Consider the following 221002-nt stretch of genomic DNA (forward strand, 5'->3'; position numbering starts at 1 on the left):
TCTCAAGAGCGGTCTGGGTCGGGCCGGGTTTCTTCAGCATACCCGAATGAATCAAAAACCCCCGGCTCGCGCCAGGGGTTTGTCAGCGGTCTGAGCCCGCGCCTCGGCGCGGGCTTTTTATTGGGCGGGCTGATAAAAGCTGGCGCTCGCATCGAGACGGGAGGACGACATGCTGACGATCTGGGGACGCACCAATTCGGTGAACGTGAAGAAAGTGCTCTGGGCGGTGCACGAATTGGAGGTGCCGCACGAGCGGATCGATGCCGGCGGCGCCTTCGGCCTCGTCAACGACGCCGAGTACCGCGCCATGAATCCCAATGGCCTCGTTCCCCTGCTCAAGGACGGCGACCTCGTTCTGTGGGAATCGAACGCCATCCTGCGCTATCTCTGCGCCAAGTTCGGCGCCGGCTCGCTCTGGGCCGAGGATCCCGCGGAGCGCGCGATCGGCGACAAATGGATGGATTGGGCGACCTCGAACCTCGCAGGACCCTATCGCGATGTGTTCTGGAATCTGGTCCGCATGACTCCCGAAACACGCGACGACGCGGCGGTGGAGCGCGGACGCACCGCCTGCAGCGCGCTGCTCGCGCGGGTCGACCAGGCGCTCGCCGACAAACCCTATCTCTCCGGCGAGACCTTCCGGATGGGCGACATCCCGCTCGCCTGCTTCGCCTATGGCTGGTACGAAATGCCCATCGAGCGGCCGCATTTGCCGAATCTGGATGCGTGGTACGCGCGGGTGCGCGAACGCCCCGCCTTCGCGACCGCGGTGGCGGTGCCCCTCACTTAGTCCCTGATCCGATCAGGTTGCGGTGCAAGCTGATCGGCGCGGGCTCCAAGCGCCCCTCTTCCGGGCCGGCGCGGCCGGTCCGGAACGACGGTTGGATCAGCCGATCGTCGACAAAGCGGGGAAGGTCTCCAGCAGCCAGTAGGAGATATTGGCGATCCATCCCGACATGAAGGCGATGCCGGTGAGCACCAGAAGCACCCCCATCGCCTTCTCGATCAGCGGCAGGAACCGCCGGATCTGGCGCATCCATTTGAGGAACGGCCGCACCGCGAGCGCCGCCAGCAGGAACGGCACCCCGAGCCCGGCGGAATAGACCGCGAGCAACAGCGCCCCCTTCGCCACCGTCGCCTCCGACCCGGCGACGGCGAGAATCGCCCCCAGAACCGGACCGAGGCAGGGCGTCCAACCGAACGCGAAGGCGAGGCCCATGACGAACGCGCCCCAGATTCCGGTCGGCGGCGCCACCTCCGTGCGGGCGGTCCGGGCCAGGAGATGGATCCGGAACACGCCGAGGAAATTCAGGCCCATCACGATGATGGCGAACCCTGCGACGATCGAGAGCACGTGAAGGTGCGCCCGCAGAAGGTCGCCGATCGCCGAAGCCCCCGCCCCGAGCGCAACGAACACGACGGAGAATCCGGCGACGAACAGCAGCGCGCCGGCAAAAGTGCGGGCCGCCACCCGCTCCAGCGGCCGGGCGTTCGACAGGTCCTCAAGCGTGGTGCCGCCGATAAAGCACAGATAGGGCGGAACCAGCGGCAGAACGCAGGGCGAAAGAAAGCTTGCAAGGCCGGCGATAAAGGCAGCGGGAAGTGTGACGTCGGCCATCTGGACCCTGATCTCTCGGCACAGCAGACCGCCGGGACCCGACGGAAGCGGGGCATCGAACGGTACGCGCTCGCACGGGCGAAAACCCTGCGGGGGCTTTCTGGCCCGCACGCGCGCGCCGGGCAAGCCCGCGCGGCGTCCCTCCCTGCCATGTGAAGCGCATGCGGCGCCGCGCGGCCATTGATCGTTCACACCGTCCTCGTGCACACAGGGAGCGCACGGAGGCGTTCTGAATGGCAGCGCGACATAATCTCATCACGGACGTTGCCGGGCTCCAGGTCGGCAATGCGGGCGATCTCGCCATCGGCTCCGGGGTCACCGTCGTCCTCTGCGATCGCCCGATGATCGCCGGGGTCGATGTCCGCGGCGGCGGCCCCGGCACGCGCGAGACCGATCTGCTCGGCGCGGCCGCGACGGTGGAGCGCATCGACGCCATAACGCTGTCGGGCGGGTCCGCCTTCGGGCTCGAGGCTGCGGCCGGCGTCGCCAGCTGGCTGGCGGTCCAGGGGCGCGGCTTCGCCATCGGCGCCGCCCGCGTGCCTTTGGTGCCGGGCGCGGTCCTGTTCGACCTTCTGAACGGCGGCGACAAGGCCTGGGGGGAGGATCCGCCCTACCGCGCCTTCGGCCGTGCCGCCGCGCTGGCCGCGCGCGCGGCGCCGTTCCCCCTCGGGACGGTCGGCGCCGGCATCGGCGCCACGACCGCGACCGTGAAGGGCGGCCTCGGCTCGGCCTCCGCGGTGACGCCCGCGGGCCATGTGGTGGGAGCACTGGTGGCGGTAAATGCGGTCGGCAGCCCGCTGATCGGTGCCGGGCCGCATCTGCGCGCCGCACCCTATGAGCGCGGAAGCGAGTTCGGTGGTCTTGGTCTGCCCGCCCGCTGGCCGGACGAAAGCGGCCCGCTGCCGGTCAAGGGCGCTGCGGCGGCCCGTGCCAACACCACGATCGCCATCGTCGCGACCGATGCCGCCTTGAGCCCGCGCCAAGTGCGGCGCATGGCGGTGATGGCGCAGGACGGGCTCGCTTTGTCGCTGCATCCGATCCATACCCCGCTCGACGGCGATACCGTGTTCGCCCTCGCGACCGGGGAGGGAGCGACCGTCGATCTCGCCGAGGAAACCGAGATCGGCGCGCGCGCTGCCCATGCCTTGGCCCGCGCGGTGGGCCGGGCGATCTATGAGGCGACCGCTTTGCCCGTTCCGGACGCCCAGCGCGCCTGGCGCGATCTCTTCACCTGAGGATTTTCCATGCCCGCACTTCCGCCCGTTTTGCCGGCGCGCCCGCCGCGCGCTTCGACCGAGCCGCGCCTGAAAGGCATGCTGGCCATCATCTTCTGGTGCGCTTGCGGCGTCACCGCGGTCAATCTCGCCGGCCCGTTCGCTTTGATCGCCCAGATCGGCCCCCACGCCACCTTCAATGCGGTGATCGACGCTTTGTCCGGCGACAGCGTGCAGAGCCGCATCCTGCGGTTCGGCCTGTTTCCCCAACTGGTTTTGTTCGTCTGGGCCGCGAGCTTCGTCGTCCTGACCGTGATGCGCCGCCAATCCGCTCTGCTCGTGTCGCGCGCGCTCATGCTGGCCTGGCTGCTGATCTCGGCGGTGTGCCAGTTCGGCATCCGCGATGCGATCGCGCCCGGCGGCATGACCATGGAGGCGTTCGCGGCGCTCATTCCCGGCATTCTGGCGCAGGGCGTCGGGGTCGCCGCATTCTGGGCCTTCATGCGGGACGGCGCGCAGCCGCGCGCCTATTTCGTCAGATAGGCTCGCCCATCGTCGACGGAGCGGTGACGCAGATCAGTGCGGGACGTGGCCGCCCGCGGCCATGTCCTGAAAACGCGCCGCGCGGTAGGGGGCGGGGTCGGTGAAGGGGGTCGCCCCGGTCATCATCTGGGTCAGGAGCAGCCCGGTGACGGGGCCCAGGGTAAAACCCCAATGGCTGTGGCCGAAATTGGCGAACAAGCCCGGATGACCGGCGACCGCGTCGATCACCGGCTTGGAGTCGGGAAAGGCGGGACGCCGGCCGAGCCAGGGCGCTTCGTCCCGGACCGCGCCGAGGGGCAGAAGTCGCCGCGCGCCCGGCTGAACCAAACGCGATTGCCGCAGGTCGGGCGGATCGTCGCGGCGGGCGAACTCGACCCCGGTCGTGGCGCGGATGCCGAGCCGCGTCGATTGGAGGGAGAAACCACCCGCCCGATCGACGATCGCGCGCGACAGGCTGACGCCCGGTTCCCGGGCGAAGTGGATGTGGTAGCCCCGCTTCACGGCGAACGGCAGACGCAGCCCGAAGGTCGCGAACACATCCATGCTCCAGGGGCCGAGACAGAGCACGGCGCGGTCCGCCTCGATGGTCCCCTCCGGCGTCTCGAGCCGCCAGCGGCCGCCTTGCCGCGCGAGCCCCCGCGCATCCCCCTTGAACAGGCTCCCGCCTGCGTGCGCGAACGCTGCGGCATAGGCTTTCACCAGCCCGCCCGGGTCACTGCAATTGTCGCAGTCCGGCCAGAAGGTGGCGCGGAGGAAAGCGGGCCGCAAATGCGGCTCGAGCCTGCGTACGCCTGCCGGGTCGAGTTCCTCATATGTGACGTCGAGCGCCTGGGCGAGGTCGCGTTCGGGCTCTCCGGCAGCATAATCCGGCTCGGAATGGTAGAGCTTGACCCAGCCGGTCGGCGAAAGAAGGCCGCGTGCCCCCGCCGCGTCGGCGAGCGCATGGTGGTCGGCGCGCGCGCGGGCGAAGAGCGGCCGCAGGTCGCGGGCGATCCCGGCAAGTGCACAGGTGTGCGACGTGCGATAATAAGCCAGCAGCCACGGCAGCATTCCGGGCAGCGCGCCGAGCCGGTAATTGCTCTGCGGCGAGAGTTTCAAAGCGTGGCGGGCGATCATCATCAAGTCGCGCGGAAAGGCGACCGGAAACAGCGCGCTGCCCTCGATCACGCCGGCATTGCCGAACGAAGTTTCCTCGCCCGGATCGCGGCGGTCGACCAAGGCGACCGACAGGCCCGCCTGCTGAAGATGGAGGGCGCTCGACACGCCCACCATGCCGGCCCCGAGCACCAGAACGTCGACCCGCACCATGGCCCCTCCGCCGCAATTCCGGTCCGCGGCGCCGAAAACCATGGCGGCGGCGCCAAACATGTTCACTTCAAGTCGGTGGGAAGCCTACCGGACACCTTGCCGCCGTCAATCGTCCTCGGTGTCGTTTCCGCGCGCCAAAGGCTGCGGCCGTGTCCGCAGTCGGGTGACGACGAAAGCGAGATAAACGCCGACCAGGGTCACCGCGAGGCCGTACCAGGTGAGCGCATATTCGAGATGGCGGTTGGGAAAGGAAAGCCGGGTCTCGCCGCCCTGCGGCAGCCCGCCGGGATTGGGCGCCGCATCCGCGTCGATGAGGAAGGGCGCGACATCGGTCAAGCCGCGCGCGCGCCCGATCTGTTCCGGGTCCCGGCGATACCAGGCATTGCGTCCCGGATCGTTCTCGGGGACGAACCAGCTCGGCTCCTCGGCGAGGCGCATCAGCCCCGTGACTCGCACCTCCCCCGCAACCTGTCCCTCGGCGCGCGTGCCCGGCGACCGGCGATCCTCCGGAACGAAGCCGCGATTGACCAAGACGGGCGGTCCATCGTTTCGCAGCAACGGCGTGACGACCCAGAAGCCCGGCCCCTTGAGCGGACCCTTCGGATCCGAAAGCACGGTGTAGATCAAGGTCTCGCGGGCATGGTCGAATCGCCCGGTGGCGGTGACGGGCCGATATTCGTCCTCGGCATTGTTCAATGCCGGCCATTGCGACACCGGCGGCACCGGGGCCGGCGCTTCGGCGGTGCGGGCCGCGACCTGCGCGACGACGGCGTTCTTCCAGGCGAGCCGTTCGATCTGCCAGGTGCCGAGCGCCACGAGCACGGCGAGCGCCGCGAGCGCGACCAGAGACGGCAGGAGGAGACCGCGCGCGTTCATTCTCCGGTGCCGGGCTCCAGTTTTCCCTCGGCCGCCTTGTTGCGGTATTGCAGCGCGATCAGCACGCCCTTGAACGGTCGCAGCAGGCCGAGCGTGACCAGCAGGATCGCGGGGATCCAGAGCAAGGCATGGACCCAGAGCGGCGGCTGCCACGTCGCCTCGACGAAAAAGGCGAGAGCGACCACGACGAAGCCGCCGAACAGGATCACGAACACCGCCGGCCCGTCTCCGGCATCGATGAAGGCGTAGTCCAGACCGCAGGAGTCGCAGCGCGGCGCGGTTTCGAGGAAACCCTTGAACAGGCGCCCCTTGCCGCAGCGCGGGCAGCGGCAGCCGAGGCCCGCCGACAGCGGAGAGATCGGGGCGTGATAGGGGCTCAGGGGCATTGCGTGGCCTTCAAATGAAAACGGGGCGGCCTGCGCCGCCCCGTGCCGAAAAGTTCGGGCTTCGCCATGCTCAATGGCCGCCGGCGCTGCCGCCCACCGCCCACACATAAATGAAGGTGAACAGGAAGAGCCACACCACGTCGACGAAGTGCCAGTACCAGGCCGCAGCCTCGAACCCGAAATGCTTCTCGGGCGTGAACTGCCCCGCCATCGCCCGCAGCAGGCAGACCAGCAGGAAGATGGTTCCCACAATGACGTGGAAGCCATGGAACCCGGTCGCCATGAAGAAAGTGGCGCCGTAAATATTGCCGGAAAAGCCGAAATGCGCGTGCAGATACTCGAACGCCTGACAGGTGCTGAACAACACCCCGAGCAGAACGGTGCAGACGAGGCCCCATTTCAGACCCTGGCGGTCGCCCTCGAGCAGCGCGTGATGCGCCCACGTCACGGTGGTTCCCGACGTCAAAAGGATCAGCGTATTCAGGAGCGGCAGGTGCCAGGGATCAAAGGCCTCGATGCCGTGCGGCGGCCAGACGCCGCCGGTGAATTCGAGCCGCTGGAAATTGATGCCCTCGCCCACGAACAAAGCGGCGTCGAAGAAAGCCCAGAACCAGGCGACGAAGAACATCACTTCCGAGGCAATGAAGAGAATCATCCCATAGCGGAAGCCGATATCCACCACCGGTGTGTGAAAACCCTTCGTGCCCTCGCGCACCAGATCGCGCCACCATCCGAACATGGTGTAGCCCACGCCGATGAAGCCGACGAAGGTCGGGATCGAGGTTCCACCATGCATCCAAATGACCGCACCCACGGTCAGGATGAATGCCGAGACCGCGCCGATGATGGGCCAGGGACTCGGCTCCACCAGATGATAGTCATGCTGCTTCGCGTGTGCCTCGGCCATGGCGGGCGGCCTCCCTTCCCAACTTCACTCTGTCCTAGCGGGGCCGAAGCTCCGCCGCAATGGCGGCCTAATGTCCCGCCCCCGTGTCCCCTGCCCTCACCCGCCTTTGCCACCGGCCCCTTGGACCGCGGCGGCCTTCGGAGCCGGCGGCTTGGCCGGAAAGAAGGTGTAGGACAAGGTGATGGTCTTCAGATTCTTAAGGTCCTCGTCCTCGGCGATCGCCGGGTCGATATAGAAGACGACGGGCATATCCACCTTCTCGCCCCCGGCGAGGGTCTGCTCCTCGAAGCAGAAGCACTGCATCTTCACGAAATAGAAGCCGGCCTGCGCGGGGGTGACGTTGTAGGTGGCGTTGGCATAGGTCGGCGTGGCGGCCTCATTGCGCGCCATGTAATAGGCCATCTTGGTCTCGCCGACCTTGACCTCCATGGAGGTCTGTTCCGGCTTGAATACCCAGGGCAGGCCCGGCGCGACATTGGCGTCGAACCGCACCGTGATGGTGCGGTCGATTGTCGTCTCCGGAGCGGCCGTGCCGACCCGGGTGGCGCCGCCGAATCCGGTCAGGCTGCAGAACATCGCGTAGAGCGGCACCGCCGCATAGGCCATGCCGACCATGGCGGCCACGAACATCGCGCAGGCGGCGGCCACAAGACCGTGCCGTGGGCCGCGGCGCGGCGTGGAGGCAGTCGGTTGGCCGGTCTTCATCGCATCCATCGCCACCTCACAGCGGCCGGTTGAGAACGTTGGGTCCGAGCTTCACGATCGTCACCACATAGAACAGCAGAACCAGGAAACCGAGAACCGCGGCGATGGCGATCGACCGGGCCCGGCGGCGGCGCCTCTGTTCTTCGGTCAGGACGACACCGTCGTCCGGCTTCTTCTCGCGTCTGGCCACGGTCAGATCCCCGGGACCAGCGCTTCGACCAGAAGCGTGGCGAAGAGCACGAAGAGATAGAGAATCGAAAAGCCGAACAATTGCCGCGCCGCACGCACAGCGCCGTCGCCGCTGCGCCTGCGATAAACGGCAAAGGCAAGCCAGATCATTCCCGCACCGCCAAGGACCGAAACGGCGGCATAAGCGAGACCGGCATAGCCCAGCAGAGCGGGCGCAACGCCGAGCGGCGCGAGAAACAGCGTGTAGAAAAGGATCTGCCGGCGGGTCTCGTCCGGCCCCGCGGTGACCGGGAGCATCGGAACGCCGGCCCGCGCGTAATCGTCCGCGCGGTAGAGCGCCAGCGCCCAGAAATGGGGCGGCGTCCAGACGAAGATGATGGCCACCAGAAGCAGGCTTTCGAGGCCCACCGTGCCCGAGGCCGCCGCCCAGGCGACCATGGGCGGGAAGGCGCCCGCAGCGCCGCCTATGACGATGTTCTGCGGCGTCGAGCGCTTCAGCCACATCGTGTAGATGACCACGTAGAAGAAGATGGTGAAGGCCAGCAAAGCGGCGGAGAGCACGTTCACCAGAAGCCCGAGGACGACCACCGAGAAGGCCGCGAGCGTCAGGCCGAAGGCGAGCGCCTCGGACGCGGTGACGCGCCCGGCGGGGATCGGCCGGCGCCGGGTGCGCGTCATCACGGCGTCGATGTCGGCGTCCCACCACATATTGAGGGCGCCCGCAGCGCCCGCCCCGACCGCGATGCAGAGAAGGGCGGTGAAGGCGATGACCGGATGCACGTCTCCGGGCGCGCGCACCAGGCCGACAAGGGCCGTGAACACCACCAGCGACATCACCCGCGGCTTCAGCAGGGCGATATAGTCGCCCGGCCCGGCAAGGCCCCGCAGGGCCTCGGATCCGAGGCCGGTCTTTTCGATGCTTATGCTGGCGTCATTCATCTCTGTCTGTCCTGACGGGCGATGGCGCTGTTCGTGAGAGCGCCCGGCCTCCGAGCCGGACGACACGCGCCGAGTATATCACGCCGCGGTGCGGCGCCGCCCCCCGAATGCATCCGGCGCGGGAAACCCGCGCCGGGAGACCCCACCGCTTTGGCAGAGATCACTTGATGCGCGGCAGCACATCGAAATGGTGGAACGGCGGAGGCGAACTCAGCGTCCATTCCAGCGTGGTTGCTCCCACGCCCCAGGGATTGTCCCCGGCCAGTTCCTTGCGGCGGAACGCCACCACGACGCCGGCCAGGAAGATGATCACCGCCACACCCGAAATGTACGAGCCGATGGAGGAGATGTAGTTCCAGTGGGCGAACGCGTCGGGATAGTCGACATAACGGCGCGGCATGCCGGCGAGGCCCAGGAAATGCTGCGGGAAGAACACCATGTTCACGCCGATAAACGTGACCCAGAAGTGCAGCTTGCCCCAGAATTCCGGGATCATGTAGCCGCTCATCTTCGGGAACCAATAGTACCAGCCCGCGAAGATCGCGAACACGGCGCCGAGCGAGAGCACGTAGTGGAAATGCGCCACCACGTAATAGGTGTCGTGCAGCGACCGGTCGATGCCGGCATTCGAGAGCACGACGCCGGTCACGCCGCCGACCGTGAACAGGAAGATGAACCCGACCGCCCAGAGCATGGGGGTGCGGAACTGGACCGAGCCGCCCCACATGGTGGCGATCCAGGAGAAGATTTTCACACCCGTCGGCACCGCGATAATCATGGTCGCGGCGACGAAATAGGACTGCGTCGCGACCGAGAGACCGACCGTGTACATATGGTGCGCCCACACGACGAACCCGACCACGCCGATCGCGACCATGGCATAGGCCATGCCGAGATAGCCGAACACCGGCTTGCGGGAGAAGGTCGACACGATGTGCGAGACGATGCCGAAGCCGGGCAGGATGAGGATGTAGACCTCGGGATGCCCGAAGAACCAGAACAGATGCTGGAACAGGATCGGATCGCCGCCGCCCGCCGGATCGAAGAAGGTGGTGCCGAAATTGCGGTCCGTCAGCAGCATGGTGATGGCGCCCGCCAGGACCGGCAGCGACAGCAGCAGCAGGAAGGCGGTGACGAGCTGCGACCAGGCGAACAGCGGCATTTTGTGCAGCGTCATGCCCGGGGCGCGCATGTTGAGAATGGTGGTGATCAGATTGATCGCGCCGAGGATCGACGAGGCGCCCGCGATGTGCAGCGCGAAGATCAGGAAATCCATCGCCGGCCCGGGATGGCCGAGCTTGCCGGAGAGCGGCGGATAGATCGTCCAGCCGCCGCCGAATCCGTCGGATCCCGGGGCGCCCTCGACGAACAGCGAGATGATGGCGAGGCCGAAGGCCGGCGGCATCAGCCAGAAGGCGATGTTGTTGATGCGCGGAAACGCGGTGTCCGGCGCGCCGATCATCAGCGGCACGAAATAGTTTCCATACCCGCCGATCAGCGCCGGCATCACCATGAAGAAGATCATGATGAGCCCGTGTCCCGTCGTGAACACGTTGAAGGTCTGCGGGTTCTTGAAATATTGGAGACCCGGCTCCATCAGCTCCATGCGGATGCCGATCGACAAGGCCCCGCCGACGATCCCCGCGACGATCGCGAAGATCAGGTACATGATGCCGATGTCTTTGTTGTTGGTCGAAAACACCCAACGCCGCCAGCCGGTGGGATCGGCGTGATGGTGGTCGTCGGCATTCGCCGCGTGCGACGGGTAAGCCATGGGGTACTGTCCTCACTGTCGAAGCGTCGCCGCCTCGTGCTTCGCACGCCCCGTAGGGCGGGGCTCCAAGACGGCTCGGTCAGAAGCCGCCGGGCGCCGATGCTCAGTCCGCGACAGCGACCCGCAGGCGCACAGGGGCGTCGACCGCCTCCGCCGTCCGGGTCGCGGCCGGTGCCGCGGAGAATTTCTGCTTCGCCTGATCGAGCCAGGCCTTGTACTGGTCCTCGCTCACCACGCGCACCGCGATCGGCATGAAGGCGTGGTCACGGCCGCACAATTCCGAGCACTGGCCGTAATAGACGCCCTCGCGGGTCGCCTTGAACCAGGTCTCGTTCAACCGGCCGGGCAGCGCGTCGATCTTGATGCCGAAGGAGGGGACGGCGAAGGAATGGATCACGTCGCCGGCGGTGACCTGAACCCGGACGGTCTTGTTGACCGGCACCACGACTTCGTTGTCGACCGCGAGCAGACGGGGCTGGCCGGGCTTCAGATCCTTCTCCGGCACCATCAGCGAATCGAAGCTGAAGCCGCCGTCGTCCGGATATTCGTAGGACCAATACCACTGGTGGCCCGTCGCCTTGATCGTCATGTCCGGCTGCGGAACGTTCAGTTCGAGATGCAACAGGCGGAACGAGGGAATTGCGATCGCCACCAGGATCATCACCGGGACGACGGTCCATGCGACCTCGATCATGGTGTTGTGCGAGGTCTTCGAGGGGACCGGGTTCGACCGTTCGTTGAACCGGACCACGACGATCGCCAGGAGCACCATCACGAACAGCACGATGGCGGTGATGATGACCAGAAGGAAGATGTTGAAGGAGTGGATGCTCTCCATCACCGGCGTCGCGGCGTCCTGGAGATTGACCTGCCAGTCGGACGGCTGTCCCATCCCGGCCCACGCCGCGCTCGACAGCACCGCGGCGGCCGAGGCGGCCACGGCGAAAGCAGCGGTGCGAACAAACGACCTCATGATGCTCATCTCTCCCTGAGCGGCATCGCCGCTGCCGGACCCTGTCTGCGGTCCGTCGGACCGAAGCCGGATACGCCTGGCCAAAGGCGGAGGCGTCCTTGTTGAAGTTACATCAAACACAAATCCCACGGCCCCGCAATTGCGTCCCGGGAGCGCACGATGCGACACAAGGTCGGCTTTGCGCCAGCCCGTCGCGACCCCGTGCCACGCCCCCTCCCGCACTTGCCTGCCCCTGCCGCAGGGTCGCGGTCGGCCACCCGCCGGATGCGGATTTACCACCCCGCCATTCCCACCGGGCGCAGGGATCGTTTTATCGCCGATTCGGGCGCCGCGTCCTTGACAAGGCCCGCCAGACTCTTAAGCGGAGAGGTCCGGGCCTGAACGATCCGTCCCGCCCTCGTCAGACGCGGCCCAGCCGCGCGTTTTCGGAGCCGGAATCTATGGGGTTCATGTTGTCGGTCGATATCCTGCCGCGTTCGGTGCGCGCTCCGGGCTTCCTGGCGCTCGCCTTCGTCCTCCTGTGCGCCTTCGCCGCGCCGGCGAGCGCCCAGGGCACCGTCAAGCAGGTCTTCAATGACTGGCAGATTCGCTGCGATACGCCCCCGGGCGCGCAGGGAGAACAATGCGTCCTGCTCCAGAGCGTGCAGGCGGAGGATCGGCCGAATGTCGGTCTCACCGTGATCATCCTGAAGACCGCGGACCAGAAGAGCCGCCTGCTGCGCGTCCTCGCGCCGCTCGGTGTGCTGATTCCCTCCGGCCTCGGCCTGAAGATCGACGACGTCGATGTCGGCCGGGCCGGCTTCGTGCGCTGCCTGCCCAACGGGTGCGTCGCCGAAGTGGTGATGGACGACACCCTGATCGGCCGTCTGAGACAGGGCAAACAGGCGACCTTCATCATCTTCCAGACGCCGGAAGAGGGTATCGGTATTCCCCTGAGCCTCAACGGTTTCGGACCTGGATTCGACGCGCTGAAATAACCGGTCACGCGCGACCTTCCGCCGGTCACGCCGCGGGCATGGTTTGGCCATGCTCTCTGCGCAGAAGGCCCGAGGCTTGAGCTTGGGTGCGGGCGCGAAGAAGGCGGGGTGTGATGCACGGCGACGACCACACATTGTTCATCAGCGGCCTGGCCTTTCTCGCCGCCGCCGTGATTTCCGTACCGCTGGCCAAACGTTTCGGCCTGTCTCCCGTGGTCGGCTATCTCCTTGCGGGGATCATGATCGGCCCGGCCGGGTTCAGTGTTGCCGATCCGGCCACCGTCATCACCGTCGCCGAGCTCGGTGTCGTGCTGCTCCTGTTCCTGATCGGGCTCGAGCTTCAGCCCTCGCGGCTGCTCTCCATGGGCCGGTACATCTTCGGCTTGGGCACGGCGCAGCTTTTGATCACGGGCACCGTGATCGCGGGCGTCGCCTGGAGCCTGGGGCTCGGGCTGCCCGGCGCGATCATCGCCGGCATGGCGCTCGCGATGTCGGCCACCTCGATCGCCCTTCAATTGCTGTCCGAGCGCGGCGATTTGTCTTCGGGCTACGGACAGAGGGCATTTTCGATCCTGCTGTTTCAGGACATCGCCATCGTCCCCCTCCTCGCTCTGGTGCCGCTCCTCGCCCCGGGCGCATCCGATGCCGCCCACGATCTGACCGCGACCATGATCCAGGCCGGCGCCGCCATCGCCGCGGTGGCGGGGATCGTGCTCGCCGGGCGCTACCTCCTCAACCCCCTGTTCCGCCTTCTCGCCCGCTCCGGCGCGCGTGAGGCGATGACGGCGGCGGCGCTGCTGGTCGTGCTCGGCTCCGCCGGGCTGATGGCGATGGTCGGGCTGTCGATGGCGCTCGGCGCCTTCCTCGCCGGTCTGCTCCTGTCCGAGAGCACCTTCCGCCACGAGCTGGAGGCGAACATCGACGCGTTCCGCGGCCTGCTGCTCGCGGTGTTCTTCATGGGCATCGGCATGTCGCTCGATCTCGGCGTGCTGCTGCCGCACATCGTGCCGCTGGTGTTGGCGGCGGTTCTGATCACAGCGATCAAATTCGGCGTCGTGTTCGCGCTCTATCGGACCGACCATACCACCCGGTCCGACGCGCTGCGCGCCGGGGCGGTGCTGATGCCGGCGGGCGAATTCGCCTTCGTGCTGTTCCCGCTCGCCCTCGCCAACGGCCTGCTGACGCCCGAGCAGGGCGGCTTCCTCACCGCCACCGCCGCCATCACCATGATGATCGGTCCGCTCGTCTCCGCCGGAATCAACACCCTGCTGCCGCGCCTGAAGCGGAACGAGCCGGAGCCCGAGCCGGACGATTTCAGCGATGCCGGGGGGCGCGTGCTCGTCATCGGCTTCGGCCGGTTCGGCCAGATCGTCTCGCAATGCCTGCTGGCGGAAGGCGTCGGCGTCACCATCATCGACAACGATGTCGAGATGATCCAGAGCGCCGGGCGATTCGGCGTCCACATCTATTATGGCGACGGGACCCGGCTCGAAGTGCTGCGCGCGGCGGGCGCGGAGACCGCGGAGGTCATCGCGGTGTGTGTCGACGACCGGGAGGCGGCCGACCGCATCGTCGCCATCGTCCAGGCCAGCATGCCGCATGTTCGGCTCCATGTGCGCAGCTTCGACCGCGCGCATTCCATGGACCTGCTGCGCAAGGGCGTCGATTTCGAGATGCGCGAAACCCTCGAATCGGCCTTCGCCTTCGGCGGGCATACCCTCGAGGCGCTTGGACTCGAGGCCGAGGCGGTGGCGGAACTGGTCGCGGACGTGCGTGAGCGCGACCGCCGCCGTCTGCAGCGGCAGGTGGAAGAGGGCCTCTATGCCGGCATCGATCTCATCCCCACCCGCAAGGTCGAGCCCGAACCGCTCACCGAGCCCGGGCGCCCGGCAAAGCCGCTCAATCCCGAAGCTCAGGACGTGCTGACGCACGAAACCGAATTCTCCGGCTGAAGCAGCGGGGCGCGGCATCGCGCGCGCGTCCCCGCGCCGCATCTTTCGGTGATTTCGGCGGGATGATGGCCTACAGTCGGGGCAGGAGGCGCCCCGATGGATCCCTTTGTACAATTGTTACGTGCGGCTCAGGGCGGCGAGGGGATGAATAACCTCGCCCGGTTCTACGGACTGTCCCTCCAGCAGGCGCAGCTGGCGGCCGAGACGCTCATGCCGGCCTTCGCCGCGGGTCTGCAGCGCTCGATGCAGTCGCCCGAAGGGCTGGCGAGCCTGATGGTGCTGATGATGCGCGGTCCCTATGGCGCGCTCTATGATCGCGGCCCCTCCGCCGACCTGACCCAATCCGGCACCACCGCCTTGGACGCGATGTTCGGCTCGCCCGAAATCACCCGCGCTGTGATGAATCAGGCCGCGTCGACCACGGGCCTCGGCGTCAATGCCGTCCGCCAGGTGACGCCCGCCTTTGCCGCGCTTCTGCTCGGCGGGCTCACCAAATCGCTCGCCGCGTCCGGTGCGCTGAATCAGATGCTCGCCGGGATGATCGCCCGTGCCAGCGGCCAGCCGACGCCGACCGGGAACCCTTGGGTCGACGGCATGGCGACGATGATGTCGTCGCCGAATCGCGGCGGCGCGACCGGCAATCCCTGGATCGACGCCTTCGCCGACATGATGGTCCGCTCCCCCTGGGGCGGCCAGACGGCGCAGATGCCCGGCAATCCGTGGCCGGAAATGATCGCCGCGACCCTCGCGGCGATGGGCGCGGCGGTGCCCAAGCGCGAGCCCCTGCCATTGCCTCCCCCGCCCCCGCCGCCGCCACCGCCGGCGCCCCCCGCTCTCGGCCAATGGCCGTTCCAGGACTATTTCGCCCAGCTCTTCGCCACCGGCTTCCCGCCGCCCGGCGGCCCGCCGGGACGCGACCGCGCCCCCTCCCCCTTCGACCCGTTCGCCGCTTTCATGCCGATGGCGGATTTCTGGAGCCAGATGCTGGATCGGACCTCGGGCCACCAGCGCGGTCGGACCGGACCCGCCGATCGCAAGAAGTGACGCGCTGAACCAAAAAAGGCCCGTACCGGTTGCGGCCGGTACGGGCCAAGGGGGCGGCCTCGAGGGGCGCGACCGCCATTCGATAACAGCCGGATTTTCGGGCCCCGGCGCTGGAAGCGCTGGGGCTCAGTCGCGTCCGCGCGCCCGCGCCGCGAGTTGCGCCGCCGCCCGGCGCTCCACCGCCCGCATGACCAGGACTTGGGTGGCGTCACGCCACAGCGGCTCGGCGGCGGCATCGCTCACGTCGCAGCGGGTGAGCCCGATATCGCGCAACATATGATCGTCGAGAGCGCCCAATTGGTTGAGGGCATGGCGGCGCTCGATCGCGCGCGCGACTTTCACCACGAAGCCGGCGGCCGCGAGGAGAAGGGCGGCGAGCGACGTGCCGACGGGGGCAGTGGCCGCTGTGCGGATCTCGCCATAAACGCTCATGGGACTCTCCAATTCGGGCAGCGACGTGTGTCTCCTTCCATCGGATCCATCCACCCGATTTCCGCGCGCTGCGGGATCGGTTGTGCCCGGGCTAAAAAAATCACGCTAGCGAATGTTTTTCATCGGACCTATCGTATCTGGTGATGTTTCGAGGGACCCGGCATGACGTTCCTGCTCGATGGCGACCAGCTCCGCACCTTCGTTGCCATCGCCGAGACCGGGAGCTTCACGCGCGCCGCCGACGTGGTCCACAAGACCCAGTCCGCGGTGTCGATGCAGATGAAGCGGCTCGAAGAGCGGGTGGGTCGGCCGATTTTCGCGCGCGACGGGCGGGCCTCGCGGCTGACCGAGGACGGCGAGCGGCTGCTCGATTATGCCCGCCGCATCGTGAAGCTGAACCTGGAGGCGATGGCGAGCTTCACCGACGCCGCGCTTTCCGGGCATGTCTGCCTCGGGGTGCCGGACGATTATGCGGACCGCTACCTCCCCGAGATCATGGCGCGGTTCTCACGCACGCATCCCTCGGTCGAGCTGACGGTGATCTGCGAACCGAGTTCCGATTTGACCGAGCGAATCAAGGCCGGGACGCTCGATCTCGCCATCATCACCTATACCGCCGACTCCGGCCGTCAGGCCCAGGTGATCCGCCGCGAGCGCCTGCTCTGGGTGGCGTCGGCCCGCCACTCCGCCCATAACGAGACCCCCGTGCCGCTGGCGCTCGGCCGTCCGACCTGCCAATGGCGCGATGCGGCCATAACGGCGCTCGCCATGTATGGCCGCCATCATCGCCTGCTCTATTCGAGCCCGAATGCCGGCGCCGTCTCGGCGGCCGTGCTGGCCGGGCTCGCGGTCTCGGTGTTTCCGGAATCCGCGCTGCGGCCCGGCATGCGGGTGCTCGGGACGGCGGAGGGCTATCCGCCGCTGCCGCCGTGCGACATCGGCCTGCTGCGCAACCGCCATGCGCCCTCCCCGCTCGCCGACGCGCTCGCCCAGCACATCATCCAGGGGCTCGACAACATCACAGAGGCGGACGCGGCGGAATGAAGCCGCGCGCCCTCAGGCGCGGCGCGGCGTGCTGAGGACGACGACGTTGCCCGTCAGGACCAGGGCGATCCCCGCCGCCGCCGACCAGGTCCAGTGATACTGCTCGAAGGCGGTCGACAGCAGCAGCGCCACGATCGGGAACAGCACCGCGCCATAGCCCGCCCGGCTGGCGCCGATGCGCTTGATCAGCTGCATATAGACGGCAAAGCCCAGCAGGGTTGGAAAGAAGATCAGATAGGCCAGCGCGCCGAGATAGCGCCCGGTCCATTCCACCTGGAAGGTCGCGCCTTTCAGCAGCGCAATCGCGAGGAGAAACAGGAAGCCGTACGTCATGCTGAAGGCGTTCACCGACGCCTGCGGCAGACCGCGGCGGCCGGCGATCGCCGAAGCCATGCTGCCGAAGGCGAACAGCACCGTCCCCGCCAGCCCCGCCATCAGACCGAGATGGAGCCCGGACCCGAGCCCCGATTCGGTCAGCTCGGGGCCGAAGATCAGGCCGACGCCGACGATCCCCACGATGGCGCCGGCCAGGATCCGCGGCTGCGGCCACGTCCGGGTCGAGATCGCCGTCAGGATCGGAATGAACACCGCCACCAGCGCAAACAGGACCGACATCAAGCCGGAGGTGAGGTGGAAGCCGGCATAATAGAAGGACAGGAAGTTCAGCGAGAACAACGTCGCCCCGAGCACCGCGAACAGCAGATGGTCGCGCCAGGGGAACGACAGCCGGCCCCGCGTCGCCAGCACGATCGCGATCATGCAGGAGCTGGCGACCAGGAAGCGCCAGACCGCCGAGACTTCGGGATCCACAACCCCGAGCTGGAAGCGAAGCGGCAGCCATGCCGACCCGAAGATAAGGACCGTGACGGCATAGAGAGCGAGATCTGTCGGCGCCAGGGGGGAACCGGAGGGGGCGGCCGGAGGCGACATGAGGGGGTCTCGCGCTGGCCCCCTGTTTGGACCAGCGCATCCCGCGGCGATACCTGCCTAGGCGGAATGGCCGCCATGCGCTCAGATCATGGCGCGTCGCGGCCACCCGATGGCGTCAGTAGGCGAGTTCCTTGAAGACCGGCTCCACCGAACGGTTCCAGGGGCCGGCATAGCGATCGAGCAGCACCTCGGCCGGTGCGCGGCCGGAAGCGAGGACCTCCTCGATGGGCACCAGGAACCGCGTTTCGTCGCGGCCCTGGCTGTCCAGCCGGCGGCGCCGCGCGAGGCCGGCGCGCGACAGCGCGACCGCGTCGCGCGCGACCTCGAGCACGCTGCGGCCGGCAATCCGCGCGCCGAGACCGAGGCGCGGAACCTCGTCGCGTAGGGTCTGGCGCTGCGCCTGTGTCCAGCCCGCGACGAGATCGAGCGCGCCCTGCAGGCTCTCGCGATCGTAAAGCAGACCGACCCAGAAGGCCGGCAGCGCGCACAATTCCGCCCAGGGCCCGGCATCCGCGCCGCGCATCTCCAGAAAGCGCTTCAGACGCACCTCGGGGAAGATGGTCGAAAGGTGGTTCACCCAGTCGGACAGCGTCGCGGTCTCGCCCAGCAGAGCGGGATGGCGGCCCGCCAGAAGATCGCGGAACGAGGAGCCGGCGACGTCGACATAGGCATCGCCGCGCTTGACGAAATACATCGGCACGTCGAGCGCATAATCGACATAGCGCTCGAAGCCCATGCCGGGCTCGAAGGCGAAGGGCAGCATGCCCGAGCGATCGGCATCGGTGTCCCGCCAGATCTCCGAGCGGAACGAGAGGAAGCCGTTCGGCTTGCCTTCGGAGAAGGGCGAATTGGCGAACAAGGCGGTGGCGATCGGCTGCAGCGCGAGGCTCGCGCGCAGCTTCCGCACCATGTCGGCCTCGGACGAGAAGTCGAGATTGACCTGCACGGTGCAGGTCCGGAACATCATGTCGAGGCCGAGCGAGCCGACCTTCGGCATGTAAGCGGCCATGATGCGGTAGCGCCCCTTCGGCATGACGGGGGTCTCGGACCGGCTCCATTTCGGGCTCATGCCGATGCCCAGAAAGCCGATGCCGAGCGGATCAGCCACCTGCCGCAGGGTCGAGAGATGGGTGTTGATCTCCGAGCAGGTCTCGTGGATCGAGGCGAGCGGCGCGCCGGACAATTCGAACTGGCCGCCCGGTTCCAGAGAGATCGCGCCCCCGCCGCGCGGATCGGACAGGCCGATCAGCGTCGTGCCCTCCAGGATCGGCTCCCAGCCACAGGCCGTCGCCATGCCCTCCAGGAGCGCGCGGATGCCCTTGTTGCCGTCATAGGGCACCGGCTCGTGGCGGCCGAGCGTGAAGGGGATCTTCTCGTGCTCGGTGCCGATCCGGAACATCTCCTCCGGCTTGTTCCCTTCCTCCAGCCAGGCGACGAGTTCGTCGCGGGAGCTTATCGGCGTAGCGTCCAACGTGTCGCGGGCCATGCGCGCGTCTTCCTTTGAGGGCACCGCCGAACCGAGCGGGCCGCGCTTTCGTATCGGGCGGAACCGCACGGGCCGGATCGTCCCGGGCCGCGGCGCCGTCCCCTATCCATGACGGACCCCGTCTTGCCGCCCGGATCGCAGCGCGATCCGGCCGGAACGGGCTCTTCGACTTCCGGCGGCGCATCCGCGCCGATGAAGGTGAAAGCCTGCGACTGCCCCGATTGGGTGCGGCCGGCAGCGCGCATGCTCAAGAACAAGGCGCGCGAACATACACGCCCGCGCCGCCGCCGCAAACGGGTCTGGATCATGCCGCAACGGCAGGCGAAAAGCCGCCTTTCAGCGAACCGCCGGCGGCCACACGGAGACGATGATCAGGACGGTGCGCGATGGTTCCGGGAGCACGCCCAATGGCCCGAAAACGCGAAGCGCGCGCGCACGTTCCGCGCCCCTCAGCCCGGCGCGATGCCCTCGGCCTTGCGTCTCTCTTCCTCGACCAATTCCTTTTTCGAGAGCTTGCCGACCAGCGTCTTGGGCAGACTTTCGCGGATCTCGACCTGCTTCGGCACCTCGACCTTGGACAATTGGGTCCGTAGAAAGGCGAGCAGTTCCTCGGGCGTGGCGCGGCTGCCTTCCCGCAAGGTGCAGAACGCCTTCGGCGCCTGACCGCGATAGGCGTCGGGCACCCCGATCGCCACCGCCTCCGCGACCGCAGGATGGAGATAGAGCGCCTCCTCGATCATGCGGGGATACACGTTGAAACCGCCGCACAGGATGACATCCTTGATGCGGTCGACCAGGAACAGATAGCCGTCTTCGTCGAGATAGCCGACATCGCCGGTGCGGAACGCACCTTCGATAAAGGCGGCTTCGCTCTCCTGCGGCGCGCGCCAATAGGCCCGCATCACCTGCGGCCCCCGCGCGCAAACCTCGCCCTTCTCGCCGACGCCCATCAGGCGGCGCGGATCGACGAGATCGCGAATCTCGATCACGGTGCCCGGCACCGGGGTGCCGACGGAGCCGTCCTTGATCACCCCGTTCGGCGGATTGGCGGTGAGCACCGGCGAGGTCTCGCTGAGCCCATAGCCCTCGACCAGCCGGCAGCCGCTCAGCGCCTCGAACCTTTGGCGCACCTCCGCCGGCAGCGGGGCGCCGCCGGAGACTCCGAGATGCAGCGAAGCGAGCTGCTCGGTGCGCAAGCCGGGGCAATTGGCGAGCGCCGCGAACAGGGTCGGCACGCCGGGAAACACCGTCGGCCGCTCGCGCGCGATGGTCGCGATCAAATCGGCGAGGTTGAAGCGCGGCACCAGAATGATCTCCGCCCCGATCATGATCGGAATGTTCATCACATTGGTCATGGCGAAGACGTGGAACAGCGGCAGCACACCCAGAATGCGCTCCGCGCCCTCGCGCAGGCACGCGACATGGCGGATCACCTGGATGGCATTGGCGCTGACATTCGCGTGGGTCAGCTGCGCGCCCTTGGGTATGCCGGTGGTGCCGCCGGTATATTGCAGCACCGCCAGATCGACGTCCGGCGCGATCTCGACCGGCTGCGGCCGGCCGACGCCGCGCACCAGATCCGCGAAGGTCAGATGGCGCCCGTCGTGCCGGTCGAAGACCGCTATCTCCTTGCGCTTGAAAAGTTCGAACCCGATTCCCTTCAGAAATGGCAGGATGCCGCGCATGGGGCAGACGATGATCGTCCGGAGCCCCGCCTGCTCCGCCACCGCCGCGACCCGGGCATGGATCGATTTGATGTCGAGCACGACCATGATGGTGGTGCCGGAATTGCGGATCTGTTTGTCGAGCTCGCGCTCGACATAAAGCGGGCTGTAATTGACAACCGTGCCGCCGGCCTTGAGCACCGCGAAATAGAAGATCACGGAATAGGGCGTGTTGGGCAGACACAGGCCGACCAGGCTCCCCTTCCCCACCCCGAGCCGCTGCAGCCCTGCCGCCACGCGGTCCACCAGGGCACCGGTCTCGGCATAGGTCCAGCGCCGGCCGAGAAAATTGAGGGCGGTGCGGGCGCCGTAACGCGCCACGCTCTGGTCCAGCAGATCGGCAACGGGGCAAGTGGCGATGGCCGAGGCATCGTTCGCGAGCATATTCCACCCTCCCGCGCGGAACCTTGAACCGGCGGCCGCGACCTTCGCCGCGGCCGCACCCGCCGCTGATCGGCGCTATTTTGTGACCAGGACGGTCTTCTGAATCGGCGCGTCGAACCGGTACCTTACGCCGACCGAGATGATATCCACATAGGCATCGCTGACGGTCGCGGCCAGCGATCCGCGCGTGGCATTCGCCGGGTCGGCGGGGCTGAGCGTGATGTTGCCGTCCTGCCCGAAAATGTGGGTATAAGCGAGATCGAGCGAGAGGTGCGGGGTCCAGGCATAGGTCAGGCCGGCCGAGACCCAGAAGCGGTCGCTGTCGGGCAGCCGCGGCGAGCGATGTTCGTCGTTGATCGGCGAGATTTCATAGGCGATGCCGGCGCGCAGCGTGAGCTGGGGGTCCCACTGATATTCGACGCCGCCGGAGAAGAACCAGCCGTCGTTCCACTGCAGATTCAGCACGGACGGGGTCGATTTGACCGGCTGGATCACGAGTTGCTGGACGGTCGACCAATTCGTCCATTCCACCGTGCCGAGCAGGGTCCAGCGCGGATCGATCTGCGAGCGCAGGCTGGCGGTGATCTGGTCCGGAAGGGTCAAGTCGGCATTGGTCGCCAGCGTCGCGACCGTGATGCCGGCGGCATTGTCGAGCGTGGTGAGACCATCGAGCGTCTGATCGATGAAGGAGCGATAGCCGACGCCCAGCGTGGTTCCCGGCATCAGGGTGAACAGCGCCCCGAGGGAGAAGCCGTAGCCCATGTCCGACCCGTTCACCGCGGCCGAGCCCTGCGGATAGGTCGGCGGCCCCCCGAGCATCTGCGCATTGGTCAGCCGCGCATCGATATAATTGGCGTTCACGCCGGCTCCGAGCGTGAGCCAGTCGGTGACCTTGAACGCCACCTGCGCGCCGACATTGAGATCGAAGATGCGATTGTAGCAGCCATAATAGCGCCCCGCCCAATTGCAGGGGGCGTCGGTCACCAGGCCGAACGGCGCGTTCAGCGACAGGCCGACGGCCACCCGGTCCCAGGCATAGGTCGCATAGCCGGTCGGAATGGCGCCGTTGTCGACGATGTTGCCGACCCCGAGCGGGCCGAGATTGGTGCCGAGCGGGCCGCGCGCCGAGACGATGTCGATCGAGGCATGCGGCGCGATGTAGGAGATATTGCCCTCGACCTGCATGCCGGGCACGAAGCTGACCGCCGCCGGGTTCCAATACATCGAGGCGAGGCCGGCGCCGCCGGCCGCATTCCCCGCGAACGACATGCCCTGATAATAGGAACTCTGCTCGCGCAGGCCGAACCCGCCCGCCTGCGCCTCGCCCACCAGCCCCGGCAGCGCCGCTGAGGCGAGCAGGAGCGAGGGCAGAGCGCGCCGCACGGCGCGCATGGATGTGCCGGTATCGATCATTTCCGCCCCCTGACCTTGGCGCTTCCTCCGACGGAGCGACCCGATGACGTCCGTCTGACGCTCTTATTGGTTCGCTCCATCTCCTATACGTCAGCATGCCCCAACGGCTTTCCGGGTCAACGGACATTTCTTGCGATCCCCAGGAATGACCTATGGGTGTGGCACCTTTGCCACGACCGTGGCAGTTGCCCGGGGACTTTCGCAAACAACGGTGCCGGAAATACATCTGGATTTCAGAACGGGCCTCGGCCACGACCTGTCCGTCGCCGAATTTTGCATTGCACCATCGCGCACAACGCGATTTTGCCCTGCATTATTCCGACCTGCATCGCAATCACCCCCGAATTCGTCGAACCTCCAGCTCTTGCGAGCCCGGGGAGAAGGTGTATCTTAAGTGCGGACTTATGACGTATAGGTAAGGCTGTGATGGCGACTGCCAAGCGAAACGTGCCAGGCGCGCTCACCGACACTTTCTTCACCGTCACCGAACTCGCGCGCGATCTCGGCGTCACGGCGCGGACCATCCGCTTTTACGAGGATAAGGGGCTGATCGCGCCGCGCCGCGCCGGCACGATCCGGGTCTATACCCGCCGCGACCGGGCGCGCATGGTGCTGATCCTGCGCGGCAAGCGCCTCGGCTTCAGCCTGCGTGAGATCAAGGAATATCTCGATCTCTACGACGTCGACCCGACCCAGAGCGAACAGAACCGCCTTCTGCTGAAGAAGGTGCGCGACCGGCTGGCTTCGCTCGAAGACCAGCGCATCGCGCTGGAGGAGACGATCCTGGAGTTGAAGGAGGTCGAAGCCCAGACCCTCGCGGCGCACCAAAACGGCAAGCCGACGCGCAAGGCGGCCGGCTGAGGATCATCCGCCCGTCGTCATCGCCCCGCAGGATCGCCGCGGCGCGCATCAACCAGAACAAGGCCCCATGGCAGGAGACCCCATGCAGAACGTTGTCATCGCGGGATATGCCCGCTCGCCGTTCGCCCCCGCCAAGCGCGGCGCCCTCGCCCGCGTGCGTCCGGACGACCTCGCCGCCCAGGTGGTGCGCGAATTGATCGCCCGGACCGGCGTGAAGCCGGAGGACATCGAGGACCTCATCCTGGGCTGCGCCTTTCCCGAGGCCGAGCAGGGCTTCAACCTCGCGCGCCTCGTCGGCATGCTCGCCGAACTCCCGCAATCGGTGGCGGGCGTCACGGTGAACCGCTTCTGCGGCTCGTCGATGCAGGCCATCCACATGGCCGCGGGCCAGATCCAGCTCGGTGCGGGCGAGGTCTTCGTGTGCGCCGGCGTCGAGAGCATGAGCCGCGTGCCGATGACCGGCTTCAACCCGATGCCGAACCCGGCGCTCCACGCGCACAATCCCGCCGCTTATATGGCGATGGGCGACACCGCCGAAAATGTCGCGCGCAAATGGCAGATCACCCGCGCCGACCAGGACGCTTTCGCGCTGGAGAGCCACCGCAAAGCGGCGGAAGCGCAGGCGCAGGGCCGGCTCGATGCGGAGATCGTCGCGATCGCGGCGAACGGCAAGAGCGTCGACAAAGACGGCTGCATCCGCGCCGAGACCACCGCCGAAGACCTCGCCAATCTCAAACCCGCCTTCGACCAGAACGGCTCGGTCACCGCCGGCACCTCCTCCCCCCTCACCGACGGCGCCTCCGCGGTCCTGATCTGCACCGAGGCCTATGCCGAGAAGAACGGGCTGGAGCCCCTCGCCCGCCTGCGCGGCGTCGCGGTCGCCGGCTGCGCGCCGGAAATCATGGGCATCGGTCCGGTCGCCGCCACGCGCAAGGCGCTGGCGCGGTCGGACATCGAGATCGGTGACATCGAAATCGTGGAACTCAACGAGGCGTTCGCGTCCCAGGCGCTCGCCTGCGCCCGCGAACTCGGGATCCGGGACGAGACGCTGAACCGCGACGGCGGGGCCATCGCCCTCGGCCATCCGCTCGGCGCCACCGGCGCGCGCATCGTCGGCAAGGCGGCCGCGCTGCTGAAGCGGGAGGGCGGCCGCTATGCCCTCGCCACCCAGTGCATCGGCGGCGGCCAGGGCATCGCCACCATTCTCGAGCGGGTGTGAGGCGGCGATGAGCGAGAACGGACAGGCCGGGAAGCCCGCAAAGACCCGCGACATCCGCAAGGTCGCCGTCATCGGCGCCGGCGTCATGGGCGCCGGCATCGCGGCGCAGGTGGCCAATGCGGGAATCGAGACGCTGCTGCTCGACATCGTCCCGGAAGGCGCGGACGACCGCAGCGCCATCGCCAAAGGCGCCATCGCGAAGCTGGAAAAGGCCGAGCCCGCCGCCTTCATGGCGAAGCGCAATGCGCGCCTCGTCGTGCCGGGAAACATCGAGGACGATCTCGAAAAGCTCGCCGCGTGCGACTGGATCATCGAGGCCGTGGTGGAGCGGCTGGACGTCAAGCAGGCGCTCTATGCCCGGATCGATGCGGCGCGCGCGCCCGGCACGCCGGTCTCCTCCAACACCTCGACCATCCCTCTCGGCGATCTCACGCGCGGCCTGCCGGACGGCTTCCGGCGCGATTTCCTGATCACCCATTTCTTCAATCCGCCGCGCTACATGCGGCTGCTGGAAGTGGTGGCCGGGCCGGAGACCGATCCCGCGAGCCTCGCCCGCGTCTCGGCCTTCGCCGACCTCAAGCTCGGCAAGACCGTGGTGCCCTGCAAGGACACGCCCGGTTTCATCGCCAACCGCCTCGGCACCTATTGGCTGCAGGCCGCGGTGATCGAAGCGCTCGATCTCGGCCTGAGCGTCGAGGAGGCGGACGCCGTGATGGGCCGGCCGTTCGGCTTCCCCAAGACCGGCGTGTTCGGCCTTCTCGATCTGGTCGGCCTCGACCTCATGCCGCACGTTCAGGGCAGCCTGAAGCGTGCGCTGCCGGCCGACGATCCGTTCCATGCCGTGCTGCGCGACGTGCCTTTGATCGAGGAAATGATCCGCACCGGCTATACCGGCCGCAAGGGCAAAGGCGGCTTCTACCGCCTCAACCGCGCCGATGGCGGCAAGGTGAAGGAGGCTATCGACCTTTCGAGCGGGGCATACCGCACGGAAGAAAAGGCGGCGCTGCCCGAGGGCGCGGAGAAGGATCTCGCCGCTTTGATCGGCGCCCCGGTGCCGATGGGGCGGTATGCCTGGCGGGTGCTCGGCCGCACCCTCGCTTACGCCGCGCGGCTGGTGCCGGAGGCTGCCGACGACATCGTCGCCATCGATGAGGCCATGCGCCTCGGCTACAATTGGAAATGGGGACCGTTCGAGCTGATCGACCGGATCGGCGCCGCCGCGCTCATCGCCCGCCTGAAGCAGGACGGCGCGGACATCCCGCCGCTTCTGGCGCTGGCGGAGAGTCAGCCCTTCTACCGGGTCGCGGACGGCACGCGGCAATATCTCGGCGTCGATGGGGTGTATCGCGACATCGTGCGACCGGAGGGCGTGCTGCTGCTCGCCGACATCAAGCTGAAGACCGCCCCCGTGCTGAAGAACGGATCGGCGGCACTGTGGGATATCGGCGACGGCGTGCTCTGCCTGGAATTCACCAGCAAGGGCAACTCGCTCGACGACGGCATTATCGGTCTGCTCGGCAAGGCGCTGAAGCTGGTGAAGGAGAAGCACAAGGCGCTCGTGATCTATAACGAGGGCACCAATTTCTCCGTCGGCGCCAATCTCGGCCTCGCGCTCTTCGCCTGCAACATCGCCGCCTTCGGCGAGGTGGAGAAGCTCGTCTCGACCGGGCAGAAGGTCTATCAGGACCTCAAATACGCGCCCTTCCCGGTGGTCGCGGCGCCCGCCGGCATGGCGCTCGGCGGCGGCTGCGAACTGCTGCTGCATTCGAGCGCCGTCCAGGCCCACGCCGAGAGCTATATCGGCCTCGTCGAATGCGGCGTCGGCCTCATTCCCGGCTGGGGCGGCTGCAAGGAGATGCTGACGCGCTGGCAGGCCGAGCCGTCCATGCCCAAAGGACCGATGCCGGCGCCCTCCAAGGTGTTCGAGACCGTATCTGTCGCAACCGTGTCGAAGTCCGCCGCCGAGGCCAAGGACCTGCTGTTCCTGCGCGCCGGCGACGGCATCACCATGAACCGGGACCGGCTGCTCGCCGACGCGAAGGCCCGCGCCCTCGCTATGGTGGAGGCCTATGCGCCGCCGAAGCCGGTGGACCTCACCTTGCCCGGCCCCTCGGGCAAGACCGCCATGGTGATGGCGGCCGAGGGCTTCCACCGCCGCGGCGTCGCGACCAAGCACGACCTCGTCGTTGCGGACGCGCTGGCGACCGTTCTGTCCGGCGGCAAGGCCGACCATATCGAGCCGGTGACGGAGGCGCAGATCCTGGAGCTGGAGCGCGAGAGCTTCATGCGCCTCATCCGCACCCATGCCACGCTGGCGCGCATCGAGCACACGCTGGAAACCGGCCGGCCGCTGCGCAACTGAGCCTGCGCCTCGCGCGCTCCGCGCGGGGCCGCCCCCACCGCAAAGACACTCGGGAGACGCCGCCATGCAGGTCTATCAGCCCCCGCTTCGCGACATGCGGTTCGTGCTGCACGAACTGCACGGATCCGACACGCTGAAGGACATGAAGGGCCTGTCGGAGATCACGCCGGACCTGATCGACGCCGTGCTGGAAGAGGCCGCCAAGCTGGTGACCGAGGTGCTCGCGCCGCTGAATGCGTCGGGCGACACCGAGGGCTGCACCTATGAGAACGGCGTGGTGCGCACGCCGAAAGGCTTCAAGGACGCCTACCGCACCTATGTGGAAGGCGGCTGGAACGGCATCGCCTGCGATCCCGAATGGGGCGGCCAGGGCCTGCCCGCGAGCGTGACCAAGCTCATCGAGGAGATGATGTGCTCGGCCAATCTCGCCTTCGGCCTCTATCCCGGCCTGACCCACGGGGCGTATGTCGCGCTCTCCCACCACGCCCCGCAGGAACTGAAGGCGCGCTTCCTGCCGAAGATGGTGGAAGGCACCTGGTCCGGCACGATGTGCCTGACCGAGCCGCATTGCGGCACCGATCTCGGTTTGCTGCGCACCCGCGCCGAGCCGCAGCCCGACGGCTCCTATGCCATCACCGGCAACAAGATCTTCATTTCGGCCGGCGAGCACGATCTCACCGAGAACATCGTCCATCTGGTGCTCGCGCGCCTGCCGGACGCGCCCAAGGGCATCAAGGGGATCAGCCTGTTCCTGGTGCCGAAATTCCTGCCCGGCCCCGACGGCCGCCCCGGCATGCGCAACGGCGTGATGTGCACCGGGATCGAGCACAAGATGGGCATCCATGGCTCATCGACCTGCCAGATGTCGTTCGACGGCGCCACCGGATGGCTGGTCGGCGAGCCCCACAAGGGCATGCGGGCGATGTTCTCGATGATGAATTCCGAGCGCCTGTCGGTCGGAACCCAGGGCCTCGGGGTCGGCGAGGCCGCCTATCAGAGCGCCGTCGCCTATGCCCGCGAGCGGCTTCAGGGCCGCGCCTTGTCCGGCGCGAAGCATCCCGATCTGCCGGCCGACCCGATCATCGTCCATCCCGACGTGCGCCGCACCCTGATGACCATGCGGGCCTATAATGAGGGCTGCCGCGCGCTCGCCGGCTGGGTGTCGCGCAATCTCGATCTGATGGAGCGCTCCGAGGATCCGGAGGAACGCCGGACGGCCGAGGACTTCACCGCTTTGATGACGCCGATCGTCAAGGCGCTGTTCACCGATCTCGGCTTCCTCAACGCCTCGCTCGGGATGCAGGTCTATGGCGGACACGGCTACATCCGCGACCACGGCATGGAGCAATATGTCCGCGACGCCCGGATCGCCATGATCTATGAGGGCACCAACGGCATCCAGGCGCTCGATCTCGTCGGGCGGAAGCTGCCGGCCCATACCGGCCGCTATCTGCGGGCCTTCTTCCATCCGGTCCTCGATTTCATCGACGCCCATCTCGACCACGAAGTGGTCGGCCCGCTGGTCGGGCCGCTCGGCAAGGCGTTCGGCGCGCTCCAGCTCGCAACCGGCTTCATCGCCGAGAAAGGCCTCAGGGACCCCGACGAAGCGGGCGCCGCCGCGACCGAATATCTCCGGCTCTTCGGCGTGGTCGCGCTCGGCTATATGTGGGCGCGCATGGCGAAGGTGGCAGCCGAAAAGCGGGTCGAACCCGGCGCGGACACTGCGTTCTACGATGCCAAGATCGCCACCGCCCGATTCTATATGGACCGCCTCCTGCCCGAGGCCGCGGCGCTCTGGGGCGCCATCAAAGCCGGAAAATCGAGCATGATGGCGCTCGACCCCGCCCAATTCTGACACTCGCACCCCGCGCAGTCGCCCGAAAGGATCCCATGGCCGACACCGCCTCCCTCATCGAAGCCCTCCAGGCGCGCGCCGACGCGCTGTCCGGCCTCGGCCACCGCATCCGCTTCGACCTGACGGACGTGAAGGATTCGATCCTGCTCGACGCGACCGGCGCCACCGCGGACATCAGCGCCGGCCCTGGAGAGGCGGAAGCCGTCCTCACCCTGTCCACCGACACCCTGGACAAGCTCATCACCGGCCGGATCGGCCCGATGATGGCGTTCTCCACCGGCCGGCTCCGCGTCGAGGGCTCGCAGGGCGTTGCGCTCAAGCTTGCCGGACTGCTGGACGGATAACGGCAACCCTTGCGTGTGGCCGACCCGATGCCGGCGCAACAATCCGTTGCAGAAAAGGCGCCGCTCTTAATCAAAAACTGGCCTATCGGAGCGTTTACTTTGGGGTTTGAACAAGCGGCGACGTGACGGCCAGGATCTGCAGCATCGCGCCAAAGACGTGACGTTCACGCAACGGACGCCCTTCTTTAAGGCTGCCTGCATATCCTTAATTTAATGATTTCTAATCCGTTTGAAACGGCGATCCGGGCTGGCAACCGGCGGGCGCGGTGCTATGTTCGTGCCGCGGTGAGGAACGATACCCCCGCTTGGAGAGAAAGCCATGAAATCAGTGATTTACGGCGCGCTGATCGCTTTGGTCGGCGCCGTCGGGCTGGCCAACGCGCAGAGCGCCAAGCCGGCCGGAGCCGAGGAAATGAAGCCGGCGAACTGGTTGTTCGTCCAGGTCGCGGATTCCGTCACGGTCGACGGCAACACCCTCACCCTCAAGGGTGTGGCGCCGCAGACCCTGATGTTCACGGATCGCCCGGAGCGGATGACCGGCGATGCGCCGACCCCCGCTTTCGTCAAGTTCTGGACCACCGGCAAGAGCGACTTCGAGAAGGATCCGCCGAACGCGACCCTCGCGGTCACCGTGGACGGCAAGCCTGCCACGGCCGTGGTCGAGCTGACCAACCCGGTGCTGAACGGCGATTCGCTGACCTATACGTTCAAGGTTCTGGGCGGCGACCCGCCGAAGAACGGCACCAATCCCAGCCTGTTCATCGATTGGTGGTATGGGCCGGGCTACGGGCCGGGACCCTATTGGGGCCACGGCTATTGCTGGCGCGGGCCGTATGGCGGCCTTCACTGCCGTCCCGGCTGGTGATCCGCCGGCCGGCGATTTTCCGGCCCGGATCGTCTGATCCGAAGACCCCGCCCCATCCGGGCGGGGTTTTTTTGTCCGCGTGCGCGGCGACACGGGTTTTATCGCACCGGCGGCCTAACCTGCGAGCTGAATCAGGCGGTCGAGGGCCTGCGCATCGCCCAAGGCCGCCGCCTTCTCTTTCGCGGTGAGCGCGCGGACCGCGCTGGCGAAGTCCCGCGCATCCTCGATCTTGGCGCGCGCCACGAGGCGCTCCGGGCTGTGGTCGCCCGGCGGCCGCGCGCCGCCGAAGGGCAGAAAGGCGCGGTGGGCGGCAGCAAGCTCGGGATCACGCACCAGCCGGGTCACGGCATCCTCCTCGCGCGCCTCGCGGCTCAGTTCCACCACGAGCTCCGCCGCCCGCAGCACGATGCGCGGCGGATCGCGTTCCTCCGGCACGACCAGGAGCCCCAGCCGCCGTGCCGCCATTCCGAGGTCCCGCCGGGCGGTCAGAGCCGCCAGGGGGACCGACAGGACGAGCCCGAGAATGACCGGGCTCATCCACCAGAACAGCGGCGCCGCGATCAGATAGGCGAGGACGCCGAGCAGGATGCCGAGCAGGCAATGCCCGCCATAGCGCCCGACAATGTCGCCGAACGGCACGCTGCCGTCGTCGCGGCGCTGCGGCTGCCACCCGGAATCGCGGCCGGCCAGGATCCCGACGACCCCGCCCGACTGCACCAGCATCATGACCGGGGCGATCAGCCCCGACAGAAGCGTCTCCAGCAGAAGGCCGAAAAATCCCGCCACCCCGCCAAAGCCACGACGCCGCCTGCCGTCGAACAGCATCAGGACATAGGCGATGAGCTTCGGAGCCAGCAGAAGCCCCATCGTCCCCGCGAAAACCCAGGCCGCGCGTACCGGATCCTGTGCCGGCCAACTTGGAAACAGGGAGAACCCGTCCGGGAAGTAATTGGGCGGCACGTAACGCCCCTGGAGCGAGATCAGCAGTCCGACGAACAGCATGGCGAGCCAGAGCGGCGCCGTGATGTAGCTGCCGATCCCGGTCAACAGATGCAGCCGGCTGACGAAAGCGAGCCCGCGGGCCGGAAGCACCGCCGCATGCTGGAGATTGCCCTGGCACCAACGGCGGTCGCGCACCGCGAGATCGGTGATCGAGGGCGGCCCCTCCTCGTAGCTGCCCTCCAGCCCCGGCGCCATATGCACCGCCCAGCCGGCCCGCCGCATCAGCGCCGCTTCGATGAAGTCGTGCGAGAGGATGTGGCCGCCGAACGGTTTTCGTCCCCTCAAATGGGGCAAGCCGGCCGCTTCCGCAAAGGCGCGGGTGCGGATGATGGCGTTGTGGCCCCAATAATTGCTGTCCGGGCCGTGCCACCAGGCGAGCCCGTGCGCGAGAAGCGGACCATAGAGCCGGCCGGCGAATTGCTGCGCCCGCGCGAACAGGGTGCGGCCGCCGACGATCGCGGGCAGGGTCTGGATCAGACCGGCCTCGGGATGCCGCTCCATGGCGTCGGCGAGGCGCACGATGCTCTCGCCGGTCATCAGGCTGTCGGCGTCGAGCACCAGCATATGATCATAGGCGCCGCCGAACCGCGTCACCCATTCGGCGATGTTGCCGGCCTTGCGGTCGATGTTGCGCGGCCGCCGCCGGTAGAAGATCCGCCCTGCCCCGTCGAGCCGCGCCCGCAGCGCGAGATAGCCGGCCTCCTCCTGCACCCAGACGTCGGCATCCGTGGTGTCGGAAAGGATGAACACGTCGAAATGGCCGATGCGGCCGGTCTCGGCGAGGGATTCGCAGGTGGCCTGAAGGCCGGCCAGTACCCGGTGCGGGGTCTCGTTATAGGTCGGCATCAGCAGCGCGGTGCGGCGCGTCAGCTGCGGAAGGGGGGCGTCGGGGTCGATCCCCAGCTGTCCCCCGCCGCGCCGCAGCACGGTGAAGACGCCGCCGATGGCGCTGGTGAAGGAGAAGGCGATCCAGGCGGACAGCACGACGAACAGGCCGAGCACGATGCCTTCCAGCCAGGACAAGGCGCCCACCGAGAGAACGAGATACATCTCATAGGCCGCGAAGGCCGCCAGCCCGACGGCGCCGCCGATCACGAACAGGCGGCGGAGCCAGATCCCGAGCGGGGCCGCGGTCAGCGGCCCCGATCGCACCGGGCGATGCGCCAGCCCCTGGATCGGCATGGCGAGCGGCGTCTCCGCGGGCAAAGCCGGCACGATGGCGCGGCGCGGCGGTGCGGGCGGTGGCAGATGGGCCTCGGCGCGCGCTAGGCTCTCCATCGATAGACCCACACCTCGGAGACCACCTGTGCGTCGCGCATCAATTGGGCGCGCAATTCCGCGGTCCCCTCGCCCTGCGGCGGGTCCAGCACGAAGGACAGGCGTGCGCCGCCGATCTCGGCATTGGGCTGGAGCACCACGTCGCGCACCGTGCCGGCACTGGTGGACACCTCGGCCCGCAGGGCCTTCATGTCGCCGGCAGCGATCGTCTCCCCCACCAGATCGACCACGAACAGCCGGCTGTCCCCGACGCGTCCGGTTCGCGTCGTGCCGAAGCGGGCGAGCCGCGTCGGGTCCGGATTGTCCCAGCCCCAGTGCAGCCGATAGGTGTAGGAATATTCCCCGCCTTTGCGGAGCGGATCCTTGGGCCGCCAGAACGCGACGATGTTGTCGTGGATTTCTTCGCGGGTCGGAATCTCGATCAAATGGACCGCGCCCTGCCCCCAATCGCCGATCGGCTCGACCCAGACGCTGGGGCGCTTTTCATAGCGGGCCTCGAGGTCCTGATAATCGAAGAAGGAGCGCTGGCGCTGCATCAGGCCGAAGCCGCGCATATTGGTATCGACGAACACCGAGAATTCCAGCCGGGACGGATTCTGCAGCGGCCGCCACAGCCGCTCGCCGCGCCCGTTGCTGATCGCCAGCGCCTCGGCATCGCACACCATGGGGCGGAAATCGTCGACCCCGTCGCGGTCGTTGGGACCGAAGAAGAACATCGAGGTCAGCGTTCCGATGCCCGCCTGGTCAATGTCGACGCGCGGAAACAGCGTCATCTCGATCGCCATATTGGTGCTCTGGCCGGGACGGATCGTGAAGCGGAAAGCGGCGGTGGCGCTCTGGCTGTCGAGCAGGGCGTGCAGCACGATGGAATCGCCGCCCTGCCGCGGGCGCTCGATCCAATAGGCGACGAAGAGCGGGAATTCCTCCCCCGCCGGGTCGCCGGTCTTCAGCGAGAGGCCGCGCGCCGACGAGCCATAGACCTGGCCTTTCGCCACTGCGCGGAAATAGCTCGCCCCCTGGAAGGCGGCGACCTCGTCGAAATAGTCCGGCGAGTTCATCGGCGCGTGCAGGCGGAAACCGGAAAAGCCGAGCGCGGCATCCTTCGGATCGGGCGCCGCGACCCCGTGCTCGAACCGGAAAAGATCGGGCGAATAGGCGAGCGGGCGCGCCTGCCCGTCCGCGACGAGATAGATGTCCACCTTCTCCCGAAACAGAAACCCCCGGTGCATCAATTGCACCTGGAACGGCAGGTCCTCGCCGCGCCAGACCGCACGCTCGCCGTTGAAGCGGATGTTGCGGTAATCGTCATAGCTCAGCTTTTCGAGCTGGCCGGGGAGCTTCTGGTCGGGCGCGCGGAACGGCTTCTGCGCACGCTCACGGGCAAGCTGCCGCACGGAATAGGCATCGAACGGCACCGGCGGTGCGGCGCCCTGGCGGTCTCCGGCCGGCCTGTCCTGCGCCTCCGCCCTCTCGATCACATTCTGCCAGAACGGATAGCCGAGCGCGCCCGCCACGGGCAGAAGGGCGGCAGCCTGGACGAACGAGCGGCGGCGCATACTGAAATCTCTTCGATGAGGGCCTGCGGGCGCCTGGAGCCGGATATACAAACCGGCATGCCGGGCGCGGTGCCTCAGCTTAACGGTGCCGCGATCGAACGGTTCCCGAGATCGGGCGCAGCAAAGCGCGGTCAGAAATGGCTGTAGCTGCCGACGCCGAACTGGAGCGGATCGCCCGCCGCATCGAGCACGTCGAGCCCTCGGCCGACGCAGGTCTCGCCGATCACGCAGACCGGGATGCCGAGGGCGAGCGCCTCTTCGGCGAAGGCCGGCAGAGCCGCCACCGGAAGGACCGCCGCGATCTCGTAATCGTCGCCCCCGGTCAGGGCCGTGCGCAGAAGATCGGGCTCCGCCGCGACGGCCGCCGCGGCAGCGGCGGAGAGGGGCACGTCGGAACTGGTGATCCATCCGCCGCATCCCGAGGCGACGAGCAGCTTCGCAACGTCGCCGACGAGCCCGTCCGACACGTCCATCGCGGCGGCGGCATAGCTGCGCAGGAGCGGCGCCAAAGCGAGCCGCGGCTGGGGATGGAGATAGCGATCCGACAAATGCCCGCGCTGGGTCTCGATCAGCGAGAGGAAGCCGAAGCGGCCCGGCTCCTGGCGCAGCTTCAGGCCGAGCGCGGCATCGCCGATGGTCCCTGAGACGATGATCGCCTGACCCGGCCGCGCTCCGGTGCGCGGCACGAACTCCCCCCGCGGCACGGTTCCGAGGGCGGTGACGCTGAGGGTGAGCGGCCCCGGCGTGCGCACCGTGTCGCCGCCGAGGATCGGGCAACCATAGGCCGCGACATCGGCGCCGAGCCCGTCAAAGAACGCCTCGAGCCAGGCCTCGTCCGCCTCGCGCGGCAGAGCCAGAGCGAGGAAAGCGCCGAACGGCACGGCTCCCTTTGCGGCGAGGTCGGACAGATTGACCCGCAGCGCCTTCTGCGCGATCGCGCCGGGCGGATCGTCGGCGAAGAAATGGACCCCCGCCACCAGCGCATCCTTGGTGACGACGAGGTCCGTACCGGCGGGCGGCGCGATCAAAGCGGCGTCGTCGCGCAGGCCGAGGGCGGCCGGGTGGGCCGCGAGCGGGCGGAGGAAGCGGGCGATGAACCGGTCTTCGCCCGAGTCTCCGTCCTCCATGTCAGGCCGCTCCGGGACGCGCGAATTCCTGCGCCCGCAGGTCGCGCGCCAGGGCGTCGAGCACGGCATTCACCATCCCGGTCTCGTCCCGCTCGAGGAAGGCGCCCGCGACATTGACATATTCGGCGATCACCACCCGCGCCGGCACGTCGGGCCGCCCGAGCAGTTCGTAGGCCCCCGCGCGCAGGCTGGCGCGGAGCACGGTCTCGACCCGCTTCAGCGGCCAGCCGTCCGACAGCGCCAGGTCGACCATCGGATCGATGCGCCGCTGCTCGCGCAGGACGCCTTCCACGATGTCGCGGAACAGCCGCCGGTCGGCCTCGGGATATTGCGTGCCTTCGACCTCCTGGCCGAGCCAATGGGTCTCGAACTGAGCCAGGATCTCGTTGAGGGGCGTCGCGGCGACATCCATCTGGTAGAGCGCCTGCACGGCAGCGAGCCGCGCGGCGCTCTTCTTGAGGGGTTTGGGAGCGTCGGTCACGGCATCACCCGCCGTTTGAGCCGCAGCAGCGCGAGCGCCGCCTCGGCCGCCCCGCCGCCTTTGTCGCCCTCGCCGGTGCGCGCGCGCTCGAAGGCCTGCGCCTCGGTATCGACCGTCAGGATGCCATTGCCGAGCGGCACGCCGTTCGCGAGCGCGACATCCATGAGGCCGCGCGCGGATTCCCCGGCGACGATCTCGAAATGATAGGTCTCGCCGCGGATCACGCAGCCGAGTGCCACCACGGCCTCGAACGGCCGGCCTTCGAGTTCGGCTCCCTCGAGCGCGATCTGCGCCGCCACCGGCACTTCCAGCGCGCCGGGGACGGTGACGATCTCGATCTCCGCGCCCGCCGCATCGAGCACGGTGCGCGCGCCCGAGAGCAATTCGTCCGCCAGAGCCTCGTAATAGCGGCCCTCGACGATCAGCACGCGGGCGCCGGTTACCGGCTCCGCTTCTCCGCCCGCGCGGTCGCTGCGCGTGGTCACCATGGCCATGTCTCCCGAATTCCCGCGAGGCGTACTAGCCCCGGGGGAACTCTGCAAGCCGCGCGGCATAGCGCGCCATCAGGTCGACCTCGAGATTGACCCGGTCGCCCGCCCCGACTTCGCCCCAGGTGGTGACCGCGAGGGTGTGCGGGATCAAGAGGCAGGAGAAGCGCGTGCCGTCGACCTCGTTGACGGTGAGCGAAGTTCCATCCAGGCAAACCGACCCCTTCGCCGCGACGAAGCGCGCCAGAGCGGGCGGCGCATCGAACACGAACCGGCTGGTTTCGCCGAGATCCTCGCGTGCGACGACCGGGATCGCCCCGTCGACATGACCCGTGACGAGATGACCACCCAGCTCGGCGCCGATGCCCAATGCCCGTTCGAGATTGAGGCGCCGCCCCTCGGTCCAGACCGCAGCCGTCGTGACCGCCAGTGTCTCGGGGGCGGCGTCGACCGAAAACAACGTGCCGAGGGGGCCGCCGCTGCGCACCGCGGTCACGGTGAGGCAGACGCCGGAGCAGGCGATCGAGGCGCCGAGCGCGATGGTCGCGGCGTCGTAGCTGCTGGCGATGGTCAGGGTCCGCACCTCGTTGTGCGCGGCGATGCCGACGATCCGGCCGATATCCGAGACGATGCCCGTGAACATTTTCCTGTCCTCTCAGCGGCGCCAGAGGCGCAGCAGGCTGTCCTCGCCATAGCCGGTCTGCTCGACCTGCGCGAATCCCACGGGGGCGGTGAGCCGGGTCAAGGCGCGCCCGGCCAGCGCATCGACGGCGTCCGCGCCGAGCACCACCGGGCTCGAAAAGACCGCCACCTCGTCCACCAATTCCGCCTCCAGGAGCGCGGCGGCGAGCTGCGGGCCGCCCTCGACCATCAGGCGGGTGAGGCCGAGCAGGCCGAGGAGTTTCATCGTCGACGCCAGATCGAGCCGTCCGCCGGCGGCGCGCGGCGCCCGCAGCACCTCGATGCCGAGATCGACCAGAGCCCGCTCGCGGTCCAGCGGCGCGTCCTCCGCTCCGACCACCCAGACCGGCACCTCGGCGGCGGTGCGCGCCAGGCGCGATGTCGCGGGCAGGCGCAGGTCACCGTCGAGGACGATCCGCACCGGCGAGCGTCCTTCGAGACCGGGAAGGCGAACATTGAGCATCGGATCGTCGGCCAAAGCGGTGCCGATCCCCACCAGGATCGCATCGGCCTGGGCACGCATCAGGTGGACCCGCTTGCGCGCCGCTTCCCCGGTGATCGCGGCCGGAGCGGGACCGGACCGCCCGGCCTTTCCGTCGGCGGATACGGCCATCTTCAGAAGAACGTGCGGCCGTGCGGCGGTGACCCGGCGGATATGGCCGGCATGGTCGACGCGCGCCTGTTCCGCCCCGACCCCGACCGTGACCCAGATCCCCGCCGCCCGCAGGCGGGCGACGCCCCGCCCCCGCACCCGATGGTCGGGATCCTCGATCGCGGCGACGACGCGGCGCACGCCCGCAGCGATGACGGCATCGGCGCATGGCGGCGTGCGGCCGTGATGCGAACAGGGTTCGAGCGTGACGTAGAGCGTCGCCCCGCGCGCCGCCGCACCGGCCTGCGCGAGCGCCACCGGCTCGGCATGCGGCCGGCCGGCCGGTGCCGTGACTGCCTCGCCGACGATGCGCGGGCCGGCGGGATCATGCACCACGACGACGGCGCCGACGGACGGATTGGGCCAGGTGCGGCCGAGGCCGCCCTGCCCCACCGCCAGAGCCAGCGCCATGAGGCGTTCGTCGTCCTGGGGCGTGGCGACGGCCGGCGACAGGGCGGACACGGTCACTCCGCGCGGCGCGGCCCGTCGCCGCCGGCCGGCTTGGGCTCCGCCGGACGCCCGGCGGCCAGTTCATCGAGCACGCTTTCGAAATCCTTGGCCTCGCGGAAATTGCGATAGACCGAGGCGAACCGGACATAAGCGACGTCGTCGATCTTCTTCAATTCCCGCATCACCATCTCGCCGATGAATTCGGTGGGAATGTCGGTGTCGATCTTCTCGAGGTTGCGCACCACACGCGAGGTCAGCGCATCCACCGTGTCCGGCTCCGCCACGCGCTTGCGCAGCGCGATGTGCACCGAGCGGGCGAGCTTCTCGCGGTCGAATCGCTCGCGCCGGCCGGAGCGCTTCACCACCGTCAGTTCGCGCAATTGCACGCGCTCGAAGGTCGTGAAGCGGCCATTGCAGTTCGGGCACACCCGCCGGCGGCGGATGGCCGTGTCTTCCTCGGTGGGGCGGCTGTCCCTGACCTGAGTGTCCTCGTGCCCGCAATAAGGACAGCGCATGCTTGTCGCCCCTCCGGCGCCCCGCTCAGCCGTAGATGGGGAAGCGATCGAGAAGGCCCGCAACCTTCTCCCGGACCGCCTGCTCGACCAGACTATCTTCCTCGACGCCCTTTTGCGAGAGCACGCCGAGCACCTCGGCGATCATGTCGCCGACCTGCTGGAATTCCTTCACCCCGAAACCGCGCGTGGTACAGGCGGGCGTGCCGAGCCGGATGCCCGAGGTCACTGCCGGCTTCGCCGGATCGAACGGGATGCCGTTCTTGTTGGTGGTGATGTGGGCGCGGCCGAGGGCGATCTCGGACACCTTGCCGGTCAGGCTCTTCGGCCGCAGGTCGACCAGCATGAGATGGGTGTCGGTGCCGCCCGAGACGATGGCGAAGCCGTGGCCGCGCAGCGTCTCGGCGAGCGCCCGCGCATTCTCCACCACATTCTTCGCATAGAGCTTGAAGCCCGGCTGCAGCGCCTCGCCGAACGCCACCGCCTTGGCGGCGATGACATGCATCAGCGGCCCGCCCTGGATGCCGGGGAAGATCGCCGAATTGAACTTCTTGGCGAGGTCCTCGTCATTGGTCAGGATCATGCCGCCGCGCGGCCCGCGCAGGGTCTTGTGCGTGGTCGTGGTCGCGACATGGGCGTGCGGGAACGGGCTCGGATGCACGCCGCCGGCCACCAGCCCGGCGAAATGCGCCATGTCCACCATCAGCTTGGCGCCGACGCTGTCGGCGATCTGCCGCATCCGCGCGAAATCGATGACACGCGGATAGGCCGAGCCGCCGGCGACGATGACCTTCGGCTTGTGCTGGTCGGCGAGCTGGGCGATCTCCTCGTAATCCATGCGCTGGTCGTCTTCGCGCACGCCATAGGCGACCGCCTTGAACCATTTGCCGGACATGTTCACCGGCGAACCGTGGGTGAGATGCCCGCCCGCCGCCAGATTCAGCCCGAGAAAGGTGTCGCCCGGCTGCATCAGCGCATAGAACACCGCCTGATTGGCCTGGCTGCCGGAATTCGGCTGCACATTGGCGAAGCCGCAATTAAACAGCTTCTTGGCGCGCTCGATGGCGAGCGTCTCGGCGACATCGACGAACTGGCAGCCGCCATAATAGCGCCGGCCCGGATAGCCTTCGGCATATTTGTTGGTGAGGACCGAACCCTGGGCTTCGAGCACCGCGCGCGAAACGATGTTCTCCGAGGCGATCAGTTCGATCTCGTCGCGCTGGCGACCGAGCTCGGCCTGAATGGCGGCGGCGATTTCGCCGTCCGTCTCGCTGAGCGGGGCGGAGAAGAAGCGGGCGTGGTCCTCGCTGACGGAGGAGCGGGTCGCATCGTGCGATGCCATGGACGGTCTCCGAAGGTTCCGGCCGCGGCCCCTCGGGCGGCGCGGCCGCGTGCCGCTTAACACAGGGTGGCAGGCGTGTCCAAAGCAACGGGCTTTCGCCGCGGCATGGCTGGGCTGCGGCTTCCGGAGGTCTCGGCGCGCGCGCCCGCCGCGGCGGCCTGCCGGCTCACCTCAGATTGAAGTTCACCGGCACGGTGAAGGTGATGACGCCACCCGGCACTTCCGGCGGCGGGGCCGGCACCGGCGACGCCCGGCGGATCATCTGCATGACTTCCTCGTCGAGCATCGCCGAGCCCGCCGAGCCGACCAAGGTCGCCCCGACGACGCGGCCCGAGCGGTCGATGGAAAAGCGCAGGCGCGCGGTGCCCTCGTGGCGGGCCGAGCGGGCCTCTGCCGGATAGCGCTTGTGCCGGTTGATATGGGCGATGAGCTGGCTGCGCCAGGTGGCGGGGGCGGTCGAGTTCGAGCTGGTCGCGCCGGCGCTCGGCGCCGCGGTGGCGTTCGACCGCGGGGCCTCCGACCGCGGCGCGGCGCTGGTGACGGGCGCCGGTGGCTTGCGGCTGGCCTTCGGCTTGGGCTTCGGCTTCTCCACCGGCAGCGGCGGCGGCGGCTCCTTCACCGTCTCGACCGGACGCGGCGGCGGCAGCAAAGCCTCGGCGAGCGGCGGCGGCGGCGGCAAATCGGGCAGTTCGAGCAGCGGCTCGACGATCGGCTCGGGCGGCGGCGTCGCCTCCTCGATGTCCTCGGGCAGATCGGGCAGCGGCTCCGGCGCCTGCATCATCTGCGGGCCGGGGGCGACGTCCTCCACCTCGGACGGCGCGGACACCGGCACCGGGGCGAGGTCGATCATCATCGCCGCGGCCGCCGGCGCCGGCTCGGCGGCGGGGCGCATGTGGAGCGCGAAATAGACCGCGCCGACATGGACCGCGAGGATCACCGCCCCGGCCGCGAGATAGCGCGTGAGGATGCCGCCATCCCCCTTGGGGGACGGCTCGTTCTGCCAAGGAACCGCCGTCACCTCGCGGCTCCGGCGGGAGCGGCGGCGGGCGGCGGGGCCGCGGCAGCGCCGCCCGCGGGCGGGGTTCCGTTCGGGGCGGGCGCGGCGCCGGCCGACGTGCCTTCCAGGCCGACCAGAGCGACCTTCAGATAGCCGGCATTGCGCAGGAGATTCATCACCTCCATCACATCGCCATAGCTCACCGCCTTGTCGGCCCGCACGAAGATGCGTTGCTGGCGGTCATTGTTCGACGCGGCGTCGAGCACCCGGGCGATGCCGTCGCGCGGCACCGGATCGTTGCCCAGCGCCAGTTCGAGCTGGGTGTTGACGGTCAGGAAGATGGGCTTGTCCGGTCGCTGCTGCTGCTGCGCGGTGGAGGTCGGAAGGTCCACCTGAATGTCCACCGTGGCGAGCGGCGCCGCCACCATGAAAATGATGAGCAGAACCAGCATCACGTCGATGAACGGCGTGACGTTGATCTCGTGATTCTCCGCGAGGTCGTCCCCGCCATGGTCGAGCTTGGCGGCCATGCGTCACTCCGCCGCCGGGCGCAGGCGCGCCACGATGCCCGCCTGGTTGCGGTCGAGATCGCGCGAGAGATGGCGCATCGCCTCGGCGGATGCGTCGGCGAGCGAGGCTTTGTAATTGGCGATGGCGCGGGCGAACACGTTGTAGATGATCACCGCCGGGATCGCGGCGACAAGGCCGATGGCGGTGGCGAGCAAGGCCTCCGCGATGCCGGGCGCGACCACGGCGAGATTGGTCGTCTGGGCCTTCGAGATCCCGATGAAGCTGTTCATGATGCCCCAGACGGTGCCGAACAGGCCGACAAAGGGTGCCGTCGCGCCGATCGTCGCGAGCAGGCCGGTGCCGATCACCATGCGCCGCGCGGCCGCCGCCTCGATGCGATTCAAAGACACCGCCACGCGCTCCTTGATGCCCTCGGCCGGCAGGGACCGCGAGGCCTCGACTTCGGCCAGAGTGGCGCGCACCAGCGCGGCGGCAGCGCCACCCCGCTTCTGCAATTCATTGGCGATCGCCACGAGGCCGCTGCCCTGCCGCAGCAGCTTGAGCGTGCGGCGCACCGCCCGGTTGGCAGCCCAAAGTTCGAGCGTCTTCACCAGCCAGACCGTCCAGGTCACCACCGAGGCGAAGGCGAGGCCGATCATGACCGCCTTCACCACCAGATCGGCGGCCATGAACATGCCCCAGGGGGACAGATTGTGCGGCAGCGTCGCATTGGCGGCCGGCGGCAGCGCATCCGGCAACGGCGCGTCGGTGGGAAGGCCCGAGCCGTCGGGCGCGGCGACCGGTGTTCCGCCATCGGGACCGGCGACCGGCGGCGCGGCGGCGGGGGTCCCGGGCGCAACGGTCCCGGGCGCGGGGCCTGGTGCCGCAGGTTGCGCGCTCGGCGAAGGCTGTGTGGCGACCGGGGCGGCTGCCGGCACAGAACGCGGCGCATTCGGGGCGACGGCGGCGCCGTTCGGCGACGGCGCGGCCAGTGGCGCAGCGGTGGGCGGCGATGCGGCGGGAGCGGATACAGCGGGAGGCGCGGCCGGTCGAGTCGCCGGAGCGGCGGCACTCGGCGCCGCCGGCGTGCCGGCCGGCTGCTGAGCGAAGGCCATGCCCGCCGCGACCCCGAGGACCAGACACAGCACGATTGGATAAAGCGCGACCCGACCGGCCCGGCCGGGCGGCGCCACACTGCGCATCGAGAGCATGGGCATGGATTCGCGTATCGTCATCGCGCAGTCACCGGCGTCAGAAATATGGAGGCTGGCTTGGCTGGCGATCCGCGGCGCGGAATGGCTTGCTGGTCCTTTTATAGCGCCGGACGGCCCGGATGTGTAAGTGTTTTTGCACTGCACGGGCCAACGCGCGCCCGTGACGCAGCGACGGCGCGGCTTTGGACGGCCATTCTGATCGACCAGATGCGCCGCTCCATACAGCGCTGCCGCGCTGGATCGAGGCTGGGACGGATGAGAGCTGGGACACCAAGGCCGGGACGAAGGGCCCCGGGTGCGGCGCGCGGTGCGCATGCGCCCCTGACCCGTCTATCCGGCTGGCTGTTCTCCTACCTCCTTGTGGTCAACCTGATCCTCGGCGGCTTGTCCGCCGGGGCGATGGCAGGGGCTGCCGCCACCGGGATCGCGGACGCCGCGGGACTCTGCAGCCTTCATCTCGATGACGGCCCCGACCAGGGCGGCGAGGCGCCGGCGGGACATCCACCCCATTGCCTGCTCTGCCCGCTGGGTGGCGCCACTCCGCTTCTCCCGGAGCCGGTGCACGCCGATGCGCCCCGCGCCGCCTGCGTCCCCGCCGCACCGCAGCCCTGCCTCCAGATCGATCCGCCCGCCCCGCCGCGCCACGAGAGCGCCCGGCCCCGCGCCCCGCCTGTTCCCGCCTGACCGCCATCGCCGCTGCTCCCGCAGCATTTCAGGTCAGCTTCGTCCCCGAGGGACGAACGAATGCGGGTCCTTCTCATGTCGATCGTTTCCCCCGCGCCGCTCCGGCGCGCTTTTCTGCGTGCGCTTCTCGCCACCACCGCCATCGGCCTTCCCGGGCTCGCCTCGGCGCAGGACGCGAGCTTCGATCTTCCCACCGTCACGGTCCAGGCCGGACAAGGCGGCAGCCTCACGGTGCTCTCGGCGCAGCAGGCGCGGGAGACCATCAACCTCACGCCCGGCGGCGTCGAAATCGTGACCGAGCAGGCCTGGCAGGACACGCCGGCCACCACCATCAAGGACATGCTCGATTACGTGCCCGGCGTGTTCGCCCAGCCGAAATGGGGCGAGGACACGCGGCTCTCGATCCGCGGCTCGGGGATCTCCCGCAACGCCCATATGCGCGGCATCCTGCTCTACCAGGACGGCATTCCGCTCTCGGCGGCGGACGGCGGCGGCGATTTCCAGGAACTCGATCCGACCGCGTATCAATATGTCGAGGTGTTCAAGGGCGCCAACGGCTATCAATACGGTGCCAATGCGCTCGGCGGCGCGATCAATTTCGTCTCGCCCACCGGGCGCTCCAATCCCGGCATCGGCGGCCGGCTCGACGGCGGAAGCTTCGGCTTCGGGCGCATTCAGGCGAATGCCGGCGGCGTCAACGGCGCGTTCGACGGCTACGTCACGGGCTCCTATCTCACCCTCGACGGATACCGCCAGCATTCCGCCGGCACCAATGCGCGCGGCAGCGCAAATTTCGGCTGGCAACCCACCGACACGCTGGAGACCCGCTTCTATTTCAACGCCACCGACGTGCAGCAGGAAATCCCCGGCGCGGTGTCGAAGACCGTGGCGCTGAACTCGCCGCAGAGCGCCAACCCCACCAACATCGCGCTCGACTATCAGCGCAACATCCAGTCGGTGCGGGTCGCCAACAAGACCACCTTCCTCCTCTCGGACACGACCAAGGTCGATGCCGGCCTGTTCTATACCGACAAGTCCCTGGTCCACCCGATCTTCCAGGTTCTGGACTACGGCTATGAGGAATATGGCGCGTTCGGACGGATCGTCGACGAGCGAACCATCGGCGGCTTCGACAACCGCCTCGTGGTCGGCGTCAATTACGGCACCGGGACGGTGGATGCCCAGCGTTATACCAATGTGAACGGCAATGCCGCGCGGCTGGTCTATCTCTCGACCGACGAGGCCACCACCACCACGGTCTATGCCGAGGACAATTTCTACGTCCTGCCGGACCTCGCTCTGGTCGGCGCGTTCCAGTATCTCAACGCCAGCCGCGGCCGCATCGCCTATCTCGGCACCGTGTCCGGCGGCAACGACTACCAGCTCTTCCTGCCCAAAGGCGGCTTCGTCTGGGAGATCGGCCCCGACGCCCAGTTCTACGGCAACGTCTCGCGCTCCGGCGAGGTGCCCACCTTCTCGGAATTGACCAATTTCGCGGTCGGCGACATCGCCAATCTCGAGGCGCAGACCGCGACCACGGTCGAGTTCGGCTCGCGCGGCACCAGCCCGACCTTCAACTGGGACGTCTCGCTCTATCGGTCCTGGGTGCAGAACGAGCTGCAATGCCAGGATACCGGCGTCCTCATGGGCCTCACCTGCACCGTCGTGAACCTCTCCGACACGATCCACCAGGGCCTCGAAGTCGGCGCCAATTGGTCCCTGTTCCAGGGACTGTTCACGCAGGGCGCGGCGTTCGACAGCGTCTGGCTGAACCTCGCTTACACCTATTCCGATTTCTTCTTCGACAATGATCCGGTCTGGGGCGACAACCAGCTGCCCGGAATTCCCCGCCATTACATCCGCGCGGAGCTGCTCTACAAGCATCCGGCCGGATTCTTTGCCGGACCGAACGTCGAATGGGTGCCGACCGCCTATTACGTCGACGATGCCAACACCCTGAACACGTCGCCTTACGCGCTGCTGAACTTCAAGGCCGGCTACGAGCCGCCCGGCGGGCGCTTTTTCTTCTATGTCGACGCGCGCAATTTGTTCAACGTGAACTATATTGCGAGCGTCAACGTCACCGCCCTCGCCGCGCCCAACCAGGCGCTGTTCGAGCCCGGCAACGGGCGGGCGGTCTATGTCGGAACGAAGGTCTCGTTCTGAGCCGATGCGGCGACGACGGCGGCATCCCCTTGGCCGGCTCCGCCTTGTGGACCGGGCCGGGGGCGGTGCCGCCCGGCCCGGCGACGGGCGGATCGATCGCCGCAAAGTGATCGCGCCCGCCCGAAGGGGCGATCGGCGGGATTGACGCCGGCGCCCCTCTCCCGTAACGGCTCTGCCTCCTCTCATTCTGGCAGTCACCCCCGCGAATGGCCCACATCGCGCTTGAAGCCGCGCCGCACGCGCACAAGGATGCGCCGCGCATCTCCTTCGTTTCCCTCGGCTGCCCCAAGGCGCTGGTGGACAGCGAACGGATCGTCACGCGGCTGCGGGCGGAAGGCTATGAACTGACGCGCAGCCATGACGGGGCCGATCTCGTCATCGTCAATACCTGCGGCTTCCTCGACAGCGCCAAGGCGGAGAGCCTTTCGGCGATCGGCGATGCATTGGCCGAGAACGGCAAGGTGGTGGTGACGGGCTGCATGGGCGCCGAGCCGGAGCAGATCCGCGCGGTGCATCCCGGCGTGCTCGCCGTCACCGGCCCGCAGCAATATGAGAGCGTTCTCGCAGCGGTGCACGCTGCGGTGCCGCCCCGCCACGACCCGTTCCTCGATCTGGTGCCCGAGCAGGGCATCAAGCTCACCCCGCGCCATTACGCCTATCTGAAGATTTCCGAGGGCTGCAACAATCGCTGCACCTTCTGCATCATCCCCAAGCTGCGCGGCGACCTCGTCAGCCGGCCGCTCGGCGAAGTCATGCGCGAAGCCGAACGGCTGGTGAAGGCCGGGGTCAAGGAATTGCTCGTCATTTCCCAGGACACCTCGGCCTATGGCGTGGACATCAAATATGCCCCGAGCCTGTGGCGCGAGAAGGAGCGGCAGGCGCGCTTCTACGACCTCGCGGAGGCGCTGGGCGAACTCGGCGCCTGGGTGCGCCTGCACTATGTCTACCCCTATCCCCATGTCGACCGGGTGATGGAGCTGATGGCGGCGGGCACGGTGCTGCCCTATCTCGACATCCCGTTCCAGCACGCCAATCCGGACGTGCTGCGGCGGATGCGGCGGCCGGCCTCCCAGGAAAAGACGCTGGCGCGCGTCCAGGCCTGGCGCGCGGCGGTGCCGGATCTCACGCTGCGCTCGACCTTCATCGTCGGCTTCCCCGGCGAGACCGAAGCGGAATTCGAGGATCTGCTGGGCTTCCTTTCGGAGGCCGAACTCGACCGGGTCGGCTGCTTCAAGTTCGAGCCGGTGGCGGGCGCGCCGGCCAACGACATCGCCCCGCCGGTGCCGGAGGAGGTCAAGGCGGAGCGCTACGACCGGCTCATGCGCCTGCAGCAGACGGTGTCCGCGCGCCGCCTGAAGCGCAAGGTCGGGACGCGTCAGCAGGTGATCATCGACAGCGTCACGCCGGCCGGCGCCTTCGGCCGCACCAAAGGCGATGCGCCGGAGATCGACGGGCGGGTGCGCGTCGCCTCGCGCCGGCCGCTTCGGGTCGGCGAGATCGCGACCGTCAAGATCGAGGCGGCCGACGCCTATGATCTGGTCGGCACCGCGGTCGGATTTTAGCGCCCGCTCCGATCCGCGACGCCCACGGCGGACCCGCCTCAGGCTGAGGGTTCCGCGCCCCGCGGAGCGCCGACCTGCGGGTGGCGCGCCATCAAACGCGCGTCCCCACGAAAAAGGCGGCCCGCAGGCCGCCTTGGATAATACGGGACAGACCCGGGAGGGAGGATCAGCCCTCGTCTTCGTCGGAATGCTCGGGCGGCACGAGGCCCTGGAGCCCGGCGAGCAATTCCTCTTCGGTCATGCGGTCGAGCACGATGTCCGAATCGTCGGCGGAGCCGCCTTCGCTCGATGCGATCATCGGCACGGCCTCGGGCTCAGGCTCGTCGACCTCGGTGTATTTCTGCAGCGAGTGGATGAGATCTTCCTTGAGATCCTCCGGGATCACCGTCTCGTCGGCGATCTCGCGCAGCGCGACGACAGGATTCTTGTCGTTGTCGCGGTCGATGGTGATCGGCGATCCGGCGGAAATCATGCGGGCACGGTGGCCGGCGAGAAGGACCAGCTCGAACCGGTTCTCGACCTTGTCGATGCAGTCCTCAACGGTGACACGGGCCATGGACTCGGCACTCCCTTGCAAGGGCGGTAAGGGGCGAAGATTTAGGAAGCCGACCTTATTACCTGAAATTTTTTGTCCCGACAAGCCCCATTTCTGACTTTTCTCTTGCGGTTCCCTTGGGAACATAGGAGAAAGGCGCGCCGGGGGCGGCAGATTAAAATTCTTCCAGTGTGAAGAGCAATCAGTTGCGGGCGTGTAGATGATCACCAATGAAAAGATTGCCCTCCTCATCGATGGCGCCAACCTCTACTCGGCGACGAAGGCACTCGGCTTCGACATCGATTATAAGAGACTGCTCAAAGAATTCCAGTCTCGAGGATATTTGTTGCGGGCCTTCTATTATACGACGTTGATCGAAGATCAAGAGTACTCTTCAATTCGCCCGCTTCTGGATTGGCTCGATTATAACGGCTATTCCGTCGTCACGAAGATGGCGCGGGAATTTACCGATTCCCAGGGCCGGCGCCGCGTGCGCGGCAATATGGACATCGAGATCGCGGTCGACGCCATGGAGCTCGCAGGCCATGTCGACCATATCGTGCTGTTCTCCGGCGACGGCGATTTCCGCTGCCTCGTGGAGGCGCTGCAGCGCCGGGGCATGCGGGTGAGCGTGGTCTCGACCATCACCACCCAGCCGCCTTTGATCGCCGACGATTTGCGCCGGCAGGCGGACGTCTTCATCGATCTCGTCGAGCTTCAGCCGAAGATCGGCCGCGACCCCTCCGAGCGGCAGGGCCGCATGCAGGAGACGCCGCGCTTCCTGGAACGGCGCCCCACCACCGATCCCGGCGAGGCCTGAGCGGTCGCGATGGCGGCGTGCGAACCGGGGCGCGACTGCCCCCTTTGTCCCCGCCTCGCCGCGTTCCGCGCGCAATGGCGCGCGGCCGAGCCGACCTGGTTCAACGCGCCGGTGCCCGGCTTCGGGCCTTCCGGGGCGCGCTTGCTCGTGGTCGGCCTCGCCCCGGGAGTGCGGGGCGCGAACCGCACGGGCCGCCCCTTCACCGGCGATTATGCCGGGCAGCTCCTCTATGCGACGCTGGCCGAATTCGGGTTCTCGAGCGGGACGTTCGACGCCCGGCCCGATGACGGCCTCGCCCTGCACGACGCCCGCATCGTCAATGCGGTGCGCTGTGTGCCGCCGGAGAACAAGCCGACGCCGCAGGAGATCCGCACCTGCCGCGGCTTCCTCGCCGCCGAAATCGCCGCGATGCCGAATCTCACGGCGATCGTGACGCTCGGCAAGATCGCCCATGATTCAACGGTCGCTGCGCTCGGCGCGCGGCCGGCCCACGTTCCGTTCGGCCATGGCCGGCGGGCCGAGATCGCCGGGCGGGCGCTGTTTTCGAGCTATCATTGCTCGCGCTACAACACCAATACCGGCGTCCTCACCCCCGACATGTTCCGCGGCGTGTTTGCGGCGGTGCGCGCTTATCTCGGGTAACGCCGAATGAAGCCGAGGACGTCGGCAGCGTTCGTGTGGGGCGGAAACACCGGGTAGAAGACGTGCCCGATCGCGCCGTCCTCGATGATCAGGGTCAGCCGCTTCAGCAAGACCATGCCGTCCACCCGGAACGTCGGGAGATTGATGGTCGAGGCGAAGTCGAGGGTATGGTCCGAGAGGAGCGGATACGGCAAATCCAGCCGTTCGGCCACTTCGCGCTGGTACGCCGTCGGCTGCGTCGACAGGCCGAACACATGCGACACGCCGTGCGCCAGCAGGTCCGCATGGGCGTCCCGGAAGGCGCAGGATTGCGGGGTGCAGCCGCGCGCGCCGGGAATGGCATCCCAGCCGTCGGGGTTGGGCACGTTCGGTTCGCCCGTTCGGGGATAGCAGAACACCACGACCCGGCCCGACAGGGAGGATAGATCGACCGTGCGGCCATGGGTGCCCGGAAGGCGGGTGATGGGAAGCTCGAGACCGGGAAGATGTCGCGCCCCACCGTCGTCCTCGGGGACGGGCAGATCGTCGGGAAGCTGCGTCCAATCGTTCACGGTGTTCAAATCCCTGGAAATTACGCCCGACCCTCACTCTGCCGACAAGCGGGCGGCTGCGCAATGCGCCCTCTCACCCGATCTCCAGAACGATATTGCCCATCACCTTGCCGCCTTCGATCAAATCATGGGCCTCGGCAATATCGGCAAGCGGCATGCGGCGCGCGATGGTGTGGGTGAGCACGCCGTCCTCCAGAAGCTGGGTGATCTCGGCGAGGCCGGCGGCGCGATCGGCGGGCGTGAGCTCGTAGATGAAAAGGAAGAGCAAGCGGGTGTTGTTCGTCATCAGCGCGAGGCTGGGCAGCGTGCTCTCGTTCGCCGACATGCCGTAGACGGCGCAGGTGGCGTGCGGCTTCAGGATTCTAGGATAGTACGCGACGTTGCGGGTGAGATCCATTTCCACCACGGAGTCCACGCCTTCGGGGGCGAGAGCCCGCACACGGTCGCCCACATCCTCGACGCGATAATTGATCACCGCGTCCGCGCCCGCCGCCAGAGCGTGGGCGGCCTTCGCATCGCTGCTCACCGTGGTCAGCACCCGCGCGCCCCGCAGCTTGGCGAGCTGGATGGCATAATGGCCCACCGAGCCGGCGCCGCCGGCGACGAGCACCGTCTCCCCCGGCTTCGGGTCCGCCGCGCGGATCGCCTGGAGGGCGGTGAAGACCGGAATGCCGAGGCAGGCACCCACGTCGAAATCCACCCCCTCCGGAAGCTTGACCGCCTGGGCGGAGGGCAAGGCGATATAGTCGGCGGCCGTGCCGAAGGCGCGCTTCCACTGGCCGTTCCAGATCCAGACCCGCTCGCCGAGGCGCGCCGGGGAAACACCGGGGCCGATCGCGTCGATCACCCCGGCGCCGTCGCTGTGGGGAATCACCAGATCGGCGGGCATGGGCCGGAACCCGCCTTTGCGCGCCTTCCAGTCGGAGGGGTTGGCGCCGCTGACCGAGAGATGCACGCGGACCTCTCCCGGTCCGGGGCGCGGCGTCGGCTGCTCCCCGACCTTCAGCACCTCTCGGGCCGGTCCCTGGCTGGTATAGAAAGCGGCGCGCATGATCCCGTCCCCCCGTCGAAGCCGGCGCATCATTCACGCGCGCCCGCCCCGCGGCAAGGCGGACCGCATGCGGCTGTGGCGCCGCACCGCCGCATCGGTTCGGTCGGGCGGTCCAGCGCCAGCGGCCTTCGGCCCCGCTCGTGCGTCAGCCCCGTTCGCGCATCAGCCGCGCCTTGTCGCGGCCCCAGTCGCGCTCCTTGACGGCCTCGCGCTTGTCGTGGGCCTTGCGGCCTTTGGCGAGGGCGAGCTCCACCTTGGCGCGGCCCTGCTCGTTGAAATAAATCTTGAGCGCCACCACGGTCATGCCGTCGCGTTCCACCGCATGGGCCAGCTTGGTGATCTGCCGCTTGTGCAGCAGCAGCTTCCGCGGCCGGCGCGTCTCGTGGTTGAAGCGGTTGGCCTCCAGATATTCCGGGATGAAGGCGTTGTAGAGCCACATCTCGCCGGCCTTGGCGGCGGCATAGCTCTCGCCCACCGTCGCCTTGCCGCTGCGCAGGCTCTTGACCTCGGTGCCGGTCAGCGTGATCCCCGCTTCGAAGACCTCGCCGATCTCATAGTCGAACCGCGCCCGCCGATTGTCGGCGACCACCTTGCGCGGCAATTCCTTCTTCTTCTTTTCGCTCATCTCTCACCTGCGGGGCGCGCGGCCCCGCGCGTCCTCAATTGATCAGTCCGGCATGAACCATGGCGTGCCGCACCACGGCGCGGGTGGTTTCGGACACCGGCACCATGGGAAGGCGCACATCCTCGGCGATCTTGCCGAGGCATGCGAGGGCGAACTTCGCCGGCGCAGGATTGGTTTCCAGGAACAAGGCGGTGTGGAGCGGCATCAGCGTGTCCTGGATCGCCAGCGCCTTGGCATAGTCGCCGGCGAGGCAGGCGGTCTGGAACTCCGAACACAGGCGCGGCGCCACGTTGGCGGTCACCGAAATGCAGCCGTGCCCGCCATGCGCCATGAAGCCGAGCGCGGTTGCGTCCTCGCCCGACATCTGGATGAAGTCCGGCCCCAGCGTCTGACGCTGCAGGGAGACCCGCGCGAGATTGGCGGTCGCGTCCTTCACGCCGACGATGTGTTCGAGCTCGAACAGCCGCGACATGGTCTCGACCGACATGTCGATCACCGAACGGCTGGGGATGTTGTAGATGATGATCGGCAGGTCCATCGCGTCATTGACCGCCTTGAAGTGCTGGAACAGCCCCTCCTGGGTCGGCTTGTTGTAATAGGGCGTCACGATCAGAACCGCATCGGCGCCGACCTGCGCGGCGTGGCGCGCGAAATCGACCGCCTCGGACGTGCTGTTGGAACCGGCGCCGGCGATCACCGGCACCCGCCCCTTGGCTTGATCGACGCACCATTCCACCACCTGGCGGTGCTCGGCATGGCTCAGGGTCGGGCTTTCCCCGGTGGTGCCGACGGGCACCAGGCCGTGCGTGCCCTCTGCGATCTGCCATTCCACGAGGCCCCGAAAGGCTTTCTCGTCCAGCGCCCCGTCCCGAAACGGGGTGACGAGGGCGGTGAAGGAGCCGCGGAAGCGCTCCAGGGACGAGGGGGTGGACATGGCCTGTGCCTTGTTCTGATTGGCGATGCGCCGCGGGCGCGGAGCCCTGCGGACCGCATCAGATAAACTGTTGCGGGCACGCGGGGAAGAGCGCACCGTCCAAAGATGGCGGGGGCGGCCCTGCTTTCGCCCGGTTTGTTGGTCACGAACAGGCCTGCATGTCGTTGCGGCAATCGACCGCGTTCGCGGTGGCAGGCGCCCGATCGGAGGCGCAGGGCGCGAGATCAGTCGTGCGTCGCGCTGCGTCAGATGAACCGTCTCCGGCGAAAGTCCGTGTCTTTTTACGACGCTTAGGGTTTCGTCAATCGAGGTGGCGGAGAAATAGCAGCGAACCAGCTTCCACTGGCGAGGACATACGAATGCTGCGGACCCCCAGTCTTGTCTCCCGAGCCGTTCTCGCGCTGGCGCTCGCCTGCGCGGTTCCGGCTTCGGCGGCGCCCGATCCCAAGGACGGCAAGACCAGCACCGCATCCAAAAGCCCCGCCGCCAAGCCGAGTGCCGCCCCGAAGCCGGCCACGAAGCCCACCGCCAAATCCACCGCCGCGAGCGCATCCAAGACCGCCCCCAAAACCCCGCCCAAGCCGGCGCCCAAGGGGACATCGGTCGCCAGCTCGATCCCGGCCGCGGCCCCCGCCCCGGTCGTCACGGGCGAACTCTCGACGCTGCGCAGCGCGGTCAGCCTCGCCAAGGGCGGCAAAGGCCGGGAGGCGCTCGCCGCCGCGCAGGGCCTGAGCGACCCGGTCGCGCGCCATCTCGTCACCTGGCTGGCGATCCGCCACGCGCCGAACGATCTCGGCTTCGACGCCATCAACGCTTTCATGCAGGACAAACCCTATTGGCCGACGCCCGCGACCCTGCGGCGCAAGGCCGAGGCGGTGCTGTTCGTCGAGAAGCCCTCCCCCGCCGTTGTCCGCACCTTCTTCGGCGAGCAGGCCCCCCTGTCCGGTCCGGGGAAGATCGTGCTCGCCCGTGCCCTCGTGGCGAACGGCGACACCCAGACCGCCGGAGCGCTGGTGCGCGACGCATGGCGCACCGACGATCTGTCCGAGAGCTCCGAGCAGACCGTGCTCGCCGAATTCGGCCCGATGCTGTCGCGCGCCGACCACAAGGCGCGTGCGGACCGTTTCAGCTACAATCCCGACACCGAGCGCGCGATGCGCGCCGCCGCCCGGGCCGGCTCCGACGTGGTCGCCCTGACCAAAGCGCGCCTCGCGATCGCCCGCCGCGAATCGAACGGCGCGAGCCTGCTCTCCCAGGTGCCGATGACGCTGGCGGGCGACCCTGCCTATCTGTTCGCCAAAGCCCAACTCGCGCGCCGCGCCGACCAGCCCCAGGAGGCCGCCAAGGCGCTGCTCGCGGCGCCGAACAGCGCCGCGGCGCAGGTCGACACCGACCAATGGTGGATCGAGCGGCGCCTCGTCGCCCGCGAGCTTCTGGATGCCGGCGATGCGCGGACCGCGTATCGCGTGGCAGCGGCGGCGGCGACCCCCGAGGCCGACAATTACCGCGCCGAATCCCAGTTCACCGCCGGCTGGATCGCCCTGCGCTTCCTGAAGGACCCGCGGACCGCGGCGACCCACTTCTCGCGGATCGCCGAGGGGCAGACCAATCCGATCACGCTCTCGCGCGCCGCCTATTGGCAGGCGCGGGCCTCCGAGGCCATGGGCGATACCGGCACCGCGCGGGCGCTCTACGAAGCCGCCGGCCGCCATTCCGTGACCTATTACGGCCAGCTCGCCCGGATCCGCCTCGGTTTGCCGCCGGTCGCGCTGCGCCGCACGCCGGACTCCTCGGCCGCCCGCGCCAATTTCGAGCGCATGGAGCCGGTCCGCGCGATCAAGCTGCTCTATGCCATCGGCGACCGCGACACCCCGATGACGATCTATTACGACCTCGCCTGGCGGCTGCGGGACAGCGGGCAGCTCGCTCTGCTCGCGCAGCTCGCGGAAGCCCATTCCGACGCGCGCGGCGCGCTCGTCGTGGGCAAAGAGAGCGTCTATGAGGGCCATCCGCTCGACGCCGCCGCGTTCCCCACCTTCGGCCTGCCGTCTTATTCCCCGATCGGGACGCCGGTGGACAAGGCGATGATCTATGCCATCGCCCGCCAGGAGAGCCAGTTCAACCCGCGCACTTTGTCCAGCGCGAAGGCGATGGGCCTCATGCAGGTGACGCCGGCGGCCGGTCGTCAGGTCGCGAAGGTCACCGGGGCGACCTATAACGAGGCGCGCCTGATGAACGACCAAAGTTACAATGTCCAGTTCGGCGCGGCCGAACTCGGCGAGTTGGTCGATGCCTATGACGGCAATCCGATCCTGATCTTCGCGGCCTACAATGCCGGGCGCGGCAGCGTGCGCAAATGGTTCGAGCGCTATGGCGACCCGCGCGACAAGGACGTCGATCCGATCGATTGGGTCGAATCCATCCCGTTCTCGGAGACCCGCAACTACGTCCAGCGTGTGTTCGAGAATTACAATGTCTATCAGGTGCGCTTCGGCATCAGCCAGCCGGTCGCCTCGGCCACCCGCTGAGGCTCACGGGCCCTCGGCCTCCGGGCGCCAGGTTTCCAGGACCTCGGCGCAGGGCGCGACCTCGATTTGGCTCCCGAAGCGCGACCGGAACAGGGTGACGAGAAAATCGTGCCCCTGGTCCGACGAGGAACAGATCCCGTCGGCCACCACGATGACGCGAAGGCCGAGATCGACCGCCGCCATCACGCTGGCGAGCACGCACATGTCGGTCTCCGCCCCGGTCACGATCAGGCAGGTTGCGCGCAGGCGGGTCAGCGCCGGCAGGAGATCCGGCGCGGTGAAGGCCGAATAGCCCGGCTTGTCGAGCGTCACGGCCGGCGGCGTCAGGGCCGCCAGCTCGGGCATCAGCCCGATCAAAGCCGGATCCAGTTCCGCGCGCGTCGCGGCGCGCCAGCGCTCGTAATAGATCCGCCACATGCCCGGCCGGTCCTCGGGGCGATGGGGCGGCACGAAGCGGGTGAACAGCGTGCGCGCGGGATGACGCTCCGCGATGCGGCGGGCGACCGGCAGGACCCGCGGCATCCACGGCGTCGGCCACGGCCCCGCCTCCGAGAACAGACGCTGCATGTCGATGCACAGATGCACCGCCGCGCCCGGCGCGCCGTGGATCAGGCCGGTTCCCATCACGCGTTCCTCCTGCGTCTGTGTGGCGCGGAACGCCGAGGCCTGACGCCGCGTTCCCAACGTCTCCCGCCGGTTTGCGGCCCCAAGCCCGCCGGCGGACCGGGAACGCCCTTCAATTTCGGCAATCGGCAGTCTAGAAAGCGCGCACCGTGGCGCCGCCCGGATGCCCCGACCAAGAGCCACCAGATGACAGATCAGCGCCGCGACCGGGCGGCCGCACCCGCCCCGGGCTTTGCGGAATTCGTCACCATCGTCGCGCTGATGATGGGCCTCACGGCCTTCTCGATCGACAATCTCCTGCCCGCTTTCGCCCCGATCCGCAGCGACTTCTCGGTCACGGAAGCGAACGACCTGCAGCTCCTCGTGACCGCCTATATGGTCGGCTTCGGCGTGATGCAGATCGTGTTCGGCACGATTTCGGACGTGGTCGGCCGCAAGGCGGCGCTGATGGCCGGGCTCGCCATCTATGCGGTGGGCTGCGTCCTCGCCATGACCGCGGACAGCTTCACGACGCTTCTGGTGGCGCGCGCGATCCAGGGGCTCGGCTCGGCCGCCGCCCGCGTCCTATCGGTCGCGATCGTGCGCGACCGCTTCCAAGGCCGCGAGATGGCCCGCGTCATGTCGTTCATCATGATGGTGTTCCTGGTGATCCCGGTGATCGCGCCGAGCATCGGCGGCGGCATCCTGCTGCTCGGCGAATGGCACCTGATCTTCGGGTCGATGTTCGTCCTGTGCCTGATCCTGGCGGTCTGGTTCGGCCTGCGCATGCCCGAGACGCTGCGGCCGGAGGACCGCGTTCCCCTGTCCGCGCGCACCATCCTGGCGGGCATGCGGCGGACGGTCTCCAACCGGCGCACCTTCGGCTATTCCACCGCGATCGGCCTGATGATGGGCAGCCTGATGGCCTATATCGCCGTCTCGCAGCAGACCTTCGAGACCGAGATCTACGATCTCGGCGGCTATTTCCCCCTCGCCTTCGCTGCGATTGCCGGGGTGATGTCGCTCGCCTCCTTCATCAATGCCAAGCTTGTGCGCCGCGTCGGCATGCGCCGCCTGTCGCATGTCGGGGTCTGCGGCTTCACATTGCTCGGCCTCGCCCAGGTGGTCGCGGCGCTGGGCTACGCGGGTCCCCCGCCGCTGCTGCTGTATTGCGCCCTTCTCGCTTTGTCGCAGGCGCTGTTCGCGCTGACCGTGCCGAACTTCAATTCGATCGCCATGGAGCCGATGGGGTCGATCGCCGGCACCGCCTCTTCCTTCATCGGCTGCTACACCACCCTCGTCGGCGCCGCGCTCGGCGCTCTGGTCGGACGGGCGTTCGACGGCACCGTCCTGCCGCTCGGGCTCGGCTATTTCCTGCTCGGCGCCGCGGCGATCGTGCTGGTGATGTGGGCCGAGGGCGGGCGTCTGTTCGGCGCGGGCGGCGACACCGCCGCGGCCCGCTGAGCTTTGCTGCCGGATCGGCTCGATCCGATCCGAAGCCTCAGAGATTGAGTTCCTTGACGCAGGCCGCGATCACCTTCGACAGCCGCATTCCCGCCGCGCCGTCCTCGGTGGTCTGGCGCAGCGTGCAGGCATCCAGATTTTGGAATACCGCCTGATTGCGCATCGATTTTCCGGTGAATGCCTCGAGCGTAGCGCGGCGATCCTGGACCACCAGAAGCTGGTATTTGAGCAGCGCACCGGCGCGGTCCTGCGCCGGAAGAATTGGTTCGGCCTGGGCGGCGGACGTCATCACGCCGGCACCGACGAGCGCCAGAATCAGCGAACGCACGGGAACTCTCCTTCGACGAAACGCAGATCACGACGAAGCGCCGATTCGGCGAAAAATCAAGGCGGCGGGATGCCACGATCCGCCAAACCCGGCGCCCGCTCGGCATGGTTTGAAAACCCGCCGCGCCGCTTGCCGCACCCGCGCGCCGCGGCCTATATGTCGAACACGTGTTTGAAACGATCGTATCTGCACGTTATCCGGCCCGTGGGGATCCACCTCTCGGCGCCGCACCAGACAATGGATTCGGGAGAAAGCCCAATGCTCGTGCTGTACCATGCGCACCATTCCACATGCAGCCAGAAGGTCCGCTTGGTGCTGCATGAGAAGGGCCTGCCGTTCGAGGCGATCCAGCTCAATCTCGGCCTGAAGGACCAGCTCAAGCCGGACTATCTCGCGCTCAATCCCAACGGGGTCGTGCCGACCTTGGTGGATGACGGCGTGCCGATCATCGAATCGAGCGTGATCTGCGAATATCTCGACGAGAAATTCCCGCAAAACCCGCTGGTGCCGAGCGACCTCGTGACCCGCGCCCGGATGCGCGCCTGGATGCATTATATCGAAGAGGTCCCGGTCGGGGCGATCCGGGTGCCCTCCTTCAACCGCGCCTTCCTCTACCGGTATGACGGTCTCGACCAGCAGCGCTGGGAAGAGGAGCAGATGAACGTGCGCAAGGTGCGCAAGGAATTGTTCCAGCGCATGGGATCGCCCAAGGGATTTGCGCAGGACGAGGTCGACCGCTCGCTCGGCGAACTCACCGAAACCTGCCGCCGGATGGATGAAGCGCTCGCCAAAGAGGGGCCTTGGCTGGTCGGCGCGCAGTTCACGCTGGCCGACGTGCTGGTCATGCCGACCATCGACCGGATGGCGGATCTCGGCCTTGCGCACATCTGGGAGAGCAAATACCCGCGCGTCGCGGAGTGGTACGCCCGGCTGCAGGAAAAACCGTCTTTCCAGGCGACCTATTATCCCGGCTCGCGGGTCTCCGATTTCCTCGAATTCCGCCCGCTCTACGCGGAACGGGACTGAAAACGGCGCCCCGGCCGGCCCGTCGCGGCGCCGGCCGGGGCGAACCGCCGTCACCGATCTGCCGTCACCGAGCCACCGTCATCCGTTCCGCAGCGACGCCCGCGCCGCTATGCTGCCGGCGGGTGACGAGGTCCTCATGGCCCGCTTCCGGTCACGGCTCCCGCGTGACGGATGCGGCTCCAAAGGCCGTGGCCGCAGGATAGCTGGACCCCACGCAAAACCCCTCGGAGCGGCGTCCGATGACCGTGCACATTCCCCCCGGTGAAGGCGCGCCTCTGGTCCGGATCGAGCCCGACGACCGCCTCGTTGTGCTCGCCCGGACCCTCCAGGCGCCGGATCCGGCAATGGAGGGGGCGCTCGGGCACGGCGCCGGCGACGGGGCGCGGTTCGGCGATTCTTGTCTCGGGCAGGCGCTCTATCGGCACCGCGCGCTGTTTCGGAACGCGGCGGATGCGCCGGTCTGGAGCCATCTCGCGCTCAGCTATTTCCGCGGCATCGTTCCCGCAGCCGCCATCCACGAACTGGTGATGGCGCGGCCCCCGGCGGAGACGGGCCTGCTGCGCGCCGAGATTCTTCTCACCACGCCCGCGGCCTTCGTGCTGCCGCGCGGCTGGCAGGGCACGGCCGACCGACCCGAACGGCAGGCGTCGCTGGAATATATCGAGGTGCAGCCCGCCGCTCTCGACGCCTACAGGGACGTCATGCGCCGATATATCGGCCCAGCCGCCGCGACGCTCGTCCGGGCGAACCGGATCGGAACCTTCAGGACGATGGAGACCGCGGCGGTGCTCTATCAGGCCCCGGAACTGACGATCGGCTGGAACCAGATCCATCTGTGCGAGGTGGAGGCCGACGGCTTCGCCGGCTTCGGCGCGGAATTCGACGCCGCCCTCCGGGAGATTGCGCCCGACGGAGGATTTGCCGGCGTCTTCGCCGACCTCGACCGCATCCGCACCGTGCGCCGCTGGACCTTCAACGATCCCGTGGTGGAAGCGGACGCGGCGCTCGGACGCCAGGGCCTGCCGGACCCCGGCGCGGCGGACAGCCCCGGGGGGTGCGCCTGATCCGATCGGGGTGAACCAAACTGATCGGATCGGGCTCTAAGCCGACTTCTCGCGCAACGTCACCAATTCTTCGGCCGCCGTCGGATGGACCGCGATGGTCCGGTCGAAATCGGCCTTCGTCGCGCCCATGCCCAAGGCGACGGCGGCGAGCTGGATGATCTCACCCGCGCTCTCCCCGACGATATGCACCCCAAGCACCTTGTCTGTCTCCTGGTCGACCACCAGCTTCATGAAGACCCGCGTCTGGCGGCCGGAGAGGGTCGCCTTCAGGGGGCGGAAGCCGGTCTTGTAGATGTCGACCGGCCGTCCCAGCTTGCGCGCCGCCGCCTCGCTCAGACCGACGACTCCGACCTCCGGCTCGGAGAACACCGCCGTCGCGACCAAAGCGTGGTCGACGGTCCAGGGCTTGCCGCCGAACAGGCTGTCGGCGACCGCATGGCCCTCGCGGATCGCGATCGGCGTGAGGTTCACGCGGTTGGTCACGTCGCCCACGGCATAGATCGAGGGCACGCTGCTCTGCGAGGCGGCATTCACCTTGATCGCGCCGGCCTGGTCCAGCTCCACGCCTGCGGCTTCGAGGCCCATGTCGCGGGTGTTGGGCACCCGGCCGATGGCCAGCATCACTTCGTCGACCTCGATCTCGAGGCCGTCGGACAGCCGCACCGTCTTGCCGCCCGGCCCCTGCGCGATCGCGGCAATCGTCCGCCCGCACAGCATGCGGACGCCCGAATGCTCCATTTCGGCGGCGAGATGCGCCCGCACCTCGTCGTCGAAGCCGCGCAGGATCACTTCGCTCCGTTGCACCAGCGCCACCTCGCAGCCGAGCGCACGGAACATGCCGGCGAACTCGACCGCGATATAGCCGCCGCCCTGAACCAGGATGCGGCGCGGCAGGGCCTTCAGGTCGAAGGCCTCGTTGGAGGTGATGGCGAGCTCGCAGCCGGGGATTTCCGGACCGAGCGCGGGCCGGGCGCCGGTCGCGACCAGGATGTGGCGCGCGCGGACCGTCTCGCCGGTCGCCAGGCGGACCCGGTCCGGCCCGTCGAGCACCGCGCGGGTCGCGGCGATCGTCACGCCGGCGGCCTCGGCATTGGCCCGATAGATCCCCTCGAGACGGGCGATTTCCCGGTCCTTGTTGGCAATCAGGGTCGCCCAGTCGAACCTGGCCCCCTCGACCGTCCAGCCGAACCCGGCCATGTCGGCGAGGTCGTGGGCGTAGCGCGCGGCATAGACGAGCAGTTTCTTGGGCACGCAGCCGCGGATCACGCAGGTGCCGCCAAGCCGATATTCCTCGGCCATCATCACCTTGGCGCCATGACGCGCGGCGATCCGCGCCGCCCTGACCCCGCCGGAGCCGCCGCCGATCACGAACAGATCCACCTCGTCGTGCGGCATCAGACGCCTCCGCTTCGCTTCGTTGCTCCCTTCAAGCCCCAGCGGGGGGCGTCCGTCAAGCAAGGTCGGCGCGCTTGCAGGCGGCGGCTTGGAATGCTTCAAGGCGGAATGGTCCGAGCCGTCAGCGCAGAGTCGGCGTCACGCCCGCCCGAATCCTCGCATCCGTTCGGCACAATCCCGCCGATCTGGCTGCGCGCCGAACCGCTGCCCGGCGGCGCGCGGCGCCATGCCTTGCCGCTCGCATTCAAGCTTCAGCTCTTCTCGTCCGGCCGCGCGGTCGCATTGGAGATCGGGGGGGCCGATCCCGAAGCCGTCATCCGCCTCGATATCCTCGCCGCCGACGGCCGCGTGGTCGGCACGAGCCGCGTCTCGGGCCGCTTCGCCGCCGTCTTCCTGCCGCGCGGCGCCGCCGCGATCCGGAGCGAAGGCGGGGGCGAGGTCCGGCTCGGCGTGTTCCCGCGCAGCAAGATCGGCCTCAAGCTGCACGCCTTCCTGCGCGGTGCCTTTCCGGCGCAATCGGCGCATCGCCGCTGGCGCACGGCCGCTGCGGAGGCGCGCGATCTGCGCGGCATGCATGCGACCTTGATCGAGGCCTCGCCCGCGCGCGAGGGCGAACAGGCGGTGCGCTACCGACGCTACCGGAGCCGGCATGTCGAGGATTTCGGATCCCCCGTCCCGCCGCGCACGGATCTGCATCTCACCTTCATCGGCCGCCTCGAAGGCGCCGCGGCGGACGCGGCGGCCCGGCTCGCGGCGCTGGAGCGCCAGACCGACGCCGACTGGAGCTGGATCGCGATCCTGCCCGCCGCCGCCGACCCGGCGCTGGCCGCCTTCGCGAACGACACGCTCGTCCGCCACCCCAAGGTCCGCCTTCTGATCACCGACGCGCCCCCGGCCGCTTCGATCAATGCCGCCCTGGCGGAGGTCGCGGACGGCCTCGTCGCCTGTCTGCCGGACGCGGGACTTCCCCTGCGCGATGCGGTGGCGATGCTCCGCGCCACCTTCGCCGCCCATCCCGACTGCCGGCTGGCTTATACCGACGAGGAGCGGCTGGGGCCGGAGGGGGAGCCGGTCGGCGGCCTCTTCAAACCCGCCTTCAACCGCCATCTTCTGCGCGCCGGCGACTATCTCGGCGATCTCGTCGCGATCCGCAGCCGCGTCGTCGCGGATCTCGGCGGCCTGCGGCCGGACTTCGGCGCCGCCGCCCGCTACGACCTTCTGCTGCGCGCCCTCGAAACCGGCCCCTCCACAACGGTGCGGCACATTCCCCGGGTGGCCTTCTCCGCCCCGGAGCGCGCGCGCGATTGCGGCGCGCCTCCCGATCCCGTTCAGGCCGCGCGGGCGCTGGAGGCGGCGCTCGGCACCCCGGTCGAAATCGCCGCCGCCGGCCGGCTGCGGGCCCACGCGCGGGTGCCGCAGCCGCCGCCCTTGGTCTCGATCGTCATCCCGACCCGCGACCGGGCCGACCTGCTCGGCACCGCCTTGCGCTCGCTGATCGCGCTGACATCCTATCGCGCCTTCGAAATCGTCATCGTCGACAACGGCTCGGTCGAGCCGCAGACCTTCGCTTTGTTCGAAGAGACGAAGGCCGCCTGGCCGGACACCCGCATCGTGCGCGACGACGGCAGCTTCAACTATCCCCGCATCTGCAATGCCGGCGTCGCCGAGGCGCGGGGCTCGATCCTCTGCCTGCTCAACAACGACATCGAAATCGTCGATCCGGGCTGGCTGGACGAAATGGTCGGCCTGGTCGTGGAGCCGCGCACCGGCATCGTCGGCGCCAAACTGCTGTTTCCCGACCGAACGACGCAGCATGCAGGCGTGGTGGTCGGGCTGTTCCGCTATGCCGCGCATTGGTTCGTGCATGCGGCGGCCGACGTTCCCGGCCCGTTCGCCCGGCTCGTCTGCCGGAACAATGTCAGCGCCGTCACCGGGGCGTGCCTGATGATCCGGCGTGCCTGCTGGGACACGATCGGCCCGCTCGACGCGGTCCGCTTCGCCGAGGATTGCAACGATATCGATCTGTGCCTGCGGGCGCGGCGGGCGGGGTTCGAGGTGGTCTTCACCCCCTATGCCCAGCTCATCCACCACGAATCCGCGTCACGCGGGCGCAAGCGCTCGCGCTCGCACCGCAACCGGCTGAAGGCGCAGCGCCAGCGGATGGAGGATTTGTGGGGGACCGACACGCTGGTCGATCCCCACTACAATCCCAACCTCTCCCGCACCAGCCTGCATGCCGCTTTGGCGGCGGCGCCGGAAGGGCCGCGCCACGCCCGCACCGACGAAATCTGACCGGCCCGGCGGCGATCAGAGATCGTAGCCGCGCTTCTTCATTTCGACGCGGATCCGCTCCATGACCTCCTGGTTCAGCTTCGCGCCCCATTCCTGCATGTTCTGCACCGCCTGCTGAACGATCATCGGGCGGTCCTTGACCAGCTTCATGCCGACCGGCGACTTGTAGAAGGCCAAGGCCTGCTTGAGTTCGTCCTCGGAAAAATGGTCGGCATAGGCGGTCGCCAGAATGTCGACGATCTCGCTCTGGCGCTTCTCGTATTCCGGCCGCAGCGCGATCGCGACGTCGCGCAATTGCGGGGCGAGGTCGGGATTGGTCTGGAGGAAGCCGAGCGCGGCACCGTCGACCAGATTCGGCAGGACGCCGTTGAAGGCGCCGGCTTCCCCGTTCGCCTGGACCAGGTCGCGGGCGGCCTGCATCTCGCCCGCGCTCGGTGCTGCTGCCGCGGCGGCGGCGGGCGGTTGCTGGGCCACGGCCGGCACGACAGCGGGGGCGAGCGCGATCAGGAGGGCGAGGCCCCCGAAACCGAGGCTGCGGGCGTGAATGCGGCGCATTTTGGTCTCCGTTTGGGATGATTCTAGAGCCGGATCCGCGCAGATTAAGCCGTCCGGCCGATTAAGCGGCTTTAAAACTCGCGGTCGGTCGCACCGCGCGCGGGCGGCCTCATGCGCCCGCATTCCATTCGAGCAGCGTGATTCCGTCCGGGCCGGCGAGCAGGGCGCGGCGCGCGAGGCCGAGGAACAGCCCGTGCTCGACGACGCCGACCACGCCGTCCAGCGCCGCGGCGAGCCGCGCCGGATCGGGGATGCGCCCGAGCGCGTAATCCAGAATGACATTGTTCTGATCGGTGCGGAACACCGCCCCGTCCGCGGTCCGCCGCAGCGTTCCCGGACCGGCGCAGCCCGCCGCCGCGATCGCAGCGTCCAACCGCCGCTGCAGCGCCGCGATACCGAAATCGACCCCTTCGACCGGCAGCGGGAACTGTCCGAGCATCGCCACGTGCTTGGTCTGATCGGCGATCACGATCATCTCCCGCGCCGCGCTCGCGACCAGTTTCTCGCGCAGCAGGGCGCCGCCCCCGCCTTTGATCAAAGCGAGCTCCGGCCCGATCTCGTCGGCGCCGTCGATGCACAGATCGAGCTCCGGCTGTTCGTCGAGGGTGGCGATCGGCACCCCGCGCGACAGCGCCTGGGCGCGGGTGCGCTCGGAGGTCGGCACCCCGACGACCTTGAGGCCGGCCGCCACCCGGTCGCCGAGCAGATCGACGAAATGGGCCGCCGTCGACCCGGTCCCGAGGCCGAGCCGCATCCCGTCGGTGACGAAGTCGAGGGCGCGGGCCGCAGCCAGGCGTTTCAGGGCATCGGCATCGGCCATGGCGGATCCCAGCGGCAAAGAGGAAGGATGGCGGGTTGCTAACCCCCTTCGGCCTCGGCGGCAAGCCGGGGGCGGCGCGGGGCGGCGGGCGGCGTCATTTGGCGGGCGCGGTGCACAGGATGCGCGGCTCGCTTCCGCCGCCGGATTTCGGCACGTCGCGGACATAGCAGATGCTCATCTCTCCGGTCTGGGCATTGACCCGGAACACGCCGGTTTCGCCGCCATACTGGGTCGAGACCAGGCCGTAATCGCCCTTGGGCTGGGGCCCCGCGCCCTCGCCCGCGGGAAAGCAGCGGGTGAGGCCGACCTGCGCGACGTCCGGCCGCTCGAACTGGCAGGCCGAGATGTCCCCGGTCTGCCGGTTCACCGAATAGACCCGGTTGGCCTGCGAGGAGGGCGGGGCGGCGAACAGATAGCCAGCCGTCCCCGCATCCTGCGCCAGCCCCGCCGCCGGGGCGAGCAAGCTCGCCGCGAGGCCGAACACGACCTCGATCTTCCTCGAACGCCACGCATGCGCCATGGACCTGCTCCGTGAAAAGTCCGCGCCGGAAGGCTGGACAGGAAAAGCGGCAGGATTGTAGGCATCGCGCGGCCGCCCGGCTTCGCCGTGCCTGCGGCCGCAGCGGCGCATGCGCCGGGAAGGACAGGACATGGCCCCGCTCGTCATCGCATTCGACCTCGACGGCACCCTGGTCGACAGCGCGCCGGACCTGCTCGACACTTTGGATCACATCCTGTCGGAATATCGGATCGCGCCGGTCGACCGCGCCCTCACCCGCACCATGATCGGCGGGGGCGCGCGGCTGCTCCTGGTGCGGGCGTTGGAGCGCGCCGGGATCGCGCCGGAGCCGGCCGAGATGGAGGCGATGACGCAGCGCTTCATCGCGCATTATTCCGAACACATCGCCGACGTCTCGCGCCCCTTCCCCGGCCTGCTGCCGGCCCTCGACCGCCTGGCGGCAAAAGGGGCGCGGCTTTCGGTCTGCACCAACAAGACGGAACGGCTCGCCCGCCTGCTGCTCGACCGCCTCGACCTGACGCCGCGCTTCGCCGCCATCACCGGCGCCGACACCTATGGCCGCGCGAAGCCGGATCCCCTCCCCCTGCTCTCCACCATCGCCGCCTGCGGCGGCGTGCCGGAACGCGCGATCATGGTCGGCGACAGCGCGACCGACGTCGCCACGGCGAAGGCCTGCGCCGTGCCCTGCATCGCGGTCACGTTCGGCTATACCGAAACCCCGGCCGCCCGCCTCGGCGCGGAGCGGGTGATCGATCATTACGATGGTTTGATGGCGGCCATAGGAGACATCTGCACCGCGCGTCATCAATAAGTCAGCGGCGCGCAATGTATAGACATTCTATAAAATTTTAATTTTGAACCCACTTTGACTTGACCGGAGATTTTGAGAAACGGTAGATTGATAAGGTAATTCAGATCTCGCTGGGATTCCTATCGGCTAAGCTGCATGTCGGATCTCGGCTTCATCACCATCGCAAGACGCGACACGTCGTATTCCGAAATGGCCGTCGACCTGGCCTTGTCGCTGCGGGACTTTTGTTCTCATCCGATTGCGCTGGTCGCCGACGACCACAATGCCGCCTTCGTGCAAGGTCTATACCCCAGGGTCTTCGACGCCATAATACCGCTGCCCGAAAGGTATCAGGCCGGGACCGGCGTCGCCGCGAAATATGCGATGGCCGAACTCACGCCCTTTTCCCGCACCATTTTTATCGATGCCGACACGCTCGTGTTGAGCGCCATGCCCGATCTCCTGCAGGAAGCCGCACGCGCGGACGTTCTCATGATGGGCGTCTATTGCGACGCCCGCTCGACCCTCGTCCACCATGGATTTTCGGTTCGAAAACTGATCGCGACGTGTGGATTGGACCGCTATTTCAAAAACCATAGCGGCGCCTTTGCTTTTGAAACCAAGTCTGGCCGCGATTTTTTCAACGAATGCTTGAAGACATACGAAGACGAACTTTGCGATCTCCGGCGCCGCTCCCGGATACGTCGTGTCGAGGACGAGATCCCTCTCGGCATTGTCGGCGGCCGACGCGGCGTGACGATCATGCGCGAACCGTTTCCGATTTACTGGAGCCGCGAATTGGCGGCGCTGCGCGCGGACAATCGATGGAAGCCCCTGTGCCATTTCCACAACGCGCCCGCCCCGTCGGCGCTCGAATGGTTGATGCGCGAGGTGTCGCAGCGTCGACGGGCGCACGGTCTCCCCGCTCAATCCACGGCGGCGTGGCTTCGCAAAGCCCGATCGAGCCAACGCAAAAAGGCGCTGGGGAGCGGGATCGTTTCTCTGTACAGAGCCGGCCTGAGCCTTACGAATTTCGCGCATCGCGCGCCGGATGAGGCGACCGCCGCCCCGCCGCCCCTCTGACGTTCCGATGCCGCGCCCTGTCCTGGCGATTGCGCGCGGAAGTGACCCTGGAGGCAGAAGCCGCGCCCTCGATGGCTCTGCCACGTTAACGCTTCACTAACCCTGTTGGCGCAGGAGTCGCGTCCGGACCTCTCGCAGCGGGACTCACCCCGCATCGAGGCGCGGATGACGGGGACCATGGATCGTCCTTTCGAGCCTGCCGCACGCGGTGCCACGCCGACCCTCACGGCGCCGGCGCTCAGGTCCGGATTCCGACGGCTGCCTCTTCTCGCCGGCACCGCCTGTGCCGCGGCTCTCGTCCTTGGCGTCGCCGGCACGGCGCTGGCCTCCCCGGTCCTGACCGGGTTCGCCGGACTGTTCGGCGGCGCCGGGCTCGCCGGCCTCCTGGCCGGCCGTGTCGCGGCGCGCCTCGAACGCACGGCCCGGCGCGCCGACGCGCGCGCAGCGACCGCGCGCGCCGCTCTGGCCCAGGCCGAGGCCCGCAACCTCGCGAAGTCCCGCTTCCTCGCCGAGATGAGCCACGAGCTGCGCACGCCGCTCAATGCGGTGATCGGCTTTTCCGAAATGATGGCGCACGAAGTGTTCGGCCCCCACGGGGCACCGGTCTATGGCGACTATGCACGCGACATCCACGAATCCGGGCGCCATTTGCTGGCCCTCGCCGACGATCTGCTCGACCTCGCACGGATCGAGACCGGACACCGCGAACTGCTCGAAACCCCGGTACGTCTCGACGATCTGGTGCAGGACTGCGGAAACATGATGCGCCTGGCCGCCGCCGCGCGGTCGGTCACGCTGTCGGCGACGGCGGACGGCCCGACGCCGCGGCTCTGGGCGGACGAACGTGCCGTGCGCCAGATGACGTTGAACCTGCTCGGCAATGCGGTGAAGTTCACGCCGAAGGGCGGGGCGGTGCGGGTGTTCGCCGCGCTTGATGCGTCGGGATCGCCGCTGCTCGTCGTCGAAGATACCGGCCCCGGGCTCAAGGACGCCGAACTTCCCCTCGACATCTCCGCCCGTCACCGGGAAAGCACGCTCGACCCGGCCACCGGCCGCGGCGCCGGCCTGGGACTCGCCATCGTCGATGCGCTCGCCGACCTCCACGGTGCGCAGCTCACCCTGACCGCGCGGCCCGGCGGCGGGACGCGCGCGGCGATCGCATTCCCGGCGAGCCGCCTTCTTCCCGATGCCGTGCCGTCTGCGGAAGACGGCGTCGGTTCAGCCGACGCCGCCGCCCAGCAGGACGAACACCACCGAAAGCGCCAAAATCGTCCCGAATACGAGGCCGATGACCAGCCCGGCCGAGACGCCTCTCGCCTGATCGCGTTTTCGCAATCCCATGCCGAAGTCCCCCATCGCGCAACGTAACGGAAACACAACGTCGCAACCTCCGATAAAGCTCCGCGCCGATTGCGGCGAGCCCCGGCGCACGGCTCCGCGAAAGGCGGCTTTCCCGCTTTCCACGGGAGGAGAAGCCGTCTAGCATTTTTCTTCACAGGAAAACCCGGCTGCGGCCGGCCGATGCGGAGGCAGGACATCTTGGCGGAGCGAAGGATCAAGGCCGCGGAGAAGGTGGCGGACAAGGCCGCGGAGGCGGCCGAAGCGGAAAGCTACGCCACAGGCTCGGGCGCGCCGGCGGCGCGCGCCAGCACCCTTGAGGATGCGCTCGGGGTCCAGGTGCGCTCGATCCGCCGCCAGCTCGACCTCACCGTCTCGGATCTCGCGGGCGCCGCCGGAATCTCGGTCGGGATGCTGTCCAAGATCGAAAACGGCCAGATCTCGCCCTCGCTCGCCACCCTTCAGGCGATCGCCCAGGCGCTCAACGTGCCGATCACCACCCTCTTCTCGGCCTTCGAGGAGCGGCGCGACTGCTCGTTCGTGCGCGCCCATCAGGGCGTCATCATCGAGCGGCGGGGCACCAAGGTCGGCCATCAATACGAGCTGCTGGGGCACGGGCTCGGCGGCGACATCGTGGTCGAGCCGTATCTGATCACGCTGTCCGAGGAAGCCGCGCCCTATACCGAGTTCCGCCATGCCGGCGTCGAGTTCCTCTTCATGCTGTCGGGCGAGGTGATGTACCGCCATGCCGACCGGGCCTACCATTTGCGGCCGGGCGATTCGCTGATGTTCGATTCCGGCGCCGCGCACGGCCCTGAGCAATTGATCGCGCGGCCGATGACCTATCTCTCGGTGATCGTCTATACCCGGGACGGACGGTGAGCCTCAGAAGGCCCGGCCGAGCACCCTGACCGGCGGCGCCCAGCGCAGGCGCGCCTGGACCTCGGCGGCATCCCGCACGAACAGGGCGTTCGAGGCCGGCTCGGCCGTGGGTGTCTCCTGCAGCGTGCGGCTGAGCGGGTCGTAATGAACGCGGACGAAACCGTGCGCGGCGAACCGGGCTTCGGCGTCCGGCGACACCGTCTCCACCAGCATCACCCGCAGCACCGGATCGGCGAGCAGCCGGTGCGCGCCCTTCAGGACCTCGTCTTCATAGCCCTCGACGTCCATTTTGAGCAGGATCGGGCAGGATCCGCCCGCCACATCGTCGAGCCGGCTCTGCGCCACTCTCCGGACCGCGGCATGTCCGCTTTGGACGACGTGATTGACCGTGTCGAGGCCGATCGTGAAGCCGACCTCGCCCTCGCTCGCACCCAGGGCGCGCTCGAACACCCGGACCTTTCCCTCCAACCCGTTGAGGGCGATGTTCCGCCGCATCAGCCGCGCCGTCGCCGGGTCGGGCTCAAATGCCCAGGTCCGCGCACCCCGAACGCCCGACGCGAGGATGGTGTAGCTCCCGACATTCGCCCCGATATCGAAGAACAGGTCGCCCTCGCGCAGGAAATGCAGCACGAGCAGCATGTCCACCCATTCGTGAAGCCCGAGATAGACATTGCCGGTGGCACCGGTCATTCCCCGCCGCACCGCGAGGCGCTGCCCGCCGACCCAGGGCCAGACGACCTCGCTCTGCAGGCGGCTGCGCACCTGCCAGAGCAGAAACCGAGACCACGCCGCCATCCGGGCCTCACGCGTGAGCGGGTGCGTGGCGAAGCTCCGGCCGATGCGCGCGAACGCGGAAAGGGAAAACGGCATCGGCGGTCACGTCCAAGCCTGCGATCCGCCCGGCATCGGGGGAGCCTGCCGCGGTTCTGAGCTGCCGACCGCGCCGATGCAAGGATCAGTCGCATCGCCTCCCTGCATCCGCAGAGGGGACATGAGTCGCACTTGTGGATTTCCTAATAGGAAAATTTTATTCGCAGATCGTTGACGCTCGCAGTCGGGGGGCGTAGCAATCAGCAAGATCGTTTCCTCTCCCGGAGCACGGCATGTGCGGCATTGTCGGCATTTTTCTCAAAGACGCCAAGCTCGAGCCGGAGCTGGGCAGCATGCTGGCCTCGATGCTGTGCGTGATGACCGATCGCGGCCCCGATAGCGCGGGCTTCGCGATCTATGGCGCAGGCGATGCGGAACATGTCAAATTCTCGCTGCGCGCGGCAGAGGGGTTCGACTTCCAGGGTCTCGCCCATTCGCTGTCGCTGACCTCCGGCGGGACGCCCCGGGTCACGGTGCGCGCGACGCATGCCGTTCTCGAAGTGCCCGCGGCCCATGCCTCCGAGGTGCGCGCGGCGCTGGCGCGCCATCCCGATGTCGCTCTGGTCGGCGCCGGCACGCGGATGGAGGTCTTCAAGGAGGTCGGTCTGCCGAGCGCGGTCGCGACCCGGTTCGATCTCGGCACGATGCGCGGCACCCACGGCATCGGCCATACCCGCATGGCGACGGAAAGCGCGGTCACGACCGCCGGCGCTCACCCCTTCTCCACCGGCGACGACCAGTGCCTCGTGCACAACGGTTCGCTCTCCAACCACAATGCGCTGCGGCGCGCGCTGACCCGCGAGGGCATCGCCTTCGCGACCGAGAACGACAGCGAAGTCGCCGCCGGCTATCTCACCTGGCGCATGAAGCAGGGCGCGAGCCTCGGCGCGGCGCTGGAAGCCGGTCTGAAGGATCTCGACGGCTTCTTCACCTTCGTCGTCGGCACCGAGAGCGGCTTCGGCGTGCTGCGCGATCCGATCGCCTGCAAACCGGCCGTCATGGCCGAGACCGACCGCTATGTGGCCTTCGGCTCGGAATACCGCGCTCTGGTCGATCTGCCCGGCATCGCCAAGGCCAAGGTGTTCGAGCCCGAGCCTGCCACCGTCTATTTCTGGGACCGCGCCGCATGAACGCCTTCACGCCCGACGTCACCTTCGACCTCGCCGAGGCGCCGCTGCGCGAGCTGAATGCCGCGCTCCACGCGGCGACCGGCGACAGCAATGCCCGGCGCTGGCGGGTGCTCAATCCCAATGGCCGCCATGCCCTCGCGGCCGGCGTCGACGCCCCGCTCACCATCGAGGTCGAGGGCCATGTCGGCTATTATTGCGCCGGGATGAACCAGCACGCCCACATCATCGTCCATGGCAATGCCGGGGTGGGCGTGGCGGAAAACATGATGAGCGGCTTCGTCCATGTCCGCGGCGATGCGAGCCAGGCCGCCGGCGCCACCGCCCATGGCGGGCTGCTGCTGATCGACGGCAACGCCTCGGCGCGCTGCGGCATCTCGATGAAAGGCGTCGACATCATCGTCAAGGGCTCGGTCGGTCATATGAGCGCCTTCATGGGCCAGGCCGGCAGCCTGATCGTGTTCGGCGAGGCCGGCGAGGCTCTCGGCGATAGCCTCTACGAGGCCAAGCTGTTCGTGCGCGGCGCGGTCAAGAGCCTCGGGGCCGATTGCGTGGAGAAGGAGATGCGCGACGCGCACAAGGCGCTGATCGCCGAGAAGCTGGCGGCGGCGGGCATTTCCGGCGTCGATATCGGCGACTTCAAACGCTACGGCTCGGCCCGGCGGCTCTATAATTTCCACATCGACAATGTCGACGCCTATTGACGGGTGAGGACGAGACCATGACCGCCCATTCCAACGTCCCGCGCACCCTGCCCCGCTTCTCCGCCACCTTCGATCCGCACACTTTGTCGGAAATCCGCCGCGCCGCGGCGACCGGCATCTACGACATCCGCGGCGGCGGCACCAAGCGCAAGCTGCCGCATTTCGACGATCTGCTGTTTCTCGGCGCCTCGGTCTCGCGCTATCCGCTCGAAGGCTATCGCGAGAAGTGCGGCACCGACGTCGTGCTCGGCACGCGCTACGCCAAAAAGCCGATCCACCTGAAGACGCCGGTCACCATCGCCGGCATGAGCTTCGGCGCGCTGTCCGCGCCGGCCAAGGAGGCACTCGGCCGCGGCGCCTCCGCCATGGGCACCTCGACCACCACCGGCGACGGCGGCATGACGCCCGAAGAGCGCGGCCATTCCTCGCTCCTGGTCTATCAATATCTGCCTTCGCGCTACGGCATGAATCCCGACGATCTGCGCAAGGCGGACGCGATCGAGATCGTGATCGGCCAGGGCGCCAAGCCCGGCGGCGGCGGCATGCTGCTCGGCCAGAAGATTTCCGACCGCGTCGCCGCGATGCGCACCTTGCCAAAGGGCATCGACCAGCGCTCGGCCTGCCGGCATCCCGACTGGACCGGGCCGGACGACCTGGAAATCAAGATCGAGGAATTGCGCGAGATCACGGACTGGCAAAAGCCGATCTATGTGAAGGTCGGCGCCTCCCGTCCCTATTACGACATCTCGCTCGCGGTGAAGTCGGGCGCCGACGTGGTCGTGCTCGACGGCATGCAGGGCGGCACGGCGGCGACCCAGGACGTGTTCATCGAGCATGTCGGCATTCCCATCCTGTCCGCCATCCGCCCGGCGGTAAAGGCGCTCCAGGATCTCGGCCTGCACCGCAAGGTGCAGCTCGTCGTCTCCGGCGGCATCCGCAACGGGGCGGACGTGGCGAAGGCGCTGGCGCTCGGCGCCGACGCCGTGGCGATCGGCACGGCCGCTCTGGTCGCGCTCGGCGACAACGATCCCCAGTACGAGGCCGATTATGCCGCCCTCGGCTCGACCGCCGGCGCCTATGACGACTGGCACGAGGGCCGCGACCCCGCCGGCATCACGACGCAGGATCCCGACCTCTGGTCGCGCCTCGACCCGGTCAAGGCCGGCCGCCGGCTCGCCAATTATCTCGGCGTGCTCACCCTCGAGGCGCAGACCATCGCCCGCGCCTGCGGCAAGAGCCACCTGCACAATCTCGAGCCGGAAGACCTCGTCGCCCTGACCGTCGAGGCGGCCGCGATGGCGGGCGTGCCTCTGGCCGGAACCGACTGGATCCCCGGCCGCACCGGCGGATACTGACGACCTCCGCGCCCGAAGCGGCGCGGCCACCAAAAACGACCAAAACCTTCCAGGGGACCCGACATGACCCGCTTGCCAGACGCCGCGCGCGACGCGGAGGGCCGCTCCGGCGGCGCCGCCGCGAGTCTCGAAAAGATCGCCGAGGACAAGGGGATCAAATATTTCCTGATCTCCTATGTCGATCTGTTCGGCGCACTGCGCGCCAAGCTGGTGCCGGCGCAGGCGATCGGCGAGATGCAGAAGGCCGGCGCGGGGTTTGCCGGCTTCGCGACCTGGCTGGACATGACGCCGGCCGATTCCGACATGTTCGCGATCCCCGATCCGGCCTCGCTCATCCAATTGCCGTGGAAGCCCGAGATCGGCTGGCTCGCCTCCGACCTCTTCATGGACGGCCAGCCGGTCGCGCAGGCGCCGCGCACCGTCCTGCGCCAGCAGATCGCCGCCGCCGCCGCGCTCGGGCTCGACATGAAGACCGGCGTGGAATGCGAATATTTCCTCACCTCGGCCGACGGCAAGGCGATTTCCGACGCCAGCGACACGGCCGAGAAGCCCTGCTACGACCAGGCCGCCTTGATGCGGCGGTTCGACGTCATCAAGGAGATCTGCGACAGCATGCTGGCGCTCGGCTGGGGCGCCTATCAGAACGACCATGAAGACGCCAACGGCCAGTTCGAGATGAACTGGAACTATGACGCCGCTCTGGTGACGGCGGACCGCCACGTCTTCTTCAAATACATGGTCAAGAGCATCGCCGAGAAGCACGGGCTGCGGGCGACCTTCATGCCCAAGCCCTTCATCCACCTGACCGGCTCGGGCTGCCATGTCCATATTTCGATGTGGAAAAAGGGCAAGAACGCCTTCGCCGATCCCAAGGGCGAGCTGGGCGTCTCGGCGCTCGGCTACAGCTTCATCGGCGGGCTGATCCACAATGCCGACGCGCTCTGCGCGCTGACCAATCCGACGGTCAATTCCTACAAGCGGATCAACGCGCCCCGCACCGTCTCGGGCGCCACCTGGGCGCCGAACACGGTGACCTATACCGGCAACAACCGCACCCACATGATCCGCATCCCCGATGCCGGCCGCTTCGAATGCCGGCTCGCCGACGGCGCGGCCAACCCCTACCTGCTTCAGGCGGGCATCCTCGCCGCCGGGCTCGACGGCATCGCCCAGGGGCGCGACCCGGGCAAGCGCCTCGACATCAACATGTACACCGAAGGCCACAAGGTGAAGGGCGCCAAGCGCCTGCCGCTGAACCTGCTCGACGCGCTGCGCGCCCTGGAGCGCTCCAAGGTGCTCAAGGACGGGCTCGGCGCCGGCTTCGTCGCGAGCTATCTCAAGCTGAAGACCGAGGAATGGAACGCCTATTCCCGCCACCTCACCCAATGGGAGCGCGACACCACGCTCGACATCTGAGGCCCGGCTCGAGGCGTCGCGGCCCCCCGCCGCCCGTCACGGCAGGGGGACCGACAGGCCGCGGAAGGCGCGCGCGGCCTGTGGTGCCTTCTTGCAGTCGACGCCCCCGACGGGTTCCCCGCCATCGTCGCTGAGGAGATAGAGGGCGCCGTCCGCCTGGAATAGCGCCTCCGGCCGGAACGCCCCGAAATCCGCTGCGATCGGGCGCGGCGCGGTGCCCGGCCCGTCCCAGCGATACAAGGCGAAGTCGCCGCCGGGCGCCGCGGTGCGGTCGCCGAACGGTCCGGCGACGATGACATAGGCCGCGCCCACCCGCTCGATGCTGCGAATGCCCCGTCCGCCGAGATCGAGCAGGATCGGCGCGCCGAACACCGCCGGCTTCGCGCCGTCCATCAGCGCGGCGGCATTCGTGAGCGGCACGATGAGGGCCTTGTCGCCCGGCCGCGGATTGCGGAAGCCGATCAGCAGATCGCCGCGGGGCGTCGCTGCGAGGCCCTCGATATTGAGGCCGGCGGGCGCCTCGGGCGCCTGTTTCGCGGCGGCCGCAAGAACGAGCGCCGCGCCGTCCGGGGTCGCGTTCAGCGCCGCCAGCAGGTCGTCCAGCAGGCTCTTATAGGGCGTGCCGGCCGGCACAACGGTCGGCGGCGTGGCGCCGGTCTTGATATCGGTCGCGAACAGGCGCTGACGGGTCGGCTCGCGGTCGCCCTTGCTGTCCCGGCCGTGGGAGGCGATCCAATAGATCCTGGTGCCGATCCGGGCCGCGCCCTCGATATCCGCCTCCTTGACCTTGCCCTTGGACGATCGGTTGCCGAGGACATCGACGAGGTCGACGGCGCCGACCGGCGCGGACTGGCCGAACCGGTAGACGAACAGCACGTCGTGCTCGTCTTCCGCCACGACGAAATGGTTCGCATCGAGCGCGATCGCCGCGGAGGCGTCGCAGATCCCGTCATAGCGATCCGTCGCCGCGTGCGCGCAGACGCTCGCCAGCACGCAGGCCAACACGCCGGAAACCGCAGCCGCCGGGGAAAACCGGTATCGCAAGCCAAGCATCGTCGTCTCTCCCATCACGGACGCCGAAACTTCTCCGAATGATTGCATGTCCGCACTCGCGCAATCTATCGAAATCGCACCACACGTACCTGACGCAACGTCATTTAAAGTGTGACATCACAGGCGATTGCGCCATTTGCGGGCAGTTGGCAAGCACCGTGGGCGCAACTTTGGGCAGCAAAGCGGAACGACCCGCGCGCGCGCGCCGCCGCCCGTCACGGCTCCCTGCGTGGTGTCGCCTTGCGGCGCGTGGCGCCAGCTCCGGCTCCTCTCGGGAAACATCGTTTTCCTGCTTCTTTCCGGATTTCCCGCGCGGACGTGACGACACACTGGCGGCGCGATGCTGCACCGCGAAATAAACCCCGCCGTCGCGCCGTGTCTGGCATAAAAGTTGCTCCACAGTAAAACCGCGCACGGTTGCCGACCGTCTGGCCCGGTTCATCCGGGCCTGGAGGGCGCCGCGGGCGAGCCACAGAGGGTTCGGGGATCAGCATGACAGATCAATTGACAGCCCTGACGACGATCTTCACGGAGTTCTATTTCTTCCTGACGGTCGTGCTCATGTTCTTTATCCATGTCGGCTTCTGCATGTATGAAGTCGGCGCCGCGCGCGTGAAGAACGTTCAGCACACGCTTCTGAAAAACACGATGGCGATTCCGCTGGTCGGACTTGCCTTCTTCCTTTTCGGCATGTGGATCTACATTGCATTCCAGGGCTGGCCGGTGTCCTCGGGGGCGCTCAGCTTCGAGACCGGGTTCGAGCCGTGGTCGACCAAGATCGCCCCCAATCTCGGCGATCGGATTTCCGGCGTCTTCTGGGCCGCCTTCGCTCTGTTCGGCATGACCGCCGCCTCGATCGTGTCGGGCGCCCTCATCGAGCGGACGAAGACGTCCGGCTTCTTCATCATCGCCATCTATGTCGGCGCGATCGCCTGGGTCATTCCGGCGGCGTGGGGATGGGCCGGCAATGGCTGGATGGCCCAGTATCTCGGCTTCCACGACCAATATTGCTCGGCCGTCCTGCACTCGGTGGCGGGCTTCGCGACGCTCGGCATCCTGATCTTCCTCGGCCCGCGCATCGGCAAGTTCGCGCCCGACGGCACGCCGCGAGAGATTCCGGCGCACAATCCCTGGCTGATCACGATCGGCCTCTTCATGATCTATGTCGGCTTCTGGGGCTTCTACGCCGCCTGCCACATCCCGATCGCCAATGTCGGCACCGAGGCCGCGCCCTACTGGACCGCGACCAACATCTATGGCGTTCCGATCACCCTCTCCGGCGTCACGATGAACTTCATGCTGGCGCTGTTCGGCGGCATGATCACCGCCTATCTGATCAGCAACGGCAATGCCTATTGGACCTATTCCGGCGGACTGACCGGCCTGATCAGCGCCTCCGCGGGCAATGATCTCTACCATCCCGTGATCGCCATGGTGATCGCGATCGCCGGAACGATCATGGCCTACAAGCTGCACTTCTGGGTGGAGCGGAAATACAAGATCGACGATGCGGTCGGCGCGGTCGCCGTGCACGGCTATTGCGGCCTGTTCGGCGGTATCGTGGCCGGCTTCGCCCTGTGGGGCTATCCGGCGATCATGCCGAGCGACGGCACGCTGGTCGTGCTCGCCGAAGGCGCCGGCTGGTTCGGCGCCAATGCCGAGGGCCTGCCGGTGGTGACGCCGATCGGCAACATCATCGGCTCGCTGGTCTTCGCGATCGGCTTCGGGCTCATTCCCGGGCTCGTCATCGGCAAGCTGCTCTCGATGTTCGGGCTGCTGCGCGTGCCGGCCGCGGTCGAAGTGCTCGGCCTCGACGGCAAGCACATCCCCACGACCTATCCCGCATCCTCCGGCGCCGAGGCGGCCTTCGAGGCCGTCCAGCGCAAGGAAGCCAAGGTCTAAACCAAGGTCTGATCTTTATTCGACAGGAGAGACGACATGAATACAGGACTGACGTCACTCGCCAAGATCACGGAGATCACGGTGATCTATCCCTTCAGCGGGATGGAATATCTGTATTCCGCAGTAGCGGGCGCCTTCTTCGTGTTCTTCATCGCGCGCCAGATCATGATGGAGAAGGAAGTGCACGAGGAATTGCTCGACCACACCTCCGAGGCGCTTCCCGCGCCGGCCGAGTGAAGCCGAGAGGGCCGGCCGGGTTCGCCCCGGCCGGCCTCGCTGGGATCAGGTCGCCGGAGCCGGACTCGAGAGCGGCTTGCCCTTCTCGACGACATAGGTGATTGCGAGCCGCGCCGCCTGCGGCCCGATGGCGATCGAATGGGGCACCTCCGGCGGGATCTGAAAGCCGTCTCCCGCGACCAGGGTCCGGTCCGGCCGCCCGGCGATCGAGAGCACGGCGCCGCCGGTCACCAGATAGGTGGATTCGACCCCGGGATGAATGTGGCGCGCGATGACGCCGCCAGCCTCGACATCCGCCGTCATGAGGATCGTGACATGGCCCGGCCCGGGATACTCCGTGGTCTCGATCATGGTGCGCACGATCCCACCCGGCGCGGGCATGCCCGCGGAAGCCCCGCCTTGCGCCAGGGCGCCCTCCCCCGTCGCGACGAAACCGACCGCCGTGCAGATCGCGCACGACACGAACCGACGCCTGCTGAACATGGTCCCCTCCACACCCCGGCGGCCGTCATCGACGCCCGACCTGCCGGCAGCTTAGCCGGACCGCGTGCCCGCGCCATGACGGCGCCTGCTCACGCGCGCGGCGCCGCCTGCGAGAGCTGCGCGACGACCCGGCCGAAGGCCGCGCCGAACCGCACGAAGTCGGGCGGCGCGACGGCGCCGATGCAGCCGACGCGGAAGCTCTCGGCGGCCGCGGTCTTGCCGGGATAGATCGCGAATCCCTCCTCCAGCAGCCCGTCATACAGAGCCGCGAAATCCCACCAGACGGCATCCGGCGCCGGAAACGTGACGATGATCGGCGCCTGCAGCGCAGGCGCGACGAGGGGATGAAAACCGTGGGCCGCGAGACCGTCCGTCAAAGCGGCGAGATTGGCTTGGTAGCGCGCCAGGCGGGCGGGCGGCCCGCCCTCGGCGTCGAGGTCCGCCAAGGCGCGATCGAGGGCGGCCACGCATTGGGTCGGCGGCGTGAAGCGCCATTGCCCATTGGCCTCGAAGCCGGCCCATTGCGCCGCGAGATCGAGCACCAAAGCATGCGCCTGCCCGCCGGCACGGGCGACCGCTTCGGTCCGGGCGAGGACGAAAGCGAGACCCGGAACGCCCTGGAGGCATTTGTTGGCGGAACTCGCGAGCGCCTCGAACCGCACCGAAGCCGGGATCGGCAGTGCGCCGAACGAACTCATGGCGTCGATCAGCAGCCCGCAGCCGTGCCGCGCCGCGACGTCCGACACGTCCGCGAGCGGGGTGAGGAGGCCGGTCGTGGTCTCGCAATGGACGACCGCGACGTGCCGGATCGTCGGGTCCTGCGCCAGCCGGCGCACGAGTGCCGCTACGTCCGGTGCCTCCGTTTCGGGACCCTCGAGCATCGAGACGCGCCGCCCGGCCCGCGCCGCCATCTCCGCCATGCGCCGGCCATAGGCGCCGTTGACCAGGACCAGCACATGGCCGCCCGGCGGGACGAAGGTGCCCAGCATGGCCTCGACCGCGAAGGAGCCCGAGCCCTGGATCGGGATCGCGGTCAGGCCGTCATGTTCCGGCAGGAGCGCGCACAGCTTCGTGCGCACCCGCGCCGTCACGGCGATGAAGTCGCGGTCGCGCGAGCCCCAGTCGCGGTCCAGCGCGGCGCGCACGCTCGGTGCCGTGGTCAAAGGCCCGGGCGTCAGCAGTAAAGGCGGGCGGGACGTCATCGGCTTCCCCCCAGAAAGGCGCGGAACCGGTCCGCGACGGCGGACGGCGCGACGGTCGGCCGGCCGAGCCCCGGAACGGGATCCGCCGACACCTTGGCATGGACCAGAACCGGCCCCCGCGCCCCGGCCGCCGCGTCGAGCGCGGCGGCGAAGCCGGCTTGGTCGCGACAGCTCAAAGCGAGGCGATAGCCGCAGGCCTGCGCAATTCCGGCGAAGTCGATTCCGGGCGAGACCGTCCGCTGGCCGCCGGTCGAGGCGTGGCGCTCATTGTCGAAGACGATATGGATCAGAGTGTCCGGCGCCCGGGCTCCGATCGTCGCGAGATTGCCCAGCTTCATCAAGGCCGCGCCGTCGCCGTCGAAGACGATCACGGGGCGCGGGGTGCACAGCGCGATGCCGAGCCCCACCGCGCTCGCCGCGCCCATGGCGCCGACCAGATAGAGGAAGCGCGGCTCGTCGCGCAGCGTGAAGAGTTCGCGGCCGCAATAGCCGGTCGTCGCCACCACGGCGGCATCGGACGGCAGGCGATCGAGCGCGAGCGCCAGCGCCGTCATGCGCGACGGCGGCAAGCCGCCGTCGCCCGGCAGGTCGGCGCGACGGCCCGGCGGGCGCGGCGGCGCGGCCGGCTCGTCGAGACCCGAGGGGGCGAGATCGTCCTTGCCGACCACGAAAGCGTGCGGCTGGCGGGTCGCGGCGAGGCCCGCCGCCGCCGCGTCGAGCGCCGGTCCGATGCCGGCCGCCTCCGCCGGAAACGGCACGCGCGGCACCCGCATCAAATCCAGGAGATCGGGGGTGATCGCGCCCATCAATTCGTGCTGCGGCTCGTCTTTGATGTCCGGCGCGCCGCGCCGCGATACCGCGAGCAGGACCGGGATGCGGAACGGCCAGTTCAGCGAGGTGAGCGGATTGACGGCATTGCCGAGGCCGGAATTCTGCATCAGGACCAAAGGCAGGCGGCCGGCGAACCAGGCGCCGGCGGCGATCGCCACCGCCTCGCCTTCGCTGGTGGCGACCACCCAGGGCGCGCGGGGATCGCTCGCGGCGGCATTGATCAGCGGCGTCAGGAAGCTGCAGGGCACGCCGGTGACGAAATCGACGCCGCGTCCCCGCGCCTGTTCGAGAAAATCGGCGGCATCGATCATGGTCACACCTGATTGCGGGCCGAGGCCAGATCGAACGCCGTGTTGATGTTGAACCAGTCGCCTGCCACCCACACGATGCGCAGCACCGCCCCCCGCGCGCGCAGCCGGCGGAACAGAAGGGCGAGGTCCGCCGTATCGAGCAGCGCCTCGGCGCGCAGCCGTTCGATCTCCTGCGCGATCGCCGCCGCGCCGGCCTGCGACACCCGGGCGAGGCCGATCCACTGGCCATGGCCGTCGGCGACATCCGCGCCGATATCGCACAATTCCGCATCGCCATCGGCGAACCAGTCTTCGTCGCGGCCGCGACTGGCACGCACCCGGTCGGCGGGGCCGGTCGCGGCCGCGTCGACCACCAAAACGATGTCGCCCTCGGCCGCCAGCAGCCGGTCCAGCACGTGCCGGCGGTAGAGAATGTCGCCGAAGGCGAGCAGCGTCGGCGCGTCGAGCCGGTCGGCGACGGCGGCGAGCGAGGCCACCTCTCCGCTCGTCTCCCAGGCGGGATTGGCGCGGGTGGAGACGCCGGAGAGCGCCACCGCCTCGCCCCGCCAGCCGGTGACGACGCAGACCGCTTTGATGCCGGCGCCCTTCAGCGTCTCGACCTGCCGCGCCAGCAGGCTGCGGCCACGCACGTCGATCATGCATTTCGGCCGGTCGGCGGTGAGGTCGCCGAGTTCCGCGCCGCGGCTCGCGGCGAGGATGACAGCCTGGCCGACCGGCGGGCGGACGAGATAGCGCCGCTCCGCCGCCTCCAGTTCGGCATTGCCGGACAGTTCGAACACGTCGGCGAGCGGCGCCACCCGCGCCTCGACGCCGACCAAGGAGCGGGTGGCGAAGATTTCGCGCGAGGTCTCGCGCATCGCGGTGATGGCGGCGCGCAGATTGTGGTTCGCCCACACCACGGCCGACACGCCGGCCGCTTCGAACATCTCGGCGGGGGTGCGGAAATATTTGGTGGGAATGAGGATGACCGGGCAGCGGTCGCCCCAGGCGGCGCAGAAGGCGAGCACCTCGTCGGGCTCGGCCTTCTTGGAATGGATCACCAGCGCGTCGGCGCCCGCCGCGTGGAAGGCGTGCGCCCGGGCCAGCGCCTCGTCGAGCCCGCGATTGGCGACCAGCGCCTCGATCCGCGCGACCAGCACGAAATCCGCGCCCGCCTGGCTGTCCTTGCCCGCCTTGATCTTCCCGCAGAATTCCGCGATGTCCGCCAGGTCCTGGTCGTCGCCGAGGAAGGAATTGGTCTTCGGGAAGAGCTTGTCCTCGATGCAGACGCCGGCGATCCCGCGTTGCTCCAGCTTGCGCACCAGCCGGCGGACATTGTTGAAATTGCCGTAGCCGGTATCGCCGTCCGCGAGGATCGGCACGCTGGTGCGGTCGGCCATGAATTCCAGGACTTCGAGCACCTGGGTCCAGGACGCCTCGTTGGAATCGCGCACCCCCAAAGCGGCCGAGATGGACAGGCCCGACGCCCAGACGGCGGGAAATCCCGCCTCCTCGGCGATCCGCGCCGACAGCGCATTGTGCGCCTCCATCAGGTACGCGGTCTCCGTCCGGGCGAGCAGATGCCGCAGGGCGGCGCCCTTGGAGATGTTGGAAGACGTCGGATCGGACATGAGGCCGGCGCACCGCGAGTCGGTTGGGGAGACCTCGACCGTAAAGCGCGACCGCACGGGAGGGAAACAGGATTGTTTCCCGGCCAAGGATCACGGCCAAGGATCGCGGCGAATGATCCCGCCGCCGCTCACACCTACAGCGACGACCCGAGCCAGGGCATATCGGCCAGCAGCACGGGCGCGACATGCGCGGCGAGTTCGCTCCGGCAGAAGGTCGCGAGTTCGCGCGGCAGCCGGCCGAGTTCCTGCCGGCGCGCGACCAGCACCAGCCGGCGCACCACGGCCGGCCCGGGCAGCGGCCAGCAGGCGAGCGCGGCCTGCGACACGCCCGCCTCGAATCCGCACAAGGGGGTGGAGACGGCGAAGCCCTCGCCCCGCACCACGACCGCCGTCACGCCCTGCGGCGTGTCGAATTCCAGGCGGCGCGGCAGGTCCAGCTTCAGCCGCCGCAAATGGCGCTCGACCTCGATCCCGGTTTTCGACCGCGCGGAATAGCGCACGAAAGGCAGCCGCGCGGCGAGCCGTGCGAGATCCTCCGGCCCCTCCGGGCGCGGCGTGCCGGCGGGCGCGATGAGGATATAGGGCTCGCTCAGCACGTCGAAGCGCTCCAGCCCCGCGACCTCTTCGAGTTCGTCGGCCCCGATCAGCAGATCGAGCTGGCGTGTCAGCAGGGCGGCGGCGTGGGACGCGGTGAGGCCGGCCTGCACCGAGGCCTCGTCCGCCTCCCGCAGCAGCGTGGCGCCGAGGGGCGCGGCGAGCGCCCGCGAGAGGGAATCGACCAGCCCCGCCCGCAACAGCGGGAACCGGCTATTCTCGGTCTCGCGCAGCATGGGGGCGATCTGCCGCGCCTCGGACAGAAGCGCGCTCGCCCGCTGGCGCAGCACGCCGCCGGCCGGCGTGAGGCCGAGCGGGCGCACGCTGCGGTCGAACAGGCGGGCCCCGGTGCGCGTTTCCAGCTCCGCGACGGCCTGCGACACCGCCGGCTGGGTCAGCCCCATCTGGCGCGCCGCCCCGGCCATGGACCCGCGATCGCAGACCGCGAGAAATATATCCAAGGTCCTGAGATCGAAGGGGATCGCCTCGCTGCGCATGGCCGCGCCTTCCACACTATAAGCAACATTTATATTATACCTCGATCGCGGGTGCGCTATCGAAGCCTGCGCACGAGGAACGGCGGACCCGAGTCACACGCGGGCCGCCGGTGCCGCACAGATTTTGCCGATCCCGCCCGCCCAGAAATGAGGCCGGACGCGACCTTCGGGGACCCGTGAGATGTCGAGCCGCTATTCGGTCTTCAGCCTGATCGCCAACGCCTTTTCCGGGCAGAAAGGCTGGACGCCGGCCTGGCGCGACGCCGCGCCGCGCCCGGATTACGACGTGCTGGTCATCGGCGGCGGCGGGCATGGGCTGGCGACGGCCTATTACCTCGCCAAGGTCCATGGCATCCGCAACGTCGCGGTGCTGGAAAAGGGCACGATCGGCTCCGGCAATGCCGGGCGGAACACCACCATCATCCGCTCGAACTATCTGCTCCCCGGCAATCAGCCCTTCTACGAATGGTCGATGAAGCTCTGGGAAGGGTTGGAGCAGGACCTCAATTACAACGCCATGGTCTCGCAGCGCGGCGTGCTCAACCTGTTCCATTCCGACGCCCAGCGCGACGCCTTCGCCCGGCGCGGCAATTCCATGCGCCTGTCGGGCGCCGATTCCGAGCTGATCGACCGCGATCAGGTCCGCGCCCTCGCCCCGTTCCTGAATTTCGACCATGCCCGCTTCCCGATCCAGGGCGGCCTGCTGCAGAAGCGCGGCGGCACCGCGCGCCACGATGCGGTGGTGTGGGGCTATGCCCGCGCCGCCGACCGGCTCGGCGTCGACATCGTGCAGAATTGCGAGGTCACCGGCTTCATCCGCGAGAACGGCGCGGTGGTCGGGGTGGAGACCACGCGGGGGCCGGTGCGCGCGCGCAAGATCGGGCTGGCGGTCGCCGGCTCCACCTCCCGGCTCACCCGGCTGCTCGATTTGCGGCTGCCGATCGAGAGCCACGTGCTCACCGCCTTCGTCTCCGAGGGGCTGAAGCCGGTGGTGCCGGGCGTCGTCACCTTCGGCATGGGGCATTTCTATGTCAGCCAGTCGGACAAAGGCGGCCTGGTGTTCGGCGGCGATATCGACGGCTACAATTCCTACGCCCAGCGCGGCAATCTGCCGGTGGTGGAGGATGTCTGCGAAGCCGCCATGGCACTGATGCCGCAGCTCGGGCGGCTGCGCGTCCTGCGCTCCTGGGCCGGCCTGATGGACATGTCGATGGACGGTTCGCCGATCATCGACCGCACGCCGATCCCCGGCCTCTATCTGAATTGCGGCTGGAATTACGGGGGCTTCAAGGCCACCCCGGCGTCCGGCTGGTGTTTCGCCTGGACGCTGGCACAGGACGCGCCCCATGCGCTGAACGCCGCCTACCGGCTCGACCGCTCCCGCACCGGCCACATGATCGACGAGAAGGGGGTCGGCGCCCAGCCGAACCTCCACTGACGAGGCGCCCCGACGATGCGCATTCCCTGCCCCTATTGCGGGCTCCGCGACGCCCACGAATTCTCCTATCTCGGAGATGCCGCGCCGCAGCGCCCGGATCCCGCCGCGCCGGACGCGGCGGACGCGTTCCACGATTACGTCTATCTCCGGGACAATCCGGCCGGTCCGATGCGTGAGCTGTGGTACCACGGCGCCGGCTGCCGGCGGTGGCTGGTCGTCGACCGCGACACCCGCACCCATGCCATTCTCGGCACGGCCTTCGCAACGGAGGCGCGGTCATGACCCGGTTCGTGGACGGCGGGCTGATCGACCGCACACGCCCCCTCGCCTTCACCTTCGACGGACAGGCCTATCGCGGCTTCGCCGGCGACACGCTGGCCTCGGCGCTCACCGCGAACGGCGTCCGGCTGATCGGCCGCTCGTTCAAATATCACCGCCCGCGCGGCCTGTTCTCCGCCGGATCGGACGAGCCCAATGCGCTGGTCGAGCTGCGCACCGGCGCGCGGCGCGAACCCAATACCCGCGCCACCACGGTCGAGCTGTATGACGGGCTCGACGCGGCGAGCCAGAACCGCTGGCCCTCGCTCGATTTCGATCTCCAGGCGGCCGGCGGCCTGTTCGCGCCCCTGCTCGGTGCGGGCTTCTACTACAAGACCTTCATGTGGCCTGCGGCGCTGTGGGAAAAGCTCTACGAGCCGGTGATCCGGCGCGCCGCCGGGCTGGGCCGGGCGGCGGAGGCGCCGGATCCGGACGCCTATGAGAAAGCCTATGCCTTTTGCGACGTGCTGGTGATCGGCGGCGGCGCGGCGGGGCTGATGGCGGCCCTCACCGCCGGGCGCTCCGGCGCGCGGGTGATCCTGGTGGACGAGGATTTCCGGCTCGGGGGGCGCATTCTCTCCGAACGCGAGGAAATCGACGACGCGCCCTCCCTTCAGTTCGTCGCCCGCGCCGAAGCCGAGCTTGCGGCCATGCCCGAGGTGCGGGTGATGCGCCGGACGACGGTGTTCGGCGTCTATGACGGCGGCACCTATGGCGCCCTCGAACGGGTCGGCGACCATCTGCCGGTCCCCGCGCCGTTCACGCCGCGCCAGCGTTATTGGAAAATCGTCGCCCGCCGCGCCGTTTTGTGCGCCGGAGCGGGCGACCGGCCGATCGTGTTCGGCGGCAATGACCGGCCGGGCGTGATGTCGGCGCAGGCGCTGCGCAGCTATGCGGTGCGCTATGCCGCCGCGGCCGGCTCACCTGCCGTGGTGTTCGCCAATAATGGCTATGCCTGGTCGGCCGCGTTCGACGCCGCCGCCGCCGGCGTACCGATCGCCGCCATCGTCGACGTGCGCGCCGAGCCGCCGCCGGTTCAGATGGAGCGGGCGAACCGGCGCGGCATCCGGGTGATCGCCGGGGGCGAAGTCATCGCCACGTCGGGCAAGCTTCTGTCCTCGGTCACGGTGCGCGCCCGCGGGCGAACCGAGACCATCGCGGCACAGATACTCGCCGTATCGGGCGGATCGAGCCCGACCCTCGCCCTGACCAGCCATTTCGGCGGCAAGCCGGTCTATCGCGCGGACATTGCGGGCTTCGTTCCAGGCGTGCTCCCGCCCGGCCTTTCGGTGGCCGGCGCCGCGGCGGGGGAATATTCCCTCGCCCGCTGCCTCGCCGCCGGCGCGGCGCGCGGTGCCGAGGCCGCGAACGATCTCGGCTTCACCGCCCGCGCCACCCCGGTGCCGCAGGCGCAGGACAAGCCGATCACGGTCAGCCCGTTCTGGCATGTCGCGCAATCGCGCGGCCTGGCTTTCGTCGACCTGCAGAACGACGTGACCGCCAAGGACATCGCGATCGCCCACCAGGAGGGGTTCCGGGCGGTCGAGCTTCTGAAGCGCTATACGACGCTCGGCATGGCGACCGACCAGGGGCGGACCTCGAACGTGAACGGGCTCGCCATGATGGCCGCCTTGACCGGCCAGGACATCGAGACGACCGGCACGACCCTGTTCCGCCCGCCTTTCACGCCGGTCGCCATCGGCGCCATTGCCGGCCATCACCGGGAGAAGGATTTCCGCGCCACCCGGCCGACCCCGACCCATGCCTGGGCGCGGGCGCAGGGCGCGACCTTCGTTGAGGCCGGGCTCTGGCTGCGGGCGCAGTATTTTCCGCGCGCCGGGGAAGCCGACTGGCTGGAGACGGTCAAACGCGAAGTGACCGCGACCCGCGCCTCGGTGGGCCTGATCGACGTCTCGACCTTCGGCAAGATCGACCTCCAGGGGCCGGATGTCGGGCGCTTTCTCGACCGCGTCTATATCAACACTTTCTCCACCCTCGCCGTCGGCAAGGTGCGCTACGGCGTGATGCTGCGCGAGGACGGGATGGTCATGGACGACGGCACGACCGCGCGCCTCGCCGACACCCATTACCTCATGACCACGACCACGGCGAACGCCGCCAAGGTTTACCAGCATCTGGAATTCTGCCTCCAGGTGCTGTGGCCGGACCTCGACGTGCAGATCGCCTCGGTGTCGGAGCAGTGGGCGCAGGTCTCGATCGCCGGCCCGCGCGCCCGCGACGTGCTGGCGCGCATCGCCGACGCCCCGCTCGACGTCTCCAATGCCGGCCTGCCTTATATGGGCGTCGCCCAGGGCAGCGTGATGGGCGGCATCGCGGCCCGGATCTTCCGGGTCTCCTTCTCCGGCGAGCTCGGCTACGAGATCGCGGTGCCCGCGCGCCACGGCGCGCCCCTCGCCCGCGCCTTGATGGAGGCGGGCGCGCCCTTCGACATCACCCCTTACGGCACCGAGGCGCTCGGCGTGATGCGGATCGAGAAGGGCCACGTCTCCGGCAACGAACTGAACGGCCAGACCTCCGTCGCCGATCTCGGGCTCGGCCGCATGGCGTCGACCAAGAAGGACCATATCGGCCGCGTCTTGTCGGAGCGTCCGGCCTTCCGCGATCCCGACCGGCCCACCCTGGTGGGCTTCAAGCCGGTCGACCCCAAGGACCGGCTGCGCGCCGGGGCGCATTTCCTGCGCCACGGCCGCAGCGCCGTGCTCGCCAATGACGAGGGCTACATGACCTCGGTTGCATTCTCGCCGACGCTGGGCCATTGGATCGGCCTCGGCCTCCTCGCCCGCGGGCCGGAGCGGATCGGCGAGACGGTGCGCGCCTACGATCCGGTACGGGGCGCGGACATCCCGGTGGAAATCTGCCGTCCCGGCTTCGTCGATCCCGAAGGGGAGCGCCTGCGTGTCTGATCTCCTGTCGCACCATCCCGTCACCGATCTCGTGCCGGAGGGCCATTACGGCCCGGATGCGGCGCAGCCCGGCCTCACCGCGCAGGTGGTGGATGGGCTCGCGCTCGCCACCGTCGCCGCGCGGAAGGGCGCATCCGGCGCCCTGGCGCAGGCGGTCCTGGACGCCTTCGGCATCGCTTTGGTCGACGCGCCCAAGGTCAGCTTCCTCGGCGACCTCTCCTTCATCGGCACCGCGCCCGGCCGCTGGCTGGCGACCGCGGGCGGCGCCCCGGCGGCGCATGTCGCCCGGCTCCAGGGCGCGCTGGCGGACGCCGCCGCGCTCACCGACCAGAGCGACGGCAGCCTGATCATCGACGTCTACGGCCCGAAGGCCCGGATGGCGCTGGCCAAGCTCGTCCCGCTCGATCTCCACCCGGCGGTGTTCGCGCCCGGCGACGCGGCGGCGACGGCGGCGGCCCTGATCCCGCTCGTGGTCTGGCAGCTCAACGACATGCCGGCCTATCGCTTCGCCGTGCCGCGCTCGTTCGCGCCCGCTTTCCTGCGCGCGCTGGTCTCCGGCGCGGCGGAATTCGGCGTCACGGTCTCCGGCACGGCGCGAGGTTGATGGCGGCGCGCCGCGCGCTTCCGCCCGCCTCCTCCTCCTTCAGCCGGATGCCTTTGCCATGACCGCGCCCACCGACCAGTTCATCCTCACTTTGTCCTGCCCGAACCGCCCCGGCATCGTCGCCCGGGTCTCGACCTTCCTGTTCGAGAAGGGCTGCAACATCCTCGAGGCGCAGCAATTCGACGATACCGAGAGCGGCCGCTTCTTCATGCGGGTCGTGTTCAATGTCGCGACCGGCGCGGCGACCGGCGCCGAGATCCGCGCCGGCTTCGCCGCGGTGGCGGAGGCGCTGGCTTTGACCTGGGGGCTGCGCGACAAGGCCGACAAGCGGCGCGTCCTACTGCTGGCCTCGAAATTCGACCATTGCCTCGCCGATCTGCTCTATCGCTGGCGCATCGGCGAGATCCCGATGGAGATTTCCGGCATCGTCTCCAACCATGCGCGCGAGACCTATGCGCATCTCGATTTCGACGGCATCGCATTCCACCATCTGCCGGTGACCAAGGCGACCAAGCTGGAGCAGGAGACCGAGATCTGGCGGATCTTCCAGGCCTCCGGCTCGGAAGTCGCGGTGCTCGCGCGCTACATGCAGGTGCTCTCGGACGGGCTGTCGGCCAAGCTGTCGGGCCGCTGCATCAACATCCACCATTCCTTTTTGCCCGGCTTCAAGGGCGCCAAGCCCTATCACCAGGCCCATGCGCGCGGCGTGAAGCTGATGGGCGCGACCGCCCATTACGTCACTTCCGACCTCGACGAGGGGCCGATCATCGAGCAGGACGTCGAGCGGATCAGCCACCAGGACAGCCCGGAGGATCTGGTGCGCAAGGGCCGCGACATCGAGCGCCGCGTCCTCGCCCGCGCTTTGTCCTGGCATCTGGAGGACCGGGTGCTGCTGAACGGCAGCAAGACCGTGGTGTTCCGCGACTGAGCCGCGCCCGCCGGGATTTTTCCCGGCTCTGCGCCGAGCTTTGCGGCTAGCTTTGCGGTCAGCTTTGCGATGAGCTTTGTCTTGGCGCAGAAACCAAACGGCCGCCCTTGCGTTATATGACCAAAGGTCATGACGAAACGGAAGGAGGCCCCATGAACCGGACGCTCACCTTGATTGTCGGCGGCGTCATTTTCGCCGCGGCGCTGGCTGCGGCCGTGCTGTTTTCGGACCGCGGGACCCCCGACCCGACCGAGGGCGCCCCCGCCAATGTGCCCGCCGCCCCCGTCACCCCGCAATGACGCTGTCGTGCGGGGCTGAAAGGACCGCCCCGCACTGCATGCAAGCTGGTAAAAGCTGCATAATCTTTAAACATTTGCCTGATTTTTACTCGATCCGGCAGCCCCAGGGCCCGCGCCGGGGGCCGGGCGTGCCGGCGCATCGGCCCCGTGGTGTCAGCGTTTGCGGGCGCGCCCGGCCGCCCGACGCCGCGCGGCGGATCTGGCGCGCTTCCTGCTAGAGGGGGACGATGCCGGCCGCAGGCCCGCTTTGTCTCGAGGTCCCCATGGAAACGCTCGCCACCCTCCTCGCCGCCCACCGCGCCGGCGCGCGCACGCCGCGCGAGACGGTGCGCGAGACCTATCGGCGCATCGCGGCCCATGCCGATCCCGCGCTCTTCATCACCCTGCGCCCGGAGGCCGACCTCCTCGCCGAGGCGGCTTCCCTGGAGGCGGCGGGCGACACCACGCTGGCGCTCTACGGCATCCCGATCGCGGTGAAGGACAATATCGACGTCGCCGGTTTGCCCACCACCGCCGCCTGCCCGGCCTTCGCCTATCTCCCCGCCGCCGACGCCACCGCCGTCGCGCGGCTGAAGGCGGCGGGGGCGCTGATCGTCGGCAAGACCAATCTCGACCAGTTCGCCACCGGCCTCGTCGGCACGCGCTCGCCCTATGGCATTCCCCGCAACGCCTTCAAGGCGGACCTGGTGCCGGGCGGCTCGTCCTCCGGCTCGGCGAGCGCGGTCTCGGCCGGGCTCGTGCCGGCGGCGCTCGGCACCGACACCGCCGGCTCGGGCCGGGTGCCGGCCATGCTGCAGAACATCGTCGGCGTGAAGCCGAGCCTCGGCCTCGTGCCCAATACCGGCCTGGTGCCGGCCTGCCGCTCGCTCGACTGCATCTCGGTGTTCGCCCGCACGGTGGACGACGCCATGGCGGTGCTCGACGTGATGGCGGGACCGGACCCGGCCGACGCCTTCTCCCGCCCGCTCCCGCTCGGCCGGCTCGCCGCGCTTGCGGGCGCGCCGCGCCTCGGCATCCTGCCGCCCGACCAGCGCGAATTCTTCGGCGATGCCGATGCGGCTTCGGCCTATGCGGCGGCGCTCGCGCGCTTCCGCGGCCTCGGCGCGGAGCTGGTGGAATTCGACTACACGCCCTTCGCCGAATGCGCCCGCCTGCTCTATGAGGGGCCGTGGGTCGCCGAGCGCTGGATCGTCGCGGAAGCCCTCCTCACCAGCGATCCGGAGGCGGTGCACCCGGTCACCCGCGCCATCACCCTGCCGGGCGGCACGGCGAGCGCGGCGGACGCCTTTCGCGCCATGTACCGGCTGCGCGAATTGCGCGCCAAGGCGGCGCCGATCCTCGCCGGGCTCGACGCGCTTTTGCTGCCGACCGCGCCGACCGCTTACACGCTGGCGCAGGTTTTGGCCGAGCCGATCCTGCTCAATTCGCGCAACGGCACCTATACCAATTTCGTCAATCTCATGGATCTGTGCGGCGCGGCGGTGCCGAACGTCATCGCCGCCTCCGGCGTGCCCTACGGCATCACCTTGCTCGCCCCGGCCGGGCGCGATGCCGAAATCGCGTCGCTCGCCCGCGCCTTCGTGCTGGCGGGCGACCTGCCGCTCGGCGCCAGCGGGGAAAAGGCCCCGCCGGCCCCCGATCTGCCGCCGCCGGGGGAGACCGGCCGGCTCGATCTGTGCGTGTTCGGCGCCCATCTCTCGGGGATGGGGCTCAATGGCGAGGTGCTGGAGCTGGGCGGACGCCTCGTCGCCCCGGTCACGACCGCGCCGCTCTACCGCATGGCGCTGCTGGCCGGCGGCGTGCCGCGCCCGGGCGTGGTGCGGGTGACGAGCGGCGGGGCGGCGCTCGCCGGCGAGGTCTGGTCGCTGCCGTATGAGGGGATCGGCCGGCTGCTCGCCCGCATCCCCGCCCCGCTCGGCCTCGGCCGGGTGACCTTGGACGACGGACGCGAGGTCTTAGGCTTCCTCGCCGAAGCCGCCGGCACCGAAGGCTGCCCCGACATCACCGCCTATGGCGGCTTCCGCGCTTTTGCTGCGAGCCGGGTGGCGAAAAGCGCGTAACGCGCCGCCCGCCGGCCCTCATTCGCCGACGCCGATCGCGACGGCATCGGGCAGCGCCGGCCGGTTGATCCAGATCCGCAGGCGGGTCTCCGTGTCCGGCACCGCGAGGTCGAACACGCAATCCTCCTCGAGGGTCGAGACGACGGTCTACACGGCTTGCATCAAAGCCTTCGTTAGCGTCACCTTAACTCATGGCGAAAGATGAGTCGAAACTCAGAATACCATCTGGATCCCTGGTCATTAGGCTGGTCATTGAGCAGCTAGATGACCTTTTGAAGGATGCTGCAGGCGCAGAGGGGGCCGTTCTGGAGGCAACCACGAAGCTTGCGCCCATTGTACTGTCAGATGCACAAGCAATTCTGGGCGGGAAGAAGGGCGGCCTCTCGTATCGAGACGGAATTCTTATTCAACTCGGATATGGCCTGATTAGTGAAAATACTTTCGATCACACCTTGCGTGCTGAGGGAGCTCGCGGTGTAGCCCAGGCACTAGGGAAGGCTAACGCTCAGCGACATATCCCAAAGATCAACGACGCTTACGAGAACATTGGAAAGAATACAAAAAACCTAGTTCGAGGAAATGTGCTCGAGTTCGACCGATTGCTGACCTGGATGAACACAGCTTCCCTCGAAGACAGAACTTTTCTCTTCAGATACGCTCTAGCCGAGGTCGCGCTAACGGCGCGGCCTGTATTGCGCATGCCAACTTTGCGGCCTGTAGAACTTACATTCGCACGTATTAGTGTATTCTTCGAAGAACTTTTTGAAGTACCGTCGGGCGGCGCCCACGAACAATTTGCGGTTGCAGCCGTCCTAGGAGCTATGCTGGATCAGTTTAGTTCCGGAGGCTTGCAAGGGTTGCAAGTCAAAACCAAGAACATTAACGCCTCGGACGCGAGCACTGGCACGGCGGCTGATGTCCAGATTGTTCGCGGCAACTTGATTGAAGCCGTCTTCGAGGTGTCTGCAAATGATTGGCGGCATAAAATTGACCAAGCAGTTGACGCCGCGAAGCGGGCCGGCCTTTCTACAGCTCACATCATTGCCGCGGGTACCGACACAGCTGACCTTAAGGCAATGCTTTCAGGCTCCACTGTAGACATATCTGTTGCGGAAATCCGCTCATTTATCCGCATCGTTTGCTCGATATTACGACCGCCTGCTCGCGAAGACGCGCTGCGGCGCCTTTACGATTTACTGGATCGATTACAGCCAGACGTAGCTCTAACTAACGGGTATGTTACGCTACTACGCCGCCACGCGTTTGCGGCGGACTGATTGGCTGAACACTTGCTCCATCAATGAATTTCCTATCGCCTGTGCTACCTTGGGAGGCACAGCGTTTCCAACCTGGCGATATTGCGAACTAGTTCGTCCTGCGAACTGGACCTGTGGAGGAAATGACTGGAGCGCTGCGCTTTCGGCGACCGTCAGCCGCCGGGCACCAGAGAGTTCGCCGCGGTAAGGTGCGCCGCCCAACGCGAGATATCGATGATACCGGGGCACCCGATCCTCAAGATCAAGGAAATGGGTCTTATTGCCCCCTGCCGAAGCCAGGATAGTCGGGGCCGGACGCTTGAGATCAATCGGTCTGCCCCCACCATTAAATAATTGTCCGTGATACGGATTTGGCCGAAGGTCGGGGTTTCTCGCGAAAACAATCTTCGAAGGGTTCGGACGCCCCAGCGGTTCTGACGTCAGCACCGTGCCTGCGGGCACGTGTAGGGTGTGGTCGCCTTCTGGAAACCGAAAGGCGATCGCATCTCGTATTCCAACGATGATCATACGGCGACGTGACTGCGGAACTCCGTAATCGGCTGCGTTAAATACCTGTGGCCCGAAAATTCGATAAAGTTCGCTAAGCGGGGCCATTACTGTCGCCAAATAGGAGCTGAATGAGACAAGCCCTGGCACATTTTCCATGATGAATGCGCGTGGTTGGACCTCCCGCACAACGCGCACAAATTCCGGCAACATATCTCGGTGATCGTCCCACGCCCGCCTAAGTCCACCGATAGAAAATGGCTGGCAAGGTGGGCCGCCTGCTATAAGATCTATTCCGCGCCACTCCCGGAAATCCACATCACGGATGTCACCGTTGTGCACTTTCGCGTCGGGGAATACCGACTGATAGGTCTCAATCGCGTCTGCGTCGGTATCGACAGCGAATAGGCTTTCAAAACCAGCGCACTCAAGCCCAAGGCTAAGCCCACCGGCACCGGAGAACAAATCAATACTTGTGTGTTTCATGCGTCCCCCAAGGTACTGCGACTCGCGGTTTGCAACACCGAGTGGATCCCTCATCGATTAGATCGATATCTAGAACGGAGCGAGAACACAACAGTTTCCGAATATAGCGCCTAGGCACCAAGAGGCCCTTAGCTTGAAAGGATTAGGCGTTACGATTCGTCATTTTCGCGCAACGTGGTCAATCGTCTCACACCCCACAAATCCACGCGATCACGGAACCGACGTCCTACACGGCAAGGAGCGAATTCGGCAGCGTAATCCTGACTGTCCGGATCATGCTCTCCCACGCCCTTCTTCAAATAAGTGGCCTTTCCGTGCTTCGAGCTATAATCGAACAGAGACTTCGTGGCACTGCACATTCCGCCTCGGCGCGACCGTATTTCTCACACCTCGATCCCGATCGCGACGGAATCCGCCCAGACCGGATGGTTCACCCAGATGCGCACCCGCGTGCGGCGGTCGGGGACGATCATCTCAAGGATCGTCTCGGCCTCGACCGTCGCGACGATGACGCGCCGACCCGGCGTTTCGAGAAAGTCGTCAAACGAAGGATTGTGGCCGGGGTTCACGGTAGCCGCGCGACCGAGCGTGATCGTCGTCATTCCCTCTTGCGCGTGTGAGCAGATCACTGCGATGCAGACGGGGGTGCTGAAGACGGTCTGTCCGGCAAAGATGTGCGGAACGGTAACCTGCCGATCACCCGAAATGATCAGCAGGGCATTGGGCACCGCTATCTCTCTCGTTTGCGTCACAGCCCCCCCGATATGGGCACCTCCCCAAGCCTCGAATGATCACCCAATCCCTGTCGGACGGCCAGCCAAAGATCCCCCCTCACCGCCCCTTCCCCTTCGCCCCCTTCGGCCAGCGGACCGGCCAGGAGACGATGCGGTCGACGAGTTCGAACAGGCCGAAGGCGTCTTCCAGCCCCGCCACCTTGCCGCGCACCGAGATGCCGGCCGCGTGCACGGTCTGCGGATCGCCGGAGACCAGAGGGTGCCACCACGGCAGATCCTTGCCGTCCGCCACCAGCCGGTAGCCGCAGGTCGGCGGCAGCCAGGAGAGGGTGCCGACCGCCTCGGGCGTCAGGCGCACGCAATCGGGCACCTTGGCCTGCCGGTCGGGATAATCGGTGCAGCGGCAGGTGCCGGCATCGAACAGGCGGCAGGCGACGTCGGTATAAGCGATCGCCGCCGTGTCCTCGTCCTCGAGCTTGACCAGGCAGCAGCGGCCGCAGCCGTCGCACAGGCTCTCCCATTCGGGAGCGCTCATCTCGGCGAGGGCCTTGCGGCGCCAGAAGGGGACGTCAACCATCCCGCCTTCCTAAAGCGCCTTCCGGCCGGGGGAAAGGGCGGCGCGACTCGCCCCAAGCGGCGCCGCGGGCTATAGACGAAAAGCAGGCGCCTCCGCCGCGTTTCCGCCCCGGTCGGCAGCCAGGATCGAAGGCGACGCCGGGACCCGCCGACCCGAGACGTTTCCGACCCCGAGCTTCTTCGACCCCGAGCTTCTTCGACCCGAGACCTGCGACCGTGAGCGAGCGCGAGACCCCCCCTCCCCGGCACCGGCTGCGCGATGCGTGGCTGGACGCCGACGCGCGCCTCGATTCCGCGCTCTACCGGCTCGGCACCTTCCTGCTGCGCGTGGCCTCGGCCTATTCCGCCTTCATGGAGCGCTTTTCGCTCTCCGGCTGGCGGCGCGTCCTGGTCGGCATGGGCTCGGAGGGCTTCACCCTCGGCACGTTCGGCGCCATCGCGCTGCTCGCGCTCGCTTTGCCCGCCTTCCGCGAGACCTCGGACGACTGGCTGAAGCGCACCGAGCTGGCCGTGACCTTCCTCGACCGCTACGGCAATGTGCTCGGCGAGCGCGGGGTGAAGCAGAACGACACCGTGCCGCTGGAGGATTTCCCCGATTATCTCCTGAAGGCCGTGCTCGCCACCGAGGACCGGCGCTTCTACGAGCATTTCGGCATCGACCTCGCCGGCACGCTGCGCGCCCTCGTCACCAATGCCCGCGCCGGCGGGGTGCGCCAGGGCGGCTCCTCGCTCTCCCAGCAGCTCGCCAAGAACCTGTTTCTGTCCAATGAGCGGACCATCGAGCGCAAGGTGAAGGAAGCCTTCCTCGCCCTGTGGCTGGAGAGCCGGCTCACCAAGAGCGAGATCCTGAAACTCTATCTCGACCGCGCCTATCTCGGCGGCGGCGCCTATGGGGTGGATGCGGCGGCGAAATATTATTTCGGCAAATCGGTGCGCGAGGTGAATCTCGCCGAGGCGGCGATGCTCGCCGGCCTGTTCAAGGCGCCGACCAAATTCGCCCCGCACATCAACCTGCCCGCCGCCCGCTCGCGCGCCTCGACCGTGCTCGACAATCTGGTCGAGGCCGGCTTCATGACCGAGGGCCAGGTGTTCGGCGCCCGCCGCGCCCCCGCCACCCCGATCGACCGGCGCGACATGGCGGTGCCGGACTATTTCCTCGATTATGCCTTCGGCGAGGTCCGCAAGCTGGTGGACGCGCTGCCGAAATCCGTCGGCGAGCGGATCTTCGTCGTGCGCACCGGGCTCGATCCCAACATCCAGAAGGTGGCGGAGGCGGCGCTCGACCAGTCGCTGCGGCAGTTCGGCAAGGATTACAATGCCAGCCAGGGCGCCATCGTCGTCATGGAGCCGAACGGCACGCTGCGCGCTCTGGTCGGCGGGCGCGATTATGGCGAGAGCCAGTTCAACCGCGCGACCGACGCGCTGCGCCAGCCCGGCTCCTCCTTCAAGCCCTTCGTCTATACCGTCGCTCTGATGAACGGCATGACGCCGACCACCATGGTCCAGGACGCGCCGATCTGCCTCGGCAATTGGTGCCCGCAGAATTACGGCCGCTCCTATAAGGGCTCGATCACCCTCACCACCGCGTTGCAGCATTCGCTGAACACCGTCGCGGTGCGCCTGTCCGAGCGGTTCGGGCGGCGCAAGATCATCGATCTCGCCCATAAGATGGGGATCAATTCGACCCTGACGCCGACCGCGCCTCTGCCGCTCGGCGCGGTGGAGGTGACCCTCGTCGACATGAGCACGGCCTATGCCGTCTTCGCCAATGGCGGGCGCAGCGTCTATCCCCACGCCGTCGTCGAGATGCGGGTCGCCAATGGCGAAGTGGTGTGGCGCTACGACCGCGACGCGCCGCAGCCGATCCAGATCATCCCGCCCGCCGTCGTCGACATGATCAATCCCATGCTGAACAATGTGGTGGAGAACGGCACCGGCCGGCGCGCCCGCTTGGTCGACGTCAAGGTCGGCGGCAAGACCGGCACCACCAACGCCTATCGCGACGCCTGGTTCATGGGCTTCACCGGCAATTATGTCGGCGGCGTCTGGTTCGGCAATGACGACTACACCTCCACCAACCGCATGACCGGCGGCTCGCTGCCGGCGATGACCTGGCAGAAGGTGATGGCCTATGCCCATCAGGGCATCGAGCCGAAATACATTCCCGGCGTCGGCAACCAGCCCGCCCCGAAGCTCGATCCGCCGCCGCCCCCCCTCGACGTGCCGGGGCTCGACGCGGCGACGCGGCCGATCACGCTCTCGCCGCGCGCCGCGGCGCGGCTCAAAGGCCTGGAGCAGCAGTTCCGCCAGGCGCCGGCCCTCGCCCCGCCGACCGGGCCGACCGCCGCCATCGCCGCCCCCGCCCAGGCCAATTGACCCCGCCGTGCGCCTGCTGCCGCTCGCCTTCACCCTCGCCGCCGCCGCCGCCCTCGGCCTTGCGGCGACCTATGCCGCGGTGACGCAGTCGCGCGGCCTCGACGTGGTCTCGGCCGGCGCCTGGCAGGGCTGGCCGCGCTCCGGCACCACCCAGGCCGATCCCTATGCGCGGGCCGGCTTCGCCCGCTCCGGCGAATTGCCGCTCGAACTCGCCGACGGGCTGATGTTCCTCGCCACCCATGACAGCGCCGGCGCGCCGCTGGACGGGCGCTGCGACCTGCGCATTTCCGGCCCGCTGCCGCAGGCCCGCGTCTGGACGCTCACTTTGATGGATGCGGAAGGCCGCCTCATCGCCAACGACGCCGAACGCTACGGCTTCACCAGCAACGAGGTGGTCTACCGCCAGGACGGGACGATCGACATCGTGCTCTCGCCCCGCGCCCGCGCCGGCAACTGGATCCCGACCGGCGCGCGCGGCCGGGTCAAGGTCGCGCTGCGGCTCTATGATGCGCCGTTCAGCTTCTCCTCCGATACCGGCGGCGGCGCCGACCTGCCGCGCATCGCGACGGAGCGCTGTCCATGAGCGCCGCGATCCCGCCATGGCTGGACCGTCTGTTCGTCGGCCGGCGCCGCGCCTTGCCGCGCACCGCCCGTCCGCCGGTCCTGATCCGCCTGCGGCGGGCGCTGGGGCGCCTGCCCGCGGCGGCGCCGGCGGCGGTCCTCCTGCCGCTGGCCACCATTCTGGTGCTGGCCGGGATCACCCATCTCGTCTCGGTGCTCGCCATGCCGACGCTCGCGGAGCGCAGCGCCTATCAGCGCCTGTCGGACATCGCCCGCCCCAACACGCTGACATTCCTTCCCGACGCGTCGCCGTCCGGCATGGTCCTGCCGATGACCGATCCCGCCTTCGTCAGCGCGGTATGTCTCTACGATCTCGGCGATCATCCGCTGCGGGTGCGGGTGCCGGCGACCGCGGATTATACCTCGGTGTCGTTCTATACCTCGCGCGGGGTGGCCTTTTATGCGCTGAGCGATCAGGCGGCGGGACGCGTCATCGAGCTCGATCTGCTGTCCCCCGCCCAGCGCGCGGCGCTGCCGGAGGACGAGGAGATCACCGCGGCGGACCGCCTCGTCGTCGAATCCCCGAGCCTGCGCGGGGTGGTGCTGGTGCGCGCTTATGCCCGCTACAACGACACGCGGCCGGCCATCCGGCGCCAGCTCGAAGCCGCGAGCTGCATGCCGTCCTGACCGCCGCGCGTCGGATCAGGGCAGGAAGCGGCGCGGCCGGTCCGGCGGCCGCGGCGCGGGCCGCCCGGGCGGAGACGCCGAAGCGTGCCGCTCGATCCGGACCACGGGAAGAATATAGATTTGCGCGCAGCTGCCGGCTGCCGCGCCGGATGCCGGTCCGGCGCCGGGCTTGGAAGACCGTTCCGCGGGAAATGCAACGACCGTGCCCATCACCCTCTCCTCGATGCGAGAGTCGTGCGACGACAACGCTGTTTGCCGCAAGAAGGTTTCCTCGATCTTAAGGGGCGCGGGGCCAGCTCCTGTCGATGTCGGGGGGAACGAGGTCGATGAAGGTCCGGCCCGCGCGGTCCTCGATCTCGACCAGCCAGAGATCGGGGTCGAAGCGCATCTCCTTCACCATGCGGGCCTCGCTGTCCGCCTCCGCGCTCTCGGGACCGACCAGGGGCCGGAAAAGCCGGTCCGCAGGGAACGACACGTCGAAATCGCTTTGGGAGGCCGGGCCATAGAGCGCGGCGCGCCCATCCAGCGTGCTGACCTTCACGAACACCGCGCCGGCCTCCTCCGCGCCGCGCCGGCGCACCGCCGCATAGGCGCCCGCACCATTGGCGGTGCGCACCAGGGCCGAAACGAAGATCGCGCTCTTGAGCCGCATCAGTCGAGCGGCGCGCCGGAGACGGCCGCGAGTTCGCGCACCAGCCGATCGGTGATCTCGCCGTTCGGAGGCAGGTTCCGGTCGCGCTCGAAGCGCTGGATGGCGAGACGGGTCTCGGTGCCGGGCTGACCGTCGAGGCGAAGCGGTCCATAGCCCAGCCGGGCCAGGGCCTTCTGGACCGACAGGATGCGCGCCGAAGCCTGCACGTCGCCGGGCGGGCGCACCGAGCCGGTGACGCTGGCATCGCCCGGGATGGCGGCCGGCGGAAGCATGGCGCGCGCCGCCGCCGCCGCGGGCGAAAGCGCCGGCTGCTGCGGGGGCGCGGACACGGCCTGCGTCGCGGCCGGCGGCGCCCCGGGAAGACCGGCGGGCGGATTGACGGCGGCAAGCGCCGGCGCCCGGCGCAACTGCGCCAGGACGGCCTCGGTGGGCTCGCCGGCGATGCGCAGGCGCGCCGCCTGTTCGAAGGCGCGGATCGCGGCCTCGGTGCGCGGGCCGCTCAGCCCGTCGATGACGCCGTCATAGAGGCCGCGCCGCGCCAGCTCGCGCTGGATGTCGGCGACCAGCGGGCTCGGACTCTTCTGGCCGAGCACCCCGGCGGGCGGCAGGGCGGCCGGCGGCATCAGCGCGTCCGGCGGGGTCGCGGCCGGCAAAACGGCGGGCGGCGGCACCGGTTTGGACGGCGGAGCCGACGCGGGCGGCGTCCCGCCGATCGCATTGGGCGCGAACACCATGGCCGGCAGGTTCGGCACCGGCGCGGCGACGGCCCGCGGCTTGGACTCGACCGAAATCGAGGTCGTCGCGCCGTCCGGCCGGCGGACGGTACCGGCCTGGAACACGAAGATGTTGATCAAAACGGCTGCGGCCGCCGCCAGGGCGACAGCGCCGGCAAAGGCGTCCGCGATGCGCATGACGGTGCGCCCGGCGGGGGACTCGACGGGCTCGTCGTGGACGACGAGCCGTCCGTCATAATCGTAGGTCATGCGCGCCTCCGGTCGGTTGCCCGCGCCCGGACGGTGCGACCGCCGGGGCGCTCGAACGGCGCCACGATCCCGACCGGCCCGCAGAGCGGGAAGGCGAGGCTGACCGTGGTGCCGACGCCGAGCACGCTCGACACGTCGAACCGGCCCTTGTGAAGATCGACCAGCCCGCGCACCACGGCGAGGCCGAGGCCGCTGCCGCTGCGCCGGTGGTCCATGTCGCCGGCCTGGAAGAACGGCTCGCCGATGCGCGCGAGATCGGCGCTCGCCATGCCGCAGCCGGTGTCCCGCACCCGAACCAGGAGCGCGCCGGCCGCGACCCCCGCGGACACGTCGACCCGCCCGCCCGCAGGGGTGAACTTGACCGCATTCGACAGCAGATTGAGCACGATCTGGCGCATCGCCCTCTGGTCCGCCGACAGGAAGGGCAGGATGGCCGGCATGCTGGAGGACAAGGTCACCGACCGGCGCTCCGCCTCGAGCGCCATCATTTCGAGGCACCCTGCGATCAGCGCGTTCATATCGAGATCCTCGCATGCGAGGTCGTAGGCGCCCGCCTCGACCCGCGAGAGATCGAGGATGTCGTTGACGAGGCCGAGCAGGTGCTGGCCGCTCTCATGAATGATGCGCGCATAGTCGGCGCGGCGCGCCGGATCCATCCGGCCGGCGGCATCCTCCTGAAGCAGTTCGGAAAAGCCGAGGATGGAATTGAGCGGGGTCCGCAATTCGTGGCTCATGGCGGCGAGGAAGCGGCTCTTGGCGTCGTTCGCCCGCTCGGCCTCCGCCTGGGCCGCCGCCGCCCGTTCGGCCTCCTCGCGCGCCGCGGTGACGTCGCGCCAGAATGCGCGGCCGAGCCCCTGCCCGGCATCCGCCACCCGGACCTCCATCCAGGCGAAGTCCGGCGCCGCGCCGGCGGGTTCGCTGCGCAGCCGCAATTCGACGCTGCGCTCGCGCTTGTCGCCGATCGCCGCGGCCAAAGCCGAGAGGAAAGCGGGCCGGTCCGCGACATGGATCCGCTCGAAAATTCCCGCACCGGCAAGCGCGTCGGCGGGCAGATCGGCGAACGCCGCCCGAGCGGCGAGGATGCGAACCGTCTCGCCACCGGATTTGTGCAAGGTCTCGAGCGCGAGGCCGGCATCCTGCCGTCCCGCCTCCATGCGCGCCGCGGCCCGCGCCAGACCGGCCGACACCGCGGCAAGGGCGCCGCAGACCAGGCCGCAGGCGATCAGCCAGCCGGCCTCCGGCACCGCGCCAGTCACCAGCCCTGCGCCCTCGGCGAGCAGAACGAGCCCGCCGGCTCCCGCCGAGAAGGCCCCGAGACCGCCCAGCGCCCGCGCGGCGACCCGCGCCAGCGGCGCGAGCTGGTCCGGCGGCGCGGCGCGCAGGCCGGGCCAGACGTCCGCTACGCGCCGCGCCGCGTCCCCGCTGGACGGCGGAACGGTCCCTGCGCCAATCGGTCCTGCGACCTGCACCTGCGATCCGGCGCGCTTGCGCGCCCTCCCTTCGAGCTCGACCGGAGCGTGCCACGGCAGGATTTAAGCGAACCCTAAGGACCGCGCGGAATGTCCCCCAAAAGGCGTCACCACACCGCGCGGCGATACAAATGCCAGGTGGCATGGCCAAGCACCGGCATCACCACGATCAGGCCGAGCAGAAGCGGCACCGCGCCGGCGGCGAGCAACGTGGCGACGAGCGCGCCCCAGGCCAGGATCGGTCCCGGATTGCCCCGCATCACCGCGATCGAGGTCGAGATCGCGGTCGACGCGTCGACATTGCGGTCGAGCAGCAACGGCACGGTCACGACGCCGATCGCCAGCGCCATCAGCGCAAAGCCGAAACCGACGGCGCCGCCGATCACGATCAGCGCCCAACCCGCCGGCGTGGTCAGGACCGCGGCGAGGAAGGCGGACGGCGTCTCCGGCGCCTGCCATCCCAGGGTCGCGCCATAGATCAAGGCGGCGGCGATCATCCAGAGCAGGAACACGCCGAGCAAAGCGACGCCGAACTTGACGATTTCGCCGATCGCCGGGGATCGGAACGCCTCGAAGGCATCGATCCAGGTCACCTGCCCCCCCTGTTCGCGCCGCCGGCTCATCTCGTACAGGCCGGTGGCGGCCAGCGGCCCGATCAGGGCGAAGCCGGCGACCAGCGGGAACACCAGCGGCAGCATGTCGTAGCCGAGCATCACCCGGGCGAGCAGCAGGCCCGCCAGAGGATAGACGATGCCGATGAACAGGAGATCGGTCCGGTAGGAGCGGAAATCCTGGAAGCCGAGCGCGAGACAGTCCCGCAGGTCGGCGAAGGAGAGGCGCCGGACCAGCGGCCGCGCGCCGTCGAAAGCGGCCGGCGGCCGCGCGAAGCTGCGCCCCGCCGCGCCGGCGGCGCGCAGGCCGATCCGCGCCTGATCGTAGGTCCATTCGACCGGATTTTTGATCGTCATCTTCGTTCTCCCGAACCGTCCGTCCGGAAGCCGCGGTCCTCGAGACCCAAGCGATGTCTGCAACCGACGCCTCAGGGGCCCGCCGCAACTCTCCGCTTTGGAGAGCTTACGCCCATAGACGGGGGAAGGACAGGCCGCGCCGCCCGCGCGCCCCACAGCCGGAGCGCCAAAGTCACGAGCGACCCCAGGACGATGACGAAAGAGACCGCGATATGTCGCGAATAATTGAAGCCCACCAGATAGGGCGCGGCATAGGCCATGTTGGCGAGCAGCATGAGGCCGAGGATCACCCGGTCGGCGCGGCTGCCCGTCACCAGGACCAGGACGCCGCACACCACCAGCGCCAGCGTGGCGACCCGCCCGGCCACCAGGCCGGCGGAGATCAGGATCATTTCGGTGCGGCTGTTGTCGGTGGCGCGCTGGGCATCGGCATTGAAGCTGTAGGGGCTCTTTTCCACGCTGAGGAAGAAATTGACCGCCTTGCGCCAGAGGAAGCCGGCGGCGGCGGTCGGATTGTCGGCGATCCAGCCGAGCGCCGCCGCGCGGAAATGGTCGCTCCACGCCCATTCGTCCGCAAACGACCAGGGCTTCGGCTGGAGCGGCACGGCGAAGTGCCGGCCGTCGCGGGTGACGACCTCGGTGGCGTCGAAGATCTGGTCGAGATTGACGTCGGGATAGATTTCGGCGCCGAGCGCACTGTTGCCGCGATAAAGGCTCTCGGCATCATAGCTCGTCATCAGCGTCAGCCGTCCGCCGCCGGCATTGTGCGCGGCCCACAGGCCGAGCAGCCCCAGCCCGGCGAGCGCCATCGCGCCCGACCGCCCGACCGCACGCCAGGAAAACCGCGCCCGCACCGCCACCGCCACGAAGATCCCAAAACTGAGGGCGAGGATCAGCACCATCGAGGCCTTGGTGAAGAAGGCCAGCAGCGCGTTCAGCAGCAGGATCGCGAGCGCGATGTCGGTCCGCCGCCCCTCGCTTGGCGCGAACAGGAGGCAGGACACGACCGAAAAGGCGACGCTCCAGACCAGCAGGATCTCGAGCAGGATCGCTTCCTCATAGGTCAGCTCATAGGCGTGCTTCACCGTCGGGTAGCTGGCGAACAAAACGGTCAGCGCCGCCGCCCAGAGCAGAGCGGCCGCCGGATAGAGCCGCGCCTGCATGCGGATCAGGAAAAAACACAGCGTTCCGCTATACGCCGACATGATCAGGCTTTTGATGATGCCGATATGGGCTTGATCGGTCCCGAACAGCGCTATTCCGGCATAGATCAGCGGCAGAAGCGGCATGCGCGAGGAGACCTGACACCGGCCCTCGTAGCAGGAGAAGAACCGCCCGGTCTCGACCAGATTCTGGATGTAGGGGCCGAACCCGTATTTGAGGTCGAAGATCGATCCTTCGCCCCGGAACAGCACGAAAAGCGCCAGAAGCTTGGCCGCGCAGAACCCTGCGAACAGGGCGACGATATAAGCAAGAACAAGGGTTTGGGAGGGACGGAACGCGGGCATCGGCTTCCCCTGGCGCCGCCCGCGTCGCGCGAATCCGGCCCGTCCGGATCAAACCAAGCCGCGCGCGCCAAGGGAAGAGGTGAGCTTGGAGGCGGCAGGGCCAAAACCGCGCGGTCCCCGCATTTCCAAGGACTTGCGCCTATTGCGCGGGGCCCAGCGTGTCCGCCATGGTCGCCCCCCGCCGGCCCATGGGGCGCGGCGGGCCGGTCGTGGTGTCGAGGGCGGTCTGGTGCTCGATCTCGGCGTTCAGCTCCGCCCCGAACAGGATCACCGTGACCGACAGCCAGATCCAGGTCATGAAGCCCATAACGGCGCCGAGCGAGCCGTAAGTTTCGTTATACGACCCGAAATTGGCGACATACCAGGAAAACGCCGCCGAGACGGCGAGCCAGAGCAGCGCCGCGACGACGCTTCCAAGGCTCACCCAGCGCCAGCGCGCCCGCACCCGGCACGGCCCATAGCGATAGATGACGGTGATCGCAAAGCCGATCGCCAGCGCCAGCAAAGGCCAGCGAACGTTCGATACCAGCCATTCCGTGCCTGTTTCGAGCGAGATCAACCGCGTCGCGACGGGCAAAGCGACGACGCTGGCGAGCGCGAGGATAGCAAAAAGGATACCGGCCACTGTAAAGATGAGCGATACCGCCGTCCGCATCAAGAAAGACCGCCGCTCCTCTTCTTCATACGCGATATTCAGGGCCTCGATCATCGCTTTTGTCCCGGCGTTTGCGCTCCAGAGCGCGGTGCCGAGACCCACCGCGAAGCCGAAGCCGAGCGTAGATCCCCCGGTCGCGACGATCCGCGTCGTCTGCTCCCGCAAGACTTCGATCGCCCCACCCGGAAGCACCCAGCTCGCCGCGTCGAGCTGCTGCTGGACGTGTGAGGGGTCAAAGAAGAGGCCGTAGAGCGAGATGAAGGCACCGAGCGCCGGAAACACCGCGAGCAGCGTGTAGAAGGTGACGCCGGCGGAGAGGCCGAGCACGCGATCGGAGAAGAACTCTTTGAAAGTGCGGACCAAAATATCCCGCCACCCGCGCCGCGGGATGCCGAGGGGGCTGGTGGCGGTGCGCCCGCGCCCGGGCTCCCGCGCCGCTCGGGGCGCGCCCCGCAGGCCTGGTGTCTCAAGAGGATCCTGCGCGCCGCGGGCGACGAGAACCGCCACGATGCCGCCCAAGAACATCCCGCTCCAGACCACCCGTGCCGCGCTGCCCCAGCCTGCCATGCCAGCCTCCGTACGCCGGCAATGGACCATTTCGCGCAGAGGCGCGCTCAAATCGGCCCGTGATGGATCACGCCCGTCTGCTCCGGCTCAAGCTCAACCCGGAGCCGGCGCCAAAGTTTCACCGGTTTTTCCCTTTCTGCCTCACACCCGCACGGCGAACGGGTCCCGGGCCTCGTCGGAGAAGTCGATCATCACGTTCTTCGTGCGCACGAATTCATAGAGGCCCGCCTCCCCGCGCTCGCGCCCGTAGCCGCTCTCCTTCACCCCGCCGAACGGGGTCTGTGCGGCGGAGGCGCGATAGGTGTTCACCCAGACCATGCCGGACCGGATGGCGCGCGAAACGCGCAAAGCGCGGTTGAGATCGCGGGTCCAGATGCCGGAGGCGAGGCCGTAGCGGGTGTCGTTGCCGATCGCCACCGCCTCCTCCTCCTCGTCGAACGGAATGATCGAGAGGACCGGGCCGAACACCTCCTCCTGTGCGATCCGCATGTCGTTTCGAACATCGGCGAAGATGGTCGGCTTCACGAATAGGCCGTCGGCGAGATCACCCTCGCGCGCCGCCTCGCCGCCCGCGACCAACGACGCACCGTCCGCTTTCGCCGCCGCGATGAAGCCGAGGATCATGTCGAACTGCGGCTGGTTGGCGGCGGTGCCCATTTCGGTCGCCATGTCGAGCGGATTGCCGAGCCGGATCTGGCCGGCACGCGCGGCGAGACGCTCGACCATCTCCCGATAGACCGGCCGCTGCACCAGCAGCCGCGAGCCGGCGATGCAGGTCTGGCCGGTGGCGGCGAAGATCCCGGCGAGCGCACCGACAACCGCTTTGTCGAGATCGGCATCCGCAAACACCATGTTCGGCGATTTTCCGCCCAGTTCCATGATGACCGGCACCAGATTTCGGCCCGCCGCCGCGGCGATCTTCCGCCCGGTATGGCCGGAGCCGGTGAACGAAATCTTGTCGATCCCACCGCCCTCCACCAGCGCCGCCCCGGTGCGTCCGTCGCCCGTCACCACATTGAACACGCCGGGCGGAAACCCGGCCTGCTCCACCAGGCTGGCAAATTCCAGCGTCGTGACGGACGCGTGCTCGGAGGGTTTCACCACGACACAATTGCCCGCCGCGAGCGCCGCCGGCAGCTTGTTCGCCAGCAAAGCCATGGGCGAATTCCAGGCCGTGATCAGACCGACCACGCCGAGCGGCTCGTAGCTCGCATAATCGAACACGTTCCTCTGATCGAGCGGGATGACCTGACCGAAAATCTTGTCCGCGAAGCCGGCATAAAAACGATAGATCCGTGCCGAGAACGGCATCTGGCTTCGGGTCTCGCGGATCACTTTGCCGTTGTCGGTGCTCTCGAGACGTCCGAAGCGCTCCGCATTCTCTTCCAGAAGCTCCGCGAGGCGCAGCAGCAGGCGCCCGCGCTCCAGCCCGCTGACATGGCGCCAGGTGGTCTCGAAGCAGCGCCGGGCGGCGGCCACGGCCGCCGCGACGTCGCTCGGACCCGCCTGCGCGATCAGCGCCCAGGGCTGCCGGTTATAAGGATTGTAGGTCGGAAAGGTCTCGCCCGCCTCCGGCGTGACCCACCGTCCATCGATATAGAGCTGGTAAGTCTTGAGATTTCCCGGCGCGTTCATCCCTGCCTCCGTGACGCCTAGAACACGTTCGATCGAATTGCATCGCAGTCCGATCGAAAAACGTTCTCTGTCGATTGGTTGGAGGCCTGTTCACCGATCGGATCGGCTCGACCTGATCGGATCTGGCTCTCCTGTGACGCATGTTGGAGCCCGCCGTGGTCGCCCGCGGCGGCAATCGGCGCGACGCTAGAAGCAGCGCGCGCATGAAAGAAATACCGATTTCGCCTTGGGCGATGCCGACGGCGCATACTGACGCCGGGGGCGCCGACTATCCAATTTACGCATACTCGAGCCGCTAACGTGATTGTCGTGAGATAATGGCGCCCCCTATGTTGGTCGCCGTACAGGCTTATCATGCTGGCAATGCCGCTCGAACCGAACAGATGGCGGCCAGCCACCAACGAGGACACCGGGAGATGGGATCGCCAAGGCAGGATGCGCCGGATGCGGAATTCGATTTTGTCATCGTGGGGGCCGGGTCGGCGGGCTGCGTGCTCGCCAACAGATTGTCGGCCGACGGCACGCATCGGGTGCTCTTGATCGAGGCCGGCGGCAAGGACCGCTCGATCAATATTCACGTGCCCTTGATGGTGGTGAATCTCCTCAAGGACGAGCGCTTCACCTGGCCGTTCATGACCGAGAAGCAGGTGCATCTGAATGGCCGCGAACAGCTCTGGACGCGCGGCAGGGTGCTCGGCGGCTCCTCCTCGATCAACGGCAACGTCTATGTCCGCGGCGACCCGGCCGAGTTCGATTCCTGGAACTGCCCCGGCTGGTCCTGGGACGAGATGCTGCCCTATTTCAAGAAGATGGAGACCTTTGCCGACGGCGATCCGCGCACCCGCGGCAAAGACGGGCCGATTTCCGTCACCCAGTTGAAGCGCTTCGACAAGCTGGCGGACGCCTATCTCGACGCCAATCGCGAGGCGGGGTTCGAGCTGGTCGACGATTACAATGACGGCCATTACGAGGGCGCGTCCTACCTGCAATATTCCACCCGCCGCGGTTTCCGCTGCTCCTCCTCGGTCGGCTATCTCCGCCCGGCGCGCAATCGCCCGAATTTGACCGTCTGGACCGATACGCTGGTCTCGCGCGTCCTGTTCGAAGGCAAGCGGGCGAGCGGCGTGGAATGCCGGCGCGAGGGACGTATGATGCGCGTCGCGGCGCGGCGTGAGGTGATCCTCTCGGCGGGACCGATCCAGTCACCGAAGATTTTGGAACTCTCCGGAGTTGGACAGCCCGATCTTCTCGGATCGCTCGGCATCCCATTGGTTCATGCCCTGCCCGGCGTCGGCGAAAACATGTCGGACCATCCGAACGTGCGCCTGACCTTCGAGTGCGCCCGGCCGATCACCATCAACGACGTGCTGCAGCGCCCGACCTCGAAGCTGCGCGAGGGCATCCGCTATATTCTGTTCGGCAAGGGCCTGCTGTCGATCTGCTCCGCCACCGCCCACACCGTGATGCGCAGCCATCCCAGAGAGAACCAGCCGGATCTGAAGCTTCAGCTCCAGCCGTTCTCCGGCAAGGACCGCTACGCCCGGCGGCCGAAAGACGGGCTCGACCCCTATTCCGGCTTCACCATCGGCATCATGGCGCTGCGCCCCCGCTCGCGCGGCTATGTTCATGCCGCATCGAGCGATCCCGCGGTACATCCTAAGATCGATCCGAACTATCTGGCGGTGGAGGACGACGCCCGCGTGCTGATGGCCGGCATCCATGCCGTGCGCCGGCTGGCCGAGGCCCCCTCGCTGAAGCGGCTGATCGTGCGCGAAACCCGCCCCGGGCCGGAGGTTCGGACCGAGGCGCAGATCATCGATTATATCCGCGCCACGGCGCAGACCACCTGGCATGTGGTCGGCAGTTGCCGGATGGGGCTCGATGCCGAAGCGGTGGTCGATCCCGAACTCCGGGTGCGGGGCGTGGACGGGCTGCGGGTGGTGGATTCCTCCTGCTTTCCCACCATTCCCTCCTCGAACACGAACGCGCCCACCATCGCGCTCGGAGAGAAGGGCGCGGATCTCATTCTGCGCTCGTGGCAGAAAGTCCTCGCCTTGAGCAAGGCCGCGTGAGAGCCCCGCTTGTCATGATCGAACGCATCGAAGTCCTCGTCACCGAACTGCCGATCCGCCTGAAGCGCGTATTCTCCTCGGGCAGCTACGATACCGGCCCTCCGAAGCAATTGCTCGGCAAACCGGTCTTCGTGAAGATCTTCGCGGAGGGCGTGGTCGGCTGCGCCCAGATCCGCCCCATCAGCCCGGGCCATTTCGTCGCCGACACCACCCACTCGGTGGTCGCGGCGATCACCGAGATCCTCGGGCCGAACCTGATCGGCCGCTCGATCTTCGACATCGAAGCGATCACCGAAATGTTCGATCTGCGCCTCGCCGCCAATCCGGCGGCGCGGGCGGTGCTGGACATCGCGCTGCACGACGCCATGGGCAAGGCGCTCGGCGTGCCGGTCCACAAGCTGATCGGCGGCTGCAGTCAAAGCGTCATTCCGCTGGAATGGTCGGTGAGCCTCGCCGACGACGTCGCCGTGATGATCGCGGAGGCGCGGCGGGCGGTCGAGGAATTCGGCATCAAGGTGCTGTGCATCAAGGCCGCCGGCAAAGGTGGCTGGAAACAGGACGTGCGGAATTTCGAGGCGGTGCGCAACGCCTTCGGCCCCGACATCGTGATCGGCGTCGACCCCAATACCGGCTGGAGCGTCCCGGACACGATCGCCGCTCTGAATGCCATGCGCCCGTTCGACGTCGGTTATCTCGAGCAGCCCATCGGACGGCGCGACCTGGATGGGCTGGCGGAGATCCGCCGCGCGGCGGCCGGCATTCCCTTGATGGCCGACGAGAGCCTGTTCACGGTGGAGGACGCCGTCGACCTCGTGCGGCACCGTGCGGTCGACGTCTTCTGTATCAAGCTCTACAAAGTCGGCGGCCTGTCGGCGGCGCGCCGCATCGCCGCGGTCGCGAAAGGCGCCAACATCCTGCTCAATTGCGGCGGCCTCGCCACGGTGTCGAATTTCGAGGCGGCCGCGGCGGCGCATTTCTGCGCGACCATTCCGGTGCGCCAGACCTTCGGCGCCGCCGAATTCGTGTTCGGCCTCGGCCCGCTCGGGCGCGACCCGCTGGTGGCCGACACCCCGCTCGTGATCGCCGACGGCGCCGTCGCCGTCCCGACCGGCCCCGGCCTCGGCCTCACTCTGGACGAGGCCGCCTTAGACCGCATGACCCTTCAGAAGACCGTCGTCACGCGCTGAAGCCGACACGGGTTCGGGCGCCGCTTGGGCCGGCGCCCGCCCCGCCGATCGTCAGGCCTTGCCGCGTTCCCAGCGGAGCGTGGCCTCGGCGACCCGCCGGCCGAGATAAGCAGCCGTGCGGCGGTCGGCTTCGGGCGGCCCCATATCCGGCCCCTGGTCGATGTTCGACTGGGCGAAGGCGCCGCCGAAGCCGCCGAGCCGGTTGAGGTCGTTCACCGAACCGGCGGAATTGTTGTTCCCGGGATGCAGGCCGAGACCGACCCACACCATGCCGTGCTGCTGCGACAGGTTGTAGAGCGCGTGCAGGCCCTGGAGCTTGTCGCCGTTCTGCGAACCCGAATTGACGAAGCCGGACGCGATCTTGTCCTTCCACTTCAGTTCCATCCAGCGCTTCGAGGTCTTTTCGGCGAAGCCCCAGAAGCCGGCCGAGATCGAACCCATATAGATGGGCGCGCCGAAGATGATCGCGGCGGCACCGTCGAGCACCTCCCAGGCCGCGTCCGCCTCGTCCACCGAGATCAAGGTGCCTTCCACCTCGGGGATTTCGGCGACGCCCGAGAGGACGGCCTCGGCCTGCACCTTGGTGTGGCCGTAACCGGAATGATAGACGATGGCGATGACGGGCTTGGTCATGGCGGCTCTCCTTTTCCAGGAGGGTAGTGGCATGCACGTGCGCCCCGGGCCAGCGGCGGTTCTGCAAGCCTGCAGTGCATTCCCGCAAAGGCACGACGGTCCCGGCTTAACCGGCCGGCAAGAGCTTGCCGCTATCGTCGCGCTATGCAGACCCGTTCGCGCCTTCGCTCCATCCTCAGTGCTCTGACGCTCTATGCCGTCGCCGCGGGCGTCATCGGCTATTTTGCCCACCATGCTTATAGCGGGGACCACGGGCTGCGCGCCAAACGCAGCTTTCTCCAGGAGATGGCGGAACTCGAAGCGGAACTGGCGAAACTGCGCGCGGTCCGCACCGCGATCGAACACAAAGTGTCGCTTCTCGACGCCCGGCGTCTCGATCCGGACCTGCTCGACGAAGAGGGGCGGCGGCAACTCGATTTCGTTCACGCGAAGGACCTGGTTCTTCTCAAGCCGGCTCAATGAACCGACATCAGGTTTATGGGTTCGATGAACTGATTTGAAGTTCATTCCTTGCTTTTCAAGCGTTTACAACGTTTTGCAGTGCAGCAGAGCGCAAATCGCGCTTTGAGCCGGTGTCGAGGTGCGCTACAGGTTTCGCGGTTCGAGCGTTTCCGAGGGACGACGATGGCTAGCAAACGACCCGCCGCCAAGGCGGCCGCCCGTGCGGAACCCGGCGAGGTACCGGCCTTCACCAAGGAGCAGGAGCTCGAAGCGTATCGCGAGATGCTTCTGATCCGGCGCTTCGAAGAGAAGGCCGGCCAGATGTACGGCATGGGACTGATCGGCGGCTTCTGCCACCTCTATATCGGCCAGGAAGCCGTCGTTGTCGGCATGCAACTGGCGATGAAGCCCGGCGACCAGGTGATCACCGGCTATCGCGACCACGGCCACATGCTCGCCACCGGGATGGAGGCGAAAGGCGTCATGGCCGAGCTGACCGGCCGGCGCGGCGGCTATTCCAAGGGCAAAGGCGGCTCGATGCACATGTTCAGCATCGAGAAGCAGTTCTTCGGCGGCCACGGCATCGTCGGGGCGCAGGTCTCGCTCGGCACCGGTCTCGCCTTCGCCAACCATTACCGCGACAGCGGCGCGGTTTCGGTGACCTATTTCGGCGACGGCGCGGCGAATCAGGGCCAAGTCTATGAGAGCTTCAACATGGCGGAGCTGTGGAAGCTGCCCGTCGTGTACGTCATCGAGAACAACAAATATGCGATGGGCACCGCGGTCACCCGCGCCTCGGCCCAGACCGACTTCTCCAAGCGCGGCGCCTCGTTCAACATTCCCGGCGAACAGGTCGACGGCATGGACGTGCGCGCCGTGAAGGCGGCGGGCGAGCGGGCGCTCGCCTTCGCCCGCGAGGGCAACGGTCCGTATATCCTGGAAATGCAGACCTACCGCTATCGCGGCCACTCCATGTCGGACCCGGCGAAATACCGGTCGAAGGAGGAGGTCCAGAAGATGCGGACCGAGCACGACCCGATCGAGCAGGTGCGCACCCGCCTCCTGGACGGCCAACTGGCCTCCGAAGAGGAATTGAAGAAGATCGACGCGCAGATCCGCGACATCGTCAACGAGGCGGCGGATTTTGCCAGCCACGATCCCGAGCCCGACGCCGCGGAGCTCTATACCGACATCTTGCGCTGACCGGCCCCGGATCGCACGGGAACACGCCATGGCGATGGTGGCCTTGAGCTTCGTCCTCCTCTCCATCCTCGGCATCGCCGGGAGCTGGGGCGTCGCGGTCTATGAGGGCACGCTGGCGGAGGAGGCCGCCGGTCCGGTGAGTCTCGCCCGGCGTGCGCAGATCATCATCTGGCCGTTCGCCGCGCGGAGCGGCGCCGATCCGAAGAATGTCCATGGCCGGCGCGCCGGCAAGGCCCAGATCGTCCTCATCGCCTCGGTCATGGTCGCGGTCGCCGCGGCCTCCGCTTACACCAATCTCACCTATGTGCGCCCCGGCAAGGCCGCTTCGGCGGTCGTTGCGGCGCCGAGCCAGAGCTGAAAGCCATGCCCATCGACATCCTCATGCCGGCGCTCTCCCCCACGATGGAGAAGGGCAACCTTACAAAATGGGTGAAGAAGGAAGGCGACACGGTCAAATCCGGCGATGTGATCGCCGAGATCGAGACCGATAAGGCCACCATGGAGGTCGAGGCGGTCGACGAGGGCGTGCTCGGCAAGATCCTGGTGCCAGAAGGCTCGCAGGACGTCGCGGTGAACACGCCGATCGCCGTGATCCTCGGCGAAGGCGAGGATGCGAGCGCCGCCGCTCCGGCGCAGCAACAGAAGGCCGCCGAGAGCGCGCCGCCTGCCGCGCCCCAGCCTTCCCCGGTCGCCGACGCCGCCCCGGCCCCGCAGGCAGCCGTCCCTTCCGCCGTCGCCGCCCCGCCTCAGGTCTCGGCGCAGCCCGATCCCGAGGTCCCGCCCGGCACCGAGATGGTGACGATGACGGTCCGCGAGGCACTGCGCGATGCGATGGCCGAAGAGATGCGCCGCGACGGCGACGTGTTCGTGATGGGCGAAGAGGTCGCCGAATATCAGGGGGCCTACAAGATCACCCAGGGCCTGCTCCAGGAGTTCGGCGCCAAACGCGTCGTCGACACCCCCATCACCGAGCACGGTTTTGCGGGTCTGGGCGTCGGCGCCGCCATGGCGGGGCTGAAGCCGATCGTCGAATTCATGACCTTCAACTTCGCCATGCAAGCGATCGACCAGATCATCAATTCCGCCGCCAAGACGCTCTATATGTCCGGTGGTCAGGTGCATTGCTCGATCGTGTTTCGTGGCCCGAACGGCGCGGCCGCCCGCGTCGCGGCCCAGCACAGCCAGGATTATTCCTCCTGGTACAGCCACATTCCCGGCCTTAAGGTGGTCGCGCCCTACAGCGCCTCGGACGCCAAGGGCCTGCTCAAGGCGGCGATCCGCGATCCCAATCCGGTGATCTTTCTCGAGAACGAAATCCTTTACGGCCATTCCTTCGAGGTGCCGAAGCTGGATGATTACGTCCTGCCGATCGGCAAGGCACGCATCGCCCGCCCCGGCAAGGACGTCACGCTCGTCGCTTGGTCAATCGGCATGACCTATGCCCTCAAGGCGGCCGAGGAACTCGCCAAGCAGGGGATAGAGGCGGAGGTGATCGACCTGCGCACCATCCGCCCCATGGACGTGCCGACCATCGTCGCGAGCGTGAAGAAGACCGGCCGCTGCGTCACCATCGAAGAGGGCTGGCCCCAGTCGGGCGTCGGCGCGGAGATCGTCGCCAAGCTGATGTCCGAGGCGTTCGACTATCTCGACGCCCCGGTCCTGCGCGTGAGCGGGAAGGACGTGCCCATGCCCTACGCCGCCAACCTCGAAAAGCTTGCCTTGCCCTCGGTCGCGGACGTGATCGAGGCCGTGCGCGCAGTGACCTATCGCTGAGCGGGAGAGACCCATGCCCATCGAGATCCTGATGCCGGCCCTCTCTCCGACGATGGAGAAGGGCAACCTCGCCAAGTGGCTCAAGAAGGAAGGCGACAGCGTCAAGTCCGGCGATGTCCTCGCCGAGATCGAGACCGACAAGGCGACCATGGAAGTCGAGGCGGTGGACGAAGGGATCCTCGCCAAGATCCTGGTCGCCGAGGGGACCCAGGACGTGCCGGTGAACCAGCTCATCGCCGTGCTCGCCGGCGAAGGCGAGGACGTGGCAACGGCCGCTTCCGGCGCCTCCGGGTCCAAGCCGGCCCCCGCCGCGCCGGCGCCTCAGCAGGCGGCGGCCAAGGCCGAGGATGCGACGCCGCCCAAGACGCCGGCGCCCGGAGATGCCGGTGCGCTGCAGCGCGAGACCGCCTCCGCCCCGGCGCCGAACGGCCAAACCGGACGGATCTTCGCCTCGCCGCTCGCCCGCCGGATCGCCAAGGAGAAGGGGATCGAGCTGTCGGCTTTGTCCGGCTCGGGCCCGCACGGCCGCATCGTCGCCCGCGATCTCGAGGGCGCGCAGCCAGGTGCGTCCAAGCCCGCCCCCGCCCCGGCGGCCGCGGCGGAAAAGGCGCCTGCTTCGCCTCCTGCAGCTTCGCCCGCGCCGAAGTCGGCGGTCGCAAGCGCGCCAGGCGCAGAGCAGGTCAAGGCGCTCTACGAGCCCGGCACCTATGAGGAGGTGCAGCTCGACGGCATGCGCAAGACCATCGCGCGCCGCCTGGTGGAGAGCGAGCAGGTCACGCCGACTTTCTATCTCACCGTGGATTGCGACCTCGACGAGCTGATGAAGCTGCGCGAGACGGTCAATTCCACCGCGCCGAAGGACAAGGACGGCAAGCCGGTCTTCCGCGTCTCGGTGAACGACTTCATCATCAAGGCGATGGCGCTGGCGCTTCAGAAGGTGCCGGCGGCGAATGCGGTCTGGGCCGAGGACCGGATCCTGCGCATGAAGCATTCCGACGTCGGCGTCGCGGTGGCGATCGACGGCGGTCTTTACGCCCCGGTGATCAAGAAGGCCGAGACCAAGACGATCTCCGCCATTTCCGCCGAGATGCGCGATCTTGCCGGCCGCGCCCGCAACAAGAAGCTGAAGCCCGAGGATTACACCGGCGGCACCACCTCCATCTCCAATCTCGGCATGATGGGGATCCGCGACTTCGTCGCCATCATCAACGCCCCGCAATCCTCCATCATCGCCATCGGCACGTCCGAGCAGCGGGCCGTGGTGCGGGGCGGCGAGATCAAGATCGCCACGCAGATGACCGCAACCCTCACCTGCGACCACCGGGTGATGGACGGGGCGCTCGGCGCCGAGCTTCTCGGCGCGTTCAAGGACTATGTGGAGAAGCCGTTCGCGATGCTGGTCTGACGGAGGCCGAAACGGGCGGGCTGCGGCAGATCAAGTCGTCGGCCGCCTCCCCGGTCTAGCTGGGAGCGCAGGCGACACTTGCCGCCCGCGATAAAGGAACGAGCGAGACCATGAGCCACACGCCACACCAGCTTGCCGCCGACTTCCCCGAACTCGCCGGCCGGATCCACGATCTGAAGCAGAGCGACGCGCATTTCGCCCGGCTGGTCGCCGAATATGACGCCGTGAACGAAACCGTCCATAAGGCGGAGACCGACCTCTCCCCCATGGACGATCTGGAACTCGAAGCCCGGCGCAAGGAGCGCGTCCGCCTCAAGGACGAGATCTACGCGCTGCTGACCCGCTGAAGCCGGCCCGGCGGTCTCCACGCCACCGAGGTGAGGCATCCTCGGCCTCCCCGGCGCGCGCGTGTTCGGTGGGGCGGCCCGAAACCAACCACCCCCTTCGCGCGGGACGCAAGGGGAGGAGACGACCGGAGACGACCCATGGCCGACACCTATGACGTGATCATCATCGGCGGCGGGCCGGGCGGCTATGTGGCTGCGATCCGTGCCGCCCAGCTCGGCTTCAAGACCGCGGTGGTCGAGAAGTCCCATCTCGGCGGCATCTGCCTCAATTGGGGCTGCATCCCGACCAAGGCCCTGCTGCGCTCCGCCGAAATCTATCACTACATGCAGCACGCCAAGGATTACGGGCTCTCCGCCGACAACATCTCCTTCGACGCCGCCGCCGTGGTGAAGCGCTCGCGTGGCGTGTCGCAGCAGCTCAATACCGGCGTCGGCTTCCTGATGAAGAAGAACAAGATCGACGTGATCTGGGGCACCGCCAAGATCATGGCGCCTGGGAAACTGTCGGTCACGGCCGCGGAGAACCCGCCCAAAGGCGCGCTCGGCGCCGGCGACTATTCGGCGAAGAACATCATCGTCGCGACCGGCGCCCGACCGCGCGCTCTGCCGGGTCTGGAGCCCGACAAGAAGCTGATCTGGACCTATTTCGAGGCGATGGTGCCTGAGAAAATGCCGAAATCCCTTTTGGTGATGGGATCGGGTGCGATCGGCATCGAGTTCGCCTCCTTCTTCCGCACCATGGGCTCCGAGGTGACGGTGGTCGAGGTTCTGCCGCAGATTCTGCCGGTGGAGGATGCCGAGATCGCCGCCCATGCCCGCAAGCGCTTCGAAAAGCAGGGCATGAAGATCATGACCGGCGCCAAGGTGACCGGCGTTACAAAGCATGCCGACAGCGTGACCGCCCATATCGAGGACGAAAAGGGCGCGAAGCACGACATCACCGTCGACCGGATGATTTCAGCGGTCGGCGTGGTCGGCAATGTCGATGGGTTGGGGCTCGAGGCGCTCGGGGTGAAGATCGAGCGCGGCATCATCGTCACCGATGGTCTCGGCCGCACCAATGTGCCGGGCATCTGGGCGATCGGCGACGTCGCGGGTCCGCCGATGCTGGCGCACAAGGCCGAGCACGAGGGCGTGATCTGCGTCGAGACCATCAAGGGGCTCCCCACCCACGCCATGGACAAGAACAAGATCCCCGGCTGCACCTATTGCACGCCGCAAATCGCCTCCGTCGGGCTCACCGAAAAACGGGCCAAGGAGCTCGGGCGGGAGATCAAGGTCGGCCGTTTCCCCTTCGTCGGCAACGGCAAAGCGATCGCGCTGGGCGAGCCGGACGGGTTAGTCAAAACCATCTTCGACAAAGCGACCGGGGAATTGCTCGGCGCGCACATGGTCGGCGCCGAAGTGACCGAGCTCATCCAGGGCTTCGTCATCGCGATGAATCTCGAGACCACGGAAGAGGATCTCATCCACGCCGTGTTCCCGCACCCGACTCTGTCGGAAATGATGCACGAGAGCGTGCTCGACGCCTACGGCCGGGTCATCCACACATAGCGGCGGACCGCTCGAACCGCGCTTCGATCAAATCTGGAAGCTTTTTCATCGACGGCACGAAGGCGCATGTCCCGATCGGCCCATACCGGAAGCCGATCGGGACGCCTTAAGTCCGCTTCACCCGGGCGGCACCGAAGCGGCGTTTCACAGCCGCGGTGCGCTCGGGAAGAATGCGGAGCGCGACGTGGACCGCGCCATCGATGTCGCTGCGCCGATCCAGAACCTCGCCCTGGCGGTAGAGCCAGCCAAGGCCCTCTCCATCCTCCACCGGAACCGTCACGTGCACCGTCACCCGGCCGGCCGTGACCGCCCGCTCGATGGTCGAGAGAAGGTCGGCGGTGCCCTCCCCGGTCAGCGCCGAGAGCAGGATCGGGCGCTCCGCCAGCTCGATCCGCGCGGCGGCATTGGCGAGCCGCTCGCGCTCGTCCTCGGGCAGGCGGTCGATCTTGTTCCAGACCTCCCGCAGCCGTCCGTCCGGCGCCGTATCGACGCCGAGTTCGGCGAGAACGTCGCGCACGTCCTGCGCCTGGGCATCGGTGTCGGGATGGGACATGTCACGCACATGCAGGATCAGATCCGCTTCTAGCACCTCTTCGAGGGTGGCGCGGAAGGCCGCTACGAGCTGGGTCGGCAGTTCCGAGATGAATCCCACCGTATCGGACAGGATGACCGGCGTGCCGTGGGGCAGATCGAGGCTGCGCAGCGTCGGATCCAGGGTCGCGAACAGGAGGTCCTGCGCCATCACGTCCGCCCGCGTCACGCGGTTGAACAAAGTGGACTTCCCGGCATTGGTATAGCCCACCAGGGCGACCACCGGATAGGGAACCCGCTTGCGGCTGGTGCGATGCAAGGCGCGGGTGCGCTTGACCTGTTCCAGATCCTTCTCGATCCGCAGGATGCGCTCGCCGATCAGCCGGCGGTCGGCCTCGATCTGGGTCTCGCCCGGACCGCCGAGGAAGCCGAACCCGCCGCGCTGGCGCTCGAGATGGGTCCAGGAGCGCACCAGGCGAGAGCGCTGATAGGTGAGATGGGCGAGTTCGACCTGGAGGGTTCCCTCGCGGGTGCGGGCGCGGCGGCCGAAGATTTCCAGGATCAAAGCGGTCCGGTCAACGACCTTGGTGGACCAGGCCTTTTCCAGATTGCGCTGCTGAACCGGCGAGAGGGCCGCGTCGAAGAAGACGAGCCCGATCTCCTCGGCGGCGATGATTCCGGCGATCTCCTCAACCTTGCCGGACCCGAGAAAGGTACCCGGCTTGATTTCGCTGATCGGCACGAGGCCGCGATGCACGACCTCCAGATCGATCGCGAGGGCGAGCCCGACTGCTTCTTCGAGCCGGGCTTCGGGCGAACGTCGATCGTCCGCGCCGCGGGCGGCACGTTTGGTGAAGCTGGGGGTGATAACGGCGCAGCGGGTGGGCGGCGCCCGGCGATCGACCCCCTTGAGGCCGCTCCCGGGCGAAGTCCGTGCCGCGCGCTCGGCGGGCTTGCGCTCCACGCGCCGCTACGCCTTCTCCGCCACGACCTCGTCCGCAGGGTCGAACAACTGCACGGGATGCCCCGGCATGATGGTCGAGATCGCATGCTTGTAGACGAGCTGGGAATGTCCGTCGCGCCGCAAGAGGACGCAAAAATTGTCGAACCAGGTGACCACGCCCTGAAGCTTGACCCCGTTCACGAGGAAGATGGTGAGGGGAGTCTTGTTCTTGCGGACATGGTTCAGGAACGTGTCCTGCAGGTTTTGTGTGCGTTCCGCCGCCATTTTGGTATCCGTTGTTTCGGCGTTGCCCCACCCTCCCCGCTGCAACCGCAGACGGACGGGCGGGATTTAGGCCTGCTAAGATGGCACAGCCGGCGGTAGGCGCAAGGAAATTTTGCTTCGCAGCATAGCTTGCTGCGCTGCGTCACGAGCCGGCTTCGGCGAAATCGTGAAAGCGTGTGCGCAAGCGCCGCGCCACCGGTCCCACCTTGCCGTCGCCGACGGCCTGGCCGTCGATTCGGACCACCGGCAGGACGATTCCCGAGGCGGAGCTGATGAAGGCTTCTCGGGCCTCCAGCGCCTCCGCCCGGCTGAACGCGCGCTCCTCGACCCGCAGGCCTTCCGAGGCCGCGACCGCCATCAGGACCGTCCGTGTGATGCCGCGCAGGATCCCGCTGTCGGCAGGCCGGGTGACGAGCGCGCCCGCGGACGTGACGATCCAGGCATTGGTCGAAGCGCCCTCGGTCACATTCCCGGCCGCGTCGACGAACCAGGCCTCGCGCGCGCCGGCTTCCTTCGCCTGTTGCTTCGCGAGCACATTCGGCAGGAGGCTGACGCTCTTGATGTCGACCCGCGCCCAGCGCGTATCGGGAACGGTGATGACGGCGATGCCGCTCTCCGCGAGTCGCGCACCCTGCGCCGGGTCGGCGGCACGCGCGGTCACGACCAGAGCGGGCGCAGTCTGGGCCGCCGGGAAGGCATGGTCGCGTCGCGCGGCGCCGCGCGTCACCTGCATATAGACCAGCCCGTCCCGCACCCGGTTCCGCCGGACCGTCTCGCGCAGCACGGTGAGCAGCGCCGCCCGCGACATAGCGGGCGCGATGCGCAATTCGCGCAGGGAACGGTCGAGCCGGTCGAGATGGAGGCGCGCATCGATCAACCGCCCGGCGCGCACTTCGCACACCTCATAGACGCCGTCGGCGAACTGGTAACCGCGGTCTTCGACATGCACCGAGGCGTCGCGGTGGGGAACATAACGACCGTTGACATAAGCGATGCGCGACATGGGTCCGACTTCAGGTCCGCCAGAAGATGAGATGAACGAGCACGAAGGCCCCGACCGTTTCGAGCCGCCCGGCGATCATCGCGACGACCGCGCCGAGCGCGGAGAGCGGCGGCAGGTCCGAGATCGCAGGCCAGCCGGCGCCGGAGGCGTCGTAGAGCGGGCCGGTATTGGTGAGCGCGGCGACAGAACCCGTGAGCGCGGCCTCGAAACTCGGCGCCCCCATCGCCATGAGAACGATGGTCAAGCCGAGCATCATCATCATCGCAACCGTGCCCACCCAAACCCCGCGCATGGCCGAGCCGACCCCGCCTTCGCCGGTGCGCGCCCGCAGCACGATGTGCGGCGAGATCAGGCGCATGAGATCGCCCTGCGCCCGCGCCAGCATCGCCCGGACCCTGAGGATCTTCAGGCCGCCCGCGACCGACAGCGCGCCCCCGCCGACCAGTGCCACCAGGATCAGCAGGCCGGCCGGCAGGCCGGCATAGGTGTCCGGCGCCGGCACGATGCCCGAGGTGGAGATCAGCGATGCGGCGGCGAACAGACCCTGCCCGAGCGCTTCGCGCACGGAGAGATCGCTCGGCAGACGGAACAGAATGACCGAGAGAACGAGACCAAGACCGACGAAATAGCCGAGCAGGACGAGGCTCTCGCGCTGTTCGGGGGCGGCATGGATGCGGCGGCTGACCAGCGCCTTGTGCCAGCGCACGCTCGTCGCCGCCCAGAGCAGGACCGGCAGCACCACCCAGCGGGTCGCCTCCCCGGTCTCAAGAGCCACCTTCGCCTCCGGCGGCAGATGCGCGCCGGCCGAAATGGCGGCGGTGGCGAGGCAGAAGCTGGAGAACGGTGCGTTGCCTGCGAACAGAAGCGCGACGAAAGTGAGAAAGGTCCCCGCCGCATAGACCGGCACAACGTCCTTCAGCACGCCCTCGGTATCGACCGCATCGAGCTCGTCGAGATGATGCATGGCGCGGTCGGGAAGGCCGGCCATGCCGGACGGCGCGAGCACGGCGAGCCCCGAGATCAGGGTCAGAAGGCCGCCGCTCCACTGAAGCAGCGCAAACCACACGAACAAACTGCGCGGCCCGGTCTCGATTGCGGTAAAGCCGGTCGTGGTGAAGGCGGAGACCGCTTCGAACCAGGCGGGACCAATATCGAGCTTGGCGGCAGCCGCGATCGCCGGAGTGGCGGCCAGCGGCACCAGGACCCAGAGGGCTGCAAGCGCACCGAACACCTGAAAGCGACGGATTCTTCCGCCCAGCCCAGCGCTCGAAAACCGCATGACGCCGGCGAAAAAAATGCACCCCAGCGTGGTGGCGAGGAAGATCGCCGCATGCCCCTCCTCCCAGCGGGTCGAGACCAGCGCGGGAAGGAGCGCGGCGACGCCGGTCCAGGCGAGAACCAGGGAAAGAAGGCGGACGATGGACGCCATGGATCCCCGGCGGCTCAGAAGAATTCGAGGCTGACGCGGAACAGTTGCTCCACGCGCTTGATGCGCTCGGCGAGGGCGAACAGGATCACCCGATCCTGCGCCCGAACCACGGTGTCTCCGGTCGGCAGAATCACCTGCCCGCCGCGCACGATCGCACCGACGCGCAGACCGTCGAGCAGGTCGACGTCGCGCAGCGGCTTGCCCACCAGCGGCGAGGTCTCCAGCGCTTCGGCCTCGATCACTTCCCCCGCGCCATCGAGCAGCGCATGCACGCGGTGGATGCGGCCGCGCCTGACGTGCTGGAGGATCTTAGAGACCGTGATCTGGCGCGGATTGACATGCGCGTCGATGCCGAGCCCCTGGGCAAAAGCGGCATATCCCTGCTCATTGACCAGCGAGAGAATGCGCCGCGCGCCGATCTGCTTGGCAAGCAGGCAGGAGAGGATGTTGATGCGGTCGTCATTGGTGACGGCGATCATGGTGTCGGCGTCCGGCACGCCGGCTTCGTCGAGAATGTCGCGGTTGAGCGCGTCGCCGTGCAGCACCACGGCGCGGTCGAGCACCTCGGCGATCGCCTGGGCGCGCTCGCGCCCCGCTTCCAACACCTTGATTTTCGCGGCCGCATTGCGGCGCTCGAGTTCCTGCGCGACGTAAAGGCCAATATTGCCGCCGCCGGCGATGACGATGCGCTGGCCCGGGATTTCGTCGTGGCCGAAGATCGACAGGGTCCGCTTCACCTGTCCTGCCTCGGCGACGAAATAGGCGATGTCGCCGACCTTGATCGCATCGGTGCTCTTCAGCACCACCGGCTTTCCCTCGCGCAGCACCGCGACGATGGTGGCGCGCAGATCCGGGAACAATTGGGTCAGTTCGCGCAGCGGCGTGTCGAGGACGGGGCACTCCTCGCCGCACAGCACGCCTGCCACCACCACCGCGCCGTCGGCGAAATTCACCGTATCCACGGCGCCGGGCAGCGACAGGCGCCGCAGCACCATCTCGCCGACCTCGACCTCCGGGGAAATCACCACGTCGATCGGCATGTGATCGCGCGAGAGCATGGCGCGCCATTCCGGCTGGAGATAGGTCTGGGCGCGAATCCGGGCAACCTTGGTCGGGACGTTGAACAGCGAGTGCCCGACCTGGCAGGCCACCATGTTGACCTCGTCCGCCAAAGTGACGGCGATCAGCATGTCCGCCTGCTCGACGCCGGCCTTGGCGAGCACGTCGGGGTGCGAGCCGTGGCCCACGATGCCGCGCACATCGAGTTGCTCGGTCGCAGCCTGGACGCGGCGCGGATCGGCATCCACGATGGAGACGTCGTTCTGCTCGCCAGCAAGGCGCTCGGCGATGCCGAACCCCACCTGCCCTGCCCCGCAGATCACAACCTTCATCGGCCCATCCCCCGAACTCTGCGAGCTTAACCCGTCGTCGTTCCGCCGCCTATGGCGGCGACATGCTTTCCCGCACACTCATATGCCTGGCCGAACGGCGGCGCGCGGCACGCAATGAGCGGAAGCCAGCGAACTTGCAAGCGGTCTTGCAGGCGATCTTGCAGGCGATCTCCGATCCCAATGGGCGCAAACGCGTCGCGTGCGACGCTCACCCGACGCCGAGCGCTTTCAGCTTGCGATGCAAGGCTGAGCGCTCCATGCCGACGAATTCGGCGGTCCGCGAGATGTTGCCGCCGAAGCGGTTGATCTGCGCGGCGAGATATTCCCGCTCGAATACTTCGCGCGCCTCCCGTAGGGGCAGGCCCATGAGATGCTCGCCGCCATTGCCGTTGGGCAGGTTCGGCACCAGAGCCCCGACGTCGGGAGGCAGCATCGAGGCGGTGACGACCGCTTCGGGATCGCCGCCGGCGAGGATCAGCACGCGCTCCACATTGTTGCGGAGCTGGCGGACATTGCCCGGCCAATCGTGCGACTGCAGCACCGCCATCGCGTCGTCGGCGATGCGGCGGCGCGGTAGCCCGGTCGTCTGCGAGATCAAGTCGATGAAGAAGTCGACGAGTTCGGGAATGTCCTCGCGCCGGTCGGCCAGAGGCGGTACGCGGATCGGCACCACCGAGAGGCGGTGATAGAGGTCTTCGCGGAACCGGCCCTTGGCGATCTCCTCCTCCATATGGCGCCCTGTGGACGAGATGATGCGCACGTCGACGCTCACCTTCTCGGTCCCGCCTATCCGGGTGAAGGTCTGTTCCACCAGCACACGCAGCACCCGGTTCTGGGTCTCGCGCGGCATGTCGGCGATTTCGTCGAGGAACAGGGTCCCGCCATGGGCCTCTTCGAGGGCGCCGCGCCGCGGCTCGCGCCCCTCGCCCGGCTCCACGCCGAACAGCTCGAATTCCAAGCGTTCGGGCGTGATCGCCGCAGCATTGATGACGATGAAAGGTCCGGGGGCGCGAACCGAAGCGGCATGGATCATGCGCGCCGCCAGTTCCTTGCCTGAGCCCGATGGACCGACGATCAGGATGCGCGAATTCGTGGGGCCGACGCGCTCGATGGTCGCGCGCAATTGCTGGATTGCGCTGGAGCGCCCGACAAGCTTGTGCGGGGTGAGTTGTTTCAACTCGCGCACCTCGCGCCGCAGGCGCAGGGTCTCCAGGGCGCGTTGGGTAATCAGGATCAGCCGGTCGGCATTGAACGGCTTTTCGACGAAGTCGTAGGCGCCGCGCTTGATCGCCGCGACAGCGGTCTCGATATTTCCGTGGCCGGAAATCATCACCACCGGCACGTCGGGATGCTCGGCCTTGATCACATCGAGCAGTTCCAGCCCGTCCATGCGGCTGCCTTGCAACCAGATGTCGAGGAAGATCAAGTTTGGACGGCGCGTAGCGATCGCGGCGAGCGCGGTGTCGGCATCGCGTGCGGTCCGGGCCGAAAAGCCCTCGTCCTCCAGGATGCCCGCGACCAGATCGCGGATGTCGGCCTCGTCGTCGACGATCAGAATGTCATAGGCCATGCATCAGGCTCCCTGGGCCTGGGTGGCGGGGGCCGGCGCGGACGCCGGGCCGTCGGCGCGGAGCCGCAGCCGGATCCAGGCGCCGCGCCCGTTCGGCGAATCATAAAGCTCGATGCCCCCGCCGTGCTCTTCCATGATCTTTCCGACGATCGCGAGCCCCAGGCCCGTCCCCTTTTCACGGGTCGTCACATAAGGCTCCAGCAGCCGGTTGCGGTTCTCCTGGGGCAGACCAGGTCCATTGTCGATCACGTCCACCACCAAGTCGTCTTTGGAGCGATCCGCACGGATGCGGATCAGCCCCTGGCCGCGCTGCTCCGCCGGAACGGCCTCGATGGCCTCGGCGGCATTCTTAAGGATGTTGGTCAAGGCCTGGGAAATCAGCCGGCGGTCGAACCGCGCCGGGAGGGAGGACGGCATTTCCACCTCGAACGTGACCTCAGGATGGCCGACGCGCATCAGGAAGACGCTTTGCCGCAGCGTTTCGGCGAGATCCTGGCTGTCCACGACCGGCTTGGGCATCCGCGCGAAGGATGAGAACTCGTCGACCATGCGGCCGATATCGCCGACCTGGCGGATGATCGTGTCGGTACACTGGTCGAACACGTCGCGGTCCTGGGTAATGTGCTTGCCGTATTTGCGCTTCAGGCGCTCGGCCGAGAGCTGGATCGGGGTCAGCGGGTTCTTGATTTCATGGGCGATGCGGCGGGCCACGTCGGCCCAGGCGGAGGTGCGTTGGGCGGCAATCAGGGCGGTGATGTCGTCGAGCGTCACCACCCACCCATGGTCGGCATCTCCCGCCTGTTCGGTCGTCACCCGCACCGCGAAGACGCGCTCACGCCCTTCGCGTACCAGCGTGACGTTGGATTGAACCGAGCGTTGGCGAGACCCCTCCGCTTCGGTCAGGAGATCCGCCAGTTCGGGCACCACAGCCTGGAGCGAGTGCCCCAGGGAATCGCTCTCTTTCAGTCCCAGCAGGCGCTCCGCGGATCGGTTCACGATCGTCACGCGTGCCTCGGGATCCAAGCCGATGACCCCTGCGCCGACCCCCGACAGCACCGCTTCGGTGAAGCGGCGGCGGGCATCGATCTGGTCGTTCGCCCGCACCAGATCGTCATGCTGCGCGCGCAACTCTGCGGTCATCTTGTTGAAGGTCTCGCCGAGGGCGGCGAGGTCGCCCTCGGACCGGTAGATCGGCACTTGGACGTCGAGATTGCCGGCGGCCACATGGTTGGCCGCCGAAATCAGGCGGCGGATGGGCGCGACCAGCCATTTCGAGAAATTGATGCCGAGCCACACAGCAGACAGCAGGACGATGAGCGAGATCACCATATACATCAGGGCGAACGCCACCTGGACGCCGAACCGGCGCTCCTCCAGGCTCTGATAGTCGGCAAGCGTCTCTCGCGTGGTCTTGAGATAGCCGATGACGCGCGGATCTATGGCCCGCGCCACATAGAGATAATAATCGTCGAAATCCTTCAGCTTCACGAGCGCACCGACGAAGTCGGCATCGTTCGGAAGATAGATGATCGGCTGGGTCGGCGTGGCGTCGTCGATCGCGATGTTTGCCGGAACCAGGAATTCCCGGCCGACATTCACTTGGGCCCGCTCCACCACCGACAGATCATGGCGGATGATGGCCGAACCGGGCAGGTTGCGCAGCGCGGCCTGCGCCGTGAGGACCTGCTGGAATCGGGCGCGGTCGCCGTCGTACATCGGCTTCAGGCGCGTAAGGTCGCTGCTCATGGCCAGCACGTCGCCGCGGATGTTCAGGGCATGCTCGCGCACATAGGTCTGCGCCACCTGAACCGCGCTCGCGACGATCTCGCGGGTGCGCAGCGAGAACCAACGGTCCAAGCCGCGATCGAGCGTCAAGCTGGCCACCACCGCGACCAAGATCGCAGGGACCACCGCAACTACCGCGAACAGGCCGACGATACGGACGTGGAGCCGGGCCGCTGCCCGGCCACGCGCCCGCGCCCGGGCGATACGCCAGATCTCCCGCCCCACCATGGCCGAGAGCACGATGACGGCGAAGGCATTGCCGGCCAGGAGCCCGATCACCACCTCGTGGGTCGGAACGACCGGCGTCAGACCCATCAGGATGAGGAAGGTCGTCAGGGCGGAAACCAGCGCCAGGACCACCATCGCCGGCGCGAACCATCCAAGGCGGAAGCGGCTCAGCCGTCCTCCCCCCTCGGCGGTGCCGCCTTCGGTACGCTCGACACTCGTCACGTTCATTCTCGCGCACCTGGACCCGCGGCGACTCGCGCCGTCATATGATGCAGTGGAACGACACTGGTGCAAAAATGTGACACGCGCACCCACCTCCCTGCGCGGACACTGGAAATTGACGGTGAGAAAGACCCTGGGAAGCGGCTCAAACTGGGTCCGCATGTCCGGACACCTCGGCGCGATCAGGATTCTGAGCGGTTTTGCGGCCAGATCGCGCGTGTCCTCCCGAGATCGCACGACCTTTGCGACGTGTCGTAAAATTTTTGGCCGTGTCGCGCGACAGGGCTTTGGGGCGCGCATACGCGCCCGCGGCGTCGACCACGGCATGTGAGCGCCGCAGGCGGAACTGATCCCCTCAGGCGCTGCCGGTCAACGGCTTGTGCGGATGACCTGGATGTCGAGGTCGCGAATTTTCTTGCGCAGCGTGTTCCGGTTGAGGCCGAGCAGTTCGGCCGCCTTGATCTGGTTGCCGCGCGTCGCCGCGAGAGCAGCCGACAACAGCGGATATTCCACGTCACGCAGGATGCGGTGATAGAGGCCGGGAGGAGGCAGATCCTCGCCGAACCCGCCGAAATAGATATTCAGGTGCCGCTCGACCGAGGCTCCGAGCGTGGCGTCGGCAGGTCCCTCTTCCGAGAGCGCGTTGGGCAGCGGCTCCGACAGTTCGGCCTCGATGATGCCGGGCGTGATGATTTCCTGCGGGTAGAGCGCGGCGAGGCGGCGGACCAGATTCTCCAGCTCGCGCACGTTTCCCGGCCAGCGATAGCGCTTCAGCCGGTCGAGCGCAGCGACGTCGATCTGCTTGGCCGGCAACCCCTCGCGTTCGGCCTGGAGGAAGAAATGCCGCACGAGGTCCGGCACATCCTCGGCGCGCTCCCGCAGCGGCGGCAGTCGCAGGGGAACGACATTGAGGCGGAAAAACAGATCCTCGCGGAACAGGCCCTGCTGGATCAGTGTACGCAGATCCTTGTTGGTGGCGGCGATGATCCGCACGTCGGTCTTGATCGGCGTGCGCCCGCCGACAGTGGTGTATTCGCCCTGCTGGAGCACCCGCAAAAGACGCGTCTGCGCCTCCATCGGCATATCGCCGATTTCGTCGAGGAACAGGGTTCCCCCCTCGGCCTGCTCGAAGCGGCCGGCATTGCGGGTCGTCGCGCCCGTGAACGACCCCTTTTCGTGCCCGAACAGCTCGCTTTCGATCAGATCGCGGGGGATCGCCGCCATGTTGATGGCGACGAACGGCCCGTTGCGCCGCTTGCCATAATCGTGGAGCGCGCGGGCCACGAGTTCCTTGCCGGTGCCGCTCTCACCCGCAATCATGACGGTCAGATCGGTCTGCATCAGCCGGGCGAGCAGGCGATAGATTTCCTGCATGGCCGGCGAACGACCGATCAGGGGGATATTATCCTGCTCGTCGCCTCCGATCACCCGGAGGTCGGATTTCTTCGGCTCGGCCAGCGCGCGGCCGACGATCGAGATCAGCTCCTTCAAGTCGAACGGCTTCGGCAGATATTCGTAGGCGCCGCGTTCGGATGCGCGGATCGCGGTCATGAAGGTGTTCTGCGCGCTCATGACGATGACCGGCAGGTCCGGCCGCGCCTTCTTGATGCGCGGCAGGAGGTCGAAGGCGTTCTCGTCGGGCATCACCACGTCGGTGATGACGAGATCGCCATCGCCCTGGCTCACCCAGCGCCAAAGGGTCGCCGCATTGCCGCACGAGCGCACCTCGTATCCGGCCCTCGAAAGGGCCTGGTTGAGCACCGTACGGATCGCGGCATCGTCGTCGGCGACCAGGATACTTCCGCTGGGCATAATGACCTCAGTTGTCCTCGGGAGCGGCACGCTTGCCGCGATACATGGGCAGAAGCACCCGGAAGGTGGTCCGTCGGGGTTGGCTGTCACATTCCACGATGCCGCCATGGTCCCCGATGATCTTCGCGACCAATGCAAGCCCGAGGCCACTGCCGGTTGGCTTGGTGGTGACGAATGGGTCGAACAGGTGCGGCAAGAGATCGTCCGGCACCCCTTTGCCGTTGTCTTTGACGCAAAATTCGAGCGGCAGGCTGACGCGGGACGTCGTGCCGGGCACGGTCAGCCGCACCCCGGGGCGAAACGCGGTGGTCAGTTGGATCTCGCCGTCGCCGTCGCCGTCGATCGCCTCGGCGGCGTTCTTCACCAGATTGAGAAACACCTGGATCAGCTGATCGCGATTGGCCAGCACTGGCGGCAAAGAGGGGTCATAGTCCTCGACGAAGCGAACGTGGCGGGCAAAGCCCGAGCTCGCCAGGGTCCGGACATGCTCCAGAACGGCATGGATATTGACCGGCGCGCGTTCGACGGGGCGCTCGTCGGAGAACACTTCCATCCGGTCGACCAGCTTCACGATCCGGTCGGCTTCGTCGCAGATCAGCCGGGTGAGCGCGCGATCCTCGTCCCCGGCGGATTGTTCCAGCAGTTGGGCCGCGCCGCGAATCCCAGACAGCGGGTTCTTGATCTCGTGCGCCAGCATGGAGGCGAGCGCGCTAACCGAACGCGCGGCGCCACGATGGGTAAGCTGGCGGTCCATCTTGTCCGCGATGGTGCGCTCCTGGAGCATCACCACAACATGCCCCGCCCGCTCCGCCACCGGCGCGACATGGATGTCGACCACCCGCTCGCCGCCATTGCGCGGCGTGCCGATGTCCACACGATATTCGTTTACAGGCGCGCCGCGCGCCCGCACCTGATCGATCAGGCCGAGAAGCGGGGTTCCGAACGGCACGAATTCAGCGAACGGCCGGCGTTGCAGAACCGGGAGGCTGACCTCGAAAAAGGCCTCGGCCGCGACATTGGCGTCGACGATCTCGCCTTTGCCCGAAAGCGTGAGAACCGGATGCGGCACGGCGTCGAGGATCGCCCGCGTGAAGTTCGCCTCCGGCTCGGGTCGGCGCTTGGTGTCGACCTTCATGCCGCGGCCCTCCAGCCGAGTTCGTCATATGCATCGCGGATGCCCATCGCCACCTGGCGCGGATCGTCCAGGGTGAGGAGGCGGGTCCGCCATGCCTTCGCCCACGCCGCCCGGGTGGATCCGGCAGCCGCTTCGAGAGCCCAGCCGATATGTTTGCGCGCTTGACGCAGGCCGAGCGGAATGCCGTAGAGGGCGAGCCAGCCCTCGTACATCTCCAGAAGAATGTCCCGCTGAACCGCCAGTTCGGGATCGGCCGGCATCCGCCCCGTCTCGATGAAACGGGCGATCTGACCGGGGAACCAGGGCCGCCCCTGAGCACCCCGACCGATCATGACGCCGTCGGCACCGGACGCGGCCAGCATGGCGCGAGCATCCTCGGCCCGGTTCAGATCACCGTTGACGACGACCGGAATCCCGACCCGCTGCGTGACCGCACGCACCGCCGCCCAGTCCGCGGCCCCGGTATAGAATTGGCAGCGGGTGCGGCCGTGCACGGTGACGAGCGACACGCCCGCATCCTCCGCGATCGCCGCGAGATCGGGCGCGACGGGCGTCCCCGCCTCCCATCCCAGGCGGGTCTTCACCGTCACAGGTACCGAAACCGCGCCCCGAACCGCAGCGATGATGCGGGCTGCGAGCGGCAAATCGCGCAACAGAGCGGCGCCCGCCGCCCCCGTCGTCACGCGCTTGGCCGGGCAGCCCATATTGATATCGACGATATCGGCACCCTCGGCCACGGCGAGGCGCGCTGCCTCCCCCATCCAATGCGGTTCGTTTCCGGCGAGCTGGACCGCATGCAGCGCGCCCGCGACCCGACTTGCGCGCAATGCGGTCTCGGCATGACCGTCGAGCAATGCTTCGCTTGCCACCATTTCAGAAATGACCAATCCCGCGCCATGGCGCAGCGCCATACGGCGCAAGGGGGTGTCCGTAATGCCTGCCATGGGGGCAAGCAGCACTGGATTGGGAAGCACATGGCTCCCGATGCGCAGCGCCGGGCGAAGAGGAAAGAAATGTTCTTGCACAGAAATTAGGCCATCCACTGTCTGCCTACATTCTAGCCATTTGCGGTGCCCGCGCAAGGGCACGTTGAACGATTGGTGGCCGCGCTCCCGTCCCGGGAAATATTCGCTCATGCGGCCAATGCCTTATTGCCCAGCCTCAGATCGAATTCGCGACGTTTTCCACACCCATGCCCGGCTTTCGGTGCTTGCCCCCCACGCACGGCCGGGCTTCAAGAGGAGCGTCTCCTAAAGGTGGATGCAGCGATGGAATGCGTGGCGATCGTGGTGGCAGCGGGGCGCGGCAGCCGGGTCGGCGGTCCGCTGCCCAAACAATATCGGCTTCTGGGCGACGAGAGCGCGCTGCGCCGATCGCTGCATCTGCTCGCCGCGCATCCCGAAATCGCGTCGGTGCAAGCCGTCATCCATGAGGACGACCGCATCCTCTATGCGGCGCAGGCCGCCGGGCTTCCCAAATTGCGCCCCCCGGTCATCGGGGCCGCCGACCGGCAGGGTTCGGTCAAAGCCGGGCTCGATGCGTTCGCCGACGCGCCGCCACAGATCGTCCTGGTCCATGATGCCGCCCGGCCCTTCGCCTCCCCCGCGCTCGTTTCCCGCGTCATCGCGGCGGCGGCGCAGCATGGTGCGGCCATCCCGGCCCTGCCGGTGAGCGACACGATCAAGCTGGTGGATGCCGAAGGGCGCGTGGCGGCGACCCCGGATCGCAGCGCCCTCCGGGCGGTCCAGACGCCGCAGGGCTTCGGCTTCGCCGCATTGCGCGCGGCTCACGCGGACGCCGCCGCAAGCGGCGCCGCGGGATTGACCGATGATGCCGCCGTGATGGAATGGGCCGGTCACGCGGTCGCGACAGTCGCTGGGGAGGTTGGAAACATGAAATTGACCTATCCCGAGGATTTCGCCCGGGCCGCGCGTGCCGGCGCGCGCGACGACGTGCGGACCGGATCGGGCTTCGACGTCCATGCCTTCGGTCCGGGAGACCATGTGATGTTGGGGGGTATCGCCATCCCCTTCGAGCGCGGTCTCGACGGCCATTCGGACGCCGATGTCGGATTACATGCGCTCACCGACGCCGTGCTCGGGGCTCTGTGCGACGGAGATATCGGAGCCCATTTCCCCCCCTCCGACCCGCAATGGAAAGGCGCGACCTCCGACCGGTTTCTCGCCTTCGCTGCGGCGCGTGTGGCGGCACGCGGCGGAAAAATCGCCCACCTCGACCTCACCTTGATCTGCGAGGCGCCGAAGATCGGCCCACACCGAGACGCGATTCGCGCCCGCATCGCCGCGATCGCGGGTGTTCCCGAGAGCCGCATCAGCGTGAAGGCCACGACCACAGAGAAGCTCGGCTTTACCGGCCGCAGGGAAGGCATCGCCGCCATGGCCACCGCCACCATCCGCCTGCCGGAGGAGGCGGAATGATCGACCCGGACATCACAAAGCGGGCCACGCAGGTTCTCGCCGCCTGCCGCGCCGCAAAGCTCACCGTCGCGACGGCCGAATCCTGCACAGGCGGCCTCGTTGCCGGCGCCCTCACCGCGGTCGGCGGGTCGTCCGATGTCGTCGATCGCGGCTTCGTCACCTATTCCAACGCCGCCAAGACGGCGATGCTCGGAGTCCCGGAAGCGATGCTCGCAACATTCGGCGCGGTGAGCGAGCCGACGGCGCGCGCGATGGCCGAAGGCGCCTTGCGCGCCGCGGGCACGGGGCTCGCGGTGGCGGTAACGGGGATTGCGGGGCCCGGCGGCGGCTCGCCGGAAAAGCCGGTCGGCCTCGTGCATTTCGCCGCGGCGCGGCGCGGCGGGGCGGTCACGCACCGGGAGATGCGCTTCGGCCCGCTCTCGCGCGACGAGATCCGCCGCCGCTCCGTGCTGGTCGCCCTCGACATGCTCGCGGAATTGGCGGGGTAACGAGCACCCCGCCGGGCGCGCCGGTCAGACTCTGGCGCGCGGATCGTGCTTCGCAAGGCGCGCAAGGAGATAATCGACCTCGGCGCGGGCGGGAGCATTGAGCGCGCCGCCCGGTTTGCGCTGGGCGTCGGAGGCGATGAAGCCCCGCCGCATCAGCACATATTTGCGGGTCGAGAGGCCGACGCCCTGCTGCTGCTCATAGCGCAGCAGCGGCAGATGGGCATCGAACAGATCGTGCGCGGCATCGCGGTCGCCCGCCTTCTGAAGGCGCACGACGTCCGCCAGCATTTCCGGGAAGGCGTAGCCCGTCATCGCCCCGTCCGCGCCGCGCTCCATCTCGAAATCGAGGAACAGGCCGCCATTGCCCGTGAGGATCGAGATCGGCCGCATCGAGCCGTCGGCCTGGAAGCCGCGGAGCGCGGTGATCTTGTCGAGGCCGGGCCAGTCTTCGTGCTTCAGCATCATGCAGGAGGCATGGTCCTGAACGATCTGGCGGATGACCTTCGGCGTCATCTGCACCGAGAGGGTGAGCGGATAGTCCTGGATGACGAAGGGAATGTCGCCGCCGATCGCCTCGATGGCCTGACGGTAATAGCCGACAATCTGGTCATCGGTGCGCAGGCTCGGCACGGGCGCGATCATCACCCCCGCCGCACCCTTGTCCATCACCGCCCGCGCCAGTGCACGCATGGCGGCGAAGCCCGGCGCCGAGACCCCGACGATCACCGGCAACCCGGCCATGCCGGCGATGAAGCGCGCGGCGATGTCGAGGGATTCCTCCGGCTCCAGCTTCGGCGCCTCCCCCATGATCCCGAGCACGGTCACGCCGGTCGCACCGGCGGCGAGATAGCGGTCGATCAGGGTGCCGACCGAAGCCGTGTCGATCCGCCCATCCGCGAGGAACGGCGTCGGTGCGATCGGGAAAAGCCCGCTGGCGGTGATGTCGAGAGCCATTCTTGCACCTCAGACGCTGGCGATCAGCCCGCCATCGACGCGGATGACGGAGCCGGTGACATAAGAAGCGGGGGCGCCGGCGAGGAAGGCCACCACGTCGGCATATTCCTGCGGCGCACCGTAGCGGCCGACCGGGATCGCGCCGGTGCTCTCCGTGGAAACCTCCTCGACGGTGCGGCCTTCGCGCTTCGCCTTCTGTTCGTCGAGGAACTTGATGCGGTCGGTCGCGATGCGGCCGGGCAGCACGATATTGGTCGTGATTCCGTCGCGCGCCACCTCGCGGGCGAGCGTCTTGGACCAGCCGACCAGCGACAGGCGCAGCGCATTTGAAATGCCGAGATTGGGGATCGGCGCCACCACGCCCGAGGACGTCGACGTGACGATGCGGCCCCATTTGCGGGCACGCATGCCGGGCAAAGCGCGATCGGTGACGGCGATCACCGAGAGCACCATCTGTTGGAAGCTCTTGGTCCAGAGTTCGGGCGCCTGGCCGCCCGCCGGGGTGGGCGGCGGACCGCCGGTATTGTTGACCAGCACGTCGACCGGCCCGAGCGCCGCCTCGATCGCGGCGAAGCGCGGCTCGATGATCGACAGATCGGCGAGGTCCCATTGCAGCGCCAGCGCTTCGCCGCCGGCGGCAACGATGGCCGCGGCCGTGCGCTCGACTGCCGTCGCGTCGATGTCGCCGAGGGCGACTTTCGCGCCTTCGCGCGCCAGGGTCTGCGCGATCGCGCCGCCGAGGCCGCCCCCGGCGCCGAGCACGAGCGCAACCTTCCCCTTCAGTCCCAGATCCATGGAATGTCCTCGGCTGGCCCGCCGCCTCGCGGGCGAAATCGGTGGCGCGCGAGGCGGCGCAGTGCCGGAGCACAAGCGGGTTTCGCGCCGGCCCAGGGATAGGCCGGACGCACAAAGACGTCAACGGGCGATTTCAAGTTTAATTGAACCGGGGTGAAGTGTTCACGATTCCGTCTGGAACATTCGTGAGAAATTGCAGTGCTCGCGCGCGAGCGCGACAAGGGCCGCGATCAACGCGCTTTCCGACCCCGCCCGGCGCAACGCCACGTAGCGGACCTCCGGCGGCGGGCGGCGGGCATTGACCACTTCGAGCATGCCGGTATCGATGAGCCAGCTGACGCAGGTGCGCGGCAGATAGCTGACCCCGAGCCCCGAGACCGTCATGCCGATCAACGCCACGAGGCTGTTGGTGCGGATCGTGTGATGCGGGTTGATGCCTTGGGCCCGCAGCCAGCGGTCATATAGCAGGCCGGTGCCGGACTTCTCCGCGTGGGTCAGCAATGTGTACCGGTCAAGCTCCTGCAAACGCAGGGGTTTATCGTTCGGTACAAGACCCGGCTTGCACATCCAGACATTTTCCACGCTGCCGAGCCGGGTCCAGGTGACGCGGGGCTCCTTCAGCGTGTCGGGCACGATGATGAGGTCGAGTTCGCCGGCCAGAAGCTTGTCCCGCAGGATGGTGCTGAGATCGACGTCGGGCTCGATCGAGACGCCGGGATAGCGCTCGCGGATCGCACCGATCAGGCGCGGCAGCCAGGTCAGCGCCGTCAGTTCGGTGACGCCGATGCGCACCTGCCGGCGGATCATCTCCATGCGGGAAAAGCGCTCCATCGCGGCGTCCCGCTGCTCCAGCAGGTGCTTGGCGAGTTCGAGCATCTGCTCCCCGCTCTCGGTCAGCCAGGCGCCGCGGCGGGTGCGATCGAACAATTGGGTTCCGAAATCCGCTTCGAGTTCCTGAATGCGCTTCGAGATCGCCGACTGGGTGGTGTGCAGATGGCGGGCCGCGGCCGCAAACCCGCCCAGATGCTCGATCCAATAGAGCGCTTCGAGTTGCTTGAAGGTCATCATGGCACCGCCTCCCGCCCTCGAACTCATCGAATTTAGCGATCAAACGCAATCCAAAAAAATCGCTTTTTTTTCGCAAACGAACGTTCGACACTTGGAGCAACAAGGGAGGGCCGACGCCAAGATGCAGCCCGCGCATAAAGTTCAGACCGAGCCTGGCGGCGTTTCCAATGCCGTTCTGACGGCGCTTCGCGAGATTCCGACCTCCCATCTGTCGGACAATCTCCAACGTCTCTCCGGCCTGTGCGGTCTCACCCGCATGCATCGGGCCCGCAAAATGGTCGGAACCGCCGTCACGGTGCGCACCCGGCCCGGGGATAATCTTTTCGTCTACAAGGCCTTGACCCTCATGCCCCCCGGCAGCGTGCTGGTGGTCGACGGCGGGGCGAATGCGACCAACGCCTTGGTCGGCGAGCTGATGATGCTCTATGCCCGCCAGCACGGCTGCGAAGGCTTTGTGCTCGATGCCGCAATCCGCGACCGCGCAATCTTCTACGACGAAGATTTTCCCTGCTACGCCAGAGCGGTAACCCATCGTGGCCCCTTCAAGAACGGGCCGGGCGAGATCGATGTGCCGGTCACGGTCGGCGGGCAGGTGGTGATGCCCGGCGATCTCGTTGTCGGCGACGAAGACGGCGTAGTCAGTTTTCCAGTCGCGGCAGCCGAGAGCCTGATCGCCGCCGCACGCCGCACCGCCGAAACCGAACGGTCGATCCGTGCCGAGATCGCCACCGGACGCCGCGAGCAGGCTTGGCTCGCCAAGGTTCTCGAACCGCACGGCCTGTGAGCCGCGCGGACCGGCCGCACGGCCCAAAAAGATCGGAACGACACGCATTACCTCAGGAAACGCCCGGGACTCATCGATGACCGATCGCAGCCGCAAGAACCAGAAATGGATCAACGAGGAATTCTACAAGGTCCTCGACGTGTTCGGATTCCGCTCCGTGATGTTCGTGGAGTGGGGGTTCCGCCCGGCCGATGTGCGGCGCACGACGGACCGTATCAAGATCCCCGGAATGGTGGTGAAGGAATGGGTGCGGACCGCCCGCCAGGAGGAGGACCTGGCGCGCGAGGCGGAGGCGCGCGGCCACCGCGAGAGCGCGGCCGAATTCTATTACCGCGCCGCACTTTATTATGGCCCCGCCTGCGGAGTCATTCACGCGAACACGCCGCGTAAATTTGAACTTTATGAACGCCTGATCCACTGCTACACTAAATTCACCGAATATTTCGACGAGGCGCCGGTCCGGCGGGTCGAGATCCCGTTCGAGAATGGCAAGACCATCCCCGGCATCCTCCAGACCGTGCCGGGTGTCGCGAAGGCGCCGTGCGTCCTGGTGGTTCCTGGAATGGACACCATCAAGGAATATATGCCGAGCCCCTACCACAACCATTTCCGCCGGCGCGGAATGGCGACGCTGACCATAGACGGGCCGGGCCAGGGCGAAAGCAACACCCGCGAGACCTGGGTCACGCTGGACAATTTCGAGCGCGCAGGCAGCGCCGCGATCGACTTTCTGGAGCGCCAGGACGGCGTCGATGCCACACGCATCGGCACCTATGGCTGGAGCATGGGCAGCTATTGGGCGCCGCGCATCGCCGCCCACGACAAGCGGATCAAGGCTCTGGTCGGAGCGATGGGCGTCTATGGCCAGAAGGACACCATCTTCAAGCATTCCAAGCCCGCCTACCGCGCCAATTACAAATACATGTCGAACATCCACGACGAGGATGCCTTCGACGCGATGGCCGAGCAGATGGACCTGAGCCCGGTCGCCGCCGACATTTCATGCCCGACCTTGCTGGTGATGGGCGAGTTCGACGAACTCTGCCCGCTGGAAGATGGCGAAGCGCTGTTCGACGAACTCTCCTGCCCAAAGGAATTGTGGGTCTACGAGAACGAGACCCACACGTTCGGCGGCCGCCTGCCCGATTTCTACCTGCACGTCGCCGATTGGATGCGCGACGCCCTCGAGGGGAAGCTCCCGGCGGGCCACGCCAAGCGCATCGATTTCGCCGCCCGATGACGACGACCGAGGGGCCGGCGGCGGGCACCTCGGGATCCAAATCACAACAAGCCGTGGGGAGAAAATTGATGACCACTTTTGCCCGAATGCGGACCGTGTTGCCGCGCCTGCTCGCCGCCACCGCCTTGGTCGCGGGACTGGCGGCGGCGCTACCGAACGAAGCGGCGGCACAGGCCGATTATCCCTCGAAGCCGATCCGTCTCATCGTCCCCTTCCCCCCTGGCGAATCTCTGGATGCCGTCGCGCGTTCGGTCGCCGAGCCTTGGTCCAAAGCGCTCGGCCAGTCGATCGTGGTCGACAACCGACCCGGCGCCGGCGGCATGACCGGGACCGAGGCGGGGGCGAAAGCGGCGCCGGACGGCTACACCATCTTGATGAGCAATATCGGCGCGCTGGCCATCCTGCCGGCGGTCAATCCGCGCACGCCCTATGACGTGCTGAAGGACCTGACGCCGATCTCGCTGATCGCCAACGTGCCGTTCTTCCTGTTCGTCGGCGCGACCCAGCCGTTCCAGACGGTCAACGATCTGGTCGACTACGCAAAGAAGAACCCCGGCAAGCTCAATTATGCCTCCACCGGCATCGGCTCCGGCGTTCATCTGGCGGGCGAGCTGTTCAAGGCGCAGGAGAAGATCGACATCGTCCACGTCCCCTACAAGGGCGTGAGCCAGGCGCTGCCGGACATCATTTCCGGCAGCATCCAGATGGTGTTCTACCCCATCACCTTCCTGCCGCAGGTCAAGGCCGGCCAATTGCGTCCGCTGATGATCACGGCCACCAAGCGCGTTGACGTGCTGCCGGACGTGAAGACTTCTGCCGAACTCGGCATGCCGAACATGATCGCCGGCTCTTGGCACATGATCCTTGTTCCCGCCGGCACCCCGCAGCCGATCATCGACAAATTGTCGAAGACGCTGATGGCGACGCTGGCCGAACCGGCGCTCCAGGCGCGGCTTCTGACGCTCGGGGCCGAGCCCGTCGGCGGCACGCCGGCCGAAGCGAAAGCCTTCCTCGAGGCCGAAATGGCCAAATGGCGCGACGTCGCCAAGACCTCCAACATCACGATGCAATGAACCCGAACCCCACACAGCCAATAGGAGACGCGGCGCCGTTCGCCGCGCCTCCCCATCTCGACGTCCGCACGCCGCGCGTCTTCATGCCGGCGGGCGCCTGCGACAGCCATGCCCATGTGTGCGGGCCGCTGGATCGCTACCCGGCCTTCGCGGAGCGGATCTATTCGCCCCCGCCGGAAGCGACGCTGGACAATTACCGCGCCATGCTCGCCGCGCTCGGCGTGTCGCGCGCGGTCCTGGTCCAGCCGAGCTTCTATGCCGACGACAACAGTGCGGTCCTCGACGGCCTCGATGCGATGGGGCCACAGGCCCGCGGCATCGTTGTGCTCGGCGACGATGTCGACGATGCGGAATTGGAACGGATGAGCGCCGCCGGCGTGCGCGGCGTGCGCTTCAACATCGTCGATGTGAAAGACGGCAAGGGCGTGCTGCCGATGGACCGGCTGCGGGCCGTCGCGCGGCGCATCGCCCCGCTCGGCTGGCATATCGAGCTGCTGATGCACGTCAACGAATTCCCCGATATGGACCGGGCCTTCGCCGATTTCCCGACCGAAATCGTGGTCGGGCATCTCGGCTACGTGCCGGCGCGGCACGGCACGGCAGATCCCGGCTTCCAGGCGCTGCTGCGCCTGATGCGCGACGGCAGGGCCTGGGCGAAGCTGACCGGGCCTTACCGCATCTCCGCCACCGGTCTGCCCCACGACGATATTCTGCCGTTCGCCGAGACATTGGTCGATCAGGTGCCCGACCAACTGGTCTGGGGCTCGGACTGGCCGCACGTGAAGGTGTCGTGGTCGATCCCCATGCCGAACGACGGCGACATCGCCGATCTTCTGACGCGTTGGGTGCCCGATCCCGCCGTACGCGAGCGGGTGCTCGTCGACAATCCGGCTCGCCTTTACGGCTTCTCCTGATCCGAGGCTCCCATGGCACCGCTTCTCGACCGCTCCTCGATGATTACGCGCATGCGGGACGCCCTCAGGCTGGAGGCGGAGAGGACCATCGTCCTCACCATCGACTGCCAGCGCGGCAATCTGGAACCGGCCTTGGCCTCCCTGCCCGTCCCGGCACCGGAATGCGCCCGCGTGATCGCCGGCACCAACCGGCTGCTCGCGCTGGGGCGGCGGCACGCGCTGCCCATCGTCCATCTGACGACCGTGTTCGAGGCCTGTCTTCTCGGCACCCATCCGTTTGAAAAGGCCATGCTGGACCTGAAGGAGTCGTTCTCCCCCGGCCAGACCAGCGACTTCAAGCGCCACAAGAGCCCCGGCTCGAAGGAGGCCGAATTCGTCGACGATCTCGACGTGCGGCCGGAGGATCTCATCGTCGACGGCAAGCGCACGTTCGACGGGTTCGAAGGCACGCCGCTCGACCGCCTTCTGCGGGCCATGGGCCGGGACACCCTGCTCATCGCCGGCTGCAACACCAATACCTGCGTCCTCTCCACCACCTTCGGCGCTTATAATCGCGGCTATCGGGCGGTGGTGATTTCGGATTGCGTGGCCTCGGCCTATGGCGAGGATCTGCACGCCTTCGCACTGTCCAACATCCAGCGCCGTCTCGGCTGGGTGCTCGATCTCGGCGAACTCGAAGACAAGCTCGCCGCCTGATTTCCAATGGAGCCTCACATGTCCACCCCCGGTCCCTGGATCCAGACTTTTCCCGGCAACATGGTCTGGTCGAACGCCACCCTCATCACCAAGGGCATGGCGCACTACAACGCCGTCGCTATGGCCGAAGTGGACGAGGTGTGCGAGCGCCTGCGGGTGCGCCAGAGCGAGCCCGACGCCTGGTGCGAGGAATGGAGCGCCATGGGCGCCAAGATCGAACAGAATGCGGTGGATGCGGAGGCGGCGGGCCATGTCCTCACCGCCGGCAACTGCTATCTGCGGGCCGGCATGTACTGGTTCACGGCGGAACGCTTCGTTCCGCCCGGTGCGCAGAAACGCGCCCTCGGCCAGAAGGCGCTCGATCTCCAGCAAAAGGGCCTGCTGATCCGCTATCCCAATATCGAACGGGTCGAGGTGCCGTTCGAGGGCGGCTCGCTGCCGGCCTTGTTCATGAAGGCGCCGGGCGTCGAGGGGCCGCGACCTACCGTCGTCGTGTTCGACGGCATGGACAATTGCAAGGAGATGAGTGTGCTGTTCGCCGGGCTGGAATTCGCCCGCCGCGGGTGGAACACGCTGTCGATCGACGGACCGGGCCAAGGGGAATCGCTGCGCCTGCGCGGCCTTTCGGCGCGCCACGATTACGAAGTCGCCGGCGCCGCCGCCTATGATTGGGTCGCGGCGCGGTCCGAGGTGGATCCCGCGCGCGTCGCCGTGATGGGCTACAGCTTCGGCGGCTATTATGCCGGACGCGTGGCGGCGCTGGAAAAGCGCTACGCCCTCGGAATCGCCTTCGCCGCGCTCCATTGGGATCTCGCCGGCTGGCAGGCCGAGATCAAGCGGCGGCAGGATGCCGATCCCAAATCCACCGCGCAGTCCACCTTCCATTTTCGCTGGGTGATGGGCGAGGACGATGCTGACGCGGCGATCGAGAAGGCCAAGGGCTTTTCCCTCGCCGGCATCGCGGACCAGATCACCAAGCCGTTCCTGATCGTCCATGCCGAGGAGGACAAGGTCGTGCCCTCCCCGTCCGCGGTGAAGCTCTACGACGCCATCGCGTCCCCCCGCAAACATCTGAAGATGTTCACGCGCGAGACCGGCAGCGCCTATCATTGCCAGATGGACAATCGGCAGATCGGCATCGACTACATCGCGGACTGGATCGGCGACAACCTGCCCTGAGGCGCCGACATGGACGCGATCGCCTTGATGGTGAACGGTGTCGAACACACCGTGGCGGCGCCACCCGATGCGCCGCTGCTTTATGTGCTGCGCAACGACCTCAAGCTGAAGGGCACCAAGTTCGGCTGCGGCCTCGGCCTGTGTGGCGCCTGCACCGTTCTGATCGACGGACGTGCCGCGCTGTCTTGCGACACGCCGCTTTGGGCGGTCGCCGGCAAGGCGGTGACGACGATCGAGGGCTTGCCGCGGGGCGGTGCGCCACATCCGCTTCAGGCGGCCTTCCTCACCGAGGAGGCCGCGCAATGCGGCTATTGCACCAGCGGCATGATCGTCGCCGCCGCAGCGTTGCTGGCGGAGATCCCGCAGCCGAGCCGGGCGGAGATCTGTGCCGGCATGGCGCGCAATCTGTGCCGCTGCGGCGCGCATCCGCGCATCATTCGCGCCATCGAGCGGGCTGCGCGCGACGCCGAACCGGAAGGGGCGCCAGGCGCCGCATCGTGCCATGAGCCATGACCCGCGCGCCCTCCCCGCCGGACTTCGCAACAATCCGCGCCTCTCGACCTGGGTCCGGTTCGCCGCCGCCCGCACGGTGATCGTCACCAGCGGCAAGGTGGAGATCGGCCAGGGGATAGCGACCGCGATGGCGCAGATCGCCGCCGAGGAACTGGACGTGGCGCTCGACCGGGTGCGGATCGCGCCGCTCACCACGGCGGGTGGGCCGGACGAGGGCATCACGTCGGGCAGCCGCTCGGTCGGCGAGGGCGGCGCGGCGCTGCGGCAGGCCTGTGCGGAGATCCGCCACATCCTGATCGTCGCCGCAGCCGCGCGGCTCGGCTGCTCGGCCGACGCGATCTCGGTCGCTGACGGGGCATTCCTGCGCGACGGCACCTTGACCGCCCTGACCTATTGGGATTTGCCGCACGCGACCCTGCTCGAACGGTCGGCGACCGGCACCGTCGCGCCGAAGCCGCCGGCGCAGCACCGCATCGTCGGACGCCCCGCCGCGCGCCGCGACCTGCCCGACAAGGTGATGGGCCGACCGCGTTTCCTTCAGGACATCGACCTGCCCGGCATGCTCTACGGCCGCGTCGTGCGCCCGCCGACCGGGGAGGTCCGGCTCGTCGGCTTCGATGCGGCAAAGCTGCGCGCTATGCCCGGAATCATCGCCGTCATCGAGGACGGTTCCTTCCTCGGCATCGTCGCCGCGCGGGAGGAACAGGCTGTCGCCGCCCGTGCCGCTGCGCTGAAGACGGCGCGCTGGGAAGACATATCCCTGCCGACCGATTCCGGTGAAATTTCCGACTGGCTCGTCGCCCAGCCGAACCGTGCGACCATCGTCGCCGACCGGCGCGACGGGTCCGCACCCAAGGGGCCGTTGCGTCATGTGTCGGCCCGCTTCACGAAGCCCTATCTCGCCCACGGCGCCATCGGACCCTCCTGCGCCTTGGCGCGCGCCGCAAGCGGGGGCTGGGAGATCTGGAGCCACAGCCAGAGCCTGTTCCCGCTGCGCGAAGACATCGCGCGCGTGTTGCAGGTGCCCTTGGACCAGGTGCTGCTCACCCATGCGGAGGGCTCCGGCTGCTACGGCCATAACGGCGCCGACGACGTTGCGCTCGATGCGGTCCTGTTGTCGCGCGCGGTCGGTGGGCGACCGGTCCAGGTGCAATGGATGCGCGAGGACGAATTCGCGTTCGAACCCTATGGCCCGGCCATGGTGGTGGAGGTGCGCGCCGCGCTCGACATCGACGGTGCGATCGCAGAATGGGAGTTGCACGGCTGGAGCAACGGCCATTTGTCGCGCCCCGGCGTCGCCCGCACTGCGGACCGCAGTTCCGCTCTCCTCGCCGCCTGGACACTGGCCGATCCTGTGCCGCGGGCGCCGCAGATTGATCCCCCGCTCGGTCCGGCCGGCGTCGAGCATGGCGGCCTGTCGCGCAATGCGATTTCGACCATCTATGATTTTCCCACGCAGAAGGTGGTCGGCCATCTCGTCGAAACGCTGCCGCTGCGGGCCTCTTCGCTCCGCGCGATCGGGGCCTATGCCAACATCTTCGCGATCGAATCCTTCCTGGACGAACTGGCGCTCGCGGCCGGGGCCGACCCGCTCGATTTTCGCCTGCGGCATCTCGCCGACCCGCGCGCCAAAGCGGTGCTCGAACTGGCGGCGGCGCGCGCGGGCTGGACGCGCGGCGCGGTCAGCGACGGCACTTGGGGGCGCGGCCTCGCCGTTGCCCGCTATAGCAACCATCTCGGCTATTTCGCGGTGGTGATCGACCTGTCCGTCGATCCCGATCTGAGGGTGACGCGCGCCGTCGCGGCGGTCGATGTCGGGCAGGTGGTCAATCCCGACGGGGTCATCAACCAGGCCGAAGGCGGCATCGTCCAGGCGATCAGCTGGACGCTGAAGGAGGAGATGCGGTTCGCCCGCGATGGGACGCGCAGCGTAAACTGGGAGGAATATCCGATCCTCGGCTTTTCCGAGGTGCCGGACATCGAGGTTCACCTGATCGCGAACCCGGAAGCCCCGCCGCTCGGCGCCGGAGAAATGACGATGGGGCCGACGGCGGCCGCCATCGCCAATGCGCTCGCCCATGCTCTCGAGGCGCGGGTGCGCGATCTTCCGATCACGCGGGCCCGCCTCCTCGCGCTGTAAGGCGGCTCAGGCCGCCTTCAGCAGGCCCGGCGCTCCGGCCTCGTGCAAGTCCGCGCCGGTCAAAGCGCGCAGAGCATCGAGCGAGAGGCCGTCGACGATCTCCCGGACCACGAACTGCCGATCGATGACGTCGACCACGGCGAGATCGGTGAAGACCCGTGTCACCACCCCTGCCCCGGTCAAGGCATAGGAGCAGCGCTCCACCAGCTTCGGCTGGCCGTCGCGCGTGGTGTGCTCGGTCAGCACGAAGACCTGCTTGACGCCGCTCACGAGGTCCATGGCGCCGCCGACCGCGGGGATGGCATCCTCGCCCGCCTGCCAATTGGCGAGGTCGCCGTTCTGCGCCACCTGGAAGGCTCCGAGGATCGAGAGATCGAGATGGCCGCCGCGGATCATCGCGAAACTGTCGGCGTGGTGGAACAAGGCGGCGCCCGGCAACAACGTCACCGGCTTCTTGCCGGCATTGACGAGGTCGGGATCCTCCTGGCCCTCGGGCGGGCGCTCGCCGAAGCCGAGCAGGCCGTTCTCTGTGTGATAGGTGACATGGCGGCCGGCGGGCACGTAGCGCGCGACGAGTTCCGGCATGCCGATGCCGAGATTGACATAGCTGCCGTCGGCAATGTCCTGCGCGGCGCGCCACGCCATCTGCTGGCGGGTCAGCCGCTTAATCGCGGGATCGAGGCTCATGGATAGACCGCTCCTTGCGCCACCAGACGCTCTTCCTGCTGCGGGTCGGCGACCGCCACGAGGCGGTTCACGAAAATACCCGGCGTCACGACGATCTCGGGATCGATTTCGCCGAGTTCGACGATCTCGTTCACCTGCACGATGGCGGTGGCCGCAGCCATGCACATCAACGGGCCGAAATTGCGCGCCGTCTTGTTGTAGACGAGATTGCCATAGGGGTCGGCGCGCTTCGCCTTGACCAGGGCGAAATCCGCCTTCAGCCACCGCTCCATGACGTAAAGCTGACCGTCGAACTCCCGCTGCTCCTTGCCCTCCGCAAGCGGCGTGCCGGCCGAAGTGCGGGTGAAGAAGGCCGGAATGCCGGCACCACCGGCGCGGATCCGCTCGGCCAGCGTGCCCTGCGGCACGAGTTCCAGTTCGATCTTGCCGGCGAGATACGCCTCCTGGAACGCCCGCGAATCCGAGGAGCGCGGGAACGAGCAGATCATCTTGCGGACCCGGCCCTCGCGGATGAGCGCGGCCAGCCCGACACCGCCATTGCCGGCATTGTTGTTGACCAAAGTCAGCTCACGGGCACCCTGATCGAGCAAGGCATGCACCAATTCCACCGGCGCCCCGGCTCCGCCAAAGCCGCCGATCATGACGCTGGCGCCATCGGGAATATCGGCCACCGCGCCGGCGGGATCAAAAATCGGTTTCTTCATCCAGTCCTCGCATGGCCAGTTTTTCTTGAAGCCGAATCCCAAAGGATGGATCCGACCTGTCGTCGACGCCGTCCCCGACGTGAGGCGGAGAGGCGGGTCGCCGGACGACGGGCCGCGATCCGGACGTCGCGGCTCTCCAGCTTGATGCGAGGGGATAGCCCATTTCGTGCCGGCCGCCCACCCGGGCCGGGATCAAAATACAGCTGCGTGCTGAATGGTCTGCAAATCGTCCGCATGAGGCGGTCGTGGCGGCCCGTTGGTGTCAGACGTCATCGGCGCCGTCAGGAGACCAGCCGCACCGAGACAGAGCTGAAGCCGGCCATCGTCGTCGTCAAAAACGTAATCGGCGATCATTCGTTGCGCGAGGCCATTCGGGCGGTGATGCAGACGATGCCGGACGCCGAGAGGACGGATGCGACCGGCCCCCGGGAGGGCCGAGAGCCCGCCAACGGTTCGCCGCCTCTCTCAGACACGCGCCCCGTCGTCACGATTGACGCCGCCATCCGCCTTCAGCTGCGCCGCACAGGCTCGGGAAGCGGCGCGGATCGGCAAGGACAAGGAGCCGGAGACACGTCGAGCATCGGGAGCGCACAGCCCCCGATCCCGCATCGGACACCCCGCGTCAGTCACAGGGAAATGTTCGCCGCCTTCACCACCGGAGCCCATTTCGCCAGCTCGGAGGCAAGGAATGCCTTCATATCGCCCGGGGTCCCGCCGGCGCCCTCCATGCTCAGCTTTTCGAGGGCTTCCTGTCCCTTGGGGCTCTTCAGATAGATATTGGCGGCGGCATTGAGCTTGTCGATGATCGCCGGCGGCGTGCCCGTCGGCGCCGCCAGAGCATACCAGCCGACGACTTCCATTCCCGGATATCCCTCGTCTTTCACCGTCGGCACCCCCGGCAGATCCCGGGATCGGTGATCTGTGGTCACGGCGAGCACGCGGACTTTCCCATCGCGCGCCAGCGGAACGAACGCCGGGAGGAAATCGACCGTGAGATCGACCTGACTCCCGAGCAGATCCGTAATGATATGAGACGTACCTCGATAGGGGACGATGGTCATTGCCACCCCCAGCTCCTTCTGCAGCAGCAGGCCGGCGACGTGGCCCAGCGTGCCGTTGCCCGAAACGCCGATGGTCAGCTTGCCGGGATTCGCCTTGCCATAGGCCGCAAGCTCTTTCAGGTCCTTCACGGGAAGCGAGGGACGCACCGCGATGACCAGAGGGGTGGTGGCAAGCAAGACGACCGGCGTAAAGGCCTGATCCGGATCGAACGGCATGGCCTTGTAGATCAGCTTGTTGTTCGAAAGGGGTCCGGGGGTGCCGAACAGAAGCATGTAGCCGTCGGGGGCGGCTTTGGCGACGACGGCGGCACCGATATTGCCGCCTGCACCCGGCCGGTTGTCGACGATGAATTGCTGGCCCAACTGCTCGGAAAAGGATTGCGCCATCACACGTGCCAAAAGGTCGGCTCCGCCACCGGAGGCGAACGGCAACAGCATGGTGACAGATCGCGATGGCCAGGCCTCGGCCCAGGCGACCGAAGGGCTTGCAAAGATGCTGGCGGCCGCGATGGCGAGCGCAACCCTCCGCGTGATGCAGGTGTGCATGATGCTCCTCCCATGACGCACGGCAATGCCGTGCTTTTTTGTTTGGCCGAGCCTAGCCGACGCAATCGCCACCGGCGGATCTTTGTGCAAGCTTTTCGCAGGGTGGAATCGGTCCCCTGGATCGGGACCTTGGTGTTCGCTGGGGCCATCCGTTCGGCATCAGCGGGGGAGCATGCGCCGTCCTTCAACGGCCATGGCCAGCCTGCGCGGCCGCGCAAGCGCGGTCTTGAAGAGCTGCTCGGCGGGGCTGTGCGTTACAGCAGCTCGAAGCAGGGACGAGGTCGTCCAGCGGCTTGCCCCTCGAAGGCGACAGCGACCCGTGCGCCGACCGAGACGGCTCCTATCGATCCGGATTTCAGCTTCGCCATCAGGCGGAACCCTTCGTCCATATCCGCCAGCACCACGACATAGGGAATGTCGGCTTCGAAATCGGGATTCGGGGCGCGGTGAATGCGCGTGAAGGCATAGACCGTCCCCTGCCCGGCGCATTCCTGCCAGTGCCACGCGGGCGACAGACACACCGCGCATGCGAAGCGGGGATAAAAGGTGGCCGCCTGGCATCGGGAGCAACGCTGGAACAGCACTTTGCCCGCCTCGACCCCAGCCCACCAATCGCGATCGATCTGCGTCGTCGTTTCGGTCATGGTCAATCGCCCGCCAGGATACATGTCGCGTTGGAACTCAGCACACCCCCGGTCCCGCTGATCAGCGCGGTCTCATGCCGACCGACTTGCCGTGCCCCGCACTCGCCGCGCAATTGCCGGACGGCCTCGATGATGAGGAAGATTCCGAACATGCCGGGATGGCAATAGGACAGGCCGCCCCCGCTGGTATTGAGCGACACCTCGCCCCCGGGGGCGATCCGCCCGTCCGAGACATAGGTTCCGGACGAACCGGGTGCGCAGAAGCCGAGTGACTCCAAGGTCAGAAGAACGGTGATCGTGAACGAATCGTAGATCTGAAGAATGTCGATGTCGCGGTGCGCAAGTCCCGCCATGGCGAAAGCCCGGGCGCCGGCCTCCTTGGCCGGCGTCACCGTGAGGTCGGGCATCTGCGAGATCAGCATGTGAGAATGGGTTTCGCCGTGCCCCAGCAGCCAGACGGGCCGCTTCGGCAGTGTCTTCGCGCGCCGGGGCGAGACGATGACGACCGCACCCCCTCCATCGGTGACGAGGCAGCAATCCAGCCGGCCCAGCGGCTCCGCCACAGGCGGCGACGCCAGCACCGCCTCGACCGTCAGCGGCGCGCGGCTGAAGGCAACCGGATTGAGCCCGGCCCATTGCCGAGCCGCCACGGCCACCTCCGCAAGCTGCTCGCGCGTGGTGCCGTAAAGGGCCATGTGCCGGCAGGCCGCCAGGGCATAGGCCCCGACCGGATTCGGCAAGCCGGCGAAGTCCTCGTATTGCCCGGACAGCCCCTGCTTGACCCCGAGGCTGCGCTCCTTCCGCGAGCGCTGTGTGCTGCCATAGAGGATCAAAGCGACATCGCACAGCCCGGCACTGATCGCCGCCGCGGCATGGCCGAGATGAAACAGGAACGACGCGCCGCCCACCGCCGTGCCATCCGAATAAAACGGCCGGATACCGAGATATTCGCCGATCTCCAATTGCGGCGTGCGACCCCATCGTCCGGTACAGAACAATGCGTCGACCTCCGACTTCTCGACCCCCGCATCGGCAAGCGCGGCAATTGCCGCCTCCGCCTGCAAGTCCAGCACCGTGGCGTCCGGCACGATGCCGAGGCGCGATTCCGCCACGCCCGCAATCGCTGCGCTCCTGTAGAGGCTCATGCGCGTAAACTCTCCCGCTGGGGGGCGTTCTGGATAGCGCCGCCGGGTTCCGGCAGGACGCGATGCTGCAGAACGGCGACGCTCTGGCCGATTCCCTTCGCCGCGGACTGAAGCAGCGGCACATAGCGCTCGACGGCCTGCTCCCACCGCACCGCGGAGCTGTAATAGGTGATGCCGATGGTCCCCAGAACCCGTGGGCTTCCCAGTTCGAAGATCGGCACTGCGAGGCTTGAGGAAGGCGTGCGCTCGCCGCTCGGCCCGCGCGCCGCGAAGCCCTGCCGCGCCACGGCGTCGAGCATGGATTCGACCTCGCCCTCCGAAGAGTCGATGTGCGAATCCGGGTGCGGGGCGCGGGCCAGAATGTCCAGGATCAGACGCCGTTCCTTCAACGGGCAGAATGCCAGATAGGCCCTGCCCAACGCCTTCGACAGCAGTCCCAAGCGGTGATGGAGGATGCCCTGGTACGGGGACATGGGGCTGTCGGCGCAGGTCGTATAGGCGACCAGCGCCGCATTCTCGTCGAGCACCGCGATCGCCACCGGCCATCGCAATTGGACCGTCAGGGTCTGCGCCCATGGGCGTGCCGCCTCGACCACGAGCGGCGCCCCGTGATAGCCGCAGCTCAGCGCATTGACGGCGGAGGTGACGCGGTACCCCTTGCCCGCGGCATCCTTCACGACGTATCCCGCGCCGGCGAGCGTTTCCAGCAGTCGGACGATCGTCGATTTCGGTAATCCGCTCATCTTGTGAAGCACATCGACGGACGTGAACTTCTGGCGGTTCATGATTTCCAGCAGTCCAAACGCCCTGATGACCGAGTTGACTTGGCGATAGGAAGTCATTGGACGTCCTCCCGGGGCGTTGGTTTTTGTTTAGGCGCGCGACAGCACAGGCTCCCTCGGCGAGACGGGGTCGGGCGGCACCATCAGCGTGGCGCCGTCAGTCTTCACCTGCGCACCACTCCCCGCTCGCACCTGATCCGCGCACACCCCGGGCGCGATCTCTTCCAGTACGAAGCCGTCTTCGGTTATCGCAAATACCCCGAGTTCGGTGAAGACCTTTGTCACCACGCCGCGTGCCGTGGGGGGATAGGCGAGACGGTCGACCAGCTTCGGTTCGCCCTCGCGGGTGGTGTGGCTCATCAAGATGAGCACGCGGCGCGCGCCGACCGCGATATCCATGGCACCGCCGATGCTGCCGGTCCTGGCGCCCGGCAGCTTCCAATTCGCCAGATCGCCGTTCTGCGCGACTTGAAAGGCCCCCAGAATGGCCGCGTCGAGGCGTCCGCCACGCGCGAGCGCGAAGGAATCGGCATGGTGGACAAAGCTTCCGCCCGGCATCAGCCGGACCGGCCGCTTGCCCGCGCTCAACAGGTCAGGATCGACATGGTCTCCCCCCTCGATCTCGGGGCCCATGCCGATGATGCCGTTCTCGCTGTGAAAGATCACGTCCCGGTCGGCGCGAACATGCGGCGGCACCAGCAACGGCATGCCGATCCCGATGTTGACGACCCAGCTGTCTTGCAGCTCCTGCGCGACGCGCCACGCCATCTGGTCGAGCGAAAGACCGCAATTTGCCGTCATGGGGTCGCCTCCATCATCTGGTCGATACGCGTCACCGCGCAATAGGCGTCGACATAGACGCCGGGCGTGATGATGTGCTCGGGATCGAGAGCCCCGATCCCGACCTCTTCAGCCGCCTCGACGATCACCCAATCGGCGGCCATCGCCATGATCGGATTGAAGTTTCTTGCGGCTTTCCGATAGATGAGGTTGCCCAGCGGATCGACTTTGTAAGCCTTGATGAGGGCGAAGTCGGCCCGCAGTGCCCGCTCGATGAGAAAGGCCCGCCCGTCGATTTCGATCAAAGGCTTGCCCTCCGCAATGTCGGTGCCGACGCCAGTCGGCGTGAGGACGCCGCCGAGCCCCGCGCCGCCGGCCCGGATCCGCTCGGCCAAGGTGCCCTGCGGGACCACTTCGAGGTCGACGAGGTTCCTGTCGTAGAGATCGCGGAACGCGACCGCCTCCCGCGCCAGCGGAAAGCTGCAAATGATCTTGCCGACGCAGCCCTCCTGAAGGAGCGACGCGATGCCGGCGACGTTGCTGCCGGCATTGTTGCTGACGATCGTCAGCCCGCGAAGCTTGCGCCGGCAGACGGCTTCGACGAGCCTTTCCGGCACGCCGGCCCGACCGAAGCCGCCGACGAAGACGACGGAATTGTCCGTCATCCGGTCGATGGCCTCGAGCGGCGTCTCGTGTCGCTTCTGCTTCATCTTTCCGCCACTTCCTTCACCGGCGCGGCCACCTGTTCTTTGATGCCGCTGAAATTCTGCTTGCCGGGCACGAACTCGATCGGGTTGCGAAGCCGTCCCAGACCGGCGATTTCGGATTCCAGAACGCCGCCGATCTTGCCCAGGTCGATGGTCGACGATTTCCAGGGCGCGACGGGCGCGCAGGTGCCGCAGGAAATGATGTCGCCGGGTTCGAGCGTATGGGCCCAGGACAGATGCGAGATGAGCTGCCGCAGATTGTAGACATAAGTCTTGGTGGAGCCGGCCTGCACCGCCTCGCCGTTCAGATAGGACGCCATCGACAAATCGTGCGGGTCGGCGACCGCGTCCGCCGTCGTCACCCACGGCCCCATCGGTGAGAAAGTATCGAAATTCTTGTAACGGCCGGGATAGGTCAGGTGCTCCTCCGACCCGTCCGGCCTGCGAACATGCACCCACTCGGTGGTCTTGCGCATCTCGTGCGCCGTGATGTCGTTATGGACCGTGAATCCGAACACGTGATCCATCGCGTCGGCTTCGGAGATGGCCTTTCCCCCCTTTCCGATGATGACCGCCAGCTCGATCTCCGGGCCGACCTGACCGATGTCGGGAATGCGAACCGTGTCGAACGGCCCGGTGATGCAGGTGTGGAGCTTCACGAAATAAGTGGGGTGCGGATTTTCCGGGGTGATCGCGCGCCGCCGGCTGTCTTGGTTGACGGCGATCGCGAAGAATTTGGGAGGACGGGCGATCGGGGCGCAGAGATGGACATCTGCGAGGGCGATCCTCGGAAGGGAGCCGTCACCCGCATCGATGGCGGCCTGGACAAAAGCAGCCGCGGCACGGCCCTTATCGCCGTCGGCGATCAGCTGAAGCAGTTCGCTAGGCATGACATAGTCGCGCAAAGCGGACGGTGCGGAGGCGGAAAGCTGGGACCATGCGGCGGCGAGATCCACGATTTCGCCCTTGTCCTCGATCACGAGGCCGACCGCGCGCTGTTCGTCGCGCTCGTACTGACAGAGTTTCATCTTTGTGCTCCAGAGGTGAGTGTCGGGGGAATGGGATAGGCCGCGCTATTGCGCCGCCTGCCGAGGGACGGCCGTTTCGGCCGCCAACGGGGAAAGACCGATCAGGTCGCAGGCGTTCTGTCCGACCATCCGCCGGATGGCGTCTTCGCCGTATCCGAGACGCAGGCAGACGCGGATAACCTCTCTGAACCCATCGACCGGAAAGGGATTTTTCATCTGTCCCATATCCGATCCGAATATGGTCTTCTCCACCGTCGCCGCCTCGATGAAGCCGCGCAGCTCCTCGCCGCTGAACTTCTTCGAAGGGCAGTCGATCACCTGGCAGATGGAATGCTCCAGATATGCACCCATGCCGGCGAGTTCCTTCATGTCTGCAAGGCTGGCTTCGATCAGATATTCGGGATGATTGATCAGCATCCTGCGACCGCCGCGATGCTTGAACTCCGTCAGCAACGGCCAGATTTCACTGATGTGGAGATGCCCCGTGGCGAGGGTGCAATCGTGCTCGGCGATCAAATCGAGGATTGCCTTCACCTCGTCGACGAGACGACCCTGCGCATCGACGACCGTCAGGGCCGTTGAGGCATTCATCGGCACCTTGGTGGGCAGCAGACGTTTGCGATGGCCATGCCGCAGATGGTTTGCGGCTGAAATAGTCGGCATCCACACCAGGCGCGCCCCGAGCTTCAGCCCATGCTCGACGGCATAGGGGTTCAGGCCGCCGACATGATTGTTGAGGGTCACGCCCGACAGGATCGCAAAATCGTCGTCGCCCATCATCTCCTTGAGAAGTTCGGCGACCGGCGCGGTCGGATAATAATGGTCCTTGAACAACACGGCCCGCATGCCGGCATTTTTGGCCTGCCGCACCGCGTCCGCGTGGTTGAGCTTGCGGGCCATGACGGACGGACCGCTGTGGCAATGGAGATCGGCGGCTCCGATCATCAACTCGGCGACGAGGGCATCGTCGACCGGTGTCGGTTCAGGGTTTTGGATGGCCATTGCAGGACCAGCTCCTTCCGATGGGGTTCGTCCGCTGAGATCCCGCGACCTCACGCCTTCGACGGCCGACTCATGCGCTGGGACGGGCGCCTTCCGGCGCTGAGGATGGTGGGGAGACCGGCGGCGCCTGGATCCCGGACCCAGCCGCGCGGCGAAGGGCCCGTCGTGGGCACGGCCCGAAGGGATGAAATCGCGCGCCGCCCCTGAGGCGCACAGCACACACCTTCAATTTTCTTTCATTTTTCATTGGCGTCTCTCCCGTTCTATTATTTTTATTTTTAATTTCCAATATCTATATAGTCATACGAATATTTTAAATTGGAAAAACTTATTCTTTTTGTATCTTCATGGAGACTTTGTTCTTAGCTTTACTCCATGACTCGAATTATCGTCCTCATTTTTGGACGTGTACAGCCATAGCGGGGCCGCTGGGGGCGCCAAATATCTCTATTCCGCAGCGTGAAACGGAGTTCGGCGGACGGCGGGAGCGCCCCGAACCGGACGGCGGTCGCGCGGGTTTACGGCAGAGCCAAAGGCATGCCGCAAACCCCGGGGATGGGTGCCGATCGCCCGCGGCCGCACACGAGGCCGCCGGCGGGCCGCGCCATGGCGGTCGGCGCAGGGGACCCGGACGGCAGGATCGTCAGGGTCCGTGCCGAACCTGTCCATCGACCGAGCCGGAGCGTCCGGCGGTCCCCGCATTCGAATTTTGCGGACATCTCGCTTTGCGGGCATAGATGGCGACTTGCCCCACCGAGGCGCCGCCTATGGCCGATGACAAGGTTCGAGGACCCGCATCCTACTTCCCTTCCATCGAGAAGGCGTATGGGCGGCCGATCTCGGAGTGGCAGCGGTTCGTGCGCGACGCTTACCCCGCCAAGCACATGGAGCTGGTCGCGCTGCTGAAGACCGAACATGGCCTCGGCCACGGACACGCCAACGCGATTGTCGCCCATACTCTGGCCCAAGACGGCCTGAAATAGACGGCAGCGTCCTGCGATTGAGAGAGACTGGCCCGCGACAGGGGCATGGCCCGCTTTGGATTCCGCGCCGCTAGGGTCGAATAACGCGGGCACGCTGCCACCGTGGTGGCAACAATGGAGAACCTTCGCTGATGGGAGGGTTCACCTAGGACGACAATTGCCGGATGCTCTCCGCGCTACGCTTGAGAAGCTCAAGCGCGGGCGCGTGCCTGTCCTCCGTGAAGCGCGCTGTGAGTCCGGATACGACCAACGCGCCTTGCAGGACGTTCGCGGTGTCGAAGACCGGCACGGCCACCGAAGTCGTGTGCGGCTCGCGTCCCTGGCCGATGAGGTGCCCGTCGGAGCGGATCTGTTCCAGCTGCGGGCCGGGCTGCCCCATGAAAGCCAGAAGGACCGGTCCGGCAATGCCGCTGTCTAACGGGAAGCGAGCCCCCTCATCCACGTGATGGCGGGCAGCCCATTTGGAATTCTCGCGGAAAAGGCAGACTCGGGACCGACCTTCGACAACATAAAAAGACACGCTCTCGCCGGTCTCATCGCGGATCCGGGCGAGAATCGGCCGGACGAGTTCCTCAAGCTGAAAGCCGCGGCGATAGACCTGGGCAAGTTGCCAGATCTTCGGGCCGAGGCGGAACGGCCGCCCGGGCTTGCGTTGCAGCATGCCCGCCTCTTCCAAGCTCGTGCACAGCCGAAGCGCCGTTGTTTTGTGAAGCCCGGAATAGGCTGCCAGCTCGGTAAGCGTGAGCGCCTCTGCCCCGTCAAGGAAGGCGTCGAGCAGGCCGAGCGCCTTCACAACCGTGCCGGGCGCAGCCCCGAGGTCCCTGCTGCCGTCGTCGTCCATCATTGCTTTCGTTCTCATCTCCGCCTCCCGCGTCGCAAAATAATGCAAATGCTCAAAAAATAGGCTGAAAAAAAGCTGGCGAAAATATCACCAGGTTCCGTTGACATGATCCGGATGGAGTTTCAATATTCGGTTTCAGAATTTCAATAAATGAAACTTTCAGTGGCAATGGGGACACGGCTGTCATGGCGCGCGAGTTGGACCGAATGACCTATGACGAGGTGGAGGGGTTTCTGACCTCCGGCTCCGGCATCCTTCTGGTGCCGGTGGGCTCGACCGAAGAGCACGGGACGCATGGCCCGCTCGGCACCGACACTTTCACGGCCCGCATCGTCTGCCGGAAGGTCGCCGAACTCATCGATGCAGTCGTCGCGCCCGCATTGCCCTACGGCATGGCGTGCGACCAGGCGAACTTCAAGGGCACCGTCACGCTCCGCCCGATGACCCTGTCTCTGGTGGTGAAAGAGCTATGCGAGAACTTCGCCCGCGATGGTTACCGCCTGGTCCTCTTCATCAGCGGACATCGCGGCAACGACCATCCCTGCATCACCGGCGTGCAGGAAGCCGCCTACAACTGCTCAACGCACTTCCTGTACATGAGCTATCAGGACGCCAATCGCGGACGGCTGCGCGAGGTGCTGGGCGATGCGGCCGACCACGTCAATCCCGATGACTTGAAATACGGCGCGGACGGCCATGGCGGGTCGACTGAGCTGTCCATCGCTATGGCGCATGCCAAGGGGTCGGTGAAGCTCGACAAGCGCAAGAAGCCGGACCGGCATCTCGCCGATGCGATCCGCTCCTTCCCGTTCAAGGCCGTGCTCAACATGGAGGAGTTCGCGCCGACCGACGGGTTTTTCGGCGACCCCGGCATCTGCTCCGAGGAACTCGGCGAGCGCATCGCGGACAGCACCGCATCGCGGATCGCCTCGGAGGTGCTCCGTTATCTCGAAATCTTCCCGGCCCGCACGCAGAGGATCGCCTGAAATGTCCATCGATCGACGCGCATTCCTCGCAGCAGCGGGGGGCCTCGGTGTCGCCGGGGCTTTTTCCATCGGCACCGGTTTCGCGATTGCCCAAGGCACGGCACCCGTGCGTCTGGGCGAGGCGAAAGGCGCCGGCCAGTCCGCCGAATTCGTCCTGGCGAGCCATGACGGCCTCTTCAAGAAGCGCGGGCTGGACGTGACATTGTCGCCCTTCGGCTCCGGGGCCGCCATGGGGCCCGCCCTGGTGGCCGGCAGCCTGGACATCATCGCCACCGGCGACGTGCCGGGAATCCCTTTGATGTCGGCGATGGGCGGGGCCATCAAGGCGCTCTGCCCCCTGTCGGAGTTTTCCGCGGACCAGGCCATCGTCGTTGGCAAGAAAATAAAGCAGCCGCAAGATCTTAAGGGCGCAAAGATCGCCCTGTACAAAGGCAGCGTCGCAACCCTGCTGATCGAGCGCTATGCCGCGCAGAACGGGCTCAAGACCGAAGACATCACCCTCATCCACATGGATCCCGTGCAGCAGCCGCCGGCGCTGGCGAACGGCGATATCGACGGCTATGTCAGTTGGGAGCCGCACATTTGGAGCGCCACCAAGCGCTTCCCTGAAAGCCGCGTGCTCGCGCGCGGGGACGAGCCAAAGCGGTACATCAGCGCCTATAACCTTTTATTGGTTCGCGAGCCGTTTCTGAAAGAAAATCGCGAAACGGTGAAGCTGTTCGTCGCCGCCCTCGTGGAAGCTCTCGAAGAGCTGAACAAGGATCCGAACGTCGCCAATCGCACTGCGGTCTACATTCGTGATATCCTGGGTGTCGACATTGCGGCCGACGTTCTCGCGGTCATGATGAAGCGGCGGAAATACACCATGTCCATCACGCCGGAATTCATCGCGGCGGAGAAGGTCAATACGGATTTTCTTTTCGATCTTGGACGTCTGAAAACCAAGCCCGACATCATGAGCTGGCTCGACCCCAGCGTCCTGCGCGAGGTCAGGCCGGACATGGTGACGATCTGATGGCACAGATCGTATTCGACAACGTCACCAAGGTTTACGAGGACCCTGACCGCGGCCACGTCCAGGCGCTGTCGCGCGTCAATCTGGAGATCGAGGAAGGGTCCTTCATCTGCATCCTCGGACCGAGCGGCTGCGGCAAGAGCACCCTGCTGTCCATGCTCGGGGGCTTTGCCCAGCCGAGCACGGGGCGGGTGCTGCTCGACGGCATGCCGACATCGGTGCCCGGACCGGACCGGGGCGTGGTGTTCCAGGCCTATGCGCTGTTCCCCTGGCTGAACGTGCTGGAGAACATCCGCTTCGGCCTGACGTGCCGCAACGTGGCCGACAGCGCCGGAATCGCCAACAGGCTCATCAAGCTGTTCGGCCTCGAGGGGTTCGAGGCCAAGTATCCGCACGAGCTTTCAGGCGGCATGTCGCAGCGGGTCGCGATTGCCCGCACGCTGGCGAACGACCCCAAGGTGCTGCTCATGGACGAGCCGTTCGCCGCGGTGGACGCCCTGACACGCGAATTTCTTCAGGACGAGCTCCTTCGGGTGTGGGAGCAGGATCGCAAGACGATCCTGTTCGTCACCCATTCCATCATGGAGGCGGCCTACCTCGCTGACGAGGTGTTGGTCTTCGCGGCCCGTCCGGGCCGCATCCTGCACCGCGTCCGCATCGCGGCGCCCCGGCCGCGCCATCGCTCCGACGCCGCTTTTCTCAAGGAATACGCCAACCTCGAAGTGCTGTTCCGGGGAGGCCACTGATGAGCATGGAGCAGGTCAAGATCGAAGCGTCCGCCCCCGCGGCCGCTTCGCGCCCGCGCCGCCGCCGGAGCCAGCGCTTGGCGGAGCGCACGCTGGCCTTGGCGGGGTTCTTTGCGGCGTGGCAACTGATCGCCATGTCGGGCGCGTTCACGCCCGTCCTGCTGCCTTCGCCGATGGCGGTGCTGCAGGCGGGCTGGGAGATGCTGCTGTCCGGCGCGCTGCTGCCCCATATCGCCGCCAGCCTCGCACGGGTGTGCCAGGGCTTCGTGCTGGCGACGCTCATCGCCGTGCCGCTCGGCATCGCCACCGGCTGGAGTGCGCGCACCGGCAACTTCATCGAACCCATCGTCGAGTTGTTCCGGCCGATCCCCGTGCTCGCCATCCTGCCGCTTGCCATCCTGTGGTTCGGCATCGGCGAAGCATCGAAGATTTTCCTCATTACATACGGCTCTTTCTTTCCGATCTTCATCAATACGATAGCCGGGGTGAGGTTTGTCGATCCGGTCTATGTTCAGGCGGCGGAAAGCCTCGGCGCCACCAGGATGCAGATCTTCCGCCGAGTGGTCCTGATGGCTGCGATGCCGGATATCGTGGTGGGGCTCCGGCTCGGGCTCGGCTTCGCCTTCCTCACGCTGGTGGCGGCCGAGATGATCGCTTCAACGCGCGGCATCGGCTACCTCATCGTCGACACACAGCTCACGTTCCAGACCGACCGCACCATGGTGGCGATGCTTCTGTTCGGCTTCCTGGGCTTCTTCATGAGCATGCTGCTGCTGCTGATCGAGCGGCGTCTGCTGAAGTGGAAGCGCGGGCTCGCTTCCAGGCACTAGAGCACGCGCTGATCAGTCCGGATCGCAAGCCGATCGGATAAAGGTGTTCTCTAACAGATATTTAGCCTCCAGTCGGCTGCCGAGGACGATTCTCATGACATCGCGTGTAGACGCCGTGATCCGCCACGTCGAGCAACTCGAGGCGGGCCATGCCGGACCCAAGGGCATTGTTGTCGCCCCGCAGCCTCTGGCGGTCGAGGTGGGCGCCCACATCCTGCGCGAGGGCGGCAACGCGATCGACGCTGCCCTCGCCACCGCCTTCGCCCAGGGCATCGTCGATCCCTTCATGGGCGGTATCGGCGGCTTCGGCTGCCTGTGCCTGCACGCGGCGCAGGCCGGCAAGAGCGTCGCCATCGGGTTTCACGGAAAGGCCGGCTCCAAGGCGCGCCCCGACATCTTCCAGGCGGATGTCGTCGGCCAGATCCACGGCCATGGCGAACGCTACGAGGTGAAGGGCGCGGTCAACCAGGTCGGCCATCGCTCGGTGGTGGTGCCGGGCACGCTGGCCGGCTTCGCCGCGGCGCACCAGGCCCATGGCCGCCTGCCGTGGCACGTCCTGTTCGAGCCGGCAATCGCGCTGGCGCGCGCTGGCATCGCGCTGCCCGGCGAGGTCTATGACCGCTGGGTCGCGGTGCCCGAACCGGGTCATCGCAGCTGCTGGGAGCGCGTGAATGCGACGCAGGCCTGCCGCGACATCTTCACCCGCGACGGCGCGTTCTTGCCGCCCGGCGCGCTGCTGCGCCAGCCCGACTATGCCGCGGTTCTGGAACGGATCGCCAAGGTCGGCGCGCAGGATTTCTACACCGGTGAAATCGCGGCAGCCATCGTCGAGGAGTTCCGCAGGAACAATGGGCTGTTCGACGCCGAGGACATGGCCGCCTACCGGCCGACGGTCGGTGAGCCGGTGACCGCCGAGTATCGGGGCTACGAGGTGCGCACGATGCCCCTGCCCGCCAGCGGCCCGCAGCTCGCCCAGATGCTGGACGTGCTGAAGCATCTGCCGCTCGGCCGGATCTTCGCGCGCGACCCCAAGCTCTATGTGCATCTCGTCGCCCGCGTGATCCTCGCAGGCTTCGCCGATCGCGCCCGGCACTATGGCGATCCGCAATTCACCGATCCGCCGCTCGCATTGCTGCGTTCGCCGGACTATGTCGCGCAGCTTCTGGAGCGCGTCTGCGGCGACGATCGGATCGAGGTTCCGGGAATGACCTATCGGGAGGCACCGACCACCACGAATGTCTGCGTGCTGGATTCCGAGGGCAATGCGCTCGCCATGACCCATACGCTGGGCTCCGCCTCCGGCGTCGTGGTGCCGGGGCTGGGCTTCGTCTTCAACAATTGCATGTATCAGTACAACCCGATGCCGGGCATGCCGAATTCCATCGCGCCGGGCAAAAGCCGGATGACCGGCATCACCCCGACGCTTCTGCTGCGCGACGGCCAGCCCCGTGCCGCGATCGGCGGGCTCGGCGGCACGCGCATCCTCACCGCGGTGATGCACACGCTTCTGAACGTGGTGGACCTGGGCATGACTCCGGTGGAGGCGGTGGACGCGCCGCGATTTCATGCCGAGGGGCCCTGGCTGGAGTTGGAAGCCAGGCTGACGCCCGGAATGGGCGATTATCTCACCGGAAAGGGATGGAACCTGCGGCCCTCGCCGAGAGGCTATGACCGGGCATTCGCCATCGCCCATATCGCCTTGCGCCATCCCGATGGACGCTTCGCAGGCGGGTCCGATCCGCGGGGCGGCGGCGGGCTCGCGCTCGCCTGACGCGGCCGGAGCGGACAGCCCGGCTGCCGTTCGCGCCCCATTGCCCGTCCGCTCCGGTCGGAGGCCTATCCAGGAAAGTCTATTGCGGATCTCGATCGTGACCCACGCCATCGTTCGCTTCAATGCCCTGCCCCGGATTCCGCGGATGCTCGCGGCGGCCATCTGCGTTGTCGCCGGCAGCCTGCTCGCGTATGCCGCCGGCATTCCGCTGCCATGGTTGCTGGGGGCGTTGGCGGTCTCAGGCGGCCTTTCGATGTCGGGCGTAGATCTCGGCATCTCCGATAACGTGCGCAAGATCGGCCAGGTGGTCGCGGGCTTCTCGGTTGGATTGTTCTTTACGCCGGCCGTAGGCGCGCGGGCGCTGGAGCTCGGCTGGATCATGGTGCTCACCGGGTGCGCGTCGATCCTCGTTTCCGTGGTCCTATCCGTCTTCCTCGCGAAAGCGGGCGCCTGCGACCGGCGTAGCGCGTTCTTCGCCATGATGCCGGGAGGCCTGGCGGAAATGGCCGGCTTCGCGCATCAGTTCGGCGCCAACATCACCCTGGTCTCGCTGTCCCAGAGCCTGCGCGTCATCACCATCGTGCTCACTTTGCCGCCGATCCTGGCGCTGACGATCGGCAGCGGAGCGAGGGACCTGCCGCACCATGCCTCGCTGTCCTTAGGGCCGATGCTCGCCGGCCTGGCGGTTGCGGCGTGCATCGGCGCGGGGCTGAATCGGCTGCGGGTGTTCAACCCCTGGCTGCTCGGCGGCCTGATCGTCGGCATCGCCCTCGGTCTCGCATTGGAGGAGCATCTCTATGCGCCGCCCTATGCGCGTGCGTTCGCGCAGGTGGCGATCGGTGCCGCGCTTGGCGCCCGGTTCCAGTGGAGCATTCTGCGGGCGCTCGGGTTCCGCTTCCTGCCGGCCACCATCATCTCCACCATGCTTTTGATGGCGGCGAACGGTCTGTCAGCGTTGGCGATCATATCGTACCTGGATTTTCCCACGGGCGTGCTCGCGACGGCACCCGGCGGAATCGCCGAGATGTCACTCACCGCCGAGGCGCTCCATCTCGCGCCGCCGCTGGTCACGGCCTGGCAATTGGTGCGGATCATCCTCGTCGCGCTGCTGACAGGGCCGATCTTTAAAATCTATAACGGGCTGACCAAGTAGATCGCCACGTCGGGCTTTGGAAAGCCCTTCCCAGCCGCGCGCACTTTCACGGCGAGGTCGGCATAACGTCGTGCGGCAGCGATATCGAATGGCAAGACACGGTCGGCGAACAGCTCCATCACCCCGTCCAGGGCTTCGGTGAGCTGGTCTTTGCGCTTGCCTGCGGGTCCGCCTCAGGGATCCCCCTCCAGATCGATCCCGCAGACGGCGGCGACCCGCAGATGGCAAGGCATCTCTGTCTCGCCCGTCGATGCTGCCGATACTCAAAGCGCGCTGGCACGCGTCAGGCAGCCTCGTTCACCACCGGGTTGCGCAGGACACCAATCCCGCTGATCTCGACCTCCACGATATCGCCGGCCTTCATCCACAATGGCGGCGTGCGCTTCGCCCCCACGCCGCCGGGCGTTCCGGTGACGATCACGTCCCCCGGCTCAAGCGTCAGCACGGTCGAGCAATAACGGATCAGGGCGGGGATGTTGGTGATGAGCAGATCGGTGGTGGCGTGCTGCACCACCGTGCCGTTAAGGCGGGTTTCCAGCGTCAGGTGGCCCGGATCAGGGATTTCGTCGCGCGTCACCAGCCAGGGGCCGAACGCGCCGGTCCTTGCAAATGTCTTGCCGGCGCCGAACTGTGAGGTGTGCCGCTGCCAATCACGGATTGAGCCTTCATTGTAGCAGGCATAACCCGCCACCGATGCCAGCGCGTCCTGTTCGCGGATGCGGCGTCCGCCGCGTCCGATCACCAGCGCCAGTTCGCCCTCATAGTCGAACTGGTCGGATTCCAACGGCGTCACGATGGGCTGGAGATGGCCGACCTGGCTTTCCGGATAGCGCGTGAAGAAAGACGGGTTCTCGGTCACTGTGCGCCCGGTTTCCTCCACATGGTCCCGATAATTCAGTCCAATGCAGATGATCTTGCCGGGGTCGGGGATCACTGGAAGCAGGATTACATCCGCGAGCATCCAGTCAGGCGCGCTGATCTCCGCAATGCGCCGGGCATCATCCAGCGCATCGGCGGCGATGAGCTGCCGCAGGCCAGTAATGCCGCGATCCTGAAAATGCGGGCAGAGATCGACGATCCTGTCGCCCACTACGACACCGAAGCGCGCGCGACCGCCCGCCTCGAAAGATACGAGTTTCATGGGTGACCTTTCACCGTGAAGAGTACTTTGCGTCGCAGGACCCCGTCATTCCGCAGCGATGGCCGCGTCGAGCCAGGCGCAGTTGGCGGGGTTTGGCGCCCTGATCCCGCGCCGGGCGGCATCGAGGCGCATCTCGCGCAGCCGGGTGCGCTGTTCCTCGGCCATGTAGAGACGCTCGTGCCCCCACAGGCTCGGCCCGTCATGAGTCTCGAAGGGCTGCCAGGACTGTGGGTCGATGACCTGCGCGCCCCAGCCATACTCGACGAAGAATTTCGACGGCGTATGGGCGTAGAACGAAGTCATGTGGTCGTTGGTGTGTCGCCCCAGCGTGTAGGCGATGCGGCCGTCCTCAAGCTGGGCGAGGTCGTAGCCCTGGCCGACATCGTCGAGGCTGTGCAGTTCCACCATGAAGTGATGGAAGCTCTGCTTGCCTGATCCCACCATCGCGAAGCTGTGGTGCCGCCCGTTGACATGGAAAAAGTAAAGGGGAAACGGCTTCAGCCCGTAATCGGTCACGCTGAACCCCAGGATGTCCCGATAGAACGGCACCGCCTGGTCGATATTGGTCACGTTGAGCACGGCATGGCCCATGCCGTAAGGGCCGGTCTTGAAGCCCGATATGGGCCGGCCCGGCACGAACGGATCGCTGGCGATCTCCGGGGAATGAAAGATCTCCACGTGGTGCCCGTTGGGGTCGGTGAAGACGATGAGGTCGGCCACCCGCCGCTCCACCGCCAGCGCCCGCGTCCCCCGCCGCACCGCGACGCCGTGCCGGTCGAGGCGGGCCGCCATCGCCTCCAGCGCGGCATGGTCCTCGACTTCCCAGCCCAGGAAGCCGAGGCCGTCATTGTCCGCCCCCGTCACCACAAGCCGCTGCTTGCGGTCATCCATGCGGAAAGTGCGCACGGCGCCGCCGCTATCCACCGCCTGCATTCCCAGCAGGCCGGTGGCGAAGCTGCTCCAGTCGTCCACATTGCTGGATTGCACGCCGATATAGCCGAGGGCCTTGATCGTCATGGCGCATCTCCTTTGCGCGGTTCGAGGCGCGGCAGGCCTATTGCTTCTGGATGCCGCGGGCATCGATCACGCGGCTGAATTCCGTGATCTCGCGCCGGATGCGGTCGGCGAATTCGGCCCCCGTGCTGGCGGTAGCGTTGGCACCGAACTTGGCCAGTTCCTGCGCAAAGTCGTCGGACAGGACGATGGCCGTGATCTCGCGCCTCAGCCTCTCGACCACTTCGGGCGGTGCCCCCTTGCGCATGGCGAGGCCCAGCCAGGATTCATAGGCGAGGCCGGGGACGATATCGCCGGAGAAGGGCACCTTCGCCATCTCGGACGGCACCTTGCGGGATGTTACGGCGAGAGGCCGCATCGCGCCCGCTGTCATCTGCGGCAGCGCAAAGGTCATGGTGTCGATCATCATGTCCACCCGCCCGGCGAGGAAGTCGGGCAGCGCGGCGGAACTGCCGCGATAAGGCACGTGGATGAATTCCGTCCCCGTCGCCGCACTCAACCATTCCCCCAGCAGATGATGGGCGGTGCCATCGCCCACGGAATAATAGGTCAGCGTCTTCGGCTTGCTCTTGGCGGCGGCGATGATGTCCACGAAGCTGGCATAGGGTGAATCTGGCCGGACGCCGAAGACCATGCCGTAGGTCGCCGCCGTGGTGAGCCAGTCGAGATCCTCCACCGGATCGAACGGCATGCTGGCGCGCATGGCGGCGGTGACCGAATGGGCGCTGGCCAGAAGCAGCAGGCTGTACCCGTCTGCGGGCTGGCGCAGCACCTGGCTGGTGGCGAGGAAGCCACCCGCGCCAGGCCTGTTCTCCACCACCACCGGCTTGCCGAGGCGAACCGTGAGCCTCTCCGCGACGAGGCGAGCAACGATGTCGGAACTGCCGCCCGGCGCAAAGCCTACGATGATCTTCACCGGATGGGTGGGATACGGTTCCTGCGCGTAGGCGGCACCTGAGACCCCGGCCAGGGCGCACGCTGTCGAAAGGGCCGCAAACACCACCGCTCGCGCGCGGCGGACAATGTCGGACGTCCTGGTGCGCCGTTTCTCATCCCGCGGCGACTGGCTGACCTGTGAAATCATAGCGTCTCCTCCTGATTTTTTTGGTTCTGATGCCGGACCCGAGAGGTTGCCGTGTTCCTGCGCGAGCGATGCGGGCCGCTCCCCTGCGCGGCAGCGCGGGGAAGCCGCCCAGCTCGGACCTGACGGATGGCCTAGAGAACGGCACGTGCGATCTCCACAGTGCGCCGGTAATGGGCGGCAAGGGCATTCGTGGCGGCGTTCACATCTCCGGCCATAACGGCCTGGACGATCAGATCGTGCTCTGCCGCGACGTCCCGGGCCGCAGCCTCGCGCCCTTTCACTGAGAGCCGGCGATATCTTTCGCTATGAACGAAAAGCGTGCTGCGAAATCTGAGAAGCCACGGGGATCCGCAAGCATCCAGCAAGGTCAGGTGAAAACGTTCATGCGCCTCCGACCAGGCTTCATTGGTGCGGTCGGGCGCGTCCTGCTGGCGCTGGGGAATACTGGAGAGGCGCTGGTGCGAGGCAGCAATACGCTCGCGCCACTCCGCGCCTCCCCGCTCCATGGAGCGGCGCAATGCTTCGCCCTCGATCTGGATCCGGGTCTCCGTCACATCGATCAGGTCATCCAAGCTGACAGGGCTGACGCGAAACCCCTTCTGGTCCACGGACGTCACGAAATTATCCGAGAGCAGGCGGACCAGCGCTTCCCTCACCGCAGTGAGACTGACCCGCAGCCGCTCGGCGATGGCCGCCGCCCGAAGGGGCTGTCCGGCCTTCAGGTCGCCGGTGAGCACTTCCGACCGCAGGCGCACAAAGACAGCGGACGTGACACTCCGTGGCGCCTCCTCGCCCGGCCTCAGGACCTCTTCCACCCCGCGATCCGATACAAGCACACTCGCCTCCATTAATTTAATATCGATATTGCATAATGCAGATTTGTCAACGGCGATGCAGGTGCCCTCGAGGTCGAGCCGCGCATCCTGGTGCGGCTTGTCGCGTGTGACCGCGGTGATGTCCTGCACGAAGTCGAAGATGCTCTCGGGCTTGCGCCCTTCCCGGCCGAAGGACCAATGGTTCGGCTCGACGGACGCATCCGCCCCGGGCAGGACCAGCGACAGCCGCTCCGCACTGGACCGGCTCGCCTCCACAGGGATGCGGGACGTCTCCACCAGGCGCGACCGGCTATGATCGGCCCGGCCCCGCACCATGCCAAGAAGGGAAGGTGACAGACGGCATCAAGCTTCGAGGCGGCGCCAGCGATGGCCTTCGCGGCATCGCCTTTTTCTTCGCAACCAGGCCCGTCGAGCCGAAAATCGCCACGTGACGGCCCAGTTCCCGGTCGCTGTCGGTGCAGATCTCCACACCTCGATTGTGCGCATTGCACCCAGCTTGACCTGTTCGGCCTCGAGCCCGGTCGCGCCGATGGCCCCCACCGTTTCGATGCCGGAACGCCGATGGACAGCTCGGCGCATCACCAGTTCTGTCGATGCGCCTCCACGGCGGTGGAGATAATTCTTTGGCACTCGGGTCCGCGAAGCGACCCCTGGTGCGGGCTGCGATCTTCCAGGCCCGGGACGTCTCACTGCGCGTGATCCCCATGCGAAACACCTTCGGACTGATTTCCGGCTTGTGGCTCGGCATGCTGGCGGCGTTGCCGGCTTCGGCGATACCGCTTGCGCCATCCCCGGTGCCTGGCACCGCCATCGTGACCCCCGTCGCCCAGGGCTGTGGCCCGGGCTGGTGGCGCGGACCCTGGGGGCATTGTCGCGATACCCCTTATACCGGCCGCGTGCCGGGCGGCGGGTGGGTCTATGACCTGCCCCCCACCTACGGCTATTTCGGCAATGGCTGCCCGCCCGGCTATTGGCATGGCCCCTGGGGGCATTGCCGCGACACCCCCTATCACGGCCGGCTGCCCGGCGGCGGATGGCAGTGACGGAAAAAGGCCTCTCCGCCCTGAGATCCCATGACACGAAAGATCCGACCATGAACCGCAGCCTCATGGCCGCCCTGGTGGGCGCACTCGTCATCGCAGCGCCTGGCGCGCGCGCCCAGACCGCACCGGCTGCCAGCGCGCCGCCGGAGGCTCCTGCCGTGGAGCTTTACAGCGCGGCGGATGCGCAGGCCGTGCTCAATGCGCGCATTCTCGCGCTGAAGACGGTGACCGCCCTGACCCCGGAGCAAGAGAAGCTCTGGCTGCCTGTGGAAGCCGCCATCCGCGCGGTGGCGAAGCAGTCAGCCGAGCGCCGCGCCGAGCGCGCGAAGGCGCCACAGCCGGCCGATTTCGTGGACATCCTGGACCGCATCGCCGATGCCGAGGCGCTGCGGGCGCGGGACCTGAAGACCGTGACGGTTGTGTTGAAGCCTCTCGTCGCGTCTCTCACGCCGGAGCAGCAGCGGCGCATTCCCGCTTTCCTCGGCCTGCGCGAGGGCTTCGGCCTGCCCCAGCCCACCGCCGAGATCTGGCTGTTCGAGGAAGAAAACTGACGCCAAATCAATATTATCTCAACAACCCCGGTCTCAAGGAGGCTCCCATGTCCATATCCTTCCTGCATTCGAGGGGCATCGAAGCCCCGATCAAGATCCCGACCATTGGGCTCGACCTGTTCGTGCGCATGCCGCCGGCGGCGAGTTCAGGCGAATTCTGCTTTATCGAGACCATCAATGCTCCGGGCGCCGGTCCACCCCGGCATCGCCACCGCGAAGCGGAGATCTTCCGCGTCATCGAGGGCCGATATCTCTATGAGGCGGACGGCCGGCGCTTCTATGCCGAGGCCGGCGACGTGGTGAGCATTCCCGGCGGGGTCGAGCACGGCTTCTGCAACGTCACTGACAAGCCCGCACGCCAATACATCCTGATGACCCCAGCGCTCGATGCGGCGGCCTTCTTCACCGAGCTCGCCGGCGTGATGCACGACGGCATCCCCGACCAAGCTGCGCTCAATGCCTTCGGGCTGAAGTGGCACGTGGAGTTTCTCGGTCCGCCGGTAAGCAAAAACGACCAGCCCACGGACTGAAGCAGGAACAGCCCGCCCTTCCAGTCGACCCAAACCACGGTCCGCGGCGCGGGCCGAGCCATGAGACACTCAGGAGGACATCGTGACGGATCGCGTTCTCATCGTCGGCGCGGGACCGGTCGGACTGACCATGGCCCTGGAGCTGGCGCGCTATGGCGTGCAGGTCCGTATCATCGACAAGATCCCGGATGCGGAGCACACGTCGCGCGCGGTCGCGGTGTGGCCGCGCACGCTGGAGCTTCTGGATCGGTCCGGCGCGGCGGCGGATCTGATTCCTCTGGGGAACAAGGTCACCGTCGCCAACCTCTTGTCGGGTGGCCGGCGCGTGGCGGCGTTGTCTCTCGATCAGGTGCCCTCGCCCTATCCCTTCGTGCTCATGGTACCGCAATACGACACCGAATCCGTGCTGCGGCGTCATCTCGCGGCCCACGGGGCCACGCCTGACCTTGGCACCGAGCTGCTGGCTTTCGAACAGGATGCGGACGGCGTCTCGGCCCGCCTGCGCGGCAGCGATGGTACCGAGAGCACCGAGCGCTTCGCCTTTCTGGTCGCCTGCGACGGGGCGCACAGCGTGGTGCGCCATCGCCTCGGCCTCGACTTCAAGGGCGACACCATGGGCCTCGACTGGACCCAGGGCGACTTTCACTTGAGCGGATATCCCTTCCCGTCTTCGCAGATGTCCATCTTCTGTCACGAGGACGGGCCGATGCTGTTCTTCCCCATGGGGCCCGATCGCGCCCGCATCATCACCAGCCTCGGCCCGACGACCGGAAAGCCAGCGGTGCCGCTGGACCAGGACGCTTTCCAGAAGGTGCTCGATGTTCGCGGCCCCGGGGGTATCACGCTCACCGGGACGGTCTGGATCAGCGCCTTCCACATCAACGAGCGGCAGGTGGACACCTATCGGAGAGGACGGGCTTTCCTCGCCGGCGACGCGGCCCACATTCACAGCCCGGCCGGCGGGCAAGGAATGAATACCGGCATGCAGGATGCCATGAACCTCGCCTGGAAGCTGGCCCTGGTGACCCGCGGCATCGCCGACGCGCCCGCGCTCCTGGACAGCTATGACCCCGAGCGCCGCCCGGTGGGCGCGCAGGTGATCGCCGCGTCCGGGCGGATGACCCGGATGGCGACGCTGGCCAACCCGATCCTGGAGCATCTGCGCGACGTGGCCGTTCATCTCCTGCTGGGCCTTGCACCGGTGCAGCGGGCCATGACCGGGCTGATGGCGGAAGTCTCAATCGGCTATCTCCATAGCCCCCTCAACGGCCCGTCCCGAGGCGATGCGCCGGCAGGGTCGCGGGTGCGGCCGGTAGTGGGCGAGGTGCCCTTCGGCGCGGGCGACACGCCGCTGTTCGCCGCGTGCGGCGGTGCAGGCGCGGCCGAACTCGCCTCCCGCTTTCCCCAGCTCGTGACGGCGCGGCGGTGTCCGTCCGATGGCGAACCTCTCCTCTCGCTGGTCCGGCCGGACGGCTACCTCGCGGCCGAGGTGCAGGATGCGGACTGGCAGGCCCTCGTCCCCTATCTGCACCAGATCGGGGCCGAACGCTGACCGCTCGTTGCTTAAGACAGATCCCGAACGGTCGTGGCGGTCGGAATGACAGCCCGCCGCACAAATGAAGGAATCGCAATGCCTCGCTTCCTGGATGCCGAAGAACTTGATCTGCTGGCAATCGGCGCTTGGATTCTCGGGACCGGGGGTGGCGGATCGCCCTATGCCTCCCACCTCGTCGCCCGGCACTTCTACGAGGACGGCGGCCGCATCGCGCTTCTGGATCCGGATGAACTGGCGGATGATGACGTTGTGGCCGTGGTCTCGACCATGGGTGCGCCGTTGGTGTTCCAGGAGCGGATGACCGATGCCGCCTTCGCCTTGAAGCCGGTGCGGGTCATGGAGGCCTTCCGGGGCAGGCCGTTCCGGGCCGTGATGACAGTGGAGATCGGCGGCTGCAACGCGTTCCAGCCGCTGCTCGTCGCCGCCGCATCGGGCCTGCCGGTGGTGGATGCGGACGCCATGGGCCGGGCCTACCCCGAGGCCCAGATGCAGACCTTCTCGATTGCGGGACTGGGGATGGTCCCGCACGTCGTCTCCGACATCCGCGACAATGACGTGATCATCCCCACCGCATCCGGCTGGCATGAAATGGAGCGCGTGCGGCGCAGGGTCTGCACGGAATATGGATCGGTCGCCACCACATGCCAGGCGCCGCGCACGGGGGCGGAGGTGAAGCGTCACGCGGTCCTGCGCAGCCTCTCGCAGGCCATCGCGCTCGGCCGCGAGGTGCGCCGCGCGAAGATGGCCCATGAGGACCCCGTCGAGGCGACCGTGGCCGCGGGCGGCGGCAAGCGGCTGTTCACGGGCAAGGTGATGGATGTTCAACGGCACACGACCGAGGGCTTCCTGCGCGGATCCCTCAACCTCGCGGGCCTGGGCGAGGATGCCGGCGCGTCCTTCGACATCGCCTTTCAGAACGAGTTCACCATCGGCCGGCGCGACGGCGCGGTGATCGTCACGACGCCCGACCTGATCTGCGTGCTCGACAGCATCTCGGGCGAGGCCATCGGCACGGAGAGCCTGCGCTACGGCCAGCGGGTCACGGTGATCGCCCTGCCGTCGCAGCCGATCCATCGGAGCGCGGAGGGGCTGCGCCACGTCGGTCCGCGCGCCTTCGGCCACGACGTCGAATTTCGCAGCGTCTTTGGGGAGGAGCTGGCATGAGCCGCATTGGAATCGATGTCGGCGGCACCAATACCGATGCTGTCCTGCTCGAGGGCGGCACGGTGCTCGCCGCGCTGAAGCGGCCGACCACCGTCGATGTCGCGGACGGCGTGCGCCAGGCGCTGGTTGATCTGGTCGCCGCGGCCGCCGGCCATCCGGCCCTGGGGAGGATCGAAGGGGTGATGATCGGCACCACGCATTTCACCAATGCCGTGGTGGAGCGCCGCCATCTGGATCGCGTCGCGGCGCTGCGCATCGGCCTGCCCGCCAATGCCGGCCTGCCGCCCTTCATCGGCTGGCCGAAGGACCTTGCGGCAGCGGTGCGGGGAAGCATCCACATGGTGGCTGGCGGTCACGAATATGACGGGCGGGCCCTGGTGCCGCTGGATCGTGCCGCCGTGCGGCGCGAGGCGCAGCGCATCGCCGACAGCGGCGTCCGCTCGGTCGCCATCACCAGCGTGTTCTCGCCGCTGACCGACGAATGCGAGCGCGAGGCTGCGGAGATCGTGCGGGAGGTGGTACCCGCGGCACGCATCACACTCTCCCACGAGATCGGACAGATCGGCCTGCTCGAACGGGAGAATGCGGCGCTGCTGAATGCCGGGCTGCAAGCCCTCGCGCAGCGCACCACGGCCGCTTTCGTGCGGGCGCTGCGGGACAGCGGTATCGCGGCGCCGCTCTATCTCACGCAGAATGACGGCACCATCGTGCAGGCGGCGGTGGCGGAACGCCATCCCGTCTATTGCTTCGCATCGGGCCCCACAAACAGTATGCGCGGCGCGGCCTTCCTCTCCGGCCTCGCGGACGCGCTGGTGGTGGATGTGGGCGGCACGACCACCGACGTGGGCTGCCTGAAGGGCGGGTTTCCGCGCCAAGCCAATGCGACGGTCGAAATCGGTGGGGTGCGCACGCTGTTTCGCATGCCGGACCTGATCTCCATCGGCCTCGGTGGCGGCACTGAAATTGCCGATGACGGGCGCCGGATCGGTCCGGGCAGCGTCGGCTTCCGGCTGCCGGAAAAGGCGCTGTGCTTTGGCGGCGGCACGCTGACCGCCACGGACATCGCCGTCGCGGCGGGACGGATCGCACTTGGAGATCCGGGACTGGTGCGCAGGCTTCCCGGTCCTCTGGTGGCGGACAGCCTCCGGCACATGGAAGGCATGGTTGCGGAGGTGGTGGACCGGATGAAGACCGATGCGGCGCCTATCCCCCTCATCGCGGTGGGCGGCGGCAGCTTTCTGGTGCCCGATAAGATGGATGGCGTCTCGCAGGTGGTACGTATCGAGCACCATGCCGTGGCCAATGCCGTGGGCGCCGCCATCGCCCAAGTGAGCGGCGAGGTGGACCGCATCTTCTCCGGTGTCGAGCGCGATGTGGCGCTCGACGAAGCGCGCCGGGAGGCGACGCGGCGGGCGATCGAGGCCGGCGCTGAAGCGAGCAGCGTGCAGACGCTCGACGTGGAGGACATTCCGATCGCCTATTTGCCCGGCAATGCGCGGCGCGTCCGCGTGCGTGTCGTCGGGGAGATCGCGCGGCTCGCCGCAGAGGGCGCACGTTTGTGATGGTAGGCATATGGCGGCGCCTTGCACTGCCATCCGGTGCAGCGGCCGTGTGGCTTCATTGCACCGAACTCCGCGGGGACAAGAATGCTCAATGATCTCAACGAAGAGACGTCCCAGGGACCGCTCGGGCGCGAAAGGCGCGTCTATCGGGAAGCCTCGCCGACAGAATTGATCTACATCGCTGCGCGCATGATCGTGGTGAGCCGCAGCAGCCTCTCGGGGATGGTCGGCAGGGCGCAGTTCGAGGCGGCGGTCGCCCACCTTGAAGCCCGATACGGAATCCTGCGCTCGGTGGTCGAGGACGGGCAGTTCGTGGAGCGGTCCGATGACCGTTCGGCGGTCGAGAGCTGGTTGCCCGCCGATGGCTGCTCCGCCGAGGCCATGTACGCGCAGTTGTTGAACGCCGACCTCGATACTGGGAAGACCCTCTATGCCATCCACGTCATCGCCGCCGATGACGCGATCGACGTCTTCATGCTCACGTCCCATGCGATCACCGATGCGACATCGCTGATCGAGCTGCATTCCTGTCTTGCCCATATGTGCGACTGCGTCGTGCGCGGGGAGGCGCCGGCGCTCCGCGCGCAGCCGTTCCCGACCCCGGTCGACGACGCGGTGAGCCGCAGCTTGGCGGCGCTTGGCACGGATGCGCCGTCGTCTTCCTATTGCGGTGGGTTCGCCGAGATTCCCATGCCCGGACCCCATGATAGCGGCCCTGTGACCCATCGCCTCGAACGCGTCCTGATCGGGGCGGAAACGCTGCATCGGATCAAGCAGGCGAGCCACGCCACCGGCTCTTCGGTGCACGCGCTCCTGTTGGCCGCGCTCGCTCTCGCCATACGTGACGTGGCGGAGGGACACCCGCGTCAGATTCTGATGAGATCATCGGTGGACATGCGCCGGCGGCTCGAGCCCCACGTTTCACCCGAACTGGTGTTCACGGCCATCACCGGGCACATCACGCCCGTCCCCGACCTCGACCGGCCCATGGTCGAAATCGCCCGGTTGATCTTTGACGATATCCATCAGGGGCTGGCGAACGGCAGCATCTTTCACGACTACATCAATTATCCCAGGGCGTTCGGCAGCGCTCAGCAGTCGCCGGTCGCCATCAATGTTTCCGACATCCAGACGGTGCAGTTTCATTGGCCGGTCGAGCGCCTGGCAGTAACCGGTTTCGAGTATGCATTGGGCTGGATGAAGAAATTTCCGAACGCCTCGGTGTCGGTCTACGACGGTCAGCTGATCGCCAACATCGTCTATGTGGAAGAGTTCGCCTCTCCGGCAACAATCCGGGCCATCTCGGGCGGCTTCGTCAGGAGGCTCGCTTCGGTTTGCGGACAATAAGCCTGCGCCCACGCGCGCGGCGCGGCTGCGGGCGATAAAGTTCCCTTTGCGATGAGCGGGACGGGACGGGGCGTCCAGACCTGGGCGCGCAGGCGCTGCGGGATCTGATCGACCGGGACGTCGGGTGCGGCGCCTTCCCGGTGCGCCTGCATCGCAACCGCGAGGGCTGCGGAGATCTGCTCGTCCAGGATCGAGGCATGCGGCGGCAGCAATCCGTGCAGATGGAACGCGTCGCGCTCTTCCTCGGACAAGGCTGCCCTTGTTGAGCCGGGGATCGGCCAGCAGTTCGTATCCGCTCTGCCTTGCAGATGAACGCGGCGGTCGCATCAGACGGGAAGATCGCTTCTCGCCTCGCCCGCCCGAGCGAGCTCGATGTAGGTGTCCGGTCCGTAATGCAGGGTGTTGCGGGCGTAATAGGGGGGCACCTGCATGTCGAATTGCGCGTGCCCGTGGCTGACATCGCTGCGCAGGAGGTCGGTGCGGCTGGCGATGTCGAGGCGCAGCCGCTCGCCCGGCTTCAGCACCACGGGCTGCGGTGTCAGGCTGAAACGAAGCGTCACCGGCACGCCCGGCACCAGCGGCTCCGGCGTGTCGATGTCGATGGCGATCTCGGTTGCGGTGCAGCGCGCGGTGTCGATCCTGCGGCAGGCGGGGCGGATCGCGCCCATGGACAGGATCTGGTAGGCGCCATCGGCCGAGACGAGGCCGGTGCGGGCCACCACGTAGGAATCGATCTCGTTCGAGCTGAAGGAGAGGCTCAAAGTCACGGGCCCGGTCAACTCCGTCTCTTCCTCCACCGGCAGTTCAAAGGTGAGGCGCTGGTTTTCCACCTCGTCGAAACCCGCCGTCACGATGGCGCCGAGCGGCACCGCCGCCCATCGGTTCGTCCCGCCTTTGCCCGGCGCGCGGTCGAGGCGATGGGTTGCGGCGTCGGCGCCATTGGAGGCCGGGTAGAGGCGCAGTGCCGTGCTGCCGGGCAGCGGCCAGTCCGGCGCGCTGCGATAGTCCTTGGCGCCTTCGGCCCAGTAGCGCACCCGCGGCTGCGCAGCATAGCCGTTGTCCGCGCCGTAGACGAGATGATCGAAGAAGGCGAGCGCCTCGATCTGCCAGGCATAGACCGGCAGGTCATAGGCCGCAGGGCCGACAATCAGCCAGCGCCGATCCTTCGGCGTGCCGGCATTCTCGAACAGATCGTAGGCGCCGAACTGGTGCAGGTTGAGGTAGCCGGCATTCTGGACGACGACGAACGGCACCTTGATATCCCCCAGCGCACCCGACGGCCCCGCCGGTAGGACGCTGGTCGCCCGGGTCTTGCCGTCGAGCATGAGGCCGGCGAACAGCCGACGCGTTGCAGGGGTCGGCGTCATCCGCCGAAATCCCTTCATGATCCGCGCCATGCGCTTCTTCAGTTGCGGCCACCACAGGTGCTTCAGGGCTGAGTTGGTGATGTGGCTCACCACCGCGCGCAGCAGCGGCGGCAGGTGCAGCCGGAATTGCAGGGGCGTGAAGTTCGCCCCCATCCAGAGCGCGAAGAAATCCGGCTGGGGTACGCCGCCGAACATGGCGATGTGGCGGAAATAGTCCGTACACATCTCGTTGGTGAAGAAACCCTTCAGCGCGGACGGCGACAAGCGCGCCACCTGCGGCTGGGTCAGCCCGTAATATGAGGTGCCGAACAGCACCACCTGTCCGTCGCACCAGGGCTGCGCGGCGGTCCATTGGATCACTTTGGCGTGGTCTTCGACGTCCGTGTCGTTGAGATAGACGGCGTCGGCTCCACCCGAGCGGCCCATGCCGCGCCGGGTCACGATGACATGCACATAGCCGCGATCGGTGAAGATCGGCGGGCTCCCGGTCTCGTTATTGCCCGCAGGCACGCCGGCAGCCTGCAATTCCTTGGAATAGGCCGCGAAGCAGATGACTGCGGGAAAGCGGCCGGGCGGCTTCGGCACATAGACATCGGCCGCAAGCGCGACGGCGGGCGCGACCTCGATCATCTGGTCTGCGAGGACGCGGCAGCCGAGCCCCGACTTTGCGGCGGGGCCGGGCGTCCAGCCGGCGAGTTGCGCGCCGAACAGACCGCCCTTCGGCGCGATCAGATTGTCCCAGAATCCGGGCTTCCCGTCTTTGGCCGTCATTTTCCTTCTCCCTCCCCGATCCCAGGCTGGCCGCGCCAGGTCGTGGCGCGGGGCAGCCTACAATTGCGAGATGTCGAGGCCGATCTTCTTCTGCGCCGCCAGCCGCATCTCGCGCACCACCCATTTCTGCGTGTCGTTCGGGATAAAGAAGCCCCCGATGCCGGACGAAAAGAGCAGGTCGAAGACGCGCTCCGTCACCTGGCCAAGCGCCTGCTCCAGGTCCGCTCCCGCCTCGGGCTTGGGCGGAACCATGATGATGATGGTGTCTTCCGCCTGCTCGATGATCTCGATCTTGAAATCCGGACCCGGCGTGTAGCCGAACTCTTCGCAGACCACCCCGACAGGATCGGCAATGAGCTTCGCGCGATAGTCGGGATCGGTGGCGATGCGCTCGTAATTCTTCTCGACGAAATCGGCATTGCTCATGGCTGATCTCCCCCGGTGCGGGCCGCATTGCGCAGGGCCAGCAGCTTGAATTTGGCAGCGACGGGCACGAGCCAGATGAAAAGCCCCTGGCTGGACCACAGATCCATCTGGTTGAGCGGCGCCGTCGGTGGCGGCGCGTTGGGCGTGCGGGCGGGCGGGATGGTGAAGTAGACCCGGTCGCGCCGCTGCACCACGATCTTCACCTTGACGCCCGCCGGCACCTCGACGCCCATGGATCCGAGCGCCGCGACGGGATCGCTCTCCACTTGCGCGGCGAACCCGTCGTCGCTCCAGACGCGTTTCGTCAGCTCTCGTTCGAAATCCCCCGACATGAGCGTTCCTCCATTCTGCTTGGGTTGGCTCCACCGGGGCAAAGGCGACCCGGGGCGGTGGCGGCGATGCTCACGGCTCGCGATCGATGATCAAGAAGCTCGGGCCTTGATGGGCGAGCGCGCGGGAAAGAACGTCGCCGACCCCCTGAAGGTCGTCGATCGTCTCGACGCGCGCGCCGAAGCCCTCGGCGATCTTGCGCATGTCCACGTTCGGATCGGTGAAATCCAGGCCGACGAAATGTGTGGTCGCGATGGTGGTTCCCATCACATTGCACCACAGGTCTTTCAACAGCCGGTATTCGTTGTTCACGAAGCAGATGAAGATGGACGGGATGGAATATTTCGCCGCCGTCCACAGGGCGTGGATCGAGAACAGGCTGCCGCCGTCGCCCACGAAGCAGGCGGCGTGCTTGCCGCTCGCCAGCCCGATGCCGACGCCGAGCGGCATGGCCCAGCCCAGTCCGCCGCCGCGGGGCGAGAAATGGACGTTCCGGAAGCCGAGGCGCACCGCCATATCCTGCACGATGGCGTCCTCGGAGGAGCCTTCCGTGATGATGTGGGTTCCCGGATCGAGATGGCGCAACACGGCGAGGATCAGCGCATCGCTCGCCCGCGCGCCGGACGCGGGATATTTGGCGTCGAGCGCCGCCTCGTCGACCGCACGCGGGACCGCAGGCTGGGTCTCCCCCCCCAGCGCCGCCGCCAGTGCATCCAGCGTCGCATGGATGTCGCCCAGCACCGCCATGTCGCAGGGAAAATCGAAGCCGAGCTGGCTGGCCGCCGGCGCGATCTGGATCACCTGCAAGTCCGGCGGCAGCGCCTGGAGGCCGTCATAGGTGAAGCTGTCCACCTTCTCGCCGACCAGCAGCATGGTGTGGTAGCGGCCCAACGTCTGGTTGATCGCCGTCGTGGTCGGCGGAAGCTGGCCGCGAAAGTTGGGATGCAGGGGATCGACCGTGCCCTGCACGTGGAAGGGGGCGGCATAGATGTCGGCGCCGAGCGCGCTCGCGATGCGGCTGACGGCGTCGATGCCGTGCGCCGCGCCCACCGCATAATCGGCGACGATGGCGAGCTTGCCTGCCGGCACCACCTTGAGCGCGCCCGCGACCTCGCCGATGGCGCGCGGCACCGCATCCTCAATGATGCGGGTCTTCTTGAACGCCGTATGCGCGGTCTCCTCCAGCATGAAGTTCATCGGAATGGAGAGGAACACCGGACCGGTCGGCTGGAGCCGCGCATGCAGGTAGCCGCGCTGCAGGGCGATGGCGAGATCGTCCGTGCGCGTCACCTCGTAAGCGTATTTGGTGGCGGTCTCCGCCAGCTGGACATTGGGCGCGCCCAGCACCGGATTGTGGATGAGGAAACGGGAATCCTGCTGCCCGTTGATCACAAGCAGCGGCACCCCCGACATGAGCGCGTTGCGCATATTGAACATGCCGTTGGCGAGGCCCGGATAGGTGTGCAGGCTGACGATGCCCGGCTTTCCGGTGATCAGCGCATAGCCCGCCGCGATGCCGACCGCGCTCGATTCATGCAGCGACAAAACATAGGTGGCCTTCGACGCGGCCACTGCCGCCAGGAAGGTGGTCTCCGTCGTCCCCGGATTGCCGAAGACGAAGGGAATATCATACGTCTCAAGGAAATCCTGGATAAGCTCGCCACCGGTCCGGGTCGTCATCGTTTCCTCCAAGAAGAGCATGCTGTTTATTGTGGGAATACGCTCTGCGTGGGGCGCCGTCATCTTCAGCCCTCGCAGTGCAGCTCGGACCTTCCCGGTGCTTGTCCGCGCGGCATCCAATGGGCGCATTTCGTGGTGCGCCCGATCCCCGGATTGAACGCGTTGCAGGGATCGAGCGCTTTGAAATGGTCGACCATCGCGGGCTTCGCGAAATAGAGATGCCCCACATTGTGCTCGGCGGGATATTCGGCGCCACGGCCATCGAGCCGCTTCCACATCGCGTGCTCGATCTCCGCGCAATTGCTGCCCTTCGCCACGATGTAGTCCTGGTGGAAGACGTGGCAGAAGAAGTGCCCGCAATACAGCTTGCGGATCAGATGCTTCTCGATCTCCACCGGCAACGTCTCGAACCAGTTCTCGTCATTGCGGCGCAGCGCGATGTCCAGCGCCACGATGTCCTCAACCTCCCCGTCGTGCACCGCGCGATAGCGGATCGCGGCGCCGGCGGCGGCGAAGCGATGCAGGAAAGCCTTGTCGCCCTCGTCGGGCGTGCATTCGAAGTAATCTCCCGTCTTCGTAGGAAAGAGCGAGGTCAGATAGGCGCGCGCTTCTGCAATCCCCTCATCCCCCATCTTCAATAGCAGATAATGCTCGAAGCGATCGCGATAGTCGGTCATGCGCTCGGGCAGATGCTTCGGGAAGAGGTGACTCAAGGCTTGCAGCAGCTTGGCGCTGAGATTCTTCGGCAGGAATATGAAGCGCCGGCACAGATTGTCGAATGCCGCCTGGAGGGCGAACAGCCGCGGGATCATGTCGGTGCCGAGGTAATTTATCACCAGGAAGGTGTCCTTGCCGTAGACCTCTGCGCAAGTGAAGGAGTCCCGGTGCATGTACTCGCCTTCGATGGGCAGCGTCTTGAATCTCTGGAGAATGTGGCGGCGAATGGCTTCGAGTTCCCCGGTGTCGTTCGAGCCGATGTAGAAGACGACCTGTTCCTTCTCCTTCGGAAAAGTGTCGAGCCGCACGGCCATGAGCATCACCTTACCGGCGCTGCCGGAGGCCTCGAACAGACGGCGCGGATCGGCATTGAAGCGGGCGGGAGTCGGCGCCGCAATATCGCGCACATGGTCCGCATACTCATGGTCGGAAGCGGCGCGGGCGGGGTCGTTGAAGATGTCGGCGGCGGTGAAGTCGCCGCTCTCTACGCGCTGAAGGATCGTCTCGGGGTCGTTGCCAAGCGCGATGCCCAGGTGATTGACGAGATGCAGCCCGCCCGCCTCATCCAGCCGCGCGAACAAAGCGAGTTGGGTGAAGGCCGGGCCGCGATGGATTAGGGCGCCGCCGGAATTGTTGCAGACGCCTCCGAACACCGATGCGCCGATGCAGGACGATCCAATAACGGAGTGCGGCGCGCGGCCGATCTTCTCCAGCGCCTTCTCCAGGTGAAACAAGGTCGTGCCGGGCAGGCACACGACCTGCGTGCCGTCATTGATCAGGTGAAGGCCTTCGATGCGCATGGTGTTGATGAGCACCACGCCGCGGTCGTAATCGTCCCCGTCTGGGGTGGAGCCGCCGGTCACGCCCGTATTGGCCGACTGCATGATCACGATCTTGTCCGCGGCGATGCAGGCCTTGAGGACGCGCCACTGCTCGACCAGGGATCCCGGCCGCACCACGGCGACCACCGGGCCGCTGCCGAACCTTATCCCGGTGCGAAAGCGGCGCGTGGCCTCGGGGCTCGTCAGGACATGCGGCCGACCGACGATCTCCTGCAGGACCGTGACGAGGTGCGCTTCATCTGTGATCGTCTTTCGTCCGGCAGCGTCGCGCATCGGGACGGCCAAGTCGAGAAATGCAGCGTCCATGGCGACAGCTCTCCCTAACGTCACCTCTGGCTATCGGCCTCATTCGGCCAACGGCCTGCCCCGGTGATCGCCCCTGAACCAGATTCGTCGGTTGCTGATGGTCGCCCGCCGCGGGCTTGATGAGACGTCAGCCTATCGCAACGGCATTGGGCGGCACATCAACAGAAGTGGTGAGGTGCCCAGATTGTAGTCCTAACTGAAAAAAGAGGGGCGGATCAGGTCGAGCCACTTCATCAGCATCCCGGTAGGTCAGGATGCGTTGAACGGGCTGAGATTTTCTGCCATCTTCCGGCTACTTTCGGGACTGCCCAAGCGTGAAAGACACGGAGCGCGAACTCGCCGACTGCGTCGGCGCCATCTATCAGGCTGGGGCCGGAGACGGCAGTTGGTTCGACGTTGGCGAACGCATCTGCCGGATTATGGATGCCAGGCGCGCCCTTCTGAATCTCGGCGGCCCCGGGGGACCTCGCAACTTGCTGATGCCTGCCGACGGCAGCGAGACCGCATATTCCGACTATTTCCATGCCAGAGACCCCTATGCCGCAAAGGCCCGCTATGACTTTGCGACAGCGCGAGCCTATCACCTCGGCAACGCGAAGCTCGGGGCCGAGCTGGTCGCCGAAACCGAACTCCTCCGCAGCGAATATTACTTCGACTTCGCTCGGCATCACGAGCGTCGACACGTGATCGGCGGCATGGCCGGCCTTACGGAGGCGACGCCGATCTTGGTGTCCCGGGGCGACGACACGGGCGCATTCGACGAAACCCATGTCCGCCTGCTTAAGACCCTGATGCCGCACGTCCAGCGCGCCATCGAGCTGCGCGCACGGCTGGGGCGGGAGGACGAGGCCGCCGCCCTGACGCGCGCCGCCCTGGACGCGCTTCCCGTAGGCGTGGGGGTCGTCGATGCGGGGTTGAAGATCCGCTTCGTCAACGATCTCGCCCGCAGGTACTTGGCCGGTCCCGATTCCGGCCTCTTCTCCATGCGCTCGGGCCCTTATGCCGGCAGCGGCGTATACCTCGCCGCCATGTCCCGCGAAGAGGCCGGCGTGCTCCGCAAACTCGTTGCCTCCGCCACATCGGGAGGCGCTGGGGGCGCGACGCGTGTCACCTCGCGCAATGGCGCCATCGCGGCGCTGACGGTCGCACCGGCGCCGCTGGGCCTCGCCAATGACGTGAGAGGTCGGGACGAAGGCGATGGCAGGGACCCTTTGGCTCTCATCCTCCTGCGGCCGCTCAACCGCAAGGCGGTGCCGCAGGCGGACATGCTGTGCGAGATGTTCGGCTTCAGCCGGGCCGAAGCGGAGGTCGCTCTCGCTCTCACCGGCGGCGCCAGCGCCGAGGATGTGGCGCGGGGACGCGGGGTCTCGCTCATGACCGTCCGCAGCCAGATCCGCTCGATCCTGGGCAAGTCGGAAGCGGAGAACCTGCGGGACTTCGAGCGCACCATGGCGACCCTCGGCGCACTTGTGCCGCAGCAGCGCTGAAGGTGGTTCGGCCGGCCCGCTGGTCGGCTCGCGTCCCGCATAGACAGTTCTGACGATGAGGCGGCGGGCCGGGCTGGCTAGGCTGCCGTCAATCGAACCGGGACTGGATGCGCGCCATGCAACAGCACGTCACGCCTGCGCCACACCGGCGCATGATCGTCGGGATCAGCTGCGCCACGGGGATCATCTACGGACTGCGCATCCTGGAAGTGCTCGGGCGCGCACTCGATCTGTACGACCTCGACACAGGCCTGTTCAATCGATGGAGCTGCGGCCCGGAAGCGGCCACGCGCGTCGCGGGCACCAGGGGAGACGCCTGATGCCGCTCACCGACCTGCGCCTTTATATCGAGGTTCTGCGCGCCCTTGGGGAAATCCAGGAGATCGACGCGCCGGTCTCCCTCGATCTGGAGCTCGGCGCCATCATCCGGCGCTGCATCGAGACCGGGGCGCCGGCGCCTTTGTTCAACACCTTCTCGGACCACCCCGGGGGGTTCCGCATCCTCGGTGCTCCGGGCGGGACCAGCGCACGGCCCGGCATGGAGCTTGTTCGCGTTGCCGTCGCGCTGGAGCTGCCGCCGACCACGGGCGGTCTTGCAATCGCCGAGGCCATTGCCGCGAGCCTCGACAGGCTGGCCATCGACCCTGTGGTCGTGGACGATGCCCCGGTCTTCGAGAACACCGTCACCGGCGCCGCGGTGGACCTCACCGCGCTTCCCGTGCCGCTGCTGCACGATGGGGACGGCGGGCGCTATCTCAACACCTTCGGCTGCATCGTCGCCCGCACGCCGGACGGAACCTGGACCAACTGGTCGATCGCTCGAATGATGGTGGTCGACGGCAAGCGTCTCTCGGGGATCGTGGCGCCGGAGCAGCACCTCGGCATCGTGGCGCAACCCTGGGCGCACAGGGGCAAGCCGATGCCGTTCGCGCTGGCGCTTGGGGTCGAACCCGCCATTCCCTTCATTTGCGGCATGCCGCTGCCCGCCCAAGTCGACGAGAGCGGGCGCCTCGGCGCGCTGCTTGGGCGAGCGATCAGGACCGTGCCGTGCAGGACGGTGGACCTCGACGCCCCCGCGAGCGCGGAGATCCTGATCGAAGGGCATCTTCATCTCGACGAATTGGTCGAGGAGGGCCCCATGGGCGAGTTCGCCGGCTACATCCCTCTCGATGCGCAGATGCGCCGGCCCACCTATCGGGTCTCCGCCATCAGCCATCGCGACAACGCCATCCTGCCGGTCGTCGTCGCCGGCGAGCCGGTGGAAGAGAACCACACCGCCTGGGGCCTGCCCAGCTCGGCACGGCTTCTGTACGAGCTGCGCAAGGCCGGCATTCCGGCCACCACGGCCTGGATTCCCTTGCAGTCGGCTCTGCACTGGCTGGTGGTCACGCTTCCCCGTCACTGGCGCCGTCGCAGCGGCGTCGGGGAGAGCGAGGCGCTCTGCCGGCGCATCGGGCAGACGGTCTTCGCGAGCAAGGCGGGGGCCCTGATCCCCAAGGTGATCGTCCTGAACGACGACGTGGACCCCACCGATGTGAAGGAGCTCGTATGGGCCTTCGCGACGCGCTGCCATCCCCTTCTCGGTCATGCGGTTTTCAACGACATCGAGGCCGCGCCTCTGCTCGCCTATCTACCCAGGAGCGAGAAGGGTTCCGGCCATACCGGCAAGATCGTTTACAACTGCCTTGCCCCGGACGAATGGGGCGAAGCCCTGCCGATGCGGGCTTCGTTCCGCCACGGCTATCCGGCGGAGGTCGTCGACCGTGTGCGTCGGCGCTGGAGCGAGTACGGCTTCAGCTAAGCGTTTCCCACCACCCCACCCACGGACCCGGACAGCCGAGCATCGACTGGCGGCCGGGAGAGAGGAAATCATGTCCGATCCATTCGAATCCACCCGTCCGGCCGAGATCGCCCCCTTCGTCGGAAAGCACATCATCTACACCTATGCCAATGGCTGGCAGTACGAGATGTATTTCAAGAACGAGCGCACCATCGACTACCGCGTGCATGGCGGCATGGTGGGCGGGCGCTGGGTCAAGGGTCAGGAAGTCCATATCGTCCGCCTCGCCGACGGCGTGTACAAGGTCTCGTGGAATGAGCCGACCGGCACCTGCGTCAGCGTCGCCTACAATCTCAATGAAAACCTCGCCCACGGCGCCACCTTCTTCCCCCGCTGGATTGAGCTGGAGCCCAAGAAGATCATCGGATTCCAGAACGAGAAGATCGACCTGATGCGCCAGTACCGGGACGCCGGGCCGACCTATCCCACCCTTCTCATCGACGAATTTGCAAAGATCACCTTCGTGGAGGATTGCGGCCGAGACGACGAAAGCGTGATTGCCTGCGCCCCCGAGGATCTGCCTGTGGGCTATGCCACCCGCCGCAATGTCGGCTGATGGGCGCTGATGGCCGGACGCCAAATGGAGGTTCGAGCGTGGTTGTCCGCGACCTTAATCGTCGTCAAGCCGCGATGCTCGGCGTAGCCTTTGCCGCGACATGGCGCGCTCCGGCGGAAGCACAGAAGAGATCCCCAATGCTCTATCCGGGCGAAGAATTGACCGAGGCGGGCGGCTATCCGGCTCTGGTGCGGTTCGAACCGGGGCGGCCGGAGCTTCCGGTCGTGGTGTTCGTCACAGGAGGAGGCGTGCTCGGTCGCGTCGCCTACGGACCGCCCGGGGGAAGGGCCGCCGATTTCCTTTGTCATTGGCTGCATGAGGAAGGCTTCCCGTCGCTGGTCCTGTCCTATCCGATCGACAACAGGGGGGCGTTCGACGCCGCATTCCCGCGATTTTCGATCACCGACTGGGCGGAACAGAGCGCCGAGATCATCGCCCGCTACATGGACCGCAATGGCCTGCCGGCGAACGCCATCGTGCTCGGCTGGAGCATGGCGGGGCGAGTTGCCGAGCCGCTTCATGCCGCGTTGCGACGAAAGGGAAAGGGCATCGAACTCTTCGTCGCGATGGCGGCCGCGTCGGCACTTCCCCATACCCTGCCCGGCCTCGACCACCTGAAGCCGGCCGCAAGCGGCCTCGCTGGGGTCAAGGGGGCCTACCTCGACTGGTTGCTCCACTGTCTTGCGGATCAGAACGCGGCTGCCGGCCACGTGGTGCTCGATGCCGACGAATTCACACGCGACATGACCGGCGATTTTCCGGTCGGGCTGGCAGCATCGGCCATGCGCTATAGAGACGGAGCTTTCGTTCCCGACCCGGCCGGAGACGCGCTCGAGGTCGGCACCGCGCAGTATCGCGCCTTTCCGACGCTCGCTTTAATGACGCACGCCTCTGCGATCGATGCCCGGCACGCTCTTACGGACCGCTCCAATTGGGGCGTCTACATCACCCAGCAGCTTTGCGAAGGTCTCGTTTTCTCGCAAACGGACAAGCTCGCTGCGCTGCCCCCCGAGAAATGGGCGTCGCTGGTCGCGTATGTCGGGCACGCCGCCCAGCGCCTGAGCGCGACGCTGCCGGGCAATCACATGTTCTTCCTTGGAGAGAATGGGGCGAGGAGAACCGTGCAGACGTTGAAGCTCCTCAGGCAAACCGCCGCAGATATTGCAGGTGATATCTCAGATCTTATGGACTGAAAAATCGCTCATTCAGTCATCTCCCGTGCGCGAACGGCAATGTTCCGGCGCACGGATCGTGCCGCGGAAGGACAGCGCGACGAGATCGCGGAAGCGTTTCGCGTCGCGCGACCTGCGCGTGACGGCGGGTTCCCGGCGATCGATGCGGCGCTCCATGTCGAGCGCCCATTCCTCGGCATCGGTGCGGCGCAGGAACGTCTTATTGACGTACTGCCCCTTCCGACGGATCTGGGCTCTCCAGGAGCCGGATTTTGGTTTAATGAAGGTCGCCAATCCGTATGCGCGTCGTATGCACGCACGCGTCGAAAAGTCGGAAATTGGCGCGTATCGTGTCGTAAATCGCGTGCACACGACGAGGCCAATCCCCTGTAGTCAAAGAATAATGTTGAAACCTCAACCATTTAGATTTTCCGTGGCGCCTATGATGGATAGCTGAGATTTATTTTATTTTTCATATACTTAACATTAGGTCATGTGCACAATGTGTGCACTGTTCGATGTCTTCTCCACGGTTTTCTTTTGCGCGCCACGCCCCCCGACAGCGCCCTTCCGAGGCACGAACGTCTTTTGCCGCTTGCTCGCCGGTCTCGGCCCCTCACTGCGGAGCGGACCCTAAAGCGGAAATCGCTTTTGGCGGAAGGAAATGTCGGATCAAGCATCATAGAGTCGCGTCGTTGGGGTGGACGCCGACGTGGATGCAACCCTCGACGTCACCGCAACTATGAGTATCAATATCAGCGAGCAGTCATAGATGCCGGAACTCGGATGGTCGTCCCTTTGTCGCCCTCGATCGAACTGCGCCATCTGCGCTACTTCGCAGTGGCCGCCGAGCACGGAAGCTTCCGAAAGGCAGGTGCGGCACTCGATGTCAAAGAATCCTCCATCAGCCGGAGCATTCGCGATTTGGAGGATGAGATCGGAGTGTCGCTGTTCATCCGGCACTCAGGCGGCGTCAATCTGACCCTGGCCGGCCAAAGGTACCTCAGCCGAACACGTCAGGCGTTGGAGCAGATTCGGGAAGCCGGCGAAGAGGCGGCTGCATTCGGCCGAGCGGAAGAAGGTCTTCTGAGAATCGGATTGTTCTCGAGGCTAGCTTCTGGCTTCCTGGCCGGTCTTTTTGACAGCTATGACCAGCGCTATTCCGGTGTGCACATCGATTTCGTGGAGGCCCCTGCAGAGAGCCATGCGGCTGCCATACGGCGGTTCGATCTCGATGCCGCCTTCGTGCTGGGCCGGCAAAGCTGGGCGGACTGCGATGCAATTCCTCTATGGAGCGAACCTTTGTTCTTCGCCTTGCCGCGCCTGCACCGACTGGCCCATATCGCGGCACTCTCCTGGCGCGATCTCATTGATGAGACTTTCCTAGTTCGGACCCAGGGTTCGGGCAATGAGGTGCGGGGCTTCCTTGAACGTAAATTCCGGGAGCTCGACATCTCGCCGCGTATCAGCACGCAGCAGCTTGCACGCTACAGCCTTTTTGGTCTCGTTGCCTCCGGGCGGGGTATTTTGCCTGTGCTGGAATCCGAGACCTCGATCAACCTGCCGGAGGTGGTCTACCGCCCTCTTATCGGCGAAGTGATCCCCTTTTCGGTGATCTATTCGCCGAAAAACGACAACCCGGCGGTGCGCACGTTGCTCAGCCTCACACGGAAGATGGCCCATGAGCGGGCTGCGACACGCTGATGCTTGCAGTGCCGCCAGTTTGACGGCGCGCCTTGGCGAATTCGCGATCGGTGGCGATGAAGCGCTCCAGCATGGGCACGATAAGCTGTGCTGGATCCGGGACAGGTTGGCCGGTTTCTCGCGCGAGGACCTCAGCATAGGCTATAAGGTCACGGTGTAGCGCGCCGGGTAACGACAGCGCCACCTTCACCGGCTTGTCGGTCGCGATGGGGCCGAGTTTCAGCTTCGCCATGGTCAATACCTGTAGGGTTCGAGCACGAGGTCACGCGTCACCATCACCCGCACCGGGAATCCCGGCCGGATGGTCAGGGTGGGCGCGACCTGCAGCTGCCGGCGGATGATCTCCTGGCCGGCATCGTTGATGGTGTCCTGCGCCCCACTCTGTAGCGCCTGGATCAACGCGTCCTGGTCATCCATGGCGAGTTCGGCGCTGACGGAGAGCAACGTCGAGAGACCGACCGCCTTGGCGAGATCCCACCAGTGCATGTCGACGCCGTCTTCGAGGCCGGCAAAGCCCTGCGCATCCGTGCCGGGCTGGCGCTCCAGCACGATGGAGCGGCCATTGGGGAAGATCAGCCGGTTCCAGACCAGCAGGATCCGGCGCTGTCCGAAGCCGACACCATTGTCGTATTGGCCGAGCAGCCGCGTGCCCTGCGGGATGATTAGAATCCGGCCGGTCGGGCTGTCAAAGACGTTCTCGGTGACCTGGGCGGTGATCTGGCCGGGCAAATCGGAGCGGATGCCGGTGATCAGCGCGGCCGGGATGACGGCGCCCGCCTGCAGCACATAAGGCGATGCCGGCGCCATGACGCGATCGGACGCCACGACGCGTCGATCGACGGCGGCATTGAGGAAGGCAAGCTGGCGATCCTGGGCTGAAGGCGTACCGCCCGGCCCGACGGCGCCAAGGGCGCTGAAGCCGGAGGCCCCCGTCACTGACGCCACCGGCGCGCGAGCCTGCGCAGCCTGGAAGAACACGCGGCTGGTCCGCGCGGCTTCCTGTTCGGCGAGGCGCCGCTGCTGCTCGGGATCGACCTGTGGCGCCGTCATTGTCGGCGGCACGACGGGCTGGCCGCGGTTCTGTGCCTCAAGGATCGGCCGGCCGAGATCGCCGGGCAACGGCGGACCGAGGATCGGGCCGGTGTAATCGCGCGGCAGGCCGGCAAGGCCGTCGGCCGTGGAGCGGTTCTGGGTGGAGTAGAGTTCCTCGCCGCCGGTGCCCTTGTCGCGACCCTGCAGCGCATAGATCAGGGCGCCGCCGATGCCGAGGCTGACGACCAGCCCGGCACCGGCAAGCACCTTGCGGGATAGGCGCGTGACGCGCGGCGGCTCGGGACGCAGCCGCATGGCGGCGGCTTGATCGTTGGCCGGAGCGCCGAGATCCGCCTCGAGGTCATGATTGTCGGGGCTGCTCATGATGCCGGCCTCCCGTCCGTGCGCTCGATCCGTACCTTCTGCGGGCGCTCGCCGCCGCCGAGGCGAAGCTCGGCCGCGCCGAACAGCCGGTCGACGATCAGGAAGTTCTGGTAGATACGGCTGTTGACGATCTGCGCTTCGCCATCAGCGCCGATGACGAAGAGCGGTGGCATCTCGCCCTGAATGACCCCGCGCGGGAACTCGACATACACCTTGCGCCCGTCGTCATAGACGGCCATCGGCCGCCAGGGCGGCGTGTCGCCGGTGAGCGCATAGCGGTAGTTGCGGGCAGTGAAGGCCGGAATGACCGGCGTCGGCGGAACACTGGGGCGCTGCGCTCCCGGAACCTGCGGATAGGCCCAGGCGACGGCCGGCATATAGGGCTTCTCGCCGGCACGCAACTCGATCATGTAGCTGCGCCGGTCGGTGGTGATGACGAGGTTGGTGGAGATGTCCGCGCGCGTCGGTTTCACCAGCACATGCACGCGCCGGCTCACACCCTCGCCGCTCTCGGTGTCGCCGATGATCCAGCGGGCGGTATCGCCGGCCGCGATCGGCCCGCTGCCGGTCAGGCTCTCGCCCGGCTCCAACGCGATGTTCGTGATCTGGCCGGGCGCTGCATAGACCTGATAGAGCGCACCCTCGCTCCAGGGATAGATCTGGATGGCGTTGTAATAGCCCTCGCGGCGCGGCTCCACCCGCGCGGCGGCATTGGCGTTATCGACGCGGGCAACCGGCGTTTTGGCGTCCGTGCCGCCCTTGGCCGGCGTCCAGGCGGGCGGCGTGTGGAGCGGGCGCGGCCGGTCATCGGTGACGACGGCTGGCACCGCAGGCAGGGCCGGCACGTCACTATCATAGCTGATCTGCGGCGGCTTCGGAGCCGAGGCGCAGCCGCCCAACATCGTCGCCGAGAGCAGAAGAACCGCAAAGGCGGATCGGCGCAGAGCCGGAGATGTGGATTTACGGAAAGACGTTTTCACTGGCTCATCTCCCGCGACCAGCTGATGGCGTTGACATAGATGCCGAGCGGATTGGTGCGCAGGCGCTCGGCATCGCGAGGTGGCTGGATCACCAGCGTCAGGATCGCGCTCCAGCGCTCGGTGGCGGCGAGCTGGCCGTTCTCATAGCGCCGCTCGACCCAGGCGACGCGGAAGGAGTCCGGCGAAGCGCGGATCACGCTGGAGACCTCGACGGCGATCTGCTGCTTGCCGACCCGCGTGAACGGATCGTTGGCGCGGGCATAGTCGTTGAGCGCGGCGGCGCCCCGATCGGTGGTGAACTCATAGGCCCGAAGCCAGTTCTGCCGCACGATCACGGGATCGGCCGGCAAGCTGCGCACCTGTTCGATGAAACGGGCGAGATGCCAGGCGATCTGCGGATCGGTCGGGCGATAATCGCCGGTGGCCGGTCCCACGGTCTGCGTCTGTCCGAGGCGGTCGACCTCGACCACCCAGGGCACGACGGTGCCCCTCGTCGATTGCCAGATCAGCACTGATGCAAAGCCAGCCGAGAGGAACAGGCTGCCAAAAGCCATCAGCCGCCAGTTCTTGGCCTGCGCCCGGGCCGAACCGATGCGCTCGTCCCAGACTTGTGCTGCCTTCTGATAGGGCGTGACCGGCTCGGGCGAGGTGCCGTAATGGGTCGCAGGTCGCTTGAAGAGGCTCATGTGCGGTCGCTCTCAGACAGGGAGACGGAAGAGCCGCCGGCATGGCTGTCACCGGCGCGCACAGCATGGGCGGCGGCGGAGAAGCCATGGCGAAGCGACTGGCCGCGCTTCATGCGCTTGGCCCAATCGGGGATCTCGCCGGCCGAGGAAGCCGAGGCGGTACCGCCGACGGCATTCGCGAGCGGTGAGATGGCGGCGGAGCCCGCAGCCCGCGCGACGCCACCCAGTCCCGAGGCGACACCCGCCATGCCGGACTGGCCTGCCGCGCCGAGGCTATAGGCTGTCGCACCTCCTCGCGCCGCGGCCGCCGTCGCCGAGAGCGCCGCCCCACCGCCGCGGACGGCGAGGCTGGCCGCACCGCCGGCCGCCATCAGCGCGCCACCGGCGGCGAGGCCCGTCCCGACGGCTGACCCGGCGCTCAGCTGTGGCCCACCGGAAACGAGGCCTGCGGCAATGCCGGGACCGAAAATGCCGAGACCGAGAAGGGAAAGGGCAGCCAGCACGATGGCCATGGCGTCATCGATGGTCGGCGTCTGGCCCCCCAAGCCAGCGGTGAACTGGCCGAACAGGGTCGAGCCGATGCCGATGATGACGGCGAGCACCATCACCTTGATGCCGGAGGAGACCACATTGCCCAGCACCCGCTCGGCCATGAAGGCGGTCTTGCCGAACAGGCCGAAGGGGATCAGCACGAAGCCGGCGAGCGTGGTCAGCTTGAACTCGATCAGGGTGACGAAGAGCTGGACGGCGAGGATGAAGAAGGAGAGCAGCACCAGCGCCCAGGCGAAGAGCAGACAGGCGATTTGGATGAAGTTCTCGAAGAAGGCGACCCAGCCCATCAGATCGGAGATGGACTCGAGCAGTGGCCTACCGGCATCGAGCCCGGTCTGCGCCACCTTGCCCGGACGCATGAGGTCGCTGACGGAAAATGCCGTGCCCGATCCCTTCAGCCCAAGCCCGGCGAAGCTCTCGAAGACGATGCGGGCGAGGTTGTTCCAGTTGCCGATGATGTAGGCGAAGACGCCGACAAACAGCGTCTTCTTGATGAGCCGCGCGATGACATCGTCATCCGCCCCCCAGGACCAGAACAGCGCCGCCAGCGTCACATCTATGACGATGAGGGTGGTGGCGATGAAGGCGACCTCGCCGCCGAGGAGCCCGAACCCGCTGTCGATATAGGAGGTGAAGACCCCAAGGAAGTTATCGATGACGCCGGTGCCGTTCATGGCTCAGCGGCCTTCGTTCGGCGCGGGACGGCCGAGAAACCGGTCGCGCGTTTGCGCCCAGACCTTCAGGCAGGCGGCGTCCTGCGCGGCGGCTTCTCCAAGCTGCTGACACTGCCGCTGCTCATCGCGCAGAGGATCGCGCTCGGCCTTGACCGTCCGACTGGGGGAAGGCTCCGCCGCCTTCTCCTCCCGGCTCATCTCCAGAACCGCCACCGTGCCGGCGATGGCCACGAAGATCACCGCGCCGAGCCGGGCCAGCATGGCTCCGTGCATGTCGGCCTCCCTCAGTTGCTGAACATGCGGGCATTGCCGGCCTGATAGCCGGCGCCCGGGGTGAGGAAGCGCCGGCGTTGCTCACGGCCCTGCTCGGCCGCGGTCGCGCGTTCCGCCTCGGACAGCGCCGCAGCGCGCCCATTGGCGGAAATCAACGCGATCAGGTCGGAAAGCTGCTGCGACTGCAAAGCGAGCAATTGGTTGCCGGCCTGCGTGGCCTGAAGGGCGCCCGTGGCACCCTGGCTCTGGCCGACGAGGGTCGCCATCTCGGCCTTGCTGGCGTCGACATTGCCGACGACGCCGGCTTGGATCCGCAGCGCATCCTGCAGGCCCCCGACGGTGGTCTGCCAGCGCGCGCGCGCCCCGGCGACGAGATTGGCATCGGAGGCCGAGAGCGGGATATTGCCATAGCGCTGCTGGAAGGCCTGGTCGATCTGGCCGACATCGAAGGCGATGCTCTGCGCCTGTCCCAGAAGCTGCTGGGTGCGCTGGACCGATTGCTGGATCTTCTGCAGCGAGGAATGCGGCAGGCTGGCGAGATTGCGGGCCTGGTTGATCAGCATCTGCGCTTCGTTCTGCAGCGAAGTGATCTGGTTGTTGATCTGCTCCAGCGCCCGGGCGGCCGAGATCATGTTCTCGGCGTAGTTCCAGGGGTCATAGACCGTGAGAGCCTGCGCGGACGGGGGCAGCACGGGTGCGAGAGCGAGCGGCGCGGTCAGCAGCGCGACGGCGAACGCGGATAGGCGCGGATGGGACAGCGTCATGGCTGCGTCTCCAGATTGGTAAGGTTGGGAATGAGGTCCGCGGCCCAGACGAGGCCGCGATGACGCAGCCAGGCGTCCAGGAAGCCGTCGCGACCGTGCGCGGCGAAGATCTTGTCGATGGCCTGTTGGTCGGACTTGGAGGACGCCGCGCACAGCGCCAGCGCGACCTGCGACAGCCCGAGTTCGAACAGCCGGTTGCCACGCCGCGACTGGCAATAGTAGTCGCGCTTCGGCATGGCCCGCGCGAGGATTTCGATCTGCCGGTCGTTCAGGCCGAAGCGGCGATATATGGCGGTGATCTGCGGCTCGATGGCCCGCTCATTGGGGAGCAGAAGACGGGTCGGGCAGCTCTCGATGATCGCCGGGGCAATCGCCGAGCCATCAATGTCGGACAGCGACTGCGTGGCGAAGATCACGCTGGCGTTCTTCTTGCGCAGCGTCTTCAGCCATTCCCGCAGCTGGCCGGCGAAGCCCTCATCGTCCAGCGCCAGCCAGCCTTCATCAATGATGATCAGGGTCGGCGATCCATCGAGCCGGTCTTCGATGCGGTGGAACAGATAGGCCAGCACCGCCGGCGCGGCCTCCGTCCCGATCAGCCCTTCGGTCTCAAAGGCTTGGACCGTGGCCGAACCCAGATGCTCGCTCTCCGCATCCAGCAGCCGGCCCCAGGCTCCGCCGATGCAGTAAGGACGCAGCGCCTGCTTCAGATCGTTGGACTGCAGGAGGACGCAGAGGCCTGTGAGGGTGCGCTCCTCGTCCGGTGCCGAGGCCAGCGATGTCAGCGCCGTCCAGATGTGCTCCTTCACCTGCGGCGTAATGGCGACACCTTCGCGGGTGAGGATGGCGACGATCCAGTCGGCGGCCCAAGCGCGTTCCGCGGCCTCATCGATGCGCGCAAGCGGCTGGAGCGCGACAGTCTCCGCGCTCCCCTCGCTGAGCCCGCCGCCGAGATCGTGCCAGTCACCGCCCATGGCAAGCGCCGCAGCGCGGATGGAGCCGCCGAAGTCGAAGGCGAAGACTTGGGCTCTCGCATAGCGCCGGAACTGCAGCGCCATCAGCGCCAGCAGCACGGACTTGCCCGCGCCGGTGGGGCCGACGACGAGGGTGTGGCCGACATCGCCGACATGGAGGCAGAATCGAAACGGGGTCGAGCCCTCGGTCTTGCCGAACAGCAGCGGCGGGGCATCGAAATGCGCGTCTCGGCTCTCGCCGGCCCACACCGCCGAGAGCGGGATCATGTGGGCGAGATTGAGCGTCGAGATCGGTGGGTGCCGGACATTGGCGTAGACGTGGCCGGGAAGTGACCCGAGCCAGGCGTCGACGGCATTGAGGCTCTCGGCCATCGCGGTGAAATCGCGACCTTGGATGACCTTCTCGACCCGCCGCAGCTTCTCGTCGGCGATGCGCGGGTCAGCGTCCCACACCGTCACCGTCGCGGTGACATGAGCGATGCCGGCATGGTCCGCGCCGAGCTCCTGCAGCGCGAGGTCGGCATCTTCAGCCTTGTTTGCGGCATCCGAGTCCACAAGGACGGAGACCTCATTGGTCATCACCTCCTTCAAGATGGCGGCGATGGATTTGCGCTTGGCGAACCATTGTCGACGGATCCTGGTGAGCAGCCGGACCGCATCCGTCTTGTCGAGCAGGATCGCCCGGGTCGACCAGCGATAGGGAAAGGCCAGGCGGTTCAGCTCATCGAGCAGGCCGGGCGTCGTCACCGTGGGAAAGCCGGTGATGGTCAGCACCCGCAGATGTTGGTCACCAAGGCGCGGGTCCAGCCCGCCCGTGAGCGGCTGATCGGCCAACAGCGCGTCGAGATAGATCGGCGTCTCCGGCACGCGGACGCGGTGCCTGTGCGTCGAGATGCAGCCATGCAGGTAGGTCAGCGTTTCGCCATCGTCGAGCCAGCGACATTCCGGCATGAAGGCGTCGATGAGGTTGAGAAGCCGATCGGTCCGGTCGGCAAAGCCGCGCAACGTCTCATGGGGATCAAGGCCCGCCTGATCGCGGCCCTCATAGAGCCAGCCTTCGGTGCGCGCCGCATCCTCGGCTGGAGGCAGGAAGGTGAAGGTTAGGAAGTAGCTCGACTCGAAATGGCTGCCGGCCTCTTCGAAATCGGCCCTCCGCTCGGCATCAACCAAAGCGGAAGCGGCATCCGGGAAGGCGCTCGCCGGATAGGCCGCGGCGGCATGGCGCTGCGCCTCCACGAAGATCGCCCATCCCGATCCGAGGCGACGAAAGGCGTTGTTCAGCCGTCCGGCGGCCGCGACGAGCTCGGCGGGCACGGCGCTGTCGAGGTCCGGCCCACGAAACCGCGCCGTGCGCTGGAATGAGCCGTCCTTGTTCAGCACGATGCTTGGGGCGACAAGCGCCGCCCAGGGCAGGAAATCGGCAAGACGGCGGTTGCGGCTGCGATACTCGGCGAGGTTCATCATCTCGGCACCCCGCTCAGACCGAGAGATGCGCGGGGATGCGCAGATGCCGCCGCACCACCTCGACGAAAAGCGGATCGCGCTTCGCGGCCCAAACCGCCGCGAGATGGCCAATCACCCCGATGGCGAGGCCGACCAGCCACAGGCGCAGGCCGAGACCTACGGCTCCGGCAAGCGTGCCATTGACGATGGCGATGGCACGCGGCGCGCCGCCGAGCAGGATCGGCTCGATTAGCGCCCGGTGGACCGGCACGCTGAAGCCGGGAACCTCGACCGCTTCGCCCATCAGACCAGCGCTCCGCCGCCGAAGGAGAAGAAGGACAGGAAGAAGCTCGAGGCGGCGAAGGCGATCGACAGGCCGAACACGATCTGGATCAGCCGCCGGAAGCCACCCGACGTGTCGCCAAAGGCCAGCGCCAGCCCGGTCGAGATGATGACGATGACGGCGATGATCTTGGCGACGGGCCCCTCGATCGACTGGAGGATGGATTGCAGCGGCGCCTCCCACGGCATGGACGAGCCGGAGGCATGAGCGCTGGCCGTGGCCATCAGGCTGACGCAGGTGGCAGACACAGCCAGTCGGGCTGCGCTGCCGGCGCGATGGAGCGATCGGATCATGTGGGATCTCCGGTGATTAGAGGAGTGACGCGGTAGTCGCCATCGGGGCCGAGGCCCTCGACATGGGCGAGTTCTGTGAGCCGGCGCGCCGCGCCGCGCCCCGAGAGCACGGCCACGAGATTGATGGTCTCGGCGATCAACGCGCGCGGGACGGTGACGACGGCTTCCTGGATGAGTTGCTCCATCCGCCGCAGGGCGCCGAGCGCGCTGCCGGCATGGATGGTGCCGATGCCCCCGGGATGGCCGGTGCCCCAGGCCTTCAAAAGGTCCAGCGCCTCAGCGCCGCGCACCTCGCCGATGGGAATGCGGTCGGGACGCAGGCGCAGCGCGGAACGAACAAGGTCGGATAGCGAGGCGACGCCGTCCATGGTGCGCAGAGCGACGAGGTTCGGCGCCGCGCATTGCAGCTCGCGTGTATCCTCAATGAGCACGACGCGATCGGACGTTTTTGCCACCTCCGCAAGCAGCGCGTTGGTCAGCGTGGTCTTGCCCGTCGAGGTGCCGCCGGCCACCAGGATGTTGGCGCGGGACGCAACGGCCGATCGCAGGGCTTGTGCCTGTCCGGCGGGCATGATCCCGGCGCGGACATAGTCCTCGAGCGTGAACACCGCGACGGCGGGCTTACGGATGGCAAAGGTCGGGGCCGCCACGACCGGCGGCAACAGGCCCTCGAAACGTTCGCCGGTCTCGGGCAGTTCGGCTGAAACACGCGGTGCTCCCGCATGCACCTCGGCGCCGACATGGTGTGCGAGGAGCCGCACAATGCGCTCGCCATCCGCTGCCGACAGCTTCTCGCCTGTGTCGCCCAACCCTTCTGAGAGCCGGTCGATCCACAGCCGCCCGTCCGGGTTCAGCATCACCTCGACGATGGCCGAGTCTTCCAGATGCCGGGCGATCGCCGGACCCAGTGCCGTGCGCAGCATCCGCGCGCCGCGGGCAAAACCCTGATGATGTTGTGCTGCCGCCATCCCAACCCCGACAATGCCGGGGTCATGACGATCTCATCCCGGGTGGGGATGATTAAAAGAGCCCGATATTGGGCCGGTTCAACAGGATTCCATCCGCGTCGCAGCGTGGCGTGCAATGACAGGCGAACGGCGGAGTTGCGCCAGAAGCAGAAGGTCGCTGCGACGACGTCATGATCGACCGCTTTGGGGCCGGTGGCAGACTGTCCGCTATTGGGGGACTTCAAACGGAAGCGGACATATCGCCGATGAATGTCCGATGCCGAGACTGACCCTTAACGGACGCTGTTAACGTCCACTCGTCGGACTTGGCTTTTCGATCGAGGGAACGCTGATGCGGCTAATCACCTAGGAGCGGATGGGTTCCGTTTAGGTGGTATTGCAAAAATCCCGCGCGAGTCGGCGGGCCTCTTGCTTTGGCCGCGCTGTTCGTCGAGCGTGTGACGTTCGATCCGTGCGGGAGGGGACAAAATGACGGCGGACTTCGATGCAGCGGTGGAGGACGTGACCGCACATCTCACTTCGGAGCGTCAGGCGTGGCTCTTCGGCGCTGGCATCAGCTGCCGCTCGGGGCTTCCGCTAATGTACCCTCTCACCGAACTCGTGGCGGCGAACTATGCAGATGCGGCGGCAGACCATCACGTGCTTTTCGCGTGTCTGAAGTCGAGCCTGCCTGACACGGCTCATATCGAACACGTACTCAGCCAGCTCGGCGACTTTATCGCACTAGCCGAAAGGTCTAAGGACCAGAAAATCGCCATCGGCAGCGCGGAATATGCGGTGGAGACACTTCGTGCGCTGCACGGCAGAATTCGTGACGCAATCCGTGACGTGATCCGGCGGGGCTATCTGCCTGGAGCGGGCGGCGAGGCCCCGAAGGTCGCCGAAGAGGGGACGCATGTTGTGAAGGTCGAGTACCATCGCGATTTTCTTCGGACCCTTTTTGCGGCTCGCGACAAGGTAGGCCGCCCCCTGCGCCCCGTCGTTTTCTTCACTCTGAACTATGACACGCTGATTGAAGATGCGCTTGCCCTCGAACGGATCAGCTTCGTCGATGGGTTCAGCGGCGGGGCAATGGCCTATTGGGCCCCCGAGACGGCCTATGCAGAAACCGGCGCTGGCGGTCGGGTAGCAGCTCACTTGATCAAGTTGCATGGCTCGATTGACTGGCACGCCGAAGGTACCGGATCGGTCATCCGCTGTCGTGAGGGGTGCGGCTATCCCGAGCGGGCGGGCAATGTGCTGATCTACCCGCAGGCCACCAAGTACGTGGCTACCCAGCGCGATCCCTTTGCCTTGCTGTTCGAGAAGCTGCGCGAGGTGTTGCGTTCGCCGCAGCCGATGGTCTTTGCGATCTGCGGCTACAGCTTCGGCGACGAGCACGTAGACCTCCAGATCGAGGAAGCTATGGCCAAGCCCGACTGCAAGACGGTGTTGGTAGCGTTCGTTCGTGAGCAGGAGAAGGCGGGCATATCCCAGTTGCCGGACAAGCTCGTTGATTGGATGGCAAATAAGCCGTGGGCCAACCGCATCTTCGCCCTTACCGACAAAGGCCTCTACCACGGCAGCACCACGAACCTTTCCCAGGCGGACGAAACTTATGAGTGGTGGACCTTCGAGGGGCTGACCAAGTTCCTCGGCGACGGCCCGCAGCACGTGGAAGACAACGTCGTGGCTTTCCCTGCGCTTGTCGCGGGCGTCGAGGACGCTGCTGCTGTTGGGAGCGCCGAATGAGGCCCTTCGACGTCGTCCCCGACCTCAAGATCGGTTCGATCATTGAGGTTTCCGGAACCACCGCCCGTGTCGAACTCGATGGCGGCATTACCGAACTCAACCGCACCTACCAGGGGCGGGTGTACGCCGTCGGTCAGATCGCCAGTGTCGTGAAAATCCATTTCGGTAGGCGGGTCCTCTTCGCGTATGTCCGGCTTCTGCGGATGCGGTCCGATATGCAACTCGAAGGCGGCGGCCCTACGTTGCCGCCTGAGCGCGATCAGCGGATCATGGAGATTGATCTTTTCGGGGAGGGCGTCTGGCACGCCAACCATAGCATCCTGGAATTCGGTCGGGGCGTCACGACTTATCCCTTGCCCCTGCAAGGGGTCTACCTGATGGCGCATCAGGAAGTGCAGGCCCTTTTCACTGCTGCGGAACAGCAGCGGGGGGACGGCGAGGACCCCATGGTTGAGATCGGTCGCTACGTGGGCGCCGAAGCCGCCGTAGCTCGCGCCAACATCAACAAGATGTTCGGCCAGCACTGCGCCATTCTCGGCTCCACGGGCTCGGGTAAATCCGCGACGGTCGCGGCCCTGCTTCACGGCTTGCTCAACCAGCCCAGCGCAGCCGGCACCTGGCGCCCACGAATCGTCGTCATTGATCCTCATGGTGAGTACGCCAAGGCGTTCGGGGAGCGCGCGATCGTTTATAGGGCCTACGACTCCAGCGCCGGTGGTGAAGAAGCCGCGCGGCCAATCCTTCGGCTTCCGTACTGGCTTATGACCGGTGATGAGTTCCGATCGCTGGTCATCGGCAAGACCGAAGAGGAAGCCACTTCGCAGAACAATATCGTCTACAAGGCGCTGGCCCATGCTCGCATGGTGCACCTGAAGCTCATCGAAGCCTCCAAAAGCTGGATCGATCAGACCACGGACAAGGTGCCGGACGATCCACGCCCGTTGAAGAATGAAGACGCAGCGAAGGTCGCCGCATTCGACCGTGATCTGCCTTTCCCGTTTTCGCTAGATGAATTCGTCGCTCACATCGTCGAAGAGCAAGGCGTAACGACGGACGCGAAGGGGGCGGTCAAGCGAAAGTCGGTGACGGATTCTAAGTCGCACCGCTCGATCTTGGACAAGCTGAATGTCCTGCGCGCCGATCCGCGTCTCTCGTTCATGCTCAAGAACCACGCCGACGGCGACCCTGAGCTTGCCGAGATCATTGCGCAGTTCGTGGGGGAGAACGCGGCGAATGAGCAGAAGGACATCAGGATCGTTGATATCTCCGGCCTCCCAAATGAGGTCGCCGGCCCGCTCGCTGCAGTCATAGCCAGGCTGCTCTTCCAATACAAGATTTGGCAGACGCGCGAGGAGCGAGAGCGCGATCCCGTTCTGCTCGTCTGCGAAGAGGCGCACCGCTATGTGCCCAACCACGGGCAGGCAGAGTACGAGGCTGCCCAAGTGGCCATTCGGCGCCTTGCACGTGAGGGGCGCAAATACGGCCTTGGCCTGATGCTCGTCTCGCAACGGCCAGCGGATGTTGAGAGTACGGTGCTCTCCCAGTGCAATAGCTGGGTGATCCTTCGCCTCACCAACTCCGCCGACCAGGAGCACGTCGGGCGCTTCCTACCCGATAGCCTTGCTGGCCTAACCAAGCTACTCCCGTCACTTGTCCGGCGCGAAGCCGTCTTCGTCGGGGAGGCTGCCGCTATCCCTGCGAGGATCAAAATCCGCGAACTCAGCGAGCAACAGCTCCCCGACTCGAACGACATTAAGTTCGCCGATGGCTGGGCCAAACCACCCATTCGACGCGCAGACATCGAGGCCGTGGTGAAACGGTGGCGTCGTGAGGTTTAAGCCTTACTAAGTGAAGCGCTTATCAATTAGGTCATACCGATTCTGAATGGACATGAAGTCCCGTTCATCCTAGGGAGGGGCAGATTCAAAGTAAAGCTAGCGCTAATTTGGGAAGAGAACGAGAAAAAAGTCGCCCCCCGAATTTGTCGGGAGTTGAAGATACTGTGGTGAAAATCATCGTGCAGAGCTATTGCATCCCAATGCGGCGTATTGCTCCGGGGTGTCTATGAGACTGAGTTGGAACGACATCCGCGCTCGTGCGGCACAGTTCGCTGCCGATTGGGCAGGCGAAGGATACGAAAAGGGTGAGACGCAACCCTTCTACGAGGAGTTCTTTCAGCTTTTCGGCGTGAAGCGGCGTTCGGTGGCTCGCTTCGAGGCGCATGTTCAAAAGCTCGACAATAGGCACGGCTTCATCGACCTGTTCTGGCCAGGGGTCTTACTGGTGGAGCACAAGAGCTCCGGCCGCGACCTCACGGCCGCCTATGGTCAGGCTGGAGAGTACTTCGACGCTCTCAAAGAGGCAGAAAGACCGCGCTTTATTCTCGTCTCCGATTTCCAGACTTTCGAGCTCTACGATCTCGACGAGCGTGAAAGCGTTGCCTTTGAGCTCAAGGAATTGCCGGCACACATCGATAAGTTCGGGTTCATCCTCGGCATCCAGAAGCGGACGTTCAAGGACCAGGACCCCGTTAACGAGCAGGCAGCCGAACTCGTTGGGCGGCTTCACGATGCGCTCGAAGACTCTGGCTACGTCGGCGAGGATCTGGAGCGCTTCCTCGTCAGGCTCGTCTTCTGCCTTTTCGCTGACGACACAGGCGTATTTGAGCCACGCAGCATCTTCCTTGATCTCCTTGAAACGCGCACGAGCGCGGACGGTGCCGATCTGGGGGGATGGCTGACCAAGCTCTTCGAGGTCCTCGACACGCCAGAGGTGCGACGCAGCAGGCACCTCGACGAGGATCTCGCCGCGTTTCCCTACATCAACGGCGACCTCTTCAAGGGTGCGACCCGCATACCGGACTTTGACGCCAAGATGCGTGAAGCGCTTATCGACGCCTCGCGATTCGACTGGTCACCCATCTCTCCCGCTATCTTCGGTTCGCTCTTCCAGTCGGTGATGAACCGCGACGAGCGGCGCCGCCATGGTGCGCACTACACCAGCGAAAAAAACATCCTGAAAGTCATCGGTCCGCTCTTCCTCGACGAGCTCCGGGCGGATTTCGAACGTCTCAAGAAGCTACGAACGAGCCGCGCCGCGAAGCTGCAGGAGTTTCAGGACAAGCTCAGCGCGCTCCGCTTCATCGATCCGGCCTGCGGGTGCGGCAATTTCCTCGTCATCGCCTATCGGGAGCTTCGTCGCCTCGAACTTGAAGTGCTCCAGGAGATATTCAACGACAGCGAGCAACTTGTTCTCGACGTGTCAGCATTGTCGAAGGTAGACGTCGACCAGTTCGCAGGCATCGAGATCGGCGAATTCGCGGCACGCATAGCGGAGACCGCGATGTGGATGATGGACCACATCATGAACTCGCGACTCTCGCTTGCGTTCGGCAAGAGCTACGTCCGCATACCCCTCCGGAAGTCGCCAGTTATCGTCCACGCGGATGCACTCGCCTGCAATTGGGAAGATGTCCTTCCGCCTGAAAAGTGCACACACGTCCTCGGCAATCCGCCCTTTGTCGGACATGCTTGGCGGGACGCCGGTCAACAGGCGGGAATGCACCGTGTCTGGGGACGCGACGGCCAGGTGAACCGCCTGGATTATGTCAGCTGTTGGTTCAAATTGGCGGTCCAGTACGCTCAGCAGAATCGCGCGATTCGAATAGGCTTCGTCTCGACAAACTCGATCTGCCAAGGCGAGCAGGCCGCCATTCTATGGCCGCCGCTGTTAGCGATGGGCGCTCGGATCTGTTTCGCCCATCGGACGTTCGAGTGGATGAGCGAGGCCCGAGGGAAAGCCGCGGTTCATTGCATTATCGTGGGGCTTGATTTTGCGGCGGGCGGCGATTGTCAGATGTACGATTACGAGCACGTTCGAGGTGATCCGCACCTGGTCTTGGTCCCGCAGATCAACAGCTATCTGGTGGCTGGCGCACAGATCTACATCCCGCCCCGCAGTCGACCACCGGCCGGATTTCGCAAGCTCTTTCAGGGAAGCAAGCCGGCGGACGGTGCGCGGCTTAAGAACGATAAGGGCAAGTACGTGACCACTAGCAATCTCATTCTTGGGGAGGAAGATCGGCTCGCTGTGCTCGCCCGGGAGCCCGAACTGGCAAAATGGCTGCGCCCTTATGTTGGCGGCCAGGAGCTGATCTCAGGAGAGCGGCGGTGGTGCCTGTGGCTCAAGGGCGCCCAGCCGAAGGATCTCCAAGATTCGCAGGAGCTTGCGGAGCGCCTTGAACGCGTCCGAAACGGCCGCCGGAAAAGTCCCACAGCGAGCGTTCGCGAGTTCGCCGTCACGCCTTGGCTGTTCACACAGGATCGGCAACCGAGCACTGATTATCTTGCCGTACCGGAAGTTTCCTCAGAGACACGAGAGTACATTCCCATCTGCTACGTCGATGCACACATCATAGGGAGCAACAAACTTCTGATTTTGCCTGAGGCTGAGCTATGGCTCATGGCGATGCTCATGTCGGCCATGCACATGGGTTGGATGCGCACTGTCGCGGGACGCATGAAAAGCGACTATAGCTACTCGCCAAATGTCTATAACTCTTTTCCTTGGCCTGTTTTTACTCCAGCCAATCAGGCTAAGCTCGAAGCTTCTGCTCAGGCCGTCCTGGACGCTCGAGCCAACCATCCCGAGGAGACGCTCGCGACCCTATACGATCCTGACCTCATGCCAAGCGACCTCCGCGCTGCGCATAAGGCGAACGATCGGCTGGTGGATAGCCTCTATGCGCGGCGGGGATTCCGGACGGAGCGCGAGCGCGTCGAACATCTCTTCTCAATGTTCCAGCGGAATTCCGCGCCACTGGCACCCACGACTTCAACGGGACGAAATCGGCGACGCGAGGTTAAGGTTTCAGCGACCGAAAAGACGGGCTAATCCCGACTGCAAGATTGCCTTGGCCCACAGTGGCGGCCATACCTGATCTTCGCCTTGCGCCGCGACGTTTCCAGCCAGGCTTCGAGGTCTCCTCTTGGCGCAAAACTGTCGACGTGGCCCACCTCGCGAATGTCCGGTTTTGGGCCGCGGCCGTTATCAGATCAGTGACCGAAATGGGGGCGCAAAGCCGACATTGCTGAAATTGCCGTCGAGAGGCCGATATGGGTCCACATGAGTTGTACGGCACCTTTGCGCCATGAGGTGCAGGATGGGCATCCGGGTGCAGTGGATGCCTCCTGCGGGCTCGTAGGGCTGGGCGGAGCGTCCAGCCAACTCCCAGATGAACCACAGTTATATCGCCATTCCCCCGTCGCCGACACGGCCGGGGCAACACTACCCTACGCCGCCCGCGAGCGCGTAGAGCAGCCCCAGCGCAGAGCAACCTACGAGCACCGTCAGCACTCCGAAGCGGAAACGGAACATGGCAATGATGGCGGCAAGGGTGAGGATCCCCGAGGCCGGGCGGATCGAGGAGAGTACCGGCAGGTCTAGTTCCAGCCCCAACGCGCTCACCGTGGCGACCTGACTGAACAGCACATGCATGGCGAACCAGACGGCGAGATTGAGGATCACTCCCACCACGGCTGCCGTGATGGCTGCCAGCGCCGCGGAGAGCGCCTTGTTGCTGCGCAGTGTCTCCACGTAGGGCGCGCCGATGAAGATCCACAGGAAGCAGGGCACGAAGGTGACCCAGGTGGTGAGCAGTCCGCCGAGGGTGCCGGCCAGAAGGGGGGGAAGGCTGCCGGGATCGCGGTAGGCGCCGAGGAAGCCCACAAACTGCACCACCATGATCAGCGGCCCAGGCGTCGTTTCGGCCATGCCGAGGCCGTCCAGCATCTCGCCCGGCTTCAGCCAACCGTAAGTGTCTACTGCCTGCTGGGCCACATAAGCGAGCACCGCATAGGCGCCGCCGAAGGTGACCACCGCCATCTTGGAGAAGAACACCGCGATATCGCTGAAGGCGTGCCCTGGGCCAAGCAGGAGCACGAGCGCAGCCACCGGCACCAGCCACAGGGCGAGGAAGACGGTGCCGATCTTAAGAGACCAGCTGGCCGGTGGCCGGGCATGGTCAGGGATTTCCTCTCCGAGGGCCGTGTCGGCGTCGGCCACCTGCGTCGCACCGAGCTTTGAATGCCCCTTTCCCGGCTGGAACGCCGTGAGCCCCGCCCGCCCGCCGAAATAGCCGATGATGCCGGCGGTGAGCACCACCAGCGGGAACGGCACCTGGAACAGGAAGAGCGCGATGAAGGCGCTGGCGGCGAGGGCCACCATCACGTTGTTCCTTAGTGCCCTTTTGCCGACACGGGACACCGCCTCAAGCACGATGGCGAGCACTGCCGCTTTCAGGCCGAAGAACAGCGCCTGCACCGCGAGCACTTTGCCGAAGAGCACGTAGATCCAGCTCAGCGCCATGATGGCGATCATGCCGGGCAGGACGAACAGGGTACCAGCGACGAGGCCGCCCTTGGTGCGGTGGAGAAGCCAGCCGATATAGATGGCGAGTTGCTGAGCCTCGGGGCCGGGCAAGAGGGTGCAGAAATTGAGGGCGTGGAGGAAGCGTTCCTCGCCGATCCAGCGCTTCTCCTCCACCAGGATGCGATGCATCATGGCGATCTGCCCGGCCGGCCCGCCGAAGCTGAGGGCGGCGACGCGCGCCCAGACACGGCAGGCCTCACCGAAGGAGATGCCATGCCCTTTGGGGGCGGCTTGGCTGGCATCCTGAACCGGCGCAGCCGGACTCAGGGCCGGCGCGCGAGCCGCGCCGTCCAGATTGGCCATGATGTCCTCCTTGGGTGCGCGCGAGCGGCTATGGGCGCCGGGCGCGGAAATACTGGTGAAGCGTGTCGAACACCCCGGCGCCCTTGGCGAGGCGCTGGGCATCATCGGCCTCGCTCAATGTGATGCCGGCGATGAGGCTGGCGATGCCGCCCGTTTCCTCGCGGCCGAACTTCCCGTCCTTGAGGTCGATGTCGTGGACGATCTCGCCCACGGCTTGAAGGGCTGGGTCGGCAATGCCGGAGCGGCCGAGCAGCACCTCGAAGCTGCAGCGGTCGCCCTCATGGGTGATCTCGCCCTCGAACATATCGAAGCGCAGCTCCCCCGCCTTCGGCTCATAGCCCTTGCCGGGCACGAAGCGGATCTCGGCATCCGGATCGATGAAGCGCCGGATCAGCCAGCCGCAGGCGATGCGATCCACATGCACGTCGCGCCGCGTCACCCAGACGCGACCCCTGAGAACGGCAAGGGCGTCCATCTCGGCTGGCGACTGCGCGGAAGGAGATGCCATGAGTTTGTCCTCTGCCGTCCGGGTTTCAAGTGCACAGATGAGGCCCTCGGCGATGACGCGCCCGGTGGCCCCGAAGAAATCGAGGGCGACGATGTCCGTGAGCTTCCGACGCAACCGGCTGGTCTGGGTGCGCGCTTCGGTCTGCTTCTCGGTGCTTCCGTCACCGTCCAGCGCGGCGGCGATGGCGCGGGCCTCGTCCGCAATCGCTTCGTAGTCGGTGTCACGGGCGGCATCGAACAAAGCGCGCACCTGGGCGTCGGTCAGTCCGTCCACGAGGCGGGCCTCGCAGACCATAGCCTCGCCGCCGCCCGCCACGATCTCCTTCACCAACCACTGGAAATCCTCATGTGTTTCGGCTGAGGCCGGCAGGGCATAGACCGAGCTCTTCACCGCCACGGCGCCGATGCCCTGCAGCCGCCGCCAGATCTTCACCCGGAAATAGGCAGGCTTGGTCGGCAGTTGGTGGATCAGCAGCAGCCAGAGCTGGTCGGAGGGGGCGTTATCATCGCTCATGAGCAGACCGTATCATCTCAAGTTTGAAATGCAACACTTGTATCATTTATGATGCAGGCGTAGCGTCTCCTTCGCGCCGACGGAGCTCGGACACTCCCTGACGGCCGAGGAGACCGCCCATGAAATGGATCACCCGTGCCCGCCCGGTCATTGACCGCATCGCCTGCCCCTGGCTGATCGCCCGCTTCATCGACGAGGCGCCGGAATTCCTGTTCGCTCCGCCCGACGAGGTGATCCGCAGGACCGAGGAGACGGGGGCGACGCCGTTTGACGTGCCGGGCGTCATCTTCGGCCATGTGGGGGAGAAGTGCAGCTTCGACGCTTTCGTGGCGCACTACGGCCTCGACCGTGATCCCGCCATCGCCGCCGTCGCAGACATCGTGCGCGGTGCCGACACCAGCCGGCCAGGCCTCACGCCCCAGTCGGCGGGCCTGCTGGCCATCTCCAAGGGGCTGCGCGAGGTGACGCCGGACGACCACGACCTCCTGAGGCGGGGCTTCATCATCTATGACGCCCTCTATGCCTGGGCGGGTGGCAAGAGCGCGAAGTGGCCGGCGGCGGCTTGAAAACGGAGGGGCGCCCGTGACCCAGGTGGTGAATAGTCCGGTAGCGGAGGACCAAGGCCCGTTCTCCCCCGTGTCGTCGCTCTATGCGGCGCGGGCGCTCCGGGATTTCGGCGATGGTTTCGTGGCCGTGCTGCTGCCGGTCTATCTCTTCATCCTCGGCCTCGGCGCCTTCGAGATCGGCGTGGCGGCGACGACAGCGCTCCTCGGCTCGGCGCTGATGACACTCGCCATCGGCCTCGTCGGTCACCGCTTCGACCCGCGCACCCTGCTGATCGCCGCCTCGACCCTGATGGTGGCGACGGGCCTCGCCTTCACCCAATCGGAGACCTATGGGGCGGTGCTGCTGGTGGCCTTCTGCGGCACCATCAATCCGTCGGCGGGGAGCGTGAGCATCTTCGTGCCGCTGGAGCATGCGGCCCTGTCCCATCTGGTGACGGATAAGGCGCGCACCGCCGCCTTCGCCCGCTACAGCTTGATTGGTGCGCTCGCCGCGGCGGTGGGGGCACTGGCCGCCATGAGCCCGGACCTCCTGGCGGATATCGGCGTGTCACGCCTCTCCGCGCTGGAAGGCATGTTCGCCCTCTATGCGCTGCTCGGCATCGCCGGCAGCGTCTTCTACAGCCGTATCCCCCGCAGCGCGGCGTCCGGCGAGACGCGTCCCACGTCTGCCCTCGGCCCCTCGCGGGGCATCGTCTATCGAATGGCCGCCTTGTTCTCCATCGATGCGTTCGCAGGCGGCTTCGCCGTGCAGTCGCTGATGGCGCTGTGGCTGTTCTCGCGCTTCGGTCTGTCCCTGTCGGCGGCGGGCACCTTCTTCTTCATCTCGGGCGTGCTGTCCGCCTTCTCCTTCCCGGTGGCGGCCTGGCTGTCGCGCCGCATCGGGCTCGTGAACACCATGGTGTTCACCCACATCCCGTCCAGCCTCTGCCTGATCCTCGCCGCGTTGGCCCCGAGCCTCGAAGTCGCGCTCACCCTGCTGCTGGTGCGTTCCGCTCTGTCACAGATGGACGTACCGACCCGCTCCTCCTACGTGATGGCTGTGGTGACGCCTCCCGAGCGTCCGGCCGCCGCCAGCATCACCTCGGTGCCGCGAAGTCTCGCCGCGGCATTGAGCCCGGCGCTCGCCGGGGCGCTGTTCGCCGCCGGCCATGAGGCATGGCCGCTGATCCTGTGCGGCGTGCTGAAGATCCTCTACGACCTCGCTTTGCTCTGGATCTTCCGGCACGTTCGGCCGCCGGAAGAGCAGCGTGCCTGATCAGCTCAGCGAACGAGCGGCCACACGCCCAGCAGGATGACCGCCAGGGCTGCTCCCACCTCAAGCACGTGGCCCGTCCGCGCTCTCAGTACCTCAGTGCGTGCCAGCAGCGGCATAAGCCGGGTGCGCAGCAGAACCGCCAGCAGCGGGAATGACGCCACCGTGACGACCATGCCCGCGGCGAAGGTGCCCGACAGAAGGAGACCCGACGCGAGCGCGCCATGGGCCAGCGCATAGGTCATGATGAAGGTGGTGAGCGGACACGGCACGAGGCCGGTGACGAAGGCAAGCGCCGGGCCGGAGCGATCATGGTCGTGCGAATGCGGCCGCCCGGCGCGCCAAAGCAGCCACAGGCCCACGACGACGATTAGGACTTGGCTCGTCTGCTCCAGCATGGGGGACCGCCCGGCGCCGCCAATGGTGCTTTTGAGGACAGCAAAACCGCCCAGCACAATCAGAATGGCCGAACCCACATGGGTGAGTATGAGAATAATGCTGGCGCCGAGCGCACCCACCATTCGCCCGTCGCCGGCATAGTGCGAGGCGAGCACCGCCTTGCCGTGGCCGGGCAGGAGTGCGTGGAGCATGCCGAAGCCGAAGGCTGCACCGATCAGCGCGGGCAGTCCTGCGATGCCCACAGTCCGCAGGGCGTTCAGTGCATCGAGCGCGCCGCCGTAGAGCCAGCGCTGGAGGTCGAGGAGTGTTCCCATCACAGCGAGCCTTGCCAAGCTTAGGTGGCCATGTCGTGACACATCTTTAAGCGATTTGGAGCGCGAGTGCCGCGAGTACCGCGTAACGTGCAACCTTGGCGAAGGCGACGGTGAGAAGGAACGTCGGGAACGATTCCCGCATAAGCCCGGCTACAACGGTCAGTGGATCGCCAATGACCGGCATCCAGCTGAGAAGAAGCGACCATTTGCCGTAGCGCCGATACCACCGCTGGGCCTTGGCCAGCGCTGCCTCGCTCACCGGAAACCATCGCTGCCCGCTGAAGCGCTCTATCCCGCGACCTAGGAACCAGTTCACGACCGAACCCAGCACGTTGCCGCCGCTGGCTGCCAGAAGCAGCGGCAGTAGGGGGTAATCGGCCAACAACAATCCCACAAAAACCGCCTCAGATTGCATGGGCAGGATGGTCGCCGCAGCAAACGCGGCCAGGAACAGGCCGAGATAGACCGGCAGTTCCGTCACCACTGGGCCTCGCGGAGGAGAAGAAGAGCAGCGGCAGTCATGCCGAGCGCGGCCATTCCGGATGATTGCTGTCGATGACAAAGGCGTGGGCATGCTGCAAGCCATCTGGCGTCGGCACCGCATCGGCCAAATGGGGGTGAGCAGGATCGAGTGCCCCATGGGAATGGGCAAGCACGTCCCGATCATTCGACGGCCAAAGTCGGATTGCAGCGAGGACCGATAACGCCGCGAGGAGGCCCAGCGCCGCAAACGTAAGCGGCAAGCCAATCTTGGCGCCGAACCAGCCTGCAATGGGATAAGTGATGAGCCAGCAGACGTGCGAAAGCGCGAACTGGGCAGCGAACAGCGAAGGTCGGTCCTCCAGCATTGAAGAGCGCCGCAGCAGGCGACCGGATGGCGTCTGCGCCAGCGAATAGCCGAGCCCGAGCGCAAACCAAAGCGGCAGCAGCCATACGAAACTCGGAACCGCGACCCCTACGAAGAGGCCTGCGACCAGGACGCCAGCGCCGGCCAGCATGGCGCGCCGGTCGGGAACATCGTCCAGCAGGCGCGGCAACAGGAGCGCGGCGATCATCGACCCACCACCGAAAGCGGCCAACGCCAGAGCCGTTGATCGTTGGCCGAGGCCGAACTGCGCTTGCACAAGCACTACCGTGTTGACGATGACCATGGCACTCGCGGCTGCGACTGCGAGATTGAGTGCCAGGAGCCCGCGTAGGCGCGGCGTCGCGAGGTAGATTCTGAGGCCGCGCGTGGTGCGGTCGTAGATGCCCCGTCGTTCGCTCGCCTTCGGGCTGGGCAACGCCACCGAAACAACCAGGGCGGCTGAGGCGAGGAAACCGATGGCTGTCCCAGCAAAGAGGCTGTGAAAGTTGATGAGGGTCAGGAGCGCGGCCGCCAGCATCGGGCTGGCGACGCTCTCAAGGTCATAGGCCAGCCGCGAAAGGGAGAGTGCCCGCGTGTACTCCCGTTCGTCAGGCAGGACATCCGGGATGGTGGCCTGAAAGGTCGGCGTGAAGCCAGCGGAGGCCGACTGCAGGACAAAGATCAGCGCATAGATCTGCCACACCTCGGTGACGAATGGCAGGCACAAGGCCACCGCGGCCCGCACCATATCAAGGCAAACCAGCATGGTTCGGCGCGGCAGACGCTCGGCAAAGGCGGCCGCTACCGGCGCCACGCCCACGTAGGCGACCATCTTGATGGCGAGCGCCGTACCCAGAACTGCGCCCGCGTCGGCGCCGGCAATGTCGTAGGCCAACAGTCCCAGCGCCACCGTAGCCAGGCCGGTCCCCACCAGCGCAATTACCTGTGCGAGAAAGAGATGGCGATAGGTGCGATTGGCTAGGACCTGAAGCATAGTTTTGCTCGATGGCCTTACGTGCCAGAAGACAGGGAAGATGCCGCCGCAGCGGCGTGCGCAGTGAGGCCGCTCCAGCCGTGCCAACCCACGTAGAGACCCACGGCGACGATCAGGAGACTTGAGAAATAAGGGGCTTTGCGGGCTACGGTGCCGAACCACGCCCATCGCTCGCTCGCGTGACGCACGCTAAGCGCCGCGGCAGCACCCACCGTCACGAGCGTGATCGCAAGGCCGCTGGAGAAGCAGAGCACCAGCGCAAACCCCAGCGTGAACTCCTTCAGCTGAAGGCACAGCAGGAGCACCGTGATCGCCGCGGGACACGGGATCAGCCCCCCGGTCAGGCCGAACGCGATGATCTGCCAGGTGGTCACGTCGCGATCGGCAAACCGGCGGCGGATGTCATTGGCATGCGCGAGCTCATGCGCGTCTTGGTAGCCGGAGGTCGCGACATCGAGCCCTTGGACCTCTTCGTGCATGTGGTCGTGGCCATGCCCTTCAACGAACGACAGATCGTAATCGTGCGTGTGCCCGCCATGCCCGAGGCTCACGCGTGCCATGAACTCGTGCGGCTCCGGAATCTCGTCGACGGATTCCAGGATGCCGCCCCTGTCCATGAAAGTGAACACTTGGCGCGCTCCATCGGGCCGCTCGGTCACGATGGTCACGTCTTCCGCCGTCCAGGCTTGGCCCCGCTCTGTGCGGATGCGCCAGCGCGGCGGCACACCGTCCTCGAACACCTCCACGGCGACCACGCCATGCCCCGTATCGATACGGCGCAGGTCTTCGCCATGGGCGTTATGCCCATGCCCGCCGTGGTGGTGGCTGTGCGCATGCTCGTGATCTCCGGCGGCGGCCTGTGCACGCCGCTGCTCCTCCCACGTACGCCAAAACATCCACAGTGCGATGGCGACGATGACGACGGCGGAGGCCAGCTGGAAGTATGGCTCGAAGGCCTCAGCATCAACGCCTTGCCAAAGGTACATGCCGCCCAGGGCGATTCCCCACACCACGAGGGTATGCGATGCCGTCGCCGCCAGCCCGAGCAGCACCGCCTGCGTCACCGTCCCCCGGATGGCGACGATGAAGGCGGCCATCATGGTCTTGGAGTGGCCCGGCTCCAGCCCGTGCAGCGCGCCGAGCAGTATTGCGCTCGGAATGAACAGCCAAGCGTGCGCGGAACCCTGCTGGATCAGGTCGGTGAACGAGGGCATGCACAGCTCACAGATATTTGGTGATTTCCTTAAACTCGTCGATGGAGCGCCGCTGCTCCCGCCCAAGCGGACCGGCGGCATCTTCGAGGCAATGGTCGAGATGGTCCTGGATCAGGGTCCGCTTGGCTTGGGCGATGGCCTTCTCCACTGCGTGCAACTGCTGGGCGACATCGAGGCAGGGACGCCCAGCTTCGATCATCTCGATGATGCCCTTGAGATGGCCATCTGCGCGCTTCAGCCGCTTGATGATATCGGGATGGGTTTCGTGGAGCTGGGCCGGCTCGGTCATCTCTTGATCCTATCCCCCTGGAGGGGATATTACAAGGACAGGTCGGTCATCGAATCTGTCCGACAACGCTTTGTTAGGATCTGCGCAGATAATCACCGAGCATGCCAAACTGTACCCGCAGCATCGCCTTTCGCCTCGTCGTCGCTATCACGATGACTCTCGGCATGCTGCTGTCACCCGTTGGTCGCTCTGCATCGCACGATCCCGTGGCGCTCGCCGTGGCGGAGGCTGCTCGCCACGCTGAGCTCGCAGCCGACCTGAAGGATCATGGCCATGTCCATGACGACGGAGCTGCAGACGAACAGAGCCCCGGCCACTCCCATGGCCACAATCCCGCAGACCATTCGCACGAGACGCCGAACGTCCTCTCGGTGGCGATGGCACCAGTTGTTCAGTCGACCCGTGACTGGCATCCGTGCCCGCCGGTCTTCGCGCACCTTCAGGCTTCATTCAGGCTCGATCGCCCTCCGCGACTGATCTTCGTCGCATGATCGCTGCCGCGCACGCGGCATCCCTCATCAGCAAAGATCGGAATTCCTATGCACGGACCTGTCTGTCAGGGCCAGTCCAGCACGCCTTGCGCGCGCCGGCGGCTCGCCCTTCCCATGCTCGTTGCTTTCCTGACTGTGCCGCTTCTGGCGGGCTCGGCCTTCGCCCACGCCGTCGCCGAGGGCGACAAGGGCTATATACAGGAAATCACTGGCATTAATCTCCTGCCCTTCATCTATCTCGGAGCCAAGCACATGGTGACGGGATACGACCACATCCTGTTCTTGCTCGGCGTGATCTTCTTCCTCTACAAGATGAAGCACATCGGCATTTATGTGAGCCTGTTCGCCATCGGGCACTCTACCACCATGTTGCTCGGCGTCTATTTCCACGTCGGCATCAACAGCTACATCATCGACGCCATTATCGGGCTCTCGGTGGTCTACAAGGCGCTCGATAATCTGGGCGCCTACCAAAGGTGGTTCGGCTTCCAGCCGAACACCAAGCTCGCCACCTTGATCTTCGGCTTCTTCCACGGCTTCGGCCTGTCGACGAAGATCATCGACTACGACATCTCGCCCGACGGACTGTTGCCGAACCTGCTCGCCTTCAACGTGGGCGTGGAGATCGGCCAACTCCTGGCGCTTGCCGCCATCCTCATCGTCATGGGCTTCTGGCGGCGGACGCCGAGCTTCTTCCGCCACGCCTACACCGCCAACGTCGTGATGATGACCGCCGGCTTCGTGCTGATCGGCTACCAGATCACCGGCTGGTTCGTCTCCTGAGCTTCCTGAAAGGACCAACCATGTATAACACGGACATGCCTACCCGCGCCGAGCTGCCGACCTCCGCCCAGCTGCTGCGATCCACCCTCATTGCCATCGTTGCCGCTGCGGCGATCCTCATCACAATCGTGCTGCCGGCGGAATATGCCGTCGACCCGACCGGCATCGGCCGCATGCTGGGGCTGACGGAGATGGGCGAGATCAAGGCCCAACTCGCCGAGGAGGCGGAGAAGGACCGCGCGGCCGGCCAGCAGGGCGCCACCCCCATCGCCGCGCCGGCGCCCGACCGGCGTTCGAGCCTGACGGAGCGGGTCTTTGCCGAGTTCCTGATCGGATCGGCCATGGCGCAGACCAATGCGGGCACGCGAACTGATGAGATGACCATCACGCTGAAGCCCGGCGAAGGCAGCGAGGTGAAGCTGACCATGCGCCAGGGCCAGAAGGTGAATTACACTTGGACCGTCACCGGGGGCGTGGTGAACTTCGACCTCCATGGTGATGGTGGCGGCAAGGAGACAAGCTACGAGAAGGGGCGCGGAGTGCCGGGTGCCAACGGCGTTCTCGAAGCGGCCTTCGACGGCAACCACGGCTGGTTCTGGCGCAACCGGGGCTCCGCCGATGTAACTGTGACGCTGCGCACCAACGGCAGCTATACCGACATCAAGCGGATGCTGTAACGAACGCAGGACGATTGTTGCTGCTAGATAAGGGGGAAGCTCCGCTCGCTGTAGCGGGGCTTCCTGATTGCAGCATTGCCAAAACACGAAGGTTTGTATGGCCGGAAAATGGGACTGGCGCCAAAGAGCGGACCTTCCCAATTTCCGCCTTGGGTCAACTCCGGCCGCTCCCGTCTTCCTCTGTTGCCGAAAGATCCTCGACGACCTCCTGCCGCAGCTGAGGCCCCTTCGCCAAGCGCCGGCCGAGCGCGCGGGTGAAGGCTGCGTAGCGCTCGGAGAGCTTGGCCCGCGTAGCCTGGGCCGCAGGTTCGGGCAGCGCGGGGGTGGTGGCGAGCCAGAAGCGGATGAAGGTGGCCAAGGCCTCGGTCGATATGCCGAGATCGCGCTCCAGCCGCGCGAGACGGCGGTCGATCTGGCCGAGGCGCCGGGCAAGAGCGGCCTCCTGACGCTCCGCGCTGTCGGGGGACAGGAAGGAGGCGATAGCGGCCTGGGCGATCAGGGACATGGACTGGTCGCGCTGGGCGGCGTAGTGGGCCAGCAGGTCCATGATGTCTGGCTCCAGATAGACGGAGATCTGCGTTTTCTTCGTGCGACCTGCCATGGCGATCAAAGCTCCATGCCGTCATTGGGATTGAGGCTGACCTGCCGGGCGACGCCCTGCATTAGTCCGGTCATGCGCCGGTTCCGGGTAGCGATGTCCTCCATCTCGTCGTCGCGATCCATGTCGAACTCGAACTCATTCTCGATGGGCTGCATTTTCTCGACCGGCTTGACGCGGCTTAGCTCGGGCTGGTGCCGGTGCTCGGAGCCGGTCGGATCGTCGTCTCGATCTTCGGCGACAAAGCTCCCGCGAGTACCCTCCTGGGGCCTAGGCACAGGGAGCGCGGTCCAGTCATCGTACTGCCCGGCCGAACCACGAGTGGGCGCTGGCGGTGGCAGGAGCCGGTCCCGAAACCGCGCGTCCTCGTAGTAGCGGGCCTTCTTCGCCCGGATTGGAGGCGTGCCCGCGACCATGACGATCTCGTCCATGGGCGGCAGTTGCATGACCTCGCCGGGGGTGAGCAGCGGGCGGGCGGTCTCTGAGCGCGACACCATGAGATGACCCAGCCACGGCGAGAGCCGGTGACCGGCATAATTCTTCATCGCCTTCATCTCAGTGGCGGTGCCGAGCGCATCGGAGACGCGCTTGGCGGTGCGCTCGTCATTGGTGGCGAAGCTCACGCGGACATGGCAGTTGTCGAGGATCGAGTTGTTCGGCCCATAGGCCTTCTCGATCTGGTTCAGCGACTGGGCGATGAGGAAGGCTTTCAGGCCATAGCCGGCCATGAAGGCAAGCGCGCTCTCGAAAAAGTCGAGCCGGCCCAGCGCCGGAAATTCGTCGAGCATGAGCAGCAGACGATGGCGCGCGCTCTTCGCCTGCAGGTCCTCGGTGAGTCGCCGGCCGATCTGGTTGAGCAGGAGCCGGATCAACGGCTTGGTGCGGTTGATGTCGGAGGGCGGCACCACGAGGTAGAGCGTCGCGGGAACCTTGCCGCCGACGATATCGGCGATGCGCCAGTCGCAGCGCCGCGTCACCTCGGCGATCACCGGATCGCGGTACAGGCCAAGGAAGGACATTGCGGTGGAGAGCACGCCCGAGCGCTCATTGTCGGATTTGTTGAGCAGTTCGCGGGCGGCGCTGGCGATGACGGGATGCGGGCCCGCCTCGCCGAGGTGGGCGGTCTTCATCATGGCGTCGAGCGTGGTCTCGATCGGCCGCTTCGGATCGGAGAGGAAGGCGGCGACGCCGGCGAGCGTCTTGTCCGTCTCGGCATAGAGCACGTGGAGGATGGCACCGACGAGCAGCGCGTGGCTGGTCTTTTCCCAGTGGTTCCGCTTTTCCAGCGAGCCCTCGGGGTCGACGAGGATGTCGGCGATGTTCTGAACGTCACGGACTTCCCACTCGCCGCGGCGCACTTCCAGCAGTGGGTTATAGGCGGCGGACTTGGCATTGGTCGGGTCGAACAGCAGCACGCGGCCGTGGCGGGCGCGGAAGCCGGCGGTGAGCTGCCAGTTCTCGCCCTTGATGTCATGAACGATGGCCGATCCCGGCCAGGTCAGCAGCGAGGGCACGACCAGCCCGACGCCCTTGCCGGACCGGGTCGGCGCGAAGCACAGCACATGCTCGGGCCCGTCATGGCGCAGATAGTCCCGTTCATACCGGCCGAGCACGACGCCATCCGAGCCGAGCAGCTCGGCGCCCCGGACCTCCTCCTTCTCGGCCCAACGTGCCGAACCATAGGTCTCGACCCTGGAGGCCTCGCGGGCCCGCCAGACTGACAGGGCTATGGCGACTGCGACGGAGAGGAAGCCGCCGGAGGCGGCGATCAGCGCCCCCCGGAAGAACACCTCAGGCGCATAGGCATCGAAAAAGTACCACCACCAGAAGAAGGCCGGCGGGTAGTAGACCGGCAGCCCGAGAAGCGCGAACCAAGGGGCGCCCAGCTGCGCCTGAAAGCCAAGGCTCCAGGCCACATACTGTGTTGCGCCCCAGATGGCCGCGAGCACGATCAGCAGGACGGTGAGGATCTGCCTCCAGAGGATGTTCGTCGCCGGCATGGTGATGATCCCTCTCTCAGGTCAGAGGCCAAGGCCGCGCTTGCGACCGAAACTCCAGTCGACGCCACCATCATCACGGGCGACGCCGGAGACATGCTTGCCGAGCTGGCGCTCCAGAGAGGGCGACCAGGGCACGAGCTGAAAGCCCAGCCCGTCATCGAGCATGGCGAAGCGGCCGGAGGCGAGCACAAGGCGCTGGCGATACGTGCCGGCGACATACTCGCCGGTGCCTGCCTTGTTGAACGTCAGGCCGGTCTCGGCGGCGAGCTTCTCACTGAGCGCCTCCAGTTCCCGGCGGCGGAGCGTGTCGATAAGGTTGCGGGCGAAGAGGATGAGCCGTCCCTGCCGCTCGGCCAGTCCCTGGCGGATGAGATGCTCGGCGCGCCGATCAAGCGCCTGGCTCACCTCCGCGCCGAAGCCGCCGTCGGAGAGAGCGATGGGGTCACGCGCAATGGCCTGCCGGTCGAGCCAGGTGGCACCGGGGGCCGTGACCTGATGGGCGATATCCAGATCGGAGCGCACCGCGAGCGCGACGCGTCGTTTGCCGTGCGCATCGTCGAAGGTGCGCAGTTCGACGATGGCGCCTGGAGCGCCATCACCGGCGGCTTCGAGGTCTGGCAGCCGTATGTGATGGGACCGCCCGTCCACGCCATCGACGATGGCATAGGCGGAGCCGTGGAGTTCATCATCGAGCCCGCGCGCGACCAGTCGGCCGATCACCGGCACGTCGAGGCTCTCGGCGGCGAGGACATAGCTGGCCGTGCCACGCTCGATCCCGCGGTCGGTCAGAGCGCGGTGCATGCGCTTGATGATATCGCCACGCTCAGCGAGCGCGCGCAGGGTAGCCTCGGCTTCCGGCTCCATCATCCATTGGGCGTTGCTGATCTCCTTGGCGAGGCCGAGCGTCTCGAGTTTGCGAAGGCGCCCGATCTTCAGCGTATGATGTTCGTCCGGCTGTCGGCCTGGAGCCGGCGCCATGTCGAGGATGCCGCTCTCGCGGGTCTCGCGCACGAGTTGCCGATCGAGTTCGGTCCAGCGTTCGGCCTCGATCTGGCGTTCCAAACTCCGGCGGATATCGAGCTCGCTCCGCGGGCCGAGTTCCTGGGTGATGAGGTCGCGGGCGCGGGCGCGCATGCCCTCCTTGATGTAGTCGCGGGAGATCACGAGATCCTGGCCGTCGTCGCGGCGGCCTCGCACGATCAGATGCACATGGGGATGCTCTGTGTTCCAGTGATCGACGGCGACCCAGTCGAGACCGGTGCCGAGGTCCTTTTCCATCTGCCGGGCTAGGTCGCGGGTGAAGGCCCGCAGGTCCTCCATCTCCAGGGCGTCGTCGGGCGACACGATGAAGCGGAAATGGTGCCGGTCCTCGCGGCAGCGCTCGGTGAAGGCATCGACATCCACGCTGTCGCTCTCGGGACCGAACATCCGCGCCTTCTCCCCATCGCGGGTTACGCCTTCGCGGCGGAGATAGGTGAGGTGCTGACTGAGGGAACCGGTGCGGGCCGAGTGTCGTACGACGCGGGCCTTCACCACGGCGCCGCGTGACCGCGGCGTAATCCTGCGGCTGGCCTGAAGGCTGGCGACCTGTCCGCTGCCGAAACGCGAGCGGTTGCCCGCGGCGATCTTGCCGGAGCGAGAGACCCCGCCGCCGGCCTTGCGAGCCGCAGCGAGCGCCTGGGCGACGAAGGGGCGGGCCTGCTGGGGGCGGGTCGAGCGGATGCGGCCGGGACGGACGCGAAACTCGCGTTCATCGCTCATGGCGAAACCTCGCAATGTGCGGAAAATCGTTTATGCGCAGCCATTTACGGGACGCGTGAAACGTGTGATCTGGCTCCGCAAGGTGCCGAGAGCGCGGAAAACACCTGCAAAAACAACATCCCGACCGCCGCGCACTGTGCGCCCTTTTATCCTGCCATCGTGCGGTCGTGGTTCCCGTCCTACGCCTCCTCGCCCTCCATGGAGCGCCACAGCCCGCCAGAATGCGAAAGCGGGTCGGCCTGCTCATGGCGCCCTCCGTGCTGGCAAAGGTGCAACGAAGAGCGCGCCGGATCGCGGCGCGAGGAGCGCGGTATCGGTGGGATTGCTGCGGTCGGGCTGCGCGGCGAACAGCGGCGCCTCGCGCCAGCTTTGCGCCATTGGCTGCACCGGTCCGGTGGCGCCGGCTGCAGGCTCTTTGTCGATGATCGGCGCCAGAGCCGCGATGTAATTGCGCGTCTCCGGCGGCAGCGGCTTGCCGGAAAGCGAGGCCTCATAGCGCGAAGGCCCGGCATTGTAGGCCGCGAGCATGGCGCGGACGCTGCCATATCGGTCGTGGAGTTGGCGCAGATAGGCCGCGCCGGCGAGGATGTTGTCACGCGGGTCGAACGGATCGGTGCCGAGACCGTGATGGACGCGAAGCTTATCCCAGGTCACGGGCATGATCTGCATCAGCCCCATGGCACCGGCCGGTGAGACGGCGCGTGGATCGCCGCCGCTCTCGGCCCGCAGCACCGCACGGATCCAGGTGATCGGAAGCTCGAAGCGCTCCGCGGCCTCGTCGATAAAGGCGGCGTAGGAGGTGACTGCATTCGCCACAGTCGGCGATACGGGCTGCGCGGTGGCAGAGCCTGGCGATATGCCACCGATCAGCAATCCGCCCGCGAGGAAGAGCACAGAGCGATGCATGTCAGCGCACCGCCGCGCGCCAAATGAAGTCGCCGTCGCCGGCCTCATCCGTAAGGAGTGGCATCGCCCGCCCGATGACGGTGGAAGCCGGGATAGGGCCGAAGTAGCGCCCATCGAGACTGTCGCCGACGTCCGGGTTCATCAGGAACAGATGGCCGGGAGCGATACGCTTGCATCCCTGCCAGACCGGCAGATCGCGCCCCATGTGGTCGCGCCGCAGAGCCTCGCCCAGCAGCACGCCATCGACGGTGATCGCGTCGCCAAGACGGCAGACCTCCTGTCCCGGAAGCCCCATCACGCGCTTCAACAGCGGCGTGCCCTCACCGAGATAGCCGCGCCCGATGAGGAACGCGGCGAGCGGCGGTGGCGGCATTACCGCGACCAGATCGGTGATCTCGAGGGCATCGGCCGGCTCGACCGAGTATAGCCCGACGGGAACGCTCGCCGAGATATTCCAGATCAGCTTGAGTGGCGTCGGCAGCGTCGCGGCATAGGCCACACCGACGCTGGCGACCGTCGTCATCAGCACGTATGCGGCGCGGTTCATTGTCCGCACTCCCGCCGCTTCAGCCACGCCTGATGGCGCTCTATCGTGTAGGCGCGGGGCTCGAAGCCGACGCTCAGGCGGTGGGCGACGTGACCCCAATGATCCGGGGCTGCCGTCGCTGGATCGATGCCGATCGCTTCGATGGCATCGATGTGCTGCAGGATTTTCTCGACCTTCGGCCAGCCATCCACCCGCAGCAGGATCTCGCCGCCGGGACGCACGAAGGGCAGCGTCTGGTAGCCTTCGCCCGGCGCCACGCAGCGCACGATATCGAGGCGGGAGGCCACGGTGCCGAAGTCGTTCGACGCCCATCGGACGAAGGCGAAGATGCGGCCGGGAGGGAAAGAGAGGATGCGCCGGCGGCGATCCAGCAACTGCTCATGCTCGGGGTGGCCGAAGCGGATCCAGTTCTCGATCCGCTTCTCGATATGGGTCAACTCGACATGGGTCAGGGCATCGGATGGGGAACTGGACGCGGATGCCGTGCTGGCGGCACCGGGGGCAGAAGCCGCGCTCATGGCTGATCTCCTGACGTGGGAGGGAATTCGCGCGCGAGCAGGTCGCGCATCATTTCGGCGACGGTGACGCCGCGCAGGAAGGCGGCGACCTTGATCCGGCCGCGCAGGTCGGGCGTTACATCGATGGTGAGGCGCGCGGTGAACATGGCGCCGGGGTGGTGCTCCGGCGCGACATCCGCCGCCTTGATCCAGTGCTCGGGATCGGCAGGTCGGGAGGCAAAGTCGCGGCGGATCGGGCGCTCGCTCATGGCGCGAGCCTCCCGAGGTCGAGATCATTGATCTCGGCGCTCAGCGCAGCGATCTCGCGCGTGGCTGGCCCGGCATCGTCGCGTTCGAAGACGAGACGTCCGGACTGCGCCGCCGCCGCAAAGGCGATGCGCTGACCGATGGTGCTGGCGAGCACCGGAGGATCGTGATCAGCCAGCGTCCGCGCGGTCTCGCGGGCGAGAACCGTGCGCGCGCCGCAGCGGTTCAGGACGAAGCGGACCAACAGCGCCGGGCGGTAGATCCGCGCCTCGCGGATCAGTGCCAGCATCTCGGCCGAGGCCCAGCCGTCAAAGGGCGAGGGCTGCACCGGGATCAGCACCAGATCGGCAGCGAGCAGCGCCGAGCGCATCAGCCCGGCGACGCGGGGCGGGCCATCGATGACAATGTGATCGGCGTCCCGCGCGAGCTCGGGTGCTTCACGATGCAGCGTGTCGCGGGCGAGCCCAACGACACCGAACAGCCGTGGCAGGCCCTCGTGGCCGCGCTGCTGCGACCAGTCGAGGCTGGAGCCCTGCGGATCGGCGTCGATCAGCGTGATCCGCTGCCCCTGCCGGGCCCATTGCCCGGCGAGATGCAGCGCCAAGGTGGTCTTGCCGACCCCGCCTTTCTGGTTGAGGAGCGCGACGATCATCGCCGATCTCCCTCGCGAGGGGGTGTCTGCGACGACCTGTCAGGCGGCGTCTTCCCAGACCGTTCTGCCCGCTGCTGATGCTGATGTCGCTTTCCCTTGAAGTGGAGTCTGGTCGGCGGAGAAAGCTGAGTCTTTCTGGACTCTTGCGCATGGTCCGGTTTCCCTTGAATCATAGATTT

General features: G+C 66.9%; 206 protein-coding genes and 1 pseudogene. 90 read left to right on the top strand and 117 right to left on the bottom strand.

Annotation, left to right across the window (positions count from 1 at the left end):
• Positions 1 to 169: 169 nt before the first annotated feature.
• Positions 170 to 790: a glutathione S-transferase family protein gene (locus tag EDC64_RS14135; RefSeq protein ID WP_132032437.1), complete on the top strand. Its 621-nt coding sequence runs from the start codon at positions 170 to 172 to the stop codon at positions 788 to 790.
• Positions 791 to 886: 96 nt separating this feature from the next.
• On the opposite strand, the gene EDC64_RS14140 is transcribed toward EDC64_RS14135, so the two are convergent.
• Positions 887 to 1618: a cytochrome c biogenesis CcdA family protein gene (locus EDC64_RS14140; RefSeq protein ID WP_132032439.1), complete on the bottom strand. Its 732-nt coding sequence runs from the start codon at positions 1616 to 1618 to the stop codon at positions 887 to 889.
• Positions 1619 to 1851: 233 nt separating this feature from the next.
• Between EDC64_RS14140 and EDC64_RS14145 the strand changes: the two genes are divergently transcribed.
• Complete coding sequence (locus EDC64_RS14145; protein WP_132032441.1) at positions 1852 to 2853, top strand: P1 family peptidase; 1002 nt, start codon at positions 1852 to 1854, stop codon at positions 2851 to 2853.
• Positions 2854 to 2862: 9 nt separating this feature from the next.
• Positions 2863 to 3375 (top strand): hypothetical protein, encoded by a 513-nt coding sequence (locus EDC64_RS14150; RefSeq protein ID WP_132032443.1) that lies wholly within the window; start codon positions 2863 to 2865, stop codon positions 3373 to 3375.
• A gap of 33 nt (positions 3376 to 3408) precedes the next feature.
• Here the strand turns inward: EDC64_RS14150 and EDC64_RS14155 are convergent, their stop codons facing one another.
• From EDC64_RS14155 to coxB, 9 genes are all read right to left on the bottom strand, one after another.
• Positions 3409 to 4683, bottom strand: coding sequence for an NAD(P)/FAD-dependent oxidoreductase (locus tag EDC64_RS14155; RefSeq protein ID WP_165933775.1), 1275 nt, complete (start codon positions 4681 to 4683; stop codon positions 3409 to 3411).
• A 105-nt stretch (positions 4684 to 4788) separates the two neighbouring features.
• Positions 4789 to 5559, bottom strand: a complete 771-nt coding sequence (locus tag EDC64_RS14160; protein WP_132032447.1) for an SURF1 family protein — start codon at positions 5557 to 5559, stop codon at positions 4789 to 4791.
• On the bottom strand, positions 5556 to 5945 hold the full coding sequence (locus EDC64_RS14165; RefSeq protein ID WP_132032449.1) for a DUF983 domain-containing protein: 390 nt from the start codon (positions 5943 to 5945) through the stop codon (positions 5556 to 5558). The genes EDC64_RS14160 and EDC64_RS14165 overlap by 4 nt, the downstream gene beginning before the upstream one ends.
• A 70-nt stretch (positions 5946 to 6015) precedes the next feature.
• Positions 6016 to 6852: a cytochrome c oxidase subunit 3 gene (locus EDC64_RS14170; RefSeq protein WP_132032451.1), complete on the bottom strand. Its 837-nt coding sequence runs from the start codon at positions 6850 to 6852 to the stop codon at positions 6016 to 6018.
• Between the two features lie 96 nt (positions 6853 to 6948).
• Positions 6949 to 7566, bottom strand: coding sequence for a cytochrome c oxidase assembly protein (locus EDC64_RS14175; protein WP_132032453.1), 618 nt, complete (start codon positions 7564 to 7566; stop codon positions 6949 to 6951).
• A gap of 7 nt (positions 7567 to 7573) precedes the next feature.
• On the bottom strand, positions 7574 to 7747 hold the full coding sequence (locus tag EDC64_RS14180) for a hypothetical protein (RefSeq protein WP_207916086.1): 174 nt from the start codon (positions 7745 to 7747) through the stop codon (positions 7574 to 7576).
• A gap of 2 nt (positions 7748 to 7749) precedes the next feature.
• A complete protein-coding gene (gene cyoE / locus EDC64_RS14185) occupies positions 7750 to 8685 on the bottom strand; it encodes a heme o synthase (protein ID WP_132032455.1) in 936 nt (311 codons plus the stop codon).
• Between the two features lie 160 nt (positions 8686 to 8845).
• Complete coding sequence (gene ctaD, locus EDC64_RS14190) at positions 8846 to 10459, bottom strand: cytochrome c oxidase subunit I (RefSeq protein ID WP_132032457.1); 1614 nt, start codon at positions 10457 to 10459, stop codon at positions 8846 to 8848.
• Positions 10460 to 10562: 103 nt separating this feature from the next.
• Positions 10563 to 11432, bottom strand: coding sequence for a cytochrome c oxidase subunit II (coxB, locus tag EDC64_RS14195; protein ID WP_132032459.1), 870 nt, complete (start codon positions 11430 to 11432; stop codon positions 10563 to 10565).
• Between the two features lie 440 nt (positions 11433 to 11872).
• Here coxB and EDC64_RS14200 point away from each other — a divergent pair, with 440 nt between their 5' ends.
• The 3 genes from EDC64_RS14200 (at position 11873) to EDC64_RS14210 (ending at position 15405) form a co-directional block, all read left to right on the top strand.
• The gene (locus EDC64_RS14200) at positions 11873 to 12409 is read left to right on the top strand and encodes an invasion associated locus B family protein (RefSeq protein WP_132032461.1); all 537 of its coding nucleotides are present in this window, start codon (positions 11873 to 11875) and stop codon (positions 12407 to 12409) included.
• A 113-nt stretch (positions 12410 to 12522) separates the two neighbouring features.
• A complete protein-coding gene (locus tag EDC64_RS14205) occupies positions 12523 to 14361 on the top strand; it encodes a monovalent cation:proton antiporter-2 (CPA2) family protein (protein WP_132032463.1) in 1839 nt (612 codons plus the stop codon).
• A 96-nt stretch (positions 14362 to 14457) separates the two neighbouring features.
• Positions 14458 to 15405: a DUF937 domain-containing protein gene (locus EDC64_RS14210; protein ID WP_132032465.1), complete on the top strand. Its 948-nt coding sequence runs from the start codon at positions 14458 to 14460 to the stop codon at positions 15403 to 15405.
• A 126-nt stretch (positions 15406 to 15531) separates the two neighbouring features.
• On the opposite strand, the gene EDC64_RS14215 is transcribed toward EDC64_RS14210, so the two are convergent.
• Positions 15532 to 15837 carry a DUF1127 domain-containing protein gene (locus EDC64_RS14215; protein ID WP_132032467.1) on the bottom strand — a complete coding sequence of 102 codons (306 nt, stop codon included), beginning with the start codon at positions 15835 to 15837 and terminating at the stop codon, positions 15532 to 15534.
• A gap of 162 nt (positions 15838 to 15999) precedes the next feature.
• Between EDC64_RS14215 and EDC64_RS14220 the strand changes: the two genes are divergently transcribed.
• Positions 16000 to 16881: a LysR substrate-binding domain-containing protein gene (locus EDC64_RS14220; RefSeq protein ID WP_132032469.1), complete on the top strand. Its 882-nt coding sequence runs from the start codon at positions 16000 to 16002 to the stop codon at positions 16879 to 16881.
• Positions 16882 to 16893: 12 nt separating this feature from the next.
• Here EDC64_RS14220 and EDC64_RS14225 read toward each other — a convergent pair whose 3' ends face one another.
• The 4 genes from EDC64_RS14225 to EDC64_RS14240 all read right to left on the bottom strand — a co-directional run bounded on the left by EDC64_RS14225 (position 16894) and on the right by EDC64_RS14240 (position 22818).
• Complete coding sequence (locus tag EDC64_RS14225) at positions 16894 to 17811, bottom strand: DMT family transporter (protein ID WP_132032471.1); 918 nt, start codon at positions 17809 to 17811, stop codon at positions 16894 to 16896.
• Between the two features lie 115 nt (positions 17812 to 17926).
• Positions 17927 to 19297 carry a glutamate--cysteine ligase gene (locus EDC64_RS14230; RefSeq protein ID WP_132032473.1) on the bottom strand — a complete coding sequence of 457 codons (1371 nt, stop codon included), beginning with the start codon at positions 19295 to 19297 and terminating at the stop codon, positions 17927 to 17929.
• A gap of 449 nt (positions 19298 to 19746) precedes the next feature.
• Complete coding sequence (locus EDC64_RS14235; RefSeq protein WP_132032475.1) at positions 19747 to 21405, bottom strand: long-chain-fatty-acid--CoA ligase; 1659 nt, start codon at positions 21403 to 21405, stop codon at positions 19747 to 19749.
• Between the two features lie 75 nt (positions 21406 to 21480).
• Positions 21481 to 22818, bottom strand: coding sequence for an OmpP1/FadL family transporter (locus tag EDC64_RS14240; protein WP_132032477.1), 1338 nt, complete (start codon positions 22816 to 22818; stop codon positions 21481 to 21483).
• 426 nt (positions 22819 to 23244) lie between these two features.
• Between EDC64_RS14240 and EDC64_RS14245 the strand changes: the two genes are divergently transcribed.
• The 6 genes from EDC64_RS14245 (at position 23245) to EDC64_RS14270 (ending at position 30324) form a co-directional block, all read left to right on the top strand.
• On the top strand, positions 23245 to 23679 hold the full coding sequence (locus EDC64_RS14245) for a MerR family transcriptional regulator (RefSeq protein ID WP_132032479.1): 435 nt from the start codon (positions 23245 to 23247) through the stop codon (positions 23677 to 23679).
• An 82-nt stretch (positions 23680 to 23761) separates the two neighbouring features.
• Positions 23762 to 24898 (top strand): thiolase family protein, encoded by a 1137-nt coding sequence (locus EDC64_RS14250; protein WP_132032481.1) that lies wholly within the window; start codon positions 23762 to 23764, stop codon positions 24896 to 24898.
• A 7-nt stretch (positions 24899 to 24905) separates the two neighbouring features.
• Positions 24906 to 27260 (top strand): 3-hydroxyacyl-CoA dehydrogenase/enoyl-CoA hydratase family protein, encoded by a 2355-nt coding sequence (locus EDC64_RS14255; RefSeq protein WP_132032483.1) that lies wholly within the window; start codon positions 24906 to 24908, stop codon positions 27258 to 27260.
• A gap of 64 nt (positions 27261 to 27324) precedes the next feature.
• Positions 27325 to 29115: an acyl-CoA dehydrogenase C-terminal domain-containing protein gene (locus EDC64_RS14260; protein WP_132032485.1), complete on the top strand. Its 1791-nt coding sequence runs from the start codon at positions 27325 to 27327 to the stop codon at positions 29113 to 29115.
• Between the two features lie 35 nt (positions 29116 to 29150).
• Positions 29151 to 29459 (top strand): SCP2 sterol-binding domain-containing protein, encoded by a 309-nt coding sequence (locus tag EDC64_RS14265; RefSeq protein WP_132032487.1) that lies wholly within the window; start codon positions 29151 to 29153, stop codon positions 29457 to 29459.
• Positions 29460 to 29778: 319 nt separating this feature from the next.
• Positions 29779 to 30324 (top strand): hypothetical protein, encoded by a 546-nt coding sequence (locus EDC64_RS14270; RefSeq protein ID WP_132032489.1) that lies wholly within the window; start codon positions 29779 to 29781, stop codon positions 30322 to 30324.
• A 114-nt stretch (positions 30325 to 30438) separates the two neighbouring features.
• Here the strand turns inward: EDC64_RS14270 and mdoH are convergent, their stop codons facing one another.
• From mdoH to exbB, 12 genes are all read right to left on the bottom strand, one after another.
• Positions 30439 to 32604, bottom strand: coding sequence for a glucans biosynthesis glucosyltransferase MdoH (gene mdoH / locus EDC64_RS14275; protein WP_132032491.1), 2166 nt, complete (start codon positions 32602 to 32604; stop codon positions 30439 to 30441).
• Positions 32592 to 34160 carry an OpgD/OpgG family glucan biosynthesis protein gene (locus EDC64_RS14280; protein WP_132032493.1) on the bottom strand — a complete coding sequence of 523 codons (1569 nt, stop codon included), beginning with the start codon at positions 34158 to 34160 and terminating at the stop codon, positions 32592 to 32594. The genes mdoH and EDC64_RS14280 overlap by 13 nt, the downstream gene beginning before the upstream one ends.
• Before the next feature lie 131 nt (positions 34161 to 34291).
• Positions 34292 to 35287: a thiamine-phosphate kinase gene (gene thiL / locus EDC64_RS14285; protein WP_132032495.1), complete on the bottom strand. Its 996-nt coding sequence runs from the start codon at positions 35285 to 35287 to the stop codon at positions 34292 to 34294.
• A gap of 1 nt (position 35288) precedes the next feature.
• Positions 35289 to 35768, bottom strand: a complete 480-nt coding sequence (gene nusB / locus EDC64_RS14290) for a transcription antitermination factor NusB (protein ID WP_245504710.1) — start codon at positions 35766 to 35768, stop codon at positions 35289 to 35291.
• Entirely contained in the window at positions 35765 to 36256 is a 492-nt protein-coding gene (ribH, locus tag EDC64_RS14295) for a 6,7-dimethyl-8-ribityllumazine synthase (RefSeq protein ID WP_132032497.1), read from the bottom strand. Before ribH ends, nusB begins: the two co-directional genes overlap by 4 nt.
• 31 nt (positions 36257 to 36287) lie before the next feature.
• Positions 36288 to 36899 carry a riboflavin synthase gene (locus tag EDC64_RS14300; RefSeq protein WP_132032499.1) on the bottom strand — a complete coding sequence of 204 codons (612 nt, stop codon included), beginning with the start codon at positions 36897 to 36899 and terminating at the stop codon, positions 36288 to 36290.
• 12 nt (positions 36900 to 36911) lie between these two features.
• Complete coding sequence (gene ribD / locus EDC64_RS14305) at positions 36912 to 38057, bottom strand: bifunctional diaminohydroxyphosphoribosylaminopyrimidine deaminase/5-amino-6-(5-phosphoribosylamino)uracil reductase RibD (protein WP_132032501.1); 1146 nt, start codon at positions 38055 to 38057, stop codon at positions 36912 to 36914.
• Positions 38054 to 38554, bottom strand: a complete 501-nt coding sequence (gene nrdR / locus EDC64_RS14310) for a transcriptional regulator NrdR (RefSeq protein ID WP_132032503.1) — start codon at positions 38552 to 38554, stop codon at positions 38054 to 38056. Before nrdR ends, ribD begins: the two co-directional genes overlap by 4 nt.
• A 25-nt stretch (positions 38555 to 38579) precedes the next feature.
• Positions 38580 to 39893 (bottom strand): serine hydroxymethyltransferase, encoded by a 1314-nt coding sequence (gene glyA, locus EDC64_RS14315; protein WP_132032505.1) that lies wholly within the window; start codon positions 39891 to 39893, stop codon positions 38580 to 38582.
• Positions 39894 to 40059: 166 nt separating this feature from the next.
• On the bottom strand, positions 40060 to 40911 hold the full coding sequence (locus tag EDC64_RS14320; protein WP_245504711.1) for an energy transducer TonB: 852 nt from the start codon (positions 40909 to 40911) through the stop codon (positions 40060 to 40062).
• Entirely contained in the window at positions 40908 to 41420 is a 513-nt protein-coding gene (exbD, locus tag EDC64_RS14325) for a TonB system transport protein ExbD (protein ID WP_132032507.1), read from the bottom strand. Before exbD ends, EDC64_RS14320 begins: the two co-directional genes overlap by 4 nt.
• 3 nt (positions 41421 to 41423) lie before the next feature.
• Entirely contained in the window at positions 41424 to 42617 is a 1194-nt protein-coding gene (gene exbB, locus EDC64_RS14330; RefSeq protein WP_245504712.1) for a tonB-system energizer ExbB, read from the bottom strand.
• Positions 42618 to 43358: 741 nt separating this feature from the next.
• On the opposite strand from exbB, the gene EDC64_RS14335 reads away from it, so the two are divergent.
• Complete coding sequence (locus EDC64_RS14335) at positions 43359 to 45464, top strand: TonB-dependent receptor family protein (RefSeq protein WP_245504713.1); 2106 nt, start codon at positions 43359 to 43361, stop codon at positions 45462 to 45464.
• A gap of 206 nt (positions 45465 to 45670) precedes the next feature.
• Positions 45671 to 47026: a 30S ribosomal protein S12 methylthiotransferase RimO gene (gene rimO, locus EDC64_RS14340; protein WP_132032509.1), complete on the top strand. Its 1356-nt coding sequence runs from the start codon at positions 45671 to 45673 to the stop codon at positions 47024 to 47026.
• 166 nt (positions 47027 to 47192) lie between these two features.
• Here rimO and rpoZ read toward each other — a convergent pair whose 3' ends face one another.
• Positions 47193 to 47582, bottom strand: a complete 390-nt coding sequence (gene rpoZ, locus EDC64_RS14345) for a DNA-directed RNA polymerase subunit omega (protein ID WP_132032511.1) — start codon at positions 47580 to 47582, stop codon at positions 47193 to 47195.
• A 199-nt stretch (positions 47583 to 47781) separates the two neighbouring features.
• Here rpoZ and EDC64_RS14350 point away from each other — a divergent pair, with 199 nt between their 5' ends.
• The gene (locus EDC64_RS14350; RefSeq protein ID WP_132032512.1) at positions 47782 to 48381 is read left to right on the top strand and encodes a LabA-like NYN domain-containing protein; all 600 of its coding nucleotides are present in this window, start codon (positions 47782 to 47784) and stop codon (positions 48379 to 48381) included.
• 9 nt (positions 48382 to 48390) lie between these two features.
• Positions 48391 to 49023 carry a uracil-DNA glycosylase gene (locus EDC64_RS14355; protein ID WP_132032514.1) on the top strand — a complete coding sequence of 211 codons (633 nt, stop codon included), beginning with the start codon at positions 48391 to 48393 and terminating at the stop codon, positions 49021 to 49023.
• Here EDC64_RS14355 and EDC64_RS14360 read toward each other — a convergent pair.
• From EDC64_RS14360 to dapA, 4 genes are all read right to left on the bottom strand, one after another.
• On the bottom strand, positions 49011 to 49574 hold the full coding sequence (locus EDC64_RS14360) for a peroxiredoxin (RefSeq protein WP_207916088.1): 564 nt from the start codon (positions 49572 to 49574) through the stop codon (positions 49011 to 49013). The two genes, EDC64_RS14355 and EDC64_RS14360, sit on opposite strands and share 13 nt — an antisense overlap.
• Positions 49575 to 49647: 73 nt before the next feature.
• On the bottom strand, positions 49648 to 50625 hold the full coding sequence (locus EDC64_RS14365; protein WP_132032518.1) for an NADPH:quinone reductase: 978 nt from the start codon (positions 50623 to 50625) through the stop codon (positions 49648 to 49650).
• A 145-nt stretch (positions 50626 to 50770) separates the two neighbouring features.
• On the bottom strand, positions 50771 to 51250 hold the full coding sequence (gene smpB / locus EDC64_RS14370) for an SsrA-binding protein SmpB (protein ID WP_132032520.1): 480 nt from the start codon (positions 51248 to 51250) through the stop codon (positions 50771 to 50773).
• A gap of 34 nt (positions 51251 to 51284) precedes the next feature.
• On the bottom strand, positions 51285 to 52184 hold the full coding sequence (gene dapA, locus EDC64_RS14375) for a 4-hydroxy-tetrahydrodipicolinate synthase (RefSeq protein ID WP_132032522.1): 900 nt from the start codon (positions 52182 to 52184) through the stop codon (positions 51285 to 51287).
• Positions 52185 to 52543: 359 nt separating this feature from the next.
• On the opposite strand from dapA, the gene EDC64_RS14380 reads away from it, so the two are divergent.
• A complete protein-coding gene (locus EDC64_RS14380; RefSeq protein ID WP_132032524.1) occupies positions 52544 to 54712 on the top strand; it encodes a lytic transglycosylase domain-containing protein in 2169 nt (722 codons plus the stop codon).
• 3 nt (positions 54713 to 54715) lie between these two features.
• Here the strand turns inward: EDC64_RS14380 and EDC64_RS14385 are convergent, their stop codons facing one another.
• Complete coding sequence (locus EDC64_RS14385; protein WP_132032817.1) at positions 54716 to 55336, bottom strand: cysteine hydrolase family protein; 621 nt, start codon at positions 55334 to 55336, stop codon at positions 54716 to 54718.
• A gap of 186 nt (positions 55337 to 55522) precedes the next feature.
• Between EDC64_RS14385 and EDC64_RS14390 the strand changes: the two genes are divergently transcribed.
• The gene (locus EDC64_RS14390; RefSeq protein WP_132032526.1) at positions 55523 to 56779 is read left to right on the top strand and encodes a multidrug effflux MFS transporter; all 1257 of its coding nucleotides are present in this window, start codon (positions 55523 to 55525) and stop codon (positions 56777 to 56779) included.
• Between the two features lie 37 nt (positions 56780 to 56816).
• On the opposite strand, the gene EDC64_RS14395 is transcribed toward EDC64_RS14390, so the two are convergent.
• Positions 56817 to 57107 (bottom strand): hypothetical protein, encoded by a 291-nt coding sequence (locus tag EDC64_RS14395; protein WP_132032528.1) that lies wholly within the window; start codon positions 57105 to 57107, stop codon positions 56817 to 56819.
• A gap of 258 nt (positions 57108 to 57365) precedes the next feature.
• Here EDC64_RS14395 and EDC64_RS14400 point away from each other — a divergent pair, with 258 nt between their 5' ends.
• Both EDC64_RS14400 and EDC64_RS14405 read left to right on the top strand, forming a co-directional pair.
• Positions 57366 to 58133: a glutathione S-transferase family protein gene (locus EDC64_RS14400; protein WP_165933776.1), complete on the top strand. Its 768-nt coding sequence runs from the start codon at positions 57366 to 57368 to the stop codon at positions 58131 to 58133.
• 239 nt (positions 58134 to 58372) lie between these two features.
• Positions 58373 to 59197, top strand: a complete 825-nt coding sequence (locus EDC64_RS14405) for a hypothetical protein (protein ID WP_132032532.1) — start codon at positions 58373 to 58375, stop codon at positions 59195 to 59197.
• 36 nt (positions 59198 to 59233) lie between these two features.
• Here the strand turns inward: EDC64_RS14405 and gor are convergent, their stop codons facing one another.
• Positions 59234 to 60592 (bottom strand): glutathione-disulfide reductase, encoded by a 1359-nt coding sequence (gene gor / locus EDC64_RS14410; RefSeq protein WP_132032534.1) that lies wholly within the window; start codon positions 60590 to 60592, stop codon positions 59234 to 59236.
• 108 nt (positions 60593 to 60700) lie between these two features.
• On the opposite strand from gor, the gene EDC64_RS14415 reads away from it, so the two are divergent.
• Positions 60701 to 62884 carry a glycosyltransferase family 2 protein gene (locus EDC64_RS14415; RefSeq protein WP_165933777.1) on the top strand — a complete coding sequence of 728 codons (2184 nt, stop codon included), beginning with the start codon at positions 60701 to 60703 and terminating at the stop codon, positions 62882 to 62884.
• 15 nt (positions 62885 to 62899) lie between these two features.
• On the opposite strand, the gene EDC64_RS14420 is transcribed toward EDC64_RS14415, so the two are convergent.
• From EDC64_RS14420 to EDC64_RS14430, 3 genes are all read right to left on the bottom strand, one after another.
• The gene (locus EDC64_RS14420; protein WP_132032538.1) at positions 62900 to 63439 is read right to left on the bottom strand and encodes a DUF2059 domain-containing protein; all 540 of its coding nucleotides are present in this window, start codon (positions 63437 to 63439) and stop codon (positions 62900 to 62902) included.
• A 109-nt stretch (positions 63440 to 63548) separates the two neighbouring features.
• On the bottom strand, positions 63549 to 64259 hold the full coding sequence (gene rpiA / locus EDC64_RS14425) for a ribose-5-phosphate isomerase RpiA (RefSeq protein ID WP_132032540.1): 711 nt from the start codon (positions 64257 to 64259) through the stop codon (positions 63549 to 63551).
• Between the two features lie 94 nt (positions 64260 to 64353).
• Positions 64354 to 64779, bottom strand: coding sequence for a hypothetical protein (locus EDC64_RS14430; protein ID WP_207916090.1), 426 nt, complete (start codon positions 64777 to 64779; stop codon positions 64354 to 64356).
• A gap of 130 nt (positions 64780 to 64909) precedes the next feature.
• Between EDC64_RS14430 and gph the strand changes: the two genes are divergently transcribed.
• From gph to EDC64_RS14450, 4 genes are all read left to right on the top strand, one after another.
• Positions 64910 to 65590 carry a phosphoglycolate phosphatase gene (gene gph / locus EDC64_RS14435; RefSeq protein ID WP_132032542.1) on the top strand — a complete coding sequence of 227 codons (681 nt, stop codon included), beginning with the start codon at positions 64910 to 64912 and terminating at the stop codon, positions 65588 to 65590.
• A 135-nt stretch (positions 65591 to 65725) separates the two neighbouring features.
• Complete coding sequence (locus EDC64_RS14440; RefSeq protein ID WP_132032544.1) at positions 65726 to 66652, top strand: hypothetical protein; 927 nt, start codon at positions 65726 to 65728, stop codon at positions 66650 to 66652.
• A 177-nt stretch (positions 66653 to 66829) separates the two neighbouring features.
• On the top strand, positions 66830 to 68020 hold the full coding sequence (locus EDC64_RS14445) for a sensor histidine kinase (protein ID WP_132032546.1): 1191 nt from the start codon (positions 66830 to 66832) through the stop codon (positions 68018 to 68020).
• Between the two features lie 153 nt (positions 68021 to 68173).
• Positions 68174 to 68872: a helix-turn-helix domain-containing protein gene (locus EDC64_RS14450; RefSeq protein WP_132032548.1), complete on the top strand. Its 699-nt coding sequence runs from the start codon at positions 68174 to 68176 to the stop codon at positions 68870 to 68872.
• Between the two features lie 3 nt (positions 68873 to 68875).
• Here EDC64_RS14450 and EDC64_RS14455 read toward each other — a convergent pair whose 3' ends face one another.
• Positions 68876 to 69667 carry an FkbM family methyltransferase gene (locus tag EDC64_RS14455; RefSeq protein ID WP_165933778.1) on the bottom strand — a complete coding sequence of 264 codons (792 nt, stop codon included), beginning with the start codon at positions 69665 to 69667 and terminating at the stop codon, positions 68876 to 68878.
• Between the two features lie 308 nt (positions 69668 to 69975).
• On the opposite strand from EDC64_RS14455, the gene EDC64_RS14460 reads away from it, so the two are divergent.
• From EDC64_RS14460 to glnT, 4 genes are all read left to right on the top strand, one after another.
• Complete coding sequence (locus EDC64_RS14460; protein ID WP_132032552.1) at positions 69976 to 70872, top strand: class II glutamine amidotransferase; 897 nt, start codon at positions 69976 to 69978, stop codon at positions 70870 to 70872.
• Complete coding sequence (locus tag EDC64_RS14465; RefSeq protein ID WP_132032554.1) at positions 70869 to 71573, top strand: protein glxC; 705 nt, start codon at positions 70869 to 70871, stop codon at positions 71571 to 71573. The genes EDC64_RS14460 and EDC64_RS14465 overlap by 4 nt, the downstream gene beginning before the upstream one ends.
• A 17-nt stretch (positions 71574 to 71590) precedes the next feature.
• Positions 71591 to 72928 carry an FMN-binding glutamate synthase family protein gene (locus EDC64_RS14470; protein WP_132032556.1) on the top strand — a complete coding sequence of 446 codons (1338 nt, stop codon included), beginning with the start codon at positions 71591 to 71593 and terminating at the stop codon, positions 72926 to 72928.
• A gap of 63 nt (positions 72929 to 72991) precedes the next feature.
• On the top strand, positions 72992 to 74344 hold the full coding sequence (glnT, locus tag EDC64_RS14475) for a type III glutamate--ammonia ligase (RefSeq protein ID WP_132032558.1): 1353 nt from the start codon (positions 72992 to 72994) through the stop codon (positions 74342 to 74344).
• 36 nt (positions 74345 to 74380) lie between these two features.
• On the opposite strand, the gene EDC64_RS14480 is transcribed toward glnT, so the two are convergent.
• Positions 74381 to 75397: a DUF3616 domain-containing protein gene (locus EDC64_RS14480; RefSeq protein WP_165933779.1), complete on the bottom strand. Its 1017-nt coding sequence runs from the start codon at positions 75395 to 75397 to the stop codon at positions 74381 to 74383.
• Positions 75398 to 75889: 492 nt separating this feature from the next.
• Between EDC64_RS14480 and EDC64_RS14485 the strand changes: the two genes are divergently transcribed.
• Positions 75890 to 77299: an ammonium transporter gene (locus EDC64_RS14485; protein ID WP_132032562.1), complete on the top strand. Its 1410-nt coding sequence runs from the start codon at positions 75890 to 75892 to the stop codon at positions 77297 to 77299.
• 36 nt (positions 77300 to 77335) lie between these two features.
• On the top strand, positions 77336 to 77536 hold the full coding sequence (locus EDC64_RS14490) for a hypothetical protein (RefSeq protein WP_132032564.1): 201 nt from the start codon (positions 77336 to 77338) through the stop codon (positions 77534 to 77536).
• A gap of 45 nt (positions 77537 to 77581) precedes the next feature.
• On the opposite strand, the gene EDC64_RS14495 is transcribed toward EDC64_RS14490, so the two are convergent.
• The 5 genes from EDC64_RS14495 to EDC64_RS14515 form a co-directional block, all read right to left on the bottom strand.
• Positions 77582 to 78019 (bottom strand): cupin domain-containing protein, encoded by a 438-nt coding sequence (locus tag EDC64_RS14495; protein WP_132032566.1) that lies wholly within the window; start codon positions 78017 to 78019, stop codon positions 77582 to 77584.
• 89 nt (positions 78020 to 78108) lie between these two features.
• Positions 78109 to 79221, bottom strand: coding sequence for a 2-aminoethylphosphonate--pyruvate transaminase (locus EDC64_RS14500; protein ID WP_132032568.1), 1113 nt, complete (start codon positions 79219 to 79221; stop codon positions 78109 to 78111).
• Entirely contained in the window at positions 79218 to 80363 is a 1146-nt protein-coding gene (aepY, locus tag EDC64_RS14505; protein ID WP_132032570.1) for a phosphonopyruvate decarboxylase, read from the bottom strand. The genes EDC64_RS14500 and aepY overlap by 4 nt, the downstream gene beginning before the upstream one ends.
• A gap of 2 nt (positions 80364 to 80365) precedes the next feature.
• On the bottom strand, positions 80366 to 81973 hold the full coding sequence (aepX, locus tag EDC64_RS14510) for a phosphoenolpyruvate mutase (protein WP_132032572.1): 1608 nt from the start codon (positions 81971 to 81973) through the stop codon (positions 80366 to 80368).
• Positions 81974 to 82107: 134 nt separating this feature from the next.
• Positions 82108 to 83064 carry a LysR family transcriptional regulator gene (locus EDC64_RS14515; RefSeq protein ID WP_132032574.1) on the bottom strand — a complete coding sequence of 319 codons (957 nt, stop codon included), beginning with the start codon at positions 83062 to 83064 and terminating at the stop codon, positions 82108 to 82110.
• Positions 83065 to 83245: 181 nt separating this feature from the next.
• Here EDC64_RS14515 and EDC64_RS14520 point away from each other — a divergent pair, with 181 nt between their 5' ends.
• From EDC64_RS14520 to EDC64_RS14550, 8 genes are all read left to right on the top strand, one after another.
• A complete protein-coding gene (locus EDC64_RS14520; protein ID WP_132032576.1) occupies positions 83246 to 84502 on the top strand; it encodes a sarcosine oxidase subunit beta family protein in 1257 nt (418 codons plus the stop codon).
• Between the two features lie 15 nt (positions 84503 to 84517).
• Positions 84518 to 84784, top strand: coding sequence for a sarcosine oxidase subunit delta (locus EDC64_RS14525; protein WP_132032578.1), 267 nt, complete (start codon positions 84518 to 84520; stop codon positions 84782 to 84784).
• On the top strand, positions 84781 to 87744 hold the full coding sequence (locus EDC64_RS14530; RefSeq protein WP_132032580.1) for a sarcosine oxidase subunit alpha family protein: 2964 nt from the start codon (positions 84781 to 84783) through the stop codon (positions 87742 to 87744). The genes EDC64_RS14525 and EDC64_RS14530 overlap by 4 nt, the downstream gene beginning before the upstream one ends.
• A complete protein-coding gene (locus EDC64_RS14535; protein ID WP_165933780.1) occupies positions 87737 to 88348 on the top strand; it encodes a sarcosine oxidase subunit gamma in 612 nt (203 codons plus the stop codon). The genes EDC64_RS14530 and EDC64_RS14535 overlap by 8 nt, the downstream gene beginning before the upstream one ends.
• Before the next feature lie 58 nt (positions 88349 to 88406).
• The gene (gene purU / locus EDC64_RS14540; protein ID WP_132032584.1) at positions 88407 to 89276 is read left to right on the top strand and encodes a formyltetrahydrofolate deformylase; all 870 of its coding nucleotides are present in this window, start codon (positions 88407 to 88409) and stop codon (positions 89274 to 89276) included.
• A gap of 152 nt (positions 89277 to 89428) precedes the next feature.
• Positions 89429 to 89575 (top strand): hypothetical protein, encoded by a 147-nt coding sequence (locus tag EDC64_RS23590; RefSeq protein ID WP_165933781.1) that lies wholly within the window; start codon positions 89429 to 89431, stop codon positions 89573 to 89575.
• 263 nt (positions 89576 to 89838) lie between these two features.
• Entirely contained in the window at positions 89839 to 91635 is a 1797-nt protein-coding gene (gene atzF, locus EDC64_RS14545) for an allophanate hydrolase (protein WP_132032586.1), read from the top strand.
• Positions 91636 to 91826: 191 nt separating this feature from the next.
• Positions 91827 to 92912 carry a hypothetical protein gene (locus EDC64_RS14550; RefSeq protein WP_132032588.1) on the top strand — a complete coding sequence of 362 codons (1086 nt, stop codon included), beginning with the start codon at positions 91827 to 91829 and terminating at the stop codon, positions 92910 to 92912.
• Here EDC64_RS14550 and EDC64_RS14555 read toward each other — a convergent pair.
• The 3 genes from EDC64_RS14555 to EDC64_RS14565 form a co-directional block, all read right to left on the bottom strand.
• Positions 92883 to 93884: a DNA cytosine methyltransferase gene (locus EDC64_RS14555; RefSeq protein WP_132032819.1), complete on the bottom strand. Its 1002-nt coding sequence runs from the start codon at positions 93882 to 93884 to the stop codon at positions 92883 to 92885. The genes EDC64_RS14550 and EDC64_RS14555 overlap by 30 nt on opposite strands.
• Before the next feature lie 383 nt (positions 93885 to 94267).
• The gene (locus tag EDC64_RS14560) at positions 94268 to 94612 is read right to left on the bottom strand and encodes a hypothetical protein (RefSeq protein ID WP_132032590.1); all 345 of its coding nucleotides are present in this window, start codon (positions 94610 to 94612) and stop codon (positions 94268 to 94270) included.
• A gap of 103 nt (positions 94613 to 94715) precedes the next feature.
• Entirely contained in the window at positions 94716 to 95195 is a 480-nt protein-coding gene (locus tag EDC64_RS14565) for a YcgN family cysteine cluster protein (RefSeq protein WP_132032592.1), read from the bottom strand.
• A gap of 215 nt (positions 95196 to 95410) precedes the next feature.
• Here EDC64_RS14565 and EDC64_RS14570 point away from each other — a divergent pair, with 215 nt between their 5' ends.
• Genes EDC64_RS14570 through EDC64_RS14580 form a run of 3 tightly spaced genes read left to right on the top strand, consistent with a single transcriptional unit; the run spans position 95411 to position 98818 of the window.
• Positions 95411 to 97570 carry a transglycosylase domain-containing protein gene (locus EDC64_RS14570; protein WP_132032594.1) on the top strand — a complete coding sequence of 720 codons (2160 nt, stop codon included), beginning with the start codon at positions 95411 to 95413 and terminating at the stop codon, positions 97568 to 97570.
• A 7-nt stretch (positions 97571 to 97577) separates the two neighbouring features.
• A complete protein-coding gene (locus EDC64_RS14575; RefSeq protein ID WP_132032596.1) occupies positions 97578 to 98153 on the top strand; it encodes a DUF1214 domain-containing protein in 576 nt (191 codons plus the stop codon).
• Complete coding sequence (locus EDC64_RS14580; protein ID WP_132032598.1) at positions 98150 to 98818, top strand: DUF1254 domain-containing protein; 669 nt, start codon at positions 98150 to 98152, stop codon at positions 98816 to 98818. The genes EDC64_RS14575 and EDC64_RS14580 overlap by 4 nt, the downstream gene beginning before the upstream one ends.
• Before the next feature lie 277 nt (positions 98819 to 99095).
• Here EDC64_RS14580 and EDC64_RS14585 read toward each other — a convergent pair whose 3' ends face one another.
• The 7 genes from EDC64_RS14585 to EDC64_RS14620 all read right to left on the bottom strand — a co-directional run bounded on the left by EDC64_RS14585 (position 99096) and on the right by EDC64_RS14620 (position 107255).
• Positions 99096 to 99470 (bottom strand): DUF1491 family protein, encoded by a 375-nt coding sequence (locus EDC64_RS14585; protein WP_132032600.1) that lies wholly within the window; start codon positions 99468 to 99470, stop codon positions 99096 to 99098.
• On the bottom strand, positions 99470 to 100453 hold the full coding sequence (locus EDC64_RS14590) for a peptidoglycan-binding domain-containing protein (RefSeq protein ID WP_132032602.1): 984 nt from the start codon (positions 100451 to 100453) through the stop codon (positions 99470 to 99472). The genes EDC64_RS14585 and EDC64_RS14590 overlap by 1 nt, the downstream gene beginning before the upstream one ends.
• Positions 100450 to 101922, bottom strand: a complete 1473-nt coding sequence (locus EDC64_RS14595; RefSeq protein ID WP_132032604.1) for a sensor histidine kinase — start codon at positions 101920 to 101922, stop codon at positions 100450 to 100452. Before EDC64_RS14595 ends, EDC64_RS14590 begins: the two co-directional genes overlap by 4 nt.
• 107 nt (positions 101923 to 102029) lie before the next feature.
• Entirely contained in the window at positions 102030 to 102890 is an 861-nt protein-coding gene (locus EDC64_RS14600; RefSeq protein WP_132032606.1) for a DUF2189 domain-containing protein, read from the bottom strand.
• A gap of 71 nt (positions 102891 to 102961) precedes the next feature.
• On the bottom strand, positions 102962 to 104398 hold the full coding sequence (locus EDC64_RS14605; protein WP_132032608.1) for a hypothetical protein: 1437 nt from the start codon (positions 104396 to 104398) through the stop codon (positions 102962 to 102964).
• A gap of 139 nt (positions 104399 to 104537) precedes the next feature.
• Positions 104538 to 105620, bottom strand: a complete 1083-nt coding sequence (locus EDC64_RS14610) for a YihY/virulence factor BrkB family protein (protein ID WP_245504715.1) — start codon at positions 105618 to 105620, stop codon at positions 104538 to 104540.
• Positions 105621 to 105761: 141 nt separating this feature from the next.
• On the bottom strand, positions 105762 to 107255 hold the full coding sequence (locus EDC64_RS14620; protein ID WP_132032610.1) for an aldehyde dehydrogenase: 1494 nt from the start codon (positions 107253 to 107255) through the stop codon (positions 105762 to 105764).
• A 416-nt stretch (positions 107256 to 107671) separates the two neighbouring features.
• Here EDC64_RS14620 and EDC64_RS14625 point away from each other — a divergent pair, with 416 nt between their 5' ends.
• On the top strand, positions 107672 to 109327 hold the full coding sequence (locus EDC64_RS14625; RefSeq protein WP_132032612.1) for a GMC family oxidoreductase: 1656 nt from the start codon (positions 107672 to 107674) through the stop codon (positions 109325 to 109327).
• A 14-nt stretch (positions 109328 to 109341) separates the two neighbouring features.
• On the top strand, positions 109342 to 110514 hold the full coding sequence (locus tag EDC64_RS14630; RefSeq protein ID WP_132032614.1) for a mandelate racemase/muconate lactonizing enzyme family protein: 1173 nt from the start codon (positions 109342 to 109344) through the stop codon (positions 110512 to 110514).
• 51 nt (positions 110515 to 110565) lie between these two features.
• Here the strand turns inward: EDC64_RS14630 and EDC64_RS14635 are convergent, their stop codons facing one another.
• Positions 110566 to 111147 (bottom strand): flavodoxin family protein, encoded by a 582-nt coding sequence (locus EDC64_RS14635; RefSeq protein WP_132032616.1) that lies wholly within the window; start codon positions 111145 to 111147, stop codon positions 110566 to 110568.
• Between the two features lie 144 nt (positions 111148 to 111291).
• Between EDC64_RS14635 and EDC64_RS14640 the strand changes: the two genes are divergently transcribed.
• From EDC64_RS14640 to lpdA, 7 genes are all read left to right on the top strand, one after another.
• Entirely contained in the window at positions 111292 to 111609 is a 318-nt protein-coding gene (locus tag EDC64_RS14640) for an FtsB family cell division protein (protein ID WP_132032618.1), read from the top strand.
• A 162-nt stretch (positions 111610 to 111771) separates the two neighbouring features.
• On the top strand, positions 111772 to 112791 hold the full coding sequence (gene pdhA / locus EDC64_RS14645) for a pyruvate dehydrogenase (acetyl-transferring) E1 component subunit alpha (protein ID WP_132032620.1): 1020 nt from the start codon (positions 111772 to 111774) through the stop codon (positions 112789 to 112791).
• 28 nt (positions 112792 to 112819) lie between these two features.
• Positions 112820 to 113149 (top strand): hypothetical protein, encoded by a 330-nt coding sequence (locus tag EDC64_RS14650; RefSeq protein ID WP_132032622.1) that lies wholly within the window; start codon positions 112820 to 112822, stop codon positions 113147 to 113149.
• Between the two features lie 5 nt (positions 113150 to 113154).
• Entirely contained in the window at positions 113155 to 114564 is a 1410-nt protein-coding gene (locus EDC64_RS14655; RefSeq protein ID WP_132032624.1) for a pyruvate dehydrogenase complex E1 component subunit beta, read from the top strand.
• A gap of 13 nt (positions 114565 to 114577) precedes the next feature.
• A complete protein-coding gene (locus tag EDC64_RS14660) occupies positions 114578 to 115969 on the top strand; it encodes a pyruvate dehydrogenase complex dihydrolipoamide acetyltransferase (RefSeq protein ID WP_132032626.1) in 1392 nt (463 codons plus the stop codon).
• A 110-nt stretch (positions 115970 to 116079) separates the two neighbouring features.
• Positions 116080 to 116316, top strand: coding sequence for an HP1242/YdcH family protein (locus EDC64_RS14665; protein WP_132032628.1), 237 nt, complete (start codon positions 116080 to 116082; stop codon positions 116314 to 116316).
• A gap of 138 nt (positions 116317 to 116454) precedes the next feature.
• A complete protein-coding gene (lpdA, locus tag EDC64_RS14670) occupies positions 116455 to 117870 on the top strand; it encodes a dihydrolipoyl dehydrogenase (RefSeq protein ID WP_132032630.1) in 1416 nt (471 codons plus the stop codon).
• Positions 117871 to 117976: 106 nt separating this feature from the next.
• On the opposite strand, the gene hflX is transcribed toward lpdA, so the two are convergent.
• The 10 genes from hflX to dusB all read right to left on the bottom strand — a co-directional run bounded on the left by hflX (position 117977) and on the right by dusB (position 131196).
• Positions 117977 to 119365 carry a GTPase HflX gene (hflX, locus tag EDC64_RS14675; RefSeq protein WP_132032632.1) on the bottom strand — a complete coding sequence of 463 codons (1389 nt, stop codon included), beginning with the start codon at positions 119363 to 119365 and terminating at the stop codon, positions 117977 to 117979.
• A gap of 6 nt (positions 119366 to 119371) precedes the next feature.
• Entirely contained in the window at positions 119372 to 119629 is a 258-nt protein-coding gene (hfq, locus tag EDC64_RS14680; RefSeq protein ID WP_132032634.1) for an RNA chaperone Hfq, read from the bottom strand.
• Positions 119630 to 119771: 142 nt separating this feature from the next.
• Positions 119772 to 120632, bottom strand: a complete 861-nt coding sequence (locus EDC64_RS14685; RefSeq protein ID WP_132032636.1) for a D-amino-acid transaminase — start codon at positions 120630 to 120632, stop codon at positions 119772 to 119774.
• Positions 120633 to 120642: 10 nt separating this feature from the next.
• Positions 120643 to 122061, bottom strand: a complete 1419-nt coding sequence (locus tag EDC64_RS14690; protein WP_132032638.1) for a TrkH family potassium uptake protein — start codon at positions 122059 to 122061, stop codon at positions 120643 to 120645.
• 14 nt (positions 122062 to 122075) lie between these two features.
• Complete coding sequence (gene trkA, locus EDC64_RS14695; RefSeq protein WP_132032640.1) at positions 122076 to 123452, bottom strand: Trk system potassium transporter TrkA; 1377 nt, start codon at positions 123450 to 123452, stop codon at positions 122076 to 122078.
• A 208-nt stretch (positions 123453 to 123660) separates the two neighbouring features.
• Entirely contained in the window at positions 123661 to 125022 is a 1362-nt protein-coding gene (ntrX, locus tag EDC64_RS14700; RefSeq protein WP_132032642.1) for a nitrogen assimilation response regulator NtrX, read from the bottom strand.
• Positions 125023 to 125025: 3 nt separating this feature from the next.
• Entirely contained in the window at positions 125026 to 127263 is a 2238-nt protein-coding gene (locus EDC64_RS14705; protein ID WP_132032644.1) for a sensor histidine kinase NtrY-like, read from the bottom strand.
• A gap of 363 nt (positions 127264 to 127626) precedes the next feature.
• Positions 127627 to 129069, bottom strand: a complete 1443-nt coding sequence (gene ntrC / locus EDC64_RS14710; protein WP_132032646.1) for a nitrogen regulation protein NR(I) — start codon at positions 129067 to 129069, stop codon at positions 127627 to 127629.
• A 7-nt stretch (positions 129070 to 129076) separates the two neighbouring features.
• The gene (locus tag EDC64_RS14715; protein ID WP_132032648.1) at positions 129077 to 130204 is read right to left on the bottom strand and encodes a two-component system sensor histidine kinase NtrB; all 1128 of its coding nucleotides are present in this window, start codon (positions 130202 to 130204) and stop codon (positions 129077 to 129079) included.
• Positions 130201 to 131196 carry a tRNA dihydrouridine synthase DusB gene (gene dusB, locus EDC64_RS14720; RefSeq protein ID WP_274594954.1) on the bottom strand — a complete coding sequence of 332 codons (996 nt, stop codon included), beginning with the start codon at positions 131194 to 131196 and terminating at the stop codon, positions 130201 to 130203. The genes EDC64_RS14715 and dusB overlap by 4 nt, the downstream gene beginning before the upstream one ends.
• 276 nt (positions 131197 to 131472) lie before the next feature.
• On the opposite strand from dusB, the gene EDC64_RS14725 reads away from it, so the two are divergent.
• On the top strand, positions 131473 to 132642 hold the full coding sequence (locus tag EDC64_RS14725) for a bifunctional 2-C-methyl-D-erythritol 4-phosphate cytidylyltransferase/2-C-methyl-D-erythritol 2,4-cyclodiphosphate synthase (RefSeq protein ID WP_132032823.1): 1170 nt from the start codon (positions 131473 to 131475) through the stop codon (positions 132640 to 132642).
• On the top strand, positions 132639 to 133130 hold the full coding sequence (locus EDC64_RS14730; protein WP_132032652.1) for a CinA family protein: 492 nt from the start codon (positions 132639 to 132641) through the stop codon (positions 133128 to 133130). Before EDC64_RS14725 ends, EDC64_RS14730 begins: the two co-directional genes overlap by 4 nt.
• A gap of 24 nt (positions 133131 to 133154) precedes the next feature.
• Here EDC64_RS14730 and EDC64_RS14735 read toward each other — a convergent pair whose 3' ends face one another.
• The 3 genes from EDC64_RS14735 to EDC64_RS14745 all read right to left on the bottom strand — a co-directional run bounded on the left by EDC64_RS14735 (position 133155) and on the right by EDC64_RS14745 (position 135947).
• Positions 133155 to 134084, bottom strand: coding sequence for a dihydrodipicolinate synthase family protein (locus EDC64_RS14735; protein ID WP_132032654.1), 930 nt, complete (start codon positions 134082 to 134084; stop codon positions 133155 to 133157).
• Positions 134085 to 134093: 9 nt separating this feature from the next.
• A complete protein-coding gene (locus EDC64_RS14740; RefSeq protein WP_132032656.1) occupies positions 134094 to 134879 on the bottom strand; it encodes an SDR family oxidoreductase in 786 nt (261 codons plus the stop codon).
• Positions 134880 to 135041: 162 nt separating this feature from the next.
• Positions 135042 to 135947, bottom strand: a complete 906-nt coding sequence (locus tag EDC64_RS14745) for a LysR family transcriptional regulator (RefSeq protein ID WP_207916092.1) — start codon at positions 135945 to 135947, stop codon at positions 135042 to 135044.
• Here EDC64_RS14745 and EDC64_RS14750 point away from each other — a divergent pair.
• From EDC64_RS14750 to EDC64_RS14785, 8 genes are all read left to right on the top strand, one after another.
• On the top strand, positions 135946 to 136731 hold the full coding sequence (locus tag EDC64_RS14750) for an RraA family protein (protein WP_245504717.1): 786 nt from the start codon (positions 135946 to 135948) through the stop codon (positions 136729 to 136731). The two genes, EDC64_RS14745 and EDC64_RS14750, sit on opposite strands and share 2 nt — an antisense overlap.
• 76 nt (positions 136732 to 136807) lie before the next feature.
• A complete protein-coding gene (locus EDC64_RS14755; protein ID WP_132032658.1) occupies positions 136808 to 137971 on the top strand; it encodes an alpha/beta hydrolase family protein in 1164 nt (387 codons plus the stop codon).
• Positions 137972 to 138039: 68 nt separating this feature from the next.
• Positions 138040 to 139044, top strand: coding sequence for a Bug family tripartite tricarboxylate transporter substrate binding protein (locus EDC64_RS14760; protein ID WP_165933782.1), 1005 nt, complete (start codon positions 138040 to 138042; stop codon positions 139042 to 139044).
• A complete protein-coding gene (locus tag EDC64_RS14765; protein WP_207916094.1) occupies positions 139041 to 139958 on the top strand; it encodes an amidohydrolase family protein in 918 nt (305 codons plus the stop codon). The genes EDC64_RS14760 and EDC64_RS14765 overlap by 4 nt, the downstream gene beginning before the upstream one ends.
• Positions 139959 to 139970: 12 nt before the next feature.
• Positions 139971 to 140654, top strand: coding sequence for a cysteine hydrolase family protein (locus tag EDC64_RS14770; protein ID WP_132032662.1), 684 nt, complete (start codon positions 139971 to 139973; stop codon positions 140652 to 140654).
• A gap of 18 nt (positions 140655 to 140672) precedes the next feature.
• Positions 140673 to 141833 carry an alpha/beta hydrolase family protein gene (locus tag EDC64_RS14775; RefSeq protein ID WP_165933783.1) on the top strand — a complete coding sequence of 387 codons (1161 nt, stop codon included), beginning with the start codon at positions 140673 to 140675 and terminating at the stop codon, positions 141831 to 141833.
• 9 nt (positions 141834 to 141842) lie between these two features.
• On the top strand, positions 141843 to 142346 hold the full coding sequence (locus EDC64_RS14780; protein WP_132032666.1) for a (2Fe-2S)-binding protein: 504 nt from the start codon (positions 141843 to 141845) through the stop codon (positions 142344 to 142346).
• Complete coding sequence (locus EDC64_RS14785) at positions 142336 to 144486, top strand: xanthine dehydrogenase family protein molybdopterin-binding subunit (RefSeq protein WP_132032668.1); 2151 nt, start codon at positions 142336 to 142338, stop codon at positions 144484 to 144486. Before EDC64_RS14780 ends, EDC64_RS14785 begins: the two co-directional genes overlap by 11 nt.
• 6 nt (positions 144487 to 144492) lie before the next feature.
• On the opposite strand, the gene EDC64_RS14790 is transcribed toward EDC64_RS14785, so the two are convergent.
• The 10 genes from EDC64_RS14790 to EDC64_RS14835 form a co-directional block, all read right to left on the bottom strand.
• Positions 144493 to 145173 (bottom strand): 3-oxoacid CoA-transferase subunit B, encoded by a 681-nt coding sequence (locus EDC64_RS14790; RefSeq protein ID WP_132032670.1) that lies wholly within the window; start codon positions 145171 to 145173, stop codon positions 144493 to 144495.
• Complete coding sequence (locus EDC64_RS14795; protein ID WP_132032672.1) at positions 145170 to 145877, bottom strand: 3-oxoacid CoA-transferase subunit A; 708 nt, start codon at positions 145875 to 145877, stop codon at positions 145170 to 145172. Before EDC64_RS14795 ends, EDC64_RS14790 begins: the two co-directional genes overlap by 4 nt.
• A gap of 626 nt (positions 145878 to 146503) precedes the next feature.
• Positions 146504 to 147556 (bottom strand): Bug family tripartite tricarboxylate transporter substrate binding protein, encoded by a 1053-nt coding sequence (locus EDC64_RS14800; protein ID WP_132032674.1) that lies wholly within the window; start codon positions 147554 to 147556, stop codon positions 146504 to 146506.
• Positions 147557 to 147738: 182 nt separating this feature from the next.
• The gene (locus EDC64_RS14805; RefSeq protein ID WP_165933784.1) at positions 147739 to 148128 is read right to left on the bottom strand and encodes a Zn-ribbon domain-containing OB-fold protein; all 390 of its coding nucleotides are present in this window, start codon (positions 148126 to 148128) and stop codon (positions 147739 to 147741) included.
• A 2-nt stretch (positions 148129 to 148130) separates the two neighbouring features.
• Complete coding sequence (locus tag EDC64_RS14810; RefSeq protein ID WP_132032678.1) at positions 148131 to 149273, bottom strand: acetyl-CoA acetyltransferase; 1143 nt, start codon at positions 149271 to 149273, stop codon at positions 148131 to 148133.
• Entirely contained in the window at positions 149270 to 150115 is an 846-nt protein-coding gene (locus tag EDC64_RS14815) for a DNA-binding transcriptional regulator (protein WP_132032680.1), read from the bottom strand. Before EDC64_RS14815 ends, EDC64_RS14810 begins: the two co-directional genes overlap by 4 nt.
• A 30-nt stretch (positions 150116 to 150145) precedes the next feature.
• On the bottom strand, positions 150146 to 150823 hold the full coding sequence (locus EDC64_RS14820; RefSeq protein ID WP_245504718.1) for a 3-oxoacid CoA-transferase subunit B: 678 nt from the start codon (positions 150821 to 150823) through the stop codon (positions 150146 to 150148).
• Positions 150824 to 150852: 29 nt separating this feature from the next.
• Positions 150853 to 151545 carry a 3-oxoacid CoA-transferase subunit A gene (locus EDC64_RS14825; protein ID WP_132032682.1) on the bottom strand — a complete coding sequence of 231 codons (693 nt, stop codon included), beginning with the start codon at positions 151543 to 151545 and terminating at the stop codon, positions 150853 to 150855.
• Positions 151542 to 152570, bottom strand: coding sequence for a fumarylacetoacetate hydrolase family protein (locus EDC64_RS14830; RefSeq protein WP_132032684.1), 1029 nt, complete (start codon positions 152568 to 152570; stop codon positions 151542 to 151544). Before EDC64_RS14830 ends, EDC64_RS14825 begins: the two co-directional genes overlap by 4 nt.
• A gap of 45 nt (positions 152571 to 152615) precedes the next feature.
• Positions 152616 to 153572 (bottom strand): DUF6282 family protein, encoded by a 957-nt coding sequence (locus tag EDC64_RS14835; RefSeq protein ID WP_132032686.1) that lies wholly within the window; start codon positions 153570 to 153572, stop codon positions 152616 to 152618.
• 767 nt (positions 153573 to 154339) lie between these two features.
• Between EDC64_RS14835 and EDC64_RS14840 the strand changes: the two genes are divergently transcribed.
• Complete coding sequence (locus EDC64_RS14840; protein WP_132032687.1) at positions 154340 to 154555, top strand: DUF4287 domain-containing protein; 216 nt, start codon at positions 154340 to 154342, stop codon at positions 154553 to 154555.
• 145 nt (positions 154556 to 154700) lie between these two features.
• Here EDC64_RS14840 and EDC64_RS14845 read toward each other — a convergent pair whose 3' ends face one another.
• Positions 154701 to 155399, bottom strand: a complete 699-nt coding sequence (locus EDC64_RS14845; protein ID WP_165933785.1) for an IclR family transcriptional regulator — start codon at positions 155397 to 155399, stop codon at positions 154701 to 154703.
• Between the two features lie 182 nt (positions 155400 to 155581).
• Here EDC64_RS14845 and EDC64_RS14850 point away from each other — a divergent pair, with 182 nt between their 5' ends.
• From EDC64_RS14850 to EDC64_RS14875, 6 genes are all read left to right on the top strand, one after another.
• Positions 155582 to 156382 (top strand): creatininase family protein, encoded by an 801-nt coding sequence (locus EDC64_RS14850; protein ID WP_132032691.1) that lies wholly within the window; start codon positions 155582 to 155584, stop codon positions 156380 to 156382.
• 1 nt (position 156383) lies between these two features.
• Positions 156384 to 157397 carry an ABC transporter substrate-binding protein gene (locus EDC64_RS14855; RefSeq protein ID WP_132032693.1) on the top strand — a complete coding sequence of 338 codons (1014 nt, stop codon included), beginning with the start codon at positions 156384 to 156386 and terminating at the stop codon, positions 157395 to 157397.
• The gene (locus EDC64_RS14860) at positions 157397 to 158143 is read left to right on the top strand and encodes an ABC transporter ATP-binding protein (RefSeq protein ID WP_132032695.1); all 747 of its coding nucleotides are present in this window, start codon (positions 157397 to 157399) and stop codon (positions 158141 to 158143) included. Before EDC64_RS14855 ends, EDC64_RS14860 begins: the two co-directional genes overlap by 1 nt.
• Positions 158143 to 158973 (top strand): ABC transporter permease, encoded by an 831-nt coding sequence (locus tag EDC64_RS14865; protein WP_132032697.1) that lies wholly within the window; start codon positions 158143 to 158145, stop codon positions 158971 to 158973. The genes EDC64_RS14860 and EDC64_RS14865 overlap by 1 nt, the downstream gene beginning before the upstream one ends.
• Before the next feature lie 94 nt (positions 158974 to 159067).
• Entirely contained in the window at positions 159068 to 160744 is a 1677-nt protein-coding gene (locus EDC64_RS14870) for a gamma-glutamyltransferase family protein (RefSeq protein WP_132032699.1), read from the top strand.
• 97 nt (positions 160745 to 160841) lie between these two features.
• Positions 160842 to 161897, top strand: a complete 1056-nt coding sequence (locus EDC64_RS14875) for an AbrB family transcriptional regulator (protein ID WP_165933786.1) — start codon at positions 160842 to 160844, stop codon at positions 161895 to 161897.
• Positions 161898 to 161905: 8 nt separating this feature from the next.
• Here EDC64_RS14875 and EDC64_RS14880 read toward each other — a convergent pair.
• The 5 genes and pseudogenes from EDC64_RS14880 to EDC64_RS14900 all read right to left on the bottom strand — a co-directional run.
• Positions 161906 to 162064, bottom strand: a pseudogene (locus EDC64_RS14880) (PIN domain-containing protein); the annotation flags it as partial.
• Between the two features lie 116 nt (positions 162065 to 162180).
• Positions 162181 to 163038: a fumarylacetoacetate hydrolase family protein gene (locus EDC64_RS14885; protein ID WP_132032703.1), complete on the bottom strand. Its 858-nt coding sequence runs from the start codon at positions 163036 to 163038 to the stop codon at positions 162181 to 162183.
• A 45-nt stretch (positions 163039 to 163083) separates the two neighbouring features.
• Positions 163084 to 164055 (bottom strand): VOC family protein, encoded by a 972-nt coding sequence (locus EDC64_RS14890; protein ID WP_132032705.1) that lies wholly within the window; start codon positions 164053 to 164055, stop codon positions 163084 to 163086.
• Between the two features lie 37 nt (positions 164056 to 164092).
• Positions 164093 to 165136: a Bug family tripartite tricarboxylate transporter substrate binding protein gene (locus tag EDC64_RS14895; protein ID WP_132032707.1), complete on the bottom strand. Its 1044-nt coding sequence runs from the start codon at positions 165134 to 165136 to the stop codon at positions 164093 to 164095.
• A 131-nt stretch (positions 165137 to 165267) separates the two neighbouring features.
• Positions 165268 to 166248, bottom strand: coding sequence for a GntR family transcriptional regulator (locus EDC64_RS14900; RefSeq protein ID WP_207916096.1), 981 nt, complete (start codon positions 166246 to 166248; stop codon positions 165268 to 165270).
• A 428-nt stretch (positions 166249 to 166676) separates the two neighbouring features.
• Between EDC64_RS14900 and EDC64_RS14905 the strand changes: the two genes are divergently transcribed.
• The 7 genes from EDC64_RS14905 (at position 166677) to EDC64_RS14935 (ending at position 173724) form a co-directional block, all read left to right on the top strand.
• Positions 166677 to 167015: a GCG_CRPN prefix-to-repeats domain-containing protein gene (locus tag EDC64_RS14905; RefSeq protein ID WP_420808963.1), complete on the top strand. Its 339-nt coding sequence runs from the start codon at positions 166677 to 166679 to the stop codon at positions 167013 to 167015.
• Between the two features lie 65 nt (positions 167016 to 167080).
• The gene (locus EDC64_RS14910; RefSeq protein ID WP_245504720.1) at positions 167081 to 167566 is read left to right on the top strand and encodes a Spy/CpxP family protein refolding chaperone; all 486 of its coding nucleotides are present in this window, start codon (positions 167081 to 167083) and stop codon (positions 167564 to 167566) included.
• A 47-nt stretch (positions 167567 to 167613) separates the two neighbouring features.
• On the top strand, positions 167614 to 168096 hold the full coding sequence (locus EDC64_RS14915; protein WP_132032713.1) for a cupin domain-containing protein: 483 nt from the start codon (positions 167614 to 167616) through the stop codon (positions 168094 to 168096).
• 82 nt (positions 168097 to 168178) lie between these two features.
• Positions 168179 to 169648 (top strand): FAD-dependent oxidoreductase, encoded by a 1470-nt coding sequence (locus tag EDC64_RS14920; protein WP_132032715.1) that lies wholly within the window; start codon positions 168179 to 168181, stop codon positions 169646 to 169648.
• Positions 169649 to 169726: 78 nt separating this feature from the next.
• Complete coding sequence (locus EDC64_RS14925; protein ID WP_132032717.1) at positions 169727 to 170815, top strand: DUF917 domain-containing protein; 1089 nt, start codon at positions 169727 to 169729, stop codon at positions 170813 to 170815.
• Positions 170812 to 172377: a hydantoinase/oxoprolinase N-terminal domain-containing protein gene (locus EDC64_RS14930; protein WP_132032719.1), complete on the top strand. Its 1566-nt coding sequence runs from the start codon at positions 170812 to 170814 to the stop codon at positions 172375 to 172377. Before EDC64_RS14925 ends, EDC64_RS14930 begins: the two co-directional genes overlap by 4 nt.
• A gap of 84 nt (positions 172378 to 172461) precedes the next feature.
• Positions 172462 to 173724 (top strand): phthiocerol/phthiodiolone dimycocerosyl transferase family protein, encoded by a 1263-nt coding sequence (locus EDC64_RS14935; protein ID WP_132032721.1) that lies wholly within the window; start codon positions 172462 to 172464, stop codon positions 173722 to 173724.
• A 326-nt stretch (positions 173725 to 174050) separates the two neighbouring features.
• Here EDC64_RS14935 and EDC64_RS14940 read toward each other — a convergent pair whose 3' ends face one another.
• From EDC64_RS14940 to dld, 5 genes are all read right to left on the bottom strand, one after another.
• The gene (locus EDC64_RS14940) at positions 174051 to 175862 is read right to left on the bottom strand and encodes a CocE/NonD family hydrolase (RefSeq protein WP_132032723.1); all 1812 of its coding nucleotides are present in this window, start codon (positions 175860 to 175862) and stop codon (positions 174051 to 174053) included.
• 57 nt (positions 175863 to 175919) lie between these two features.
• The gene (locus EDC64_RS14945; RefSeq protein ID WP_132032725.1) at positions 175920 to 176288 is read right to left on the bottom strand and encodes a hypothetical protein; all 369 of its coding nucleotides are present in this window, start codon (positions 176286 to 176288) and stop codon (positions 175920 to 175922) included.
• A complete protein-coding gene (locus EDC64_RS14950; RefSeq protein WP_132032727.1) occupies positions 176285 to 176620 on the bottom strand; it encodes a hypothetical protein in 336 nt (111 codons plus the stop codon). The genes EDC64_RS14945 and EDC64_RS14950 overlap by 4 nt, the downstream gene beginning before the upstream one ends.
• 70 nt (positions 176621 to 176690) lie before the next feature.
• Complete coding sequence (locus EDC64_RS14955) at positions 176691 to 178298, bottom strand: thiamine pyrophosphate-binding protein (RefSeq protein ID WP_132032729.1); 1608 nt, start codon at positions 178296 to 178298, stop codon at positions 176691 to 176693.
• Positions 178299 to 178363: 65 nt separating this feature from the next.
• Positions 178364 to 180163, bottom strand: a complete 1800-nt coding sequence (dld, locus tag EDC64_RS14960) for a D-lactate dehydrogenase (RefSeq protein WP_420808961.1) — start codon at positions 180161 to 180163, stop codon at positions 178364 to 178366.
• Positions 180164 to 180477: 314 nt separating this feature from the next.
• On the opposite strand from dld, the gene EDC64_RS14965 reads away from it, so the two are divergent.
• The 5 genes from EDC64_RS14965 (at position 180478) to EDC64_RS14985 (ending at position 185239) form a co-directional block, all read left to right on the top strand.
• The gene (locus tag EDC64_RS14965) at positions 180478 to 181650 is read left to right on the top strand and encodes a PAS domain-containing protein (RefSeq protein WP_132032731.1); all 1173 of its coding nucleotides are present in this window, start codon (positions 180478 to 180480) and stop codon (positions 181648 to 181650) included.
• Positions 181651 to 181766: 116 nt separating this feature from the next.
• On the top strand, positions 181767 to 181970 hold the full coding sequence (locus EDC64_RS14970; protein WP_132032733.1) for a hypothetical protein: 204 nt from the start codon (positions 181767 to 181769) through the stop codon (positions 181968 to 181970).
• Positions 181970 to 183451, top strand: a complete 1482-nt coding sequence (locus tag EDC64_RS14975; RefSeq protein WP_165933787.1) for a UbiD family decarboxylase — start codon at positions 181970 to 181972, stop codon at positions 183449 to 183451. The genes EDC64_RS14970 and EDC64_RS14975 overlap by 1 nt, the downstream gene beginning before the upstream one ends.
• A gap of 70 nt (positions 183452 to 183521) precedes the next feature.
• Positions 183522 to 184046: a phenolic acid decarboxylase gene (locus EDC64_RS14980; RefSeq protein ID WP_132032737.1), complete on the top strand. Its 525-nt coding sequence runs from the start codon at positions 183522 to 183524 to the stop codon at positions 184044 to 184046.
• A gap of 137 nt (positions 184047 to 184183) precedes the next feature.
• On the top strand, positions 184184 to 185239 hold the full coding sequence (locus EDC64_RS14985) for a hypothetical protein (protein WP_165933788.1): 1056 nt from the start codon (positions 184184 to 184186) through the stop codon (positions 185237 to 185239).
• Positions 185240 to 185251: 12 nt separating this feature from the next.
• Here EDC64_RS14985 and EDC64_RS14990 read toward each other — a convergent pair whose 3' ends face one another.
• Entirely contained in the window at positions 185252 to 185512 is a 261-nt protein-coding gene (locus EDC64_RS14990) for a hypothetical protein (protein WP_207916098.1), read from the bottom strand.
• Between the two features lie 492 nt (positions 185513 to 186004).
• Between EDC64_RS14990 and EDC64_RS14995 the strand changes: the two genes are divergently transcribed.
• The gene (locus tag EDC64_RS14995) at positions 186005 to 186922 is read left to right on the top strand and encodes a LysR family transcriptional regulator (RefSeq protein WP_132032741.1); all 918 of its coding nucleotides are present in this window, start codon (positions 186005 to 186007) and stop codon (positions 186920 to 186922) included.
• Here the strand turns inward: EDC64_RS14995 and EDC64_RS15000 are convergent.
• From EDC64_RS15000 to trbB, 11 genes are read right to left on the bottom strand one after another with little or no spacing between them, the layout of a single operon-like run.
• Positions 186882 to 187154: a DUF2274 domain-containing protein gene (locus EDC64_RS15000; protein ID WP_132032743.1), complete on the bottom strand. Its 273-nt coding sequence runs from the start codon at positions 187152 to 187154 to the stop codon at positions 186882 to 186884. The genes EDC64_RS14995 and EDC64_RS15000 overlap by 41 nt on opposite strands.
• A gap of 2 nt (positions 187155 to 187156) precedes the next feature.
• Complete coding sequence (locus tag EDC64_RS15005; RefSeq protein ID WP_132032745.1) at positions 187157 to 188338, bottom strand: TraB/TrbI/VirB10 family type IV secretion system protein; 1182 nt, start codon at positions 188336 to 188338, stop codon at positions 187157 to 187159.
• Positions 188335 to 189318 (bottom strand): P-type conjugative transfer protein TrbG, encoded by a 984-nt coding sequence (gene trbG, locus EDC64_RS15010; RefSeq protein ID WP_132032747.1) that lies wholly within the window; start codon positions 189316 to 189318, stop codon positions 188335 to 188337. The genes EDC64_RS15005 and trbG overlap by 4 nt, the downstream gene beginning before the upstream one ends.
• Positions 189315 to 190004 (bottom strand): conjugal transfer protein TrbF, encoded by a 690-nt coding sequence (gene trbF, locus EDC64_RS15015; RefSeq protein WP_132032749.1) that lies wholly within the window; start codon positions 190002 to 190004, stop codon positions 189315 to 189317. Before trbF ends, trbG begins: the two co-directional genes overlap by 4 nt.
• Complete coding sequence (gene trbL / locus EDC64_RS15020; RefSeq protein ID WP_132032751.1) at positions 190001 to 191230, bottom strand: P-type conjugative transfer protein TrbL; 1230 nt, start codon at positions 191228 to 191230, stop codon at positions 190001 to 190003. The genes trbF and trbL overlap by 4 nt, the downstream gene beginning before the upstream one ends.
• Before the next feature lie 3 nt (positions 191231 to 191233).
• Positions 191234 to 191503 (bottom strand): putative entry exclusion protein TrbK-alt, encoded by a 270-nt coding sequence (gene trbK-alt / locus EDC64_RS15025; protein ID WP_132032753.1) that lies wholly within the window; start codon positions 191501 to 191503, stop codon positions 191234 to 191236.
• A gap of 11 nt (positions 191504 to 191514) precedes the next feature.
• On the bottom strand, positions 191515 to 192267 hold the full coding sequence (gene trbJ / locus EDC64_RS15030; protein ID WP_132032755.1) for a P-type conjugative transfer protein TrbJ: 753 nt from the start codon (positions 192265 to 192267) through the stop codon (positions 191515 to 191517).
• Positions 192264 to 194702: a conjugal transfer protein TrbE gene (gene trbE, locus EDC64_RS15035; protein ID WP_132032757.1), complete on the bottom strand. Its 2439-nt coding sequence runs from the start codon at positions 194700 to 194702 to the stop codon at positions 192264 to 192266. Before trbE ends, trbJ begins: the two co-directional genes overlap by 4 nt.
• A 13-nt stretch (positions 194703 to 194715) precedes the next feature.
• Positions 194716 to 194985, bottom strand: a complete 270-nt coding sequence (locus EDC64_RS15040; RefSeq protein WP_132032759.1) for a VirB3 family type IV secretion system protein — start codon at positions 194983 to 194985, stop codon at positions 194716 to 194718.
• Entirely contained in the window at positions 194985 to 195317 is a 333-nt protein-coding gene (locus EDC64_RS15045) for a TrbC/VirB2 family type IV secretion system protein (protein ID WP_132032761.1), read from the bottom strand. The genes EDC64_RS15040 and EDC64_RS15045 overlap by 1 nt, the downstream gene beginning before the upstream one ends.
• Complete coding sequence (trbB, locus tag EDC64_RS15050; protein ID WP_132032763.1) at positions 195314 to 196285, bottom strand: P-type conjugative transfer ATPase TrbB; 972 nt, start codon at positions 196283 to 196285, stop codon at positions 195314 to 195316. Before trbB ends, EDC64_RS15045 begins: the two co-directional genes overlap by 4 nt.
• A gap of 468 nt (positions 196286 to 196753) precedes the next feature.
• Between trbB and EDC64_RS15055 the strand changes: the two genes are divergently transcribed.
• From EDC64_RS15055 to EDC64_RS15065, 3 genes are all read left to right on the top strand, one after another.
• Positions 196754 to 198016: an SIR2 family protein gene (locus EDC64_RS15055; protein ID WP_132032765.1), complete on the top strand. Its 1263-nt coding sequence runs from the start codon at positions 196754 to 196756 to the stop codon at positions 198014 to 198016.
• A complete protein-coding gene (locus tag EDC64_RS15060; protein ID WP_132032767.1) occupies positions 198013 to 199854 on the top strand; it encodes an ATP-binding protein in 1842 nt (613 codons plus the stop codon). Before EDC64_RS15055 ends, EDC64_RS15060 begins: the two co-directional genes overlap by 4 nt.
• A gap of 226 nt (positions 199855 to 200080) precedes the next feature.
• Positions 200081 to 202909, top strand: coding sequence for a class I SAM-dependent DNA methyltransferase (locus EDC64_RS15065; RefSeq protein ID WP_132032769.1), 2829 nt, complete (start codon positions 200081 to 200083; stop codon positions 202907 to 202909).
• Between the two features lie 393 nt (positions 202910 to 203302).
• Here the strand turns inward: EDC64_RS15065 and chrA are convergent, their stop codons facing one another.
• Positions 203303 to 204748 carry a chromate efflux transporter gene (gene chrA, locus EDC64_RS15070; protein ID WP_132032771.1) on the bottom strand — a complete coding sequence of 482 codons (1446 nt, stop codon included), beginning with the start codon at positions 204746 to 204748 and terminating at the stop codon, positions 203303 to 203305.
• A 28-nt stretch (positions 204749 to 204776) separates the two neighbouring features.
• Positions 204777 to 205769, bottom strand: coding sequence for a chromate resistance protein ChrB domain-containing protein (locus EDC64_RS15075; protein WP_207916100.1), 993 nt, complete (start codon positions 205767 to 205769; stop codon positions 204777 to 204779).
• 119 nt (positions 205770 to 205888) lie between these two features.
• On the opposite strand from EDC64_RS15075, the gene EDC64_RS15080 reads away from it, so the two are divergent.
• Positions 205889 to 206335 (top strand): chromate resistance protein ChrB domain-containing protein, encoded by a 447-nt coding sequence (locus EDC64_RS15080; RefSeq protein ID WP_132032773.1) that lies wholly within the window; start codon positions 205889 to 205891, stop codon positions 206333 to 206335.
• A 16-nt stretch (positions 206336 to 206351) separates the two neighbouring features.
• Positions 206352 to 207590, top strand: coding sequence for an MFS transporter (locus EDC64_RS15085; RefSeq protein WP_420808962.1), 1239 nt, complete (start codon positions 206352 to 206354; stop codon positions 207588 to 207590).
• A 5-nt stretch (positions 207591 to 207595) separates the two neighbouring features.
• On the opposite strand, the gene EDC64_RS15090 is transcribed toward EDC64_RS15085, so the two are convergent.
• The 5 genes from EDC64_RS15090 to EDC64_RS15110 are packed head-to-tail and all read right to left on the bottom strand — an operon-like array spanning position 207596 to position 211644.
• Positions 207596 to 208300 carry a HoxN/HupN/NixA family nickel/cobalt transporter gene (locus tag EDC64_RS15090; RefSeq protein ID WP_132032777.1) on the bottom strand — a complete coding sequence of 235 codons (705 nt, stop codon included), beginning with the start codon at positions 208298 to 208300 and terminating at the stop codon, positions 207596 to 207598.
• Between the two features lie 46 nt (positions 208301 to 208346).
• Positions 208347 to 208781, bottom strand: a complete 435-nt coding sequence (locus EDC64_RS15095) for a YqaA family protein (RefSeq protein ID WP_132032839.1) — start codon at positions 208779 to 208781, stop codon at positions 208347 to 208349.
• Positions 208782 to 208818: 37 nt separating this feature from the next.
• Positions 208819 to 210141 (bottom strand): MFS transporter, encoded by a 1323-nt coding sequence (locus tag EDC64_RS15100; protein WP_132032779.1) that lies wholly within the window; start codon positions 210139 to 210141, stop codon positions 208819 to 208821.
• 17 nt (positions 210142 to 210158) lie between these two features.
• Positions 210159 to 211355: a nickel/cobalt efflux transporter gene (locus EDC64_RS15105; protein WP_132032781.1), complete on the bottom strand. Its 1197-nt coding sequence runs from the start codon at positions 211353 to 211355 to the stop codon at positions 210159 to 210161.
• Positions 211356 to 211362: 7 nt separating this feature from the next.
• Entirely contained in the window at positions 211363 to 211644 is a 282-nt protein-coding gene (locus tag EDC64_RS15110) for a metal-sensing transcriptional repressor (protein WP_132032783.1), read from the bottom strand.
• Positions 211645 to 211808: 164 nt separating this feature from the next.
• Here EDC64_RS15110 and EDC64_RS15115 point away from each other — a divergent pair, with 164 nt between their 5' ends.
• The 3 genes from EDC64_RS15115 to EDC64_RS15125 all read left to right on the top strand — a co-directional run bounded on the left by EDC64_RS15115 (position 211809) and on the right by EDC64_RS15125 (position 213595).
• A complete protein-coding gene (locus EDC64_RS15115) occupies positions 211809 to 212135 on the top strand; it encodes a hypothetical protein (protein WP_132032786.1) in 327 nt (108 codons plus the stop codon).
• 114 nt (positions 212136 to 212249) lie between these two features.
• Positions 212250 to 212918: a HupE/UreJ family protein gene (locus EDC64_RS15120; protein WP_132032788.1), complete on the top strand. Its 669-nt coding sequence runs from the start codon at positions 212250 to 212252 to the stop codon at positions 212916 to 212918.
• Between the two features lie 20 nt (positions 212919 to 212938).
• Entirely contained in the window at positions 212939 to 213595 is a 657-nt protein-coding gene (locus tag EDC64_RS15125; protein WP_132032790.1) for a transmembrane anchor protein, read from the top strand.
• A 154-nt stretch (positions 213596 to 213749) separates the two neighbouring features.
• Here EDC64_RS15125 and EDC64_RS15130 read toward each other — a convergent pair whose 3' ends face one another.
• The 8 genes from EDC64_RS15130 to parA form a co-directional block, all read right to left on the bottom strand.
• Entirely contained in the window at positions 213750 to 214196 is a 447-nt protein-coding gene (locus EDC64_RS15130) for a CopG family transcriptional regulator (RefSeq protein ID WP_132032792.1), read from the bottom strand.
• Positions 214197 to 214201: 5 nt separating this feature from the next.
• A complete protein-coding gene (locus EDC64_RS15135) occupies positions 214202 to 216193 on the bottom strand; it encodes a conjugal transfer protein TraG (protein ID WP_132032794.1) in 1992 nt (663 codons plus the stop codon).
• 21 nt (positions 216194 to 216214) lie between these two features.
• Positions 216215 to 217954, bottom strand: a complete 1740-nt coding sequence (locus EDC64_RS15140; RefSeq protein ID WP_132032796.1) for a relaxase/mobilization nuclease domain-containing protein — start codon at positions 217952 to 217954, stop codon at positions 216215 to 216217.
• Positions 217955 to 218197: 243 nt separating this feature from the next.
• Positions 218198 to 218860: a lytic transglycosylase domain-containing protein gene (locus tag EDC64_RS15145; protein WP_132032798.1), complete on the bottom strand. Its 663-nt coding sequence runs from the start codon at positions 218858 to 218860 to the stop codon at positions 218198 to 218200.
• 1 nt (position 218861) lies between these two features.
• On the bottom strand, positions 218862 to 219407 hold the full coding sequence (locus EDC64_RS15150; protein ID WP_132032799.1) for a S26 family signal peptidase: 546 nt from the start codon (positions 219405 to 219407) through the stop codon (positions 218862 to 218864).
• Positions 219404 to 219925, bottom strand: a complete 522-nt coding sequence (locus EDC64_RS15155) for a DUF2840 domain-containing protein (protein ID WP_132032801.1) — start codon at positions 219923 to 219925, stop codon at positions 219404 to 219406. Before EDC64_RS15155 ends, EDC64_RS15150 begins: the two co-directional genes overlap by 4 nt.
• Positions 219922 to 220173, bottom strand: coding sequence for a hypothetical protein (locus EDC64_RS15160; RefSeq protein ID WP_132032803.1), 252 nt, complete (start codon positions 220171 to 220173; stop codon positions 219922 to 219924). The genes EDC64_RS15155 and EDC64_RS15160 overlap by 4 nt, the downstream gene beginning before the upstream one ends.
• Positions 220170 to 220823, bottom strand: a complete 654-nt coding sequence (gene parA, locus EDC64_RS15165; protein ID WP_132032805.1) for a ParA family partition ATPase — start codon at positions 220821 to 220823, stop codon at positions 220170 to 220172. Before parA ends, EDC64_RS15160 begins: the two co-directional genes overlap by 4 nt.
• Between the last annotated feature and the right edge of the window lie 179 nt (positions 220824 to 221002).

The organism is Aquabacter spiritensis (assembly GCF_004346185.1).
GTDB classification, from domain to species: domain Bacteria; phylum Pseudomonadota; class Alphaproteobacteria; order Rhizobiales; family Xanthobacteraceae; genus Aquabacter; species Aquabacter spiritensis.

What these genes read in the sequence shown, in the direction of transcription:
- EDC64_RS14135 (WP_132032437.1), top strand. Translation starts at nt 170, where the DNA reads ATGCTGACGATCTGGGGACGCACCAATTCGGTGAACGTGAAGAAAGTG.
- EDC64_RS14140 (WP_132032439.1), bottom strand. Translation starts at nt 1,618, where the DNA reads ATGGCCGACGTCACACTTCCCGCTGCCTTTATCGCCGGCCTTGCAAGC.
- EDC64_RS14145 (WP_132032441.1), top strand. Translation starts at nt 1,852, where the DNA reads ATGGCAGCGCGACATAATCTCATCACGGACGTTGCCGGGCTCCAGGTC.
- EDC64_RS14150 (WP_132032443.1), top strand. Translation starts at nt 2,863, where the DNA reads ATGCCCGCACTTCCGCCCGTTTTGCCGGCGCGCCCGCCGCGCGCTTCG.
- EDC64_RS14155 (WP_165933775.1), bottom strand. Translation starts at nt 4,683, where the DNA reads ATGGTGCGGGTCGACGTTCTGGTGCTCGGGGCCGGCATGGTGGGCGTG.
- EDC64_RS14160 (WP_132032447.1), bottom strand. Translation starts at nt 5,559, where the DNA reads ATGAACGCGCGCGGTCTCCTCCTGCCGTCTCTGGTCGCGCTCGCGGCG.
- EDC64_RS14165 (WP_132032449.1), bottom strand. Translation starts at nt 5,945, where the DNA reads ATGCCCCTGAGCCCCTATCACGCCCCGATCTCTCCGCTGTCGGCGGGC.
- EDC64_RS14170 (WP_132032451.1), bottom strand. Translation starts at nt 6,852, where the DNA reads ATGGCCGAGGCACACGCGAAGCAGCATGACTATCATCTGGTGGAGCCG.
- EDC64_RS14175 (WP_132032453.1), bottom strand. Translation starts at nt 7,566, where the DNA reads ATGGATGCGATGAAGACCGGCCAACCGACTGCCTCCACGCCGCGCCGC.
- cyoE (WP_132032455.1), bottom strand. Translation starts at nt 8,685, where the DNA reads ATGAATGACGCCAGCATAAGCATCGAAAAGACCGGCCTCGGATCCGAG.
- ctaD (WP_132032457.1), bottom strand. Translation starts at nt 10,459, where the DNA reads ATGGCTTACCCGTCGCACGCGGCGAATGCCGACGACCACCATCACGCC.
- coxB (WP_132032459.1), bottom strand. Translation starts at nt 11,432, where the DNA reads ATGAGGTCGTTTGTTCGCACCGCTGCTTTCGCCGTGGCCGCCTCGGCC.
- EDC64_RS14200 (WP_132032461.1), top strand. Translation starts at nt 11,873, where the DNA reads ATGGGGTTCATGTTGTCGGTCGATATCCTGCCGCGTTCGGTGCGCGCT.
- EDC64_RS14205 (WP_132032463.1), top strand. Translation starts at nt 12,523, where the DNA reads ATGCACGGCGACGACCACACATTGTTCATCAGCGGCCTGGCCTTTCTC.
- EDC64_RS14210 (WP_132032465.1), top strand. Translation starts at nt 14,458, where the DNA reads ATGGATCCCTTTGTACAATTGTTACGTGCGGCTCAGGGCGGCGAGGGG.
- EDC64_RS14215 (WP_132032467.1), bottom strand. Translation starts at nt 15,837, where the DNA reads ATGAGCGTTTATGGCGAGATCCGCACAGCGGCCACTGCCCCCGTCGGC.
- EDC64_RS14220 (WP_132032469.1), top strand. Translation starts at nt 16,000, where the DNA reads ATGACGTTCCTGCTCGATGGCGACCAGCTCCGCACCTTCGTTGCCATC.
- EDC64_RS14225 (WP_132032471.1), bottom strand. Translation starts at nt 17,811, where the DNA reads ATGTCGCCTCCGGCCGCCCCCTCCGGTTCCCCCCTGGCGCCGACAGAT.
- EDC64_RS14230 (WP_132032473.1), bottom strand. Translation starts at nt 19,297, where the DNA reads ATGGCCCGCGACACGTTGGACGCTACGCCGATAAGCTCCCGCGACGAA.
- EDC64_RS14235 (WP_132032475.1), bottom strand. Translation starts at nt 21,405, where the DNA reads ATGCTCGCGAACGATGCCTCGGCCATCGCCACTTGCCCCGTTGCCGAT.
- EDC64_RS14240 (WP_132032477.1), bottom strand. Translation starts at nt 22,818, where the DNA reads ATGATCGATACCGGCACATCCATGCGCGCCGTGCGGCGCGCTCTGCCC.
- EDC64_RS14245 (WP_132032479.1), top strand. Translation starts at nt 23,245, where the DNA reads ATGGCGACTGCCAAGCGAAACGTGCCAGGCGCGCTCACCGACACTTTC.
- EDC64_RS14250 (WP_132032481.1), top strand. Translation starts at nt 23,762, where the DNA reads ATGCAGAACGTTGTCATCGCGGGATATGCCCGCTCGCCGTTCGCCCCC.
- EDC64_RS14255 (WP_132032483.1), top strand. Translation starts at nt 24,906, where the DNA reads ATGAGCGAGAACGGACAGGCCGGGAAGCCCGCAAAGACCCGCGACATC.
- EDC64_RS14260 (WP_132032485.1), top strand. Translation starts at nt 27,325, where the DNA reads ATGCAGGTCTATCAGCCCCCGCTTCGCGACATGCGGTTCGTGCTGCAC.
- EDC64_RS14265 (WP_132032487.1), top strand. Translation starts at nt 29,151, where the DNA reads ATGGCCGACACCGCCTCCCTCATCGAAGCCCTCCAGGCGCGCGCCGAC.
- EDC64_RS14270 (WP_132032489.1), top strand. Translation starts at nt 29,779, where the DNA reads ATGAAATCAGTGATTTACGGCGCGCTGATCGCTTTGGTCGGCGCCGTC.
- mdoH (WP_132032491.1), bottom strand. Translation starts at nt 32,604, where the DNA reads ATGGAGAGCCTAGCGCGCGCCGAGGCCCATCTGCCACCGCCCGCACCG.
- EDC64_RS14280 (WP_132032493.1), bottom strand. Translation starts at nt 34,160, where the DNA reads ATGCGCCGCCGCTCGTTCGTCCAGGCTGCCGCCCTTCTGCCCGTGGCG.
- thiL (WP_132032495.1), bottom strand. Translation starts at nt 35,287, where the DNA reads ATGGAGGACGGAGACTCGGGCGAAGACCGGTTCATCGCCCGCTTCCTC.
- ribH (WP_132032497.1), bottom strand. Translation starts at nt 36,256, where the DNA reads ATGGTGACCACGCGCAGCGACCGCGCGGGCGGAGAAGCGGAGCCGGTA.
- EDC64_RS14300 (WP_132032499.1), bottom strand. Translation starts at nt 36,899, where the DNA reads ATGTTCACGGGCATCGTCTCGGATATCGGCCGGATCGTCGGCATCGCC.
- nrdR (WP_132032503.1), bottom strand. Translation starts at nt 38,554, where the DNA reads ATGCGCTGTCCTTATTGCGGGCACGAGGACACTCAGGTCAGGGACAGC.
- glyA (WP_132032505.1), bottom strand. Translation starts at nt 39,893, where the DNA reads ATGGCATCGCACGATGCGACCCGCTCCTCCGTCAGCGAGGACCACGCC.
- exbD (WP_132032507.1), bottom strand. Translation starts at nt 41,420, where the DNA reads ATGGCCGCCAAGCTCGACCATGGCGGGGACGACCTCGCGGAGAATCAC.
- exbB (WP_245504712.1), bottom strand. Translation starts at nt 42,617, where the DNA reads ATGCCCATGCTCTCGATGCGCAGTGTGGCGCCGCCCGGCCGGGCCGGT.
- EDC64_RS14335 (WP_245504713.1), top strand. Translation starts at nt 43,359, where the DNA reads ATGCGGGTCCTTCTCATGTCGATCGTTTCCCCCGCGCCGCTCCGGCGC.
- rimO (WP_132032509.1), top strand. Translation starts at nt 45,671, where the DNA reads ATGGCCCACATCGCGCTTGAAGCCGCGCCGCACGCGCACAAGGATGCG.
- rpoZ (WP_132032511.1), bottom strand. Translation starts at nt 47,582, where the DNA reads ATGGCCCGTGTCACCGTTGAGGACTGCATCGACAAGGTCGAGAACCGG.
- EDC64_RS14350 (WP_132032512.1), top strand. Translation starts at nt 47,782, where the DNA reads ATGATCACCAATGAAAAGATTGCCCTCCTCATCGATGGCGCCAACCTC.
- EDC64_RS14355 (WP_132032514.1), top strand. Translation starts at nt 48,391, where the DNA reads ATGGCGGCGTGCGAACCGGGGCGCGACTGCCCCCTTTGTCCCCGCCTC.
- EDC64_RS14365 (WP_132032518.1), bottom strand. Translation starts at nt 50,625, where the DNA reads ATGCGCGCCGCTTTCTATACCAGCCAGGGACCGGCCCGAGAGGTGCTG.
- smpB (WP_132032520.1), bottom strand. Translation starts at nt 51,250, where the DNA reads ATGAGCGAAAAGAAGAAGAAGGAATTGCCGCGCAAGGTGGTCGCCGAC.
- dapA (WP_132032522.1), bottom strand. Translation starts at nt 52,184, where the DNA reads ATGTCCACCCCCTCGTCCCTGGAGCGCTTCCGCGGCTCCTTCACCGCC.
- EDC64_RS14380 (WP_132032524.1), top strand. Translation starts at nt 52,544, where the DNA reads ATGCTGCGGACCCCCAGTCTTGTCTCCCGAGCCGTTCTCGCGCTGGCG.
- EDC64_RS14385 (WP_132032817.1), bottom strand. Translation starts at nt 55,336, where the DNA reads ATGGGAACCGGCCTGATCCACGGCGCGCCGGGCGCGGCGGTGCATCTG.
- EDC64_RS14390 (WP_132032526.1), top strand. Translation starts at nt 55,523, where the DNA reads ATGACAGATCAGCGCCGCGACCGGGCGGCCGCACCCGCCCCGGGCTTT.
- EDC64_RS14400 (WP_165933776.1), top strand. Translation starts at nt 57,366, where the DNA reads ATGCTCGTGCTGTACCATGCGCACCATTCCACATGCAGCCAGAAGGTC.
- EDC64_RS14405 (WP_132032532.1), top strand. Translation starts at nt 58,373, where the DNA reads ATGACCGTGCACATTCCCCCCGGTGAAGGCGCGCCTCTGGTCCGGATC.
- gor (WP_132032534.1), bottom strand. Translation starts at nt 60,592, where the DNA reads ATGCCGCACGACGAGGTGGATCTGTTCGTGATCGGCGGCGGCTCCGGC.
- EDC64_RS14415 (WP_165933777.1), top strand. Translation starts at nt 60,701, where the DNA reads ATGGTCCGAGCCGTCAGCGCAGAGTCGGCGTCACGCCCGCCCGAATCC.
- EDC64_RS14420 (WP_132032538.1), bottom strand. Translation starts at nt 63,439, where the DNA reads ATGCGCCGCATTCACGCCCGCAGCCTCGGTTTCGGGGGCCTCGCCCTC.
- rpiA (WP_132032540.1), bottom strand. Translation starts at nt 64,259, where the DNA reads ATGGCCGATGCCGATGCCCTGAAACGCCTGGCTGCGGCCCGCGCCCTC.
- EDC64_RS14430 (WP_207916090.1), bottom strand. Translation starts at nt 64,779, where the DNA reads ATGGCGCATGCGTGGCGTTCGAGGAAGATCGAGGTCGTGTTCGGCCTC.
- gph (WP_132032542.1), top strand. Translation starts at nt 64,910, where the DNA reads ATGGCCCCGCTCGTCATCGCATTCGACCTCGACGGCACCCTGGTCGAC.
- EDC64_RS14440 (WP_132032544.1), top strand. Translation starts at nt 65,726, where the DNA reads ATGTCGGATCTCGGCTTCATCACCATCGCAAGACGCGACACGTCGTAT.
- EDC64_RS14445 (WP_132032546.1), top strand. Translation starts at nt 66,830, where the DNA reads ATGGATCGTCCTTTCGAGCCTGCCGCACGCGGTGCCACGCCGACCCTC.
- EDC64_RS14450 (WP_132032548.1), top strand. Translation starts at nt 68,174, where the DNA reads ATGCGGAGGCAGGACATCTTGGCGGAGCGAAGGATCAAGGCCGCGGAG.
- EDC64_RS14455 (WP_165933778.1), bottom strand. Translation starts at nt 69,667, where the DNA reads ATGGCGGCGTGGTCTCGGTTTCTGCTCTGGCAGGTGCGCAGCCGCCTG.
- EDC64_RS14460 (WP_132032552.1), top strand. Translation starts at nt 69,976, where the DNA reads ATGTGCGGCATTGTCGGCATTTTTCTCAAAGACGCCAAGCTCGAGCCG.
- EDC64_RS14465 (WP_132032554.1), top strand. Translation starts at nt 70,869, where the DNA reads ATGAACGCCTTCACGCCCGACGTCACCTTCGACCTCGCCGAGGCGCCG.
- EDC64_RS14470 (WP_132032556.1), top strand. Translation starts at nt 71,591, where the DNA reads ATGACCGCCCATTCCAACGTCCCGCGCACCCTGCCCCGCTTCTCCGCC.
- glnT (WP_132032558.1), top strand. Translation starts at nt 72,992, where the DNA reads ATGACCCGCTTGCCAGACGCCGCGCGCGACGCGGAGGGCCGCTCCGGC.
- EDC64_RS14480 (WP_165933779.1), bottom strand. Translation starts at nt 75,397, where the DNA reads ATGCTTGGCTTGCGATACCGGTTTTCCCCGGCGGCTGCGGTTTCCGGC.
- EDC64_RS14485 (WP_132032562.1), top strand. Translation starts at nt 75,890, where the DNA reads ATGACAGATCAATTGACAGCCCTGACGACGATCTTCACGGAGTTCTAT.
- EDC64_RS14490 (WP_132032564.1), top strand. Translation starts at nt 77,336, where the DNA reads ATGAATACAGGACTGACGTCACTCGCCAAGATCACGGAGATCACGGTG.
- EDC64_RS14495 (WP_132032566.1), bottom strand. Translation starts at nt 78,019, where the DNA reads ATGTTCAGCAGGCGTCGGTTCGTGTCGTGCGCGATCTGCACGGCGGTC.
- EDC64_RS14500 (WP_132032568.1), bottom strand. Translation starts at nt 79,221, where the DNA reads ATGACGTCCCGCCCGCCTTTACTGCTGACGCCCGGGCCTTTGACCACG.
- aepY (WP_132032570.1), bottom strand. Translation starts at nt 80,363, where the DNA reads ATGATCGATGCCGCCGATTTTCTCGAACAGGCGCGGGGACGCGGCGTC.
- aepX (WP_132032572.1), bottom strand. Translation starts at nt 81,973, where the DNA reads ATGTCCGATCCGACGTCTTCCAACATCTCCAAGGGCGCCGCCCTGCGG.
- EDC64_RS14515 (WP_132032574.1), bottom strand. Translation starts at nt 83,064, where the DNA reads ATGCGCAGCGAGGCGATCCCCTTCGATCTCAGGACCTTGGATATATTT.
- EDC64_RS14520 (WP_132032576.1), top strand. Translation starts at nt 83,246, where the DNA reads ATGTCGAGCCGCTATTCGGTCTTCAGCCTGATCGCCAACGCCTTTTCC.
- EDC64_RS14525 (WP_132032578.1), top strand. Translation starts at nt 84,518, where the DNA reads ATGCGCATTCCCTGCCCCTATTGCGGGCTCCGCGACGCCCACGAATTC.
- EDC64_RS14530 (WP_132032580.1), top strand. Translation starts at nt 84,781, where the DNA reads ATGACCCGGTTCGTGGACGGCGGGCTGATCGACCGCACACGCCCCCTC.
- purU (WP_132032584.1), top strand. Translation starts at nt 88,407, where the DNA reads ATGACCGCGCCCACCGACCAGTTCATCCTCACTTTGTCCTGCCCGAAC.
- EDC64_RS23590 (WP_165933781.1), top strand. Translation starts at nt 89,429, where the DNA reads ATGAACCGGACGCTCACCTTGATTGTCGGCGGCGTCATTTTCGCCGCG.
- atzF (WP_132032586.1), top strand. Translation starts at nt 89,839, where the DNA reads ATGGAAACGCTCGCCACCCTCCTCGCCGCCCACCGCGCCGGCGCGCGC.
- EDC64_RS14550 (WP_132032588.1), top strand. Translation starts at nt 91,827, where the DNA reads ATGGCGAAAGATGAGTCGAAACTCAGAATACCATCTGGATCCCTGGTC.
- EDC64_RS14555 (WP_132032819.1), bottom strand. Translation starts at nt 93,884, where the DNA reads ATGAAACACACAAGTATTGATTTGTTCTCCGGTGCCGGTGGGCTTAGC.
- EDC64_RS14565 (WP_132032592.1), bottom strand. Translation starts at nt 95,195, where the DNA reads ATGGTTGACGTCCCCTTCTGGCGCCGCAAGGCCCTCGCCGAGATGAGC.
- EDC64_RS14580 (WP_132032598.1), top strand. Translation starts at nt 98,150, where the DNA reads ATGAGCGCCGCGATCCCGCCATGGCTGGACCGTCTGTTCGTCGGCCGG.
- EDC64_RS14585 (WP_132032600.1), bottom strand. Translation starts at nt 99,470, where the DNA reads ATGCGGCTCAAGAGCGCGATCTTCGTTTCGGCCCTGGTGCGCACCGCC.
- EDC64_RS14590 (WP_132032602.1), bottom strand. Translation starts at nt 100,453, where the DNA reads ATGACCTACGATTATGACGGACGGCTCGTCGTCCACGACGAGCCCGTC.
- EDC64_RS14600 (WP_132032606.1), bottom strand. Translation starts at nt 102,890, where the DNA reads ATGACGATCAAAAATCCGGTCGAATGGACCTACGATCAGGCGCGGATC.
- EDC64_RS14605 (WP_132032608.1), bottom strand. Translation starts at nt 104,398, where the DNA reads ATGCCCGCGTTCCGTCCCTCCCAAACCCTTGTTCTTGCTTATATCGTC.
- EDC64_RS14610 (WP_245504715.1), bottom strand. Translation starts at nt 105,620, where the DNA reads ATGGCAGGCTGGGGCAGCGCGGCACGGGTGGTCTGGAGCGGGATGTTC.
- EDC64_RS14620 (WP_132032610.1), bottom strand. Translation starts at nt 107,255, where the DNA reads ATGAACGCGCCGGGAAATCTCAAGACTTACCAGCTCTATATCGATGGA.
- EDC64_RS14625 (WP_132032612.1), top strand. Translation starts at nt 107,672, where the DNA reads ATGGGATCGCCAAGGCAGGATGCGCCGGATGCGGAATTCGATTTTGTC.
- EDC64_RS14630 (WP_132032614.1), top strand. Translation starts at nt 109,342, where the DNA reads ATGATCGAACGCATCGAAGTCCTCGTCACCGAACTGCCGATCCGCCTG.
- EDC64_RS14635 (WP_132032616.1), bottom strand. Translation starts at nt 111,147, where the DNA reads ATGACCAAGCCCGTCATCGCCATCGTCTATCATTCCGGTTACGGCCAC.
- EDC64_RS14640 (WP_132032618.1), top strand. Translation starts at nt 111,292, where the DNA reads ATGCAGACCCGTTCGCGCCTTCGCTCCATCCTCAGTGCTCTGACGCTC.
- pdhA (WP_132032620.1), top strand. Translation starts at nt 111,772, where the DNA reads ATGGCTAGCAAACGACCCGCCGCCAAGGCGGCCGCCCGTGCGGAACCC.
- EDC64_RS14650 (WP_132032622.1), top strand. Translation starts at nt 112,820, where the DNA reads ATGGCGATGGTGGCCTTGAGCTTCGTCCTCCTCTCCATCCTCGGCATC.
- EDC64_RS14655 (WP_132032624.1), top strand. Translation starts at nt 113,155, where the DNA reads ATGCCCATCGACATCCTCATGCCGGCGCTCTCCCCCACGATGGAGAAG.
- EDC64_RS14660 (WP_132032626.1), top strand. Translation starts at nt 114,578, where the DNA reads ATGCCCATCGAGATCCTGATGCCGGCCCTCTCTCCGACGATGGAGAAG.
- EDC64_RS14665 (WP_132032628.1), top strand. Translation starts at nt 116,080, where the DNA reads ATGAGCCACACGCCACACCAGCTTGCCGCCGACTTCCCCGAACTCGCC.
- lpdA (WP_132032630.1), top strand. Translation starts at nt 116,455, where the DNA reads ATGGCCGACACCTATGACGTGATCATCATCGGCGGCGGGCCGGGCGGC.
- hfq (WP_132032634.1), bottom strand. Translation starts at nt 119,629, where the DNA reads ATGGCGGCGGAACGCACACAAAACCTGCAGGACACGTTCCTGAACCAT.
- EDC64_RS14685 (WP_132032636.1), bottom strand. Translation starts at nt 120,632, where the DNA reads ATGTCGCGCATCGCTTATGTCAACGGTCGTTATGTTCCCCACCGCGAC.
- EDC64_RS14690 (WP_132032638.1), bottom strand. Translation starts at nt 122,061, where the DNA reads ATGGCGTCCATCGTCCGCCTTCTTTCCCTGGTTCTCGCCTGGACCGGC.
- trkA (WP_132032640.1), bottom strand. Translation starts at nt 123,452, where the DNA reads ATGAAGGTTGTGATCTGCGGGGCAGGGCAGGTGGGGTTCGGCATCGCC.
- ntrX (WP_132032642.1), bottom strand. Translation starts at nt 125,022, where the DNA reads ATGGCCTATGACATTCTGATCGTCGACGACGAGGCCGACATCCGCGAT.
- EDC64_RS14705 (WP_132032644.1), bottom strand. Translation starts at nt 127,263, where the DNA reads ATGAACGTGACGAGTGTCGAGCGTACCGAAGGCGGCACCGCCGAGGGG.
- ntrC (WP_132032646.1), bottom strand. Translation starts at nt 129,069, where the DNA reads ATGCCCAGCGGAAGTATCCTGGTCGCCGACGACGATGCCGCGATCCGT.
- EDC64_RS14715 (WP_132032648.1), bottom strand. Translation starts at nt 130,204, where the DNA reads ATGAAGGTCGACACCAAGCGCCGACCCGAGCCGGAGGCGAACTTCACG.
- EDC64_RS14725 (WP_132032823.1), top strand. Translation starts at nt 131,473, where the DNA reads ATGGAATGCGTGGCGATCGTGGTGGCAGCGGGGCGCGGCAGCCGGGTC.
- EDC64_RS14730 (WP_132032652.1), top strand. Translation starts at nt 132,639, where the DNA reads ATGATCGACCCGGACATCACAAAGCGGGCCACGCAGGTTCTCGCCGCC.
- EDC64_RS14735 (WP_132032654.1), bottom strand. Translation starts at nt 134,084, where the DNA reads ATGGCTCTCGACATCACCGCCAGCGGGCTTTTCCCGATCGCACCGACG.
- EDC64_RS14740 (WP_132032656.1), bottom strand. Translation starts at nt 134,879, where the DNA reads ATGGATCTGGGACTGAAGGGGAAGGTTGCGCTCGTGCTCGGCGCCGGG.
- EDC64_RS14750 (WP_245504717.1), top strand. Translation starts at nt 135,946, where the DNA reads ATGGCACCGCCTCCCGCCCTCGAACTCATCGAATTTAGCGATCAAACG.
- EDC64_RS14745 (WP_207916092.1), bottom strand. Translation starts at nt 135,947, where the DNA reads ATGATGACCTTCAAGCAACTCGAAGCGCTCTATTGGATCGAGCATCTG.
- EDC64_RS14755 (WP_132032658.1), top strand. Translation starts at nt 136,808, where the DNA reads ATGACCGATCGCAGCCGCAAGAACCAGAAATGGATCAACGAGGAATTC.
- EDC64_RS14760 (WP_165933782.1), top strand. Translation starts at nt 138,040, where the DNA reads ATGACCACTTTTGCCCGAATGCGGACCGTGTTGCCGCGCCTGCTCGCC.
- EDC64_RS14765 (WP_207916094.1), top strand. Translation starts at nt 139,041, where the DNA reads ATGAACCCGAACCCCACACAGCCAATAGGAGACGCGGCGCCGTTCGCC.
- EDC64_RS14770 (WP_132032662.1), top strand. Translation starts at nt 139,971, where the DNA reads ATGGCACCGCTTCTCGACCGCTCCTCGATGATTACGCGCATGCGGGAC.
- EDC64_RS14775 (WP_165933783.1), top strand. Translation starts at nt 140,673, where the DNA reads ATGTCCACCCCCGGTCCCTGGATCCAGACTTTTCCCGGCAACATGGTC.
- EDC64_RS14780 (WP_132032666.1), top strand. Translation starts at nt 141,843, where the DNA reads ATGGACGCGATCGCCTTGATGGTGAACGGTGTCGAACACACCGTGGCG.
- EDC64_RS14785 (WP_132032668.1), top strand. Translation starts at nt 142,336, where the DNA reads ATGAGCCATGACCCGCGCGCCCTCCCCGCCGGACTTCGCAACAATCCG.
- EDC64_RS14790 (WP_132032670.1), bottom strand. Translation starts at nt 145,173, where the DNA reads ATGAGCCTCGATCCCGCGATTAAGCGGCTGACCCGCCAGCAGATGGCG.
- EDC64_RS14795 (WP_132032672.1), bottom strand. Translation starts at nt 145,877, where the DNA reads ATGAAGAAACCGATTTTTGATCCCGCCGGCGCGGTGGCCGATATTCCC.
- EDC64_RS14805 (WP_165933784.1), bottom strand. Translation starts at nt 148,128, where the DNA reads ATGACCGAAACGACGACGCAGATCGATCGCGATTGGTGGGCTGGGGTC.
- EDC64_RS14810 (WP_132032678.1), bottom strand. Translation starts at nt 149,273, where the DNA reads ATGAGCCTCTACAGGAGCGCAGCGATTGCGGGCGTGGCGGAATCGCGC.
- EDC64_RS14815 (WP_132032680.1), bottom strand. Translation starts at nt 150,115, where the DNA reads ATGACTTCCTATCGCCAAGTCAACTCGGTCATCAGGGCGTTTGGACTG.
- EDC64_RS14820 (WP_245504718.1), bottom strand. Translation starts at nt 150,823, where the DNA reads ATGGCGTGGCGCGTCGCGCAGGAGCTGCAAGACAGCTGGGTCGTCAAC.
- EDC64_RS14825 (WP_132032682.1), bottom strand. Translation starts at nt 151,545, where the DNA reads ATGAAGCAGAAGCGACACGAGACGCCGCTCGAGGCCATCGACCGGATG.
- EDC64_RS14830 (WP_132032684.1), bottom strand. Translation starts at nt 152,570, where the DNA reads ATGAAACTCTGTCAGTACGAGCGCGACGAACAGCGCGCGGTCGGCCTC.
- EDC64_RS14835 (WP_132032686.1), bottom strand. Translation starts at nt 153,572, where the DNA reads ATGGCCATCCAAAACCCTGAACCGACACCGGTCGACGATGCCCTCGTC.
- EDC64_RS14840 (WP_132032687.1), top strand. Translation starts at nt 154,340, where the DNA reads ATGGCCGATGACAAGGTTCGAGGACCCGCATCCTACTTCCCTTCCATC.
- EDC64_RS14845 (WP_165933785.1), bottom strand. Translation starts at nt 155,399, where the DNA reads ATGATGGACGACGACGGCAGCAGGGACCTCGGGGCTGCGCCCGGCACG.
- EDC64_RS14850 (WP_132032691.1), top strand. Translation starts at nt 155,582, where the DNA reads ATGGCGCGCGAGTTGGACCGAATGACCTATGACGAGGTGGAGGGGTTT.
- EDC64_RS14855 (WP_132032693.1), top strand. Translation starts at nt 156,384, where the DNA reads ATGTCCATCGATCGACGCGCATTCCTCGCAGCAGCGGGGGGCCTCGGT.
- EDC64_RS14860 (WP_132032695.1), top strand. Translation starts at nt 157,397, where the DNA reads ATGGCACAGATCGTATTCGACAACGTCACCAAGGTTTACGAGGACCCT.
- EDC64_RS14865 (WP_132032697.1), top strand. Translation starts at nt 158,143, where the DNA reads ATGAGCATGGAGCAGGTCAAGATCGAAGCGTCCGCCCCCGCGGCCGCT.
- EDC64_RS14870 (WP_132032699.1), top strand. Translation starts at nt 159,068, where the DNA reads ATGACATCGCGTGTAGACGCCGTGATCCGCCACGTCGAGCAACTCGAG.
- EDC64_RS14885 (WP_132032703.1), bottom strand. Translation starts at nt 163,038, where the DNA reads ATGAAACTCGTATCTTTCGAGGCGGGCGGTCGCGCGCGCTTCGGTGTC.
- EDC64_RS14890 (WP_132032705.1), bottom strand. Translation starts at nt 164,055, where the DNA reads ATGACGATCAAGGCCCTCGGCTATATCGGCGTGCAATCCAGCAATGTG.
- EDC64_RS14895 (WP_132032707.1), bottom strand. Translation starts at nt 165,136, where the DNA reads ATGATTTCACAGGTCAGCCAGTCGCCGCGGGATGAGAAACGGCGCACC.
- EDC64_RS14905 (WP_420808963.1), top strand. Translation starts at nt 166,677, where the DNA reads ATGCGAAACACCTTCGGACTGATTTCCGGCTTGTGGCTCGGCATGCTG.
- EDC64_RS14910 (WP_245504720.1), top strand. Translation starts at nt 167,081, where the DNA reads ATGGCCGCCCTGGTGGGCGCACTCGTCATCGCAGCGCCTGGCGCGCGC.
- EDC64_RS14915 (WP_132032713.1), top strand. Translation starts at nt 167,614, where the DNA reads ATGTCCATATCCTTCCTGCATTCGAGGGGCATCGAAGCCCCGATCAAG.
- EDC64_RS14925 (WP_132032717.1), top strand. Translation starts at nt 169,727, where the DNA reads ATGCCTCGCTTCCTGGATGCCGAAGAACTTGATCTGCTGGCAATCGGC.
- EDC64_RS14930 (WP_132032719.1), top strand. Translation starts at nt 170,812, where the DNA reads ATGAGCCGCATTGGAATCGATGTCGGCGGCACCAATACCGATGCTGTC.
- EDC64_RS14935 (WP_132032721.1), top strand. Translation starts at nt 172,462, where the DNA reads ATGCTCAATGATCTCAACGAAGAGACGTCCCAGGGACCGCTCGGGCGC.
- EDC64_RS14940 (WP_132032723.1), bottom strand. Translation starts at nt 175,862, where the DNA reads ATGACGGCCAAAGACGGGAAGCCCGGATTCTGGGACAATCTGATCGCG.
- EDC64_RS14945 (WP_132032725.1), bottom strand. Translation starts at nt 176,288, where the DNA reads ATGAGCAATGCCGATTTCGTCGAGAAGAATTACGAGCGCATCGCCACC.
- EDC64_RS14950 (WP_132032727.1), bottom strand. Translation starts at nt 176,620, where the DNA reads ATGTCGGGGGATTTCGAACGAGAGCTGACGAAACGCGTCTGGAGCGAC.
- EDC64_RS14955 (WP_132032729.1), bottom strand. Translation starts at nt 178,298, where the DNA reads ATGACGACCCGGACCGGTGGCGAGCTTATCCAGGATTTCCTTGAGACG.
- dld (WP_420808961.1), bottom strand. Translation starts at nt 180,163, where the DNA reads ATGGACGCTGCATTTCTCGACTTGGCCGTCCCGATGCGCGACGCTGCC.
- EDC64_RS14970 (WP_132032733.1), top strand. Translation starts at nt 181,767, where the DNA reads ATGCAACAGCACGTCACGCCTGCGCCACACCGGCGCATGATCGTCGGG.
- EDC64_RS14975 (WP_165933787.1), top strand. Translation starts at nt 181,970, where the DNA reads ATGCCGCTCACCGACCTGCGCCTTTATATCGAGGTTCTGCGCGCCCTT.
- EDC64_RS14980 (WP_132032737.1), top strand. Translation starts at nt 183,522, where the DNA reads ATGTCCGATCCATTCGAATCCACCCGTCCGGCCGAGATCGCCCCCTTC.
- EDC64_RS14985 (WP_165933788.1), top strand. Translation starts at nt 184,184, where the DNA reads ATGCTCTATCCGGGCGAAGAATTGACCGAGGCGGGCGGCTATCCGGCT.
- EDC64_RS14995 (WP_132032741.1), top strand. Translation starts at nt 186,005, where the DNA reads ATGGTCGTCCCTTTGTCGCCCTCGATCGAACTGCGCCATCTGCGCTAC.
- EDC64_RS15000 (WP_132032743.1), bottom strand. Translation starts at nt 187,154, where the DNA reads ATGGCGAAGCTGAAACTCGGCCCCATCGCGACCGACAAGCCGGTGAAG.
- EDC64_RS15005 (WP_132032745.1), bottom strand. Translation starts at nt 188,338, where the DNA reads ATGAGCAGCCCCGACAATCATGACCTCGAGGCGGATCTCGGCGCTCCG.
- trbF (WP_132032749.1), bottom strand. Translation starts at nt 190,004, where the DNA reads ATGAGCCTCTTCAAGCGACCTGCGACCCATTACGGCACCTCGCCCGAG.
- trbL (WP_132032751.1), bottom strand. Translation starts at nt 191,230, where the DNA reads ATGAACGGCACCGGCGTCATCGATAACTTCCTTGGGGTCTTCACCTCC.
- trbK-alt (WP_132032753.1), bottom strand. Translation starts at nt 191,503, where the DNA reads ATGCACGGAGCCATGCTGGCCCGGCTCGGCGCGGTGATCTTCGTGGCC.
- trbJ (WP_132032755.1), bottom strand. Translation starts at nt 192,267, where the DNA reads ATGACGCTGTCCCATCCGCGCCTATCCGCGTTCGCCGTCGCGCTGCTG.
- trbE (WP_132032757.1), bottom strand. Translation starts at nt 194,702, where the DNA reads ATGATGAACCTCGCCGAGTATCGCAGCCGCAACCGCCGTCTTGCCGAT.
- EDC64_RS15040 (WP_132032759.1), bottom strand. Translation starts at nt 194,985, where the DNA reads ATGGGCGAAGCGGTCGAGGTTCCCGGCTTCAGCGTGCCGGTCCACCGG.
- EDC64_RS15045 (WP_132032761.1), bottom strand. Translation starts at nt 195,317, where the DNA reads ATGATCCGATCGCTCCATCGCGCCGGCAGCGCAGCCCGACTGGCTGTG.
- trbB (WP_132032763.1), bottom strand. Translation starts at nt 196,285, where the DNA reads ATGGCGGCAGCACAACATCATCAGGGTTTTGCCCGCGGCGCGCGGATG.
- EDC64_RS15055 (WP_132032765.1), top strand. Translation starts at nt 196,754, where the DNA reads ATGACGGCGGACTTCGATGCAGCGGTGGAGGACGTGACCGCACATCTC.
- EDC64_RS15060 (WP_132032767.1), top strand. Translation starts at nt 198,013, where the DNA reads ATGAGGCCCTTCGACGTCGTCCCCGACCTCAAGATCGGTTCGATCATT.
- EDC64_RS15065 (WP_132032769.1), top strand. Translation starts at nt 200,081, where the DNA reads ATGAGACTGAGTTGGAACGACATCCGCGCTCGTGCGGCACAGTTCGCT.
- chrA (WP_132032771.1), bottom strand. Translation starts at nt 204,748, where the DNA reads ATGGCCAATCTGGACGGCGCGGCTCGCGCGCCGGCCCTGAGTCCGGCT.
- EDC64_RS15075 (WP_207916100.1), bottom strand. Translation starts at nt 205,769, where the DNA reads ATGAGCGATGATAACGCCCCCTCCGACCAGCTCTGGCTGCTGCTGATC.
- EDC64_RS15080 (WP_132032773.1), top strand. Translation starts at nt 205,889, where the DNA reads ATGAAATGGATCACCCGTGCCCGCCCGGTCATTGACCGCATCGCCTGC.
- EDC64_RS15090 (WP_132032777.1), bottom strand. Translation starts at nt 208,300, where the DNA reads ATGGGAACACTCCTCGACCTCCAGCGCTGGCTCTACGGCGGCGCGCTC.
- EDC64_RS15100 (WP_132032779.1), bottom strand. Translation starts at nt 210,141, where the DNA reads ATGCTTCAGGTCCTAGCCAATCGCACCTATCGCCATCTCTTTCTCGCA.
- EDC64_RS15105 (WP_132032781.1), bottom strand. Translation starts at nt 211,355, where the DNA reads ATGCCCTCGTTCACCGACCTGATCCAGCAGGGTTCCGCGCACGCTTGG.
- EDC64_RS15110 (WP_132032783.1), bottom strand. Translation starts at nt 211,644, where the DNA reads ATGACCGAGCCGGCCCAGCTCCACGAAACCCATCCCGATATCATCAAG.
- EDC64_RS15115 (WP_132032786.1), top strand. Translation starts at nt 211,809, where the DNA reads ATGCTGCTGTCACCCGTTGGTCGCTCTGCATCGCACGATCCCGTGGCG.
- EDC64_RS15120 (WP_132032788.1), top strand. Translation starts at nt 212,250, where the DNA reads ATGCTCGTTGCTTTCCTGACTGTGCCGCTTCTGGCGGGCTCGGCCTTC.
- EDC64_RS15125 (WP_132032790.1), top strand. Translation starts at nt 212,939, where the DNA reads ATGTATAACACGGACATGCCTACCCGCGCCGAGCTGCCGACCTCCGCC.
- EDC64_RS15130 (WP_132032792.1), bottom strand. Translation starts at nt 214,196, where the DNA reads ATGGCAGGTCGCACGAAGAAAACGCAGATCTCCGTCTATCTGGAGCCA.
- EDC64_RS15135 (WP_132032794.1), bottom strand. Translation starts at nt 216,193, where the DNA reads ATGCCGGCGACGAACATCCTCTGGAGGCAGATCCTCACCGTCCTGCTG.
- EDC64_RS15140 (WP_132032796.1), bottom strand. Translation starts at nt 217,954, where the DNA reads ATGAGCGATGAACGCGAGTTTCGCGTCCGTCCCGGCCGCATCCGCTCG.
- EDC64_RS15145 (WP_132032798.1), bottom strand. Translation starts at nt 218,860, where the DNA reads ATGCATCGCTCTGTGCTCTTCCTCGCGGGCGGATTGCTGATCGGTGGC.
- EDC64_RS15150 (WP_132032799.1), bottom strand. Translation starts at nt 219,407, where the DNA reads ATGAACCGCGCCGCATACGTGCTGATGACGACGGTCGCCAGCGTCGGT.
- EDC64_RS15155 (WP_132032801.1), bottom strand. Translation starts at nt 219,925, where the DNA reads ATGAGCGCGGCTTCTGCCCCCGGTGCCGCCAGCACGGCATCCGCGTCC.
- EDC64_RS15160 (WP_132032803.1), bottom strand. Translation starts at nt 220,173, where the DNA reads ATGAGCGAGCGCCCGATCCGCCGCGACTTTGCCTCCCGACCTGCCGAT.
- parA (WP_132032805.1), bottom strand. Translation starts at nt 220,823, where the DNA reads ATGATCGTCGCGCTCCTCAACCAGAAAGGCGGGGTCGGCAAGACCACC.